The 223952-nt window shown below is 71.5% G+C and carries 206 protein-coding genes, 2 tRNA genes and 5 pseudogenes (2 of these 213 running past the window's edge); 119 read left to right on the top strand and 94 right to left on the bottom strand.

Annotated features, from left to right (window positions below; all coding sequences use genetic code 11):
- Positions 1-1437, bottom strand: the 5' portion of a protein-coding gene (locus ACSHXC_RS21225) for an IclR family transcriptional regulator domain-containing protein (protein ID WP_438293104.1). 207 nt of this gene lie to the left of the window's left edge; 1437 of the gene's 1644 nt are visible here — the first part of the coding sequence; it begins with the start codon at positions 1435-1437; the stop codon falls past the left edge of the window.
- Between the two features lie 191 nt (positions 1438-1628).
- Between ACSHXC_RS21225 and ACSHXC_RS21230 the strand changes: the two genes are divergently transcribed.
- The 7 genes from ACSHXC_RS21230 (at position 1629) to ACSHXC_RS21260 (ending at position 8250) form a co-directional block, all read left to right on the top strand.
- On the top strand, positions 1629-2399 hold the full coding sequence (locus ACSHXC_RS21230; RefSeq protein WP_438293105.1) for a CoA transferase subunit A: 771 nt from the start codon (positions 1629-1631) through the stop codon (positions 2397-2399).
- A complete protein-coding gene (locus ACSHXC_RS21235; protein ID WP_438293106.1) occupies positions 2396-3085 on the top strand; it encodes a 3-oxoacid CoA-transferase subunit B in 690 nt (229 codons plus the stop codon). The genes ACSHXC_RS21230 and ACSHXC_RS21235 overlap by 4 nt, the downstream gene beginning before the upstream one ends.
- Positions 3082-3804, top strand: a complete 723-nt coding sequence (gene pcaH, locus ACSHXC_RS21240; protein WP_438293107.1) for a protocatechuate 3,4-dioxygenase subunit beta — start codon at positions 3082-3084, stop codon at positions 3802-3804. The genes ACSHXC_RS21235 and pcaH overlap by 4 nt, the downstream gene beginning before the upstream one ends.
- Positions 3804-4379: a protocatechuate 3,4-dioxygenase subunit alpha gene (locus tag ACSHXC_RS21245; RefSeq protein WP_438293108.1), complete on the top strand. Its 576-nt coding sequence runs from the start codon at positions 3804-3806 to the stop codon at positions 4377-4379. Before pcaH ends, ACSHXC_RS21245 begins: the two co-directional genes overlap by 1 nt.
- Before the next feature lie 40 nt (positions 4380-4419).
- Positions 4420-5580, top strand: coding sequence for a 3-carboxy-cis,cis-muconate cycloisomerase (gene pcaB, locus ACSHXC_RS21250; RefSeq protein WP_438293109.1), 1161 nt, complete (start codon positions 4420-4422; stop codon positions 5578-5580).
- A 196-nt stretch (positions 5581-5776) separates the two neighbouring features.
- A complete protein-coding gene (pcaDC, locus tag ACSHXC_RS21255; protein WP_438293110.1) occupies positions 5777-6928 on the top strand; it encodes a bifunctional 3-oxoadipate enol-lactonase/4-carboxymuconolactone decarboxylase PcaDC in 1152 nt (383 codons plus the stop codon).
- A 2-nt stretch (positions 6929-6930) separates the two neighbouring features.
- Positions 6931-8250: a 4-hydroxybenzoate 3-monooxygenase gene (locus ACSHXC_RS21260; protein ID WP_438293111.1), complete on the top strand. Its 1320-nt coding sequence runs from the start codon at positions 6931-6933 to the stop codon at positions 8248-8250.
- On the opposite strand, the gene ACSHXC_RS21265 is transcribed toward ACSHXC_RS21260, so the two are convergent.
- Both ACSHXC_RS21265 and ACSHXC_RS21270 read right to left on the bottom strand, forming a co-directional pair.
- Entirely contained in the window at positions 8205-8732 is a 528-nt protein-coding gene (locus tag ACSHXC_RS21265; protein ID WP_438293112.1) for a molybdopterin-dependent oxidoreductase, read from the bottom strand. The two genes, ACSHXC_RS21260 and ACSHXC_RS21265, sit on opposite strands and share 46 nt — an antisense overlap.
- A 73-nt stretch (positions 8733-8805) precedes the next feature.
- Positions 8806-9471, bottom strand: a complete 666-nt coding sequence (locus ACSHXC_RS21270) for a DNA-binding response regulator (protein ID WP_438293113.1) — start codon at positions 9469-9471, stop codon at positions 8806-8808.
- Positions 9472-9636: 165 nt separating this feature from the next.
- Between ACSHXC_RS21270 and ACSHXC_RS21275 the strand changes: the two genes are divergently transcribed.
- Positions 9637-10173 carry a GNAT family N-acetyltransferase gene (locus ACSHXC_RS21275; RefSeq protein WP_438293114.1) on the top strand — a complete coding sequence of 179 codons (537 nt, stop codon included), beginning with the start codon at positions 9637-9639 and terminating at the stop codon, positions 10171-10173.
- Positions 10174-10306: 133 nt separating this feature from the next.
- Entirely contained in the window at positions 10307-11263 is a 957-nt protein-coding gene (locus ACSHXC_RS21280; RefSeq protein ID WP_438293115.1) for a hypothetical protein, read from the top strand.
- A gap of 21 nt (positions 11264-11284) precedes the next feature.
- Here ACSHXC_RS21280 and ACSHXC_RS21285 read toward each other — a convergent pair whose 3' ends face one another.
- The 8 genes from ACSHXC_RS21285 to ACSHXC_RS21320 form a co-directional block, all read right to left on the bottom strand.
- Complete coding sequence (locus ACSHXC_RS21285) at positions 11285-11851, bottom strand: Uma2 family endonuclease (protein WP_438293116.1); 567 nt, start codon at positions 11849-11851, stop codon at positions 11285-11287.
- A gap of 74 nt (positions 11852-11925) precedes the next feature.
- Entirely contained in the window at positions 11926-14484 is a 2559-nt protein-coding gene (locus tag ACSHXC_RS21290) for an ABC transporter permease (protein ID WP_438293117.1), read from the bottom strand.
- Positions 14485-14533: 49 nt separating this feature from the next.
- Complete coding sequence (locus ACSHXC_RS21295) at positions 14534-15316, bottom strand: ABC transporter ATP-binding protein (protein WP_438293118.1); 783 nt, start codon at positions 15314-15316, stop codon at positions 14534-14536.
- A 165-nt stretch (positions 15317-15481) separates the two neighbouring features.
- Positions 15482-16774, bottom strand: coding sequence for a sensor histidine kinase (locus ACSHXC_RS21300; protein ID WP_438296725.1), 1293 nt, complete (start codon positions 16772-16774; stop codon positions 15482-15484).
- A 5-nt stretch (positions 16775-16779) separates the two neighbouring features.
- Positions 16780-17436 (bottom strand): two-component system response regulator CseB, encoded by a 657-nt coding sequence (cseB, locus tag ACSHXC_RS21305; protein WP_438296727.1) that lies wholly within the window; start codon positions 17434-17436, stop codon positions 16780-16782.
- 311 nt (positions 17437-17747) lie between these two features.
- Positions 17748-18641, bottom strand: coding sequence for a phosphorothioated DNA-binding restriction endonuclease (locus ACSHXC_RS21310; protein WP_438293119.1), 894 nt, complete (start codon positions 18639-18641; stop codon positions 17748-17750).
- Positions 18642-18963: 322 nt separating this feature from the next.
- Positions 18964-19037 (bottom strand) — tRNA-Pro (locus ACSHXC_RS21315).
- Positions 19038-19258: 221 nt separating this feature from the next.
- Positions 19259-20188 (bottom strand): metallophosphoesterase, encoded by a 930-nt coding sequence (locus ACSHXC_RS21320; protein ID WP_438293120.1) that lies wholly within the window; start codon positions 20186-20188, stop codon positions 19259-19261.
- Between the two features lie 88 nt (positions 20189-20276).
- Here ACSHXC_RS21320 and ACSHXC_RS21325 point away from each other — a divergent pair, with 88 nt between their 5' ends.
- Positions 20277-20741, top strand: coding sequence for a GatB/YqeY domain-containing protein (locus tag ACSHXC_RS21325; RefSeq protein WP_386010113.1), 465 nt, complete (start codon positions 20277-20279; stop codon positions 20739-20741).
- A 117-nt stretch (positions 20742-20858) separates the two neighbouring features.
- On the opposite strand, the gene ACSHXC_RS21330 is transcribed toward ACSHXC_RS21325, so the two are convergent.
- Positions 20859-23123: a transglycosylase domain-containing protein gene (locus tag ACSHXC_RS21330; RefSeq protein ID WP_438293121.1), complete on the bottom strand. Its 2265-nt coding sequence runs from the start codon at positions 23121-23123 to the stop codon at positions 20859-20861.
- A 415-nt stretch (positions 23124-23538) separates the two neighbouring features.
- Between ACSHXC_RS21330 and ACSHXC_RS21335 the strand changes: the two genes are divergently transcribed.
- Positions 23539-23907, top strand: coding sequence for a WhiB family transcriptional regulator (locus ACSHXC_RS21335; protein ID WP_189961774.1), 369 nt, complete (start codon positions 23539-23541; stop codon positions 23905-23907).
- Between the two features lie 13 nt (positions 23908-23920).
- Here ACSHXC_RS21335 and ACSHXC_RS21340 read toward each other — a convergent pair whose 3' ends face one another.
- Both ACSHXC_RS21340 and ACSHXC_RS21345 read right to left on the bottom strand, forming a co-directional pair.
- Positions 23921-25297, bottom strand: coding sequence for an ArsA family ATPase (locus ACSHXC_RS21340; RefSeq protein ID WP_438293122.1), 1377 nt, complete (start codon positions 25295-25297; stop codon positions 23921-23923).
- Complete coding sequence (locus ACSHXC_RS21345) at positions 25294-26256, bottom strand: ArsA family ATPase (RefSeq protein WP_438293123.1); 963 nt, start codon at positions 26254-26256, stop codon at positions 25294-25296. The genes ACSHXC_RS21340 and ACSHXC_RS21345 overlap by 4 nt, the downstream gene beginning before the upstream one ends.
- A gap of 96 nt (positions 26257-26352) precedes the next feature.
- Between ACSHXC_RS21345 and ACSHXC_RS21350 the strand changes: the two genes are divergently transcribed.
- The 4 genes from ACSHXC_RS21350 (at position 26353) to ACSHXC_RS21365 (ending at position 29144) form a co-directional block, all read left to right on the top strand.
- Positions 26353-26514 carry a DUF4177 domain-containing protein gene (locus ACSHXC_RS21350; RefSeq protein WP_003975360.1) on the top strand — a complete coding sequence of 54 codons (162 nt, stop codon included), beginning with the start codon at positions 26353-26355 and terminating at the stop codon, positions 26512-26514.
- Positions 26511-26978 (top strand): RidA family protein, encoded by a 468-nt coding sequence (locus ACSHXC_RS21355; RefSeq protein WP_438293124.1) that lies wholly within the window; start codon positions 26511-26513, stop codon positions 26976-26978. The genes ACSHXC_RS21350 and ACSHXC_RS21355 overlap by 4 nt, the downstream gene beginning before the upstream one ends.
- A gap of 305 nt (positions 26979-27283) precedes the next feature.
- Positions 27284-28171, top strand: a complete 888-nt coding sequence (locus ACSHXC_RS21360) for an NUDIX hydrolase (RefSeq protein ID WP_438293125.1) — start codon at positions 27284-27286, stop codon at positions 28169-28171.
- A gap of 142 nt (positions 28172-28313) precedes the next feature.
- Positions 28314-29144 (top strand): MBL fold metallo-hydrolase, encoded by an 831-nt coding sequence (locus ACSHXC_RS21365; protein ID WP_438293126.1) that lies wholly within the window; start codon positions 28314-28316, stop codon positions 29142-29144.
- Positions 29145-29222: 78 nt separating this feature from the next.
- Here ACSHXC_RS21365 and ACSHXC_RS21370 read toward each other — a convergent pair whose 3' ends face one another.
- Together ACSHXC_RS21370 and ACSHXC_RS21375 are read right to left on the bottom strand one after the other, a co-directional pair.
- Positions 29223-30050: a nucleotidyltransferase domain-containing protein gene (locus ACSHXC_RS21370; protein WP_438293127.1), complete on the bottom strand. Its 828-nt coding sequence runs from the start codon at positions 30048-30050 to the stop codon at positions 29223-29225.
- 354 nt (positions 30051-30404) lie between these two features.
- Positions 30405-31079 (bottom strand): Crp/Fnr family transcriptional regulator, encoded by a 675-nt coding sequence (locus ACSHXC_RS21375; protein WP_017947815.1) that lies wholly within the window; start codon positions 31077-31079, stop codon positions 30405-30407.
- Between the two features lie 383 nt (positions 31080-31462).
- On the opposite strand from ACSHXC_RS21375, the gene nth reads away from it, so the two are divergent.
- From nth to ACSHXC_RS21395, 4 genes are all read left to right on the top strand, one after another.
- Positions 31463-32512 carry an endonuclease III gene (nth, locus tag ACSHXC_RS21380; protein WP_438296729.1) on the top strand — a complete coding sequence of 350 codons (1050 nt, stop codon included), beginning with the start codon at positions 31463-31465 and terminating at the stop codon, positions 32510-32512.
- Positions 32513-32960: 448 nt separating this feature from the next.
- Positions 32961-33617, top strand: coding sequence for an NUDIX hydrolase (locus ACSHXC_RS21385; protein ID WP_438296731.1), 657 nt, complete (start codon positions 32961-32963; stop codon positions 33615-33617).
- Between the two features lie 13 nt (positions 33618-33630).
- A complete protein-coding gene (locus ACSHXC_RS21390; protein ID WP_438293128.1) occupies positions 33631-34830 on the top strand; it encodes a MarP family serine protease in 1200 nt (399 codons plus the stop codon).
- Positions 34831-34851: 21 nt separating this feature from the next.
- Positions 34852-36204 (top strand): 6-phospho-beta-glucosidase, encoded by a 1353-nt coding sequence (locus ACSHXC_RS21395; RefSeq protein ID WP_438293129.1) that lies wholly within the window; start codon positions 34852-34854, stop codon positions 36202-36204.
- Here ACSHXC_RS21395 and ACSHXC_RS21400 read toward each other — a convergent pair.
- The 6 genes from ACSHXC_RS21400 to ACSHXC_RS21425 all read right to left on the bottom strand — a co-directional run bounded on the left by ACSHXC_RS21400 (position 36201) and on the right by ACSHXC_RS21425 (position 44130).
- Positions 36201-36398, bottom strand: coding sequence for a hypothetical protein (locus ACSHXC_RS21400; protein ID WP_078966621.1), 198 nt, complete (start codon positions 36396-36398; stop codon positions 36201-36203). The genes ACSHXC_RS21395 and ACSHXC_RS21400 overlap by 4 nt on opposite strands.
- A gap of 116 nt (positions 36399-36514) precedes the next feature.
- Positions 36515-37462, bottom strand: a complete 948-nt coding sequence (locus tag ACSHXC_RS21405) for an alpha/beta fold hydrolase (protein WP_189961765.1) — start codon at positions 37460-37462, stop codon at positions 36515-36517.
- The gene (locus ACSHXC_RS21410; RefSeq protein ID WP_438293130.1) at positions 37459-37935 is read right to left on the bottom strand and encodes a phage holin family protein; all 477 of its coding nucleotides are present in this window, start codon (positions 37933-37935) and stop codon (positions 37459-37461) included. The genes ACSHXC_RS21405 and ACSHXC_RS21410 overlap by 4 nt, the downstream gene beginning before the upstream one ends.
- A gap of 75 nt (positions 37936-38010) precedes the next feature.
- On the bottom strand, positions 38011-39405 hold the full coding sequence (gene nhaA / locus ACSHXC_RS21415) for a Na+/H+ antiporter NhaA (protein ID WP_438293131.1): 1395 nt from the start codon (positions 39403-39405) through the stop codon (positions 38011-38013).
- Between the two features lie 239 nt (positions 39406-39644).
- Positions 39645-41600, bottom strand: coding sequence for an acetate--CoA ligase (gene acs, locus ACSHXC_RS21420; RefSeq protein ID WP_438293132.1), 1956 nt, complete (start codon positions 41598-41600; stop codon positions 39645-39647).
- Between the two features lie 208 nt (positions 41601-41808).
- A complete protein-coding gene (locus tag ACSHXC_RS21425) occupies positions 41809-44130 on the bottom strand; it encodes a bifunctional SulP family inorganic anion transporter/carbonic anhydrase (RefSeq protein ID WP_438293133.1) in 2322 nt (773 codons plus the stop codon).
- Positions 44131-44409: 279 nt separating this feature from the next.
- On the opposite strand from ACSHXC_RS21425, the gene ACSHXC_RS21430 reads away from it, so the two are divergent.
- A complete protein-coding gene (locus ACSHXC_RS21430) occupies positions 44410-45708 on the top strand; it encodes a hypothetical protein (protein ID WP_438293134.1) in 1299 nt (432 codons plus the stop codon).
- On the opposite strand, the gene ACSHXC_RS21435 is transcribed toward ACSHXC_RS21430, so the two are convergent.
- The gene (locus tag ACSHXC_RS21435) at positions 45686-46684 is read right to left on the bottom strand and encodes an ATP-binding protein (RefSeq protein WP_438293135.1); all 999 of its coding nucleotides are present in this window, start codon (positions 46682-46684) and stop codon (positions 45686-45688) included. The genes ACSHXC_RS21430 and ACSHXC_RS21435 overlap by 23 nt on opposite strands.
- 102 nt (positions 46685-46786) lie before the next feature.
- On the opposite strand from ACSHXC_RS21435, the gene ACSHXC_RS21440 reads away from it, so the two are divergent.
- Entirely contained in the window at positions 46787-47605 is an 819-nt protein-coding gene (locus tag ACSHXC_RS21440) for an oxidoreductase (RefSeq protein WP_438293136.1), read from the top strand.
- A 455-nt stretch (positions 47606-48060) separates the two neighbouring features.
- Here the strand turns inward: ACSHXC_RS21440 and ACSHXC_RS21445 are convergent, their stop codons facing one another.
- Positions 48061-48897 (bottom strand): HAD family hydrolase, encoded by an 837-nt coding sequence (locus ACSHXC_RS21445; RefSeq protein ID WP_438293137.1) that lies wholly within the window; start codon positions 48895-48897, stop codon positions 48061-48063.
- Positions 48898-49352: 455 nt separating this feature from the next.
- Between ACSHXC_RS21445 and ssd the strand changes: the two are divergent.
- The 5 genes and pseudogenes from ssd to ACSHXC_RS21470 form a co-directional block, all read left to right on the top strand.
- A pseudogene (ssd, locus tag ACSHXC_RS21450) lies at positions 49353-49997 on the top strand (septum site-determining protein Ssd); the annotation flags it as partial.
- 103 nt (positions 49998-50100) lie between these two features.
- The gene (locus ACSHXC_RS21455; protein ID WP_438293138.1) at positions 50101-51564 is read left to right on the top strand and encodes a site-specific integrase; all 1464 of its coding nucleotides are present in this window, start codon (positions 50101-50103) and stop codon (positions 51562-51564) included.
- Positions 51564-53300, top strand: coding sequence for a hypothetical protein (locus ACSHXC_RS21460; protein WP_438293139.1), 1737 nt, complete (start codon positions 51564-51566; stop codon positions 53298-53300). The genes ACSHXC_RS21455 and ACSHXC_RS21460 overlap by 1 nt, the downstream gene beginning before the upstream one ends.
- Entirely contained in the window at positions 53297-55486 is a 2190-nt protein-coding gene (locus ACSHXC_RS21465; protein ID WP_438293140.1) for a site-specific integrase, read from the top strand. Before ACSHXC_RS21460 ends, ACSHXC_RS21465 begins: the two co-directional genes overlap by 4 nt.
- Positions 55474-56001: a hypothetical protein gene (locus ACSHXC_RS21470; protein ID WP_438293141.1), complete on the top strand. Its 528-nt coding sequence runs from the start codon at positions 55474-55476 to the stop codon at positions 55999-56001. Before ACSHXC_RS21465 ends, ACSHXC_RS21470 begins: the two co-directional genes overlap by 13 nt.
- Here ACSHXC_RS21470 and ACSHXC_RS21475 read toward each other — a convergent pair.
- From ACSHXC_RS21475 to ACSHXC_RS21485, 3 genes are read right to left on the bottom strand one after another with little or no spacing between them, the layout of a single operon-like run.
- Positions 55983-56849, bottom strand: a complete 867-nt coding sequence (locus ACSHXC_RS21475; RefSeq protein ID WP_438293142.1) for a WbqC family protein — start codon at positions 56847-56849, stop codon at positions 55983-55985. The two genes, ACSHXC_RS21470 and ACSHXC_RS21475, sit on opposite strands and share 19 nt — an antisense overlap.
- Positions 56791-57459, bottom strand: a complete 669-nt coding sequence (locus tag ACSHXC_RS21480; RefSeq protein ID WP_438293143.1) for a YdcF family protein — start codon at positions 57457-57459, stop codon at positions 56791-56793. The genes ACSHXC_RS21475 and ACSHXC_RS21480 overlap by 59 nt, the downstream gene beginning before the upstream one ends.
- A gap of 16 nt (positions 57460-57475) precedes the next feature.
- Positions 57476-58573, bottom strand: coding sequence for a hypothetical protein (locus ACSHXC_RS21485; protein ID WP_438293144.1), 1098 nt, complete (start codon positions 58571-58573; stop codon positions 57476-57478).
- A gap of 155 nt (positions 58574-58728) precedes the next feature.
- On the opposite strand from ACSHXC_RS21485, the gene ACSHXC_RS21490 reads away from it, so the two are divergent.
- From ACSHXC_RS21490 to ACSHXC_RS21510, 5 genes are all read left to right on the top strand, one after another.
- Positions 58729-59154: a hypothetical protein gene (locus tag ACSHXC_RS21490; protein ID WP_438293145.1), complete on the top strand. Its 426-nt coding sequence runs from the start codon at positions 58729-58731 to the stop codon at positions 59152-59154.
- 8 nt (positions 59155-59162) lie between these two features.
- Complete coding sequence (locus ACSHXC_RS21495; RefSeq protein ID WP_438293146.1) at positions 59163-59561, top strand: ATP-binding protein; 399 nt, start codon at positions 59163-59165, stop codon at positions 59559-59561.
- Entirely contained in the window at positions 59555-60034 is a 480-nt protein-coding gene (locus ACSHXC_RS21500) for a hypothetical protein (RefSeq protein WP_438293147.1), read from the top strand. The genes ACSHXC_RS21495 and ACSHXC_RS21500 overlap by 7 nt, the downstream gene beginning before the upstream one ends.
- A gap of 61 nt (positions 60035-60095) precedes the next feature.
- Positions 60096-61217, top strand: coding sequence for an adenosylhomocysteinase (locus tag ACSHXC_RS21505; protein WP_438293148.1), 1122 nt, complete (start codon positions 60096-60098; stop codon positions 61215-61217).
- A 5-nt stretch (positions 61218-61222) separates the two neighbouring features.
- Positions 61223-61765, top strand: coding sequence for an NUDIX hydrolase (locus ACSHXC_RS21510; protein WP_438293149.1), 543 nt, complete (start codon positions 61223-61225; stop codon positions 61763-61765).
- Between the two features lie 404 nt (positions 61766-62169).
- Here ACSHXC_RS21510 and ACSHXC_RS21515 read toward each other — a convergent pair whose 3' ends face one another.
- The 3 genes from ACSHXC_RS21515 to ACSHXC_RS21525 all read right to left on the bottom strand — a co-directional run bounded on the left by ACSHXC_RS21515 (position 62170) and on the right by ACSHXC_RS21525 (position 65296).
- Positions 62170-62517, bottom strand: a complete 348-nt coding sequence (locus tag ACSHXC_RS21515) for an STAS domain-containing protein (RefSeq protein WP_438293150.1) — start codon at positions 62515-62517, stop codon at positions 62170-62172.
- Positions 62518-63797: 1280 nt separating this feature from the next.
- The gene (locus tag ACSHXC_RS21520) at positions 63798-64508 is read right to left on the bottom strand and encodes a GAF and ANTAR domain-containing protein (RefSeq protein ID WP_438293151.1); all 711 of its coding nucleotides are present in this window, start codon (positions 64506-64508) and stop codon (positions 63798-63800) included.
- Between the two features lie 47 nt (positions 64509-64555).
- Positions 64556-65296, bottom strand: a complete 741-nt coding sequence (locus tag ACSHXC_RS21525) for a GAF and ANTAR domain-containing protein (RefSeq protein ID WP_438296733.1) — start codon at positions 65294-65296, stop codon at positions 64556-64558.
- A 521-nt stretch (positions 65297-65817) separates the two neighbouring features.
- Between ACSHXC_RS21525 and ACSHXC_RS21530 the strand changes: the two genes are divergently transcribed.
- From ACSHXC_RS21530 to ACSHXC_RS21575, 10 genes and pseudogenes are all read left to right on the top strand, one after another.
- Positions 65818-65985, top strand: a complete 168-nt coding sequence (locus ACSHXC_RS21530) for a hypothetical protein (protein WP_438293152.1) — start codon at positions 65818-65820, stop codon at positions 65983-65985.
- Between the two features lie 229 nt (positions 65986-66214).
- On the top strand, positions 66215-67030 hold the full coding sequence (locus ACSHXC_RS21535) for a GAF domain-containing protein (RefSeq protein WP_438293153.1): 816 nt from the start codon (positions 66215-66217) through the stop codon (positions 67028-67030).
- Between the two features lie 283 nt (positions 67031-67313).
- A complete protein-coding gene (locus ACSHXC_RS21540; protein WP_438293154.1) occupies positions 67314-67592 on the top strand; it encodes a hypothetical protein in 279 nt (92 codons plus the stop codon).
- Between the two features lie 257 nt (positions 67593-67849).
- A pseudogene (locus ACSHXC_RS21545) lies at positions 67850-68308 on the top strand (septum site-determining protein Ssd); the annotation flags it as partial.
- Positions 68309-68337: 29 nt separating this feature from the next.
- On the top strand, positions 68338-69534 hold the full coding sequence (locus ACSHXC_RS21550) for a TadA family conjugal transfer-associated ATPase (protein WP_438296735.1): 1197 nt from the start codon (positions 68338-68340) through the stop codon (positions 69532-69534).
- Positions 69535-69569: 35 nt separating this feature from the next.
- Positions 69570-70409, top strand: a complete 840-nt coding sequence (locus ACSHXC_RS21555; RefSeq protein WP_438296737.1) for a type II secretion system F family protein — start codon at positions 69570-69572, stop codon at positions 70407-70409.
- Positions 70406-71200, top strand: coding sequence for a type II secretion system F family protein (locus ACSHXC_RS21560; protein ID WP_438293155.1), 795 nt, complete (start codon positions 70406-70408; stop codon positions 71198-71200). The genes ACSHXC_RS21555 and ACSHXC_RS21560 overlap by 4 nt, the downstream gene beginning before the upstream one ends.
- A 90-nt stretch (positions 71201-71290) precedes the next feature.
- Positions 71291-71524, top strand: a complete 234-nt coding sequence (locus ACSHXC_RS21565) for a DUF4244 domain-containing protein (RefSeq protein ID WP_438293156.1) — start codon at positions 71291-71293, stop codon at positions 71522-71524.
- Positions 71525-71558: 34 nt separating this feature from the next.
- Positions 71559-71888 carry a TadE family type IV pilus minor pilin gene (locus tag ACSHXC_RS21570; protein ID WP_438293157.1) on the top strand — a complete coding sequence of 110 codons (330 nt, stop codon included), beginning with the start codon at positions 71559-71561 and terminating at the stop codon, positions 71886-71888.
- Positions 71885-72340, top strand: a complete 456-nt coding sequence (locus tag ACSHXC_RS21575) for an Rv3654c family TadE-like protein (protein WP_438293158.1) — start codon at positions 71885-71887, stop codon at positions 72338-72340. The genes ACSHXC_RS21570 and ACSHXC_RS21575 overlap by 4 nt, the downstream gene beginning before the upstream one ends.
- Here ACSHXC_RS21575 and ACSHXC_RS21580 read toward each other — a convergent pair.
- The gene (locus tag ACSHXC_RS21580; protein WP_438293159.1) at positions 72282-74759 is read right to left on the bottom strand and encodes a DEAD/DEAH box helicase; all 2478 of its coding nucleotides are present in this window, start codon (positions 74757-74759) and stop codon (positions 72282-72284) included. The two genes, ACSHXC_RS21575 and ACSHXC_RS21580, sit on opposite strands and share 59 nt — an antisense overlap.
- Before the next feature lie 79 nt (positions 74760-74838).
- On the opposite strand from ACSHXC_RS21580, the gene ACSHXC_RS21585 reads away from it, so the two are divergent.
- The 11 genes from ACSHXC_RS21585 (at position 74839) to ACSHXC_RS21635 (ending at position 91479) form a co-directional block, all read left to right on the top strand.
- On the top strand, positions 74839-75192 hold the full coding sequence (locus tag ACSHXC_RS21585; RefSeq protein WP_053728100.1) for an STAS domain-containing protein: 354 nt from the start codon (positions 74839-74841) through the stop codon (positions 75190-75192).
- 105 nt (positions 75193-75297) lie between these two features.
- On the top strand, positions 75298-75747 hold the full coding sequence (locus ACSHXC_RS21590; RefSeq protein ID WP_438293160.1) for an ATP-binding protein: 450 nt from the start codon (positions 75298-75300) through the stop codon (positions 75745-75747).
- 262 nt (positions 75748-76009) lie between these two features.
- Positions 76010-78403, top strand: coding sequence for a sodium-translocating pyrophosphatase (locus tag ACSHXC_RS21595; protein WP_438293161.1), 2394 nt, complete (start codon positions 76010-76012; stop codon positions 78401-78403).
- Between the two features lie 168 nt (positions 78404-78571).
- Positions 78572-79231 (top strand): small secreted protein, encoded by a 660-nt coding sequence (locus ACSHXC_RS21600; RefSeq protein ID WP_438293162.1) that lies wholly within the window; start codon positions 78572-78574, stop codon positions 79229-79231.
- Between the two features lie 97 nt (positions 79232-79328).
- Positions 79329-80828 (top strand): DUF7059 domain-containing protein, encoded by a 1500-nt coding sequence (locus ACSHXC_RS21605; protein ID WP_438293163.1) that lies wholly within the window; start codon positions 79329-79331, stop codon positions 80826-80828.
- Between the two features lie 681 nt (positions 80829-81509).
- Positions 81510-81725, top strand: a complete 216-nt coding sequence (locus ACSHXC_RS21610) for a hypothetical protein (RefSeq protein ID WP_438293164.1) — start codon at positions 81510-81512, stop codon at positions 81723-81725.
- A 188-nt stretch (positions 81726-81913) separates the two neighbouring features.
- Positions 81914-84751: a type I DNA topoisomerase gene (gene topA / locus ACSHXC_RS21615; RefSeq protein WP_438293165.1), complete on the top strand. Its 2838-nt coding sequence runs from the start codon at positions 81914-81916 to the stop codon at positions 84749-84751.
- A gap of 142 nt (positions 84752-84893) precedes the next feature.
- Positions 84894-88181: a dTMP kinase gene (tmk, locus tag ACSHXC_RS21620; RefSeq protein ID WP_438293166.1), complete on the top strand. Its 3288-nt coding sequence runs from the start codon at positions 84894-84896 to the stop codon at positions 88179-88181.
- Positions 88182-88424: 243 nt separating this feature from the next.
- On the top strand, positions 88425-89630 hold the full coding sequence (locus tag ACSHXC_RS21625) for a DNA polymerase III subunit delta' (protein ID WP_438296738.1): 1206 nt from the start codon (positions 88425-88427) through the stop codon (positions 89628-89630).
- Between the two features lie 121 nt (positions 89631-89751).
- On the top strand, positions 89752-91311 hold the full coding sequence (locus tag ACSHXC_RS21630) for an alpha/beta hydrolase (RefSeq protein ID WP_438293167.1): 1560 nt from the start codon (positions 89752-89754) through the stop codon (positions 91309-91311).
- Positions 91312-91405: 94 nt separating this feature from the next.
- A tRNA-Thr gene (locus tag ACSHXC_RS21635) sits at positions 91406-91479 on the top strand.
- 288 nt (positions 91480-91767) lie between these two features.
- Here the strand turns inward: ACSHXC_RS21635 and ACSHXC_RS21640 are convergent.
- From ACSHXC_RS21640 to ACSHXC_RS21650, 3 genes are all read right to left on the bottom strand, one after another.
- Positions 91768-92088, bottom strand: a complete 321-nt coding sequence (locus ACSHXC_RS21640) for a hypothetical protein (RefSeq protein ID WP_438293168.1) — start codon at positions 92086-92088, stop codon at positions 91768-91770.
- 100 nt (positions 92089-92188) lie between these two features.
- Positions 92189-93448, bottom strand: coding sequence for an MFS transporter (locus ACSHXC_RS21645; RefSeq protein ID WP_438293169.1), 1260 nt, complete (start codon positions 93446-93448; stop codon positions 92189-92191).
- Positions 93445-94854, bottom strand: a complete 1410-nt coding sequence (locus tag ACSHXC_RS21650) for a GH1 family beta-glucosidase (protein ID WP_438293170.1) — start codon at positions 94852-94854, stop codon at positions 93445-93447. The genes ACSHXC_RS21645 and ACSHXC_RS21650 overlap by 4 nt, the downstream gene beginning before the upstream one ends.
- Before the next feature lie 214 nt (positions 94855-95068).
- Here ACSHXC_RS21650 and ACSHXC_RS21655 point away from each other — a divergent pair, with 214 nt between their 5' ends.
- From ACSHXC_RS21655 to ACSHXC_RS21665, 3 genes are all read left to right on the top strand, one after another.
- The gene (locus tag ACSHXC_RS21655) at positions 95069-95725 is read left to right on the top strand and encodes a histidine phosphatase family protein (RefSeq protein WP_438293171.1); all 657 of its coding nucleotides are present in this window, start codon (positions 95069-95071) and stop codon (positions 95723-95725) included.
- Positions 95726-95892: 167 nt separating this feature from the next.
- Positions 95893-96477, top strand: coding sequence for a SigE family RNA polymerase sigma factor (locus tag ACSHXC_RS21660; protein WP_438293172.1), 585 nt, complete (start codon positions 95893-95895; stop codon positions 96475-96477).
- 77 nt (positions 96478-96554) lie between these two features.
- Positions 96555-97793, top strand: coding sequence for a hypothetical protein (locus ACSHXC_RS21665; protein ID WP_438293173.1), 1239 nt, complete (start codon positions 96555-96557; stop codon positions 97791-97793).
- Positions 97794-97832: 39 nt separating this feature from the next.
- Here ACSHXC_RS21665 and ACSHXC_RS21670 read toward each other — a convergent pair whose 3' ends face one another.
- Complete coding sequence (locus ACSHXC_RS21670; protein ID WP_438293174.1) at positions 97833-99551, bottom strand: bifunctional 3'-5' exonuclease/DNA polymerase; 1719 nt, start codon at positions 99549-99551, stop codon at positions 97833-97835.
- A gap of 69 nt (positions 99552-99620) precedes the next feature.
- Positions 99621-100934, bottom strand: coding sequence for a LuxR C-terminal-related transcriptional regulator (locus tag ACSHXC_RS21675; protein WP_438293175.1), 1314 nt, complete (start codon positions 100932-100934; stop codon positions 99621-99623).
- 196 nt (positions 100935-101130) lie between these two features.
- Between ACSHXC_RS21675 and ACSHXC_RS21680 the strand changes: the two genes are divergently transcribed.
- A complete protein-coding gene (locus ACSHXC_RS21680; RefSeq protein ID WP_438293176.1) occupies positions 101131-102039 on the top strand; it encodes an NADP-dependent oxidoreductase in 909 nt (302 codons plus the stop codon).
- 132 nt (positions 102040-102171) lie between these two features.
- On the opposite strand, the gene ACSHXC_RS21685 is transcribed toward ACSHXC_RS21680, so the two are convergent.
- Entirely contained in the window at positions 102172-102852 is a 681-nt protein-coding gene (locus tag ACSHXC_RS21685) for a GDSL-type esterase/lipase family protein (protein ID WP_438293177.1), read from the bottom strand.
- Positions 102853-102938: 86 nt separating this feature from the next.
- Between ACSHXC_RS21685 and ACSHXC_RS21690 the strand changes: the two genes are divergently transcribed.
- A complete protein-coding gene (locus ACSHXC_RS21690) occupies positions 102939-103292 on the top strand; it encodes a hypothetical protein (RefSeq protein ID WP_438297111.1) in 354 nt (117 codons plus the stop codon).
- A 38-nt stretch (positions 103293-103330) separates the two neighbouring features.
- Here ACSHXC_RS21690 and ACSHXC_RS21695 read toward each other — a convergent pair whose 3' ends face one another.
- The 8 genes from ACSHXC_RS21695 to ACSHXC_RS21730 all read right to left on the bottom strand — a co-directional run bounded on the left by ACSHXC_RS21695 (position 103331) and on the right by ACSHXC_RS21730 (position 111272).
- Positions 103331-103993, bottom strand: coding sequence for a DUF4360 domain-containing protein (locus tag ACSHXC_RS21695; protein WP_438293178.1), 663 nt, complete (start codon positions 103991-103993; stop codon positions 103331-103333).
- Positions 103994-104305: 312 nt separating this feature from the next.
- Positions 104306-105424, bottom strand: a complete 1119-nt coding sequence (serC, locus tag ACSHXC_RS21700; protein WP_438293179.1) for a phosphoserine transaminase — start codon at positions 105422-105424, stop codon at positions 104306-104308.
- 619 nt (positions 105425-106043) lie between these two features.
- On the bottom strand, positions 106044-107291 hold the full coding sequence (locus tag ACSHXC_RS21705) for a cytochrome P450 family protein (protein WP_438293180.1): 1248 nt from the start codon (positions 107289-107291) through the stop codon (positions 106044-106046).
- Positions 107288-108517, bottom strand: a complete 1230-nt coding sequence (locus ACSHXC_RS21710; RefSeq protein ID WP_438293181.1) for a cytochrome P450 — start codon at positions 108515-108517, stop codon at positions 107288-107290. Before ACSHXC_RS21710 ends, ACSHXC_RS21705 begins: the two co-directional genes overlap by 4 nt.
- Complete coding sequence (locus tag ACSHXC_RS21715; protein WP_438293182.1) at positions 108514-109131, bottom strand: GTP-binding protein; 618 nt, start codon at positions 109129-109131, stop codon at positions 108514-108516. Before ACSHXC_RS21715 ends, ACSHXC_RS21710 begins: the two co-directional genes overlap by 4 nt.
- Positions 109112-109459 (bottom strand): DUF742 domain-containing protein, encoded by a 348-nt coding sequence (locus tag ACSHXC_RS21720; protein WP_053730805.1) that lies wholly within the window; start codon positions 109457-109459, stop codon positions 109112-109114. Before ACSHXC_RS21720 ends, ACSHXC_RS21715 begins: the two co-directional genes overlap by 20 nt.
- On the bottom strand, positions 109456-109857 hold the full coding sequence (locus ACSHXC_RS21725; RefSeq protein WP_438293183.1) for a roadblock/LC7 domain-containing protein: 402 nt from the start codon (positions 109855-109857) through the stop codon (positions 109456-109458). The genes ACSHXC_RS21720 and ACSHXC_RS21725 overlap by 4 nt, the downstream gene beginning before the upstream one ends.
- On the bottom strand, positions 109854-111272 hold the full coding sequence (locus ACSHXC_RS21730; RefSeq protein ID WP_438293184.1) for an ATP-binding protein: 1419 nt from the start codon (positions 111270-111272) through the stop codon (positions 109854-109856). The genes ACSHXC_RS21725 and ACSHXC_RS21730 overlap by 4 nt, the downstream gene beginning before the upstream one ends.
- A gap of 305 nt (positions 111273-111577) precedes the next feature.
- On the opposite strand from ACSHXC_RS21730, the gene ACSHXC_RS21735 reads away from it, so the two are divergent.
- The gene (locus ACSHXC_RS21735; RefSeq protein WP_438293185.1) at positions 111578-114481 is read left to right on the top strand and encodes an FAD-binding and (Fe-S)-binding domain-containing protein; all 2904 of its coding nucleotides are present in this window, start codon (positions 111578-111580) and stop codon (positions 114479-114481) included.
- Between the two features lie 220 nt (positions 114482-114701).
- Positions 114702-115652, top strand: a complete 951-nt coding sequence (locus ACSHXC_RS21740) for an EamA family transporter (protein WP_438293186.1) — start codon at positions 114702-114704, stop codon at positions 115650-115652.
- A gap of 199 nt (positions 115653-115851) precedes the next feature.
- Here ACSHXC_RS21740 and ACSHXC_RS21745 read toward each other — a convergent pair whose 3' ends face one another.
- Positions 115852-116322 carry an NUDIX domain-containing protein gene (locus ACSHXC_RS21745; RefSeq protein ID WP_344377020.1) on the bottom strand — a complete coding sequence of 157 codons (471 nt, stop codon included), beginning with the start codon at positions 116320-116322 and terminating at the stop codon, positions 115852-115854.
- Positions 116323-116326: 4 nt separating this feature from the next.
- Positions 116327-117068 (bottom strand): annotated as a pseudogene (locus ACSHXC_RS21750) (XRE family transcriptional regulator).
- Positions 117069-117846: 778 nt separating this feature from the next.
- On the opposite strand from ACSHXC_RS21750, the gene ACSHXC_RS21755 reads away from it, so the two are divergent.
- From ACSHXC_RS21755 to ACSHXC_RS21795, 9 genes are all read left to right on the top strand, one after another.
- Positions 117847-118662 (top strand): TIGR03084 family metal-binding protein, encoded by an 816-nt coding sequence (locus ACSHXC_RS21755; protein WP_438293187.1) that lies wholly within the window; start codon positions 117847-117849, stop codon positions 118660-118662.
- 65 nt (positions 118663-118727) lie between these two features.
- Positions 118728-120362 (top strand): acyclic terpene utilization AtuA family protein, encoded by a 1635-nt coding sequence (locus ACSHXC_RS21760; RefSeq protein WP_438296740.1) that lies wholly within the window; start codon positions 118728-118730, stop codon positions 120360-120362.
- Positions 120363-120445: 83 nt separating this feature from the next.
- Positions 120446-122047 (top strand): acyl-CoA carboxylase subunit beta, encoded by a 1602-nt coding sequence (locus ACSHXC_RS21765; RefSeq protein WP_438293188.1) that lies wholly within the window; start codon positions 120446-120448, stop codon positions 122045-122047.
- Between the two features lie 20 nt (positions 122048-122067).
- On the top strand, positions 122068-123933 hold the full coding sequence (locus ACSHXC_RS21770) for a biotin carboxylase N-terminal domain-containing protein (RefSeq protein ID WP_438293189.1): 1866 nt from the start codon (positions 122068-122070) through the stop codon (positions 123931-123933).
- A gap of 68 nt (positions 123934-124001) precedes the next feature.
- On the top strand, positions 124002-125153 hold the full coding sequence (locus ACSHXC_RS21775; protein WP_438293190.1) for an acyl-CoA dehydrogenase family protein: 1152 nt from the start codon (positions 124002-124004) through the stop codon (positions 125151-125153).
- 198 nt (positions 125154-125351) lie between these two features.
- Complete coding sequence (locus tag ACSHXC_RS21780; RefSeq protein ID WP_438293191.1) at positions 125352-126962, top strand: 4-coumarate--CoA ligase family protein; 1611 nt, start codon at positions 125352-125354, stop codon at positions 126960-126962.
- Positions 126959-127693, top strand: coding sequence for an enoyl-CoA hydratase family protein (locus ACSHXC_RS21785; RefSeq protein ID WP_438293192.1), 735 nt, complete (start codon positions 126959-126961; stop codon positions 127691-127693). Before ACSHXC_RS21780 ends, ACSHXC_RS21785 begins: the two co-directional genes overlap by 4 nt.
- Complete coding sequence (locus tag ACSHXC_RS21790; protein ID WP_438293193.1) at positions 127681-128298, top strand: TetR/AcrR family transcriptional regulator; 618 nt, start codon at positions 127681-127683, stop codon at positions 128296-128298. The genes ACSHXC_RS21785 and ACSHXC_RS21790 overlap by 13 nt, the downstream gene beginning before the upstream one ends.
- 243 nt (positions 128299-128541) lie before the next feature.
- Entirely contained in the window at positions 128542-128736 is a 195-nt protein-coding gene (locus ACSHXC_RS21795; RefSeq protein ID WP_438293194.1) for a hypothetical protein, read from the top strand.
- 155 nt (positions 128737-128891) lie between these two features.
- On the opposite strand, the gene ACSHXC_RS21800 is transcribed toward ACSHXC_RS21795, so the two are convergent.
- Entirely contained in the window at positions 128892-129299 is a 408-nt protein-coding gene (locus tag ACSHXC_RS21800; RefSeq protein ID WP_438293195.1) for a rodlin, read from the bottom strand.
- 332 nt (positions 129300-129631) lie between these two features.
- On the opposite strand from ACSHXC_RS21800, the gene ACSHXC_RS21805 reads away from it, so the two are divergent.
- From ACSHXC_RS21805 to ACSHXC_RS21825, 5 genes and pseudogenes are all read left to right on the top strand, one after another.
- Positions 129632-130039, top strand: coding sequence for a rodlin (locus ACSHXC_RS21805; RefSeq protein ID WP_438293196.1), 408 nt, complete (start codon positions 129632-129634; stop codon positions 130037-130039).
- A 294-nt stretch (positions 130040-130333) separates the two neighbouring features.
- Positions 130334-130561 (top strand): chaplin, encoded by a 228-nt coding sequence (locus ACSHXC_RS21810; RefSeq protein WP_438296742.1) that lies wholly within the window; start codon positions 130334-130336, stop codon positions 130559-130561.
- Between the two features lie 203 nt (positions 130562-130764).
- A pseudogene (locus tag ACSHXC_RS21815) lies at positions 130765-131181 on the top strand (chaplin family protein); the annotation flags it as partial.
- A 663-nt stretch (positions 131182-131844) separates the two neighbouring features.
- Positions 131845-132051, top strand: a complete 207-nt coding sequence (locus tag ACSHXC_RS21820; protein WP_438297113.1) for an LPXTG cell wall anchor domain-containing protein — start codon at positions 131845-131847, stop codon at positions 132049-132051.
- Between the two features lie 330 nt (positions 132052-132381).
- Complete coding sequence (locus tag ACSHXC_RS21825) at positions 132382-133626, top strand: glycoside hydrolase family 26 protein (RefSeq protein WP_438293197.1); 1245 nt, start codon at positions 132382-132384, stop codon at positions 133624-133626.
- On the opposite strand, the gene ACSHXC_RS21830 is transcribed toward ACSHXC_RS21825, so the two are convergent.
- Genes ACSHXC_RS21830 through ACSHXC_RS21865 form a run of 8 tightly spaced genes read right to left on the bottom strand, consistent with a single transcriptional unit; the run spans position 133612 to position 143023 of the window.
- On the bottom strand, positions 133612-134742 hold the full coding sequence (locus ACSHXC_RS21830) for a GNAT family N-acetyltransferase (protein WP_438293198.1): 1131 nt from the start codon (positions 134740-134742) through the stop codon (positions 133612-133614). The genes ACSHXC_RS21825 and ACSHXC_RS21830 overlap by 15 nt on opposite strands.
- Positions 134742-135407 carry a lipopolysaccharide biosynthesis protein gene (locus ACSHXC_RS21835; protein WP_438293199.1) on the bottom strand — a complete coding sequence of 222 codons (666 nt, stop codon included), beginning with the start codon at positions 135405-135407 and terminating at the stop codon, positions 134742-134744. The genes ACSHXC_RS21830 and ACSHXC_RS21835 overlap by 1 nt, the downstream gene beginning before the upstream one ends.
- Entirely contained in the window at positions 135404-136642 is a 1239-nt protein-coding gene (locus tag ACSHXC_RS21840) for a glycosyltransferase (RefSeq protein WP_438293200.1), read from the bottom strand. Before ACSHXC_RS21840 ends, ACSHXC_RS21835 begins: the two co-directional genes overlap by 4 nt.
- Positions 136639-137424, bottom strand: a complete 786-nt coding sequence (locus ACSHXC_RS21845; RefSeq protein WP_438293201.1) for a polysaccharide deacetylase family protein — start codon at positions 137422-137424, stop codon at positions 136639-136641. The genes ACSHXC_RS21840 and ACSHXC_RS21845 overlap by 4 nt, the downstream gene beginning before the upstream one ends.
- Positions 137414-139024: a murein biosynthesis integral membrane protein MurJ gene (murJ, locus tag ACSHXC_RS21850; protein WP_438293202.1), complete on the bottom strand. Its 1611-nt coding sequence runs from the start codon at positions 139022-139024 to the stop codon at positions 137414-137416. The genes ACSHXC_RS21845 and murJ overlap by 11 nt, the downstream gene beginning before the upstream one ends.
- Positions 139021-140382, bottom strand: coding sequence for an O-antigen ligase family protein (locus ACSHXC_RS21855; protein ID WP_438293203.1), 1362 nt, complete (start codon positions 140380-140382; stop codon positions 139021-139023). The genes murJ and ACSHXC_RS21855 overlap by 4 nt, the downstream gene beginning before the upstream one ends.
- A 2-nt stretch (positions 140383-140384) precedes the next feature.
- Complete coding sequence (locus ACSHXC_RS21860) at positions 140385-141806, bottom strand: sugar transferase (RefSeq protein WP_438293204.1); 1422 nt, start codon at positions 141804-141806, stop codon at positions 140385-140387.
- 50 nt (positions 141807-141856) lie between these two features.
- Positions 141857-143023 carry a glycosyltransferase family 4 protein gene (locus ACSHXC_RS21865; RefSeq protein ID WP_438293205.1) on the bottom strand — a complete coding sequence of 389 codons (1167 nt, stop codon included), beginning with the start codon at positions 143021-143023 and terminating at the stop codon, positions 141857-141859.
- A gap of 288 nt (positions 143024-143311) precedes the next feature.
- Here ACSHXC_RS21865 and ACSHXC_RS21870 point away from each other — a divergent pair, with 288 nt between their 5' ends.
- The 9 genes from ACSHXC_RS21870 (at position 143312) to ACSHXC_RS21910 (ending at position 148962) form a co-directional block, all read left to right on the top strand.
- Positions 143312-143566 carry a chaplin gene (locus ACSHXC_RS21870; RefSeq protein ID WP_438293206.1) on the top strand — a complete coding sequence of 85 codons (255 nt, stop codon included), beginning with the start codon at positions 143312-143314 and terminating at the stop codon, positions 143564-143566.
- A gap of 209 nt (positions 143567-143775) precedes the next feature.
- A complete protein-coding gene (locus ACSHXC_RS21875; protein ID WP_438293207.1) occupies positions 143776-144015 on the top strand; it encodes a chaplin in 240 nt (79 codons plus the stop codon).
- 227 nt (positions 144016-144242) lie between these two features.
- Entirely contained in the window at positions 144243-144827 is a 585-nt protein-coding gene (locus ACSHXC_RS21880) for a hypothetical protein (protein WP_438293208.1), read from the top strand.
- A 257-nt stretch (positions 144828-145084) separates the two neighbouring features.
- On the top strand, positions 145085-145471 hold the full coding sequence (locus ACSHXC_RS21885) for a hypothetical protein (RefSeq protein ID WP_438293209.1): 387 nt from the start codon (positions 145085-145087) through the stop codon (positions 145469-145471).
- A 187-nt stretch (positions 145472-145658) separates the two neighbouring features.
- Positions 145659-145901: a chaplin gene (locus ACSHXC_RS21890; RefSeq protein WP_438293210.1), complete on the top strand. Its 243-nt coding sequence runs from the start codon at positions 145659-145661 to the stop codon at positions 145899-145901.
- Positions 145902-146089: 188 nt separating this feature from the next.
- Complete coding sequence (locus ACSHXC_RS21895; RefSeq protein WP_438293211.1) at positions 146090-146590, top strand: DUF5949 family protein; 501 nt, start codon at positions 146090-146092, stop codon at positions 146588-146590.
- A 33-nt stretch (positions 146591-146623) separates the two neighbouring features.
- Complete coding sequence (locus tag ACSHXC_RS21900; protein ID WP_438293212.1) at positions 146624-147271, top strand: vitamin K epoxide reductase family protein; 648 nt, start codon at positions 146624-146626, stop codon at positions 147269-147271.
- Positions 147272-147584: 313 nt separating this feature from the next.
- A complete protein-coding gene (locus ACSHXC_RS21905; protein WP_438293213.1) occupies positions 147585-148109 on the top strand; it encodes a tyrosinase family oxidase copper chaperone in 525 nt (174 codons plus the stop codon).
- The gene (locus ACSHXC_RS21910; RefSeq protein ID WP_438296744.1) at positions 148096-148962 is read left to right on the top strand and encodes a tyrosinase family protein; all 867 of its coding nucleotides are present in this window, start codon (positions 148096-148098) and stop codon (positions 148960-148962) included. Before ACSHXC_RS21905 ends, ACSHXC_RS21910 begins: the two co-directional genes overlap by 14 nt.
- A gap of 103 nt (positions 148963-149065) precedes the next feature.
- On the opposite strand, the gene ACSHXC_RS21915 is transcribed toward ACSHXC_RS21910, so the two are convergent.
- From ACSHXC_RS21915 to ACSHXC_RS21940, 6 genes are all read right to left on the bottom strand, one after another.
- Entirely contained in the window at positions 149066-149335 is a 270-nt protein-coding gene (locus ACSHXC_RS21915; protein ID WP_438293214.1) for a chaplin, read from the bottom strand.
- A 139-nt stretch (positions 149336-149474) separates the two neighbouring features.
- On the bottom strand, positions 149475-150191 hold the full coding sequence (locus ACSHXC_RS21920) for a hypothetical protein (RefSeq protein WP_438293215.1): 717 nt from the start codon (positions 150189-150191) through the stop codon (positions 149475-149477).
- A gap of 173 nt (positions 150192-150364) precedes the next feature.
- On the bottom strand, positions 150365-151345 hold the full coding sequence (locus ACSHXC_RS21925; protein ID WP_438293216.1) for a glycoside hydrolase family 26 protein: 981 nt from the start codon (positions 151343-151345) through the stop codon (positions 150365-150367).
- Between the two features lie 29 nt (positions 151346-151374).
- Positions 151375-151629, bottom strand: coding sequence for a hypothetical protein (locus ACSHXC_RS21930; protein WP_438293217.1), 255 nt, complete (start codon positions 151627-151629; stop codon positions 151375-151377).
- Positions 151630-151687: 58 nt separating this feature from the next.
- Positions 151688-152959 (bottom strand): cytochrome P450, encoded by a 1272-nt coding sequence (locus ACSHXC_RS21935; RefSeq protein ID WP_438293218.1) that lies wholly within the window; start codon positions 152957-152959, stop codon positions 151688-151690.
- 60 nt (positions 152960-153019) lie between these two features.
- On the bottom strand, positions 153020-153298 hold the full coding sequence (locus ACSHXC_RS21940) for a hypothetical protein (protein WP_438293219.1): 279 nt from the start codon (positions 153296-153298) through the stop codon (positions 153020-153022).
- 179 nt (positions 153299-153477) lie between these two features.
- On the opposite strand from ACSHXC_RS21940, the gene ACSHXC_RS21945 reads away from it, so the two are divergent.
- The 3 genes from ACSHXC_RS21945 to ACSHXC_RS21955 all read left to right on the top strand — a co-directional run bounded on the left by ACSHXC_RS21945 (position 153478) and on the right by ACSHXC_RS21955 (position 155182).
- A complete protein-coding gene (locus tag ACSHXC_RS21945) occupies positions 153478-153975 on the top strand; it encodes a hypothetical protein (RefSeq protein ID WP_438293220.1) in 498 nt (165 codons plus the stop codon).
- 38 nt (positions 153976-154013) lie between these two features.
- Positions 154014-154643 carry a hypothetical protein gene (locus ACSHXC_RS21950; RefSeq protein WP_438293221.1) on the top strand — a complete coding sequence of 210 codons (630 nt, stop codon included), beginning with the start codon at positions 154014-154016 and terminating at the stop codon, positions 154641-154643.
- 245 nt (positions 154644-154888) lie between these two features.
- Positions 154889-155182: a hypothetical protein gene (locus ACSHXC_RS21955; RefSeq protein WP_438293222.1), complete on the top strand. Its 294-nt coding sequence runs from the start codon at positions 154889-154891 to the stop codon at positions 155180-155182.
- A gap of 91 nt (positions 155183-155273) precedes the next feature.
- Here ACSHXC_RS21955 and ACSHXC_RS21960 read toward each other — a convergent pair whose 3' ends face one another.
- Both ACSHXC_RS21960 and ACSHXC_RS21965 read right to left on the bottom strand, forming a co-directional pair.
- Positions 155274-155498 carry a hypothetical protein gene (locus ACSHXC_RS21960; protein ID WP_438293223.1) on the bottom strand — a complete coding sequence of 75 codons (225 nt, stop codon included), beginning with the start codon at positions 155496-155498 and terminating at the stop codon, positions 155274-155276.
- A 123-nt stretch (positions 155499-155621) separates the two neighbouring features.
- Positions 155622-156731, bottom strand: coding sequence for a citrate synthase 2 (locus ACSHXC_RS21965; RefSeq protein ID WP_438293224.1), 1110 nt, complete (start codon positions 156729-156731; stop codon positions 155622-155624).
- Between the two features lie 271 nt (positions 156732-157002).
- On the opposite strand from ACSHXC_RS21965, the gene pdxH reads away from it, so the two are divergent.
- The gene (gene pdxH / locus ACSHXC_RS21970) at positions 157003-157659 is read left to right on the top strand and encodes a pyridoxamine 5'-phosphate oxidase (RefSeq protein WP_438293225.1); all 657 of its coding nucleotides are present in this window, start codon (positions 157003-157005) and stop codon (positions 157657-157659) included.
- Positions 157660-157924: 265 nt separating this feature from the next.
- On the opposite strand, the gene ACSHXC_RS21975 is transcribed toward pdxH, so the two are convergent.
- Positions 157925-158305: a VOC family protein gene (locus ACSHXC_RS21975; protein ID WP_438293226.1), complete on the bottom strand. Its 381-nt coding sequence runs from the start codon at positions 158303-158305 to the stop codon at positions 157925-157927.
- Positions 158306-158488: 183 nt separating this feature from the next.
- On the opposite strand from ACSHXC_RS21975, the gene ACSHXC_RS21980 reads away from it, so the two are divergent.
- Entirely contained in the window at positions 158489-159856 is a 1368-nt protein-coding gene (locus tag ACSHXC_RS21980) for a PAS domain-containing protein (protein ID WP_438293227.1), read from the top strand.
- A 162-nt stretch (positions 159857-160018) separates the two neighbouring features.
- Here the strand turns inward: ACSHXC_RS21980 and ACSHXC_RS21985 are convergent, their stop codons facing one another.
- Positions 160019-160777: an SIS domain-containing protein gene (locus ACSHXC_RS21985; protein WP_438293228.1), complete on the bottom strand. Its 759-nt coding sequence runs from the start codon at positions 160775-160777 to the stop codon at positions 160019-160021.
- A gap of 203 nt (positions 160778-160980) precedes the next feature.
- Here ACSHXC_RS21985 and ACSHXC_RS21990 point away from each other — a divergent pair, with 203 nt between their 5' ends.
- Both ACSHXC_RS21990 and ACSHXC_RS21995 read left to right on the top strand, forming a co-directional pair.
- A complete protein-coding gene (locus ACSHXC_RS21990; protein WP_189961686.1) occupies positions 160981-161673 on the top strand; it encodes a metal-dependent transcriptional regulator in 693 nt (230 codons plus the stop codon).
- 573 nt (positions 161674-162246) lie between these two features.
- Complete coding sequence (locus ACSHXC_RS21995) at positions 162247-163110, top strand: alpha/beta fold hydrolase (protein WP_386003598.1); 864 nt, start codon at positions 162247-162249, stop codon at positions 163108-163110.
- A gap of 223 nt (positions 163111-163333) precedes the next feature.
- Here the strand turns inward: ACSHXC_RS21995 and ACSHXC_RS22000 are convergent, their stop codons facing one another.
- The 3 genes from ACSHXC_RS22000 to ACSHXC_RS22010 all read right to left on the bottom strand — a co-directional run bounded on the left by ACSHXC_RS22000 (position 163334) and on the right by ACSHXC_RS22010 (position 166526).
- A complete protein-coding gene (locus ACSHXC_RS22000; protein WP_438293229.1) occupies positions 163334-164935 on the bottom strand; it encodes a transporter in 1602 nt (533 codons plus the stop codon).
- A gap of 2 nt (positions 164936-164937) precedes the next feature.
- Positions 164938-165762, bottom strand: coding sequence for an ABC transporter ATP-binding protein (locus ACSHXC_RS22005; RefSeq protein WP_438293230.1), 825 nt, complete (start codon positions 165760-165762; stop codon positions 164938-164940).
- Between the two features lie 74 nt (positions 165763-165836).
- A complete protein-coding gene (locus ACSHXC_RS22010; protein WP_438293231.1) occupies positions 165837-166526 on the bottom strand; it encodes a bifunctional DNA primase/polymerase in 690 nt (229 codons plus the stop codon).
- A 259-nt stretch (positions 166527-166785) separates the two neighbouring features.
- Here ACSHXC_RS22010 and ACSHXC_RS22015 point away from each other — a divergent pair, with 259 nt between their 5' ends.
- Positions 166786-168168, top strand: coding sequence for a transcriptional regulator (locus tag ACSHXC_RS22015; protein ID WP_438293232.1), 1383 nt, complete (start codon positions 166786-166788; stop codon positions 168166-168168).
- A gap of 124 nt (positions 168169-168292) precedes the next feature.
- Positions 168293-169822 (top strand): hypothetical protein, encoded by a 1530-nt coding sequence (locus tag ACSHXC_RS22020; protein WP_438293233.1) that lies wholly within the window; start codon positions 168293-168295, stop codon positions 169820-169822.
- A 115-nt stretch (positions 169823-169937) separates the two neighbouring features.
- On the opposite strand, the gene ACSHXC_RS22025 is transcribed toward ACSHXC_RS22020, so the two are convergent.
- A complete protein-coding gene (locus ACSHXC_RS22025) occupies positions 169938-171299 on the bottom strand; it encodes an ABC transporter substrate-binding protein (protein WP_438293234.1) in 1362 nt (453 codons plus the stop codon).
- 173 nt (positions 171300-171472) lie between these two features.
- Here ACSHXC_RS22025 and ACSHXC_RS22030 point away from each other — a divergent pair, with 173 nt between their 5' ends.
- Together ACSHXC_RS22030 and purU are read left to right on the top strand one after the other, a co-directional pair.
- Positions 171473-171919: an SCO4402 family protein gene (locus tag ACSHXC_RS22030; protein WP_189961894.1), complete on the top strand. Its 447-nt coding sequence runs from the start codon at positions 171473-171475 to the stop codon at positions 171917-171919.
- A 56-nt stretch (positions 171920-171975) separates the two neighbouring features.
- On the top strand, positions 171976-172827 hold the full coding sequence (gene purU / locus ACSHXC_RS22035) for a formyltetrahydrofolate deformylase (RefSeq protein ID WP_438293235.1): 852 nt from the start codon (positions 171976-171978) through the stop codon (positions 172825-172827).
- 26 nt (positions 172828-172853) lie between these two features.
- Here purU and ACSHXC_RS22040 read toward each other — a convergent pair whose 3' ends face one another.
- A complete protein-coding gene (locus ACSHXC_RS22040; protein ID WP_438296746.1) occupies positions 172854-174242 on the bottom strand; it encodes a zf-HC2 domain-containing protein in 1389 nt (462 codons plus the stop codon).
- A gap of 8 nt (positions 174243-174250) precedes the next feature.
- Positions 174251-174832, bottom strand: a complete 582-nt coding sequence (locus ACSHXC_RS22045) for a sigma-70 family RNA polymerase sigma factor (protein ID WP_386037169.1) — start codon at positions 174830-174832, stop codon at positions 174251-174253.
- A 210-nt stretch (positions 174833-175042) separates the two neighbouring features.
- On the opposite strand from ACSHXC_RS22045, the gene ACSHXC_RS22050 reads away from it, so the two are divergent.
- Both ACSHXC_RS22050 and ACSHXC_RS22055 read left to right on the top strand, forming a co-directional pair.
- On the top strand, positions 175043-175417 hold the full coding sequence (locus ACSHXC_RS22050) for an STAS domain-containing protein (protein WP_438293236.1): 375 nt from the start codon (positions 175043-175045) through the stop codon (positions 175415-175417).
- 139 nt (positions 175418-175556) lie between these two features.
- Positions 175557-176087 (top strand): EF-hand domain-containing protein, encoded by a 531-nt coding sequence (locus ACSHXC_RS22055; RefSeq protein WP_438293237.1) that lies wholly within the window; start codon positions 175557-175559, stop codon positions 176085-176087.
- Positions 176088-176105: 18 nt separating this feature from the next.
- Here ACSHXC_RS22055 and ACSHXC_RS22060 read toward each other — a convergent pair whose 3' ends face one another.
- The gene (locus ACSHXC_RS22060) at positions 176106-177050 is read right to left on the bottom strand and encodes a phosphatidylinositol-specific phospholipase C (protein WP_438293238.1); all 945 of its coding nucleotides are present in this window, start codon (positions 177048-177050) and stop codon (positions 176106-176108) included.
- A gap of 38 nt (positions 177051-177088) precedes the next feature.
- Entirely contained in the window at positions 177089-178624 is a 1536-nt protein-coding gene (locus tag ACSHXC_RS22065; protein WP_438293239.1) for a class I adenylate-forming enzyme family protein, read from the bottom strand.
- A gap of 134 nt (positions 178625-178758) precedes the next feature.
- Between ACSHXC_RS22065 and ACSHXC_RS22070 the strand changes: the two genes are divergently transcribed.
- The 4 genes from ACSHXC_RS22070 (at position 178759) to ACSHXC_RS22085 (ending at position 182935) form a co-directional block, all read left to right on the top strand.
- The gene (locus tag ACSHXC_RS22070) at positions 178759-179967 is read left to right on the top strand and encodes an amidohydrolase family protein (RefSeq protein WP_438293240.1); all 1209 of its coding nucleotides are present in this window, start codon (positions 178759-178761) and stop codon (positions 179965-179967) included.
- A 25-nt stretch (positions 179968-179992) separates the two neighbouring features.
- Positions 179993-181147 (top strand): acyl-CoA dehydrogenase, encoded by a 1155-nt coding sequence (locus tag ACSHXC_RS22075; protein ID WP_438293241.1) that lies wholly within the window; start codon positions 179993-179995, stop codon positions 181145-181147.
- Positions 181147-182007, top strand: a complete 861-nt coding sequence (locus ACSHXC_RS22080) for an acyl-CoA dehydrogenase family protein (protein ID WP_438293242.1) — start codon at positions 181147-181149, stop codon at positions 182005-182007. Before ACSHXC_RS22075 ends, ACSHXC_RS22080 begins: the two co-directional genes overlap by 1 nt.
- A gap of 406 nt (positions 182008-182413) precedes the next feature.
- Positions 182414-182935, top strand: coding sequence for an ATP-binding protein (locus tag ACSHXC_RS22085; RefSeq protein ID WP_438293243.1), 522 nt, complete (start codon positions 182414-182416; stop codon positions 182933-182935).
- Positions 182936-183215: 280 nt separating this feature from the next.
- Here the strand turns inward: ACSHXC_RS22085 and ACSHXC_RS22090 are convergent, their stop codons facing one another.
- On the bottom strand, positions 183216-184142 hold the full coding sequence (locus ACSHXC_RS22090) for a cyclase family protein (RefSeq protein WP_438293244.1): 927 nt from the start codon (positions 184140-184142) through the stop codon (positions 183216-183218).
- A gap of 86 nt (positions 184143-184228) precedes the next feature.
- Between ACSHXC_RS22090 and ACSHXC_RS22095 the strand changes: the two genes are divergently transcribed.
- The 3 genes from ACSHXC_RS22095 (at position 184229) to ACSHXC_RS22105 (ending at position 188193) form a co-directional block, all read left to right on the top strand.
- Positions 184229-185140: an SDR family NAD(P)-dependent oxidoreductase gene (locus ACSHXC_RS22095; protein ID WP_438293245.1), complete on the top strand. Its 912-nt coding sequence runs from the start codon at positions 184229-184231 to the stop codon at positions 185138-185140.
- 864 nt (positions 185141-186004) lie between these two features.
- Positions 186005-187147: an acyl-CoA dehydrogenase family protein gene (locus tag ACSHXC_RS22100; protein WP_438293246.1), complete on the top strand. Its 1143-nt coding sequence runs from the start codon at positions 186005-186007 to the stop codon at positions 187145-187147.
- A complete protein-coding gene (locus ACSHXC_RS22105) occupies positions 187144-188193 on the top strand; it encodes a Zn-dependent alcohol dehydrogenase (protein WP_438293247.1) in 1050 nt (349 codons plus the stop codon). The genes ACSHXC_RS22100 and ACSHXC_RS22105 overlap by 4 nt, the downstream gene beginning before the upstream one ends.
- 41 nt (positions 188194-188234) lie before the next feature.
- Here the strand turns inward: ACSHXC_RS22105 and ACSHXC_RS22110 are convergent, their stop codons facing one another.
- Complete coding sequence (locus ACSHXC_RS22110; protein ID WP_438293248.1) at positions 188235-189233, bottom strand: GlxA family transcriptional regulator; 999 nt, start codon at positions 189231-189233, stop codon at positions 188235-188237.
- Between the two features lie 214 nt (positions 189234-189447).
- Here ACSHXC_RS22110 and ACSHXC_RS22115 point away from each other — a divergent pair, with 214 nt between their 5' ends.
- Positions 189448-190755, top strand: coding sequence for an MFS transporter (locus ACSHXC_RS22115; RefSeq protein WP_438293249.1), 1308 nt, complete (start codon positions 189448-189450; stop codon positions 190753-190755).
- Between the two features lie 104 nt (positions 190756-190859).
- Positions 190860-191492, top strand: coding sequence for a hypothetical protein (locus ACSHXC_RS22120; RefSeq protein ID WP_438293250.1), 633 nt, complete (start codon positions 190860-190862; stop codon positions 191490-191492).
- 21 nt (positions 191493-191513) lie between these two features.
- Here ACSHXC_RS22120 and ACSHXC_RS22125 read toward each other — a convergent pair whose 3' ends face one another.
- The 4 genes from ACSHXC_RS22125 to ACSHXC_RS22140 all read right to left on the bottom strand — a co-directional run bounded on the left by ACSHXC_RS22125 (position 191514) and on the right by ACSHXC_RS22140 (position 197460).
- Entirely contained in the window at positions 191514-192104 is a 591-nt protein-coding gene (locus tag ACSHXC_RS22125) for a flavin reductase family protein (RefSeq protein WP_438296748.1), read from the bottom strand.
- A gap of 76 nt (positions 192105-192180) precedes the next feature.
- Positions 192181-193005 carry an enoyl-CoA hydratase/isomerase family protein gene (locus tag ACSHXC_RS22130; RefSeq protein ID WP_438293251.1) on the bottom strand — a complete coding sequence of 275 codons (825 nt, stop codon included), beginning with the start codon at positions 193003-193005 and terminating at the stop codon, positions 192181-192183.
- Positions 193006-193070: 65 nt separating this feature from the next.
- A complete protein-coding gene (locus tag ACSHXC_RS22135) occupies positions 193071-195296 on the bottom strand; it encodes an acetate--CoA ligase family protein (protein ID WP_438293252.1) in 2226 nt (741 codons plus the stop codon).
- Between the two features lie 1018 nt (positions 195297-196314).
- The gene (locus ACSHXC_RS22140; protein ID WP_438293253.1) at positions 196315-197460 is read right to left on the bottom strand and encodes a flavin-containing monooxygenase; all 1146 of its coding nucleotides are present in this window, start codon (positions 197458-197460) and stop codon (positions 196315-196317) included.
- A 236-nt stretch (positions 197461-197696) separates the two neighbouring features.
- On the opposite strand from ACSHXC_RS22140, the gene ACSHXC_RS22145 reads away from it, so the two are divergent.
- From ACSHXC_RS22145 to ACSHXC_RS22155, 3 genes are read left to right on the top strand one after another with little or no spacing between them, the layout of a single operon-like run.
- Positions 197697-198149 carry a DoxX family protein gene (locus ACSHXC_RS22145; RefSeq protein WP_438293254.1) on the top strand — a complete coding sequence of 151 codons (453 nt, stop codon included), beginning with the start codon at positions 197697-197699 and terminating at the stop codon, positions 198147-198149.
- Positions 198146-198553 carry a Zn-ribbon domain-containing OB-fold protein gene (locus ACSHXC_RS22150; RefSeq protein WP_438293255.1) on the top strand — a complete coding sequence of 136 codons (408 nt, stop codon included), beginning with the start codon at positions 198146-198148 and terminating at the stop codon, positions 198551-198553. Before ACSHXC_RS22145 ends, ACSHXC_RS22150 begins: the two co-directional genes overlap by 4 nt.
- Positions 198554-198610: 57 nt before the next feature.
- On the top strand, positions 198611-199168 hold the full coding sequence (locus tag ACSHXC_RS22155; RefSeq protein ID WP_438293256.1) for a GNAT family N-acetyltransferase: 558 nt from the start codon (positions 198611-198613) through the stop codon (positions 199166-199168).
- A 94-nt stretch (positions 199169-199262) separates the two neighbouring features.
- Here the strand turns inward: ACSHXC_RS22155 and ACSHXC_RS22160 are convergent, their stop codons facing one another.
- Positions 199263-200015: a response regulator gene (locus ACSHXC_RS22160; protein WP_438293257.1), complete on the bottom strand. Its 753-nt coding sequence runs from the start codon at positions 200013-200015 to the stop codon at positions 199263-199265.
- Positions 200012-201229, bottom strand: a complete 1218-nt coding sequence (locus tag ACSHXC_RS22165) for a sensor histidine kinase (RefSeq protein ID WP_438293258.1) — start codon at positions 201227-201229, stop codon at positions 200012-200014. Before ACSHXC_RS22165 ends, ACSHXC_RS22160 begins: the two co-directional genes overlap by 4 nt.
- A gap of 231 nt (positions 201230-201460) precedes the next feature.
- Between ACSHXC_RS22165 and ACSHXC_RS22170 the strand changes: the two genes are divergently transcribed.
- Both ACSHXC_RS22170 and ACSHXC_RS22175 read left to right on the top strand, forming a co-directional pair.
- Positions 201461-201760: a DUF4190 domain-containing protein gene (locus ACSHXC_RS22170; RefSeq protein ID WP_438293259.1), complete on the top strand. Its 300-nt coding sequence runs from the start codon at positions 201461-201463 to the stop codon at positions 201758-201760.
- A 167-nt stretch (positions 201761-201927) separates the two neighbouring features.
- Positions 201928-202137 (top strand): annotated as a pseudogene (locus ACSHXC_RS22175) (serine hydrolase); the annotation flags it as partial.
- A gap of 19 nt (positions 202138-202156) precedes the next feature.
- Here the strand turns inward: ACSHXC_RS22175 and ACSHXC_RS22180 are convergent.
- From ACSHXC_RS22180 to ACSHXC_RS22190, 3 genes are all read right to left on the bottom strand, one after another.
- Entirely contained in the window at positions 202157-202807 is a 651-nt protein-coding gene (locus tag ACSHXC_RS22180; RefSeq protein WP_438293260.1) for a pyridoxine/pyridoxamine 5'-phosphate oxidase, read from the bottom strand.
- A gap of 25 nt (positions 202808-202832) precedes the next feature.
- Positions 202833-203390, bottom strand: coding sequence for a GNAT family N-acetyltransferase (locus tag ACSHXC_RS22185; protein ID WP_438293261.1), 558 nt, complete (start codon positions 203388-203390; stop codon positions 202833-202835).
- Positions 203391-203493: 103 nt separating this feature from the next.
- Complete coding sequence (locus tag ACSHXC_RS22190; RefSeq protein ID WP_438293262.1) at positions 203494-204675, bottom strand: thiolase C-terminal domain-containing protein; 1182 nt, start codon at positions 204673-204675, stop codon at positions 203494-203496.
- Positions 204676-204855: 180 nt separating this feature from the next.
- Here ACSHXC_RS22190 and ACSHXC_RS22195 point away from each other — a divergent pair, with 180 nt between their 5' ends.
- The gene (locus ACSHXC_RS22195) at positions 204856-206046 is read left to right on the top strand and encodes an acyl-CoA dehydrogenase family protein (protein ID WP_438293263.1); all 1191 of its coding nucleotides are present in this window, start codon (positions 204856-204858) and stop codon (positions 206044-206046) included.
- Positions 206043-206540 carry a nitroreductase/quinone reductase family protein gene (locus ACSHXC_RS22200; protein ID WP_438293264.1) on the top strand — a complete coding sequence of 166 codons (498 nt, stop codon included), beginning with the start codon at positions 206043-206045 and terminating at the stop codon, positions 206538-206540. Before ACSHXC_RS22195 ends, ACSHXC_RS22200 begins: the two co-directional genes overlap by 4 nt.
- A 110-nt stretch (positions 206541-206650) precedes the next feature.
- Here the strand turns inward: ACSHXC_RS22200 and ACSHXC_RS22205 are convergent, their stop codons facing one another.
- Complete coding sequence (locus ACSHXC_RS22205) at positions 206651-207298, bottom strand: TetR family transcriptional regulator (RefSeq protein WP_438293265.1); 648 nt, start codon at positions 207296-207298, stop codon at positions 206651-206653.
- 414 nt (positions 207299-207712) lie between these two features.
- Here ACSHXC_RS22205 and ACSHXC_RS22210 point away from each other — a divergent pair, with 414 nt between their 5' ends.
- The 3 genes from ACSHXC_RS22210 (at position 207713) to ACSHXC_RS22220 (ending at position 211957) form a co-directional block, all read left to right on the top strand.
- Entirely contained in the window at positions 207713-208516 is an 804-nt protein-coding gene (locus tag ACSHXC_RS22210) for a VOC family protein (protein ID WP_438293266.1), read from the top strand.
- 174 nt (positions 208517-208690) lie between these two features.
- A complete protein-coding gene (locus tag ACSHXC_RS22215; protein WP_438293267.1) occupies positions 208691-211033 on the top strand; it encodes an outer membrane protein assembly factor BamB family protein in 2343 nt (780 codons plus the stop codon).
- 108 nt (positions 211034-211141) lie between these two features.
- Entirely contained in the window at positions 211142-211957 is an 816-nt protein-coding gene (locus ACSHXC_RS22220; RefSeq protein WP_438293268.1) for a putative protein N(5)-glutamine methyltransferase, read from the top strand.
- Here ACSHXC_RS22220 and ACSHXC_RS22225 read toward each other — a convergent pair.
- On the bottom strand, positions 211924-212475 hold the full coding sequence (locus ACSHXC_RS22225) for a hypothetical protein (RefSeq protein WP_438293269.1): 552 nt from the start codon (positions 212473-212475) through the stop codon (positions 211924-211926). The genes ACSHXC_RS22220 and ACSHXC_RS22225 overlap by 34 nt on opposite strands.
- 385 nt (positions 212476-212860) lie before the next feature.
- Here ACSHXC_RS22225 and ACSHXC_RS22230 point away from each other — a divergent pair, with 385 nt between their 5' ends.
- Positions 212861-213382 (top strand): hypothetical protein, encoded by a 522-nt coding sequence (locus ACSHXC_RS22230; protein ID WP_438293270.1) that lies wholly within the window; start codon positions 212861-212863, stop codon positions 213380-213382.
- 110 nt (positions 213383-213492) lie between these two features.
- Here the strand turns inward: ACSHXC_RS22230 and ACSHXC_RS22235 are convergent, their stop codons facing one another.
- The 3 genes from ACSHXC_RS22235 to ACSHXC_RS22245 are packed head-to-tail and all read right to left on the bottom strand — an operon-like array spanning position 213493 to position 215846.
- A complete protein-coding gene (locus tag ACSHXC_RS22235) occupies positions 213493-214266 on the bottom strand; it encodes an enoyl-CoA hydratase/isomerase family protein (protein ID WP_438293271.1) in 774 nt (257 codons plus the stop codon).
- Positions 214263-214694 (bottom strand): Zn-ribbon domain-containing OB-fold protein, encoded by a 432-nt coding sequence (locus tag ACSHXC_RS22240; RefSeq protein ID WP_438293272.1) that lies wholly within the window; start codon positions 214692-214694, stop codon positions 214263-214265. The genes ACSHXC_RS22235 and ACSHXC_RS22240 overlap by 4 nt, the downstream gene beginning before the upstream one ends.
- Positions 214695-214697: 3 nt before the next feature.
- Positions 214698-215846, bottom strand: a complete 1149-nt coding sequence (locus ACSHXC_RS22245) for a lipid-transfer protein (RefSeq protein WP_438293273.1) — start codon at positions 215844-215846, stop codon at positions 214698-214700.
- Between the two features lie 145 nt (positions 215847-215991).
- Here ACSHXC_RS22245 and ACSHXC_RS22250 point away from each other — a divergent pair, with 145 nt between their 5' ends.
- From ACSHXC_RS22250 to ACSHXC_RS22260, 3 genes are all read left to right on the top strand, one after another.
- Positions 215992-217578 (top strand): FadD3 family acyl-CoA ligase, encoded by a 1587-nt coding sequence (locus tag ACSHXC_RS22250; RefSeq protein ID WP_438296749.1) that lies wholly within the window; start codon positions 215992-215994, stop codon positions 217576-217578.
- A gap of 114 nt (positions 217579-217692) precedes the next feature.
- On the top strand, positions 217693-217935 hold the full coding sequence (locus ACSHXC_RS22255) for a type II toxin-antitoxin system Phd/YefM family antitoxin (protein WP_438293274.1): 243 nt from the start codon (positions 217693-217695) through the stop codon (positions 217933-217935).
- Positions 217935-218309, top strand: coding sequence for a type II toxin-antitoxin system VapC family toxin (locus ACSHXC_RS22260; protein WP_438293275.1), 375 nt, complete (start codon positions 217935-217937; stop codon positions 218307-218309). Before ACSHXC_RS22255 ends, ACSHXC_RS22260 begins: the two co-directional genes overlap by 1 nt.
- A gap of 194 nt (positions 218310-218503) precedes the next feature.
- On the opposite strand, the gene ACSHXC_RS22265 is transcribed toward ACSHXC_RS22260, so the two are convergent.
- Complete coding sequence (locus tag ACSHXC_RS22265) at positions 218504-218704, bottom strand: hypothetical protein (protein ID WP_438293276.1); 201 nt, start codon at positions 218702-218704, stop codon at positions 218504-218506.
- A 207-nt stretch (positions 218705-218911) separates the two neighbouring features.
- The gene (locus ACSHXC_RS22270; protein WP_438293277.1) at positions 218912-221920 is read right to left on the bottom strand and encodes a BTAD domain-containing putative transcriptional regulator; all 3009 of its coding nucleotides are present in this window, start codon (positions 221918-221920) and stop codon (positions 218912-218914) included.
- Positions 221921-222127: 207 nt separating this feature from the next.
- Between ACSHXC_RS22270 and ACSHXC_RS22275 the strand changes: the two genes are divergently transcribed.
- Positions 222128-223354 carry an amidohydrolase family protein gene (locus tag ACSHXC_RS22275; RefSeq protein WP_438293278.1) on the top strand — a complete coding sequence of 409 codons (1227 nt, stop codon included), beginning with the start codon at positions 222128-222130 and terminating at the stop codon, positions 223352-223354.
- Between the two features lie 59 nt (positions 223355-223413).
- Here ACSHXC_RS22275 and ACSHXC_RS22280 read toward each other — a convergent pair whose 3' ends face one another.
- Positions 223414-223689 (bottom strand): DUF397 domain-containing protein, encoded by a 276-nt coding sequence (locus tag ACSHXC_RS22280; protein ID WP_438293279.1) that lies wholly within the window; start codon positions 223687-223689, stop codon positions 223414-223416.
- Positions 223686-223952, bottom strand: the 3' portion of a protein-coding gene (locus tag ACSHXC_RS22285; RefSeq protein WP_438293280.1) for a helix-turn-helix domain-containing protein. 567 nt of this gene lie beyond the right edge of the window; 267 of the gene's 834 nt are visible here — the last part of the coding sequence; the start codon falls outside the window, past its right edge; its stop codon occupies positions 223686-223688. The genes ACSHXC_RS22280 and ACSHXC_RS22285 overlap by 4 nt, the downstream gene beginning before the upstream one ends.

Raw genomic sequence — 223952 nt, forward strand, 5'->3', positions numbered from 1 at the left:
CTCCTCGTCGACCAGCGCGTACCCCTGGTCCGCCACGCGCTCCAGGACCGAGGCCAGCGCGGCCGGGGAGGTGACCGTGTGCGGGGTGAGCGGCGACAGCTCCGTACGGCCGAGCAGGGCCGCGCGCTCCCCGGCGTCCAGGCCGGCGAGCAGCACCCGGCCCATCGAGGCGGCGTACGCGGGGAAGCGGGTGCCCAGGGTGATGTTGACGCTCATGATCCGGGTGGTGGCGACCCGGGCCGTGTACTGGATGGCGTCGCCGTCGAGCACCGCGAGCGAGGCCGAGTCGTGGACGGTGCGCACGAGGGCGGCCAGGTGCGGCGCCGCGATGTCGGACAGCGTCGTACGGGACAGGGGCGGACAGCCGAGCGCCAGGACGCGCGGGGTGAGGCGGAAGGCGCGGCCCTCGGTGACGACCAGGCCCAGGTGGCCCAGGGTGATCAGGGCGCGCCGGGCGGTGGCGCGGGCGAGGCCGGTGGCCTCGGCGACCGCGCTGAGCGTGAGCTCGGCCCGGTCGGTGCCGAACGCGGTCAGCACGGTCAGGCCGCGGGCCAGCGATTCGACGAACCCGGAGCCGAGCTCCTGCTTCGAGGCGGAGGTCCAGGCGGCGAGCGCGTGGGGCGTGGCGGGCGCCGGGGTGTGGCCACGGGCCAGCTCGGCCTCCATCGCGGTGGCGGCCGCGCGGAGCCGTGGCAGTACGGCCTTCCGCAGGGACTCCGCGCTGTGGCGGCTGGTGTGGCTGACCACGCTGAGGGCGCAGACCGGGGTGCCCGCCGGGTCGCGGAGCGGCGCGGCCACGGCGATGAGGCCCGGCTCGATGAGCTGGTCGTCGACGGCCCAGCCCGCGGTGCGGGCCGCTTCGATGCGCTTCTCGAAATCGTCGGCCGCAGGCCCGGCTCCGGCTTTGGCGGGCGGGGCAGCGGGGAAGGCGAGGCCCGCCGGGTCGGCCGCGCGCCGGTGGTGCCAGGCCTGCCACTGCTCGGGCGTCCAGTGCGCGGCGAACAGGGGCCCCGGCGCGGTGCGTTCGGCGGGGAGGAGGTCACCGATGCGGAAGGTGAGGGACATCGCCCGGCGTCGGGTGCTCTGGTGGACGAAGCGGATGCCGTCGCCGTCGGGGACCGCGAGCGACACCGACTCGTCCAGTTCCTCGGCCAGTTGGACCGCGTACGGGCCGAGCAGGGCGGGCAGCCGCAGGGCGCCCAGGTAGGCGTTGGCGAGCTCCATCAGGCGCGGGGCGAGCGTGGCGGTGGGGCCGTCGAGACGCAGATATCCCATGCGGGCCAGCGTCGCGGCGACCCGGTCGACCGTGGAGCGGGCGAGCCCGGTCGCCCGGACCAGCTCGCCGAGGCTGAGCCGCCCGTCCGCGTCACTGAGCGCGCGCAGCACGGCGACGCCGCGCATCAGCGGGCCGACGGCTTCGGCGGGGGCGGTGCTCATGTGGCCTCCGGGGGCGGGGAGTTGAAGCACGGAGGGTTGAGGTACGAGGTGTTGCGGCACGGGGTGTTGACGCGTGCGCCGGCTGATCGCACACTCGGGGCGAGCGCAACTCTGAACTCTAGTTCATCTGGCGAACGAATCGCGAGAGCCCCAACGGGCGGTCGCCGAGCGAGAACGGGCGTGGGCGTTGCATGGACAAAGTCGTACGGGCCCCCGCCGACGCGGTGGCCGACATCCCCGACGCGGCCTCCCTCGCGGTCGGCGGCTTCGGCCTCAGCGGGGTGCCGAACGTGCTGATAGCAGCCCTGTACGCGCAGGGCGCCACCGCGCTGAGCGTGGTCTCCAACAACTGCGGGGTGGACGGCGGCGGCCTCGGCGTGCTGCTCGCGGCCGGCCGCATCGCCCGCGTGACCGGCTCGTACATCGGCACCAACAAGGAGTTCGCCCGCCAGTACCTGGGCGGCGAGCTGGAGGTGGAGCTGGTCCCGCAGGGCACGCTCGCCGAGCGCCTGCGGGCGGGCGGCTGCGGCATTCCCGCGTTCTACACCCCGGCGGGCGTCGGCACCCAGGTCGCCGAGGGCGGGCTGCCCCTGCGGTACGGCGCCGACGGCGAGGTGGCCGTGGCCTCGCCGCCCAAGGAGGTGCGCGAGTTCGGCGGGCGCGAGCACGTCCTGGAGCACGGCATCACCACGGACTTCGCCCTCGTACGGGCCTGGAAGGGCGACCGGCACGGAAACCTGGTCTTCCGCCGCGCGGCCCGCAACTTCAACCCCCTCGCGGCGATGGCCGGCCGGGTCACGGTGGCCGAGGTCGAACACCTCGTGGAACCGGGCGAGCTGGACCCGGACGGGGTCCATGTGCCCGGGGTGTTCGTGCAGCGGGTCGTGCCGCTGACACCGACTCAGGCCGCTGACAAGGGAATTGAGAAACGCACGGTACGTCTCGGTGAGGACGGTCGATGAGCTGGACGCGGGAGGGGATGGCGGCGCGGGCGGCCGCCGAACTCGGGGACGGCAGCTGTGTGAATCTCGGCATCGGGCTGCCGACCCTGGTCCCCGGCCATCTACCCCCGGGCGTGGATGTGGTGCTCCACTCGGAGAACGGCATTCTCGGCGTCGGACCGTACCCCCTGGAGGCGGACGTGGACCCGGACCTGGTCAACGCGGGCAAGGAGACGGTGACCGTGCTGCCGGGCGCCTCGTTCTTCGACTCGGCCCTGTCGTTCGGGATGATCCGCGGCGGCCACGTCGACACCGCGATCCTCGGCGCGATGCAGGTCTCGGCGGGCGGTGACCTCGCCAACTGGGCCGTTCCGGGGCGGCTGGTGAAGGGGATGGGCGGCGCGATGGACCTGGTGCACGGGGTGCGCCGCGTGATCGTCCTGACCGAACACACCGCGAAGGACGGCACTCCCAAACTCGTGGAGCGCTGCACCCTGCCGCTCACCGGCCGGGCCTGTGTGCACCGGGTCGTCACCGATCTGGCCGTGCTCGACGTGCACCCGGACGGCGGTTTCGTCCTGGTCGAGACGGCGCCGGGGGTCGGGGTGGAGGAGGTGCGCGCGAGAACGGGGGCGTTCGTTCACATCCGTACCGCAGACAGTGATTCGGGCAGTGATTCGGGCTCGGGAGAGGTGGCAGGGCGATGACGCTCACTCAGGGGCAGGTCGGCACGGCCGAGGAGGCGCCCGCGCGCGGCAGGGTGGGTCCGTACCGCAGCGGGGCGTTGCGCGAGCCGTTGCGGGCGCCGGTCTCCGCGGGCGGGGATCCGGAGGCGGTGGAGCTGTACGGTCCGGTGTTCGGCGTCACCGAGGTCACGCCGCTCGACGCGGACCTGACCCGCCAGCACGTGGGAGACCCGCACGGAGAGCGCATCACCGTGTCGGGCAGGATGGTCGACCGCTCAGGCCGTCCGGTCCGGGGCCAGCTCGTGGAGATCTGGCAGGCGAACGCCTCCGGGCGTTACGCCCACCAGCGCGACCAGCACGCGGCTCCGCTCGACCCGCACTTCACCGGGGCGGGCCGGTGTCTGACGGATGCCGAGGGGAGGTACGCGTTCACGACGATCAAGCCGGGGGCGTACCCCTGGGGCAACCACGAGAACGCGTGGCGCCCGGCGCACATCCACTTCTCGCTCTTCGGCCGCGCCTTCACACAGCGTCTGGTGACCCAGATGTACTTCCCGGGCGACCCGCTCCTCGCGTACGACCCGATCCTGCACACGGTCACCGACCAGGCGGCGCGGGACCGCCTGGTGGCGGCGTACGAACCCGAACTCTCGGTGCTCAACTGGTCGTTGGGCTACCGCTGGGACATCGTGCTCGACGGCCCGGCCGCGACGCTGCCCGACCCGGAGGTGACCGCGTGATGCCCGAGCCGGCCGGTTTCGCCCCGACCCCTTCGCAGACGGTCGGCCCCTTCTACGGTTACGCCCTCCCCTTCCCCGGCGGCGGGGAGATCGCGCCGACCGGGCATCCGGCTTCGATCACGATGCACGGGTACGTGTACGACGGGCACGGGGAGCCGGTGCCGGACGCGCTTGTGGAGTTCTGGCAGGCGGCACCCGACGGCTCTCTCGCGGGCAGGGCCGGCTCGTGGCGCCGGGACCCGGCGAGCGGGGGCTTCCTCGGCCGGGACGGGATCGGCTTCACGGGCTTCGGCAGGGTGGCGACGGGTGCGGACGGCCACTGGTCGGTACGCACCCTGCCCCCGCCGCCGGCCGCGCCCTACCTCGCGGTGTGCCTCTTCGCACGGGGCCTGTCCCGCCACCTCTTCACGCGGGCGTACGTCGAGGGGCTGGGCGGGGAAGGGGAGTTGAAGGGGCTCGCGGGGGAGCGGGGGGAGACGATGCTGGCCCGGAAGGACGGCCAGCGGGAGGGGTTCTTCCGCTTCGACATCCATCTGCAGGGGGAGAAGGAGACGGTCTTCCTTGACTTCGGGTGATGCTTGTTCGCGTGAGGGGGATGCCGGTCTGCTCACGCCGGTGAGTGCGGGGAGCCCGGCGGAGGCGGCGACCGGTGACGGTGCGGTGCTGCGGGCGATGCTCGACGCGGAGGCGGCACTGGCCAGGGCCCAGGCGGAGGCCGGCGGCGTTCCCGGCCGGGCGGCGCAGGCCCTGACGAAGGCGGCGGGGTCCGACCGCTTCGACGCGCGGAGGCTGGCTCTGCGGGCCGGAGCGGGTGGCAATCCGGTGATCCCGCTCGTGGCCGACCTGAGGGCGGCGGTGGCGGAACTCTCGCCGGGCGACGAGGAGTTCGTGCACCGGGGCGCCACCAGCCAGGACATCCTGGACACGGCGCTGATGCTGGTCGCCGCCCGCACGCTCGACCTGATCGGGGTGGACCTGGCGGCGACGGCCGCGTCCCTGGCCACCCTCGCGGACCGGCACCGGGCCACGGTGATGGCGGCCCGCACCCTGACCCAGCATGCCGTCCCGACGACCTTCGGCCTGAAGGCGGCGGGCTGGCGCTCCCTGGTCCTCGACGCGCACGACCGTGTCGTACGGGTCCGGGCCACCCTCCCTGTACAGCTGGGAGGCGCGGCGGGAACGCTGGCGGCCTTCGAGGAGTACGGGATGGAGGGCGCGGGGTTGGTGGGCGCGGGGTTGGTGGGCGCCTTCGCCGCCGAACTCGGCCTGCGTGCGCCGGAGTTGCCCTGGCATGTGCTGCGTACGCCGGTGGCGGACCTGGCCGGGGTGCTGGCGTTCTGCGCCGGGGCGCTGGGGAAGGTGGCGGCGGACGTGCTGGTGCTGTCCCGTACGGAGGTGGGTGAGGTGGCCGAGGGCACGGGCGGGGTTTCCTCCTCGATGCCGCACAAGAGCAACCCGGTGCGCTCGGTGCTGCTCGCCTCGGCGGCCCGGCAGGTACCGGCACTGGTGTCGACCCTGTACGCCTCGATGGCAGCGGAGGACGAACGCCCCCCGGGGGCGTGGCACGCGGAGTGGTCCCCCCTGCGGGAGGCACTGCGGCTGTGCGGGGGCGCGGCGCGGGGGGCGGCGGTGCTGTGCGGGGAACTGTCGGTGTTCCCGGCGCGGATGCGGAGCAATTTGGGGGTGTTGGGGGAGGGTGCGGGGGGTCTGGGAGCGGCGGAGGGGATGGTGGGCCGGGCGCTGGAGAGGGGTGTCTGCCCACCCGCCCACCCGTGAGGGGGGTCGGGTAGGCCGAGCCTCTGGGGTTCCGCCCCAAACCCTGGGGACGCTTGCTCACCCACCCGCCCGTGTGGGAGGTCGGGCAGGCCGATCCTCTGGGGCTTGGCCCCAGGCCCCCGGGAGCCGCCCACCCACCATCCCCTCCGCTCAGCCAAACAAACCCCGCCCCACCCTCACCCCCCCGGGAGCCCCCATGCTGAGCCACCACCTGACTCCCGCCCCCACCCCCACCGCTCGCACCCTCGTACTGGCCCCCTCCCTAGGAACCACCCCGGCTCTCTGGGAACCCCAACTCCCGGCACTCGCCGCACACTTCAACGTCCTGCGCTGGGACCTTCCGGGCCACGGAAACTCCCCCGCATGGGCGCCCCCACCCCCGCCCACCCTCGAAACCCTGGCCGCCCTCCTCCTGGACCTCCTCGAAGAGCTCCGCATGGACACCTTCAGCTACGCCGGGATCTCCCTGGGCGGAGCCGTGGGAACCTGGCTGGCCGCCCACCACCCCGACCGAGTCGAATCCCTCGCACTCCTGTGCACCTCCGCCCGCTTCGGCCCGCCCGAACCCTGGCTGGAGAGGGCGGACACCGTACGTACCAAGGGAATCGGCGAGGTCGCCGACAGCGCGCCGAACCGCTGGTTCACCCCCGCGTTCGACGCCCCGGAGCACCTCGTCGCCGACCACCACCGCGTGGACCCGGAGTCGTACGCCGCCTGCTGCGAGATACTTGCCGGGCTCGACCTGCGTCCGGAACTCGCCCGCGTCACCGCTCCCACCCTGGTGATCGCGGGCCGGGACGACATGGCGACCCCGCCGTCCCACGCCCGCGAACTCGCCGACGGCATCCGGGATGCCCAGCTCCTGGAACTCCCCCGAGCCGCCCACCTGGCCAACCTGGAGCAGCCCGAGGCGGTGACCGACGCCCTGCTCAGCCATTTCATCCGCACCCGCCCCGACCTGCTTGGACGAGTCGGCGAAGCCACCCGCCGAGCCGTCCTCGGCAACGCCCACGTAGACCGGGCGGCAACCCGCACCACCCCCTTCACCGCCCGCTTCCAGGACTTCATCACCCGCTACGCCTGGGGCGAGATCTGGGGAAACGGCACCCTGGACCGCCGCACCCGCAGCGTCATCACGCTCACCGCACTCGTCGCGGGCGGCCACAAGGACGAGCTGGCGCTGCACGTACAGGGCGCCCTGCGCAACGGCCTGAGCCCCGACGAGATCGCCGAAGTACTGCTCCAGTGCGCCGTGTACTGCTCCGTCCCCGCCGCCAACTCCGCCTTCGCCACAGCGGAACGGGCGATCACCGAGTACGCGGCCGACGCCGACCAGAAGGACAGCTGAACATGCCCACCAGCGACCCTGCTCCCGCTCCCGCCCACACCACCGTCGGCATCATCGGCGCAGGTCCCGCCGGACTCCTCCTGGCCCGCCTCCTGCACAACGCCGGAATCGACTGCGTAGTCCTGGAAAGCCGCGACCGCGCGTACATCGAGCAACGTCAGCGCGCCGGCATCCTCGAACAGAGCACCGTCGACGTCCTGCGATCCGCCGGCGCGGGCGAGCGCATGGACCGCGGGGGGCTGCCGCACGACGGCATCGAGCTCCGCCACGACCGCCGGTCCCACCGCATCGACTTCCCCTCCCTCACCGGCGGCCGCCGAGTGATGGTCTACGCCCAGACGGAGATGGTGAAGGACCTGGTGGCCCAGCAACTGGCGGACGGCGCCCCGCTGTTCTTCGCATCAGAAGTGACAAGCATCGAAGGCATCAACGGCACCGAAGGCACCGACGACACCGACGACACCGAAGGCGTCGATGACATCCACGGCATCCACGGCATGAAAGACCCCACCAGCGCTCCCACCCCCACCATCCACTACCGCCACCAGGGCCGAGAGCCCGCCACCCTCACCTGCGACTACATAGTCGGCTGCGACGGCTTCCACGGGGTCGCCCGGAACGCCATCCCCGCCGGGCTCCGCAGAACGTACGAGCGCACGTACCCCTACTCCTGGCTCGGCATCCTGGCCCAAGCCCCGCCCGTGTACAACGAGTTGATCTACGCGCACTCCTCGCGCGGATTCGCCCTCGCCAGCATGCGCTCACCCACCGTCAGCCGGCTCTACCTCCAGGTCCCCAACGGCACCGACCCCGCCGAGTGGCCCGACGCCCGCATCTGGGACGAGCTCGACGCCCGCCTGGCGACCGACGCCGACCCGGGCTGGAAACTGGAGCGTGGCCCCGTAGTCGCCAAATCGGTGCTCCCGATGCGGAGTCGGGTCGTGGAGCCGATGCGGTACGGGCGGCTTCTGCTGGCCGGGGATGCCGCACACATCGTGCCGCCGACCGGCGCCAAGGGCCTGAACCTCGCCGTGGCCGACGTCGTCGTGCTGGCCCGCGCGCTGGTCCAGCGGCAGGTCACCGGTTCGACGGAGCTCCTCGACGCCTATTCCGAGACCTGCCTGCGCCGGGTCTGGCGCGCCGAGCACTTCTCGTACGCCATGACCGAGCTGCTCCACACGGACCCGGCGCACTCCGCGTTCGAGACCCGGCTCCAGCTGTCCCAGCTCGACCGCATCGCCCACTCCCGGCACGCGGCCGCCGAGCTCGCCGAGAACTACACGGGTCTGCCGATCGCCCCGCCCTCGCCGTACGCGAGCTGATCCACTTCCGCGCCCGCACCCCCGCCCGTTCCGGCGCACGCGCGCAGCCGTACCTGGGTGATCCCACTGATGTAACGCGCCCCGCACCGATCCGACGGAACCACCAGCTGGGCGCCCAGACCGTCCAGTTGGACCCCGTCCAGGGCGGTGGCGAGCAGTACGGGCGAGTCGCCGAAGTCCTCGTCGATCTCGGCCCAGGACAGCACCGTGGCGTGCCCGTCCTCGCCGGTGATCTCCAGGAGGAAGCGGGAGCGGTCCTTGCGGCGGGCCGCGTCGAACCCGGGCCCCGCCGCGGTGATCACCTCGCGCAGCAGCGGGCCCGTGAAGGTGTGGGCGCGCGGGCCGCTGGTGGCGCAGTCGAAGGTGACCGCCGCCGTCCGCTGGGGCCACCGTTCGCGCAGCTCTGCCACGCTCAGCTCGACCGGCCGGTCAACCGCACCCACTACCGCCATGTGCCGCTCGGCCACGCGTTTATGAGTCATGTACGAGATTATGGCTCGCATCTGCCGTTTTGCATCAGGGCGTGCGAACGCGCAGTGGACCGGGCCGGTACGGTCAGAACCGGCCCTCCAGCTCACGCGCCCGCAGCCCCGCCTGGAACCGGGAGGTGGCCCCCAGCGACGCCATCAGCTCGGCCACCCGCCTCCGGTACGTACGCAGCGACATCCCGAGCTGTCGCGCGGCCGACCCGTCGGTGTGCCCGCCGCCCAGCATCCGCAGGATCCGCCGCGCCTCGGCGTCCAGCGCCTCGGGCCGTCGGCGCAGGTGGTCGTCGAGGTCCGGGGACGACTCCCAGGCGGCCTGGACCAGCGACCTTAGCCCCGCGACGACGTCGGGCGTACGGATCACGGTGTACGTACGCGTCCCGCAGCCGGGAGCACTCGCGAGGATCGCGATGCGCCGGTCCAGGACGATGGTCTCCTGGGCGAGCGGCGCCCGGCAGATCCGGATCTGCGCCCCGCCGGCGGCCATTGTGGCGAGCCGCCGCTCGGCCCGTGCGTCGGGCAGGGCCTGCGGGGTGTAGAGCTTGCGCAGGGCGACGCCGCCGGGCTCGGTGGCGGGGCGCAGCCCGGCGGCGAAGGCGGTGCGCACCCCGTTCGACCAGGTCCCGGGCTCGGCGGCGGCCACCAGGAACTCGTGCCGCGCCCCCGCGAACAGATGCCCGGCCCGGTCGATGAGCGCCCGCTCGCCGTGGAGCGTCACGATCTGCTGCTCGTCCATGATCCGGCCAGTGTGGGCCGCCCGCCGGATCGGGTCAACGCGAGGCGAGCCGCCGGTGGTGGCCTCGCCTCGCCCTTCCGACGGCGCGCGGGTGCCGGGAACTCCTGGCCCCTTCCTCCCATCCCGCCTGTTCCGTGAACGCCCGTGACCTGCCACGCTGTTGCGATGACAGAGGTGTTCTTGCGGCGGCTGTCCCGATGGCAGGCCGAGCAGCAACGGGAATCCGTCGCGGACCTGTACGTAGCGGCGTACGAAGGTGGCGAGGACGCGGAGTCGCTGGGGCGGCAGGGGTTTCTGCGCCGCTTCGCGGAGGATGTGCAGCGTCCGGGCTTCGACATGATCATCGCGGGGGACCCGTTCCTGGTCGGCTGCGCGTACGGCTACCCGCCGGGGCGCGAGGGCGAGTGGTGGCACGGCTTCCGGGGCGCGGAGACCGACGGCGACGAGGAACTGGCCACCGCGGACCGGGTGTTCGCGCTGGCGGAACTCATGGTGCTCCCCTCCCGCCGGCGCCGGGGCATCGCGACCCGCCTCCAGCAAAGACTCCTGGAACGCCAGGAGGCCGACGTGCTGACGACGTTGATCGCTCCCACGAACACTCCGGCGGCAGCGGCATACGCGGCCTGGGGCTGGACCAGAACCCCCCGCCCGGCCACGACCACCACCACCCTGGACGCCTGGAGCCGCCGCCCGACGGGGTGAGGCCCACTGCCCTCGATGCTGCCCCAACGGCCCTTCCGACCGCCGCGCCGAGTCCCTAACCTCGGCCTTTTGGGCCGAACGGCGACGACGGTGACGTGGAGGGCTGGGCAGCGTGCGAGAAACAGGGACACCCTTGGCATCGCCGACACAGGCGCCGACCCCCGCGGCGGCGTCGAGGGCGCGAGCCCAGGACGCGGCCCCGGAACTCGCGGCCCGGCAGGTGGCGGGCCCCGCCGGGCTCCTCGCCCTCCAGCGCTCCGCGGGCAACGCCGCCGTGACGCGCTGGGTGCAGCGCCAGGAGAAGCCCGGAGCCCGGGAGGCGGCTCAGCGCAATGCCGCCGATCCCACCGGGCACGGCGAGTGGGGCACGTTCTGCCAGATGATGGCGGAGGCGGGATTCCCCGACACCGTGACGGACGCGGCCTGGCAGCTGATCCTGGGCGGCATCGCCGAACAGGGGCCGCTCAACGACGAGGCCATGGCGAAGTTCAGCGAACGCCAGGAGCAGCGCGACCACCGTGCGTCGAACAGCTGGTACCAGGAGCTGGTGCAGTTCATCGGGGACTATCTGGAGATCGACCGGCCGACGATGGCCCTGTGGTCCGGCGGCATCGACACCAGCGTCTACGCCCGCTCCAAGGGCCACACTCCCCTGGAGTCCACCCCCTTCGGCGGCGTGGTCGACAAGCTGTCGCTGACCGAGGAGTGGAAGTTCAAGACGCCGATGTGGAACGTCCTGTCCAAGGCGTTCGTGAACCGGGCCCGCGGCCCCGTCCACATCTTCCTGCGGGCGTACAACCCCGACAGCGTCCTGATCGCCCAGGAGGTTCCGCAACTGCGCGTGGTCATGGCGCTCAACCCGGACGTGAAGCTCGTCTGGCACCCGGTGTACACGGCGGCCGACGGAAAGCTGATGGAGGTCACCAAGGGCCTCGAACTGACCCCGGACGCGTCCTATGCCTCCCGGGACGAGTGCGTGCAGGTCCTCTACGACTACCTCCGTCTGAAGCACGACCCGTCCAACACCAAGTCCGAGCGCGCCCACGCGGAAATGTCCGCCCGCCTCAAGGCCAACGGAAACCCGCAATAGCAGCGGCACCGGCCAAGTGGTTCAGACCTGCCCGAGGTCGATCTCCACCGGGAAGGGCGCCGACACCTTGACGACTCCCGTGAACATGTCCCCGTCCCGGTAGGTCTTGGTCGCGGGGTCGAGGACATACGTGTAGACGAGCGGGACACCTGTCGCGGCCTGTTCGATCCGCCAGTAGAAGGCGATGCCGGACCTCGCGTACTGGTCCACCTTCACGATCCTGTCGGTGGTCTCCGAGCCGGGGGAGACGACCTCCACGACCAGCAGCACGTGCTCCGGGCGGGTGGGCGTGAGGTCGATCGTGTCCGCGCGGTAGACGACGACGTCCGGTCGGCGGTTGGTGAGCGGGACGTCCTGGAGGCGTACGTCGAAGTCGGTGTCGGCGTTCCAGTCCGGCCCGGCGGCGGCCTCCAAGGCATTCGCCAGGATCCGGGCCAGCCGGCTGTGCCGCTTGGACGCACGGGGACTCACGACGACCATCCCGTCCACGATCTCGATTCCCGCGCACTGCTCCTCGGACCAGGAGTCGTACTGCTCGGCCGTGATCTGCTCGTGCATCCATGCAGGGGCCACCATCGCGGCAGTCATCACGCGCCTCCCGGACACCATGCGGGCGGGCCGGATCCCGCTGGCTTCAGCGTACTGGCTCAGCCGGGACCGGATCACGTCTCGGCGACGGCCTCCAGGGGGCTCAGCGCGGCGGCCCGGCGGGCCGGGACGGCCGCCGCGACCACGCCGATCGTGAGCGAGACGAGGCACACGAGGAGCAGCGTTCCCCAGGGCAGCGAGAGGGAGTACTGCGTCATCGCCCCGCCCGCGAGCGAGCCGACCGCCCACGCGCCGAACAGTCCGCCCACCAGGCCGAGCAGCGTGCCGAACGCGGCGACGGTCACCGCTTCGAGCCGGATCATCCGCCGGATCCCGGCCCGGTCCATGCCGATGGCGCGCAGCACGCCGATCTCGCGGGTGCGCTCGGCGACCGACATCGCGAGGGTGTTCACGATGCCGAGCAGCGAGATCACGACCCCGATGGCGAGCAGCCCGTACATCAGGGTCAGCAGCTCGCCCATGGACCCGGCGGCCTCGTGCACGAGCTCCTCGCGGTCCTTGACCTGCACCAGCGGGCTGTTGCCGGTGGCGGTGCGCAGCCGGTCCCCGGTGGCCTTCGAGACCGTGCCGCCGTCGGTGCGCACCAGGATCCGCTGGACGGTGCCGGGCTTGAAACTGTGCTGCTGCACCTCGCTGCGGGCTCCCAGCGCGTCGTCGGCGATGGGATTGTCCTGGTAGACGCCGACGACGGTGTACGGCTTGAAGTCGTCGCCCGGGCCGATATGCGCGTTGACCGTGCCGCCGGTGCTCACGCCCTGCTCCCGGGCGACGGAGCTGGAGAGGGCGATCCGGCCGGGCCCGAGATCCTTCAACGAGCCGCTGGTGAAGTCGAGTTGCATGACAGAGCTCACGGTGTCGGGGTCGACGCCGGAGATGTTGCGGACCTTGCCGCCGGTGAACAGGGTGGAGTCGGCGACGGCGGAGGCGGTCTTCACGCCGGGTGTGCCGGCCACGCGTTTCAGGGCGGCCGGGTCGATGGCGGTCGTGGTGGTGCGGCTGCCGATCACGTAATCGGCGCTGAGGCCGGACGCGGCCTGCCGGTCGAGGGCCTTTGAGGTGGAGTCGCCGATGACGGCGAGTCCGGCGACCAGCGCCGTACTGATCATGAGGACGGATGCGGTGGCCGCCGTACGCCGGGGGTCGCGCAGGGCGTTCTCGCGGGCGAGGCGCCCGGTGACCCCGAAGCGGCCGGTCAGCCGTCCGCCGAGCCGGATCACGGGGACGGCGAGCAGCGGCGCGAGCGTGATCATGGCGGCGACGAGAAGAGCACAGCCGAACATGGCGTTCTGGAGGTTGGCGTCGGAGGCGTCCTTGGCGCCGGTGAGCGAGACGAGCAGCCCGGCCCCGCCGGCGAGCAGGACGAGGCCCACCGCTGTGCGCACCCGGGACGCGGTGGGGGTGGGCGGCTGTTCGGCCGAGCGCAGCGCCTCGATGGGAGCGATCTTCGCGGCCCTGCGGGACGGCAGCCAGGCGGCGAGCACGGTGATGCCCACGCCGACGCCGAGCGCCGCCATGACGGGACGCGCTCCGATGACCAACGGGCCCAGCGGGAGCGGGTCTTGGGCGGTGCCGAGGAGGTCGGGCAGTACGGAGGCGATGCCGAGCCCGGCCACGAACCCGGCCGCCGACGCGGCGAGCCCGACCAGAACGGCCTCCCACAGCACGGACCGCACCACCTGGCGGCGCGTGGCGCCGATCGCCCGCAGCAGCGCGATCTCGCGGGTGCGCCGCGACACGAGCATCGTGAAGGTGTTGACGATGAGGAACGACCCGATGAACAGCGCGACCCCGGCGAAGATCTTCGGCATCTTCTGGTAGCCCCGGGTCATCATGTCGACGTTGGCCGCCTGCTGGGCGGCCTGCGCGGCCCCGCTGGTGGCGAGGGCGCGGTCGGCCGGGAGCAGGGCGGTGACCTGGTCGGAGAGCGCGACCTGGTCGGTCCCGGCCTTCGCGGCCAGGTCGATCGAGGTGTAGTGGCCCGGGGCCGCGAACAGCCGCTGCGCGGTGGCCCTGTCGAACAGGGCGAGGGTGCCGCCCGCGGTCACCCGGGTGTCCTGGGTGGTGACGATGCCGACGAGCCGCTTGGTCATGACGGGCCCGTCGGTGGCGAGCGTGACCAGGTCGCCGACGCGCAGGTGCCCGGCGTCGGCGGTGCCGCGGTCGACGGCGAGTTCGCCGCTGTTGGCGGGGGCGCGCCCCTCGGCCAGGGGATGGCGACTGTCCGCGCCGTCCTTCCCCGCTACGTAGGCGGCGGCGAGGTTGGCCCACGCCTTGCCGGCCCGCAGCGGGCTGCCGTCGGCGGCGTTCAGGGTGGCCGAGCCGTCGACGGAGGGCCGCACGGCGGCGACCCCGGGCACGTCGGCCAGCTTCCGTACGAGGGCGTCGTCGAGCACACCGCTGGTCGTGGTGGTCCCGGGCGGGGGGTCCTTCGGGGTCACGGTGACCGCGATGCCGGCGAAGTTCTTCGACGAGGCGGCACGGTAGGCGGCGGCGGAGGACTCGGCGAAGACGAGGGTGCCGCAGACGAAGGCGACACCCAGGCAGACCGCGAGGACGGTCATGACCAGACGGGCCTTGTACGCCAGGGCGTTGCGCAGGGCTGTTCTCAGCATGAGTGGGCTTTCAGCAAATGGCCGACGGGGAGCGTGGGGTGACGATGTGTCAGCTGGCGTGCGACCGGGCGTCGAAGTCCTTCATCCGGTCCAGGACGCGGTCCGGGGCGGGGCGGACCATCTCGTCGACGAGGGATCCGTCGGAGAGGAAGACGACGCGGTCGGCGTAGCCGGCGGCGACGGGGTCGTGGGTGACCATGACGACGGTCTGGCCGAGTTCGCGTACGGAGTCGCGCAGGAAGCCGAGGACTTCGGCGCCGGCGCGGGAGTCGAGGTTGCCGGTGGGCTCGTCGCCGAAGACGATCGCGGGCCGGGAGGCGAGCGCGCGGGCCACGGCGACGCGCTGCTGCTGGCCGCCGGAGAGCTGGGCGGGGCGGTGCGAGAGGCGGTCGGAGAGCCCGACCATGCCGATGATCCTCTGGACCCACGCCTGGTCGGGCCTGCGCCCCGCGATGTCCATGGGGAGCGTGATGTTCTCCAGGGCGGTCAGCGTGGGCAGCAGGTTGAACGCCTGGAAGATGAACCCGATCCGGTCCCGGCGGAGCTCGGTGAGCTGCCGGTCGTTGAGCGCGCCGAGCTCGGTGGTGCCGATGCGCACCGACCCGGAACTGACCGGATCGAGCCCGGCGGCACAGTGCATCAGGGTGGACTTGCCGCACCCGGAAGGCCCCATGATCGCCGTGAACTCGCCCTCCCGGAACCCGATGCTGACCCGGTCCAGGGCGACGACCCGGGTGTCACCACTGCCGTAGACCTTCGAAAGGTCGGTGGTGGCGGCCGCGATGCCGGGGGCGGGGTGGGGCGGGAACGGGGCGAGGGTCTTGGCGGTCACGGGGACTCCACTTCGAGTGCGGGAGGGTGCACTGGAAAGGGTGTCCGGGGTACGTATCCGGGCCTGGGCGGGTGTGTATCGGCGGGGGCGCCGGTGCGCAGCAGTTGTGTAGTGCCGGGGGTCGTCGGCGCAGGGTGGCTCGGGCGCCGCTCGTCCGGGGCGGCGTTACAGGCGAAGGGTGGCGACGGCTCCGCCCTCCGGGGCGTTGTCGAGGCGGAGCTCGGCGCCGAGGACGTGGGCCTGGCCGAACGCGATGGTCAGCCCGAGCCCGTGCCCGGACCCGCGCTCCTCGGCCCCCGTGTGGAAGCGACGGGGCCCGTCGCGCAACAGGTCGGCGGGGAACCCGGGCCCGTGGTCGCGTACGACGACGGTACGGTCCCGGACGCCGACCTCGACGGGGCCGGCCCCGTGCCGATGGGCGTTGACGACCAGGTTGCTGACGATCCGTTCGAGCCGGCGCGGATCGGTCTCGACGGTGTGCGTGCCCTCGGCGACGCTGATCTCGGCATCGAGCCCGGTACGGGTGACGGCCTCGCGGACGACGGCGTCGAGCGGGACGTGGGCGCGGACGGGCTGCTCGGCCCCGGCGTCGAGCCGGGAGATCTCCAGGAGGTCCTCGACGAGCCCCCGGAGATCACGGACCCGCCCCCGGACCAGGTCCACGTCCTCGCCGTCCGGCAGCAGATCAACGGCGGCGAGCAACCCGCCGACAGGGGTGCGGAGTTCATGGGCGACATCGGCGGTGAACCGGCGCTCGGTGCGGAGCCGGCGGCCGAGGCTGTCGGCCATGAGGTCGACGGTGGCGGCGATCTCGGCGACCTCGTCGCGCCCCTTGGTGGGCCCGGTCCGGGCGTCGAGGTCCCCGGCGGAGATGCGCCCGGCGGTCTCGGAGACCCGCCGCAGCCGCCGTCCGATGAGCCCGGCCCCGTACACCGCGAGGGGCGCGGCGGCGGCGACGGAGGCGAGCGAGGCGACGGCCATGGTGGCATCGAGCCGGCGCAGCCCGTAGAGATCGGAGTTCATGTTGACCTCGACGGCCAGCACGGGGCTGCCCGGCCCGGCGACGCGCTGGGCGCCCCAGACGGTGGGCCCGGAGTTCCCGTCGACGTGCCCGTCGTAGGCGGTGTGCCGGGCGCCGTCGGAGGGGTGGCGGAGCGAGGCGGGCAGGTCGGCGGGGTCGAGCTGGGCGCCGTCGGAGAGGGTGCCGGTGCGGCGGTAGGTGTCCATGGCGGAGTAGACGGAGTTGAAGGCGCGCGCCTCGGCCCGGGTGCGGATGTCGTGCGCGGTCCAGAAGTGAACGAGCAGCCCGACGGCGACGGCGACGAGGCAGGCGGTGGCCGCGGCCAGCGCGGCGATCTTCCAGCGGAGGGAGGTGAGGGTGAGGCGGGCTCTGCGGGGGTGGGAGGCGAGGCGCGGGCCGGACGCCGGTGCTTCGGGGCCGGGCCGGAAGAGGCGCACGGTGCTCAACGCCGGAACTTGTAGCCGAACCCGCGGACCGTCTCGATCCGGTCCCGCCCGAGCTTCTTGCGCAGCCGCTGCACACAGAGGTCCACGACCCGGCTGTCCCCGTCCCACCCGTACTCCCAGACGTCGCGGAGGAGGGCGTGCCGCTCAAGGACGACGCCGGGGTGGGCGGCGAATTCGAGCAGCAGCTTCAGCTCGGTGGGAGTGAGCGCGACGGGCGCACCGGAGACGAAGACCTCAAGCCCGCTGGTGTCGATGGAGAGCTCCCCGAAAGTGAGCAACTCCCCTTGCGCATCGGGGAGTTCGGGAGCGGAGGAGGCGGATGGAGAGTAAGTGGCCCGCCGAAGAAGCGACCGGATCCGGGCAACCAGCACATACGTGTCGACGGGCTTGACGACGTAGTCATCGGCCCCAGCCTCCAGCCCGGCGACGACATCGAGCCCGTCCCCCCGGGCGGACATCATGAGCACCGGCACGAGACTGCTCTCCCGCACCCGGCGACAGAGCCCGATCCCGTCGAGCCCGGGCAGCATGACATCGAGGATGAGCAGATCGAACTCGCCCTCCCGGAACGCCTCCAGCCCGGCCAGCCCATCGGCGGCAACGGCGACCTCGTACCCGTACCGCCCCAGCGCCACGGAAAAGGACCGCCGCATGAGGTCGTCGTCCTCGACGAGCAACACGCGAACGGGACCCGGGGCGGCCGGAGCGGGACCGGGGAGGGGTGAGGACACGGGGGCTCCTGTTCGGGGGGCCGACCGAGTCCCCGACACCGCGGTTTCCGGTCATAACGGTACGCAGAGGGCGACTCGGATGGATCGAAAGGAACGATACGACAGGGGGCCGGGCGGGGGAGCGCCCCGCGGGCCCGGCGGGGTGAGCCGATGGGGAACCAAGCGGTGGGTGATACGGGGTGGATACAAACCCGGGGGCTCCGCCATCCCCGAGGGCCATGACGCCGGGGCGGTCAGGCGGCGGCGGGGCGTGGGGCGCCGCGGAAGACCTGACTGGTGTGCCAGGAACGGTGGGCCGCCGCGATGGGCCGGGCGCCGGGTTGAGGGCCTGTGAGCGGGCGTCCCGCGAGTGCTGTGACCTGCTCGCGGGCGGCCTGGCTGCGGCCGATGAACCGCTGCGAGACCAGGATGCGGTGGCCGTCACCTATGCCCAGGACGCCCTTGTCGAAGAGCTTGTGGTGCAGCGAGCAGAGACACAGTCCGTTGTCGACGTCGTCCGGGCCGTCGAACGCCCACCAGCGCACATGCGCCGCCTCAAGTCCGACGGGCGCGGTGCCGATCATGCCGTCGTAGCCGCAGAAGGCGCACTGGTACTCGTAAGCGGTCAGCACCCTCTCCCGCATCCGCCGATCCCGCCGCCGCCTCCCGGGCCCGGCCAGAGCATCGGTCTCCGCCAGCTCCAGTTCCAGGCCGACCGCGTCGCACAGGTCCTGGTGCAGCGAGGCCGGGAAGTGCAGATCCAGCAGCACCCTTGCCATGCGGCCCAGCAGCGACGGGTCCCGCCGGAGCGCCGCCTGAAGGTCCGGGGCCAGCCGCCCGGTGGCCCGGCCGGCCCGCAGCTCCCGCACCCCGGTGCCCGGGCTGCCGACGCCGTACTCGGTCCGCACCTCCCACACCCCGTCGCTGACCAGATGGTGGAAGGGATAGGCGGGCGTGGTCCCACGCGGCGGACCGTATTCCACCAGCAGCTGCTTCAGATCCGCCTCCACCGCGGTGTACGGCAGCTCGTCCGAGGCATCCGCCCGGAACCGGCCCAGCGCGTACAACAGCAGCAACGGCTTGTGCGGCGCCCGCACCCCGCCCCGGCTCCACTGCCTCAACCGCGCGGCACGCTCAAGCCAATCCATGACGGTGATCGTACTGAGCCTCCGCCGCACGTCATGCCGTACGGCCCGCGCCGCCTCCGCCCAAGCGCCGGCCGGCTCGCCATTCGAGCGCCTGGGGTTCCTCGGCGAACTCGATCAGATGCTGCCCGACGAATCCCGACCCCCTCGCCCCTGAGGGTTCCCCAACACCCAGAGCGCCGGACACTCCCGACGAAAACGCAGAGCGACATCTTCCTGCAGACCGTCCCCGGGAGCGAGGTTCTGCCGTTCGCGACGCACTACGAAAGCAGGTCAGGCCCGGTACTGATTCCTCAGTACCGGGCCTGACCTGGTCTTACAGCTGTCGGGGTGGCGGGATTTGAACCCACGACCTCTTCGTCCCGAACGAAGCGCGCTGCCAAGCTGCGCTACACCCCGATTGTCTCCGCTTGTCGCGGCGACGTCGTTTACTTTAGCCCACTGGCGGCCGGAGACGAAATCCGGTTTTCGGGGCGCTGTGGGCACGGGTGGCCCACCAGCCGACGGCGGGCCCCACCAGCACGTTCGCCTGGATCGTGAAGTGGCTCGGGACGGGGCCCGGAGTCCCCGGCAGCAGCCGCCGACCCGGAGGCGCCCTGGGCCCAGCTACCGGCCAGCGACTACCCCCGCCGCTCCACCAGCGTCAGCAACGTCGCCTCCGGGGGGCACGCGAAGCGGATGGGGGTGTAGCGGTTTGTGCCGCAGCCCGCTGAGACGTGGAGGTAGGCGCGGTTGCCGTCAGTGGAGTGCGTGGACAGGCCCTTTACCCGGTCCGTGTCCAGGTCGCAGTTCGTGACCAGTGCGCCGTAGAAGGGGATGCACAGCTGGCCGCCGTGGGTGTGGCCGGCCAGGATCAGGGGGTAGCCGTCCGCGGTGAAGGATTCCAGGGAGCGCAGGTAGGGGGCGTGGACCACCGCCATCGACAGGTCGGCGTCCGGCTCCGGGCCGCCGGCCACGCTGTCGTACCGGTCGCGCTTGATGTGCGGGTCGTCCAGGCCCGTGAAGGCGAGCTCCATGCCGTCGAGCTTGAGGCGGCCCCGGTTGTTGCTCAGGTTCACCCAGCCCGCCATGTCGAACGCGTCCCGAAGGTCTTCCCACGGGTTGTGCACGACGCCGACGGCCGGCGCGTTGCCGTTGAGCCCGTGCCGGCCCTGGGCCTTCTCCAGCAGGTACCGCGCGGGGTTGCGCAGCTTCGGCCCGTAGTAGTCGTTCGAGCCGAAGACGTACACGCCCGGGAACTCCATCAGCGGTCCCAGCGCGTCCAGCACCTCGGGGACGCCCTCCGGGTCGGAGAGGTTGTCGCCCGTGTTCACCACGAAGTCGGGGCGCAGGCCCGCCAGCGACTGCAGCCACGCCCGCTTCTTGCGCTGGCCGCTCACCATGTGAATGTCCGAGACCTGGAGCACGCGCAACGGCCTCACCCCCGGCGGCAGCACCGGCACCGTGACCCGCCTCAGCCGGAACGATCTGGCCTCGAAGCCGGCCGCATAGGCGAGACCGGCGGCCCCGACCGCCGTGATACCCAAGGGAATTCCGTATCGCGCGCGCATATGACCATCGTCGCAGACGCCGCCGACAACGGCGTACGGGGCGGAAATCGGCGGGCGGGTACCGCTGTGCACCTGACACACTGGACACATGACCACGCTCAAGGCCCGACTCAAGGACGACCTCACCACCGCCATGAAGGCGCGCGACGAGCTGCGCTCGTCCACGCTCCGGCTGACCCTCACCGCCGTCGCCAAGGAGGAGGTCGCCGGCAAGACCGCGCGCGAGCTCTCCGACGACGAGGTGCTCAAGGTGATCGCCAAGGAGGCGAAGAAGCGCCGCGAGGCCGCCGAGGCCTTCGAGCAGGGCGGCCGTGCCGAGTCCGCGGCGCGCGAGCTGGCCGAGGGCGAGATCCTCGACGCGTATCTGCCCAAGCAGCTCTCCGACGACGAGCTCACGGCGATCGTCGCGAGCGCCGTCGAGGAGGCCAGGGCCGCCGGCGCCGAGGGGCCGCGCGCGATGGGCGCCGTCATGAAGATCGTGAACCCGAAGGTGGCCGGCCTCGCCGACGGCGGCCGCGTCGCCGCAGCGGTCAAGAAGCTCCTCGCGGGCTGACATACGGCTGACAAAAAGGGGCGCCCCGGGATTCGCTGTGAATCCCGGGGCGCCCCTTCAGCTACATATCAGCCGTGTAAGAGCACTGCTATTGCCCGCTTCGTAAGGGCACCGCCACTACGGCCATTCTCCCGTGTCCCCGCCGATGACGCCCGGCGGGATCGAGATGCCGGGGAAGGGCTGGTTGGGGTTCGGGTTCGGGGGCTTGTTCTCGCCGCCCGGCTTCGGCTTGTGCTTGCCCTTGTTCTTGTTCTTGTCGGGGGTGGTGGCCGGCGCGCCGGTCGCCGGGAGGCCGGCCGGCTTCTGGCCGGTGTCGGGGATGTTGACGTTGACGAAGGGCGCCGACGTCTGGCCCTGCAGCGCGCCGGTCATCGCGTCGCGCCAGATGGGGCCGGGGACCTGGCCGCCGTACACCTGCTCGTACGTCTGGCCGCCGATGGTGATGTTGTTCATCTCGACGCGCTGGGACGGGCTGCCGACCCAGACGGCGGCGGACAGGTTCGAGGTGTAGCCGACGAACCAGGCGTTCTTGCGGGCGTCGGTGGTACCGGTCTTGCCCGCGTTGTCCCGGTCCTTGAGCCCGGCCTCCTGACCCGTACCGGAGTCGACCACGCCGCGCAGCAGGCTGTTGATGCTGTCCGCGGTGTTCTGCGACATCGCCTGTGAGCAGGAGCTCTTCGGCACCGGCACCGACGAGCCGTCCGCCTTCTTGATCGACTCGATGGCGATCGGCGTGCAGTACGTGCCCCGGTTGGCGAAGGTCGCGTACGCCGAGGCCATCGTCAGCGGCGAGATGCCGGTCGAGCCGAGCGTCAGCGCCGAGGGGACCATGGGCAGCTTGTCGCCGTTGCCCTGGAGCACGTGCAGCTTGTCCGTCATCTGCGAGACCGGGCACATCCCGATGTCGCCGAGCATCTGCACGAAGTACGTGTTGACCGACTTGGCCATCGCGTCCCTCAGCGAGAACGGGCCGACCTCGGACTCGTTCTCGTTCTCCAGGTGGTAGGGGTTGGGCTTGCCGTCGTTGACCCATGGCTTGCCGGTGCACGTCTGGACGGACGCCGGGTAGTCCATCTCGTACGGGGCGGAGTACTGCTGGGTCGGCGGCTTGCCGCCCTCGATCGCGGCCGCGGCCAGGAACGGCTTGAAGGTCGAGCCGACCGGGAAGCCGTAATTCGAGCCGCCCATCTTCCGGTTGACCGAGAAGTTGATCTGCGTCTCGTTGTCCCCGAAGCCGTACGGCTTCGACTGGCCCATCGCGAGGATCTTGCCGGTGCCGGGCTGGACGAGCGAGACCGCGGTCGCGACGGTGTCCTTCTGGTAGACGTGGTTCTTGATCGACTCCTGCGTCGACTTCTGCGCCTGCGGGTCGAGCGTGGTCTGAACGGTGAGCCCGCCCCGGTTCCAGACCTTGGCCCGCTCTTCCTTCGTCTTGCCGAAGACCGGGTCGGAGAGGAACACCTCGTGTACGTAGTCGCAGAAGAAGCCCGCGCCGTCGACGGCGGTGATGCAGCCGTTCTTCGGCTTGCTCACGCTCAGCTTGATGGGCTCCTGCATGGCCTTGTCGGCCTCGGCCTGCGAGATGTCCTTCATGTCGGCCATCCGCTGGAGCACCGTGTTGCGGCGCTTCTTGGACTCCTGAGCGTCGTTGACGGGGTCGTACCGGCTCGGCGACTGCACGATTCCGGCGAGCATGGCCGACTCGTCCAGGGTCAGGTCCTTGGCCGACTTGGAGAAGTAGCGCTTGGCGGCGGCCTCGATGCCGTACGCCTGCTGCCCGAAGAACGTGATGTTGAGGTAGTTCTCCAGGATCTTCTTCTTGCCGAGCTCCTCCTCGACCTGGATCGCGTACTTGAGCTCCTTGACCTTGCGGCCGATCGTCTGCTGGGTGGCCTCGGCGACCTTGTCGGGGTCGTCCCCGGCCTCCTCGACGAAGACGTTCTTCACGTACTGCTGCGTGAGGGTGGACGCGCCCTGGGCGACTCCGCCGCTGGTCGCGTTCTTGTTCATCGCGCGAAGGACGCCCTTGAGGTCGATCGCGCCGTGCTCGTAGAAGCGCGAGTCCTCGATCGCGACGATCGCCTTCTGCATGTACGGGGAGATGTCGGCGAGCGGCACCACGGTGCGGTCACGCGAGTAGACCTGGGCGATCGTGCCGCCCCTGCTGTCGAGGATCGTGGTGCGCTGGCTCAGCGGCGGGGTCTTCAGATTGGCCGGGATCTCGTCGAACCCTTCGACCGTGCCCTTGGCCGCGAGCCCCAGCGTGCCGGCCGCCGGCAGGGCGATCCCCGCGAGCACGGCCCCCGCCAACACACTCACACCGAGGAACTTGGCGGCCTGCTGGGTCCCGGTCAGGCCTCCGCCCGATCGCTTCTTTGCCATGGGGGCAGCCTACGTTCTCAATCGCCGGACACAGGTGAAGGCTCTGGCCTAAGCTGCTCTCAACTGTCACAGCAGTGCGGTTCCGTATCAAGTCCTCGGCCGTGCGTGGAAGTGTTCCGCCGTCCCCGAATCCGGCAGGAATCAACCCGGTTGGTGTCCGATTGCGCCTCATGCGTCATCGGGCGTCCGTTGTGACTCAGCCGATACGTCCCATTATTTCGGATTCATCGCTCATGTCCTCAGCTCACTCCGTTGGGTGATCTGCCGCGTACGCATAGTCCGTTCGGACCATTCAAGATTGGGCCCGACGGGGGTGTTGCGCTGTGCCCACCTTCCGTAACGTCCTCAACTGGCAGCGGTGAATATGCCGCTGCCGCCGTGGGGGAGCCTCGATTCGGGAGAGGACGGCGCCGGCATGGGCTGGGTAACCGACTGGAGTGCGCAGGCAGCCTGCCGCACTACCGATCCGGACGAACTGTTTGTTCAGGGTGCAGCGCAGAACAGGGCCAAGGCGGTGTGCACCGGTTGTCCGGTGCGGACCGAGTGCCTGGCCGATGCGCTCGACAATCGCGTCGAGTTCGGCGTGTGGGGCGGAATGACGGAACGGGAGCGGCGCGCACTTCTGCGCAGGCGCCCCACCGTCACCTCCTGGCACCGCCTCCTCGAAACCGCGCGCACCGAGTACGAGCGCAGCACGGGAATCCTGCCCGTGTGCGCGGAGGAGGAGTCGGCGTACGACTACCGGCATTCCTTCGGAGACGAGGCGTACGCCGCAGCGGGCTGACGAGGTCGGAGGGTCAGGCAGCTCCGGCCGGGGGACCACCGGCCGCGAGCCGGTCCCCGATGGTCCGCAGCCCCGCCAGGTCGTGCACATCGCCGGGCAGGGCGGCCACTTCGGCGACCGGGACCTCGGGGTGGAGCGCGGTGAAACGGTCGCGCGTCCGCTGTTCACGCGCGAGCACCTGCATCCGCTCGGCATGCAGCCGCAGCAGCCCGGCGGTCAGCTGCTCGACGGACTCCTGATCTGGGTCAACCCGATCCGGGTCTATGCCAGCGCGTGCACCAGCTGCATCAGCGTGCGAAGCATCCGCGTTGGAAGTGTGGGCGTGGGAAGCATCAGCGTGGGGAGAGGAAACGCTGGATCCACGATCTCCAGCCTTCCCGGCCTCCTGATCGACAATGCGACGCTCGTCAAGATTTTCTGCAGGGTTTTCTGCAGAGGGATCCGCTGGGTCCGGTGGCTCTTCAAGGCTCTCCGCCGCGGCGAGGGCGCGCTCGGCCGAGAGGCGGGACGCCGCACTCCCGTGTACGCGGTTGAGTACGAGCCCGGCCAGCGGCATGTCGTCGGCGGCGAGGCGCTCCACGAAGTACGCGGCCTCGCGCAGCGCGTCCCGCTCGGGCGCGGCGACTACGAGGAACGCGGTGCCCGGTGCCTGCAACAGCCGGTAGGTGGCATCCGCCCTGGTCCGGAACCCGCCGAACATCGTGTCCATGGCCGCTACGAAGGTCTGCACGTCGTGCAGGAAGGGCCCGCCGAGCAGCTTGCCCAGGGTGCCGGTCATCATCGACATGCCGACATTGAGGAACTTCATCCCGGCCCGGCCGCCCATCTTCGCGGGCGCCATGAGCAGTTTGATGAACTTGCCGTCGAGGAACGACCCGAGGCGTTTCGGCGCGTCCAGGAAGTCGAGCGCGGAGCGCGACGGCGGGGTGTCGACCACGATCAGGTCCCACTCGTCCCTGGCCCGCAGCTGCCCCAGCTTCTCCATCGCCATGTACTCCTGCGTGCCCGCGAAGCCGGCCGACAGGGACTGGTAGAAGGGGTTCGACAAGATCGCCTTGGCCCGGTCCGGATCCGCGTGCGCCTCGACGATCTCGTCGAAGGTCCGCTTCATGTCGAGCATCATGGCGTGCAGTTCGCCGTCGCCCTCCACGTCCTTGACCCGGCGCGGGGTGTTGTCCAGCGAGTCGATGCCCATGGACTGGGCGAGCCTGCGGGCCGGGTCGATGGTGAGCACCACGACCTTCCGGCCGCGCTCGGCGGCCCGAACTCCCAGTGCGGCGGCGGTAGTTGTCTTGCCCACACCGCCCGAGCCGCAGCACACAATGATGCGGGTACCCGGATCGTCCAGCAGCGGATCGATCGCCAGCGGCTCGGCCGCGTCCAAAGTCACTCACCCACCCCGAGCTTGCGCAGTTCCGTGGCCAGGCGGTAGAGCCCGGCCAGATCCATTCCCTCGCCGATCAGCGGCAGTTCGTACGTCGGCAGCCCCAACTGGCCGAGCACCGCCCGCTGTTCACGCTCCAGCTCCACCCGCTCGGCATGCTCGGCGGCCTGCTCAAGGAGTGGCGTCACCAGCTTCGCCGAACCGGTGACCCCGGCCCGCGTCAGCGTCTTGGCGACCTCCTTGCGCCGGTCGCCGGTGACCCCGCGCACCGCCGCCTCGTCCAGGACGTGCGGCCGGACCATGTTCACGATGATCTTGCCCGCCGGCAGCTCGGCGCCCCGCAGCTCGGCGATACCGTCGGCCGTCTCCTGTACGGGCATCTCCTCCAGCAGTGTGACCAAGTGCACCGCCGTTTCAGGTGACTTGAGGACCCGCATGACGGCCTGTGCCTGATTGTGTATCGGGCCGATCTTGGCGAGCCCGGCCACCTCGTCGTTCACGTTCAGGAAGCGCGTGATGCGCCCGGTCGGCGGCGCGTCCATCACGACGTAGTCGTACGCGTACCCCCCCTGCTTGTTCTTCCGCCGCACCGCCTCGCAGGCCTTGCCGGTCAGGAGTACGTCACGTACCCCCGGCGCTATGGTCGTCGCGAAGTCGATCGCGCCGAGTTTCTTCAGCGCCCGCCCCGCGCCGCCCAGCTTGTAGAACATCTGGAGGTAGTCGAGGAGCGCCCGTTCCGCGTCGATGGCCAGCGCGTACACCTCCCCGCCACCGGGCGCGACGGCGATCTTGCGCTCCTCGTACGGAAAGGCTTCCGTTTCGAAGAGCTGCGCGATGCCCTGTCTGCCCTCGACCTCGACGAGGAGCGTGCGCCTGCCCTCCGTCGCGAGGGCGAGCGCGAGTGCTGCGGCGACCGTGGTCTTGCCGGTACCGCCCTTGCCGCTGACGACCTGGAGCCTGCTCACATCGTCGAGCCTAACCAGTCCGCCCGCGGCTCACGCATGTGGTCCGCGTAAGGCGCCCGCGAGAGAGGGCGGCGGGCAACGGCTACAGTCGGGCCCATGACCAAGTGGGAATACGCGACCGTGCCCCTTCTCGTGCACGCGACCAAGCAGATTCTGGACACCTGGGGCGAGGACGGCTGGGAGCTGGTCCAGGTCGTCCCCGGGCCGAACAACCCCGAGCAGCTGGTGGCCTACCTGAAGCGGGAGAAGCAGGCATGAGCGCCGTAGAAGCCAAGCTGGCCGAACTGGGCCTGACCCTCCCGTCGGTCGTCCCGCCGCTCGCCGCGTACCAGCCCGCCGTGCAGTCCGGGGTGTACGTGTACACCGCCGGCCAGCTCCCCATGGTGGAGGGCAAGCTGCCCGTCACCGGCAAGGTCGGCGGCGAGGTCACCCCGGAGGAGGCCAAGCAGCTGGCCGCCACCTGTGCCCTGAACGCGCTGGCCGCGGTCAAGTCCGTCGCGGGCGACCTGGACCGCATCGCGCGCGTCGTGAAGGTCGTCGGCTTCGTGGCCTCCGCCCCCGACTTCACCGGCCAGCCCGGTGTCATCAACGGCGCCAGCGAACTCCTCGGCGCCGTCCTGGGAGACAAGGGCGTCCACGCCCGCAGCGCGGTGGGCGTAGCGGTACTGCCCCTGGACGCCCCGGTCGAGGTCGAGATCCAGGTGGAGCTCGTCGCGGCCTGACCTGCCCCCTTTTTCGTCTTTTTCGTCGGCCGATCTCCTCTCGGCTGATCTCCTCTCGTCGAGGGCCGACCCCCATGGGGCCGGCCCTTCGCCGGATGGCAGCCATGCCACTTTTTGGCAGCCGGTGACGGCCGACCAGCGGCTGCCAGTGACAGCTGATCAGTGACGGTCGGTAGCCGACCGCTGCTGGATCAGGGGTGCCCCCTGGGCACGCCCGTGCATGTCATGCCTGTCATGCGTGTCAAAGGGATGTCACCTACACGCACCCCCTCGAACATCCGCACGCCACCCCGTAGCATCCGCCCATGCCCAATGGTCAGTGGTACCCGCCGGAGTGGCCGGACCGCATCCGCGCCCTCGCCGCAGGCGAGCTCACCGCGGTCGAGCCGCGGCGGGCCGCCACCGTGATGCTGCTCCGGGACGGGGCGGCCGGCACGGACACCGGCCCCGCCGTACACATGCTGCGCAGACGCGCCTCCATGGCCTTCGCCGGAGGCGCGTACGCGTACCCGGGCGGCGGCGTGGACCCTCGCGACGCCGAGGACGCCGAGCTCGGCTGGGCAGGACCGGCCCGCGAGTCCTGGGCCGAACGCCTCGGCACCGATCCTGCCTCCGCCCAGGCCATCGTCTGCGCCGCCGTCCGCGAGACCTACGAGGAGGCGGGCGTCCTCCTCGCGGGCCCCGACGCCACCACCGTCGTCGGCGACACCACCGGCGACGACTGGGAGGCCGACCGTCAGGCCCTGGTGACCCGCGACCTCAGCTTCGCCGAGTTCCTGGAGCGGCGCGGCCTCGTGCTCCGCTCCGATCTGCTCGGCGCCTGGGCGCGCTGGATCACCCCCGAGTTCGAGCCCAGGCGGTACGACACCTGGTTCTTCGTCGCCGCGCTCCCCGAAGGCCAGGTCACCCGGAACGCCTCCACCGAGGCCGACCGCACCGTCTGGATCCGCCCCGCCGAAGCCGCCGCCGGCTACGACAAGGGCGAGCTCCTGATGATGCCGCCGACCATTTCCACCCTGCGTGACCTCCTTCCGTATGCCACAGCCGCCGAAGCCCTCGTGGGCGCCGCCGAGCGCGATCTGACCCCGGTCCTGGCCCGGGCCCGCTTGACCGACACCGGGGAACTCGTCCTGAGCTGGCCGGGCCACGACGAGTTCACCAAGCACATCCCGGCCGGGGGCCGCCCCTCATGACCCGTGCCGTTGCCACCCCCATCGCCGCCACCCCTGTCGACCTTGCGCGGGACGGCCTCGCGAGGCGCGGTCGCCAGGCACTGCCCCGTTCCGCGAGGCTTGCCCAGGTGACCACCGACTCCGCCACCCCTGGAGGTGCCGTATGAGTGATGCCGCCGCTCTTCCCGGGCAGCCGCGCGGCGGGGTCCTTTCGGGCTCTGCGACCGACCGCGCGACCAACGTCCTCGCGCCCAACCCCTCCGCGATGACCCTGGACGGCACCAACACCTGGATCGTCGCCGAGCCCGACTCCGACCTGGCCGTCGTCATCGACCCCGGGCCGCTCGACGACGCGCACCTCAACCACGTCATCGCCACGGCCGAGAAGGCGGGCAAGCAGGTCGCGCTGACCCTGCTGACCCATGGGCACCCCGACCATGCCGAGGGCGCGGCCCGCTTCGCGGAGCTGACCCGTACCCCCGTGCGCGCCCTGGACCCGGCCCTGCGCCTGGGGGACGAGGGCCTCGCTGCTGGCGATGTCATCACCACCGGCGGCCTGGAGATGAGGGTGGTGCCCACCCCCGGCCACACCGCCGACTCGCTCTGCTTCCATCTGCCCGCCGACCGGGCCGTCCTGACGGGCGACACGGTCCTCGGGCGCGGCACGACCGTCGTGGCCCATCCCGACGGCCGCCTGGGCGACTATCTCGACTCCCTTCGCAGGCTGCGTTCGCTGACTGTTGATGACGGTGTGCACACCGTGCTGCCGGGTCATGGCCCGGTGCTCGACGACGCGCAGGGTGCCGTCGAGTTCTATCTGGCCCACCGGGCCCACCGGCTGGCCCAGGTGGAGACGGCGGTGGAGAACGGCCACCTCACGGCGGCGGACGTGGTGGCCCTGGTCTACTCGGACGTCGACCGGTCGCTGTGGCCGGCCGCCGAGCTCTCGGTGCGCGCACAGCTCGAGTATCTGCGCGAGCACGGCCTTATTTGATGCGGCGTCAGGTGAATGCTGGTTCAGCGGGGTGGTGTGAACCGGCGCTCTGCAGAGGAGAGTTGGGTGAGGCGGTGCTCAACTCTCCTGCGGGCGCGGCGCCTTGGCGCCATGGACCGTGAGGTATTCGGCGGCGAGCCACGGTCCGAGATTTTCGGTGTACATATCGAGAACGTTCCGGTCCGCGACCGGGTTCCCGGCCAGTACGGCAATTTTTCTCAACTGCTCGGCACGCTCCGGGTAGTAGCGCCCGAAGATCTCCGCCTGCTCCGCCAGATCGCTGGTCCAGCCGCCGTACTGCGGCATGACCAGCGTGAACGCGGTCCGCACCAGCTTGCGCGAGGCGCCGCGCACCAGCGACCGGAGCGCCGCGTCGTCGGCGGCCTTCGTGGCCTCTGTGGCTGCTGCGGCCCCGGTGGCTTCTGCGGCTTGTCGGCGCCAGCGGGGCAAGGCGTCGCCGAGGTCGCCGTTGGTCTCGCGGGCGAGCAGCGAGGTGGGCCGGTAGCGCGGCAGGTGTTCGGCGAGGTCGTCCCCGAGTAGCGGGGTGCACAGACAGGCCACGAACCAGCCGAGGTCGTACCGCTCGAGCTCGCTCAGCAGCACGTCCCGGCCGAACAGCAGGATCCCGGCCCCGTCGATCACGTCGAACCCGGCGTCCAGTTCGGCCTGGAGGTTCCGAGCCTCGGCCCGGTCGGCGCCCGTCGGGTGCTTGTGCAGCGCGAGCAGCACGTCCAGGTCGGACCGGCCTGCCCGCGCCGTGCCGCGTGGCACGGACCCGTACAGGTACGCGCTGTGCAGCCGCTCGCCGAACCGGTGGGCCACCTGGTCGCGCAGGGCGGCGACGACGGCCCGGAATTCCGGCTGCACAAGGGCGAGCGACCCCTCGCGCTCGATGTATGCGTGCAAGCTGTCCAATCCGTCGCACCCGTCCGTCCGGCCATGTGCCGCTGTGACCTTGTGTTCTTGCGTCTTTGCGCCCCTGTGTCCTTGCGTTCGCCGCGCCGCGATCGTCCGCGCGGAGCACAGCAGTTACGCGCAGAGTAGACCGGGCCACTGACAGCCGGGCTGCTCGTCCATCCCGCCTGCGCGTTCGTGTCTGCGTGGTCGCGCCCATGCGCGCCCATGAGGAAGCTGGTCCACGCGAAGGCCGGTCCACCCCGAGAGTCCGCCCACGCGAAAGGGGCCGGTCTCGGGCGAGACCGGCCCCTCAGGCGTACGAAGCGACGAGGCCGCCAAGGACGCGGCCGCGGACGATGGTGCTCAGCGCGAGCGCTTCGCCAGGCGCTCGACGTCCAGCAGGATGACCGCGCGGGCCTCCAGGCGCAGCCAGCCGCGCTGGGCGAAGTCGGCGAGCGCCTTGTTGACCGTCTCGCGGGAGGCGCCGACCAGCTGGGCCAGCTCTTCCTGAGTGAGGTCGTGGACGACGTGGATGCCCTCCTCGGACTGCACGCCGAAGCGGCGCGACAGGTCGAGGAGCGCGCGGGCGACACGGCCCGGCACGTCGGAGAAGACCAGGTCGGACATCTGGTCGTTGGTCTTGCGCAGTCGGCGGGCGACGGCGCGGAGCAGGGCCGTAGCCACCTCCGGGCGGGCGTTCAGCCAGGGCTGAAGGTCGCCGTGGCCCAGGCCCAGCAGCTTGACCTCGGTCAGCGCGGTCGCGGTGGCGGTGCGCGGGCCCGGGTCGAAGAGGGACAGCTCGCCGATGAGCTCGCCGGGGCCGAGGACCGCCAGCATGTTCTCCCGGCCGTCGGGTGAGGTGCGGTGCAGCTTCACCTTGCCCTCGGTGACCACGTACAGGCGGTCGCCGGGGTCGCCCTCGTGGAAGAGGGCGTCGCCACGGGCGAGCGTCACCTCACTCATCGAGGCGCGGAGCTCCGCGGCCTGCTCGTCATCGAGCGCCGCGAAGAGCGGGGCGCGCCGCAGAACGTCGTCCACGAATCTCTCCTTGTCGACCGGTATCAGGGGAGCCTGCTCCCCATTTTGCCGGACGGTCTAAACAGTGCGATCAATCACAAGGATGACGTACTGGAGTGCCGGACCGTGAGTCAGGGGGCCGATTGGGGCCGTGATTCGCGGTGGCCGGGGCGGATGTCGGTGCCGGGCTTTAGGCTGGCCGGGTGTCCAATTCGCCGGTGAGAGCGCAGGCCAGGGGGGCTGGAAGAGTGTCCGCAGAGAACGATTCCGCTGTGGGCGAACAGCCCGCGTCCAAGGCGAAAGACCCCGCGAAGAGGGCCGCGAGGGCCACCGGAGCCGCCTCGTCGGCCCGGGTCGGCAAGCGGGTCGAAAGCGTGGCCGAACCGGCTGGGAAGGCCGCCCGAGTGAAGCCCGCAGTCGAGGAGCCCGCCATGGTCAAGCCCGCCGCCAAGAAGACCGCTGCCAAGAAGGCGGCCGACGAGGTGACGGCCGCCAAGGTCACCTCTGCCGACGCGGCGCCTCCTAAGGAGGCTGCCTCCCCGGGCGGCCCCCAGGCGAAAGCCGCGTCGAAGGCCAAGCGTGCGGCCGCAGCCAAGAGCACCGCCAAGAGCACCGCCAAGAGCACCGCCAAGAGCGCCCCCAAGGCCACCGGCACGGGCGCCGCCGGCGGCCGGTCCGGCGGGGCCAAGCCCGAGTCCCATCTCGCGATGGTCCGCCGGGCCCGCCGGATCAATCGCGAGCTCGCCGAGGTCTATCCGTACGCCCATCCCGAACTGGACTTCCGCAACCCCTTCGAGCTGCTCGTCGCGACGGTCCTGTCGGCGCAGACCACCGACCTCCGGGTCAACCAGACGACTCCGGGCCTGTTCGCCGCGTACCCGACGCCCGAGGACCTCGCCGCGGCGAACCCCGAGGAGGTCGAGGCGATCATCCGGCCCACCGGGTTCTTCCGGGCCAAGACCAAGTCGATCATGGGGCTCGCCACTGCCCTCAGGGACGAGTTCGGCGGCGAGGTTCCGGGCCGCCTGGAGGATCTGGTCAAGCTGCCCGGCGTCGGGCGCAAGACCGCGAATGTCGTGCTTGGCAATGCATTTGGGGTGCCGGGGATCACCGTCGACACCCACTTCGGCAGGCTGGTGCGCCGGTTCAAATGGACCGAGCAGGAGGACCCGGAGAAGGTCGAGGCGGAGATCTGCGCGATCTTCCCCAAGAGCGAGTGGACGATGCTCTCGCACCGGGTCGTCTTCCACGGCCGCCGCATCTGCCACGCCCGCAAGCCCGCCTGCGGCGCCTGCCCGATCGCCCCGCTCTGCCCGTCGTACGGTGAGGGCGAGACCGACCCCGAGAAGGCGCAGAAGCTCCTCAAGTACGAGAAGGGCGGCCTGCCGGGCCAGCGGCTGAGCCCGCCGCCGGACTATCCGGGGCTGCCCGCGCCGCCGCTGGGAGCCGGCTGACGTCACCCGGAAGACGGACGCTGGAGCCGGCCGGAACGAAAGCGACCGTCACAGGCGTTGTGGACGGTGAATGACGGGGGTGCAGATGACGCACACGAGCGAGACGTACGACGGTGATCTGAGCGCGACCGGCGGTCTGGGCCGCACCGGCGGCCCGGTCGGCCGTGTGGACACCGACCGCGGCCGCAGCAGCGGCCTGAGCGGCCGTATCGGCGGGCCCGGCCACGCCCATTCCGTGAACGGCGCAGACGACCCGGCCGGGCCCGGCACCCCGCGCGGGACAGGCGACCCCACTGGCGGCCCCACCGCAGACCCCGCCAAGGACGCAGCCAGGGCCCGAGCCGTCGGCGACACGACCCTGGGCCGCGCCACCACCGGCCGCGCGGCCGGTGGCCCCCCGGGCCCCGGCGCCGAGCCGCACGCCCGCCCCAGCCCCAACGGGCTCACCGTGAGCAGCGAGGGTCTGCCCGACTGGCTGGGGCCGGTCGTGCGGGCGGCCGAGGCCGTCGAGCCCGAGCAGATGAGCCGGTTCCTGCCGCCGGAGAGCGGCGACGGGCGCCAGTCCGCCGTCCTCGTCCTCTTCGGCGAGGGCCCGCGAGGTCCCGAGTTGCTCCTCATGGAGCGGGCGAGCCAGCTCCGGTCGCACGGCGGCCAGCCCTCCTTCCCGGGCGGCGCCCTCGACCCGGAGGACGGCGACCCGGCCACCACAGGGCCGCTGCGGGCCGCGCTGCGCGAGGCCGAGGAGGAGACCGGGCTGGACCCGGCCGGCGTCCAGATCTTCGGCGTCCTGCCCCGGCTCTACATCCCGGTCAGCGGCTTCGTCGTGACGCCCGTGCTCGGCTGGTGGCGCGAGCCGACGCCGGTGCGGGCCGTCGACAGCGGCGAGACGGCCCGCGTCTTCACCGTGCCCGTGGCGGATCTCACGGACCCGGCCAACCGGGCGACCGCCGTCCACCCACGTGGCCACGCAGGCCCGGCATTCCTGGTCGAATCGGCGCTGGTGTGGGGCTTCACGGCCGGGGTGATCGACCGGATCGTGCACTACGCGGGCTGGGAGCGCCCGTGGGACCGAGCCAAGCGGGTGCCGCTCGACTGGCACGCGTGACAGGCTGGGGCCCGTGAACGTGCTGGACATCCTGTTGCTGGTCGCCGCCGTGTGGTTCGCGATCGTCGGCTACCGCCAGGGCTTCGTCGTCGGCATCCTGTCGGTGATCGGGTTCCTCGGCGGTGGCCTCATCGCCGTGTACCTGCTCCCGGTCATCTGGGACCAGCTGACCAACGAGTCCCAGGTCTCGACGACAGCGGCCGTGGTCGCGGTCGTCATCGTGATCGTCTGCGCCTCCGTGGGCCAGGCCTTCACCACCCACCTCGGCAACAAGCTGCGCCGGTACATCACCTGGTCGCCCGCGAGAGCCCTGGATGCCACCGGCGGGGCCCTGGTCAACGTCGTGGCCATGCTGCTCGTCGCGTGGCTGATCGGCTCCGCGCTCGCGGGGACCGCCCTGCCGACGCTGGGCAAGGAGGTCCGCAACTCCAAGATTCTGCTCGGGGTCTCCAATGTGATGCCCCCACAGGCGTCGACCTGGTTCAGCGACTTCTCCTCGGTCCTCGCGCAGAACGGCTTCCCGCAGGTCTTCACGCCGTTCTCGAACGAGTCGATCACCGAGGTCCAGGCGCCGGACCCGAAGCTGGCCGGCAGTCCGGTCGCGGCCGCTGCCCAGAAGTCCATCGTCAAGGTAGTCGGCATGGCCCCGAGCTGCGGAAAGCGCCTCGAAGGCACCGGCTTCGTGTTCGCCGACCGGCGCGTCATGACCAACGCGCACGTGGTGGGCGGCGTGGACGAGCCGACCATCCAGATAGGCGGTCAGGGGCGTACGTACGACGCGAAGGTCGTGCTCTACGACTGGCGCCGCGACATCGCGGTCCTGGACGTGCCGGACCTGAAGGCGCCCCCGCTCCAGTTCACCTCGACCGACGCCCGCAGCGGCAACAGCGCGATCGTCGCGGGCTTCCCCGAGGACCATCCCTACGACGTCCGCTCCGCCCGCATCCGAGGCCGGATCAGCGCGAACGGGCCGGACATCTACCACCGCGGCACGGTCCGCCGCGATGTCTACTCGCTGTTCACCACGGTCCGCCCCGGCAACTCCGGCGGCCCGCTCCTGACCACCGAGGGCAAGGTGTACGGGGTGGTCTTCGCGAAGTCCCTCGACGACCCGGACACCGGATACGCGCTGACCGCCGACGAGATCCAGGCCGACATCCAGCAGGGCCGCACGGCCAGTCAGCAGGTCGACAGCCAGCAGTGCGCCCTATGACCCCCTGACGAGAAGGCTCCGATGCGACTGACGATCCTCGGCGGCGGCGGCTTCCGCGTCCCCCTCGTGTACGGCGCCCTCCTGCGCGACCACGCGCCCGGGCGCGTCACCGAGGTGGTCCTGTACGACCTGGACGCGGCCCGGCTGCACGCCATCGGCCGGGTCCTCGCCGACCGGGCGTACGGGATCGAGGACGCCCCCCGGGTGCGCACCACCACCGACCTCGACGAGGCGCTGCGCGGCGCGGACTTCGTGTTCTCGGCGATCCGCGTCGGCGGTCTGGAGGGCCGGGCCGCCGACGAGCGGATCGCGCTCGCCGAGGGCGTCCTCGGTCAGGAGACGGTCGGCGCGGGCGGCATCGCCTACGGGCTGCGCACCGTGCCGGTCGCCGTCGAGATCGCCCGGCGGGTCAGGGCGGTCGCCCCCGACGCCTGGGTCATCAACTTCACCAATCCGGCCGGCCTGGTCACCGAGGCGATGGCCGAGCACCTCGGCGAGCGCGTCATCGGCATCTGCGACTCGCCGGTGGGTCTGGCCCGCCGGGTCGCCCGCACGATCGGCGCCGACCCGGACGCGGTGCGCCTGGACTACGCGGGCCTCAACCACCTGGGCTGGCTGCACGGCCTGTACGAGGGCGACAAGAACGTCCTGCCGCGCCTGTTCGAGCAGGGCGACGAGCTGCTCACCTCCTTCGAGGAGGGCAAGCTGTTCGGCGCCGACTGGCTGCGCTCGCTGGGCTCCGTGCCGAACGAGTACCTGCACTACTACTACTTCAACCGCGAGGCGGTGACCGCCTACCAGCAGGCCGAGCAGACCCGCGGCGCCTTTCTCAAGGACCAGCAGGCACGTTTCTACGCCACGGCGGAGACCGTGCCCGACGCGTCGGTGTGGGCGGCCTGGGACCGCACCCGGGCCGAGCGCGAGGCCACGTACATGTCCGAGAACCGGGACGTGTCGGGGGCCGGCGAGCGTGCGGCCGACGACCTGGAGTCAGGCGGGTACGAGACCGTGGCGCTCGCCCTGATGCGGGCCATCGCGAGGGACGAGGCGGCGACGCTCATCCTGAACGTGCGCAATGGAACGTCCCTGCGCGCGCTCGACGAGCGGGCCGTCATCGAGATTCCCTGCCGGATCGACGCGGCGGGCCCCCGCCCGCTGCCCGTGACACAGCTGACGGGCCACGAGGCGGGCCTGGTCGGCGCGGTGAAGGCGGTCGAGCGGTGCGTCCTGGAGGCGGCCGCGAGCGGGTCGGTGCGGGCGGCGGTGAAGGCCTTCGCCCTGCACCCACTGGTCGACTCCGTCCAGGTCGCCCGAAGGCTCCTGGACGGCTACCGAAGCGCCCACCCGGGACTCGGCTACCTCAGGGCCGACTAGGTTCGCGTATGCCGCAGCCGGGCCGAGACCCAGCGGGCCCGGCGGCGCAGGATGCGCGGAATGCCCACCTCCCGGGAATCGGAGGAGGGGTGTTCCAGCCCCTGCCCCTGCGGGCCGCCCCTCTCGTAGGAGACCGGCCCTGCGGCCGTTCGGCGGTTGCGTGCTGCGTCACCGTAGTCGTGCGTCCAGCCCATACCCCGACGTGTGCCCGGGGCCCATGGTCGGTAACCGCGCCAGAGGGGGCCAATTGGCCTATGCGCCGGGCATTTGGCCGTTCGTCGGACAGCAGTTCCCCTGCGGCCATCGGAACTCAGCGGTCCGGTTCCGGATCCCTCAGCCAGTTGACCAGTTCGGTCGAGAACGCGACCGGGTCCTCCTCGTGCGGGAAGTGGCCCAGACCGTCGAACAGCCGCCAGCGGTAGGGCGCTTCGACGTACTCGCCCGAGCCGGCCGCACTGCGGGTCCGCATCACCGGGTCCAGCGAGCCGTGCAGGTGGAGGGTGGGGACGCGGACGGGCCGCTTCATCCTCCGGTTGAACTGGATGCCGTCGGGCCGCGCCATCGACCGCACCATCCAGCGGTACGGCTCGATGGAGCAGTGCGCCGTGGACGGGATGCACATGGCGCGCCGGTAGGTCTCCACGGCCTCGTCCTCGGGCTGACGCGGGCCCGACCAGTCCCGTACGAGGCGGCCGACCAAGGCGGCGTCGTCCGCGACCAGTTGACGCTCCGGCAGCCAGGGGCGCTGGAACCCCCAGACGTAGGACCCGGCCGAGGTCTGCTTGAGGTCGGCGAGCATCGCCGAGCGCCAGCGGCGCGGATGCGGCATCGACGACACCACGAGCCGGCGCACCAGCTTGGGCCGCATCACGGCCGCCGTCCATGCCAGATAGCCGCCCAGGTCGTGCCCGACCAGGGCCGCGTCCGGCTCGCCCAGGGACCGTACGACGCCGGTGATGTCAAGGGCGAGGTTGGCCGGGTCGTAGCCGCGCGGGGTGCGGTCGCTGCCGCCGACCCCGCGCAGGTCCATCGCGACCGCGCGGAAACCGGCGTCGGCCAGCGCGGTCAGCTGATGGCGCCAGGTCCACCAGAACTGCGGAAAGCCATGGAGCAACAACACCAGTGGCCCGTCGCCGAGTTCGGCGATATGGAAGCGCGCACCATTGGCTGCCACGTCCCTATGGGTCCAGGGACCATCGATACGGACGGGGCTGCCGGTGCCGCCAGGGCTTCCGGTACCGGGATCGGGTGCGGTCATGCAGACGAGCGTGCCACAGAGGCGGGCGTCTCCGTGACCGCGTCCTGGACAGCCGCCGGGCGCGGGTGCGGCTTCACGCCCTGCAGCGTCGCGGCCGTCTGCTTGGCCGAGGCGATGGACTTCTCCGGCGGCTTGACCTTCTTGAACTTGGCGATGGCGAGCGCCCCGAGCAGCGCCGCGAGCACCAGGAACGCCCCGCCGACGATGAGGAACGACCAGGCCAGCCCCAGCCCCAGGTTGTGGATGCCGTACGCCGCCGCGAAGCTCAGCACCGGCAGCGAGAACAGCGCGAGCACACCGGCCGTGCTGATGGCGATGCCGCCGATCGCCCCGCGCTTGACGTCCTGGCGCAGCTCGGCCTTGGCCAGCGCGATCTCGTCGTGCACCAGCGCGGACATCTCGGCGGTCGCGGAGGCGACCAGCTGGCCGAGGCTGCGCTCGGCGCTGCCGGCGTTGTGGCTGGGGTCGCTCATCGCTGACTCCCTCATCTCTTCTCGGATACCGACGGGTCGTACAGGTCCAACAGGTCCAACAGGCCCGTTGTCAGATCATGCCGGACTGTCGCCGTCGTCGCGCCCCGCCCCCGCCAGTTGTGCCAGCCTGCGGTGCTCGGCCGCCTTGTTCTCGTAGATCGTGGCCATCCTCAGGTGGTACTCCGGCTTGTCCAGTTCGTACATGTCGGGGATGCCGTCCTGGTCGTCGTCCCGCTCCTCGTCCTCGACGAGCGCCTTGTACTTGCGTACCCGCATCTTGAGCAGGACGGAGGCGAGGACCGCGGCTATCAGGGAGCCCACGAGGACGGCCGCCTTGACCTCGTCGGTCAGCCGGCCCTGGTCGGCGAAGGCGAGTTCGCCGATGAGCAGCGAGACGGTGAAGCCGATGCCGGCGAGCGAGGCGACGGCGAAGACGTCGGCCCAGGCCAGGTCGTCGTTGAGCTCGGCCTTGGTGAACCGGGCGGCCAGCCAGGTGCCGCCGAAGATGCCGAGGGCCTTGCCGACGACCAGGCCGAGCACGACACCGAGCGTCTCGGGCCGGGTGAAGACGTCGGCCAGGGTGCCGCCGCTGATGCCCACACCGGCCGAGAACAGCGCGAAGAGCGGTACCGCGAGCCCGGCCGAAACCGGCCGCATCAGGTGCTCGATGTGCTCGCCGGGGGAGTGCTCCTCGCCCTCGGTGCGGTGGCAGCGGAGCATCAGGCCCATCGCGACGCCGGCGATGGTGGCGTGGACGCCGCTGTTGTACATCAGCCCCCAGATGACGAGCGCGAGCGGGATGTAGACGTACCAGCCCCGCACGCCCTTCCTGAGCAGCAGCCAGAAGACGCCGAGCCCGACCACGGCGCCGCCCAGGGCCGCGAAGTTGATGCTGTTGGTGAAGAAGACCGCGATGATCAGGATCGCGAAGAGGTCGTCGACGACGGCGAGCGTGAGCAGGAAGGCACGGAGCGCGGAGGGCAGCGAGGTGCCGATGACCGCGAGCACGGCCAGGGCGAACGCGATGTCCGTAGCGGTCGGTACGGCCCAGCCGTCAAGGGATCCGTTGCCGGAAATGTTGACCAGTGCGTAGACGAGCGCGGGGACGGCCATGCCGCAGACGGCCGCGATCACGGGCAGGGCGGCTGCCTTGGGGTCGCGCAGTTCTCCGGCGACGAGTTCACGTTTGAGCTCGATACCGGCGACAAAGAAGAAGATGGCGAGCAGGCCGTCGGCCGCCCAGTGCTGTATCGAGAGGTCGAGCCCCAGGGCGCCGATTCCCAGATGGAAACCTCGGACCGACTCGTAACTCGAACCCAGCGTGTTCGCCCAGATCAGCGCGGCGATCGCGGCCACGAGCAACAGGACGCCGCCGACGGTCTCGGCGCGCAGCGCCTCCGCGACGAAGTTGCGCTCGGGCAGTGAGAGGCGGCCGAGGAACTTGCGCTTGCTGGGGGTGGGTATGGCCACGAGGGCGACCTCCGGTCGGTTCGGCGGGCATGACTGAGCACGTTGCCGACCAGACTTCCCGGCGCACCTGACCTTCTTGTCGCGTCATTGACGCTTTCCTTACTTTACCTAACTTTATGGAGTGGTGCATGCGGCGGGGTGAATCCGGTGATCATCACTTTAGGGGCATACCAGCCACAAGGCGCGCGAAAAGGGCCCGGCCGCCTCCCCGGCCGGGCCCTTCAGCGCTGGTTGGCCGCTCAGTCCTCGCTGGCCGCGCTCGGCAGCTTGTTCTGGATCAGCGACATGACGGAGGAGTCGGTCAGCGTGGTGACATCGCCCAGCTCACGGTTCTCGGCGACGTCGCGGAGCAGCCGGCGCATGATCTTGCCCGAGCGGGTCTTGGGCAGCTCCGCGACCGGCAGGACGCGCTTGGGCTTGGCGATCGGGCCGAGGGCCGAGCCGACGTGCGCCCGCAGCTCCTCGACCAGGCCGTCGGTCTCGGCGGCGGTGCCGCGCAGGATCACGAAGGCCACGATGGCCTGCCCGGTCGTCTCGTCGGCGGCGCCGACCACGGCCGCCTCGGCGACCGAGGGGTGCGAGACGAGGGCCGACTCGACCTCCGTCGTCGAGATGTTGTGGCCGGAGACGAGCATGACGTCGTCGACGCGGCCGAGCAGCCAGATGTCGCCGTCGTCGTCCTTCTTGGCGCCGTCGCCCGCGAAGTACCGGCCCTCGAAGCGCGACCAGTACGTATCGATGAAGCGCTGGTCGTCGCCCCAGATGGTGCGCAGCATGGAGGGCCACGGCTCGGTCAGGACGAGGTAGCCGCCCCCGCCGTTCGGAACCTCGTGGGCCTCGTCGTCGACCACGGTCGCGGCGATGCCGGGCAGTGCGCGCTGGGCCGAACCCGGCTTGGTGTGGGTGACTCCGGGCAGCGGCGAGATCATCATCGCGCCGGTCTCGGTCTGCCACCAGGTGTCCACGATCGGGCACTTGTCGGCGCCGATGTGCTTGCGGTACCACATCCACGCCTCGGGGTTGATCGGCTCGCCGACCGAACCCAGGACCCGCAGACTGCTCAGGTCGAACTTGGCGGGGATGTCGTCGCCCCACTTCATGAACGTACGGATCGCGGTCGGCGCGGTGTAGAGGATGGTCACGCCGTACTTCTGCACGATCTCCCAGAACCGCCCCTGGTGCGGGGTGTCCGGGGTGCCCTCGTACATGACCTGGGTCGCGCCGTTGGCGAGCGGCCCGTAGACGATGTACGAGTGCCCGGTGACCCAGCCGATGTCGGCCGTGCACCAGTAGACGTCGCTCTCCGGCTTCAGGTCGAAGACCGCGTGGTGGGTGTACGCGGCCTGGGTGAGGTAGCCGCCGGAGGTGTGCAGGATGCCCTTGGGCTTACCCGTCGTACCCGAGGTGTACAGGATGAACAGAGGGTGCTCGGCGTCGAAGGCGGTGGGCGTGTGCTCCACGGACTGGCGGGCGACAATGTCGTCCCACCACACATCGCGGCCCTCGGTGAACGCGGTGTCCTGGCCCGTGCGGCGTACCACCAGCACATGCTCGACCTGCGGGCACTTGGTGACGGCCTCGTCGATGGCGGGCTTGAGGGCGGAGGGCTTGCCGCGCCGGTAGCCGCCGTCGGCGGTGATGACGAGCTTGGCGTCGGCGTCCTGGATACGGGAGGCGACGGCGTCGGCCGAGAAGCCGCCGAAGACCACGGAGTGCGCGGCGCCGACCCGGGCGCAGGCGAGCATCGCGACGGCCGCCTCGGGGATCATCGGCAGATACACCGCGACCCGGTCGCCGGCCTGAACTCCCAGCTCCGTAAGGGCGTTGGCGGCCCTTGACACCTCGTCCTTGAGCTCGGCATAGGTGAGGGAGCGGCTGTCGCCGGGCTCGCCCTCGAAGTGGATGGCGACGCGGTCGCCGTGCCCGGCCTCGACATGGCGGTCGACGCAGTTGTACGCGACGTTCAGCTTGCCGTCGGCGAACCACTTCGCGAACGGCGGGTTCGACCAGTCGAGGGTCTCGGTCGGCTCGGTGGCCCAGGTCAGGCGCCGGGCCTGCTCGGCCCAGAAGCCCAGCCTGTCCGCCTCGGCCCACTCGTACGCCTCCGCCGTCACGTTGGCGTTCGCGGCCAGCTCGGAGGGCGGCGCGAACCGCCGCTCCTCCTTGAGCAGGTTGGCCAGGCTTTCGTTGCTCACGACATCTCCCTTTCCCAGGGCGTCCTATGTGCCTATGTGTCCCGGGCCATAGCTCATCAGGCCAAAGGCCGGGTGACAAGAGTCTCCAGGGAATTGGTTTAGACCTGTAGGCCTCGCTGGTCATCGGCGCGGCACGCGGACGGCCTCTCCTGCGGCGGGGGAGGCCGGTCAGGAGAGGCCGTACGTTCTCGACGAGGCGCGACAGGTTTCAGGCGTGCGTGTCCTCCAGGAGGTTGACGCCGACGCCCTCGAAGACCTCCGCGTGGTCGTCCGCAGCGAGCAGATACGCCTGCGCCTCGCCCACGTGGAAGTACATGCCGTGCAGGGCGAGCGTGCCGGCCTCCAGCGCGCGGGCCACCGATTCGTGCTGCCGCAGATGGTCCAACTGCTGGACGACATTGGTCAGACAGAGCTGTTCCACCGCGTCGGCGGGCAGCCGCCCGGCGATCCGGGCCCAGGAGTGCCGTCGGCTCGTCATCCTCTCCAGGCTTGGCTTGCCGTACCGCAGCCAGCGGCGCAGCGGCGTCATCGGCTCCTCGGGGTTGCTGTTGAGCAGCGCCTGCATCGCGCCGCAGCCGGAGTGCCCGCAGACGGTGATCGACTGGACCTGGAGGATGTCCACGGCGTACTCGATGGCCGCGGCGACCGAGTCGTCGGCGCCTTCCGCGCCCGGCGGCGGGACCAGGTTGCCGATGTTGCGCACGGTGAACAGATCGCCCGGACCGCTGGACGTGATCATGCTGGTGACCAGGCGTGAGTCCGCGCAGGTGATGAAGAGCTGCTGCGGCCGCTGGCCCTCGCGGGCGAGCCGGGCCAGCTCGTCGCGCACCAGGGGGGCGGTGTTGCGCTGGAACGAGCTGAGCCCGCTGACCAGTTGGTGCCCGTGGGCGTGCTGTGGCGGCTGCTCGTGACAGTGGTGGTTGCGCCACGGTGTCCAGGGGCGGCAGCACGTGTGCGCGGTGGAAGCGGGCTCGGCGATCCTGCCGCCGGCGCGCCCGGTGATGCGTACGCTGCCGCCGCGCGCGTGGTGCGCGTCCTGCCAGCTCTGCAGCGCCTCGAAGGCGGCGTGATCCATGAACGACCCGTCCAACTCCACGATGGTGTCCGCTCCTTGGGGGACGTGGCCGAGCGCCCGGGTCAGCCGGGGCACGGCGAGGAACGTCAACTGGCCGCGGGCACACACCAGATACGTGCCGTCGTCCTCCTCCTGGGCGGTGATCCGGGTACGGGCGAGCCGGTGCAGCGCGACGGCCACGGCCACCGCAATCCCCAGGACCACTCCTTGCAGCACGCCCAGGACGAGCACTCCGCCGACGGAAGCCACGTAAACCAGGAATTCTCGGTGCTTGTGGACGTTGCGGATGTGGGCGAAGTTGACCATCTGGATGCCGACCATCATGACCAGGGCGGCCAGCGCGGCCAGCGGGATCCACTCCAGTACGGACACGAGCAGCCCGGCCGCGAGCAGCACCCACACGCCGTGCAGCACGGTCGAGGCGCGGCCGGTCGCGCCCGCCCGGACGTTGGCGCTGCCGCGCACCGCGCCGCCCGAAACGGGCATGCCGCCGAGAAGCCCGGAGACGGCGTTGGCGATGCCCTGGCCGCGCAGCTCGCGGTCGAGGTCGGCGCGCGGCGGGGCCGTGGTGCCCGGCCGTTCGGACGCGAGGCGGTTCACCGCGACCGCGGAGAGCAGCGACTCCAGGCTGGCGACCAGCGTCACGGTGAGCACGGCGGTGGCGAGCCCGAGCACCGGCCCTTGCGGCAGCTCGGGCAGCACGTGCGCGTCCCAGGAGGGCAGGGCGACCCTGGCGATGTGCGGCGCGGCGAGCGCGGCGACACCGGTGGCGATCACCACGCAGGCGAGCGCGGCGGGGATTCGGCGCAGGGCTTTTCCGACAGGCCCGGGAACGCGCGGCCACAGCAGGAGTACGGCGATGGTCAGCGCGCCGATGAGCGGGGCCGCGGGGCCGACCTGGGCCAACTGCTCGGGCAGGGCAAGGGCGTTGTCCACGGCCGAGCTCTGCGGGGAGCCGCCGAGGACGATGTGGAGCTGGGCGAGCGCGATGGCGGCGCCGATGCCGGCGAGGGTGCCGTGCACGATGGCGGGGCTGACCGCGAGGGCGGAGCGCGCCGTCTTCAGTGAACCCAGGGCGACTTGGAGCAGACCCGCGCACACGGTGATGGCGCAGCTGGTGCGCCAGCCGTACGTCTGGATCAGCTCGGCGGACACCACGGTCAGACCGGCCGACGGCCCGCTGACGAGCAGGGGCGAGCCGCCGAGGAGCCCGGCGACGATCCCTCCGGCCCCGGCCGCGATGAGGCCGGCCTCCAGGGGCGCGTCGATGGCGACGGCGAGACCGAGCGACATCGGGACGGCGAGCAGGAAGACGGTGATGGACGCCGACAGATCGGCGCCCTTGATCCGGAAGCGGCGCCTCGACCCGTCCCCGGAGGGGGACACCTGGTGCGGTCGCCGGATGCGCGGCGTGCGAGCTGGGGTCTTGGCGCGAGGGGGTACGCAAGCAGGCATGTTCCCGTCTCCTCCGGGCAGCGCGGTCGCGGAATGTGGGGTCGCGGCCGTGGGTCACGGCGTGCAGCGGGGGGACTCTCAACTCTCGGTAAACGAATCGTAATGCAGAGTAAAGTGCTGCGCTTCTCATTTGGGGTAAATGGGGCAATGATTCACCCTTAAGGGTGAATAATCATCTTTTCAATCGGCTTGTCGCGCCTTCGCCCCTCGGGTTGCGTGCGACTTTTGCGGCGCCGTGACGGCATGTCAATCACATAACCGCAAGAAAGAGGTGGGCGGATGATCGCCGCCACGCACGCCACCAAGAGGATCGCTGTCGGTGTCATCGCCACGGCGCTGGCCGCCGGAGCCGCGGGCTGCTCCTCGGACCCGGCCGGGCCGGGCGCGCACGCCGGCCCGCAGGGCGCGGCCGCCCCCAATATCGCGCCCCATCTCATCGGGGACGGCTCCACCGCGTATACCGGGCTCCAGCCGCACCTGCTCAAGGCCCAGAAGCTCAAACCGGGGCAGCAGCCGCCCCAGTTCGTGGTGTTCTCCTGGGACGGCGCCGGCGAGGACAGCCAGAAGCTCTTCTCGCACTTCCGCCAGGTCGCCAACGAGTCCAACGCGACCATGACGTACTTCCTGAGCGGCGTGTACCTGCTCCCCGAGGCCAAGGCGAGCCTGTACACCGCGCCCAAGCATGCCTCGGGCCTCTCGGACATCGGGTTCAATGACGACAAGGGCATCAAGGACACCATTGCCCAGCTGCGCGCCGCGTGGCAGGAGGGCAACGAGATCGGGACCCACTTCAACGGCCACTTCTGTGGCCCCGAGGGCGGTGTCGGCACCTGGTCGGTGGACGAGTGGAAGAGCGAGATCGCACAAGCCAAGTCCTTTGTGAAGAACTGGAAGACAAACTCCGGCATGAAGGCGGAGGCGCCGCTCCCGTTCGACTACGACAAGGAGCTCATCGGCGGCCGCACCCCGTGCCTGGAGGGACGCAAGAACTTCGTCGCGGCCGCGGGCCAGATGGGCTTCCGCTACGACACCAGCGCCGTCAACGACCAGGTGTGGCCGAAGAAGAACGACAACGGCGTCTGGGACCTGTCGATGCAACTGGTGCCGGTCCCGGGCCGCGGCTTCGAGACGCTGTCCATGGACTACAACTTCTACATGAACCAGTCCAACGCCATGACCGGTGACGCGGATCAGCACGAGTACTGGGGCAACCAGATGCGCGACGGCCTCCTCCAGGCCTTCGCCCGCTCCTACGACGGCAACCGCGCCCCGCTGATCATCGGCAACCACTTCGAGTCCTGGAACGGCGGCGCCTATATGCACGCCATCGAGGACACCATCAGGACGGTGTGCGTGAAGCGCGACGTCCGTTGCGTCTCGTTCCGTCAGCTCGCCGACTGGCTGGACGCCCAGGACCCGGCCGTGCTCGCCAAGTTCGGCGCGCTGAAGGTCGGCGAGGCGCCCAAGGGCGGCTGGGCAGCCCTGGAGGCCGCCCAGCCCGCGGCCCCCGCGAAGCCGGTCGCCCCGCTGAAGCCCGCGGCGCCCGAGCCCGCCGTCAGGCAGGCTGAGGCTCGCTGACCTCGGTGATCAGTCCCTCGCTCAGTACGAAGTCGGGGTCGACCTGCGCGGCCAGGTCGGCCCCGGTCTTCGCATTGCCCCAGCTCTCCGCGTTCTTCAGATGGAAGTGCACCATCTGCCGCGTGTAGCGCTCCCAATCCCGGTTTCCGTACGAATCGTCCGCCGCGTTCTGCAGCGTCTGCAGGGCGAGCCGGTTGTCGGCCTCAAGCAGCTCGAAGCGCGGAGGGCGGCCCTTCTCCATGGCGCGGACCCAGTCGGAGTGGCCCATCGTCACCAGGAGGTCGTCGCCGACCTCGGCACGCAGGAAGTCCACGTCGTCCTGGCCCTGCACCTTGTTGCCGACGACCTTGAGCGCGACCCCGTAGTCCCGGGCGTACTCCTTGTACTGGCGGTAGACCGAGACGCCCTTCCGGGTCGGCTCGGCCACCAGGAAGGTCATGTCGAAGCGCGTGAACATGCCGGATGCGAACGAGTCCGAGCCCGCCGTCATGTCGACGACGACGTACTCGTCCACGCCGTCCACCAGGTGGTTCAGGCACAGCTCGACCGCGCCGACCTTCGAGTGGTAGCAGGCGACGCCCAGGTCGGACTCGGTGAACGGGCCGGTCGCCATCAGCCGGATGTCCCCGTCGTCGAGCACCACCCGGCGCGCGCACGCCTCGTAGACCGGGTTCGCCTCGCGCACCCTGAGCAGCCGGGAGCCGTGGCCGGGCGGCGTCGTCTTGATCATCGTCTCGGTGGAGGCGATCCGCGGGTTGGTGCCGCGCAGGTACTCCTTGATGAGCGGCAGGTGCGCGCCCATCGCGGGCAGGGCCGCGGCCTCCTCCTCGTCGAGCCCGAGCGCGGCTCCGAGGTGCTGGTTGATGTCGGCGTCGACCGCGACGACGGCGGCCTCGTTGGCGGTGAGGTGACGGATGAAGAGCGAGGACAGCGTGGTTTTTCCGCTGCCGCCCTTCCCCACGAAAGCGATCTTCATGTTCACCAAGGGTAATTGCACGGTGGCGCTATGTATGCATGTCGAGTGAAGAAGACCACTCGAAGGTGGGGCGCGGCTTGCGGACGCGTAGCCTCCTTACCTATGAGTACGAACGCCGCTGACCCTCTTGTCGCCCTCGGTGGGCTGCCGGGCGTCCCGGACGCCGTGGACTCCGTGCGCAAGGCCGTGGACCGGGTCTACGGGCACCGTGTGATGCGGCGCCGCAGCAACGAGATCACCTCGGAGGCGGCGCTGCGCGGGGCCCGCGGCAGTGCCGCCCTGTCCGGCGCGGACTGGGCCCTCGAAGAGGTGCGGCGGCGTACCGACTTCGGCAGCGAGCCCGAGGCGCGCACGGTCGGTGCCGCGCTGCGCCTGACCGCCGAGGCGGGCCAACTCCTGTCCATCTGGCGGCAGTCGCCCCTGCGGGTGCTTGCCCGGCTGCACCTGGTCGCGGCCGCGGACGCCGGTGACGCGGTCGGCCGGCCACGCCAGCGCGGCGAAGCGGTCGACGAGCCGCTCATCGAACTCCCGCTGCCGGACGCGGACGAGGTCGCGGGCCGCCTCGAAGGCCTCTCGCGGCTGATCATCGCGGGCGGCTCGGCCCCGGCCCTGGTGACCGCCGCCATCGTGCACGGAGAGCTCCTCGCACTGAGGCCCTTCACCTCGCACAACGGACTCGTCGCGCGCACCGCCGAGCGGATCGTGCTGATCGGCAGCGGCCTGGACCCGAAGGCGATCTGCCCGGCCGAGGTCGGTCATGCGGAGCTGGGGCGGGCGGCCTACGCGGCGGCGCTCGACGGCTACGTCTCGGGGACCCCGCAGGGCATGGCGGCCTGGATCGCCCACTGTGGCAAGGCGGTCGAGCTGGGTGTGCGCGAGTCGACGGCGGTGTGCGAGGCGCTGCAGCGCGGCGCCGCGTAGGCGGAGGCCTGGGCCGACTGCGCGCGGCACGCGCCCGGTTCGCCGTGGTTCGGGGCCCGGAATCGTACATTGCGTACAGGAAAAGGGTTGCGGCGGTATCGATGTCCGATACCGCCGCTGGCATGTCCACCGTGTTACCAAGCGTCCTCGAATATTGCCCATCAGGCCGGGATTCTCTGCCCGTTCACCTGGTGCGGCTGGCCCGTAATCGACGGGTCGACGTCGCGTGGGTGCTCGATGTTCATGCTCGGTCCGTGGGGCCTTTATTGCGTAGAAGGTGATCCTCTCGGATGTCCCAGGTCTCGCGGGCCGTTGAGTCCTTTCTACTCCCGTACGGCGGGAAGCGAAACCCCTGACCACAGTTCTTTACTTTTAGGTTCAAACAGGGGTGAAACGGACGTCTGTTTGCATGTGCGCTCTCCAGGAGCACCCTTCGAGCAGGTTTGCGCGGTCCCTCAAGCAGAGTCGCAGCCGCGCCGCCGGCTGGCGTACCAGACGAGACCGGCGGTCGCCGCGGCCGCGCCTACAGCCGCCGCGACCAGCAGCGCCGACCGGGGCGGCATCTTGATGGCGGGCAGCCGTTGCTTGAGGCTGACCGGCTTGTTGAAGACGAGAACCGGCCATTCTCGGGCGGTCGCTTCGCGGCGCAGCGCCCGGTCCGGATTGACGGCATGGGGGTGGCCGACCGACTCCAGCATCGGGACATCGGTCGCCGAATCGCTGTAGGCGTAGCAGCGCGCCAGGTCGTATCCCTCGGACTCGGCCAGCTCCTTGACGGCCTCGGCCTTCGTCGGACCATAGGCGTAGTACTCGACGTCCCCCGTGAAGCAGCCGTCCTCGCCGACCACCATTCTGGTCGCCACCACCCGGTCCGCGCCGAGCAGTTCGCCGATCGGCTCGACGACCTCGGCGCCCGACGTCGACACGATGACCACGTCGCGGCCGGCGGCGTGGTGCTCCTCGATGAGCGAGGCGGCCTCGTCGTAGATGATCGGGTCGATCAGGTCGTGCAGGGTCTCGGCGACGATCTCCTTGACCTGCTGGACGTTCCAGCCCTTGCAGAGGGCGGACAGATACTCGCGCATCCGCTCCATCTGATCGTGGTCGGCGCCACCGGCGAGGAATACGAACTGCGCGTACGCAGTCCGCAGTACGGCGCGGCGGTTGATCAGTCCTCCTTGATAGAAGGACTTGCTGAAGGTCAGTGTCGACGACTTGGCAATGACTGTCTTGTCCAAGTCGAAGAAGGCGGCGGTTCGCGGCAACGAGTGGTTTTCCACGAGCCCGAGCATAGGCGCCCACCATTCGGCGTAAGCTGGGGCGCGTGGGTTTGCCTGAGAAGGCTCTCGGGTACACCATGGAAGTCACGGATCGTTCGCGACCGTGCTAACCCGGTCCGACTCCTCCCCCCCCGAGTCGGCCGTGGGGACGACCCCCGCTCTCCCCCCCGGCGGGGGTCGTCGCATGTCCGGATGCGTTTTCGGCCCTTGGATCCGATCGTCGTCCCCCTCGTTCCGTCTCGCGCCCGCGCTCTCCCGCACCCTAGACTCGTCACTGTGTGTAGTGGTTGCGCTGCGCTCCGGAAGTCACCGGTATAGGTGAACGGGATATTCACAACGCGGATAGTTGTCCACAGATTTCGATCAAGATCCACATTATTTCGAGTCTCCCTCCACCGTGATTCCAGTTCGCGAAGTGCGCGGACGCAGGAATCCGAGTGAGAGGGGCGGAAATCGTGGACGGAGTCATGGCTTCCGATCGGCCGCCGGGTACGGATGGGCGGCGCGGCGGACCGCTGATCGTGACCGAGGACGAGGAACTGCTCGACGATCTGCTGCGGCTGTGCGCGGCGGCCGGCACCGAGCCCGAGGTGTGCCACGGCGTGCCCGACCGCAAGGGCGGCTGGGAGAGCGCACCCCTGATCCTGGTCGGCGACGACGCCGCTCCCCGGCTGCTCGGATCGGCCCGCAGGCGCGGGGTGCTCCTGGTGGGCCGGGACCAGGACGACCCGGGCGTGTGGCAGACCGCGGTCGAGCTCGGCGCGGACCATGTGCTGCGGCTGCCCGACGCCGAGCCGTGGCTCGTCGACCGGATCGCGGACGCCGCCGAAGGCGTGGGGCGCCCGGCCCTGACCGTCGGGGTGATCGGCGGACGCGGCGGCGCCGGGGCCTCGACGCTGGCCTGCGCCCTCGCGGTGACCGCCGCCCGCTCCGGACAGCGCACCATGCTGATCGACGGCGACCCGCTCGGCGGCGGCCTGGATGTGCTGCTCGGCGGGGAGCAGGCCGATGGCCGCCGTTGGCCGGATTTCGCCGCTTCGCGAGGGCGGGTCGCCGGGGGCGCCCTGGAGGAATCGCTGCCGCGGCTGCATCAGTTGAGGGTGCTGAGCTGGGTTGTTCCTGCTTTCTTGCAGTGTCGCTTTGGAAGCGTGGGTGACCAGTGAGCTGAGAGTTTGTGCCTTGCAGTGCGATGTGTCTCTTAGATAGCGTCACTGCATGGAACAGATGTTCTATTCTTCCGATGCGTGGGAATCCTGGGACCTGGCGTTCAAGCCAGCGATTCCGGAAGGGATGCCCCTCCTCTTCGATGACGACCTGCTTCTTGAGGACCCTGGCGGACCCAGAACTGCAGCCGTTGTGAACAGATGGGCCTGCGAGCTACCCGTGAATGGGTGCCCGGCGCCGAAGTCGTGGCCGTACTACGTCCGCACCGTCCGGGAGTGGATGGAGTTCGCGGCTGAGCATGGCGTGACCCTGTTCGACAGCCGGGACCGGCTGAAATCGGTGCTCGGCGCGTACGCCGTTCATCGTGCAACTGGCCCTATGGACAGCCGTTTTGCGGCGTCAACCTGGAACCAGAGCATGGGCATCCTGTCGGGGTTCTACCGATGGGCCATGGCCGAGGGGTACACCACCGCGGAACCGTTCACCTACAAGCAGGCCACGGGCTACTTCAACGGCCAGTTTCGTGAGGTCTCGGTGAATCGGGCACGCCGTCGGCAGCCGAAGGAACACGTCACGATCAAGTACCTGGAGGAAGACTTCCAGGACCTGTTCCTCAAGGGGCTGGCGGGCCTTCGGGGGGACGGAGAACCAGACCCGGCCTACAGGGGACGGGAGTTGGCCCGCAATGCCGCCGTCGGGCGGTCGGTGCTGTCCAACGGGTTGAGGTGCCAGGAGTTCACCTATCTGCTGGTCTGCGAGATCCCGCCGTTGCCCGAGCGCCGGTCGTCTCTGCCGGTGTCGTTTCCGGTCCCGGCCGGTGTCACCAAGGGAACGAAGTACCGCGAGTCGTGGATTGACTATGACGCGCTCGCGGAACTGCACGGCTACGTCGACCTGGAGAGGGAGATGTCCGTCTACGGGTCGTCCTGGCGACCTCCGGCCCGCTGGGGCGACCCGCTGATGGTGACGGAGTTCGACGCGCGGGGTGGACGGATCAACGGCAGGCGCGTCCCGTGGGAGTTGATGACGCCAGGACAGCGGAGGCGTCTGGTCGGCCCGGACGGCGGGTCGATGCTCCTGTCGGTCTGGGGCAACGGCCGCCCGTTCACCTCGTGGCCGAGCGTGTTCAAGCGCACGGCGAACCGGATCCGGGAACGTTTCGAGCCGCGGTTTCCGCACGTCGCCCCGCACCGGCTACGGCATTCCATGGCCATGTCGACCATGATCAGGCTGGTTCGGGGCTACTACGAGCAGGCGGCCCGCCAGGTGAGGGATGCCGACGACGACGCCGGACTGGCCTTGTATCTGCGCAAGACCGAGCCCTTGCTGATCCTGCGGGACCTTCTTGGACATAGCAGCGCTCTGACCACGGAAAAGTACCTGCACCGCATCGACACCACCCGAATCTTCCGGGAGCTCTACAGCCAAGTCGGCCGTGAGTACGGCCTGTTGGACGAGGAAGCGGCCGTGCGTGAGGCGGCGGAAGAGTTCGACGACGAGTTGGAGTACGCCTGATGCCCGCAAGTGTGATCGACAGCCCTCTGGGTATCGAGTGCGTCTTCAGTGACGGCTCCGCTTCGCGCCGGTTCGTCGGGAGCGAACTCAACCCGCAGCTGGTCCGCACGCTGCTGACCGGGCTGTCGGATCTTGTCCACCCGCACGGGGACTTGGACAAGAACAACACCATCTCGCTCTATCTGACCGCCCTGCGCTACCTGGTGCGGGCCCTGGACGCTGAGGGTTTCCATGGCGATGCCGGGGAACTCACACGGGCCAGGTTGGCGGCCTACTGGATGAGCGGGATACGCAGCATGCATGAGCAGGCGCAACGGCAGATGTTGCGCAGTGCCGATGACCAGTTGGGCATTCTGGCGCCCGAAGTCCGCGCCTTGGTCGACGGCCGGAACTTCAACCAGCGACGCCGGGAGGGCCTCACTCCTCTCCAGCCCTACAGCGAGGGCGAGTGGCAGCGGATGACCGAGACGTCACGGCGGATCGTGAAGCAGTCGTACGCGGAGCACAAGAAGGCCCTGGCTCTTGCCGGGCAGGGGCAGGACCCCCATGAGCACGGATGGACCTCGGAGAATGTGCAGTGGTTCCTGCACACCTACGGCCCGGAGATCGGGCAGAGGGAGCTGAAAGCACGGGCCTCGAAGTGGGGCAGGAAACTGGAGGTGGACGGCGACGTTCCCGAGTTGCTGTCGGGCCTCTTCCCGCCCCCGAAGGTCCTCGTGTCGTATCGGATCCTGTTCGGGATCTACACCGGCATCGTGCCGGACGGCATCGCCGGGCTGGGCCTGGACGACATCGACTGGGCCGGTGACGAAACCGTTGTCCTGGACTACCTCAAAGGCCGCACTGCGGCGGAGTCGATGACGCTGTCGCCGCGGGCGACGCGTCTCCTGCAGCAGTTGCTGAACCACTCTGCGGTCGCCCGGCGCTTCGCGCCGGCAGACGTACGGGAGGACTTGTGGGTGCGGTACTGGATCACTCCGCCGCACTGGGCGTCCAGACCGCCGGACAAGCGCCTGATCCGCTTGTGGGTGGTGAACCAGGGCCTGCTCGGGGACGACGGCAAGCCGTTGAGGATCCACCAGCACCGGATTCGCACCACGCACAGCGCCATGCGCGACCGGTCGCAGTGGCGGGGGACCAGACGGACGGTGATCGACCCGAACCGCAGTCCGGCGGTCGAGGGGGACTCATATCTCACCCTGGGCACCGGTGAACAGCGCGACGCCGTGGAGGAGATCATTGCCGCCGCCCAGGCGGACATGGTGCGTCGCGCCGAGCCGCCCGTGGTGCTGCACAGCGAGGAGACCGCCGAGCTGTTGCGCGACTATCCCGAGCACGTGGCCCGGCTCGGACTGGACGATGGGGCTCTGCGGGAGCTGGTCGGCGGTCGCCGCGACGTCTTCACGGCAGCCTGCGGTGATCAACTCTCCGGCCTGCACGGGCCGAAGGGAAAGCCGTGTCCGGCCCGGCCGTGGGTGTGTCTGCTCTGCCCCTTGGCCGTGTTCACCCCGAGGCACCTGCCGAACCTGCTGCGGCTGAAGGCCTTCTTCTCGCGCCAGTGGCAGCAGTTGACCAGTGATCAGTTCATGTCGGTCTTCGGTCCGTACGCCCAGCGGCTGGACGACATTGTCCGGCCGGGCACCTACTTCACCGAAAACGCCCTGGCGGAGGCTGCAGGCCAGGTCGCCGACAGCGACGATGAAATCCCGTTGAGGCCCGAGGAGACCACCGCGTGACCACCGCGTTCAGAGAGAGCCTGCCCGGCCGGATGCCGCCGGCCTCATATTTTGCAGGCCAGGACGTCTGCGCGGCCGCGGGCTTCACCCTGCGGCCCGGCCGCACACGATGCGTGTTCGACCAGGACTGCTGGGACTTCACCGGGGTCGAGGGCATCTCACAGGAGACCTCGCCGGCCTCGCTCGTCCTGGACTTCCGGCACATCCGCAACCCGCGCTGGCAGATCCTGGCCAAGGAGTACGTGTTCGCGCGGCTGGCCCCGGGACACGAGGAAGTACGGGTGCTGCCCGCCGCCTTCCGGCTTCCCCTGGCGGTCCGCAGCATGCATGCCCGGCTGGCGGCCCTGACGCGCTGGCTGAACTGGCTCACCGAGCACGGCGTGACCGCGTTGTCGCAGGTGACGCAGCAGCACTGCGATTCCTACCTGGAGTGGAACCGTCACGTTCGCGGTGAGGACGGAAAGCCGATCCGGGCCGCCAGCAGCGGGTATCGACTCCAGGCGGTGCTGGCGGTCCAGGAGATCGCCTTCTACCCGGAGCTGTTCAGCACGGACGCCTACGCTGCCGGGTTCCGGCCGTGGGGCTCGATCAGCGCCTTTCGGGTGTCCGGTTACTCCCACGCGGAGGCCAACAAGACACAGCCGGTGCCGGAGGAGACGCTTCAGCCCCTGCTGGCCGCGGTCCTCTACATGATCGAGCACCTGGGCCCGCACGTCGTGGAACTGAACGCGGACTTCGTCGCACAGCGCCACCCACAGCGCGCGGTCCCGCCGGGGCAGTGGTTCCAGTCGATGTCCGAGGCCATCGCCAGGCATGTCCAGGAGGGACGGCCTTTCGACATCACCATCGACCGCGTCGTGCGGAACCGACTCGACGAAGGCTGGGCGCTGGAGGATCCCTTGCTGCGGCTGAACCTGCGGAGTTTGTGCATCGAGGCAGGGCTGTCGGGGACAATGCCCAACTATCGGACTCCCCGGCTGAGGCCCGTCCTGGAGGCCGCGGTGGCGAAGGTGGGGCTGGAACACCGGTGGGGCTGGAACGCGGCCCTGGTGCCCCGCGCAGACGGCCAGGGAGAGGTGCCCTGGACGCTGCCACAGCCCATGGAACCGGCCTACCGTGTGGTCCAGGCGATGAGAGCGGCATGTCTGCTGGCGATCGCGGCACTGACCGGCATGCGGTCGAGCGAGATCATGGAAATGCCGGACCAACCACAGCTTCCTCCGGCACAACTCGGTGAGGGCCGCGTGCGCTACCGCCTGCAGAGCAAGCTGGTGAAGGGCCAGCCGCTCGGCGGACTGCGCGAGGAATGGATCACCGTCGAGGAGGCCTACCGCGCGGCCGGCATCGCCCAGGAGTTGGTGGACCCGGGACGCCGAGGCGGGTTCCTGTTCGGGCGGTTCGCCGTCACCGCGATGATCGACGCGTTCCGGGCGTGGGTCAACGGCCCGGAGGGCCAGCGGCTCGGGCTGGCGCCGATCCCGGACACGAAGGTCAACCTCCGGATGCTCAGGCGGACCTTGGCGTTGGAGCTGGCTCACCGTCCCGGTGGACTCCTGGCGGCCAAGATCCACCTCAAGCACCTCTCGGTGGTCACGACGGAGGGATACGCCGCCCGGCCGGGCGGCAGTCAGGCAACTCTGCTGGCCGAGGTCGCCCAGGAAGAGCAGGTCCGCAACCGGGAGTTGACGGCTCAGGCATTCCGGGACTTCCAGGACGGCATTCTGCCGTCCGGCCCCGGGGCGAAGGACCTGATCGACTTCTTCGCCTTCGTCGACGGCCAGATCGCACGGCCGGGTGCCCCCAGCGTCAAGCGAAGTGACCAGGAAGTGCTCAACCTCCTGGCCAGACGGGCCGAGACGCTGCATCTGGGGGTGGCCAACTACTGCTGGTTCCTCGACCCGTCGAAGGCGTTGTGCCTGAAGCTGGCCGGGGTGTCAGCCTCCGCGAACGCTCAGCCCATGGCGGGTCTGTGTGATTCCGCGCGATGCCCGCAGGCCACCCACCACACGTGTCACCGACCGGTGTGGGCCTCCAGGGCGGAGAACACCAAGATCTTCATCGGTTCGATCGGCCGAGGACAGAAGACCGAGAGGGCCCGCTTGGCGGCCGACCTTGCCCGTGATGAGCGAGTGCTGGCCGAGATCGACGCGGCTACGGGAACGGAGGGCGATGCATGGGCCGGGTGAGTGAGGAGACCCGTCAGGCGAACGAAGCGGCGATCCGGGTGGCGATGGACCGGATGCTGTCCGGTGACCTGCCCGAGGGAGGCAAGTGCGACATCAAGACGCTGGCCGCCTTGTCGGGGGTGGTCCGGACCGGCTTCTACCCGAAGAGGGGCCGGGACGGCGCCCCGCGGCCGGGCCCTTACCAGCATCTTGCGGAGGAGTTCGAGCGGCGGCTGGCGGCTGTTCAGGCATCGGGGACCGTTCCTGATCCACGCGTCGCACAGATCGAGCGCCTCAAAGCGCGCAATTCCGAGCTGGAACGGCGGGTCAAGGACCAGGACGCCGAGATCACAAGGCTTTCGGAGTTCCGTCAGCTGGCACTGTCACGCATCGCCGCCCAGCACCTGGAGATCGAACGACTGCGGGAACAGGCCGAGCAGCCTGCAGCCGTCCGCCAACTGCCGCAGCCACGCAGGAGAACGAGCGATTACCTGCCCCCGGTCAAGAGCACGGCCCCCTATGGCTCCTGCAGCTGACGAGGACGGACACCGCACCGGACTGGTCCGCTGCTGGGGACGTTGAGTCGTACGTGATGGGGGACGTCCACTGCTAATTCACCGGTGGCGTGGTGCAGTTCGAGAGCAACAGCATCGGGTCCGAGGAGCATCAGCGCACGAAGCGCGCTGATGCTCCGGGCGCCCTCCCACACCCCGGTGGTCGGAGTGCGGAACGAGGTGACCGTGATGCTGCGGGCGGTGAACAGGCCCGTGTCGAGATACGTCATGCCGCCGGTCCCGCACAGATATGACCGGGCTCCGGTCACAGCGGCGAGGTCGGCAAGCCGCTGGGAACGTCCCGGCCGGGCGGGCAGCTGGCTGGAGCGGAGGATCTGGCCCTTCCAGCCCAGCAGGTCCAGCAGGCGGCGGGTGGACGCTTCGGCGAGATCGGCGGTCCTGGGGGTGGTCTCGAACAGGCTGAGGACCGTGGCGAGCGCGTCCTGCAGGAGGGGCCAGTGAGGGCTGGCCCCATAGCGCTGCTGCAGCATCAGCGCGGTCCGCCGTTGGGAACGGACCGGATCGGCGATCAGAGCGTCCTGGATCGCTGTCTGACGGCCCTGGGGCAGGTGGGTGGGCAAGGACAGCCACTGCCACTGCTCAGGGTCCCGGAGGGCGGCGAGGCGGGTTCGGTGCTGGTAGTCGCGGCGGGCGAACTGCACGTCGTCCAGGACGATCCAGTAGTCGGCGGCGAACAGCTTGGCCAGGGTCGAGAGCCTGGGGAACCAGTTGGGCTGGTGGATGGCACACAGCCCGCCCGGGACAGGCAGCTCAGGATGCGATGAGGCGGCTGGTGAAGCCGGAGCGGATGAGAGATTCGTACGCGGCATGCACGTCCCCCGGAACATTCTGCTCGATGGCGAAACCGAGCTTCGGGTATTCGATGACCCGCTGCAGGTCGCCGACGAGCATGTCCAGGACGAGCTTCTCGTCGCCGATGGACTTCAAGTAGTCGTCGAACTCCAGCGGCTCGGATGCACAGATGACCTCCACGTCGGGCCAGAGCTTGCGGGCGGTGGCGAACGACCGCCTTTCCATATAAGGCTTGGAGATCAGCAGCACCGAGTTCGGGGTGATGCCAGCGGCGGCCAGGACGTCACGGGAGCGGGTGATGTTCTGCCCGGTGTTGGCGGCGTTCGGCTCCAGCAGGATCGCCTCGGCGGGGACACCGAGGTCGATGGCGTGCTCGCGGAAGTGGACGGCCTCGCCACGCGGGAACACCTTGGCGGTGGTGGGGCTGTTGCCGCCGGTGAACACCAGGCGCGGGAAGAGTCCGGCGCGATACAGCTCGACGGCGGCGGCCGCGACCCCGAGGTCGTGGCTGCCCAGGCCGATCGCCACGTCGACGGGCCGCACCTCGTGGTGCATCTGGTGGAAGTCCCAGATCAGCTTGGCCCCTCGCCACTGGTCGTCGGTGATGGTCTGCTGGTGGTTGCGCACGCGGTCGTCTCCCTGGTCACCGTTGCCGGGGCCCGGCAGGGCCCTCACTGGCCTTCACGCCCTCGATACTGCGCAGTTGGTGCACGAGCCCGTACTTGGCGGCCGTGCTTGCGGCCCGGTCGAGGACGAGGAGTCCATCATCGCGGGTTGCCGCATCGGAGAGCAGGATGTGGCCGTGAGCGGTGTCCAGTCGCACGCGTTGCATCGGTGAGTCGGAGGTCCCGCTGCTGCGGGCGGTGTCGATAAGTTGCAGGGCGGCAGTCAGGTCGCCGACACCCCGGCGGGCCAGGGCGAGCTTCTGCTGGGCCACCGCCCAGTCGTCGGGCTCGGTGAGGTCCTCGAACTCGCGGATCGCGGCCTGCATGACGCGGGTCGCATAGTCGTGGTTGCCGTCCTTGCTCAGCGCGGTCCCCACCCACAGCCGGGCCCTGGCACGGTCGCGGCGCGAGAGCCGGTCATCGACGGCGAGCGTCTCGTAGTGGTGGGCTGCGGTCTCCAGCTTGCCGGACATCTCCGAGACGACGGCGAGGGACAGGTCGAGCTGGGCGACGCGGCGGGGGATGTCGAGCTGGGCGAACACGGAGCGGGCACCGGCATAGGAGTGCTGGGCGGACAGCGGCCCGAGCACGGCGCCCTGGTCCCGTTTGAGGTCGCCGAGCAGGGCGGTCGAGCGGGCGAACAGATACAGGCCCTTGTCGTCGAGCTCGGCGGGCTGGAAACGGGTCAGCCACCGGCTGAGAAGGGCGTCGGCAAAGGCGAAGCTCTGCCGCGAGAGGGCAACGACCGTCCGGTCCAGGTCGTCGGTCCACGACTCGTACTCCCACGCGCGGGGCCCGGCCGTGGTGACCCGCCGGCGGCCGCCACTGGCGCCATGGCCGAGTTCGGACAGCAGCGTCTCGAACCGCAGGTGGACCGCGGCGTCCGCGCGGGCGAGCGCGGTGTCCAAGATGGCTTGGGTGTCGGGTCTGGGCTCGGTGGCGGCAAGGAGCTTCTCCCACTTGGAGACCGTCGCGACCGCCAGGCCCAGGCGCTCGGCGAAGGCCCGCACGCTCAGCCGCAAGGCGAGCCGCAGGGCCCTGGCTTCCAGGCCGGTCCAGTGGTGCACGGTCGCCACGCGTCACTCCCTTCCGCCAGCCATCGAAGCACGGCCCGTGCAGCCGGAGGGACGGAAGTGGAACAGAAGTAGAACAGCCGGTGATTGGCCCCGAGTTGGCCGAGCGCGACGCTCAAGAGGTCACCACTCGCCGACACCCTTGGACGGTCTGACGCATGGAACCCCTCACGGAGCATCGCCTGGTCAACGGCCCGGTCGTTTACGGCTTTCTACGGCTGGTGCGGGTCCCGGCGGCCCGGCAGAAGGCGCTGGTCGCCTCGCTCGCCGAGTACTGCCGCAGCCACGAGTTGCAGCTGTCCGGCGTGTTCACCGACCGCGACGCGAGCGGGGGGCCCGACTCCGCGGCGTTCACCGGACTGCTGGACGTGCTGGCCCTGCCCGACGTCTACGGAGTGGTTGTTCCTGCCGCCTCGCACCTCGGGCCCAAGGCCATAGCGGCCGAACGAGTACGCCAGATCGAGACGGCCAGTGCCCGGCTGCTGCAGGTCCGCCAGACCCGCACCTCCCGCGCGTCCACTCCGCCCCGCGATCCCGCCCGCCGCGGGCGGGGCTCTGCCCGGCTCCTGGACGCCGAGACGTGAGGGCCGTGATGACCGACACCATGCAGCGGTTCTTCACCACACGGCCCGAATCTGTCGGCCAGGCACGGGCGTTCGCGGACACGGCATTGAAGGGCTGGGGCCGCACCGCCCGAGCTGAAGACGTCCGGCTCTGCGTTTCGGAACTGGCCACCAATGCCGTGGTCCACGGCACCGCCCCTGGCCATGGATTCCTGCTGCGGATCGACGCCGATGACGAGGTGGTACGCGTCGAAGTACACGACACCCGCCGCGGCCAGCCCCAGGCCCGTGAGCCTGCCGCCACTGACCTCTCCGGCCGGGGTCTGATGCTGGTGGCAGCCCTCGCCGACGGCTGGGGCGTCGAGGACCGCCACCCGACGGGGAAGATCGTCTGGTCCTGCTTCAAGGCCGGGGCGGCATCATGCTGAGCACCCCATCGACCGGCGCCCCCTCCGGGCCGGGACCAGGGCTGATCGTGTCGCTCGCGGCCTGGACCTGGCCGGGCCGCGACCCGAGCGGCCGGGAGGTCGCGCACATCCTGATCACGCACACTCCGGGCCGCACCGAGCAGGACACCGCCGAGGCGATCGAGGCCCGCATGCGACGCATCGCCGACGGCCTCGGTCCCCTGGCCAGACGCCACCAGGCCATGCCGGACCTCGCCCGCTGCCTGCACATCGTCGGGGGGCAGGTACTGCTGAGCTTCCCCGGCACCCGTTACCGGCTGCGGCTGCCGACCCGCCCCTCCTTGACGGGCCTGGTCGCCCGCACCGGCGAGGCGGTTCTCCTGCTCGGCCTCGATGCGCTGGCACAGTCCGCGAACGCCGCCCGGGTCGATGCCTACCTGGACGCCGCGCTCGCAGCCGACCGGCTGCTGTTCGGACGCGCCCGCACCCGCTGACCTTCGGTTCTTCCCGCACGGCCCCACCCCCCACTGGATGGACGGATGAGAGGGAACTGCCATGGAAGCCTTCGAACGCGCCCGGCTGGACGCCTACTTCGCCCGGATCGCCGCCCAGTTCACCCCCGGCGAGCCGACCGCCTCGTTTCTGATCACTCATCTGCTGCCCGAACGGCCCGCGTTCGTCCGCGCCGTCGCGGCGATGACCCGGCTCACGGCCGTGCTGCCCAAGCCCAAGTCCATCAACGCCGCAGCCCAGCGCGAGGTCGAACAGTCCGTCCCCGTCGACACCCTCACCCGCAATCTGTTCGCCGAAGCGGACACGGCCCTGGACTACCTCGAATCCCGCGCCGCCGGAGAGCCGGTCAGCCTGCTCGATGTCGGCGGCTACTTCGCGCCCTGCCTCGCCGACCTGCACAGCCGCTTCACCGGACAGGTCGCCGGAGTCATCGAGGACACCGAGAACGGGCACCGCCGCTACGAGGACCTCGACAAACTGCCCTGTCCCGTCATCTCCGTCGCCCGCTCGCCCCTGAAGGACCCCGAGGACTTCCTCGTCGGCCAGTCCGTGGTCTTCTCCACCGAGGCCGTCATGCGCGACCGCGGCGACATCCTCCACGGACGGCCCGCCCTCGTGATCGGCTTCGGCAAACTCGGCTCCTCCATCGCCCGACTCCTGCACGCCAAGGGCGTCCAGGTCACCGTCTTCGACATCGACCCCGTCCGACGCACCCAGGCCATGTCCCAGGGCTTCACCGTTGCCCGTGACCGCGAGAGTGCCCTGACCGGGGCCGGCCTCGTGCTCTGCGCGACCGGCGCCGTCTCCCTGCGCAGCGAGGACTTCGGACACCTCCGCAACGGCGCCTATGTCGCCACCGTCACCAGCAGCGAAGACGAACTCGACCTCGCCGGCCTCCCCGACGTCTACACCCGCACCCAGGTCGGCGACCACGTCACCCGCTACCAGACCACCGGCCACTACTTCTATCTGGCGAACGGCGGCAACGCCGTCAACTTCATCCACGGCGCCAGCGTTGGACCGTTCATCTTCCTGATCCAGGCCGAGATCCTCGCCGCGATCAGGATGCTCACCCGCGGCGACCTCGCCCCCGGCATCCATGAGGTCCCCGCACCCGACCGCGAAGCCATCGCGGCGACCTGGCTCTCCTACTTCAACAGGTGATCATCATGACCATCACGACCAACCACATCCGCATCACCCTCACCTCCTACCTCGACCAACACCCCGAGAACAAGCGCGAACTCGCCATCGTCCTCGGCCTCCTCGATGACGGCGACGACCTCACCAGCCGAAAGACCCTGCCCGGCCACATCACAGCCGGCGCGATCCTCGTCGACGCCAACCAGCGCATCCTGCACATTCACCACAACGCCACCGGCAAATGGCTCCTGCCCGGCGGCCACCTGGAGCCCGAGGACGGAACCCTGCTGCAGGCGGCCGGCCGCGAACTGACCGAGGAAACCGGCATCCCGCCCCAGGTCATCACCCCACACAGCGAAGTCCCTCTCCACATCGACATCCACCCCATCTACGCCAACCCCGCCAAGGACGAACCCGCCCACCAGCACTTCGACTTCCGGTTCCTGTTCCGCACCACCGCCGACATCGGCGACCTGCAGACCGAAGAAGTCTCCGACGCCGCCTGGCGCAACATCGACCAGATCACCGACCCTCAACTCCGACACCGCATCGCCACTGCCCTGCGCTGAAACAACCCCGGCCCGTCAAATAGGCCACTCAGCCAACGAGGGTGAGCCGTTAAGGAAGCTGACACCAGGGGCAAAGTAGCTGAACGTGACACTCAGGCCATGAACGCGGGGTCATCCTCGGCCAGGAGGGGTGCCGTTAACGAGCGGCGCTCCAGGTGACAAGTAACCCGCGAGTAGCTTTCGGATCGAAGGTGCCGCGCTGATCCCCTGGATGCCGGAGTACCTGCACCGGCTGTCATCCCGTTGTGGTGGGAGACGCCGACGCGGAGGACGACGATGGGGCGGATCAAGAAGGGCTGCCATTAAGGGCCTGTGTCTGAGGCTGGCATGACATCTGCATGCCACGTGCTGGGGCCCCTCTGAGTCAGTGCCGGAGGCGGAGCCCGGTGATGCCGCGGTATGGCTCAGTCGTCGAGGGCAGCTTCGGCCTCGGCGATGGTGTCATAGACCCGTAGGACCTGCTCCGCCCCGGTTCTCTGGAAGATCCGCCACAACCTCTCGGGCACGCATGCCAGCGCCAGCACGGCTCCGACGGTGTCTGCCTGCCGCCAGGTTCGCATCAGCAGGGCCAGTCCGGCAGCGTCGCAGGACGAGACGTGGGAGAGGTCCAGCACGATGAAGCGGCGGCCCTGCATGATCAGTTGTTTGAACCGGGGCCGGAGCACCGGATCCGTGTCCGCGTCGATGTCACCGCTGACCCTTGCCACCAGGAAGCGGCCAGAGGAAATCATCTCGACCGAGGGATCAGCCACAACGCTCTCCGTCCTCGATGGCCGCGGCCGTTCTGGATAACACGTCTCTATGGTGATAGTTGCGCGATGGATCGTGTTCAGGAAGCGGCTGGACATCTCCCGTGAGCTGCAGCGGGCCGCTGTCCGTGAGTTCCGATGTCGGTCTGGTCTGGTGTGGGCGTCGGTTGTGTTGTCTGTGGGGCGGTAGAGACTTCAGCTGCGCTTCGGCGGGGTGGAACAACGGGCATCGGTGCGCGCCGGGTTGGCGGGTGCTGGTTGGCTGGAAGGTCCGGCGCGCGCAGCGGGGCGGGTCCGAGCGTGCTGCAGTGCTGGTGCCGACGGTGGTGCCGGGCGGTCGGCGGGAGGGGCGTGGGTGTCGAAGTGGTGGTGGTGTGGCAGTTGCTCGGTCCGGCCTCGGGTCCGGAGGCGTTGACTCTGGCCAATCTCGGGCCGTGCAGGGGCCATGCGGGGTGTTCGGGAGTATGTTCAAAGGGCACTCGTGGACGTCGCGCTGTGGGCCGGGTTTCTGCCTCTCGGGCAGGGCCCGGTGATGGTGCGGCGGTCGCCGCAGAACGAGGCTGCATCGAGATCTGGGCCGTGACCCCGCCCTGCCGGCGCCGACCGAAATGGGTCGGTGCCGCCTTTATGAGGGCTGGTTTGAGGCCCTTCCCGGACATCTTCCGACTGCTCACTCACCACCGGCCCTGCCGGTGACGCAGCAATTCCCTGCCTTGATGAACGGGCACGGACAGAAGGTGAATCTGGGACCCCAACGGGTAGTTGAACTGCCAGGCAGTGTCTGCTTGTTGTGGGACGGCCGCCGCCCGGCCACGGACGGCGCGGCGGCGGCCGCCTGCGCGAGGAGAGGGGCTCCCCTCCATACTCTCCTCGCTCCCACCGTCCTCACCGGTGCCCGGGGCCTGCGGGAGTTTGGCCCGGCTCGGACAGCACCGCGAGGACGAAGGGCCGGAGCCGCCGTAAGCGGTGCGGCGGCTCCGGCCACCCCAACAAAGACGGACCAGCCAACGGCAGGCCCAGGGGGCCCGGCCAGGGGTGGCCGGCCGGACCGGTGGGCGCACCGCGTGGAGAGCCGTCCGCCCAGCTGTCTACTTCGCATCGTAGGCCCGGCTGGCGGCGATTCAAGCGTATAAATCGGACCAGTGGACACGCCGAGCCGTTCTGCAGGACCGCGGCAGGGGTCCGGTGTGTCCGGGAGGCAGGGTACCGGCCGGGAACCGGGGCCGTACCGTCACGATAGTGCGCCGCCCGGCGGCCCGGGCGGCCCGGTAGAGGCGGGACGGTCAGGGCCCGGGCGGGGTGTCGTCGGCGTCCAGGCGCAGCCGGTGGGCGAGGAGTTGGCGGGCGGTGTCCAGGAGGGGCCGGTCGTGGCGGTAGGCATAGCCGCGGAGCCGGGCCAGGGCCTGGGCGCAGTCGAGGTCGAGTTGGGCGGCGAGCATGCCGGTGGCCTGGTGGACCTCGGCGAAGTGCAGTTCGGTGCCGTCCAGGAGCCGGTCCGCACCGGCGGGTGTGGCGGTGCGGGTGATGAGGTACTGGGCGAGCAGGTCGGCCAGGACCAGGGCGCTGGTGAGGCGGCCGGTGTTCAGCGGGCCGGGGGTGGTGCGGTGGCCGGTCAGGACGCCGACCGCGATGATGCCGATGCGCAGCGGGAAGGCGAACACGGCGCGGATGCCCAGCTCCAGCACGGGGCCGGGCAGGCCGGGCCAGCGGGCCGGGTCGAGGGTGGTCAGGTCGGGGACCAGGACGATGGTGCCGGTGCGGGCCGCGTCCACACCGGGGCCCTGGCCCTGGGTCAGCTGCAGGTCTTCCAGGGCGGTGGTGTGCTGGCCGAAGGCCTGGAGGAGTTCGCCTGCCCGGCCGCCGGGGGCCAGCAGGAAGGCCAGCCCGTCCAGGTCGAGTTCGCGGCAGGCGTCCGCCAGCGGCAGGGCGGGCAGGCCCGGGCCGTGGTGGGCATCCAGGGCGCGCAGCAGCGCGGCCGCGAGGGCGTAGGGCATGGCGGCGTCCTCCGTCCCGTGCTCCCGGGCCGGGCCCGGGCAAGACGTCATCCTTCAGGGTCCAGCAGACCGGACTCGGCGGTGCCGTCCAGGACCTGGCGGGCCACATCGGTGAGTTTGGCACCGTGGTTGCGGGCATGGGTGCGCATCCGGGCAAACGCCATCTCCACGCTGGTGTGGTGGCGGTGGGCGAGGTAGCCCTTGGCCTGCTCGATGACGGTCCGGGAGTCGAGCGCGTGCTGGAGCTGTGCGATCACGGTCATCTGTTCGTGCACCGCCCGCTGTTGCAGGATGCCGATGGTGGCGGTGTTCGCGAGCGCCTGGGCCAGCCGCAGCTGGCCGGCGTCCAGCGGGCCGGGCCGGTCGCGGAACAGGTTGAGCGCGCCGATCACCTGGTCCTGCCAGCGCAGCGGGGCCGCCACCACCGAGGTGAAACCCAACTCCACCGCCCGCGGGGTGAAGCGGGGCCAGCGCGTGCGGGCGGCCTTGGTGTCCAGGCGGACATCGCAGACCGGGGCCCGGGTGCGGAAGCAGTCCCGGCACGGCCCCTCGTCCCATTCGACGCCGGACAGCTCCAGCTTCCGGGTGCGCTCGTCGGAGGCCGCCGCCTCCACCACCGGGCCCTGGGGCAGGCCGAGCAGCACCCCGGCCGCCGCCACCTCCAGCAGGTCCACACAGTGCTCGGTGAGCGTGTGCAGGAATGCGATCACGTCGAAGTCGCGCACCAGCGTGTCGGCGAGATCGACGAACGCGGACGCGAGCCGCTCCTCACGCGGCATCTCGGGCATGGCGGTCACACCGCCCCTTCCGTCTTGCCACACCACGCGGCACGCCCGCGGCCACCGGCCGCTTACGCCGTTTTGTCCGCAGAGCACAGTCCAGCGGTGTGTGAGTGTCGGCCGCACAGGGCCGCGAACGTCCGCTGACGGCTGAACGGCCTCTCCCGTCGTTTCTGGGCCGCCGAATACCGGCATCAACACCGCACTCACGCTGGTGGAGGCATCCACGGAATCACCACCACGCTACCCCTGCGCAGCCGGGCAGTCACCCACAGACATCCGGCCACGGGCACCGGCGTACCCGCGGACGCGAAGCCCGGGGCGACGCCCCGTAGGTGCGCCCGTCGGCACGGGGACACCCAGCCGGCTGTCTGCCCCGCATAGCAGGTCCCTACCGCCATCCGGGCCCGTTCGGCGGTATCCATCCTGGGCGCCCGAGCCCCCTCGCTACCGTCCGCACAGAGGCAGTCGTTGGCAGTGGGTGGCGGAGAGGGGCACGCCCATGGGGGCGGGACCTGGGACTGGACGAGGTGGTCGAGCACTTCACCCTGGACGACGGTGAACTGGCCCGGCTGCTGTTCACCATGCACATGACGCCGTACGGCGAGGTGAAGCTGAACATGACCAGCCGCCTCAGCCTCTCCGACACCACCCCGGCCGAACCCGCCGATGGCACGGACACCGACGACCAGACCTGATACCGAAGGCCAGTCCGGCGGGACCGCAATGCACGTCTCGCAGACGAAGACCCCAGTGGTACGCGGCGATCCGCCCAAATCACCCAGACAACACGCCGGCGCGGGCTCTGCACCACACGCACAGGGGTGGCCGGACGGACCCCCGCGGGCCACGCTGAACTCCAAGGGCCAAAGCCGCGCGAGGCAGCAGCGGCAGCGGGCTGATTCGCTGACTCACGGAGGCCGCACGATGCGGAAGCAAGACGGCACGGCCTGGTCCCGGCTGGCGCCCACCGCGCGCATCGCCATCACCAAGCACCCGGACCACGCCGCCATGCTGCGTGTGGCCGGGGAACTCGACGAGGCATGTCTGCCCGCCCTCGCTCAGGCCCTGCTCCGCCTGGAGAACACACCCGGCAAGGTGGCGCTCGATCTGAGCCGTGTCACCTTCTGCGCCCCGGCCGTCCTGGACCATCTGGTGAGCGCCGCCCACCAACTCGGCGCCGCCGGCAGCGAACTGGTCATCGAGCGCGCGCACAGCCAGGTCCTCAACACGCTGCGGCTGTGCGGACCACCCGCCGGGCTGCGGATAGCTCCCGCGCCCATGGGCCTGCTCACGCCGGATGAACACCAGCGCCGCGACAGCCTCGTCCGCGCCACCCTCGCCCTGGCCCTGCGGATCACCAGCGCCCCGATGGGCAACGCCCAACTGCTGGACCCCGCCGCCGGCGTGCTGCGCATCGTGGCCCAGCGCGGCTTCCGCGATCCGTTCCTCAGCTTCTTCGAAACGGTCGACGACCGCGACACCGCCTGCGGCATCGCCGCCCAGGACCGCCAGCCCATCTTCGTCGACGAGGTAGCCACCTCCCCGATCTTTCTCGACACCCCGGCACTTGACGTCCTGCAGGATGCGGACGTCGGCGCCGTGGTCTCCCTGCCCATCACCACCCGCGACACCACCCTGATCGGCGTGGTCTCCACCCACCGCCCCCATCCCGCCGCATGGACGCGCGAACAGCAGAACACCCTCACCCGCCTGGCCCGCGCGGCCAGCCAGACGCTCTAGGCAGCACCACGCCCACAGCACCAGAACCCATCGCACAGACGGGCGGCTCAAAGCTCGGCGACATTGAAGCGGCTCCCCAATGACGATCGAGCCATCGACGAACGACGCCGAGAAACCGACACAGCCACCAGCCCCCTGAAGTTACCCACCAGTCAGCTTGCCCCTGATATCAGCTTCCTTAACGGCTCACCCAACGAGCCCAGGCGAGAGATCGCCCACGGACGCGGGTGAAAGCCCATCCGAGGGCGGCCGGATTGTCAGTGGTGCGCGGGACCCTGATCCGATGACCGCAGCATCGTCCCGCGCCACCGCCTTCGACCAGCAGATTCCCGACCGCCTTGCTGCCGTCGGGCCGGGGTGGCGCCCCTTGCTCCTACGCCTGCATGATGAACTCCTCGCCCTGGCCCCGGACTATCGCCTCGAAGAAATAACCCCGAAACTCGGCGGCCTGCGGATCTACGTCGCGGACAAGTTCGAAGATGGCGGAGAGTTCGACGGAGCCTGGGCGGACACCGCCGGCCTCCTTGCCGAAGTCGCCGAACTCGAAGCGGAGAAAACCTGAGAATCCTGCGGAGACCCCGGCCGCACCCGCTTCCACGGCGACCAACACGGCACCTGGATCAGAACGCTCTGCGACGGTTGCCGCAACATCCCAAGCTCGCCCTGCGAGGAGGGCGAACTATGATGTGACATCAGCCACATGCTGCCGTTTGAAAGAGACACCACATGATCCGCCGCAACGCGACACAGACTCAGGCGCCAGCCCCTCGATAAGCGACACGACCTGCGAGGGACACGGCGAGTGTCGCGACAAACTGCGACCGGGGGGACTCGGTGGTGATCCCGGGGGAGGCGATGCGCGCGGTGCTCGCAGCGGCCCGCCGACGGGGCGGGGTCGTCGTCGTGGACCTGCCGCGCCGCGTCGACGACGCGGTGGTCGAAGCGCTCGCCCAGCTGGACCTGGGGCTTCTGGTGGTCCCGGCCGAGCTGCGCGCGGTCGCGGCGGCGAACCGGGTCGCCTCCGCGGTCGGCATGGTGCTGCGCGATCTGCGCGCGGTGGTACGGGGCCCGTACGCGTCCGGGCTCGACGAGCAGTGGGTGGCCGGCGCGCTGGGTCTGCCACTGGCGGGTGAACTCCCGGTGGAATCAGGTCTGTTGGAGGCCCAGGAGGGCGGTGCTCCGCCGGGGAGTGCGCCACGCGGGCCACTGGCCAGATTCTGCACGGCCTTCTGGGACCAGGCACTGGCCGGCGGCCTCGCCGGGGGAGCGGTGTCATGAACACGGTGCAGCCCTCATTGGGGGCGCCGATGTCGGCCGCGGGCGGGGCGCGCCCCAGCGGGACGCCGGTACGGGGCGCGGGCCCGCCGCTGCTCGACGCCGTACGGCAGCGCCTTGCCGAGAGCGGGGCCGAGCCCACCCCGGCCAGGGTCGCGGCCGCCCTGCGCGCTCAGGGACGGCTGCTCGGCGACGCCGAAGTCCTCGGCGGGGCCGAGGAGTTGCGGTCCGAGCTGGTCGGGACCGGTCCGCTGGAGCCCCTGCTCGCCGATCCGGAGGTCACGGACGTCCTGGTCTCCGCGCCCGACCGGGTGTGGGTGGACCGGGGCGGTGGGCTGGAGCTGACCGGGGTCCGCTTCGTCGACGCGGCGGCGGTGCGCCGGCTCGCCCAGCGCCTCGCCGCGGTGGCGGGACGCCGGCTCGACGACGCCCGGCCCTGGGTGGACGCCCGGCTGCCGGACGGGACCCGGATGCATGCCGTCCTGGAGCCGGTCGCCGTCGGCTCGGCCTGCCTCGCGCTGCGCGTGGTGCGGCCGAGGGCGTTCTCGCTGGCCGAACTCGCCGAGGCGGGCACGGTGCCGCCCGATGGTGGGCGGCTGCTGCGAGCGCTGATCGAAGCCCGGGTGTCGTTCCTGGTGAGCGGCGGCACGGGCACCGGCAAGACCACGCTTCTGTCCACCCTGCTCGGCCTGGTCGGAAAGGGCGAGCGGATCGTACTGGCCGAGGACTCGGCCGAGTTGAGGCCCGACCATCCGCATGTGGTGCGCCTCGAATCACGGCCCGCCAACCAGGAGGGCGCGGGTCTGGTGACCCTGCGGGACCTGGTGCGCCAGGCCCTGCGGATGCGGCCGGACCGGCTGGTCGTGGGCGAGGTGCGGGGCGCCGAGGTGACCGATCTGCTGGGCGCCTTGAACACGGGCCACGAGGGAGGTTGTGGCACGGTCCATGCCAATTCCGCAGCCGATGTACCGGCCCGTCTCGAAGCGCTGGGCACGGCGGCCGGGCTCGACCGGGCCGCGCTGCACAGCCAGTTGGCGGCCGCGCTGTCGGTGGTGGTCCATCTCGTACGCGACCGGGCCGGGCAGCGCCGGATCGCCGAGGTGCGCGTCCTGGAGCGGGACGCGGCGGGCCTGGTGGTGACGGTGCCCGCGCTGCGGTGGGGCGCGGCGGGGTTTGTGCGCGACTCGGGCTGGGAGCGGCTGCGGGCGCTGATCGGGGGTGCGTTGTGAGGGATCTTCAGGTGGGGCTGCCCGCTTGGGCGGCGATGTGCGCGGGGGCGGCCGCCTGGATGTGGGCCGGGCAGGACCAGGGGGCGCGGCGGGCCCGGCTGATGTTCGCGGGAGCCGGAAGTGCCGCCGGAGAGGGCGCTTTCGGGGCGTCGCCTCTTGGGCGGTGGTGCGAGAGGGTGCGGGGCCGGGCGCGGTGGCGGGTGGAGTGGCTGTGTCTGCCGCTGGGGCTTGCGCTCGCCGTCCTGGGCGGATCGGTGCTGCCGGTGATCGCTGGGGCAGTGGCGGTGCCCTTGGTGGGGCGGCGGCTGCGGGCCCGGGAGCGCGAGCGGGCCAGGGTGCGGCGGGCCGACCAGGTGATCGCCTGGTGTGCTGCCGTGGCGGGGGAGCTGCGCGCGGGTCGGCAGCCCGGCCAGGCGCTGGCCGCGGCCGCCCGGGACACCGCGGCCCTGGGCGCGGCGACGGCATCCGTGGTGGCGGCCGCGAAGTTCGGCGGCGATGTGCCCGGGGCGCTGCGCGAGGCGGCCAGGGAGCCGGGCGCCGAGGGCCTCGCCGGGGTCGCCGCGTGCTGGCAGGTCGCGGTGGACGGCGGGGCGGGGCTCGCCTCCGGTCTGGAGCGCCTGGAGAGCGCGCTGCGGGCGGAACGGGAGCAACAGGACGCACTGAGCTCCGAGCTGGCGGGGCCGCGCACCACGGTGCTTCTCCTCGCCCTCCTGCCGGCGCTGGGTCTTGTGCTCGGCACGGCGATGGGCGCGAGCCCGCTGCGGGTGCTGCTGCACAGCCCGGCCGGGTTCGGGTGCCTGCTGGTGGCCGGGGCCCTGGAGACCGCCGGGGTGTGGTGGGCGGCGCGGATCGTACGGGCCGGGGAGGGGCGATGAACCCGTGGTCGCCGGAGGTTGTCCACAGGCTGGGGGTGGCGGTGGGGGCGGTTGCCCTCGCCCTGTGGACGGCGCTGGGGGTGGCACGGCGCCGGGAGGAGCGCAGGGTGCGGCGCCGGACGGCCGCGCTGCTGGCCCTTGAGGCGCTCACCCTGCCCTCGCGCCGGAAATGGAGCCCGGCGTGGACGGCCCGCGCCAAGCAGTGGGGAGCGCCGCTGGGGGCGCTGGCGGCCGGCTATGCGCTGGTCGGCGGGATCGGGGGCGTGCTGGCCGGCCTGGCGGCGGCGTACGGGGCCTGGGTGTGGGCACGTCGGCGCCGGGCTCGGGGGGACGTGGACGGTGCGCGCCGGGCGGCGGCCCGCGAACTTCCGCTTGCCGCTGATCTGTTGGCCGCGTGTCTCGCGGCCGGGGCCGGGCCGCGCGAGGCGGCGGGGGCGGTCGGGGCCTCATTGGAAGGGCCCGTCGGCGCCCGGCTCGGCCAGGTCGCCGCCGAGCTGCGCATGGGCGGTGAACCGGCCGACGCGTGGGGGAGGTTGGGGGCGATACCGGGCGCGGCCGAGCTGGCCCGCTGCCTGGAACGGGCCGCTTCGTCGGGGGCTCCCGCGGCGGGCTCCGTCGCGAGGGTGGCCGAGCGCTGCCGGTCCGAACGGACCCGGGAGGCGTCGGCCCGGGCCAGACGCGCGGGCGTGCTGATCACCGGCCCCCTGGGCCTCTGCTTTCTCCCGGCCTTCCTCGCGGCGGGGGTTGCCCCGGTGGTGATCGGGCTCGCGGGCGGGCTGCTGAGGCGGTGAAGGGGTTCACCGCGCCGAGCCGCTCGGGCGACTCGCCGGCACAACGCGGATGTCATTCAACGGACGTATCAATCAAGGGAGTTGGGACTCATGGGTGCGGTAATCAATCGGCAGGTCGGTGCCATGGCGCGGCGGATGCGGCTGTGGAGGCTCGCGCTGCGGCGCAGGGCGCGGGGGGACGCCGGGATGACAACCTCCGAGTACGCCGTGGGCACCCTCGCGGCCTGCGCCTTCGCGGCGATTCTGTACAAGGTCGTCACCAGCGGCGGGGTCGTGTCGGCGCTGACCCAACTGATCACCAGGGCACTCGATGTGCAGTTCTGAGCGCGGCCGACGATGGCGGGGCGACCGGGGGTTCGTGACGGCCGAGACGGCCGTGGCGATTCCTGCCCTGGTGGGGTTCGCGCTGGCGCTGCTCTGGGCGCTGACGGCGGCCTCGGCGGAGATCCGGTGCGTGGACGCGGCCCGGGCCGGCGCCCGCGCGGCGGCCCGCTCCGAGCCGGAGGCCGTGGCGGTGGCAGCGGCCAAGTCTGCGGCGCCGAAGGACGCCATGGTCACGGTGCGGCGGACCGGGGAGCTGTGGCGGGTCCGGGTGGAGTCCGCCACGCCGGGACCGCACCACCTGGCCCTGAGGCTGAGCGCCGAGGCCGCGGCACTGGCCGAGGACACGGTGGGGGAGGTCTCGTGAACCGGCGGACGTGGGGTTCTGCGCATGGGGCGATACGAAGCCGCCTGGGCCGCCGGGTCGGAGATCTGCTCAACCGATGTGCGCAGGAACAGAGTTGCGCCGACCGGGGCTCCGCCACCGTGTGGGTGGCGCTCACGGCCGCCACGATGTGTGCCGTGTTCGCGGCCGTGCTGTGCCTCGGCCAGGCGGTGGCCGCCCGGCACCGGGCCGGCGGGGCCGCCGACCTGGCCGCGCTCGCGGCGGCCGACCGGGCCCTGTGGGGATCGCCGGACGCCTGCGCCAAGGCCACCGAGGTGGCCCGGGCCCAGGGCGCGGAGCTGGTGCGCTGCACGGTGGCCGGGGAGATCGCGGACGTACGGGTGCGGGCGAGGTTCGGTCCGTACGCGCCGAGTGTCAGGGCCCGGGCGGGGCCGCCTCCGGGTCTTCCGGGGCTCCCCGCAGCAGTTCCGTGAGGAGGCGGACGGCGCCCCGCTTGTGCAGCGGGTCGTTGCCGTTGCCGCACTTGGGCGACTGAATGCAGGACGGGCAGCCGGCCTCGCACTCGCAGGACGCGATCGCCTCGCGGGTCGCGGTCAGCCAGCGCGCTGCGGTGTGGAAGGCGCGCTCGGCGAATCCGGCGCCGCCCGGGTTGCCGTCGTACACGAAGACCGTGGGCAGCAGGGTGTCCGGGTGCAGCGGCACGGAGACGCCGCCGATGTCCCAGCGGTCGCAGGTGGCGAAGAGCGGCAGCATCCCGATGGAGGCGTGCTCGGCGGCGTGCAGGGCGCCGCCGAGGATCTCCGGGTTGATGCGGGCGGCCTCGAGCTGGTCCTCGGTGACCGTCCACCACACGGCCCGGGTGCGCAGGGTGCGGGGAGGCAGGTCGAGCTTGGTCTCGCCCAGTACCTCGCCGGTGATCAGTTTGCGGCGCAGGAAGGAGACGACCTGGTTGGTGACCTCGACGGAGCCGTAGCAGAGGCGGCCGGCTCCCCACGGGATCTCGGTGTCGGTCGAGAGGACGGAGATGGAGGTGGTGTCCCTGGCGACGGTCGAATAGGGCGGGCTCGCCTCCTCGACGAGGGCGGCGGAATCCTCCAGGTCCAGGTGGTTCACCAGGTACGTACGGCCCTGGTGGAGGTGGACGGCGCCGTCGTGGACGGTGGTGTGGGCGGCGGACGCGTCGACCGTGCCGAGCAGCCGTCCCGTCGAGGCCTCGACGACCTGGACCGGGCGGCCGCCACCGCCCCGGATGTCGGTGAGGTCGGCGGCCCGCTCGCGGCGGGTCCAGAACCATCCGTTGCTGCGGCGCCGGAGCAGCCCCGCCTGCTCCAGCTGCGGCATGAGCTCCGGGCTCGCGGGGCCGAACAGTTCCAGGTCGGCCTCGGTGAGCGGGAGTTCGGCCGCCGCCGCGCACAGATGGGGAGCCAGGACGTACGGGTTGTCCGGGTCGAGCACGGTGGACTCGACGGGCTGCTGGAACAGCGCCTCGGGGTGGTGGACGAGGTAGGTGTCCAGCGGGTCGTCGCGGGCGATCAGGACGGCCAGGGCACCCCGGCCCGAGCGCCCGGCCCGGCCCGCCTGCTGCCACAGCGAGGCCCGGGTGCCCGGGTAGCCCGCGATCAGGACGGCGTCGAGGCCCGAGACGTCGATGCCGAGTTCGAGGGCGGTGGTGGCGGCCAGGCCCAGGAGCTCGCCGGAGTGCAGGGCCTGCTCCAGGGCGCGGCGCTCCTCGGGGAGGTAGCCGCCCCGGTAGGCCGCGACACGCCGGGCGAGGGGCCGGTCGACCTCGTACAGGCGCTCCTGGGTGATGACGGAGATCAGTTCCGCGCCGCGCCGGGAGCGGACGAAGGCGACCGTGCGGACCCCCTGCACGGCCAGGTCGGTGAGCAGGTCGGCGGTCTCGGCGATGGCGGTGCGGCGCACCGGGGCGCCCTTCTCGCCGGCCAGCTCGGTGAGCGGCGGCTCCCACAGGGCGAAGACCAGCTCGCCGCGCGGGGAGGCGTCGTCGGCGACCTCGACGACGGGCAGGCCGGTCAGGCGGCCCGCGGCGACGGCGGGCTCGGCGGCCGTGGCCGAGGCGAGCAGGAAGACCGGGTCGGCGCCGTAGCGGGCGCACAGGCGGCGAAGGCGGCGCAGGACCTGGGCGACGTGGGAGCCGAAGACGCCGCGGTAGGTGTGGCACTCGTCGATGACGACATAGCGCAGGGCGCGCAGGAAGGAGGCCCACCTGGGGTGGGAGGGCAGGATGCCCAGATGCAGCATGTCCGGGTTGGTGAGGACGTAGTTGGCGTACTGGCGTACCCACTCGCGTTCCTCGACCGGGGTGTCCCCGTCGTACACGGCGGGCCGGACCGCGTTGCCCAGCGGGGCCGCGAGGGCCTTCACCGAGCGGCGCTGGTCGGCGGCCAGGGCCTTGGTCGGGGCGAGGTACAGCGCGGTCGCGCCGCGGCCGTTGGGGGCCTCGGAGCCGTCCAGGAGCGTGCTGAGGACGGGCGCCAGGTAGGCGAGCGACTTGCCGGAGGCGGTGCCGGTGGCGATCACCACCGACTCGCCGTTCAGGGCGTGCTCGGCGGCGGTGGCCTGATGGGCCCAGGGATGCTCGACGCCGGCGTCCTGAATGGCGTTGATCACTTCCGGGCGGATGAGGTGCGGCCAGACTGCATGACGGCCCGCGCGTGGGGGCAAGTGCTCCGTATGAGTGATGCGCGCAGCCCGGTCGGCCCCTGCGGTGAGCCGGTCGAGGACCGTGCCGGGGTCGGGTCGTTCACCCGTGCTGTCGGCGGGTGTTCTGGGGCGGTGATTCCTGGCCATCGGCACCGAGTGTGTCACTGGCGTAGCGGACAATGGTCCCAAGGCGTCGTGCATGGCTGCTGGTAAGTGATTGAATGCCATCGCGGCTGGCGATCCGTTCTCTGGCTCCGCCGGGGAGACTCAGGGGGCGGCCGCTCGATAGCAAGGTGCTGGAGGATCCGTGGACCTGTCCCTGTCGACTCGCAATGTGTCCGGCCCTGGTGGCGACCGTACGGTCGTCGAGGTCGGTGGCGAGATTGATGTGTATACCGCGCCCAAGCTGCGCGAGCAGTTGGTCGAGTTGGTGAACGACGGCAGCTACCACCTGGTTGTCGACATGGAGGGCGTGGACTTCCTCGACTCCACCGGCCTGGGTGTGCTCGTCGGTGGGCTCAAGCGTGTGCGCGCGCACGAGGGCTCGCTGCGCCTGGTCTGCAACCAGGAGCGCATTTTGAAGATCTTCCGGATCACTGGGCTCACCAAGGTGTTCCCGATCCACGGCTCGGTCGACGAGGCCGTCAACGCGACCGACTGACGGTGGCCGTCCGAGGACGGCTCCGGAGGAAGGACAGGGGCGCCGGGCGGCACGTTGGCCCGGGGCCCCTGAGATGTACGCCCGTACGTTCGAGGGGGATCGCCAATGGCCACCGTTGAACTCCGTTTCAGTGCCCAGCCCGAGCACGTCAGGACGGCCCGTCTGGTGGCGGCCGCCGTGGCGCGCCGGGCCGGGGTCGACGAGGCAGTGCTCGACGAGGTCAGACTCGCCGTCGGCGAGGCGTGCAGCCGTGCCGTGGGGCTGCACCGCGCGCACGGCATCGAGGCCCCTGTCCGCGTCGTCCTGACCGAGGAGGAGAAGCTGTTCTCCATCGAGGTCGGCGACGAGGTGCCGGGGTCGGGCGGCGGCGCCTCGGCGGTGCCGGGGGTGCGCGGCGGCCCGTCGCCGGACGACGAGCTCGACGACGGCGCGGAGGACGAAATGGGCCTCGCTGTCATCAGTGGTCTTGTGGACGATGTGGAGGTCACCTCCGGCGAGTCCGGTGGTGTCATCCGGATGAGCTGGCCGACCACACCGGCCACGGTGCTTCCCTGATCCACTTCTTTTCGATATTGGGACGGGCCCTGCTGAGCAGGGCCTTTTTCATTTCCCGAGCAAGATTTCCGAGTCTCGTACCTAGATCGTCGATCAAGCGTCAATGCTTTTGCCCCATTACCGCTTTCGGGGGCATTCTCGTGTCCGGATCTCTCTCTGATGAGCCGATGAAGGTCAATTCCATTTGCGGCGCCCTGTTTTGATCGTGTTCCGCTACCTACAATCCGTCCACATCTTGAGCTCTGAGCGTCAAGGAGGACGAATGGCGGGGCTCTTCAACCCAACGGAACTCGACCACCCCACATCCCTGGCTGCCGCGGTACTGACCGACGGCAACCGCATGATCGTGATCGTCATCGCGGCTGTCGCGCTGGCGGCCCTGATCGTGGCGCAATTGCTGGTGCGCCAAGTCCTCGCGGCCGGCGAGGGCACCGATTCGATGAAGAAGATCGCGGCTGCCGTACAGGAAGGCGCAAATGCCTATCTGACCCGGCAGTTGCGCACCCTCGGCATCTTCGCCGTCGTGGTGTTCTTCCTGCTGTTCCTGCTGCCGTCCGACAACTGGTCGCAGCGCGTAGGCCGTTCCGTGTTCTTCCTGATCGGCGCCGTCTTCTCGGCGACGACGGGATACATCGGGATGCGCCTCGCCGTGCGCGCGAATGTGCGCGTCGCGGCAGCCGCCCGAGAGGCGACTCCCGCGGAAGGCGAACCCGAAAAGGATCTCACCACGGTCTCCCACAAGGCCATGAAGATCGCTTTCCGTACCGGCGGCGTCGTCGGCATGTTCACGGTGGGCCTCGGCCTGCTCGGCGCCTCGGTCGTCGTGCTCGTGTACGCGGCCGACGCCCCCAAGGTCCTGGAGGGGTTCGGCCTCGGCGCGGCCCTGATCGCGATGTTCATGCGTGTCGGCGGCGGCATCTTCACCAAGGCCGCCGACGTCGGCGCCGACCTGGTCGGCAAGGTCGAGCAGGGCATCCCGGAGGACGACCCGCGCAACGCCGCCACCATCGCGGACAACGTGGGCGACAACGTCGGCGACTGCGCCGGCATGGCGGCCGACCTGTTCGAGTCGTACGCCGTGACCCTGGTCGCGGCGCTGATCCTCGGCAAGGCGGCGTTCGGCGACTCGGGCCTCGCCTTCCCGCTGATCGTCCCGGCGATCGGCGTGGTCACCGCGATGATCGGCATCTTCGCGGTCGCCCCGCGGCGCGCCGACCGCAGCGGAATGTCGGCCATCAACCGCGGCTTCTTCATCTCCGCGGTGATCTCGATGGTCCTGGTGGCCGTCGCGGTCTTCGTCTATCTGCCGTCCTCGTACGCCAAGTTGAACGGCGTCACGGACGACGTGATCAAGAACCACAACGGCGACCCGCGGATCCTCGCACTCGTCGCCGTCGCCATCGGCATCGTGCTCGCGGCGCTGATCCAGCAGCTGACGGGGTACTTCACCGAGACGACCCGGCGTCCCGTCAAGGACATCGGCAAGTCCTCGCTCACGGGGCCCGCCACCGTCGTCCTGGCCGGTATCTCCATCGGCCTCGAATCGGCCGTCTACACCGCCCTGTTGATCGGCCTCGGCGTGTACGGGGCCTTCCTGCTCGGCGGCACCTCGGTCATGCTCGCGCTGTTCGCGGTGGCGCTGGCCGGTACCGGTCTGCTGACCACGGTCGGCGTGATCGTCGCCATGGACACCTTCGGCCCGGTCTCCGACAACGCCCAGGGCATCGCGGAGATGTCCGGCGACGTCCAGGGCGCCGGCGCCCAGGTGCTCACCGACCTGGACGCCGTGGGCAACACCACCAAGGCCATCACCAAGGGCATCGCGATCGCCACCGCCGTACTGGCGGCCGCGGCGCTCTACGGCTCCTTCAAGGACGCCATCGGGACGGCCGTCAACGACGTCCACGCCAAGGCGAGCGAGCTCACCTTGAGCATGGACATCTCACAGCCCAACAACCTGGTCGGCCTGATGCTGGGCGCGGCGGTCGTCTTCCTCTTCTCGGGGCTCGCGATCAACGCCGTGTCCCGGTCGGCCGGTTCGGTGGTCTTCGAGGTGCGGCGGCAGTTCCGCGAGCACCCCGGGATCATGGACTACACCGAGCAGCCGGAGTACGGGCGAGTCGTCGACATCTGTACGAAGGACGCGCTCCGCGAGCTGGCAACCCCCGGCCTGCTCGCGGTGCTCGCGCCCATCGCGGTCGGCTTCACGCTCGGCGTCGGAGCCCTCGGCTCCTACCTCGCGGGCGCGATCGGCACCGGCACCCTGATGGCGGTCTTCCTCGCCAACTCGGGCGGCGCCTGGGACAACGCCAAGAAACTGGTCGAGGACGGCCACTTCGGCGGCAAGGGCAGCGAGGCCCACGCCGCCACGGTCATCGGCGACACCGTCGGCGACCCCTTCAAGGACACCGCGGGCCCCGCGATCAACCCGCTGCTCAAGGTCATGAACCTGGTGGCACTCCTGATCGCGCCGGCCATCGTGAAGTTCTCCTACGGAGGCGACGCGAACCCGGCCGTGCGAGGGATCGTGGCGGCGCTCGCCATCATCGTCATCGTCGGTGCGGTGTACGTCTCGAAGCGGCGCAGCGTGGCCGTGGGTGACGACGGCAACAACGAGCGGCTCGCGAAGTCGGCGGACCCGGCGGTGGTTTCGTAGCCGTAGATCGGGCAAAGGGCGGGCGGACGGTGGGGTTTGACACACCGTCCGCCCGTTCTGCTTGGTGCAAATGGCTGCAATAGGGGGCAGACCGCACGGACGGCAAGCGTTTGTCGCCCACTTGGCGTGTATGTTCCGGGGCCGAGAGCCTTGGAAGGGACCAAACCGGTGAACAAGAAGCTTGCAGCCGCACTGTCCGGCGGTGCGGTGCTGATGCTGACGTTGTCGGGCTGCAGCGACGATTCCAACAAGAAGGTCGACGACTGGGCGAAGACCTTCTGCAACACGGCCCAGCCCCAGTTCAAGAAGATCACCGACGCCAACGCCGCCATCCAGGCGCAGACGCGTGACGACAGCAAGCCGGCCGACGTGCAGAAGACCGACTCGGCCGCCTTCCAGCAGATCTCGGACGCCTACAAGGCCCTGGGCGTCGCTGTCGACAAGGCCGGTGCTCCGCCGGTCAAGGACGGCGCCACCACCCAGCAGGAGGCCGTCAAGGAACTGAACGCCTCCTCCGTGTCGTACGCGAACCTCAAGAAGAAGGTCGACGCGCTCAACGCCGGCGACCAGGCGGCGTTCGCCAAGGGCCTGGAGGACATCGCGACCGAGCTCGGCAAGATCAGCTCGACGGGTGACGCCTCTCTGAAGAAGCTGGAGTCCGGCGACATCGGCAAGGCCATGCAGAAGCAGCCCGGCTGCCAGAAGCAGACGCCGTCCGCCCCGGCGCCCTCGGGTTCGGGAGCGGGCGCCCCGGCCGCGTCGGCCTCGCCCTCGGGCTCCGCATCGCCTTCCGGCGCGGCCTCGTCCTCGGCGAGCCCGAAGTCGTAGCCCGTACGCGCCCTCGATCGTGGCCCGGCCCCCTCAGCGGGGGCCGGGCCACGGCCGTGATGGGGTGAATGTCAGTGGCAGCGGCCACAATGGCCGGGTGAGTACGACCCGTCTTCCCGCGCCCGATCACGCAGCCCGCCTGCGTGACGCCCTGCTCGCCGCCGCCTTCACCGCCGACGGCCTGCTCGACCTGCTCGGCGCGCCCGCGTACGCCGCGCTGGCCCGCAGCGAGACCGTCCCCGCCCTGCGCGCCACCCGCGGACAGGCGCCGCTCGACACGCTGGTGCGGCTCTTCCTGCTCCAGCAGCCCGTTGCGTACGAGAGCGCCCGCGCGGCCCTGCCGCTGGAGGAGGCCCTCGCCGACGGCTGGGTGGTCCGCGCCGGCGACGAGGTGCGGGCCACGGTCGATGTGCGGCCCTACGGCGGGCCCGAGGGGCAGGACTGGTTCATCGTCTCCGACCTGGGCTGCGCGGTCGGCGGCGCGGGCGGGGCGAGCGGCCGTGACGAAGCCATGGTGCTCGGCGTCGGCGGCGCGTCCACGACGCTGGCCGGCATCACGGTCCGGCGGCCCGTGGGCTCGGCACTCGACCTCGGGACCGGCTCCGGCATCCAGGCGCTGCACGCCGCCCAGCACGCCACCCGGGTCACCGCCACCGACCTGAACCCCCGCGCGCTCGACTTCACCCGGCTCACTCTCGCCCTGTCCGGCGCGCCGGAGGCCGAGCTGCGGACGGGCTCGCTGTACGAGCCGGTGGGGGAGGAGACGTACGACCTGATCGTGTCCAACCCGCCGTTCGTGATCTCGCCCGGCGCCCGGCTGACCTACCGGGACGGCGGAATGGGCGGGGACGATCTGTGCCGCACGCTCGTTCAGCAGGCGGGGGAGCGGCTCAACCCCGGCGGGTACGCCCAGTTCCTGGCCAACTGGCAGCACGTCGAGGGCGAGGAGTGGCAGGACCGGCTCCGCTCCTGGGTCCCGCGCGGCTGCGACGCCTGGATCGTGCAGCGCGAGGTCCAGGACATCACCCAGTACGCCGAGCTGTGGCTGCGCGACGCCGGGGACCACCACACCGACCCGGCCCGGTACGCGGAGCGCTACGAGGCGTGGCTGGACGAGTTCGAGGCGCGCAAGACCAAGGCGGTCGGCTTCGGCTGGATCACCCTGCGCCGCACGGACAGCGAGCAGCCGTCCATCGTGGCCGAGGAGTGGCCGCACCCGGTCGAGCAGCCGCTCGGCGACGCCGTGCACGCGCACTTCGAGCGGCAGGACTATCTGCGCCGCCACGACGATGCGGCGCTGCTCGCCGACCGGTTCCGCCTGGCCGACGAGGTGGTGCAGGAGCAGGTGGGGCTGCCGGGAGCGGAGGACCCGGAGCACGTGGTGCTGCGGCAGAACCGCGGCATGCGCCGGGCCACCAAGGTGGACACGGTGGGCGCCGGGTTCGCGGGCGTCTGCGACGGGGAGCTGCCGGCCGGACGGATCCTGGACGCGATCGCCCAGCTGATCGACGAGGACCCGGTACGGCTGAGGGACCGTACGCCGGAAGCGATCCGGCTCCTGGTCGAACAGGGCTTCCTGGAGCCGGTGGGGGAGTAGCCCGAGGGAGGAGGCGGCACGGGGGGAGATCCACCAGGCTTACTGGAATGGCGCGTTGACCGGCGGACGGCCGAGCATGCGCCGGCTCGTCGAGGCCGAAGTCCTGGTCGGGGCGCGGACGTTCGAGACTGGGGGCGACGGGTGGCTCGGGGTGCCGCTCGGCTCGGTGGCCTGCGGCAGCGCAAGTGCGTGGACGGGTCGTCACGACAAGGCAGTTGGCCGGTCCGCCGACCACGGCCGGCCGCGCCGACCCGGCTCCAGGCGATGCCCTCGTCGCCTGCTCGGCCTCCGGGCTCGCGCTCGGCGCGCTCGGCCTGCGCATGCGGGACGTGTTCCGCGTATCGAATGTGGCCAGTTCCGCTCTGCTGCTGCCCACCGGAGCGAACGTGCCCCGGCAGTCGCGGCCAGGGGGGACGCGTACGACGGGTGACGTACTGCCGCCGGCCCGACGGCGCATTCCAGCCGTCCCTCGCCGTGTTGATGGAGTGCAGCCGGTGGCGGGCCACGCCCGATGTGATGTGACGCTCGACGTCCCTCTGTGACGTGCGGCGCCTCGACGGGCTCCGACGAGAGAGGGATCTGGCTGAAATGTGCATGATCGGGTGACCGTTCACCCGGCGTTCTCCGGAATGCGGCCCCGGCTCTGCCTGGGGGTGCCGCGCCGTGACCAGGATCGCGCGCATGAACGCAATGGGTGGGACCGAGGCGGGGCCGGCCGTCTTCGCGGGAACAGTGTTCGTGCTGTTCGGGGGCGCTCTGCTGCTGTGGACGGCATCCTGCGTGCGCCGCCGCACGCCGGTCGCGCACGGCGTCTCACCGGTGGCCTCCGCCGTGCTGTCGAGTGTCTTCGGTGCGGCCTTCCTCATACTCGGCCTCTGGTGCTTCGCCCGAATCTAGACCGAAAGGGGATGAAACGCTTTTCGGAAGGCTTCGGGACGGTCCGGGCGGCAGGATCGCGGTAAGTCGGGTTACCGTTCGAGTGGCCGCTGCGGGCTTTTGCTGTTTGACACGGGGGCGGGTTGTACCGTCACACTCCGCAGCGTCATGTACTGACACCCGAGTGCCGACCGGAGAGAAGAGCGAAGTTGTCCCCGACCAGCGAGACCGCAAAGGGCGGCCGCCGACTCGTCATCGTCGAGTCTCCTGCCAAGGCGAAGACGATCAAGGGCTACCTCGGCCCCGGTTATGTCGTCGAGGCGAGCGTCGGGCACATCCGCGACCTGCCGAACGGCGCCGCCGAGGTGCCCGAGAAGTACACCGGCGAGGTGCGCCGTCTCGGTGTGGACGTCGAGCACGACTTCCAGCCGATCTACGTCGTCAACGCCGACAAGAAGGCCCAGGTCAGGAAGCTCAAGGAGCTTCTGGCCGAGTCCGACGAACTCTTCCTCGCCACCGATGAGGACCGCGAGGGCGAAGCCATCGCGTGGCACCTGCAGGAAGTTCTGAAGCCCAAGGTCCCGGTCCACCGGATGGTCTTCCACGAGATCACCAAGGACGCGATCCGGGACGCCGTCGCCAACCCGCGCGAGCTCAATCAGCGCATGGTCGACGCCCAGGAGACCCGCCGCATCCTCGACCGCCTCTACGGCTACGAGGTCTCGCCGGTCCTGTGGAAGAAGGTCATGCCGCGGCTGTCCGCCGGGCGCGTCCAGTCGGTGGCCACCCGACTCGTCGTGGAGCGGGAACGCGAGCGCATCGCGTTTCGTTCTGCTGAGTACTGGGACCTGACCGGGACGTTCTCCACCGGCCGGGCGGGCGACGCCTCCGACCCGTCCACGCTGGTGGCACGGCTCAACACGGTCGACGGCCGGCGCGTGGCGCAGGGCCGCGACTTCGGTCCCGACGGACAACTCAAGAGTGACGTCCTGCACCTGGACGAGGCGAACGCGCGGGCCCTGGCCGCAGCGCTTGCCGACTCCTCCTTCGCCGTGCGCTCGGTGGAGTCCAAGCCCTACCGCCGCTCGCCGTACGCCCCGTTCCGTACGACGACGATGCAGCAGGAGGCCTCGCGCAAGCTGGGCTTCGGCGCCAAGGCGACCATGCAGGTCGCGCAGAAGCTGTACGAGAACGGCTTCATCACCTATATGCGTACGGACTCCACGACGCTGTCCGACACGGCCATCGCGGCCGCCCGGGCTCAGGTGACGCAGCTGTACGGCGCCGACTACCTGCCGGACAAGCCGCGTACGTACGCCGGGAAGGTCAAGAACGCGCAGGAGGCGCACGAGGCGATCCGCCCTTCGGGTGATCGTTTCCGCACGCCGGCCGAGACCGGCCTGACCGGCGATCAGTTCCGGCTCTACGAGCTGATCTGGAAGCGGACCGTCGCCTCCCAGATGAAGGACGCGGTCGGCAACTCGGTGACCGTGAAGATCGCGGGGCGGGCGAGCGACGGCCGGCAGGCCGAGTTCACCGCGTCCGGCAAGACGATCACCTTCCACGGCTTCATGAAGGCCTACGTCGAAGGCGCGGACGACCCGAACGCCGAGCTCGACGACCGCGAGCGCCGGCTGCCGCAGGTGGCCGAGGGCGACTCCCTGTCGTCCGAGGAGATCTCGGTGGACGGCCACGCGACCAAGCCGCCGGCCCGCTACACCGAGGCCTCGCTGGTCAAGGAGCTGGAAGAGCGCGAGATCGGGCGTCCTTCGACGTACGCGTCGATCATCGGCACGATCCTGGACCGCGGATATGTGTTCAAGAAGGGCACGGCGCTCGTCCCGTCCTTCCTGAGCTTCGCCGTGGTCAACCTCCTGGAGAAGCACTTCGGCCGGCTCGTCGACTACGACTTCACCGCCAAGATGGAGGACGACCTCGACCGCATCGCGCGGGGCGAGGCCCAGGCGGTGCCGTGGCTGAAGCGCTTCTACTTCGGCGAGGGCGACGCGGCTACGGGCGGCTCCGCCTCGGCCGCCGGGAACGGCGACGGGGACCACCTCGGCGGGCTCAAGGAGCTCGTCACCGACCTCGGTGCGATCGACGCCCGCGAGATCTCCTCGTTCCCCGTCGGCGAGGGCATCGTGCTGCGCGTCGGCCGCTACGGCCCGTACGTCGAGCGCGGCGAGAAGGACTCCGAGGGCCACCAGCGCGCGGACGTCCCGGACGACCTGGCGCCCGACGAGCTGACCGTCGAGTACGCGGAGGAGCTGCTCGCCAAGCCGAGCGGCGACTTCGAGCTGGGCGCGGACCCGGTGAGCGGCCACCAGATCGTCGCCAAGGACGGGCGTTACGGCCCGTACGTCACCGAGATCCTGCCCGAGGGCACGCCGAAGACCGGCAAGAACGCGGTGAAGCCGCGGACCGCCTCGCTCTTCAAGTCGATGTCTCTCGACACGGTGACCCTGGACGACGCGCTCAAGCTCATGTCGCTGCCGCGCGTGGTCGGCGCGGACGCCGAGGGCGTCGAGATCACCGCGCAGAACGGGCGCTACGGGCCGTACCTGAAGAAGGGCACCGACTCGCGCTCCCTGGAGACCGAGGACCAGCTCTTCTCCATCACGCTCGAAGAGGCGCTGGCGATCTACGCCCAGCCCAAGCAGCGTGGCCGCGCCGCCGCCAAGCCGCCGCTCAAGGAGCTCGGCGTCGACCCGGTCAGCGAGAAGCCGGTCGTGGTGAAGGACGGCCGCTTCGGCCCGTACGTCACCGACGGCGAGACCAACGCGACGCTGCGGACCGCCGACAGCGTCGAGGAGATCACGCCGGAGCGCGGCTTCGAGCTGCTCGCCGAGAAGCGTGCCAAGGGCCCGGCCAAGAAGACGGCGAAGAAGGCCCCCGCCAAGAAGACCGCAGCCAAGAAGACCGCCGCGAAGAAGGCTCCGGCCAAGAAGACGGCGGCCGCGAAGAAGACCGCGGCGTCCAAGACGACCGCGGCCAAGAAGGCTCCCGCGAAGAAGACCGCGGCCAAGAAGGCCACGGCTTCGGAGTAGGTCCGAGGGCTGACGGGGGGTCGGGGCACACGCCCCCGGCCCCCCGTTCCGCGCTGAGCCGCGGTGGAGCCCGAGTCGCGTCGCCCGCCCATATGTTCGGGCACCCCCGCGAGGACCGGCGCGCTCCGGATAGGCTGGGCGGATGACGCGAGGAGCCGAGCACCCCCCAAGCTCTGAAGGAGTCGTGAGCCCCATTTCCGACGCCCTGGCCGCAGACTCACGCGAGCGCGCCGTACGCGCCCTGCTGCGCATCCCTCCGCTGCGGCGGTTGTGGAGCGCACAGCTCGTCGGCGGGATCGGCGACGCGCTCGCCGTACTCGTCACGCTGCTGCTGGCGTTGCAGGCCGCGGTGGAGCAGCAGTCCTTCGGCGGCGGATACCGCGGAGCGGCGTTCGCCGTCGCCGCGGTGCTCGGCGCCCGGGTGTTCGCGACGGTGCTCTTCGGGGCCGCGCTCCTTGGCCCGGTCTCCGCGCTGACCGCGCCGAACGGGCCGCTCGACCGGCGCTGGACGATGGTCGGCGCCGACGGAGTACGGGCCGCGCTGCTGATCGTCGCCCCGCTGTGGATCGACTGGACGCCGGCCAACGCCCTGCTCCTCATCCTCGTCACCGCGTTCCTCGCAGGGGTTGCCGAACGGTTCTGGACGGTCGCCAAGGAGAGCGCGGCACCCGCCCTGCTGCCCGCGCCTCCTTTGGAGGGCGCCGCCGTCCGGCCGCTGCCGGACCACCTGGACGCGCTGCGCAGGCTCTCGCTGCGTACGACGTTCGTGTCGATCCCGCTGGGTGCCGCCGGCCTGCTCGTCGCGGCGCTGGTGAGCAATCTGCTCGGGACGGGCATCGACTGGTTCAAGCTGCACCAGGCCGCGCTCGGCTCGTACCTCGCCGCCGGGCTCTTCGCCGCGTCGATCTCCGTGGTCGCGCTGCTCGAACTGCCCGACACCCAGACGCCGCGGGCCCGTTCGCCACTTGAGGGGCTGCGCAGGCCGAGCACCGGAAACGGCCCCGACAAGGGACGTACCGGCGCTGTCCCGCTGCTCGTGCTCGCTTGCGCCACCGTCGCTGCCGCCATCGCCGCGGCCGCCTCGGTCGCCGTGCTGCACGCCGTGGACCTGGGCGGCGGCCCGGCCGCGTTCGCCCTCCTGATCCTCACCCTGACCGGTGGCACGGTGCTCGGCATCCGTACCGCCACCAAGATCCTTCCGGTGCTCTCCCGGCGCCGCCTGCTCTCCCTCGCGATCGCCGTCACCGGCGTCTCGCTGCTCGCCATGGGCCTCGTCCCGGACCTCGCGACCGTGCTGCTCATCGCGCTGATCGCGGGCGTCGCCGCCGGTGTCGCCGCGAACACCGGGCACGTACTGATCGACCAGGAGACCGAGGAGTACCGCAGGGCCCGCACCACCGAGCACCTCCAGGCGGTCGTACGGGTCTCGATAGGGCTCGGCGCCATCGTCGCGCCGCTGCTCGCCGCGGCCATCGGCAGCCACCGCGTCGAGTCGGGCTCGTTCGTCTTCGCGCACGGCGGCGCCGGATTCACGCTGATGCTGGTCGGCGCGCTGCTCCTGCCCATGGCCGCGGTCGTCCTCGCCAAGGCCGACGACCGCCAGGGCGTGCCGCTGCGGCGCGACCTGGCCGACGCGGTGCGCGGCGCCGACCCGGTCCAGGCACCCGCCGCGACCGGCTTCTTCATCGCACTGGAGGGCGGCGACGGGGCAGGCAAGTCCACCCAGGCCGAGGCGCTCGCCGAGTGGATCCGGGCCAAGGGCCACGAGGTCGTCGTGACGCGTGAGCCCGGTGCGACGCCGGTGGGCAAGCGGCTGCGGTCGATCCTGCTCGACGTGTCGTCGGCCGGTCTCTCCAACCGCGCCGAGGCGCTGCTGTACGCCGCCGACCGCGCGGAGCACGTCGACTCGCTGGTGCGCCCCGCCCTGGAGCGCGGCGCGATCGTCATCTCGGACCGGTACATCGACTCGTCCGTGGCCTACCAAGGGGCCGGTCGTGATCTGTCCCCGACCGAAGTTGCCCGGATCAACCGGTGGGCAACTGGCGGACTTGTTCCGAATCTGACCGTTCTGCTTGATGTTTCGCCCGAAACGGCGCGCGAGCGCTTTACGGAGGCGCCGGACAGGCTGGAGTCGGAGCCGCCGGAGTTCCACGGACGGGTGAGGTCGGGGTTCCTCACCCTGGCCGCCGCCGACCCTTCGCGCTACCTGGTGGTCGACGCCGGCCAGGAGCCGGAAGCCGTCACCACGGTCGTACGCCACCGGCTCGACCAGATGCTGCCGCTCTCCGAGGCCGAGGTCAGGGCGCAGGAGGAGGCGCGCAAGAAGGCCGAGGAAGCGGCCCGCAAGCGCGCCGAGGAAGAGGCCGCGCGCAAGGCCGAGGAGGAGCGCCTGGAGCGCGAGCGCCAGGCACAGCTCGCCAAGCTCCGCGCCGAGGAGGAAGAGCGCAAGCGGCGCGAGCTCGAAGAGGCGCGCCTGCGTGAGGAGGAGCGTCAGGCGGAGGAGGCCCGGCAGCGGGCCGAGGAGGCCAGGCGCCTCGCCGAGGAGGAGCGCGTACGGCGCGAGGCCGAGGAGAAGGCGCGCGCGGCCGAGCAGGAACGCCTGCGTCAGCAGGCGGAGGAGGAAGCCCGGCTGCGCGCCGAGGCGGAGGCGCGCCGGCTGGAGAAGCAGCGCAAGGCCGAGGAGGCGCTGCTGCGCGCGGAGGAGGCGCGCCGGCTGGCCGAGGCAGCGGCGGTTGCCGCGGCGGCGGAGGCGGCTGCCAAGGAGGCCGGTTCGGCCGCGTCCCGTTCGGCGGGGTCGACCGGTGCGGCTGCGGCGAACGCGTCCGGGGCGGTCGGCTCTGCAGGCTCTGCTGGTTCCGGCAGGTCGTCCGGCCCTGCCGCCTCGCCCGGCTCGGCCCGTTCCGCCGATGCTTCGGAGTCGGAGGTCACCGTGGAGACCCCGGTGGTCAGCCCGAATGAAGTGACCCAGTCGGTGCCGGTCGCCGAACCCAACGAGGTCACCCAGCCCGTGCCGGTGGCCGAGCCGCATGGGGCGAGTGGGGCGGGGGCCAAGTCCGGGCGCGCCTCCGACGCCGAGGAGACGACCGTTCTGCCGTCGGTGCCGGACGCGGGCCGGAACGCCGGCCGCGATGCCCGGGCCGCCGACGAGACCGCGGTGCTGCCGCCGGTGCGCGGCACCGATCCGGCCGACCGGGTGCCGCCGGGCCTCTTCCGCGACGAGCGGGAGGCCGGGCACCAGGCCGACGGCGGCAACGAGCGCACGCGTGAACTGCCGCAGATCGACCCGGAGACGGGCCAGGAGCGGCCGCGTCGGCGTTCGGACTGGGCGGAGGAGACCCCGCTGGACGACCTGCCGACGCTCGCGGACGAACTGCTCGGCCCGCGCGACGACGAGGACGACAACCCGCGCGGCGGCCGCCGCAGGCGCTGACCGGCCGGGCCCCGCCGGGGTGGGGTCGGCCGAAGCCCCGGCATTCGTGCTGGCACGCAGAGGAAGTTGCGTGCCAGCACGATCGTTTCCGGGGCCGGAATTTTCTAGAGTTCTGAGTGCCGCAGGACGGGCGAGCACCACCGCACTCTCCTGACCTGTGGGGTTTTGCCCGCTGGCGTCCGTTGTCAGTGGGGTGGCGCACAATGGGGCGCAGCAGTGACCGCAGGTACGGAGGGGCAGTCGATGGCCGTATGGGACGACCTGGTGGGCCAGGAGCGGGTGCAGGAGCAGCTGGGTGCCGCCGCCCGGGATGCCGATGCGCTCGTCACCGCCGAGCGTTCCGGTCAGCCGCGCCCCGAGGCGTCGAAGATGACGCACGCCTGGCTGTTCACCGGCCCGCCCGGCTCGGGCGGCCCCACCGCGGCCCGCGCGTTCGCCGCGGCTCTCCAGTGCGTCAGCCCGGACCGCGCGCTCGGCGGCGCACCGGGCTGCGGCTTCTGCGACGGATGTCATACGGCTCTGATCGGTACGCACGCCGATGTCACGGTCATCACCACCGAGGGCCTCACCATCGGCGTCAAGCAGACCCGCGAGCTGGTGCGGGGCGCCCAGATGTCGCCGTCCGGCGGCCGCTGGCAGGTGATCATCGTCGAGGACGCCGACCGGTTCACCGAGCAGGCCGCCAACGCCGTCCTCAAGGCCGTGGAGGAGCCCGCCCCCCGCACGGTGTGGCTGCTGTGCGCGCCCTCCTTGGAGGATGTGCTGCCCACCATCAAGTCCCGCTGCCGCCACCTCACCCTGCGCACGCCCCCGGTCGAAGCGGTCGCCGACGTGCTGATCCGGCGCGACGGCATCGAGCCCGAGGCCGCGTATGCGGCGGCCCGCGCCACCCAGGGCCACATCGGCCGGGCCCGCCGCCTGGCCACCGACGCCTCGGCCCGGGCCCGGCGGGCCGCGGTCCTCAAGGTGCCGCTGCGGGTCGACGACGTGGGCGGCTGCCTCAAGGCCGCACAGGAGCTGGTCGACACCGCCGCGGAGGACGCCAAGCAGATGGCGGAGGAGGTCGACGTCAAGGAGACCGAGGACCTCAAGGCCGCGATGGGCGGGGTCGCCGGCGGCCGCATGCCGCGCGGCACCGCCGGGGTGATGAAGGAGCTGGAGGACAAGCAGAAGCGCCGCAAGACCCGCACGCAGCGCGACAGCCTGGACCTCGCGCTCACCGAGCTGACCGGCTTCTACCGGGACGTCCTCGCACTGCAACTGGGCACCAGAGCAGCCATCGCCAACGAGGACGTACGGGACGCGGTGGAGCGGATCGCCCGTGCGTCCGGCCCCGAGCGCACCCTGCGCCGCATCGAGTCGATCCTGGCGTGCCGCGACGCCCTGGACCGCAACGTGGCCCCGCTCCTGGCGGTGGAGTCGATGACACTCGCCCTGCGAGCGGGCTGAAACCGGCGGGGGTGACCGACCATGGGGGATGCCGGGACGGGCGAGGTTGACGGGATCACCCGTACGAGCCGCACCGTCGCGCAGCGCATGCATCACGTCACCGGGCGGATACGCTCCGGAGATGGACTCCAGGCGCCTGCTCCGTACTTCAGCCATCGCCGCCGCGACGGCCGGCCTGCTCATCTCCGGCTGCTCGTCGGGCACTTCGTCCACGTCCGCGACCGCCTCTCCGCACGCCGCGACGAAGGCGGGCCCCGCCGACGCCTCGACGGCCGAGCATCTCGCCCCGTACTACACGCAGAAGCTGAGCTGGCGGGCGTGCGGTGTCGGGAAGTTCGAGTGCGCCACGATGAAGGCGCCGCTCGACTACGCGAAACCCACCGGGCCCTCGGTGGACCTCGCGGTGGCCCGGGTGAAGGCGACCGGTCCCGGCAAACGGATCGGATCACTCATGGTCAACCCGGGCGGCCCGGGCGGCTCGGCGGTCGGCTACCTCCAGTCGTACGCGGGCATCGGCTACCCCGCGCCGGTCCGGGCCCGCTACGACATGGTGGCCGTGGACCCGCGCGGCGTGGCCCGCAGCGAACCCGTCGAATGCCTCACGGGCAAGGAGATGGACGCGTACACGCAGGTAGACCAGACCCCCGACGACCCGGCCGAACAGGCCGCCCTGGCCAAGGCGTTCAAGAACTTCGCGGACGGCTGCGAGGCCAAGTCCAGCAAGGTCCTGCCCCATGTCTCCACGATCGAGGCGGCCCGGGACATGGACATCCTGAGGGCCGTCCTCGGCGACCAGAAGCTGTACTACGTCGGCGCCTCGTACGGAACGTTCCTGGGGGCGACGTACGCGGAGCTCTTCCCCTCCCGCACCGGCCGCCTGGTCCTCGACGGCGCGATGGACCCGTCCCTCTCCTCGCTCGACATGAACCGCGAGCAGACGGCAGGGTTCGAGACGGCCTTCCAGTCCTTCGCGGCGGACTGCATCAAGCAGAAGGACTGCCCCCTCGGCGCGGACTCCGTCACGGACGCCTCGGACCGTCTGCGGAAATTCTTCAAGGCCACCGACGCCAAGCCGATCGCCACCGGCCAGAGCCGCCAGCTCAGCGAGTCCCTGGCCACCACGGGCGTGATCGCCGCGATGTACGACCAGGCGGCGTGGCCCGAGCTGCGCACCGCGCTGACCCGCGCCATGAACGGCGACGGCGCGGGCCTGCTGGCCCTGGCGGACTCGTACTACGAGCGCGACACGAGCGGCAAGTACGCGAACCTGATGTTCGCCAACGCCGCCGTGAACTGCCTGGACCTGCCACCGTCCTTCGCCGGCCCGGCCGATGTGACGGCGACGCTGCCCGCCTTCGAGCAGGCCTCCCCGGTGTTCGGCGACGGCTTCGCCTGGTCCGGCCTGAACTGCACGTACTGGCCGGTCAAGGCCACCGGCACCCCGCACCGCATCGAGGCGAAGGGCGCCGCCCCGATCCTGGTCGTCGGCACCACCCGCGATCCGGCGACCCCCTACAAGTGGGCCGAGTCCCTAGCCGCCCAGCTCTCCTCCGGCACCCTCCTCACCTACGAGGGCGACGGCCACACCGCGTACGGCCGCGGCAGCGACTGCATCGACACCGCCATCAACACCTACCTCCTCGACGGCACCCCACCGGCAAAGGGAAAGCGCTGCTCATAGCCCGGAGGGCGCCGCCACGACCTTGGTCGGGAGCACTCCAGAAACTGTGTAGACTTGGCGACGCTGCTGCTCGCACCATGGTGCGCAGAGCGGTGCCGCCTTAGCTCAGTTGGCCAGAGCAACGCACTCGTAATGCGTAGGTCTCGGGTTCGAATCCCGAAGGCGGCTCTGTGGAAGCCCCAGGACTCACTCGCCGTGACCTGGGGCTTTTGCTTTTTTCGGGTGGGGCCACTGCGGCTCTGCGTGTTTCTTCGTGATGCGGATCTGACATGCCCGGCGGGCGACGGCTCCTACGAGGAGAGCGATCAGGATCGCTCCCCCAGTCGATGACGGGGGAGGCCGGGGAAGAAGGCGAGTGTGCCCGCCGTGCCGACGAGAAAGGCGACGGTGCCGGCGCGACGGTGTTCGCCTGCCCAGGCGGGGTCGTGAGGCGCGGCGTCGGGAGTCATGTGCGGCTCACTTGGTGGTGTGGCGGCATGGGGTGTCCCGCCGTACGCCGTTGGCGTGGAGGCTGGCGCACGCCTTGCCGTAACGGGGAAGCTTCGGTGGGGCGTTGTTCCTCATCGGGTCGATCTCGCACTCGTTGTGGGGCCTGCCGCGTGAGGTGCGGTACCTCCGGTTGCCGATGTCCGCGTAGGTGAAGTCGATCCGCCAGTTGCAGAAGCCGCTGTGCAGTGCACCGACGAAGCCGCAGCCGACCCCGGCGTTCCGGTAGGTGATGGTCCTGCCGCCGCCGCGGATGATGTGGGTGAACATGCAGCCTGTCGGGGCCTGCATGGTGCTGGCGGTGGCGTCATCGCCGCTGCGGCGACGGTGGCCATGGCTGCTGGGCTCGCTAGGCCTCTGCGCGGGCACCGGGCGGAGCGCCGCCCGTCCCTCACCCCACCCCCCGAATCCGCCCCACCAGCAAAGACCCGCCCACCCCGATCGCCCCCGCCAGTGCGTACAGCACCCCGTAGCCGCCCAGGTGCGTCACGACCGGGGCTGCTATTGCGGGGGCCAGGACCTGGGGGAGGGCGTTGGCTATGTTGATGAGGCCCAGGTCGCGGCCTCGGTCGGTGGCGCTGGGCAGGACGTCGGTCAGGAGGGCGAAGTCGACCGAGGTGTATACGCCGTAGCCGACCCCGAGCACCAGGGAGGCCACCACCGCGCCCGTCCAGGTCTGCCACACCGCGAGCAGCAGCGTCGCCGCCGAGATCACCAGGCCGGACCACACCACGAACACCTTGCGCCGACCCGTGCGGTCCGACCAGATGCCGCCGATCACCACCGTGCCGAGCAGCGTCACCGCGTCCAGCGCGGTCAGGATGAGCACCCCCGTGTCCGCGTCGCCCTCGTAGTGGACCGCGTCGGTCAGGTAGTACAGCAGGTACATCGTGCTGATCGAGTACGACAGGTTCATCAGGAAGCGCGTCAGCCACGCCCAGCCGAAGTCCGGGAAGCGGCGAGGGTCGATCCAGAAGCCGGATATGAACTCCCGCCAGTTGAAAGGGAGTTGGTCGGCCGGCAGGAGGCGGCTGTCTCTGCGCATCGCCGCGTACGGCACCACCGCCAGGAGCGAGAACGCCGCGCACACCACGTACCCCGCGCTGATTCCGCCGGCCACCGTCGCCAGCGCCGTGCCCATCAGGATGCCGCCCACCTGCGACACGCCCAGCCAGCCGCCCACCATGCCGCGCCGGCGGGGCGGGACCTGGTCCGGGACCGCGGCCGTCAGTGCGGCGAACGACGCGTTCAGCGCCAGCTGCACCAGGCACCAGCCCGCCGCCATCACCGCCACGCCCGGCGCCCACGCCAGGATCAGGAGTCCCGCGACCCCGCCCGCGCCGCCCGCCGCCACCCACGGGATCCGGCGGCCCACCCTCGCCGTCGTGCGGTCCGACAGCGCCCCGAACACCGGGTTCGCCACCATCGACACGGCCGCGCCCATTCCCGTCACCAGGGCGAGAGTTGACGCTTTGTGATCGGGTGTGAAGTGTTCGGCCTGGCGGGCCAGGAGCAGTTGCAGCGGGCCGAACCAGCCCACCCACACCCCCAGGTTGGCCAGCGACAGTGCCCCCACCCAGCGCCCGCCGGGCCGCTCCCCCTCGCCCGGCCTCGGCCTGCCCAGGGCTCTGGCCCCGGGCTCCGCTGTCACCGCCCGCCCTCGTCGGCGGCATCCGCGACCGCGCCCCGGATGACATCGCGATACCAGGCGTACGAGGCCTTCGGTGTGCGCGCCAGGGTGTCGTAGTCGACGTGGACCAGGCCGAAGCGCTGTCGGTAGCCCTCCGCCCACTCGAAGTTGTCCAGGATCGACCAGATGAAGTAGCCGCGTACGTCCACGCCCTCCGCGATCGCCCGGTGCAGGGCGCGCAGATGGCCGTCGTGGTACGCGATCCGCCGGGCGTCGTCCACCCGCCCGTCGTCGGCCGGGTCGGGGCCGTCGCCGTACGAGCAGCCGTTCTCGGTGATGAGGAGCGGGGGGAGTGAATCGCCGTACCGGGCGCGGAAGGTGAGCAGCAGCTCGTGCAGGCCGTCGGGGACGACGGGCCAGCCGAAGTCCGTGCGCTCGTGACCCTCGATCTCGTGCAGGCCGAAGGGGAGGTCCGGCGGGAGTTCGATCCCGGCCAGGGTCGTTACCGCGTCCGGCTTCGGCGCGCCCACCAGCGCCGGGTTGTAGTAGTTGATCCCGTACCAGTCGAGGGGAGTCGCGATGACCTTCAGGTCCTCGGCGACCGGGCCCGGCATCAGTTCGGCCCAGCCCTCGGGGTAGGTGCCGGTCAGGATCGGGTCGGCGAAGAGGCGGTTCATCAGCGTGTCGTACAGCTCGGCCGCCGCGCGGTCCTCGTCCGTGTCGCCCGCCGTCCACACCGGGCTGTGCGAGGCCGCGATGCCGATCTCCCGCGCCCCGGCGGCCCGCAGCGCCTCGACTCCCGTGCCGTGGGCCAGGAGTTGGTGGTGTGCGACCGGCAGCGCGTCGAAGATCAGCCGCTTGCCGGGGGCGTGTTCGCCGAGCCCGTACCCGAGGAGCGTGATCTCGGCCGGCTCGTTGAGGGTGATCCAGCGCGGCACCCGGTCCGCGAGCCGCTCCGCGACGATCGAGGCGTACGAGGCGAACCGCTGCGCAGTGTCCCGGTTCAGCCAGCCGCCGCGCTCCTCAAGGGCGAGGGGGGTGTCCCAGTGGAACAGGGTGGGGACGGGGGTGATCCCGGCGGTGCACAATTCGTCGACCAGGCGGTCGTAGAAGTCGAGGCCCTGTTGGTTGACGGGGCCTTCGCCGGCCGGCTGGACCCGGGACCACGAGACCGAGAACCGGTAAGCCCCGACGCCCAGTTGGGCCATGAGCTCGACGTCCTCGCGGTAGCGGTGGTAGTGGTCGGTGGTCCTGTCCGCGTGCGAGCCGTCCTTGATCCGGCCCGGGTCCTTGGTGAACGCGTCCCAGGTCGAGGGGCCCCGGCCGTCGGTGTCCACCGCGCCCTCGATCTGGAACGCGGAGGCGGACACCCCCCACAGAAAACCGGACGGGAAGGCGGGCAGCGGCGGCAGGAGCGGCGGCGTCATGGGGGAACCTTTGGGCCCGGGGATGTGTCCTGTCAATGGAAAGTGAACAATTTTCAGGTTCTGGGGCTCGGGTCCTGGAGTCGGTTCCAGGGTCCGGGGTTCAGGTTCCGGGGCTCCGGTTCTGGAGTCGGTTCCAGGGTTCAGGTTTCTGGGGTCTGTTCCAGAGCTCGGACCAGGGTTCAAGTTTTTCAGAGTTCGCACAGGGAGCAGTAGCTTGCAGCACTCCGTACCGCCCGCCGCCACCCGCTACCTCTACCTCGCCCGGCACGGCGACGCCGGGCACGAGGGGCCCGCGCTGACCGACGCGGGGCGGCGCCAGGCCGCGTTGCTCGGGCGGCGGCTCGCCCGGGTGCCGTTGGACGCCGTGCACCACGGGCCGCTCGGCCGGGCCGCCGAGACCGCGCGGCTGATCGCCACCGAGCTGGACGGCGTGGCGGCGACGGAGGCCGATTGGGCCGGGGATTACGTGCCGTACTGGCCGGAGCGGGGCGAGCTCCCGGAATCGGACGCCGACCGCATCCTCGACTTCCTCGGCGACCCGGAACCGGCCGAGCGGGAGGCCGGGCCCCGGCTCGTGCGGGAGGCGATGGCACACTGCACCGGGCCCGTCGCCGGTGCCTCTCCGCGTCATGAACTCGTCGTCACCCACACCTTCCTCATCGGCTGGCTGGTGCGCGCCGCGCTCGACGCCCCGGGCTGGCGCTGGATCGGGCTGAACCACTGCAACGCCGCCCTGACCGTCATCCGGTACGCCCCCGACCGGCCCGCCTCCGTGCTGCTCTATAACGACATGGCGCACCTGCCGGCCGAGCTGAAGTGGACGGGGTTCCCGAAGGAGTTCGGGGCTGAGTTCGGCGGGCTGGGGGTCTGAGGACCGCCCATCCGCAGGCCGTGGCCCTCCGCCCCGAAAACCCGGGTGAAACATTGCGGGGGGCCTCGCGCGTCAGTGGGGTGTAGGGGGAGAACGAGCAACGGGCGGGGGCGGGGCGGGCCGTGAGGCAGCCGTGGAGACAGGGGAGGCCGGGCCCATCCGGCGTAGTGCGTGGCCCGGACAGCCCGGACAGCCCGGACAGCCCGGACAGCCCGGACAGCCCGGATCGGTCCGGGCGGCCCGTCCGAACCGGCCGGGCCGAGGAGTTCCGGGAGTTCGCGACCGGGCGCGCGGGGCAGCTCTTCCGGTCCGCCTGCCTGCTGACCAGCGGGGACACCCATCTCGCCGAGGACCTCGTGCAGGAGACGCTGGCCCGGATGTACGCGCTGTGGGGGCGCGTCTCCCGGATCGACAACCCGGCCGGCTATGCGCAGACCGTGCTCGTACGGACCTTCCTCACCCACCGTCGGCGCCGCTCGGCCACCGAACGGCCGCTCGGCGAACTCCCCGACCGCGCGACGGACGGCGGCGAGGACCCGGTGCTGCGCGTGGCCCTGCTCGACGCGCTGGGGCAGCTGTCGCCCAAGGACCGGGCGGTCATCGTGCTCCGCTACTGGGAGGACCGCAGCATCGAGGAGACGGCGGACGCCATGAACGTCAGCTCGGCCGCCGTCCGCACCCGCTCGGTGCGAGCCCTGACCAAGCTCCGCGAACGCCTCGGCGGCTCCCTCGCGGAGTACGCCGACCACTGACACCCGGCGTCAACCCCCTTGTCGCAACCGGCAGTTACGGCACTTTCAGTCATCTGAACAGGAAGGCGTGGTTTGTCATGCCCTTTGAGGACCGGCTCGGCGAGGCCATGCGCCACACCGGAGACAGCTTCGAACTCGGCGACCGGCGCGACCTGGTGGAGTCCGGCCTGATCCGGGGCCGTCGCCGACTGGCCCGGCGCCGCACGGCCGCCGTCACCGGCAGCGTGCTCGCGCTCGCCACCGTGGGGCTCGGCGGTGCGTACGCCGCCGGGCTCGTCGGGGGCGGGGGCGGCGGCTCCTCGGTGGCCGCGCCGTCGACGCGGCAGGCGGACGGGGCCACGAGCGGCGAGGAGATGGTCTCGCTCTTCAAGTCGCTGCTGCCTGCGGGCGGCGCCGTGACCAAGGAGCAGGGGAGCGGTCCGGGGGATCTGCGGGCCTCCGGCAAACCGGGGGCCTCGTATGCGGCGTCCGTGTCCGGGGTGTTCGACGACGGGAACGGGCCCGGGCTCATCGCGCTCGGGGTGAGAAGGGTCGATCCGGCAGCCTCGTCCAGCGGGGAGCAGGTCGCCTGTCCCGCCAAGGCCCTCGTGGACCACGACTCCTGTCAGACGGAGCAACGGCCCGACGGCTCCCGGTACATGCTGCTCCAGGGCTACGAGAACCCCAACAGGAGCGACTCGGCCAAGGCCTGGCGGGCCGTCCTGCTCACCCCGAAGGGCACCCTGATCGACGCGAGCGAGTGGAACGCGCCCGCCCAGAAGGGCTCCCCGGCCGGCCGGGAGACCCCGCCGCTCACCGCCGGGCAGCTCAAGGCCCTGGTCGTCTCGCCCAAGTGGCTCTCGGTCGCGGACACTCTCCGTGCGCCCGAGAAGGCGGACAGGCCCGTTGGCAGCGGGCCCTCCGCCGAGGCGGTCCAGAAGCAGCTCATCGCGCTGCTCCCGGCGGGCAGGGGCCTCAAGGCCGTCGAGAGGGGCGGCCAGGACGGCTACGCCTTCGTCGTGGTCGACGACGGCAGGGGCAAGAGCCTGGTGCAGATCAATGTGCAGACCGGGATGTCGGACGTCCGCCCGGAAGGTACGACCTCGACCCTGCCGGACGGCACCGTGATCGGCCTGGCGAAGAAGTCGGGCGAGAAGGGCGGCGCCGGGGTGGCCATGTGGATCGCCGACACCGTGCGGCCCGACGGATTCAGGGTCGTCATCTCCGCCTTCAATACCGGAAACCAGAACAAGGAGGCCACCCGTCCCGAGCCCGCCCTCACCCTGGACGAGCTGAAGAAGATCGCCCTCGACCCGCGCTGGGTCACCCTCAAGTGAGCTGTGGACGGGGCTGCCTCAAGTCCCGGGCAGGCAGGTCTACTTCGCGTCCGAGTAGCGCTCCACCACCGCCGTCGTGAACGGGAACCGCACCGGGGTGTCCCCGAAGGTGATCCGCCCGGCCAGTTCGCCGGCCTCGCGGATCGCCTTCGCCACGGTGTCGGCCTCCTCGGCGGGGCAGTGCACGATCACCTCGTCGTGCTGGAAGAAGACCAGCTCGGCCCGGAGCCCGGCCGTGAAGATCGCCTGGCGCAGCGCGGCGAGCAGCAGCAGTGCCCAGTCGGCGGCGCTGCCCTGCACCACGAAGTTCCGGGTGAACCTGCCGCGCGCCCGGGCGTCGCTGGAGGCGTACCCAGGGGTGAACTCCCCACCAGGACCGCCCAGTTGACCGCCCTCGTCCTGCGGGATGCCCGCCTCGTCGGCCTCGCCCGCACCGGCGGCAGGCGGGCTGGTCCTGCCCAGCCAGGTGCGGACGAGCCGGCCCTCCTCACCCGCCTTCGCCGCGTCGTCGACGTACGCCACCGCGAGCGGGAAGCGTCTTCGCAGCGCGGCCAGGTTCTTCAGGCCGTCGCCCGAGGTCTGGCCGTAGATGGCGCCGAGCAGCGCGAGCTTGGCGTGTTCGCGGTCGCCGGAGAACGCCCGGTCGGACAGCGAGGTGTACAGGTCGCCGTCGTGGCCCGCGACCTCCATCAGGCCGGGGTCGCGGGAGATCGCGGCGAGCACCCGGGGTTCCATCTGGTCGGCGTCGGCGACCACCAGGCGCCAGCCCTCGTCGGCGACGACCGCCTGCCGTATCACCTTGGGGATCTGCAGGGCGCCGCCGCCGTTGGTCGTCCAGCGCCCGCTGGCCGCGCCGCCCGGGGTGTACTCGGGCCGGAAGCGGCCGTCGCGCACCCAGTCCTGCAGCCAGCTCCAGCCGTGCGCGGTCCAGATCCGGTACAGCTTCTTGTACTCGATCAGCGGCTCCACCGCCGGGTGGTCGAGCTCGGCCAGCTCCCACCGCCGGGTCGACTTGATGCGGATGCCGGCCTCGCCGAACGCCTTCACCACATCGGCGGGCAGGTCCGGTCTGACCCGCCGCCCGAACGCCGCCGACACCTGGTCCGCCAGTTCCGCCAGGCGGCGCGGCTCGCCCCCTCCCCCGGTGCGGGGCGAGCCGCTGGCGTACCGCTCGCCGAGCAGGCCGTGCAGCACCTCGCGGTGCACGTCGGCCCGCCACGGCAGGCCCGCCCGGTTCATCTCGGCGGCGACCAGCATCCCCGCCGACTCGGACGCGGTGAGCAGCCGCATCCGCCCCGGGTGCTCGGTGCGGTCGTGCCGGCGCTGCTGGTCCGCGTACACCTCAAGGAGCGCCTCGAAGGGCAGCCCCGAGGTGCTCCGGGGCTCGAAGAGGGAGGACTGCGAGCCCGGTTCGGCAGCCCTGGGCGGCGGGTCGGCCGGTACGGGTCCGTTGTGGAGGCGGGCCCAGGCGGCCGCCGCCGAGCGGGGCTCGCCGAGCCGGCCCTCGTGGCCGAGCAGCAGCAGCTCGGCGTCCTCGATGTCGTAACACCGCTCGACCCTGACCCCGGCCGTGAGCAGCCGGGGGTAGATCTCGGCGGTGGACCGCCACACCCAGCGGCCGACCTCGGGGCGCGCGCGGACGGCCGCGACCAGGTCCGCCTCCTCGCGCACCTCGCCCGCGGGCAGCCCGTCGTCCCCGAGGGGCGCGAGCCGTGCCCCGCCGCCCTCGGTCGCCTCGACGGCCCACCGTTCGTTCACGCGATCGAGTCTGGCACCCGCCACTGACAACGGCCCGCAGCCGCGACCCGGCATGCCAAAAGGGAGCGGCTACGCCACCGCGTGCAGCATCGCCGCCGCCTCCCCGCGCGAGCTCACCCCCAGCTTGGCCAGGATGTTCGCGACGTGGAACTTCACCGTCGACTCGCTGATGTGCAGCTCCTCGGCGATCGTCCGGTTGCGGTGGCCCCGGGCGAGATGGCCGAGGACCTCCGCCTCGCGCGGGTGCAGCCCGTCCAGCGGGTCGACGCGCGGGCTCGGGGCCGTACCCAGCGGCAGGGTCGCGGTGACCGTGGTGCCCCAGCCGGGCAGCGCGTCCACGGCGAGGGTGCCGCCGAGCGCGGCCAGGCGCTGGGCCACCCGATGGGTGTCGAACGCGGCACGCGACAGCTCGCCGGGCCCGTCGTCCCGTACGGACGCGATCAGTTGGCAGTCGACGATCCGCCAGCGGACGTGGATGCGGCGCACCCCCTGCTGCCCGGCCATGGCGAGCACCAGGGCGCGTACGGCGGCGCGCGAGAGGTGGGCGATCTCGGATGCGACCGACATCTCGGCGGTCTCCGCCTCCGGCGGCGCGCATTCCAGCCGCACCTCGCTGTGGCGGAGCAGCGGCTTCAGGGAGTCGGCGAGCCGGGCGAAGGCCTCGGCGGCCGGCTCCTCCGTGAGCTCCTGGTTCCGGTCGGCCTCGGCGCGCAGCGCGACCAGGGCGGACACCGCGAGGTCGACGGCGCGCGAGCGGGCGGCGCGGTCCTCCAGGCCCTTGCTGCGCAGCACGCCGAGCAGGGCGGTGAGCGCGGCCTCGTGGGCCTCGCCCAGCTCGGCGATCACGCGGGCCCGCTCGGCTGCCGTGGACCGCGACTGGACGAGCGTGCCCGGCACCGCCTCGATCGCGAGCCGGGCCCGATGGCCGGTCACCAGGTCCCACAGATGCTGGACGATCTCGCCGTCCGCCTCCGTCAACAGGGCTCCCGGCGACTTGCGTACGAGAACGAGCAGCGGCGGCCGCACGGCCATGGGCGCGGCCTCGCTCGCGACCGCCACCACGGCCTGTTCCACCCCGCCGACCACGGCCGTGCCCTGCCAGGGGAGACCCGGCGTGACGAGCGGGCCGAGCTCCTGGAGGTCGGTGACGGTGACCCGGGCGGCCCCCGCGTCGCCGTGCACCTTGAACGGCGAGTGGGCGCAGTGCCCCGACAGTTCGGCGGCGACCGTGTGCGGGACCAGCGGGGCGACGGCCTCGGAGAGGGTCGGCAGGATCTGGTCCATCGGCCCGCGCACCAGCTCGGCGGCGCGCGCGAGCGCGAAGGCGGCGGGCGTCGTACCGGTACCGGCGCGGGGTGTACTGCGGCTCGTGCGGGGCTCCATCGCCCCAGCGTACGGTCGGCGCGGCCGTCCGCGCCCAGCCTTGTGGCCAGGTCGAACCGGCCGTAAGGCGGGCCGGGTTGGGCCGGGTGACGACGGAGGCTGGACCCACGACGTGGTGAACCACCACACGGTGGGCCATTGCATGGTGATCCACCACATCGTGGACGACGTAGTGAGCGATACGAGGAGTGCTGTGATGGAAGCGATCGTGTACGAGCGGTTCGGCGGCCCCGAGGTACTGGCCCTGGGCGAGGCCGAGAAGCCTTCGCCGGGCGCCGGCCAGGTGCGGGTGAAGGTGGTCGCGGCGGGCGTCAACCCGGTCGACTACCGGATCCGCAACGGCTGGATGCAGGACAAGTTCCCGGTGACCTTCCCGGCCGTTCCGGGCCTGGAACTGGCGGGCATCGTCGACGAACTGGGCGAGGGCGTCACGCAGTTCGCCGTCGGCGACGAGGTGTTCGGGCACTCCGACACCGGCGCGTACGCCGAATACGCTCTGGCCACCCACGTCGTGCGCAAGCCGGCCGAGCTGACCTGGGAGCAGGCCGTCGCCCTCCCGGTGGCGGGCGAGACCTCCGAGCGGGTCCTGCGCCTGCTCGAACTGGCCGAGGGCGAGACCCTGTTGATCCACGGAGCGGCGGGCGTGACCGGCTCGGTCGGCGTGCAGCTCGCCGTGGCCCGGGGCGCCAAGGTCATCGGCACCGCGTCCCCGGGCAACCACGCCTTCCTGCGCGAGCTGGGCGCGATACCGCTGGCGTACGGGCCGGGCCTGGTCGAGCGGGTGCGCGAGCTCGCCCCGCAGGGCATCGACGCGGTGTACGACGCGGCCGGCAAGGGCGCGCTGCCCGACTCGATCGAGCTGCGCGGCGGCACCACCTCCCGCATCGTCACCATCGCCGACACCGGCGCCGCCGGCCACGGCGTCCCCTTCAGCGGCGTGGCCACACCGGACCCCGAACCGATCTACGAGGCCCACGCCCGCCTGGTCGCCGAAGGCCGGCTGCGCATCCGCCACGCCGAGACCTTCCCGCTCGCCGACGCGGTCAAGGCCCTGGAGCTGAGCGAGGGCGGCCACACCAAGGGCAAGCTCGTCGTCACGCCGTGACGCCGGCCCGGTAGCGCCCCGGCGCCGTGCCGCCGACGAGCGCGAACGCGTCGTCCCGGCCCACTTCGGCGGTCCCGGAGCCTTCGAAGTGCGGCGCGAGGCAAGCCGGTTCGCGGTCCGGAAGTGGGCGTCCTACAGCGCGTAGCGGGCGCCCAGCTCCCAGGCGCCGTGCAGCGCGTCCGCGAAGGCCGCCGCCAGCTTGTGCTCGCCGCTCGGGCCCGGATGCGTGCCGTCGTAGGTGTCCTTGTGGATGTCGTACGAGTCCGGGACGGTGGCGAGCAGCAGCGGTGAGGCGGCCGTGTCGAGGTCGGCGACCGCCTTGGCGAGCAGCTCGTTGAAGCGGGCCACCTCGGCCGCGAAGGGGGCGTCCTCCTCGGCCCGTACGTTCGGGATGACGGGCAGCAGGGCGATGCGGACCTGCGGGTTGGCCTCGCGGGCGCCCTCGACGAAGCCGCGCACATTGGCGGCGGTCTGGCCGGCGTCCGTATAGAAGCCGAGGTCTATCAGGCCGAGCGAGACGAGCAGCACGTCGGCCCGGCTCTCCGCGACCGCCGGGCCGATCACCGGGGCCATGTGCAGCCAGCCCTCGCCCCAGCCCGCGAGATGGCGGCGGGCGGCGGCCGGGAAGGCGGGGTCGGCGTACTCGTGCGAGACGGGCGCCCCGGCCGCCGGGTCGTACAGCGCGGTGCGCGGGCCGACGATCTCGTACGGGCCGTCGAAGGTCGCTTCGAGGTGGCGCCACATGCGGTGGCGCCAGGTGAAGTCGCCGGGGCATCCGATGGTCATGGAGTCGCCGACGAAGAGAAAACGCATGGGGGTCATCATTACCGATCGGTACGCGGTGCTGCGACGTGACGGTGGACACCCCGGGTACCGGACGCGGCCGTGGACACCGGGGGATGCGTTCGCTTCTGAGGGTGTGCGGGGTGGCCGGGCTCGTCCTGGTGTGTGCGGCGGGGCCGGCGGTGGCCGACGACGGCGGGTTCACCATCAAGGACCCCCGCATCAAGGAGTCCAGCGGTCTCGCCGCGAGCCGCGCCCACCCCGGCATCTACTCGGAGGGGGCGGACAGCGACGTGGTGCGCGTCCCTCTGAAGGAGGGTGGCGCCAAGTCGCCTTCGGTGGGCGGCAGTTCCACCGATTCGGGTGACGGTGTGGGCAACGGGAACCATCTGCTCGGCGCGATGGTTCTGGCGGGCGCCACCGTGCTCGGCCTGGGAGCCAAGCGCGTACTGAGGCGCCGCGGCGGCTGAGGGGCCCGCGCCTCGCGGTGCGGGCCCCGTGGCGCGGCTCAGCGCCGCTGGTCCGGGCACTCCTTCCAGGCCAGGTGGTAGATGGTCTGGATGTTGCCGTCGGTGGAGTCCATGGCGATGAAGCTGTTGGTCTTCGGGTCCGAGGTGCCGGCGTTCGCGCGCAGCTCGGTGTTGATGTTGAAGTTGCGCTGCACACCGCAGGGGGCCCAGACCAGCTGGCCCCAGTCGGTGGAGTCGGTGGCCTGCCAGTCGTTGTCGTACGGGCCGTTGAACGGGTGCGTTCTGCTCGCAGTGTCGGGCGAGCCCTGGAAGTAGTACGAGGCCTTCTGGGTGGCGCTCGCGCCGTTCTCCAGGTGCGCGAAGCCCCGGTAGTCGGCGCTCGCGATGGCGTAGGTGAAGCCCTGGGGGACGTGCACGATCAGGTTGAGCTGGCAGTTCTTGCGGAAGTCGGTGGGCTTGGAACCGGCGCCCACCTGTGCCAGGTACTGGCTGTAGGTGACCGTGAAGGCGGTGTTGTCCGGGGCGACGGCGACCGCGGCGGTGCCGATCGGGCAGCCGGAGCCGTTGACGGTCGCGACCTCGATCACGATCTTGTCGGGCGGCGCGATGATGCTCGACGGCGCCACGGGGGCCGCCTGGGTGAAGAGCGAGGACGCGAGGAACGCTGCGGTCGCGCCGCCTGCGAGAAGTGCACCGGGCATGGTGAAGCTCCGATCGGTTGGTCGGTGGCCTTGCGTGGATGTGGGGAGTCCAGCCGAGCGTTCATGTCTCCGGTACGACATGGTTGAGACATGAACATGTCAAACCTTCGGACCGATCCGGCCATGGTGCGGTGCGCGCCGGATCGCTTTGGATGGTAGGGACCAAGTCCCTTGGGGAATAGGGCGGTTATCGGCCGTGAAGCGCCGCCGAGGGCGGGAATTCATCCACGGGCCGGTGGGGGCGCCCGGGCGTGCGCGAGGGCCCGGCACCATGACGGTGCCGGGCCCTCGTTCGCCGAACTGGCGGGATGCTCAGAGCTGCTCGATGACGTAGTCGATGCAGGCCGTCAGGGCCTCGACGTCCGCCGGGTCGATCGCCGGGAACATGGCGATGCGCAGCTGATTGCGGCCGAGCTTGCGGTACGGCTCGGTGTCGACGATGCCGTTGGCGCGCAGCACCTTGGCGATCGCGGCGGCGTCGATGTCGTCCGCGAAGTCGATCGTGCCGATGACCTGCGAGCGCTTGGCCGGGTCGGTGACGAACGGGGCCGCGTGCTTGGAGTCCTCGGCCCAGCCGTACAGGGTGCCCGAGGACGCGGCCGTACGGGCCGTCGACCAGGCGAGGCCACCCTGGCCGTTGATCCACTTCAGCTGCTCGTTGAGCAGGAACAGGGTGGAAAGGGCGGGGGTGTTGTACGTCTGGTTCTTCAGCGAGTTGTCGATCGCGGTCGGCAGCGAGAAGAACTCCGGCACGTGGCGGCCGCCGGCGTGGATGCGCTGGGCGCGCTCCAGGGCGGCGGGCGAGAACGCCGCGAGCCACAGGCCGCCGTCCGAGGCGAACGACTTCTGCGGGGCGAAGTAGTAGACGTCCGTCTCGGTGATGTCGACGGGCAGGCCACCGGCGCCGGAGGTCGCGTCAACCAGGACGAGGGAGCCCTCGTCGGCGCCCGCCACGCGCTTGATCGGGGCGGCGACACCGGTCGAGGTCTCGTTGTGCGTGAACGCGTACACGTCCACGCCCGCCTCGGCCTGCGGGTCCGGGTGCGTGCCGGGGTCGGAGGAGATCACGGTCGGCTCGGCCAGCCACGGCGCCAGCTTGGCGGCCTTGGCGAACTTGGACGAGAACTCGCCGAAGTTCAGGTGCTGGGACTTGTTCTCGATCAGGCCGTGCGTCGCGACGTCCCAGAACGCGGTGGAGCCGCCGTTGCCCAGGATCACCTCGTAGCCCTCGGGGAGGGAGAAGAGGTCGCGGATGCCCTGGCGCACCTCGCCGACCAGGTTCTTGACCGGGGCCTGGCGGTGGGAGGTGCCGAGGAGGGAGGTGCCGGTGGCGGCCAGGGCGTCCAGCGCCTCCGTACGCACCTTGGAGGGGCCCGCGCCGAAACGGCCGTCGGCGGGCTTCATGTCAGCGGGAATCTGGATCTCAGCCACGTGCGCGAGCGTATCCGGTTCTGGGCCACCCGGTCCGCCGGGTCCGCCCGATGAGACGGGCTCCACAACGCGGGCCGGGGCTGCCTGGGGCTCCGCCCCGGACCCCGGGGGGTTTGCCCGCCCTCCCGCCCGTGACGGGGGTTGGATGGTTCGGCTTCTGGGGGCTGCGCCCCCAGACCCCTTGCGGGGGCTCTGCCCCCTGCGCCCCCGGGGAGTTTGCCCACCCGCCCGCCCGTGACGGGGGTGGAGAGGTTGAGCCCTGGGGCTGCGCCCCAGACCCCCTGCGGGGACTTCGTCCCCTGCACCCCTTTTCGGGGCTCCGCCCCGGACCCCGTTCGCGCCTGAAGGGCGCTCGTCCTCAATCGCCGGACGGGCTGGGTATGCCTGCACGGGCGGCACGCAAGAGGCCGAACGGGCTGAAGATGCTCGGCCCTGCCAGGACCAACCCTGCTAGGGGCGCGGGGAACTGCGCGACCAGCTACCCATGGTCCGCAGCCGAAAGCGAGGTGAGGGGCGCGGGGAACTGCGCGACCAGCCCCCACCGGCCCGCAGGCGCAATCCAGCCCCTCCGGCGTTTGAGGAGCGGGGGTCGGTCTGGGGGGCGGAGCCCCCAGGGCGCCTAGGACAGCCGCACCGGGAGGTCGAACAGGTCGTTCTGGGTCACTATCGGCTTGTTGCGGAGCTCGGCTCGCGGGACCGCCAGGGTCAACCCGGGAAAGCGGGCGTACAGGGCCGGGAGGGCCACGCTCGCCTCCAGGCGGGACAGGGCCGCGCCCGGGCAGACGTGCGGGCCGTGGCCGAAGGAGATGTGGCGCGCCGGAGCCGGGGTGCGGGTCACGTCGAAGTCCCCCGCGGTCGGCCCGTGCCGGCCCTCGTCGCGGCCTATCGCTCCGAAGGAGACGATCAGCGCCTCCCCCGCCGGGAGGACACGCTCACCCACCACCACATCCTCCGTCGCGAAGCGGAACAGCACGTGCGAGGTCGGCGTCGACCAGCGCAACGTCTCCTCGATCACGTTCTCCCACGGCACCACCCCGTCAAGCACCAGCTTGCGCTGCGAGGGATGCGTCTCCAGGGCCACCACCGCGTTCACGATGAGGCTGATCGTGGTCTCGTGCCCCGCCGCCACCATCAGCTGCAGCGTGTTGGTGATCTCCTCCGTACTGAGGTGGTCGCCGTCCTGAGAGGCGGCCAGCAGCGCGGTGGTCAGGTCGTCGCCCGGAGCGCGCCGCTTGGACTCGACGGTTCGGCCGAACAGTTCGCCCAGGTCGGCCATCATCCCCGGCACCTCCTCAGGAGGCGTCTGCGTGGAGAAGAACTTCTCGAAGAGGGCCTTCATACGCGGGTGGTCGGCCGCGTCCACGCCCATCAGTTCGCTGATCACGTTCATCGGCAGGGGGTAGGCGAACTCCGCCTTCAGGTCCACCACTTCACCGGCCTCAAGCGCCGCGAGCCGGTCGAGCATCGACGACGTCAGCGCCTCGATGCCCGCCCGCAGCCGCTCCACCCGGCGCACGGTCAGCGCCTGCGCGACCAGGGTGCGAAGGCGCCGGTGCTCGTCGCCGTCCACCGTCAGCATCGAGCGGCCCGGGTTGGCGAGCCCGATCAGCGGCCAGTCCGGCGGGATCTCGCCGCGCTGCCAGGCGCCCCACACGTCGATGTCCTTGACCAGACGCGGGTCGGTCAGGAGCCGGCGGGCCTCCGCGTGGTGCGTCACCGCGTAGCAGGCCACACCGCCGGGCAGCACGACCCGTACCAGCGGACCGGCCGCGCGCAGCGCCGCGCTCTCCGCGTCGAGGTCGCCGACGAACGGGTCCAGGGTGATCGCACCGCCGTGGTCCACGGGGCACTTCGTCGGGCTGCTCATCGGGCTGCTCCAAGGGCGGGAGTGGGAGTGAACGTCACGGGAAGCTCGGTCAGACCCCGCAGCCACGGAGACGGGCGGCGGGTCAACTGCCCGGCGGGCGCGGCGAGATCGACGTCCGGCAGCCGGTCGAGCAGCACCTCGATCCCGGTGCGCGCGATGACCTCGGCCACCTCCTGCGCGGGGAACGGGCAGCGGTGCTCGCCGTGCCCGAACGAGAAGAACGCGCTGTTGCCGCCGGTCAGCGCGCCCGCGTCGGTGCGTACCTGAGGGTCGCCGTTGGCCGCGGCCAGGCCGAGCAGCAGCAGGTCACCGGCCCGGACGTGCTGCCCGCCGAGATGGGTGTCGCGGGCGGCCCAGCGGCCCGCCACGTTCTGGGTGGGAGTGTCCTCCCAGAGCACCTCGTTCATGGCCTCGCCGACGCTGTGCCGGCCGCCCGCGAGCGAGGCCGCGAACCGGTCGTCGGTGAGCATCAGGCGCAGCGAATTGCCGATCCAGTCGGCGGTGGGCTGGTGGCCGGCGGCCATCATCACCATCAGGTCCTGGCCGACCTCCTCGACGGAGAAGCCGTACGGGTTGGCGAGCATCCGGGACGCCACGTCCTCGCCGGGCTCGACCTGCTTGGCGGTGAGCAGCGCAAACATCGACTCGGCGAGGTGGCGCTGGCCCTCAAGCGCGCCCTCCCGGCCGTTGATCATGTCGTTCATCGCCGTGACCAGGCCCGGGCCCTGCTCGTCGGCGAACCCGTAGAGCCGGGCCAGGACGCGTACCGGCAGGAGCATCGCGTACTGGCCGACGATGTCGCAGCTGCCCGCGCCGCACAGCGCGTCGATGAGCTCGTCCGCGAACCGCTCGGCGTGGCTGCGCAGTTCGAAGGGGTCGACGGCCTCCAGGGCGCCCGAGACCATCTCGGCCCGCTCGCGGTGGCGCTCGCCGACGGTGTAGAGGATCGACGGCTGCTTGCGGCCGATCATGGGAAGCAGCGGCCAGTCGGCGGGGATGCGGTCCCACTGGCTCCACAGGTCGGAGTCGCGCGAGAACAGCACCGGGTCGCTGGTGACCTGGTGCAGCTCGCGATAGCCGAGCACCAGCCAGGCCGGCACGTCGCCGTCCAGGACGACCGGCGCCACCGCGCCGTGGTCGCGCCGCAGGTCGCGGTACAGCTCGTTCGGCTCGGTCTGGAACCGGGGGCCGCTCAGCGGGACGGGGGCGGGGTTCTGGGGCGTCACGGTAGGAGCTCCGGTGCCTTCTGCAGGCGTGCGAGATGTTCTACGAGGGTGATCAGGACGGTCTTGCCGGACTCGCGGGAGCGGGCGTCGCAGCGGATCAGCGGCACCTCGGGCGGCAGGTCGAGGGCCTCGCGGACCTGGGCCTCGGTGTGCGGCGGCCCGCCGAAGTCGTTGCACGCCACGACGAACGGCGTGCCGTGGTGCTCCAGGCGGTCGATGGCGTACCAGGAGTCGGCGAGACGGCGGGTGTCGACGAGGACGACCGCGCCGAGCGTGCCCGCGAACAGCCGGTCCCACAGGAACCAGAACCGCTCCTGGCCGGGCGCGCCGAACAGGTACAGGACGTTGTGCGCGTCCAGGGTGATGCGGCCGAAGTCGAAGGCGACGGTCGTGGCCGTCTTCGTACGCACCCCGTCGAGGTCGTCCACGGCCTCGCCCGCCTTGGTCATGGTCTCCTCGGTGTTCAGCGGACGTATCTCGCTGACCGAGCGCACCATGGTCGTCTTTCCGACGCCGAAACCACCGACGACGACGATTTTCAGGCCGTTGTCCGCGGTCCCCGCGAGGGCGGGCCGTTCGGAGCGTGCGGGCCGTTCAGAGATTTCGGAGGCCAACGAGCACCTGCTCCAGGATGTCGGGGTCGGGAAGGCGGTGGGCCGAGCGCGGGTGGCGGGCGCTGATGCGGCCCGTGTCGTGCAGATCGGCGAGCAGGATGCGCACCACCGTGACGGGCAGGCCGAGCTCGGCCGCGATCTCCACGACCGCCGTCGGGAAGCGGCACATCCGCAGGATCGCCACGTGCTCGGACTGCATGCCGGGCACCGGGTCGGACTCGGTGACCACCAGCGTGACCAGGTCGAATGCGTCCGAACCGGAGCGGCTGCGGCCGCCGGTGAGGGTGTAGAGCCGGTCCGGCGAGTCGTCCCGGCCCGGCCTGCTCATGCCCGCGGCTCGGCGCTGAGGTGTTCGCCGAGCTGCTCCACCAGCTCGGACATGTTGTGGCCGACGAGACCCGCGTCCGCGTCCTCGGCGGCGACCACCGCGAGGTGCGCGCCCTCGCCGGCCTCGACGATGAAGAGGATCCCGCCGTAGAACTCGGCCATCGCGGAGCGCACCCCGCCGCTGCCGTCGCCGAACTCCATCGACGCCCCGTGCGACAGGCTCTGGATGCCCGCGGCGATCGCGGCCAGCTGGTCGGCCTGGTCGACGGAGAGCTCCGGCGTACGGCACAGCTTGAGGCCGTCGCGGGACAGGACGAGGGCGTGCCGGGCGCCTGGCGTGCGCTCAAGCAGGTTCTCCAGGAGCCAGTTGAGCTTCTCGTCGGTGGTGGTGCCGGTCATTCGGTGTTGCCTTCCGGGGTGGGGGAGTTCGCGCGTACGGCCTGGCGGAAGCTGCTGAAGCGGGCGGCCGCGTCCGATGCGGCGGTCGAGGCGCGGGCGGGGGCCGCCGGGGCGTCGGGGCCTTCGGGGTGCGCCGCGGCGAGCGCCCGCCCGCGCTTGCGCCTGGGCAGCCCGCTCTCGCCGAACTGCGGGAATTCGCCGCTGGTTTCGGCGCTCGGGTCACCAGCGGCAGCGGTCGTGACGCCGGTTCCGGTGGCGGGCTCGGCGGCCGGCTCGTGGGTGGCCTCCGGCTCGGTGTCCGCCTCCCGCGCCTTCTGCGCCTTGGGTTCCTGCGCCTTCGGCTCCTGCGGTACGCCGGTGGCGGGCGCGGCCGGGGCCGGAGTGACGTGGGTGATCAGCTCGTGCGGGAGCAGCATCAGCGCGCCGGTGCCGCCGCGCGCGGAGGGCCGGAACGACACCGTGAGGCCGTGCTTGCGGGCGAGGCGGCCGACGACCGCGAGGCCGAGCCGGGTGCCCGAGAGCCCGGCCAGGTCCAACGACCGGCCGGAAACGGCCTGTTCGGCCCGGCGCAACTGCACCTCGCTCATGACCAGACCGCTGTCCTCGACCGTGATGATCACCCCGGCCGGCACTTCCTCCACGTACACATGGACCTCGGCGGTCGGCGGCGAGAAGTTGGCCGCGTTGTCGAGGAGTTCGGCAAGCGCGTGCATGACGCCCTCGGCCGCGTGCCCGGCGACGGCCGCGTCACTCGTGGAGTGCAGACGAACACGCTGGTAGCCGCCGATGCGGCCCATCGCGCCGCGCAGGATGGACTCCATGACGATGGGCCTGGCCCAGCGGCGGCCCGAACGCGCCCCGGTCAGTACGGCGATGGAGTCCGCGAGGCGGCCCGCCTGCGCGGTGCGGTGGTCGAGGTGGAGGAGGTCGCCGAGCACGTCCTCGTCGGCGTGCCGGTGCTCCATGTCGCGCAGGTCGGCGAGCATGCCGGTGGCCAGTGCCTGCATGCGGCCGGCCGCGTTGGCGGTGGCGGCGAGGGCTGCGGCCCGCGCGGACTCGGCGCGGCGAAGCTCGGCGGTGTGGGCGGCTATCAGGGCCTTGCGCTCGGCGGCCTGGGCGGCGTCGAGGCGTACCGCGTCGGCGCTGCGCCGGGCGGCGTTGGCCTCCTGGGCGCTGATCTGGCCGTTCAGCGCGGAGAGCCGCGAACGCAGCACACGGTTGCGCAGCACGCTGTGCGTCATGGCGTACGCACCGGCGCTGAGCAGGGCCGCCGCGGCGCCGAGGCTCCAGCCGACGACGGCACGGGTGCCGGGCGTGGCCGTGACCACCGCCACCGTGCAGAACGCGCCGGTGACCACCGCGGTGATCAGCAGGGCCAGCGCGGAGGGGCGGGTGAGGGAGGGCGACGCCGTCATCGATCAATGCCTTACAGCGCTTATGGCGGGCGAGGGGCGAGCGGGGGTGGAGGCTGGTGCGGAAGGAGGTGTTCCTGTTCCTCGGGGAACGAGGGGCAACTATAGGAGAGTTGGTGATCGAATTGGATAGTTCTTGGTGAAGATTCCCGCTCGGCAAGGTCGTTGACCGGCCACATTCGGCTCATCTTGGTCTGTTTCCGGACAGGGGACGGACGGGGGACGGACGGGGGACGGACAGGGGGCGGACACGGCGTGGCCTGTGTGGCACTGGGCTCGTGCGGGGCCCGGCCGGGCATCCTGGGCCCATGGCAGATGGTGCGAAGGCCCCGGGACGGAAGCGCGAGCAGGGACAAGAACAAGGACAGGAACGAGACCAGGGCTCCGGCCCGGACGGCCTGGAACGCGACTTGGCCCGTGATGTGGAGCGGGAGCTGTCGCGGGTGGTGCGCGGCCGGGTGGACCTCGGTGTCACCGCCCGCGCCCTGACGACGATGGACGCCTCGAACTACCGCCGGGTGCCGCTGGGCGTGGTCGCGCCGCGCGACGCCGACGACGTGGCGGCGGTGCTCGCGGTCTGCCGGACGTACGGGGTGCCGGTGGTACCGCGCGGCGGCGGCACCTCGATCGCGGGCCAGGCCACCGGCACCGGCATCGTGCTCGACTTCACCCGTTTCATGCGCTCGCTCGTCTCGGTGGACGCGGCGGCCCGAACCGCCTTGGTGCAGCCGGGGGTTGTGCTCGACACCCTGCGGGACGCGGCCGCGCCGTACGGGCTCACCTTCGGCCCCGATCCCTCGACGCACAGCCGGTGCACGCTCGGCGGGATGATCGGCAACAACGCGTGCGGGGCGCATTCGGTGCGGTGGGGGACGACGGCCGACAACATCCGTGATCTGACAGTCGTCGGCGCCCAGGGCAATGTTCACCATCTGTCACAGGGATGGCAGAACTCGACAGCGCCTGTTGGTCTACGCGATTTCGTCATCCGTCATCTGTCAGCGCTCCGCACCGGCTACCCCCAGGACCTCCCGCGCCGCATCTCCGGCTATGCGATGGACGCCCTGCTCCCCGAGCGGGGGGCCGATCTGGCGCGGGCGTTCTGCGGCAGCGAGGGCACGCTCGGCGTGGTCACCGAGGCAACCGTACGCCTGGTGGAGACGCCGCCCGCCCGCGCGCTCGCCGTCCTCGGCTACCCCGACGAGAGCGCGGCCGCCGAGGCGGCGCCCGGGCTGCTTCCGTACCGCCCGCTGACCGTGGAGGGCATGGCCGCCGATCTCGTACGGGTACGGGGTGAGGCCGGGCTGCCGCGCGGCGGGGCGTGGCTGTTCGTCGAGACGGGCGGGGCGACGGAGGCCGAAGCGCGTTCACACGCCCAGGAGTTGGCGCGCGGGGGTGACGCCCTTGAGGTGACCGTGGTGAGCGACCCGGCCGGGATGCGCGCGCTGTGGCGGATCCGCGAGGACGCGGCGGGCACCGCGACCCGTATGCCCGACGGCACCGAGGCCTGGCCCGGCTGGGAGGACTGCGCGGTCCCGCCCGCCCAACTGGGCGCATATCTCCGGGAGTTCAGGTCCCTCCTCTCCTCGTACGGGCTGCGCGGCACCCCGTACGGGCACTTCGGGGACGGCTGCATCCACGTCCGCATCGACTTCGACCTGCTGACCCCCGCCGGAATCGGGCGCTTCAGGGCGTTCTCCGAGGACCTGGCCGACCTGGTGGTCGCGCACGGCGGCTCGCTCAGCGGCGAGCACGGCGACGGACAGGCCCGCGCGGAACTGCTCCCGAAGATGTACGGGAATGAACTGGTGGGCCTGTTCGGCGAGTTCAAGGATCTGTGGGACCCGGACGGAATCCTGAACCCCGGCATCCTGGCCCGGCCCGCACGCCTTGACGAGAACCTGCGCTTCGAGGTGCTGCCGAAGCGTCCGGTGGATGTGGAGTTCGGCTATCCGCACGACGGCGGCGACTTCGCGGCGGCGGTACGCAGGTGCGTGGGAGTCGCCAAGTGCCGTACGTACAAAGGGAGTTCGAAGAGTGACGTCATGTGCCCGTCCTTCCGGGCCACCGGTGAGGAGGAGCACTCGACGCGGGGCCGGGCGCGGCTGCTGCACGAGATGCTGGCGGGGGAGGTGGTCACGGACGGCTGGCGCTCCAAGGAGGTGCGGGACGCGCTCGACCTGTGCCTGTCCTGCAAGGGCTGCCGGAGCGACTGCCCGGTGGGCGTGGACATGGCGACGTACAAGGCGGAATTCCTGCACCACCACTACGAGGGGCGCCGCCGCCCGGCCTCCCACTACGCGCTGGGCCGGCTCCCCGAGTGGCTGCGGGCGGCCGCGCCGCTGGCCCGCCCCCTGAACGCGGCGGCCCGGGTCCGTCCGCTGGCCGTCCTGGCCAGGCGTCTCGCGGGGATCGCACCGGAGCGGGCGCTTCCGCCGCTGGCCCCGCGCACGCTGGTCGGCGAGCTGCGGAAGAGGCGGGTGCCGTCCGCCGCGGCGGTCGTGCTGTGGCCGGACACCTTCACCAACCACCTTTCCCCGGAGGTGGGGCGCGCGGCCCTGCGGGTGCTGTCGGCGGCGGGGATGGAGGCGGAGGTCCCGGAGGGGCGGGTCTGCTGTGGGCTCACCTATGTGTCCACGGGACAGCTGGACCGCGCGAAGGTGGTGCTCGGCCACACCCTGGACGCGATGGAGCCGTACCTCGGTGAGGCGGGTCGCCGTCCCGTTGTCGTACTCGAACCGAGCTGCGCGGCCACCCTGCTGATGGACCTGCCGGAACTGCTCCCCGCCGACCCGCGCGCGGCCCGCCTGGCTGCGTCGGTACGCACCTTCGCGCAGGCACTGGAGGAGTGCGCACCGGAATGGGCTCCGCCGCGCCTCGACCGCCCCGTGGCCGGCCAGACCCACTGCCACCAGCACGCGGTCCTGGGCGACGAGGCCGAACGCCGCCTGCGCGAGAAGGCCGGCCTGACGGGCGGGCTCAGCGGCGGGTGCTGCGGTCTCGCCGGGAACTTCGGGTTCGAGCGGGGCCACTGGGAGGTGTCGGTGGCCTGCGCGGAGGACCAGCTGCTGCCCGCCGTACGTTCCGCGCCACCCGGCACGGAAGTCCTGGCCGACGGCTACTCCTGCCGTACGCAACTGGCGCAGTTGGCGGGCCGCAGGGCGAGGCACCTGGCGGAGGTCCTTGCGGAGGGGCTGGAGGGTGAGGGGTAGGGCGGCTCGGCGCCGCTTACATTGGATGGAGTGTGTCCTTCCGTTTAGTGCGGAAAGGTGGTTGCGCCGGACGACCGCAGTCCAAGATACTGAATGAGTGAGTGCATTCTGATGGACTGCTCGATCGGTGAATCGGTGAATCGGTGAATCGATGGAGCGATCGATCGATGGCGGCTTGTCGGCCGCCCGGGATGCTGAATCCGATGGGAGAGGAGCGCCGGTGAATCCGGTCAAGGGCGCGGGCGCGGCGGAGCCGGTCGCGGCGGCCGCCGTCGCCGTACCGGAGGCTGCCGGTGCGCTGAAGGGCGCGGGCCCGGGCGGGCGCCGGGCGGCGTTCGGGCCGGTCGCGCTGGTGGTGGCGGGCGGCATATCCGTGCAGTTCGGGGCCGCGGTGGCGGTGACGCTGATGCCGAGGGCGGGGGCGGCCGGGGTCGTCACGCTGCGGCTCGTGGCCGCTGCGCTGGTGCTGATGCTGGTGTGCCGGCCGAAGCTGCGGGGGCATTCGCGGGCGGACTGGGGAACGGTGGTCGCGTTCGGGGTGGCGATGGCCGGCATGAACGGGCTGTTCTACCAGGCCGTCGACCGCATCCCGCTCGGGGTCGCCGTCACCCTGGAGGTGCTCGGCCCGCTGGCCCTGTCGGTGTTCGCGTCGCGCCGCCTGGTGAACGTCCTGTGGGCCGCGCTGGCCCTGGCGGGCGTCGTCCTCCTGGGCGGGGGAGGCTTCGGCAGCCTGGATGCGGTGGGGGTGGCGTACGCGCTGGGGGCGGGTGCGTGCTGGGCGGTGTACATCCTGTTCAGCGCGCGTACGGGGCGTCGCTTCCCGCAGGCCGATGGGCTCGCCCTTGCCATGGCGGTGGCGGCGGTCCTGTTCCTGCCAATAGGCATCGCGCAGGCGGGCGGAAAGCTCCTCGTCCCCTCCACCATGGCGCTGGGCGCGGCGGTGGCGGTCCTGTCCTCGGTGCTGCCCTACACCCTGGAACTCCTGGCCCTGCGCCGCCTGCCCGCGTCCACCTTCGCGATCCTGATGAGCCTGGAGCCGGCGATCGCGGCGACGGCGGGCTTCCTCATCCTGGGCCAGGCCCTGTCCTGGCCCCAGGCACTGGCCATCGCCCTGGTGATCGGCGCGAGCATGGGGGCGGTACGGACGCAGATTCGGGCGGTCTCGGGTTAGCTCTGGGTTGCGCGGGGTGGCTCCCTTGGCGGGGGATGCCTGTGCGTGCGGGGTGGTCGGGCAGGGCCCCCTGGGGCTCCGCCCTGGCCCCCGGGGCGTTTGCCCGCCCGTCCCCCCAGCGACTGGGGGTGGAGAGAGTCGATCCCCAGGGGGTGCGCCCTGGACCCCGCCGGGTTCGAGCGCATCGAACCCCGGTGGTTCAGCCGAGATGGGGCCGGTCCCGGTGCTCCAGGTAGTGCGTCAGCCGTAGCCGCTGTGTGTGGTGCATGGGCAGCGCGTCGAGGTCGGCGGGCGAGACGTAACGCAGCTCTGTCGACTCGTCCGACAGGGCGAGTTCCCCGCCGACCACGCGCGCCGTGAAGACGACAGCGAACTGCCGACGCACCTCGCCGTCGCTGTACGCGATGACGTGCCGGGGGTCCGTGTACGTGCCGACCAACCCCGTGATCTCCACGTCCAGACCCGTCTCTTCCCTGACCTCCCGGACGGCCGTACCGGGCAGCGAGTCCCCCATGTCCATGGCCCCACCGGGAAGCGCCCACAAGCCGTTGTCCCGGCGCCGCTGGAGCAGGATGCGGCCCTGGTCATCCGTGACGACGGCGGAGGCGGCAACGACCAGGCTGTTGGGCTCCGGTGCGTTCGGGTCGTCGTAGTACTCGGTCCGTGCCATGTGATCACCCTTCCACGGGTCGGGCCGTCCCCCATACGGCGTCGAAGGCTCTCCGCGTAGGTGTCGAACATGCCCCCGCCACCGTTGCGCCGGAGATGCCACACGGGCGCGCCATAGGCGTTCACGCCCCATACGTGGGCGTTGACCAGCGCCTCGTCGTCAGCGCGGAACACGCTGTTGTAGAGCGTAGTTGCGTGGGTCCGCAGCTCAATGCCGGGTACCCCCAGCAAGGGCCGATAGTGCATGAGTGTCAGACGGCAACGGCTCTCGATACCGTGGCCGAACCTCTCTTCCTGGCCGCGCTGTTGAACGTTCGTACTGGCCGCGTCGCCTAGGGCAATCCGCACTGAGCACCCTTCGGCTGCGCGCTCTCTGAGCAAGTCGTTCAGTCGGGGGTAAGCCTCGTGAAGGAACACGGCGGCGTACACCAACACGTCGATCTGCTCCCGTGCCGCCGCAAGTAGATCCACGTACATGGACACCGGCAAGTCCGCCCGCTGGCCGTACAGTGCCACGAGCTCCGGGCCGACGGCTCGCGCGGAACGTGCCTGCCTTAGCGACGGCCAAAGGGCGTGCACGTCTTCCCCTAGCGTCTCGGCGGCCTTGAGCGCCGTTGCCCGCCGTGGTGTTCGGCCGAGATTCACCCATCGTTCAACGGATTTCGGATCGACTCCCGCCGCCTCGGCCAAGCTCCCGTGCGTCCATCCTCCAGACGCCATGACTGCCCGTAGGCGCTCATTCGACATGGCCAGACCTTCCCCCGACTCATCGACGTACCGGGGACGTTCTACTCCTGCTGGGACGTCCCAGAGTGGGAAACGTACGAGGTTCCTCCGTCCTGGCGACCAGCGGGAGGATCACCACACCAAGACGTGAGAGGACGGTGAACATGTCCGCCAGTGCGCAGATCAAGGACGAGTACAGCACCTACCCACCCGCCGAGAGCCGGTGCTCGGAGTGCGATGAGAGGTTCAGGCCGCTGATGCCCGCGCGCCGCTTCCAGAGTGCAGGTGATGAGCCAACCGCCGTGCGGTACAGGCACTTTGAGTGCACCGAAAGGGCAGGGCATTGATCTCCATGGAGCAGTACAAGAGCTCCCTTGCGGAGGCTGACCACGTGGCGGACCTGTTGCGAGCCGCTCTCATGGGTGCGGGTGTGCCTGAAGAGGAGGCGGTGCGAGTTCGGGCCCTGGTGACGGGATCGGGGCGAGCGTACGTCGAACTTGGCGCGCTGCGCACGACCTCCGCCGTGAAGCTGTGCGAGGCGCTACCGCCGCCACCGTGACCTCTTGCCCCATGTGCGAAGTACCCACTGGCTCACCCTCGGCGGTCTGTCGCACCGCTCCTGTGCCGCCCGGTAACGCATGAATGGGGGGGGGCTCCCCTTTGAGTGCGCCCTCGGGAACATCGGGAAGGGGCGAGGAGGGGAAAGCCAAGGCCAGAAATAAATGCAAGCACGCTTGCTTGTTTCAGGCCCGCCTGCCATGCTCCGGGGCACACCCGCTGTCCCGGAGGGGAGCGCACTGTGTCCGAACCGGCCGGTCCTGCCGACGCCGTTCTCGCCGTCCTCGACGATCTGCGTGACGAAGGGGGTGAACTCGACGTTCTGGTCGGGGAGTTGAGCCCTGCCCAATGGGCCACTCCCACCGCCGCCCCCGGGTGGAGCATCGCGCACCAGGTCGCCCACCTCGCCTGGACCGACACCGCCGCCCTGCTCGCCGTCACCGACCCCGACGCCTTCGCGGCGGAGGTCGAGAAGGCCGTCGCGGCGCCGGACCGCTTCGTGGACGACGGGGCCGAGGCCGGGGCCCTGCTCCCGCCCGCCGAGCTGCTCGCGTGGTGGCGGGACAGCCGCGTACAGCTCCAACAGGCCTTGCGGGAAGCACCTGTTGGAGCACGGTTCCCCTGGTACGGGCCGCCCATGTCCACCGCTTCCATGGCCACCGGCCGTCTCATGGAGACCTGGGCCCACGGCCAGGACGTCTTCGACGCCCTCGGCCGCACCCGCAAGCCCACCGACCGGCTCCGCCACGTCGCCCGCATCGGCATCCGCGCCCGTGACTATGCCTTTACGGTGCGAGGGCTGACGCCGCCGACCGACGAGTTCCGCGTCGAGCTCACCGCGCCGGACGGTGCGAGCACGTGGACGTACGGGCCCGACGACGCCCAACAGCGCGTCACCGGACCCGCGTTGGACTTCTGCCTGCTTGTCACCCAGCGCCTGCACCGCTCCGACACCGCCGTACGCGCGGAAGGCGCCGACGCCGACCGCTGGCTCGACATCGCCCAGGCCTTCGCCGGCCCCGCGGGCCCCGGCCGCCCGCCCAAGGGCGCCTCGTGAGCGAAAACGGGCGAATACTGCGGATCGGCAACGCCTCCGGGTTCTACGGCGACCGCTTCGACGCGATGCGGGAGATGCTGACCGGCGGCCCCCTCGACGTCCTCACCGGCGACTACCTCGCCGAACTCACCCTGCTCATCCTCGGCCGCGACCGGCTGCGCGACCCACGGCTCGGGTACGCCAGGACATTCCTGCGGCAGCTGGAGGAGTGCCTCGGCATCGCGCAGGAACGCGGGGTACGCATCGTCGCCAACGCGGGCGGGCTCAACCCCGCTGGACTGGCCGACGCGGTACGGGAGTTGAGCGGGCGTGTCGGCGTGCCTGCGCGAGTCGCTCACGTCGAGGGTGACGCGCTTCCGCTGCCCGACGGGGCGCTCACGGCCAACGCGTACCTCGGTGGCGGTGGCATCGCGGCGTGTCTGCGCGGCGGGGCGGACGTCGTCGTCACCGGGCGCGTCACGGACGCCGCCCTGGTCACCGGGCCGGCCGCGTGGTGGTTCGGCTGGGGGCCCGAGGAGTACGACGCGCTCGCCGGCGCGGTCGTCGCCGGGCACGTCCTGGAGTGCGGCACCCAGGCCACCGGCGGGAACTACTCCTTCTTCACGGACTTCGCGACCCGCGACCTCATCCGGCCCGGCTTCCCCCTCGCCGAGATCCACGCCGACGGCAGCAGCATCATCACCAAGCACCCCGGCACCGGCGGCGTCGTCGACACCGGCACGGTCACCGCGCAGCTCCTGTACGAGACGTCCGGCGCCCGGTACGCCGGGCCCGATGTCACCGCGCGGCTCGACACCGTACGGCTCGGCCAGGACGGGCCCGACCGGGTGCGCATCACCGGCGTACGGGGCGAGGCGCCACCGCCGACCCTCAAGGCGGGGATCAACCGCATCGGCGGCTGGCGCAACGAGGTCGTGTTCGTGCTGACCGGGCTCGATGTCGAGGCGAAGGCCGATCTGGTGCGGGGGCAGATCGAGGATGCCTTCGCGCGGGCCAAATCCAGCCCTGCGATGGTGAGTTGGGAGCTTTCTCGTACTGATCGGCCGGATGCTTCCACCGAGGAGTGTGCGAGTGCGCTGCTGCGGCTTGTCGTGCGGGATTCCGATCCGGAGGCCGTGGGGCGGGTGGTGAGCGGCGCGGCGATCGAGCTGGCGCTCGGCAGCTACCCCGGCTTCCACGTCACGGCTCCGCCGGGGAAGGGGGCGCCGTACGGGGTGTTCTCGGCGGTGTATGTCGATGCGGGGGCCGTGGAGCAGGTGGCTGTACTGCCTGATGGCATACGGGAGTTGATCGAGCCGGCTGCTGTGACCGCTCGCCTTGAGGCGGTCCCGTCGCCGCCCCTTCCGCCCTTCGAGCCTTCGGGGCCGACTCGGCGGGTGCCGCTGGGGGCGGTGGCGGGGGCGCGGAGCGGGGACAAGGGCGGGGACGTGAATGTGGGGGTGTGGGTGCGATCGGATGCGGCTTGGCGGTGGCTGGCGCATGCGCTGACCGTTGACGAATTTCGTCAACTGCTCCCTGAAATCGGGAATTTGACAGTCGTCCGTCACCTGCTGCCGAACCTTCGGGCGCTGAATTTCGTGGTGGAGGGGCTGCTGGGGGAGGGCGTCGCTTCGCAGGGGCGGTTCGATCCCCAGGGGAAGGGGGTGGGGGAGTGGTTGCGGAGCCGGGAGGTGGCGGTGCCGGTGGATCTGCTGGGCTGAGCTCCCCCCCACCCGGCTTCCCCCCACCACCCGCCGCAGGCGCCCCCGCCCACTGAATGACCCCCACTCCCCAAGGAGGCCCCATGCCCATCCTCCCCACCACCCTCACCCCCACCGCCCCCGAACACCGCCAGGCCGCCGCGGCCATGCGGGCCAAGCTCGACGAGCTCCGCGCCGAGCACGCCAAGGCGATCGCCGGAGGCGGGGCCAAGTACACCGACCGGCACCGAAGGCGCGGCAAGCTGCTCCCCCGCGAGCGCATCGAGCTGCTGCTCGACCCCGACACCCCCTTCCTCGAACTGTCGCCGCTCGCGGCATGGGGCAGCGACTACCCCGTCGGCGCCTCGATGGTCACCGGCATCGGCACAATCGAGGGCGTCGAGTGCCTGATCACCGCCAATGACCCCACCGTCCGCGGCGGCGCCTCCAACCCCTGGACGCTCAAGAAGGCCCTGCGCGCCAACGAGATCGCGTACACCAACCGGCTCCCCTGTATCAGCCTCGTCGAGTCCGGCGGCGCCGATCTCCCCTCCCAGAAGGAGATCTTCATCCCGGGCGGGGCGATCTTCCGGGACATCACCCGGCTGTCCGCGGCCGGCATCCCCACCATCGCCGTCGTCTTCGGCAACTCCACGGCCGGCGGTGCGTACGTGCCCGGCATGTCGGACCACACGGTGATGATCAACAAACAGAGCAAGGTGTTTCTCGGGGGGCCGCCCCTCGTCAAGATGGCCACCGGCGAGGAGAGCGACGACGAGTCGCTCGGCGGGGCCGAGATGCACGCCCGTACCTCCGGGCTCGCCGACCACTTCGCCGTCGACGAGCGGGACGCGATACGCCAGGCCCGCCGCATCGTCGCCCGCCTCAACCACCGCAAGGCGCACCCGGATCCGATCAAGTTCGTCGAGCCGCCCAAGTACGACGAGGACGAGCTGCTCGGCATCGTGCCCGAGGACCTCAAGACCCCCTTCGACCCGCGCGAGGTCATCGCCCGGATCGTCGACGGGTCGGAATTCGACGAGTTCAAGGGACTCTACGGGCCCAGCCTCGTCACCGGGTGGGCCGAGCTGCACGGCTACCCCGTCGGGATCCTCGCCAACGCCCAGGGCGTCCTCTTCTCCGCCGAATCACAGAAGGCCGCGCAGTTCATCCAGCTAGCCAACCAGCGCGACATCCCCCTCCTCTTCCTCCACAACACCACCGGCTACATGGTCGGCAAGGAGTACGAGCAGGGCGGCATCATCAAGCACGGCGCGATGATGATCAACGCTGTATCGAATTCCAAGGTCCCGCACCTTTCCGTCCTCATCGGCGCCTCCTACGGAGCCGGGCACTACGGCATGTGCGGGCGCGCCTACGACCCCCGCTTCCTGTTCGCCTGGCCGAGCGCCAAGTCCGCCGTCATGGGGCCGCAGCAGCTCGCGGGTGTTCTGTCGATCGTGGCCCGGGCCTCCGCGCAGGCCAAGGGACAGCCGTACGACGACGAGGCGGACGCCGCGCTGCGCGCCATGGTGGAGCAGCAGATCGAGGCCGAGTCGCTGCCGATGTTCCTGTCCGGGCGGCTGTACGACGACGGAGTCATCGACCCCCGCGACACCCGCACCGTCCTCGGAATCTGCCTGTCGGCGATCCACACCGCCCCCGTCGAAGGCGCCCGCGGCGGCTTCGGCATCTTCCGGATGTGAGGGACATCAGCGTGAGGGACATGATCAGGTCCGTACTTGTCGCCAACCGGGGCGAGATCGCCTGCCGGGTCTTCCGCACCTGCCGTGAGCTGGGCATTTCCACGGTCGCGGTGTTCTCGGACGCCGACGCGGGCGCCCTGCACGTACGGGAGGCGGACAGCGCCGTACGGCTGCCGGGGGCCACGCCCGCCGAGACCTATCTGCGCGGTGACCTCGTCGTGAAGGCCGCCCTCGCCGCGGGCGCCGACGCCGTGCACCCCGGGTACGGCTTCCTGTCCGAGAACGCCGAGTTCGCGCGGACCGTCACCGGCGCCGGGCTCACCTGGATCGGCCCGCCCCCCGAGGCCATCGAGGCCATGGCGTCCAAGACCCGCGCCAAGGAACTCATGGGTCTGCCGCCCCTCGACCTCGCCGACGTCACCGAGGACGACCTCCCGCTCCTCATCAAGGCCTCGGCGGGTGGCGGCGGACGGGGAATGAGAGTTGTTCGTCAACTGACAGATATCAATGGTCAGTTGATGTCGGCCAAAGCTGAGGCCCTGGCCGCCTTCGGTGACGGGACCGTCTTCGTCGAGCCCTACATCGAGGGCGGGCGGCACGTCGAAGTACAGGTCCTCGCGGACGCCCACGGCACGGTCTGGGTGCTCGGCACCCGCGACTGCTCACTCCAGCGCCGCCACCAGAAGGTCATCGAGGAGGCCCCCGCGCCCGGCCTCGGCCCCGAGCTGACCGACGAGCTGCACGCCCTCGCCGTACGGGCCGCGAAGGCCACCGACTACCGGGGCGCGGGCACCGTCGAGTTCCTGGTCGCGGGATCGAAGGCCCACTTCCTGGAGATGAACACCCGCCTCCAGGTCGAACACCCCGTCACCGAGGCCGTGTTCGGCATCGACCTGGTCGCCCTTCAGCTCCGTGTCGCCGAGGGTGAAGCCCTCCCGCCGACCCCGCCCGCACCTCGGGGCCACGCCATCGAGGCCCGCCTCTACGCCGAGGACCCGGCCGCCGACTGGGCCCCGCAGACCGGCATCGTCCATCAACTGGTCCTCGAAGGCGCCCGGTTGGACTCGGGTTACGCCGCAGGCGACACCATCGGCGTCCACTACGACCCCATGCTCGCCAAGGTCGTCGCCCACGCCCCCACCCGCCCCGAAGCCGCCCGCAAGCTGGCCCGCGCCCTCGAACGCGCCCGCATCCACGGCCCGGCCACCAACCGCGACCTGCTCGTGCGCTCCCTCCGGCACCCCGAGTTCAGCGAAGGCCGCCTCGACACCGGCTTCTACGACCGCAACCTCCCCGAACTCACCACCCCGGCCCCGGGCAGCCGCCACGCCGCCCTCGCCGCCGCCCTCGCGGACGCCGCCTCCCGGGCCGGCCGGTTCGGCGGCGGCTGGCGCAACGTACCCTCGCAGCCGCAGGTCAAGCGGTACGGCGAGCACGAGGTCCGCTACCGGCTCACCCGCCACGGCCTCGAAGCCGAGGGGCATCCCGAGGTGCGTCTCGACGGCGCCGGGCCCGATTGCGTGCGGCTCGAAATCGACGGCGTGGTACGGGAGTTCAGCATCGCGCGGTACGGGGACGGCGACACCGTCTACGTCGACACGGCATCCGGGTCCCACGCCCTCACCGCGCACCCCCGTTTCACCGACCCCAGTGACCTCGTCGCGCCGGGCTCGCTGCTCGCTCCCATGCCGGGGGTCGTCGTGCGGGTCGCCGACGGGGTCGAGGAAGGCTGTCGCGTGAGGGCCGGGCAGCCGCTGCTCTGGCTGGAGGCCATGAAGATGGAGCACCGCATCAGCGCTCCCGCCTCCGGCACGCTCGCCGCGCTCCACGCCGCCCCCGGCGGACAGGTCGAGGTCGGCGCCCTGCTCGCCGTGGTCGTCCCGTAGGCCGTCCTCCAGTCGTTCCGTAGCCCGTCCGCTCGTCGTCCCGTGATCGCTCAGGAGGCTGAACCAGCATGACCGGAGTCATCGAGAGCCAGGAGAACAAGGATCTGCGCGCCGCCGTCGCCGCACTGGGCGCCCGGCACGGACGCGGGTTCGACCGCGCCGCCCTGTGGTCGGAGGCCGCCAAGCTCGGCTACCTCGGCGTGAACCTGCCCGAGCAGTACGGCGGCGGGGGCGGCGGGATGGCCGAACTGTCCATCGTTCTGGAGGAGTTGGGGTCGGCGGGCTGTCCGCTTCTCATGATGGTGGTCTCGCCCGCCATCTGCGGCACGGTCATCGCGCGCTTCGGTACGGACGCGCAGAAGCGGAAGTGGCTGCCGGGCCTCGCCGACGGCTCACTCACCATGGCCTTCGGCATCACCGAGCCCGACGCCGGGTCCAACTCGCATCGCATCACCACCACCGCCCGCCGGGACGGCGACGGCTGGGTCCTCACCGGCCGCAAGGTGTTCATCTCGGGTGTGGACATAGCGGACGCCACGCTCATCGTCGGCCGCACCGAGGCTGTGTCCGACAGGAAAGAGGGCCGCACGGGCAGCCTCAAGCCCTGCCTGTTCATCGTCCCGCGCGACACCCCGGGCTTTGGGCGCTCGCAGATCGACATGGAACTCCAGGCGGCGGAGAAGCAGTTCGAGCTCGTCCTCGACGACGTACGGCTGCCCGCGGACTCTCTGGTCGGCGACGAGGACGCGGGCCTGCTCCAGCTGTTCGCCGGGCTCAACCCCGAGCGGATCATGACGGCCGCGTTCGCGATCGGCATGGGGCGTTACGCGCTCGCGCGGGCCGTCGACTACGCCACGACCCGTCAGGTGTGGAAGCTCCCCATCGGCGGCCACCAGGCCATCGCCCACCCCCTGGCCCAGGCCCACATCGAGCTCGAACTCGCCCGCCTGATGATGCAGAAGGCCGCGGCGCTGTATGACGCGGGGGACGATGTCGGGGCGGGGGAGGCGGCGAACATGGCCAAGTACGCGGCGGCCGAGGCGTGTGTCAAGGCCGTCGACCAGGCTGTTCACACCCTGGGTGGGAACGGGCTGACGCGGGAGTACGGGCTTGCTTCGCTGATCACGGCCGCGAGGGTGGCCCGGATCGCTCCGGTCAGCCGCGAGATGATCCTCAACTATGTCTCCCACCAGTCGTTGGGGTTGCCCAAGTCGTACTGAGCGCGGCTCGCTTCCGCGGGGGTGGGTGATTCGGCTGCGGGCCGTCGTGGCCGGTAGCTCCCCCGAGCGCTCGGCTTCGCTCGAACAGCGGGCCCATCGCGGCGGGAGCCGCACAATGTCACAGCCCCCGCGCCCCTATCAGCACGTACCGCACCCGACTTCGACAGGTCTGCTCAGAGACGCAACTGGAGGCCCCGCATGGACTCCCCCCGGATCTTCCGCAGCGAGTACGCCGACGTACCCATCGTCGACGAGGCCATTCACCAGGCCGTTCTCGCTCGGTCCACTGCCACTCACCCCGACGCCGTCGCCCTCATCGACGGGGCCGATCCCAGCGGCGCCACCACCATCACATACGGGCAACTCGACCGCTGGCACCGGAAGCTGGCGGCTTCGCTCGCCGCGAGCGGGGTGCGCAAGGGGGACGTGGTCGCTCTCCACAGTCCCAACTCCCTCCTCTACCCCGTTGTGTTCTACGGGGCCAGCCGGGCCGGGGCGGCCGTCACGACCGTCCATCCGCTGTGCACCGCCGATGAGTTCGCCAAGCAGCTCGCGGACTCCTCCGCGCGCTGGATCGTCACCGTGGCCCCGCTCCTGGAGACCGCCCGCCGGGCCGCCGAACTCGTCGGATGCATCGAGGAGATCTTCGTCTGCGACCGGGCCGAAGGGCACCGCTCGGTCCTCCACGACCTCCTGACCGGCGGCGACGCCCCCGAGCCCGCCGTCACGATCGACCCCGCCGAGGACATCGCCGTACTGCCGTACTCGTCCGGCACCACAGGCGTCCCCAAAGGCGTCATGCTCACCCACCGCAACATCGCCACCAACCTGGCCCAACTGCAGCCGCTGGTCCCGATGGTGCCCGGTGAGCGCATCCTCGCCGTGCTGCCCTTCTTTCACATCTACGGCATGACCGCGCTCATGAACGCGCCCCTGAGGTCCGGCGCGACCGTCGTCGTGCTGCCGCGCTTCGACCTCGACCAGTTCCTCGGCGCGATCGAGAAACACCGCATCACGGGCCTGTACGTCGCCCCGCCCATCGTGCTCGCCCTGGTCAAGCACCCGGCGGTCGCCCGGTACGACCTCTCCTCCCTGGAGTACATCGTGAGCGCGGCCGCCCCGCTCGACTCCCGTCTGGCGGCGGCCTGTTCGGCCCGGCTGGGGCTGCCGCCGGTACGCCAGGGGTACGGCATGACCGAGCTGTCGCCCGGCACCCACACGGTCCCGCTGGCCACCCCGGACCCTCCGCCCGGCGCGGTCGGCAAGCTCCTCCCGTCCACCGAGATGCGCATCCTGCGCCTGGACGACCCGGCCCGCGACGCCGAGCCCGGTGAGGAGGGCGAGGTCGCCATCCGCGGCCCGCAGGTCATGAAGGGCTACCTCGGCCGCCCCGAAGCCACCGCCGACCTGATCGACGCGGAGGGCTGGGTGCACACCGGCGACGTCGGCCGCGTCGACGACGACGGCTGGCTGTACGTCGTCGACCGCGTCAAGGAACTCATCAAGTACAAGGGCTTCCAGGTCGCCCCCGCCGACCTGGAAGCCCTGCTGCTCACCCACCCCGCGGTCGCGGACGCCGCCGTGATCGGCGTGTACGACGCCGACGGCAACGAGGTCCCCAAGGCCTTCGTCGTGCGCCGGCCCGGAGCGCCGGACCTGGGCGCGGACGAGCTGATGGCGTATGTCGCCGAACGCGTCGCCCCGTACAAGAAGGTCCGCCGCGTGGAGTTCATCGAGAGCGTGCCGCGCGCCGCGTCCGGCAAGATCCTGCGACGCGAGCTGCGCCGACGAGAGAAGGACCGGACGTGACACTCATACGGGCCGACCACGAGCGGGGCATCACCACCCTCGCCCTCGACTCGCCCGCCAACCGCAACGCGCTGTCGGCGCCTCTGGTGGCCGAGCTCGGCGAGGCGCTGGCGCGGTGCGCCGGGGACCCGGACGTACGGGCCGTGCTGCTCACCCACACCGGCGGCACGTTCTGCGCGGGCGCCGACCTGAAGGCCCCGCCGGACCCTGCGGCCTTCGTGCACCTGATGCGTACGGTCGTGGAACTCCCCAAACCGGTGGTGGCGCGCGTCACCGGGCACGTGCGCGCGGGCGGCCTCGGGCTGCTCGCGGCGTGCGACATCGCGGTCGCGGGGCCCGGGTCCTCGTACGCGTTCACCGAGGCGCGGCTCGGCCTCGCGCCGGCCGTGATCTCCATGCCGGTGCTGCCCCGCATGGACCCGCGCGCCGCGAGCCGCTACTACCTCACGGGCGAGCGGTTCGACGCGGCGGAGGCGGCCCGCACCGGACTCGTCACGCTCGCCGCCGACGACGTCGACGAGGCACTCGTACCGGTCCTCGACGGGCTGCGCCGGTCCTCGCCGCAGGGCCTGGCCGCGTCGAAGGCGCTGGTCACGGCTACCGTGTCGGAGACCTTCGACCGCTGGTCCAAGGAACTGACCGCCCGCTCGGCGTCCCTCTTCGCCTCCGCCGAGGCGCGGGAGGGAGTGACGGCCTTCCTCGAACGACGGGACCCAGCATGGGTGTTGTGACCCCACCGGAGACGACCCCACCGAGGGCGACCCCGCCGAAGACCCCGAAGCAGGACCGCAGCCGGGCCACCCGGCAGCGCCTCCTCGAAGCAGCCGTGGCGTGTCTGGCCGAGCACGGCTGGGCGGGCTCGACCGTGTCGGTGGTCGCCGAGCGCGCCGGGGTCTCGCGGGGCGCCGCCCAGCACCACTTCCCGACCCGCGAGGACCTGTTCACGGCTGCTGTCGAGTACGTCGCCGAACAGCGGTCCTCCGCCCTGCGGGCCCTGGGCCGCACGGACCGGCGGGAGGTCGTGGCCGCGTTGGTCGGTCTCTACACGGGCCCGCTGTTCCGGGCGGCGCTGCACCTGTGGGTCGCCGCCGCCAACGAGCCCCAGCTGCACGCCCGGGTCACCGAGCTGGAGGCGAGGGTGGGCCGCGAGTCGCACCGCATCGCGGTGGAACTCCTCGCCGCCGACGAGTCCGTACCGGGCGTACGGGAGACGGTGCAGGGCTTCCTCGACATGGCGCGGGGCCTGGGCCTGGCCAACCTGCTCACCGACGACGCGGCCCGCCGGGAGCGGGTCGTGGCCCAGTGGGCGGTGCTCCTCGACGAGGCGCTGGCCTGAGGCACCGGGCCCGGGCACACGGAACGGCCGGCCCCCGGGTGACCCGGGACCGGCCGTCGACGGGGCTCCTGTTGTCCTGTTGGTCTGATTCCACCGACGGGGATCCGTCAAGAGAAACAGAAAGAATCTCTTTCGGTTGTGCTCTTTCCCCCGAACGGGGCATTGTGGAATTCAACTCCGCTCGGCCGTGGTAATACGCAGGCATCGGAAATACGCAGTCATCACGACCGATGGTGAGGAACCATGACTGAGACGCAGGCTGCCTGGCGCCGGCAGACTTTCATCCCGATCACCCGTCGGCAATTCGAGAGCGAGGCGGCGGCCGAACCCACGTATGCGGATCTGGTGCGTTCCTGGGTCGCCGAAGGGCGTACGGTTCCCGGCCGGCCCGACTGGGAATGGAACCAGCTCGTCAACGGGTTCTACTGGCCTTCTTGAGTTCGGCCTTCCTGCATTGCCCGCCCGGTGCCGGAAACGACAAAAGACCGGACCCGGAATTCACCGGTGCTCCGGCCGTGGAAAGCGGGCTGCCGGACCACCGAAGGGATGGACAGCGGTCCGGACGTCCTGGGGAAACGCGGGCTCAGTGCTGCTCAGCCCTTGCCGTTGCCGGACATGACCGGGATCTGGTCCAGGACGTGCGAGAGCGGCTCGTCGCCCTTGGCCTGCGTCGAGTTCTCCGTGCACTGCTGGTTCTGCGGCGCGGAGAGGACCGGTACGTCCTGGAGCGCGGAGACCGGCACGACACCCGCGATCGAGGCGACGTTGGCCTTGGCCGGCAGGGCGATGCAGGGCTTGTTGAACGAACCCTGGATCAGGCTCATCTGCGGGCTCATGTTGCCGTACGTGGAGGAGTTCCCGTACGCCTGGAGCGCCTCGTTGCCGCCGACGGTGGTGGTGCCGCCGTGGTCGCCGACGGCCATGGCCGGGGCGGCCAGCAGGGCGGAGGCGCCGACCAGCGAAGCAGTGGCAGCGGACGCGGCCATAACCTTCTTGATCACGGTGGTCCCTTTCCGGTGGATTCCCCATACAGAGCCACCTGCCCAACTGGACCCCTGTGGATTGGTTTCTTCCCTTCACTCCTTCAGCCGTACGAAAATGAGATGGACCGGATCTCCACTGCCCTTATCGGTTGGGATTATATGGAGATCCGATGCTGTAGGGGAGTCGTCTTCCTGGCCCTTTTGTTCGGGTTCCTCGCGGCCTCTCGGGAATCGTTCGGGTGAAGCTCCGGAACCAAACAAGTGACGTGAAGTTGACCCAAGAAGTAGTACGGCGCAGTAGATATGAGCGCGGTGCTGCGCGTGCTCTCCATACAGGAAAAAGGAAGACCATGCTCAAGAAGGTTATGGCCGTGTCCGCCGCAGCCGTTTCGCTCGTCGGCGCCTCCGCCGTCCTCGCCGGCCCGGCCATGGCCGTCGGCGACCACGGCGGCACCACCACCGTCAGCGGGAACGACGCGCAGCAGGCCTTCGGCAACTCGAAGACCGACGGCGACATGAGCCCCCAGCTGTCGCTGGTCCAGGGCTCTCTGAACAAGCCCTGCCTCGGTGTTCCGGTCAAGGCCAACGCCGCGTCCATCGCGGGTGTCGTGCCGGTCTCCGCGCTCCAGGACGTCCCGGTCCTCTCCGCGCCGCAGAACCAGCAGTGCACGGAGAACTCGACGCAGGCCAAGGGCGATGAGCCGCTCTCGCACGTCCTGGACGAGATCCCGGTCATGTCCGGCAACGGCAGGGGCTGAGCAGCGCCGATTCGCCTGCGCGGTGGCTCGGGCCGCCGCGGTCCCCTCCCGACCGCGGCGGGCCGGGTTCTTTTGGGCGCCAAATGCCTTTCGGGTAAAGCGCCGAAGGGGGAAAGCACCCCTTCCTGCCATTTGGGTGAGGAACTCGGCAGGGCCTTCCCGTTCGGTTTCCTTTGCCTGGACCGATCGTTACCAGGTGGTCAGCAGCTCCTGGGCGAATGCTCTGGCTACGCGCCGTGAGCAACGACTGGTTGTGCGACTTTTGACCGAGGGAAGGAAAACCACGTGAACTACATGAAGGCCGCGACGGCCATGGCTGGTCTGGCCATCGCCGCGGGTGGTGCCGCCGCTCCGGCGCTCGCCGACGCGCAGGCCGACGGTGCCGCCGTAGGCAGCCCGGGTGTCCTGTCCGGCAACCTGCTCCAGGTTCCGGTCCACGTGCCGGTCAACCTGTGCGGCAACACCGTGTCCGTGATCGGCGCCCTGAACCCGGCGTTCGGCAACCCCTGCATCAACAAGTGATGTAGCGCCAGAACTCTTCACTCCGATTTTGGGGCGTGCCCGTCGCACGCCCCAAAGTCGATTTCCCCCCACCTCACCGCGACACGGAAGACAGCCCATTGCGTCAGGTCATCAGCAAGACTCTGTTCACTGCCGTGGCAGCCACGAGCGTCCTTTCGATGAGCGGAAGTTACGCCCAGGCCGCCGGCACCGATGCCGAGACCATGGGCTCGCCGGGCCTGCTGTCGGGGAACTCGATCTCGGCGCCGGCCGACGTCCCGGTCCAGGCGTGCGGGAACACCGCGAACCCGGCCGCAGCGCTCAACCCGTCCTTCGGCAACCCCTGCGCGAACGGCTTGCCGAAGGCCGGGGAGGCCACCGAAGAGCGGGCCTACCGCGTGGCCGAGGACGCTGCTCGGTACGGGGCCGAGGACGTGTACGGGTCCGCGTTCAAGCGCTGGTTCGAGAGGGAGTACGCGAAGGCGCACCTGCCCATGGACCAGCAGGAGGAGCCCGCGGAGACGCACGGGCCGGAGAGCACCCGGGGCGCCGCCAGTCAGGCGCGGTCCGTGACGAGCGACTCGCCGGGTGTCCTGTCGGGCAACTCCACGGCGGCGCCGCTCGGCGTGCCGGTGCAGGTGTGCGGGATCACGGCGGATGTCGTGGGGCTGCTCAACCCGACGATGGGTAACCACTGCGGGGCCGGCCCGGGCGCGGCCCCGCACGGACCCGAGCCACACCACGCCCCGCCGGTGCATCACGCGCCGCCCGCGCGCCAGGCACCTCCGGTCCACCATGCGCCGCCTGTACACCACGCACCTCCGGTCCACCAGGTCCCGCCTGCGCATCACGCCCCGCCGACCCATCACAAGCCGCCGGTTCACCATGCACCCCCGGCACACCATGCCCCGCCGGTGCATCACGCGCCGCCTGCACGCCAGGTGCCTCCGGTCCACCAGGCCCCGCCCGTGCACCAGACACCTCCGGTGCATCACGCCCCGCCTGTGCACCAGGCACCTCCGGTGCATCACGCGCCGCCCGTGCACCAGGCACCCCCGGCCCGCCACGCGCCGCCCGCGCGCCAGGTGCCTCCGGCCCACAAGACGCTGCCCGTGCACCACGCGCCTCCCGCCCCGCCGGCCTCACACGAAGAACCGCGGCGCCATCACTGCCCGCCCAAGCATCAGGAGCCCCCGGTTCACGAGGCCCCGCCCGTGCGCATCGCACCTCCGGTTCACCACACGCCCCCCGTCCATCACGTACCTCCGGTTCACGAGGCACCGCCTGTGCATCACACGCCGCCCATGCACCACGTCCCGCCCATGCACCACGTCCCGCCCGCGCGGCACACCGCACCCCGGGTCTTCGCTCCCCCGGCCGCGGCGCACATCCCGCAGCTCGCCGCGACCGGGGCGGAGTCGGCGCTTCTCGCCGCCGCGGGCGGGGCCGCCGCCCTCATGCTCGGCGGGGGCGTTCTCTACCGGCGCGGCAGGGCGATGGCCCACGCTTGACGGTGTCAGCCAGGACCCCCACCCGCGGCAAGTGACGGCCGAGGGCTCGGGGTGGGGCCGGGTTCGATGCCGACGCAACTCCCTTACGCATAGTGCAAGTTGGACATACGTGTCCGTACGTCGAAGGGCTCGGCTCCTCCTCGGGGGCCGGGCCCTTCGGCGTACCGGCCCTCGCCCGGCAGGTTTGTGAGGGGGCCTCAGAATGCGCCCATTTCCCCGTACCCCCGTTCGGGGGGCTTACGGCGTGGGCTGCTTATCTTCCCTATCGGCGCAATAAGAATATTTTCCAACCGGGAATCCGGGGAGGTCTTCAGAACCAAGGGAGCGCACATGCGTCAGCGACGTCATCGAGCGGCCACCTTCACCACGAGCGTTCTGGCGGCGGGTGCCCTCTGCACTCTGGCACTGGCGCCCGGTGCCGATGCCCCGCAACCCAGGGTCCACCAACCCGGGGCGGGCAACGACCCTCCCCCCGCCCACCCCTCCGTCGCGCATTTCGGCGCCTTTCTGGATTCCGGCGCCCTCGGTGTGAAACGCATCGCGGCCCTGGAGAAATGGCTCGGCGGTGCCGACATCCGGGTCGGGCACACCTATCTGCCCGGGAACAACTGGTCCGACATCGAGGGGAAGGCGGGGTTTCTCGACGACTGGGCCACCTGGCGCCGCGAGCGCGCCGACCGCACCCTCGTCCTCAACGTCCCGATGCAGGCCCTCAACGAGATCGGCCTGCCCGACGCCCGCGTGCGCCAGCTGCTCGCGCACGGCGCCAACGGGGACTACGACGAGCACTTCAAGAAGCTGGCCGAGCGGCTGGTCGAGCTCAAGATCCCGGACACGGTCATCGTGCTCGGCTGGGAGATGAACGGCACCACGTACACCCATCGTTGCGGGCCCGATCCGGCCGCCTGGAAGAAATACTGGAAGAACGCGGTCACCGCGATGCGTTCCGTACCGGGGCAGAAATTCCGCTTCGATTTCGCGCCGAGCCGGGGCCGTGACGCGGTGCCGTGGACCGATTGCTATCCGGGTGACGATCTCGTCGACATCATCGGAATGGACTCCTACGACCAGCCCCCGGGCCAGAAATTCGACGAGCAGGTCAAAGAGCCGTTCGGACTCCAGCAGCACGTGGACTTCGCCGCCGCGCACAAGAAGCCCATTTCCTATCCGGAATGGGGGCTCTTCCGCAACGGCGACAATCCCGAATACATGCGCCGCATGCTGGCCTGGATGGACGCGCACCAGCCGGTCTACAACACCATCACCGACTACTGCCCGCACGGGGTGTGGGAGTGCACCGACAACCCTCTCGCCGCGGAGGTCTACCGCTCGCTCCTGTTCGGCCGCAAGGACCCCACCCCGCAGCCGACGGTGCCCGCGACCCCGGTCACTCCGGCGGCCCCCACGGCCCCGGCGACCCCCCAGCCCTCGACGGTGCCCAGCCCCACGCCCACCGCGCCCCTCTCGCCGAAGCCGCCCGCCAACTGCTCGCCGCTCGATCTCAACCCCTGGGTCGAGTACTGGATCGGAGGCAAGCTCTGCCTCCGCCTCGACTGGTACTCACGCCGGTCCTGAGGGCTCCGTGGCGGGGCGGGGCCTGCCGTCCCGCCACTGCCGCAGCGCCCGCAGCGCGCCGCCCGCCCGGCGTCGCAGGCCCGCGTGCAGCGTGCTGGCCCACAGCAGTGGCAGGGTGCGCCGCCGGGCCAGCAGGAAGCGCTGGTTGACCCGGACCTCGGGCCGCCAGTGCTGTTTGTACGGCTCGTTGCCGCGCAGCATGCTCAGCGCGGCCCGGCCGCTGCCGTCGATGCGCTGGGCGCAGGCCCGCAGCAGCATCGTGGCCACGTCCACCTTGCGGCCGCGCAGGCCGGGGTGCGCCCCGTACAGGTAGCCGCCCGCGAGCGCCGGGGAGAGCAGGGTCAGATCGGCCGCGACCACCTCGCCGTCCAGGCGGAACTCGGTGACCACCGCGTCGCCCTGCCGGGTCATCTCGCCCACCGCGCGCGCCAGATGCTCCTCGAACCGGGGCCGCATGTGCTCGCGCGTCACCCCGCGGCCCTGCCACTGGAGCCCGTGCAGTTCGAGCAGCGTACGCAGCGCTCCGGGCACCTCCTCGGGCGGCACGTCGCGCTGCTCGATGCCCAGCGCGTCGATCTTGCGGAGCTTGGCGCGGGCGCGCTGGGCCCGGTTCGACGGGAGCCGTGAGAGGAGTGCGTCCATGCCCTCCGCGGGCAGTTCCAGACAGCGCGAGTCGCTCAACCGGCGCCTCGTGGAAGGCCAGTTGGCGTGAATCCGCTCGGCGCCTCCTCCCGGGCGCACCTCGCCCAGGTCGATCAGGGCGCCGCGCGCCGAGGCCATCAGCGCCCCGGTGAGGGCGTCCGCCGCCTCCTCGGCACAGGTGTCGTCCAGGAGTACGTCCGTGAAGTCGGAGATGGTGCCGCCCAGCGGGACGAGCGCCGGAAGCGGGCGCAGCACCCGCATCAGCGGAGCGGCGCCGACCAACTCCCCGTCCCTGTAGGCGAGATGGACCCGGAGCCGTCCCCGCACCCCGTACGAGAGCCACCACGAGTGCAGCCACGCGTGGCTCTGGAACGGGGTCGCCGTGCGGCAACTCCTGTGCAGGCGGTGCCAGTGAGGGGCCAGGTCCGCGAAGGCCAGGTCGTCCGTGCACACCTCCACGCGGAGCCGTGACATCAGCCGACCTCCTGCGGCACGGAGGCGGCGCCGGCCGGGGCCGGTACCGCGGCGGAGAGCTCGGGCTCGGACTCCGGGCGCCGGCGCGGCCGGGCCAGGAGGGTGAGGCCGCCGAGGAGGCCGCCCGCGCAGCCGCCCACCAGCGTGGTCAGCGCGGCCGACGGGGACGAGGGGGCCAGGGGCTTGGCCGCGCGCGAGAACTGCACCACCTTCACCCCGGTGGCGGCCTGGGTGTGGGCGCCGTTCACGGTGAGGGCCCGGGCCACCGCGTTGGCCATGCCCGCGGCGTCCCCGGCCCGGGCCGAGGTGGCCGTGATCGCGATCATCGGCGCGTCGGGGGAGGTCGCCGTCCGCACGCTGCCCCGCAGGGTGTTCGCGCTCACCCCCGCCCACACCTGGGCGTCCCCGATGACCGCGACCTCGGTCGCGACCCGGCCGTACGCCTGGGCGAAGCCGAGCGCGACCGACGGGTCGGCCTTCTCGGCGGGGGTGACCACGACATAGCTGGTCGCGGTGTACTCCGGGGTCTTCACCACGCCGTACACGCCGCCCGCCGTCGCGCCGAGCAGCGCGCACACGGGCAGCGGCCACCAGCGCGGCAGCGCCCGGGAACGCAGCGGGCGGCGGACGCTGTGACGCTGCCGCAGGCCGGAGAATCTGCTCATCTGGACTCTTCTTTCTCCGAGTTGTTGGTCGAGACGTGCGTCGAGTTGTTCGTCGAGACGTGTGCCGGGCCGGGCACGCGGACGCCGACCCGGTCGTACGCCGGGTGCGGCCGCGGCGCTCGGGCCGCGGCCGCCTCGTACACCTGGATCAGCTGGGCCGAGGTCTCGGTCACGCAGTAGCGGCGCACCGCGTCGGGGACGGGCAGCCGGGAGCGGTCCGAGCGCTGGAACGTGTCCAGTACGTCGGTGAACGCGGCGGCCGTGCGGCCGGTGCGCAGCGCGCCGGGTGCGGATCCGTCGGGCAGGTCGTCGATCGCCGGGCAGGTCACGTAGGCGACCGGCAGTCCCGCCGCCAGGCCCTCCACGACGGCCAGGCCGAAGGCCTCCTCGCTGGAGGGGGAGGCCAGGCAGTCCACCGCGGAGAGGAGTTCGGCCAGGCTGGGGCGGTGGCCCGCCGGGGTCGTGCCGTCCTGGACGCACTCGCCCGCGAAGACCACCCGGGTGGCTACGCCGAGCCGTTCGGCGCGGGCCCGCAGCGGCTGTTCCTGTGCGCCGCCGCCCGCGAGCACCAGCCAGGCGTCGGGGAGTGCGGCGAGCGCGTCGATGAGGACGTGGAACCGCTTGCCCGCGGCCAGCCTGCCGACCGCGCCGATCACGAATGCCGTCGGGGGGAGCCCGAGTTGGCGGCGTACGGAGGTGCGGGCGCGGCTGTTGAAGGCGAACTGGGCGGCGTCGATGCCGTTCGGGACCATCTGGATGCGGCTCTCGGGCACGCCCCAGCGGGCCAGGCGCCGGGCGATGGTGGGGGACACCGCGACGGTCGTGGTGCCGAGCCGTTCGCTCGCCAGATAGAAGCCGCGTACGGCGGGGCCGAGCCGGCGGCCCTCGATGCGGGCCTCGCCCAGGGAGTGCTCGGTGGCGACGATGGTGCGCACCCCGGCGAGCCTCGCCGCGATGCGGCCGTACAGGCAGGCCCGGTACAGATGGGTGTGGACGAGGTCGTAGTGGCCGCGCCGGATGAGCCTGGTCAGACGGGGGACCGCCGTGAGGTCGCGGTTGCCCGCCATGTCCAGGTTCCGGACCCGGCCGCCCTCGCGGACGATGGCGCGGGCCACGGCGCCGGGGTTGGTGAGCGTGACCACGTCGCCCTGGTAGGGCAACTGCCGCAGCAGCAGCCGGAGTTGCTGCTCGGCGCCGCCGATGCCGAGGCCGGTGATGATGTGCAGGACCTTCACGGGCCCTCCGGGAGGTCGGCCGGCTCGTGCCGGCGCCAGCGGTGCAGGGCGCGCTTGAGGTGCAGCCGCCAGGCGGTGTCGCGTTCGCCGACGTGGACGCGCGGCAGGGCGTAGCGGCCGGTCAGCGGGCCCGGGTCGATGGCGCAGGCGTACTGGTAGCCGGCCGCGCGGACCGCGTCGACGGCGCGCAGGTCGACGGCGCCGTACGGGTAGCAGAAGCCGGCCACGTCGTGCCCGACGAGGTCGAGGAGGAGCTGCCTGCTCTCGTGCACCTCGCGGCGCAGGGTGTCCTCGTCGGCGTGGGTCAGGTCGAGGTGGCGCAGGCCGTGGGATGCGACCTCCATGCCCCAGGTGGCGGCCTGCTGGATGCCGCGCTCGTCGAGGAGCGGCTTGCGCGGGCCCAGCGGGTCCCACTCGTTGGTGGAGCCGAGCAGTCCCGGCAGGACGAACACCGTCGCCGTGCACTCGTAGCGGCGCAGCAGCGCGAGGGCCTCGGCCGTGAAGTCGGCGTACCCGTCGTCGAAGGTGAGGCCGACCAGGCCCTGCACGGTGCCGGCCGTGCGGGCCCGGATGAGTTCGGCCATGCTCACCCCCTTGAGGCCACGTCTTCGCAGCCAGCGCAGTTGTCGCTCGAATCGGCGCGGGGAGACGGTGATGCGGTACGGGTCGTCCGTGGTGTGGGTCACCGAGTGGTACATGGCCACCCACAGCGGTGCGGCGGGGCGGGGTCGCGAACCAGTCAGTGGACCCCACGGGTCGCCGACTGCCGTGTCAACGGGCATGCCAGAGCTTTCGTGTGACGGGACGGAACAGGAGACAGAACTCCCGGACCCGCAGCAGACGGGCCACGACGGCGAATGCGACGACGGCCGAAGTGGCTCCAACTGACATTGCGAGTACGGGGTTTGAGGTTTCGTGCGCCCCCCACCAGCAGACGGCGGTCGCGCCGGCCGCGGCCACCAGGAGCCGGGCGAGCTGCCCGCCCACCCAGCGCACGGACAGCGCCGTGCGGCGCCTCCCGCTGCCCCACAGGAGCAGGAGCGCGGTCAGTGTGATGCCGAGCGCGTTGGCGGCGGCGATGCCGGGAGCGCCCCACACCGGCACGGCGAGGGCCCCGGCCACGGCGGTCGCGGCGAGCCCGGCGAGCATGGCGCAGGCCGGGAACCACAGGGGCCGGGCCTCGGAGAAGTAGGAGCGGGCGAGCACCCCGACGAGGGTCTGGCCGAGCAGCCCGAGCGCGTACATGCGCATCACGTCGGCGGTCGCCGCGGTGTCGTGGACGGTGAACGCGCCGCGCTGGAACAGGACGTGGATGATCTGCGGGGCGCACGCCACCACCACCGAGGCGCCGACCAGCACGATGGTGCCCGCCACGATCAGGTCGCTCTCCACCCGGCGCCGGGCCCGCTCGGTGTCGCCCGCGGCAAGGGCCCGCGCGATCACGGGGAAGGTGACCGTGCACAGCATCAGCGAGAGCACCATCGGCATCTGCGCCACCTTCTGGGCGTAGTTCAGATGCGAGATGGCCCCGGCGGGCAGCGGCGCGGCCAGGAACCGCTCGATGAGGACCTGCGTCTGGCGGCTGAGCGCGAACACCACCACCGGGGCGATCAGGGCGAGCCGCAGCGCCTGCGCCGTGCCCCGGTCGGCCCGCCGCGCGGCGGGCAGACAGACGGCGGGCTCCCGGTCCCGCCAGCTGCGCCACAGCGCGGGCAGCTGGACGAAGATCATGAGGACGCCGCCGAGCGCGACCCCGGCCGCCGCGGCCCGCACCCCCCACGCCCTGCCGAGCAGCAGGAGCAGGGCGATGATGCCCACGTTGTACGCCACGTAGATGGACGCGGGTGCCAGGAAGCGGCCGTGCCCGCGCAGGGCGGCGCTGCAGTATCCGGTGAGCCCGAAGGTGAACACGCAGGTCGCGGTCAGCCGGGTGCAGTCGACGGCCAGGTCCGCGCGGGGCAGTCCGGGCGCGAGCACCGCCACCGCGGCGGGGGCGGCGGCGATCAGTACCGCGCCGCCCCCGGCCAGCGCGAGCATGAGCCGGGGCAGGGTGGCCGCCACCAGGGCGCGTACCGGATCGGGGCCGGTGTGCCGGGCGCGTTTGACCAGGGCGAGACTGAACGCGGGTACGAGGACGAAGGCCAGGCCGTCCTCGATCAGCAGCGTCGCCGCGACCTCGGGGACCGTCCAGGCGACGAGGAAGGCGTCGGTGTCGGTGTCGGCGCCGAAGAAGTGCGCGAAGGCCTGGTCGCGCAGCAGGCCGAGGAGCGCTCCGGCGACCGTGAACCCGGCGGTGAGGAACGCGGCCCGCGCCAACAGCCGCCCGGATGAGCCGAATTCAGGGCCGGCCGTGGGGGCGAGCGGGGGAACGATCTTCGTCACGGGCGTGCCGCCCTGTGCGCGGCCAGTGCCCACCAGGCGGCGAGGCCGAGGACGAGCGCGGTCACCGCGGTCGAGGGGCCGCCGATGTCACCGTAGAAGAAGTCGACGAGCAGCCAGATCAGGAGGCCGTTGGCGATCAATGCGCAGTCCATCGGGGCGCCTCGTCTGCGCGCGAGACGCAGCCTGCGTACGCCTGCGATCAGGAGGGCGGCCCAGCCGCCGACGAGGGGGAGCGCGCCGAGCAGGCCCTGCTCGCTCAGGACGAGGAGGTACATGTTGTGCGGGGAGAGCAGGGGCTGGCGCTTGAAGGCGGCGCCGGCGCCCGAGGTGTCGCTGCCGGAGGACAGGGCGAGCGAGGAGTTCGCGTCGCGGTGGTCCGGGAAGCCCTTCAGGCCGACGCCGGTGAGCGGGGACTGGCGCCACATCAGGTCTGCCGCCGCCCACATGGTGTAGCGGTCGGTCACGGACTGGTCGGGGGCGCTCTCGACCTGGGTGATGCTGGCGAGCCGGTCCTGGAGCATTTGCGTGCCGGACCCGCTCGCGCCGACCAGGACGACGGTGGCCGCCGCGATCACCGCGAGGACGGCGAGGGCGCGGCGCAGCCCGGAGAGCAGCAGCAGGGCCGTGGCCGCGACGGCCGTCGCGATCCAGGCGCCCCGGCTGAACGACACGGCGAGCGGAAGCAGCAGGAGGGCCGCGCAGGCGAGCGCGGCCCGGCGGCGGGCGCGGCTCACGCCGGGGGTGGGGTCTCCCCTGCTCGAACGCAGTTGAGAGCTTGGGGAAGGGTCGAGGGCGAGGCCGACCGAGCAGAGCAGCCCGCAGGACACCACGGTGGCCATGCCCATGATGTCGGAGGCGCCGAAGGTGCCGACCGCCCGGATGTCCTCGTTCATGTAGGAGGCGCCGGTGGACGTCAGGTACTGCACGACGCCGACGCCGCCCTCGAACAGGGCGAGCGCCACCACGGCCGCCGCGGCGAGGCGGAAGTCCTCGCGGTCGCGCAGCAGGAGCAGCACGGCGATCGGCACCAGCACGAAGATCTGGAGATAGCGGCCGAGCCCGGCGACGGCCGTGCCGGGACCGGCCGCCCCCATCGCGGCCACGCAGATCCCGGTCACGGGAAGCCCCATGACGAGAGCGGCCGTACGGGTCAGCGGCCGGACGCCCTCGCGCAGGACCCGGACCAGCGCCCACACCACGAGGACCCCGCAGGCCGCGTCGGCGGCGGTCGCCGAGCCCTCGGCGCCCAGCGGGGGAGTGGCGAGCAGGGCGATCACGGCGAGCAGCGGCAGCAGGTGCAGGGCCCGGCGCAGCGGGGCCGGGACGGACATCGGCGGCGCGGCCGCGAGGGCGTGCACGATCAGCTCCCCGTGGGGCGGACGAGGCAGACCGCGGTGCGCAGCAGGATGCACAGGTCCTGCCACAGCGACCAGTGGTCGATGTAGTAGTTGTCGTAGCGGGCCCGGTCCTCGATCGAGGTGTCGCCGCGCAGCCCCTGCACCTGGGCGAGCCCGGTGAGCCCGACGGGCATCCGGTGCCGGGCCGAGTATCCGGGGTGCGCCTGGCTGAACTTGGCCACGAAATAAGGGCGTTCGGGCCGGGGGCCGACGAGGCTTATGTCGCCGCGGATCACGTTCCACAGCTGGGGCAGCTCGTCCAGGGACGTACGCCGCATGAAGTTCCCGGCCCGGCTCATGCGCTGGTCGTCGGCGATGGTCCAGCGGGTGGCGGCCTCGTGCGCGGTGTCGGGGCGCAGCGTACGGAACTTGAGAAGCGTGAACGCCCGTCCGCCAAGGCCGATCCGCTCCTGCCGGAACAGCACGCCGGGCCCGTCGCTGCGGCGCAGGACCAGCGCGCACACCGCGAGGACGGGGGCCGCGGCGATCAGCGCGGGCACGGTGACGGCCAGGTCGAGGAGCCGCTTGAAGAACAGGCCCGGCGCGGTGGCGGGGGCGCTGGTCAGCGGGCGGCAGGGGAAGGCGGCCACCTCGTCCGACTGCTGGCGGGGTACGACATGGCCGGGTGCGCGCGTGTCCAGCTGCCACAGGGTGCAGCCCAGGGCCTCAAGCAGCTCTGGGGTTACGGAGGTTGGCGACTCGTGGGTGAACAGGCAGTCCTGCACCCCGTTCTGGATGACGGCGCGCTGGACGTCCTCCAGGCTGCGAAGGACCGGCACGGGCCCCGCCTCGACGGCACTCTCGGACGGCGGCACGACCATCCCGACCGGCCGGATGCCCCCGCTCGACCGGCGCACCAGCGCGGCCGTGACACGGACCGCGCTGGCCGCCGGGCCCACCACCAGGGTGGGCCGGGGCCTGCGGACGGCCTGCCGGCGCCGCAGCCACAGCGCGGCGCCGCGCCCGGCGCAGCTCGCCAGCGTCTGGACGGCGCACCCCGCCGCGACCGCGGACACCGCGAGCGGCGCGGCGGAGGGCTCGTGGAGCAGCCCGCTCCGGTGGGCGAGCACGGTCGAAAGCAGGCACCAGCCGATCAGGGAGCGGAAGAACAGCGCGGGCACGTCGGCGAGCACACCCCGCGCCATCGTCGGCCGGTAGAGCCCGGCCTGGGCGTTGAGCACGAGCGCCGCGGCGACGAGCAGCGCGGCGGGCCCGGGCGGCAGCCCGGAGTACGGCAGCACGAGCATGCCGAGCAGCCCGGCCGCGCCGTCCACCGCGAGCAGCGCGGACACGAACGCCCGTCCCGCGCGCGGCCGCCCGGCCGGCAGGGCGAAGTGGTCCGGCGCCTCGCGGGGCGTGACCACCGAAACGGTTCCCGATGACATCCCGGTGCCGTGGGGCGGCCCCCCGGCGGACGGGACGATGCTTTCCGCGGTCACTGGCTGATGCGTTCCCTGTGCTCGGAGCGCTGCAGGGCGGCCACGTCGCGGTACACCTCCGCGATGCTTCGGGCCGTCTGCCGCACGTCGTGGGTGGTGGATACGTGCTCGTGCCCCTGGCGGGCGAGGACGGTGCGCAGCGCCGGGTTGGTCAGCAGATGCGTGATCGCGCGCGCCAACTCGGCCGGTTCGTCCGGCGGTACGAGACAGAGGGGGGCGTGTCCCGGCGCGAGGCTCTCGGCCGAGCCCCCGACATCGGTGACCACCACCGGCCGGCCGCAGGCCATCGCCTCCAGCGGGGCGAGCGCCATCCCCTCCCAGCGCGAGGGCAGCACGACCAGATCGGCCGCCCGGTACCAGGCGGCGGTGTCGGACACCGACCCGACGAAGGACACCGAGCGGGGCGCGCACGCGCGCAGCGCCGCGAGGCCCGGACCGTCACCGACCAGCACGAGATGCGCGCCGGGCACCGCCTCGCGTACGACCTGCCAGGCGCGGAGCAGCACGTCCTGGCCCTTCTGCCGGCACAGCCGCCCGACACAGACGACCAGCGGTGCGCCGCCCGCGGACGGCGTTTCGTCGGGCGCGCGGTAATGGTCGAGGTCGACGCCGTTGGGGACGACCGAGCAGGGTGCGAGGACGCCGGCCCGCAGACCATTGGCCCGCTCGCCCTCGCTGACGCACACGACACGCGAGGTCCAGCGCACGGCGGCGCGCTCCCAACCCCGGGAAAGACGGGCGGTGATCCCGCCGACCGCCTCGAACGACCAGGCGTGCGGCTGGAAGACGGTGGGCACCCTGCCGCGCACCGCGAGCCGCGCGGCAACACCGGCCTTCGCGCTGTGCGCGTGGACGACATCGGGGCGTACGCGCCGGATCAGGCGGGCCGCCCGCAGCGTCTCGCCGAGCAGCGAGGGGCCGGGCGAGCGGGTGGCCCGCCAGGGGTGCACCCGGGCCCCCAGGCGCGCCAGTTCGGTGCTCAACGGGCCGGCCTCGGGGCATGCCACGGCGACCCGGAATCCGCTGCGCACCTGGTCCCGCACCAGGTCCGTGACGACTCGGGCCACGCCCCCCTCGACGGGCTGAACCACGTGCAGCACACTCAGGCCCCCCGCGGGCACCGGCCCACCGGGCCCGCCCGGGGAGTTCGCTCTCGTCGGCATGCGCGGTCACTCCGGTCTTGCGCTCGAAATGAAAGCTGAACAAATGATGCTGCGGGGCTCGCCTCACGGCGTCCCGCCATGTGAATTACGCATAACCGGACCTCCGGCTGCCGAAGTTCCCCGTGCTTTGATCTGCCCGGGGCGGCGGGGAGCACTGTAACCGTATTTACAACCTGGTTCCGTCATAAAGGCGTACGCCGGAGTGTCTCCTTCGGGGGATCGCGCGTATCCAGTTGACGGCCCTGTCGTTGTATCGGTGGCCTCATCTCCACCCGAAAGGAAAAAGCGATGAATCGAATGGCCAAGTCCGCCGTGTCGACGGGCGTCGGCACCGCGATCGTGCTGCTCGGAGCCGGTATGGCGGCGGCCACGGGGCACGGCGGCGGGGCAAGCGCCGAGGGCGTTGCCGAGGACTCGCCGGGCGTGGTGTCGGGCAACATGGCGCAGGTCCCCGTGCACGTCCCGGTCAACGTCTGCGGCAATACGGTGTCCGTGATCGGCGCGCTGAACCCCGCGTTCGGCAACACCTGCGTCAACAAGTAATCCGCAGGAGTGACGCCCTCGGACCGTGGACGCGGCCGGCGTTCACGGTCCGGACCCGCCCTTTGGCCGATTTCGCGGCCCCCGAAACCCGGGTTCACCCGTTAGGGGCAAAACCGTGCGCCCGGGGTGGCGTTGGGGTGTAGGTCGAGTGACCACACCCGGTCGACCACACCCGGCCAATGAATTTCTCAATCTAGGAGTGCTTCTCCATGTCGCGTACCGCGAAGGCCCTGGTCCTGTCCACCGCTGCCGCCGCAGCCATCGCCGGTGGGGCCGGCGTCGCCTCCGCCGACGCGGGTGCACAGGGTGCGGCCACCCACTCCCCCGGTGTCGTTTCCGGCAACGCGGCGCAGGTCCCCGTGCACGTCCCGGTCAACGTCTGCGGCAACACGGTGACCGTGATCGGCGCGCTGAACCCGGCGTTCGGCAACACCTGCATCAACAAGTAGTCCCCGCCAAGGCCCCGGCCGCTCCCTCTTTCCAGGAGCCTGCCGGGGCTTCGTGCTGCCCCGGATGGCGGTAGGTCACCAAGGGGCTCCGGGTGCGGAGTTGTACCAGCTAGACGCGGTGCGGTGAAGATCTGACGGTCAGACAGGACGACCATGCGGTTGCGGGGGTTCCGGGGCCCGAGGACGGTGAGAAGAATTCACACGCCTCACCGAAGGAGAACCGTTTCATGCGTGTACGCACACCGCGGCGACTGGTCGCTGTGGCCCTTTCGACCGCGATCGTCATCGGATCCGCTGAAACGGCGATGGCCGCCGACTTCCAGCTGCCGCGATCGGTCCGTGCCGACGTACCGGTACCGGGTTCCGACGCCCTGCTCGCACAGATCAAGCAGCTGGGCCCCCTCGGGCCGCTGCTCTCGACGGTGACCGACCTGCTGAACGGCGTGCTCGGCGGGGCGTCCCCGGCCGACGCCACGGCGCTGGCCGCCAAGGCGACGGCCGCCCTCGACGCGGTCAAGTCGGAGGCCCCGGCGGCCCCGACAGCCCCCGGTCTGCCGGTCGGCGGACCGCAGAAGTCGGGGGCCCCGACGGACATCAAGGACGACGCCATCGCGGCGGCCAAGAAGGCCATCGCCGACCTCGTCGCCGCCGTCACCAAGGGCGATGTCGTGGCCATCCTGGCCGCGGCGACCGCGGTGCTCACCGGCCTCATCGGAGTCATCCTGGCCGCCCTGCTCGGCGGCGGCCTGCCGCTGCCCGCCCTGCCGGGCCTGCCCCTGCCCCAGCTGCCGGTGCCCCTGCCCGGCACCTGAGCCGTATCCCCGCCGAGAGCGCCGGCCCGACACCGGGACCGGCGCTCTCGGCTGTCCGGAAGCCGCCGACAGCGATCCCCAACTCCCTTTCTGCGCACCGCAATTAATGAAATCCCATCCGAGTATCTGCGGGTTTCCGCAATTGGGCGGCAGTCCATGAATCGGTGCCCGAAGGGTTTCCCAACCGTCCGGGAGTCGTTACCCAAGGCGAAGCAGCGCAATGCTTTCAGGGACACGCACGGTGCCAGCGGTGTGCGGTGCGTGCAGCACATTCGGCGATCGAACTCGCCGCGGAAGGAATGATGATGAAGTCGATGAAGGTTGCTGCGGCACTCGCCGGCTCCCTCGCGGTCGTGGGCGCGGCGGCGCCGGCCTTCGCGGCCGGCAACATCACGCCACCGGCGGCGCCGGCCGTCAAGGCCGGTGACCTCACGCCCATGAGCCTCAATGGCGGCCTCGACACCATCGCCCGGAACGTCGCCGACGCGAACCTGGCCGACGCGCAGCCCATCCACACCAACCTGTTCGCCCCCGAGGCGGACGACTCGCTGCGCCACACCGTGGTCGGCACCGCCAAGAGCATCAGGAAGACCAACGGGACGACCAGTCCGGACCGGCTCCTCGGCGGCCTTCCGGTCGGCTGATCGCCCGTGGTGATCACCACATGCTGATCGCCCTATGGTGAACTCGTCCTTCTCGACAGTGAATTGATCGGACAATCGGCCCGTTCATGCGCTGTACGAGGGAAAGACAATAAACCCGGCGTGTTCGCTTCCGGCGCCTCTTGGGCGTTTGCCTACGCTGAGGCAATCACGAACGGAAGGTTTCACCATGAACACAGCCAAGAAGACCGCTCTGGCCCTTGCCGCCGCGGGTCTTGTCACGGGTGCCGCTTCCGGTGCCGCCTTCGCCGACGCGGGTGCACAGGGTGCGGCCGCGCACTCGCCCGGTGTCGTTTCCGGCAACGTGGTGCAGATTCCCGTGCACGTCCCGGTCAACGTCTGCGGCAACACGGTGTCCGTGATCGGTGCGCTGAACCCGGCGTTCGGGAACCCGTGCCTCAACTCCGACTGAACCAGCGCTGGTTCGCGCCGGACGCGTAGTGCATGGTGGGCGGCTCCGTGGAGTTGGGGATCACGGAGCCGCTCTGTCGCGTCCGGGCGCGGAAGGGGCGCGAAGGCTGTGAAGGGCAGTGACGGGCGTTTCATCCGGATGGGTGATGGCTGCGGAGCGCGGCGTCCGGAATGTCCTAGAGTCCCGGCATGACTTCAGCCACCAGTGCCGTAGAGCCGTCCAGGGCTGTCCTGTTGGGCTCGCTCGTCGTCATCGCGTGGAGCGGCGCACACCCCGACGAGAGCGGCCATGTGCCGTTCCTCATGGCGTACCCGCTCGGTGACGGGACCGAGGGGCCCGAGGGGGCGGAGACCGCGGCGCGGGCGCTGCTCGACGAACTGGGCATGCCGGCCGGCAGCGTGCTCGACAAGGACCGCGGGGCCGCGCTCCCGGTGGCCCTCGTCGTCCAGGGCGGCCAGGCCGTCCTGACCATGCCGTCGCTGACCGTCCAGTGCCCGGTGCCGCCCGAGTGGCTCGTCGCGGCCGAGAAGCGCGGCACCGTCCAGTTCATGTTCGCCACCCGCTCCTGGCCCGAGGCGCTGCCCGGAATCGCCGTCGGCGACGAGCGGTTGAGGGCGTTCGCGGGTGACGAGGACACCATCTCCACCGCCGGCCACTGCGTCCTCCCCGTCCGTCGCCTGCGCGGCTGACCCCACCGCCGGACAAGAAGGGAGACGACAGCCATGCCCACTCCCGGGACGATCCCGCACCAGGCGCCGGCCACCGATCCGTCCGGCCCGCCGCCGGGCCGCGCCCCCTTCGGCGCAGGCCCCGGCTTCGCCTGGCTGGTCGTGCTCACCGGCGCGGCTGGCCTGCTCGCCTCGTGGGTCATCACCCTCGACGAGTTCGAACTCCTGAGGAACCCGAACTTCGTACCCGGGTGCAGCCTCAACCCGGTGATCTCCTGCGGCAGCGTCATGAAGAGCGCCCAGGCCTCCGTCTTCGGCTTCCCCAACCCGATGCTGGGCCTGGTCGCGTACGGGATCGTCGGCTGCGTCGGCATGAGCCTGCTCGGGGGCGGCCGGTTCGGGCGCTGGTACTGGCTGACGCTGAACGCGGGGGCGCTGGCCGGGGTCGTCTTCGTCAGCTGGCTCCAGTTCGAGTCGCTGTACCGGATCGACGCGCTGTGCCTGTGGTGCTGCCTGGCGTGGGTCGCCACCATCGTCCTGTTCTGGCGGGTCACCGCGCTCAACGTGGTCAACTCCCAGCTGCTGGTGCTGAGTTGGGCCAGGTCGTTGTTCGCCGAGTTCGGCTGGGCCGTGCCCGTGCTGCACATCGGGGTCGTCGGGATGCTGATCCTGACCCGCTGGTGGGACTTCTGGACCGGCTGAGGCCGGCGGGAACGTTGGGCCGACCGCGTGAATCGCCGGCGCACGCCGACACGCCTCGCGAGCGGAAGCGTTGACTCCACTGACCAGTCGCATGGTTGAAGCCTCCCCGGGCCGTGCAACCAGTACCGGCCCGGGGAGAGCCCGCCCGCTGTCGTGCCATGGGGCGGCGGCCGTTTCCTGTGACTCCGGGCCTCGTTGAACCGGCATCGAACAAGGAGAGCGGACGCTTGGACGGGCCCCGGGACCACGAAGGCTTCCGGGGCCCACGCATGTGCCGGACGAGTCCGCGCGAGCGAGCACGAGGGAGACGCCCATGAGTGACGCGACACACTTCTGGCACGTATACCGGACGGGCCGCACCCGCCCCAGGGGCCGCGCCCCCGAGCCCACCAGGCCCGGCACGCCCCCGCCCCGTACCACCTGGCGCATCGCCCGGCGCGGCCTGCTGCGCGCCCTGTTCGCCTCGGCGACCGTCGCCTTCACCGCGGCGGCGCTCTCGCGCATCCCGGCCGCCCCGGCCTACGGCGAGGCCGCGGGGGCGGCCGCGCCGCAGCCGGACGACGGGTTCACCTTCGACGAGATGTACGCCGGGCACCGCATCCAGGGCTGGCCCATCGAGGCCGAGAGCACCGAGGTCACCGCGTTCGTGGACGGCCGGCAGCTCGACCTGATGCGCCGCGCCGACGGCAGCTACCTGAGCTCCGTCGACCACTACGAGTCGTACGCCACCGCCCGCGAAGCCGCACGCGCCGCCGCGGCCGAGCTCGGCGCCGCCCGGCTCGCCTTCGTACCCGTGCACGACCACGTGGAGGAGGCCGGCCGTGGTGTACACGCGTAAGAACCAGCGGAACCTGACGAGCGCCGAACGCCGGGCCTTCGTGAGCGCCGTACTCGAACTCAAGCGAACCGGCGTGTACGACCAGTTCGTGCGGACACACATCACGTACTACGTCTCGGACGGCGACATCGGGCTGCGGGTCGCGCACATGGCGCCGTCGTTCCTGCCGTGGCACCGGCAGTTCCTGCTCGTCTTCGAACAGGCCCTGCAGAGGGTCGACCCCCGGGTCACGCTGCCCTACTGGGACTGGACGCGGGACAACTCGCCGGCCTCGTCGCTCTGGTCCGACGACTTCATGGGCGGCAACGGGCGGCGCGGCGACCTCCAGGTCATGACCGGTCCCTTCGCATACTCCCGAGGGCAGTGGGAGATCTCAGTCAGCGTCACCGAAGGCCGCTTCCTGACCCGGGACATGGGCCGCCCCAGGAATCCCATCCGCCTGCCGACCGCCGCCGACGTGTCCCGCGCCCTCGCCGATCCCGTCTACGACGTCGCGCCGTGGAACTCCACCAGCAGGACCGGGTTCCGCAACAAGATCGAGGGCTGGACGACGGCTTCGGGCGAGGCCCGGTTCCGCAACCACAACCAGGTGCACCGCTGGGTCAGCGGCGGCATGCTCGGCGCGGCCGCCGTGAACGACCCCGTGTTCTGGCTCCACCACGCGTACATCGACAGCCTCTGGTCGCGCTGGCAGGACGCCCACCCCGAGTCCAAGCGCTACCTTCCCGACGTGCCGCCCCCGCAGGGTGACCCACAGCACGGCCGGGTGGCTTCGCTCAGGGAGCCGATGCCGCCGTTCGACGTGACGCCCTTGTCGGTCCTGGACCACAGCGGGATCTACCGTTACGCCTGACAAGGCGACGGCCTCCCGGGGGAGAAACCCGGGAGGCCGCTGGTACCGCTGGAATGCATGACCGGCCGACCGCCGCCAGGGCGCCCGGCCGGAGGATGGGGATCTACTCCCCGTAGCCGCCCTCGTGGTGGCTGTCCTCGTTGACGCAGGTGTTGCCGAACGCCGGGTTCAGCAGCCCGATGACGTTGACCGAGTTGCCGCAGAGGTTGACCGGGACGTGCACCGGAACCTGGAGCAGGTTGCCGGAGACGACTCCGGGGGAGTGCGATGCGACGGCCTCGGCGCCAGCGTCGGCTGCGGCAATACCCGCACCGGCCAGCGCCACGGCGCCCGCTCCGGCGATGACAGCGGCCGTCTTCGCGATACGAGACATCAAAGTTCTCCTTGAATGGACACGCGACCACAGACTCGCAGTCGTCATTTCACTTCAACGTCTCGATCGGTCATAAGTCACGGACACCTGCGTCCAAAACGGTTCTGCGCCGGTCACCGGCGGGGCGGGCCGCTTCTCGCTACTTCTCGCACTTGCTCCGCGAAGCCCGCCGGGTGAGCGCGACCGCCGCGGCCCCCGTGACGATCGCGCCCGCGCTCAGCGCGCCGAGCAGGGAGGCCTTGGAGCCGGCGCCGGTGTGCGCGAGGTGCGGCGGGGCCGACGGACTGGTCCCGGGCGTGCCCGGCGTCGTCTTTTCCGGTGGGGTGGGGGTCGGATACGTCGGCGTGGAAGTCGGCGTCCAGGTGCCCGGGGGAGACGTCGGGGATCCGGTCGGCGTGCCGGTCGGCGGGGTGCTCGCCGGCGGGGTGCTGGCCGGCGGGGTGCTGGCCGGTGGGGTCTGCTCGCCCCACGTCGCCTGAGGCGGGGTCTGCTCGCCCCACGTCGCCTCGACCGTCGGGGTCGGGGTCAGGGTGGGCGTTTGCTTCGGCGGGGTGGCGGCCGGCGACCACGGCGTCTGCGGGCCGGAGCCGTGCTCCTCGGTGCCGCCGGCAGGGTGCTGCTCGCCCAGCTTCTCGGCGATGGCCTCGTGGGCGTAGTGGTGTTGGGGAGCGGCCTCGGGCTCGTTGCCCGAGCTGTCGCCCTGGCCCTCCGCGGCTTCGGAGTGCGGGGAGCACGCGCTGTGCGGCGAGGCCGGGACGGGGTTGCCCGCGGCGTACGCCGCATATCCGGTGCTCAGCACCGAGACCAGACCCGCGACGATGGCGGCCCGCGCTGCGGGACCCGTGAACTTGTACATGCCTGCGACCCTTCAACAGGAAATCCGGAGGGGGAATCAGATGCTGATATGCATAATTGGGATCAGCGCCGACGCGGCCCCCGGACCACGCGAGCCGGGACCGGCAGACAACCCGTCCGGCGCAGCCCGCGCCCCCGCACGGCGCAACACCCGGTCTACGGGGATGCCGCCGGTCACCTCGCGCGATAGGCGCGCGCGGCCTCCGGATGGGCGGCGCACTCCCACACGCCGTGCGGGCAGTAGTCGGTCAGGGTCTGGTAGACGGGCCGGTAGGTACGGAACCAGTGGGCCATTTCGCGCATGTAGTCCGCGTCGTCCCCGTTGCGGAAGAGCCCCCACTCCGGGTACGACACCGGCTTGTGGTGCCGGGCGGCGAACCGCACCTGCGCCCGCAGCCCGTACGGCTCCTCGACCTGGCCGCGGAACGACAGGCCCTCGGGCTGGTCGTAGGAGTCCATGCCGATGATGTCCACGTAGGGATCGCCCGGATAGCAGTCGGTCCACGGCACGGCGTCCCGCCCCCGGCTCGGCGCGAAGTCGAACCGGAACCGCCGGCCCGCCACCGTACGCATCGCCGTGACGATCCGGCGCCAGTACGCCTGCCACGCGGCGGGGTCGGGGCCGCACCGGTGGGTGTAGGTGACGCCGTTCATCTCCCATCCCAACACCACGATCGTGTCCGGGAGTTGAAGGTTCATCAGGTGCTGGGCCAGCCGCCTGAAGTGGTCGTCGAAGGCGCCGCGGGCGCCTTGCCCGAGCAGCTCGCGGACCTGCTCGTCGGACAGGCCCTCCTCGCTGTGGTCCAGCATCGGCACATTGAGGACGAAGACCCGGTCCGCCCGCTGGTGGCGCCAGCGGGCCCAGGGTGCGAGCAGTTCCGGCGGGCCCTCGATGTCGTGCCACGTACCGCCCGGCAGATAGGTGTGGCCCGCGAGCAGCGGGCCCCGGCCGCGCCACTTCTCGACCGCCGCGAGCCTGCCGATGCCGGTCGCGTCCGAACCCGTGAAGACGCCCGCCGCGGTGCGCGACGCGGGAGGCAGCGGGCCCCGCCGGAGGCTTTCGGACGCGAGCGGAACCAGCGCCGAGAGCAGCAGGACCAGCGCGCACAGCGCGGCCTTCCACGAGGGCGGGACGCCCCGCGGCGAAGGGGCCATCGGGGGAGGCCTTCCGGCGGGCCCGGGTCTCAGTTGGCTCCGGTCGTGCCGCCTCCGCGCTGGAGGGCTCCGCTCATCATGGCCATGCCGTTGCTGAGCGCCTCGCCGACCCGGCCCTGCCCGCCGAGCACCTTGGACTCGCCGAACTCGGAGGCGCTGCCGTGTCCCGCGCTTCCCTCGGCGCCGTGTCCCGCGCTTCCGTCTGCCGCGGCGATGCCGGGCGCGGCCAGGAGCAGGAGCGATGCCGCGACGGTGGCGGCCTTCAGATGGTGGTGAATGTTCATGCCCGGTACAACGCCGCGTGTGCGGGGAGGGCACGCACGCTGGGCAGGGTCCGGGAATTCAGGGCTTGGTCACATCAAATGCGAAATGCTGCTTGCGTACGCGATGGTCGAAGTTGGAGGTGCCCAGCTCGGGTTCGCCGAGCGTGCGCAGGGTCAGCGGCCGGGTCAGCAGTTCGCGCAGTACGGCCTTGATCTCAAGCCGTGCCAGATGTGCGCCGAGGCAGTAGTGCGGGCCGCCGCCCCCGTACCCCAGATGCGGATTGGGGTCGCGCGTGATGTCGAAGGCGTCCGGGTCGGTGAAGACGGAGGCGTCGCGATTGGCGGACGCGTAGAGGAGCATCACCTTGTCGCCGGGCAGGAAGGTGTGGCCCGACATCGCATAGCGGGTGGTCACGGTCCGGCGGAACTGGATGATGGGCGTCGAATGGCGCACGATCTCGTCGACGGCGCCGTCCGCGTACTTCTCGAAGTCCGAGAGCAGCAGGGAGTGTTGATCGGGATGGTCGAGCAGCAGGGCCAGTGCGTGGGCGATCGCGTTACGGGTCGTCTCGACGCCCGCGACGAGCAACAGCGAGAAGAACGAGCCGAGTTGACGGTACGTCAGCCGTTCGCCGTCCAGGTCGGCGCACACCAGCGCCGAGATGAGGTCGCCGGTCGGGCGGCGCCGCCGCTCGCGGCCGAGCCGGGCCACCGTCAGCTCCATCCGGGCCAGCGCCCGCAGCCCCTTGCCCGGGCTGAGCAGGCGGGCGCCGAGGCTGCGCCGTACGCCGGCGTGCTCGGAGGCCCGGTCGATCTGGCGGGCGATGCGGTACCGGTAGGCGTCGGGGACGCCGAGCATCGCGCAGATGACCTCGAACGACATCCGGGAGGCCACCGCCGAGACGAACTCGTCGGGCCGCTCGGCGACCATGTCGTCGACGATGCGTACCGCCAGCTCACGGATGCTGACCTCAGTCTCGGCAAGCAGGCGCGGGGTGAACGCCTGCTGGACGATGCGGCGCAGACGGGTGTGGTCGGCGCCGTCGAGGTTGACCATCGAATCGCCGAACACCGCCCGCACCCAGCGTGCCGGCTCCGGCGAGGTGACGCCCGGGGCGCTCGCGAAGACGCGCGGCAGACGGCTCGCCTTCAGGACGTCGGCGTGCCGGACCAGTGCGTAGAAGCCCTGCTCGGGGCGGTGCCGGGTGGCCCGGCGCTCGGTGAAGAACGCCGGGCGCGGCTCGCTGCGCAACTCCGCGAAACGCGCCAGGCGTTGAGCGGGCGGCTGCTTCCAGAACGCCGGATCGGCGAGATCGGCGGCGGGGGCCGGGAGGGGCCGGGGGTGATTCACGCTCGCACCGTCCTGGCCGCCGCGCGGCCCTCGTGCACGGGAGTCGGGGGCGGTCGGGGTTCAGCTCACCAGCGCGTGACCGGCGCGGACCGCGTCGTTGGCGGCCGTGACCGCTTCGGTCCCGGCCCGCACGCCGCTCTTCAGAGCGGCCACCTTCCGGCCCAGCCTGTCCCCGACGGCGCTCTCGGCGGCCGGCCTGACCTGCGCGCCCGCGGCGCTCGTGGTCCTGGCCGCACCGCTCAGGGTGTTGCCCAGGTCGAGGGCGTGGGCGGACGGGGACATGGCGGCGGCGAGCGCGGTTCCGGCAGCGGCGGCCGCGAGGTATCGACGTACGTTCATGTCGGCTACAACGCCCGAGCCGGGGCCAAGGGCACGCCCCGTCAATACGAGCACCCCGTATTCACTTCGCATTGCTGCAAGCGTTGCTGCAAGCAGGGGAACTTTGCAGTGATCAAGGCGCCGGGATCGTTCTTGCAGGGCGACACGGCAGGGCAGGCCAGGGAAGGGACAGAACACCCATGGGAATCACCTCACGTACGGGACTGGCGGGCGTCATGGCATGCATGGCGACCGCGGCGGCGGTGGCGCCGGCCGCGGCGGAGGTGCCGGCCGTTCCGATCAACATCCCCCTGTTCGTTCTGAACACGGCCCTCCCGATCGACGCTCCCACCCTGCGGACGGGCATGCCGCTCCCCATCCCCGGGGCGCCGAACGGCCCGCGCTATGTGAAGGGCAAGGTCCTGCCGACGAACATGGTCCCGGCCATCCCGTTCGACAGCGCGCTGCCCAGTACGCACATCAGCACCCCGCTGCCCAACCCGGTGACCTCCGGCAACATCGGCACCCCCGAGCTGGTCAGCCCCGGCTCCGAGCTGCGCGCCGCCACCCCCGGCGCGGACCTCGGGGCCCCCATCAGTCGGCCTGAGCCCGGCCGTCTGCCCGACCTCACCATGCCCGTGGCCGGCGTGAGCGCGCCCGCCGTCCAGGGCGATCCCGACGCCGCCGCGCTCCTCTGAATTCCCTCAAGTCGGCCTCTACGCACCGGAGTTGGCCCATGGCCCGTCCGCCCAGGAACGTCCTCGCCGCGGCGCCGCTCGGCAGGGCCGTCGCAGCGCTGCTCGCCGTCGCCGCCGCGGCCCTGCTGTCCGGGGGCGCCTCGGCCGCGCCCGGCCGGCCCGATCCGCACGGCGTGGATGCGGGACAGGGTGCGCTGCCGCCGTGGCCCGCGCCCGCCGACGCCTCCGCCGCGGTCGCGGCGGCGGGCCTGGAGATGCTGTCCGCCGAGGGCACGGTGCAGCACACCCACACCCACCTGGACGTCCTCGTCGACGGCAAGCCCGTCACCGTCCCCGCCTCGGTCGGCATCGACGAGCCGCGCCGCCGCATCAGCCCCGTGCACACCCACGACACCAGCGGCGTGATCCACGTCGAGTCGCCGCGGCCGGCGGTCTTCACGCTCGGCCAGTTCATGGCCGAATGGCGGGTGCCGCTCTCCGCGGACCGCATCGGCGGCCTCCACGCCGGCGGGGGCCGCCACCTGACGGCGTACGTCAACGGCCGCAAGACCGCCGGAAATCCCGGAGCGATCGTGCTGCGCGCCCATGACGAGATCGCCCTCGTCTTCGCCCGGGACACCGACACCAGGCCCGTACCCAAGACCTACGACTGGCCGCAGGGCCTATAGGGCATCACCCGCGCGGGGAGGCCCCGTCGGCCCCGGCAGAACGTTTCTCCGCATGGGTCGTTGGACCGCGCGGAACAGGATCCGTGTCGCGGCGCGGACAGTGTGCCAGCAGCTCCCGCCCGGGGTTCTACTCCCCCCGGGCGGGAGCTGTTGCCTTGTGCGACCGGGCTGTTCGGGCAGGTAGGCGTTTCGGGTGAGAGCCGGGGGCGACCGTGTCCGGTGCTGCCGCTCCCCGTTGTGCAGGCGTGATCTCAACACGACGAATCGCCACAGTCCTTGTCGTCGCGGCCGGTGCCGCGGGTCTTGCCGCGTCCACGGCGAGCGCCGCGGGCCCCGTAGACCGCCTCGTCAGGGCGGCCGACCCGACCACCGAGCTCGACGCCATCGCCACCAGCGGCATCCCCGCGGAGTACCGGGCCCAGTTCCCCACCACCAGGGAACAGCTGGCCGGGGTCGGCCACCTCAACGACGTGAACAAGCTCAGGCAGCTGACCGACCAGGCGGCCCCGGTGACCAACCTCGTGCCCGGGGTGGAATGACGGACGCCCGCGGGACGGGACGAGACACGGGCGCGCGCCCGGAACACAGAGTTCCGGGCGCGCGCCCGTGCCGTTCGGACCGGGCCTCCGGTCAGAGGATGTGGATGAGGTCGTGCTCGTCGTGGTCGCCCCACCCGCCCCACCCGCCCCACCCGCCGTGCCCGTGTCCGTGCCCGTGTCCGTGCCCCCCGCCGTCGTCATCGTCGGCCGCCACGCGAGGGGCGGGTTGCTGGGCCGCCTGCGCGAACGCGGCGGCGGGGGCTATGACGGCGGCGGAAAGCGCGACCAGAACGGCGGCGCGTCGTATGAGGCTCACGATGAACTCCATATGTCGATGGACAAACCTGACAATTCCGACGCTAGCTCGAACGTGGCACAGTGGCGCGCTGAGTGGTCTAACGACTACTCCATGCGTGCGGTCCGCTATCCGCCTCCTGGCTCAGTGTGAGATGTCCGTGATGTCCGCGTATCCCTCGATCGAACGCGGATCCCGCGAACCCGGGCCCACATAGCGGGCCGACGGCCGCACCAGACGGCCCGTCCGCTTCTGCTCCAGGATGTGCGCCGACCAGCCCGCCGTCCGGGCGCAGGTGAACATCGACGTGAACATGTGCGCCGGGACCTCCGCGAAGTCCAGGACGATCGCCGCCCAGAACTCCACGTTCGTCGCCAGGACGCGGTCGGGCCGCCGGGAGTGCAGCTCGTCCAGGGCCGCCTTCTCCAGGGCCTCCGCCACCTCGAAGCGCGGCGCGCCCAGCTCCTTCGCGGTACGGCGCAGCACCCGGGCGCGCGGGTCCTCGGCGCGGTACACGCGGTGGCCGAAGCCCATCAGACGCTCGCCGTTGTCGAGGGCCTGCTTCACGTACGCGGTCGCGTCCCCGGTCCGCTCGATCTCCTCGATCATGCCGAGCACGCGCGAGGGGGCGCCGCCGTGCAGCGGCCCCGACATCGCGCCGACCGCGCCGGACAGCGCGGCCGCCACGTCCGCGCCGGTCGAGGCGATGACGCGGGCGGTGAACGTCGAGGCGTTCATCCCGTGCTCCGCGGCGCTCGTCCAGTACGCGTCCACCGCCTTGACGTGCTTGGGGTCCGGCTCACCGCGCCAGCGGATCATGAACCGCTCGACGATGGACTCCGCTTTGTCGATCTCTCGCTGCGGCACCATCGGCAGGCCCTGCCCGCGCGCCGACTGGGCGACGTACGACAGCGCCATGACGGCGGCCCTGGCCAGGTTGTCGCGGGCGGTGCGCTCGTCGATGTCGAGCAGGGGTTTGAGACCCCACACGGGCGCCAGCATGGCGAGCGCCGACTGGACGTCCACCCGGATGTCCCCGGAGTGGACGGGGATCGGGAACGGCTCGGCGGGCGGCAGGCCGGGGTTGAACGCCCCGTCGACCAGGAGTCCCCACACGTTCCCGAACGAGACGTGGCCGACCAGGTCCTCGATGTCGACGCCCCGGTAGCGAAGGGCGCCGCCCTCCTTGTCCGGTTCGGCGATCTCCGTCTCGAACGCGACGACTCCCTCAAGTCCGGGTACGAAGTCGGACATCAGGCGGCTCCTCAAGATGTGTGCGTCGGGCTGCGGGCGGGCCGTGCCGCCCCGGGTCCCTCGGTCATGCCCCGTACGGCGGTCAGGAATCCCGCCGGAGGCTTCCGCGTGTATGGAGGCCACAGTGGCCCAGCCGAGAGTTTGGCGGGTCCCGCCGATGCGGGGAAGCGTGACATCCGGCACACCGCCCCAATTCGGCGACACAGGGTTAACGCCCCGCCGCCACGGGCACACTGGACCCCCGCCGGGACCACGGCGGCGGTGCGGCAGGATGGGTCACGTGACCGACCTGGACCCCGCAGCGATGCGCGAGCAGTACCGCACCACCCCCCTCGTCGAGGAGGACCTGGCCACCACGCCCATGGGGCAGTTCGCACGCTGGTTCAAGGAGGCCGTGGCCGGCGGGCTGCACGAGCCCAACGCGATGGTCCTCGCCACCGCCACCCCCGACGGCCGCCCCTCCACCCGCACGGTGCTCCTGAAGTCCTACGACGAGCACGGCTTCGTCTTCTTCACCAACTACGCCTCGCGCAAGGCCGGCGAACTCACCGCGAACCCGTACGCCTCGCTGCTCTTCCCCTGGCACCAGCTGGCCCGCCAGGTCATCGTCACGGGCACCGCGTCCCGCGTCCCGCGCGCCGAGACCGAGCGCTACTTCCGCAGCCGCCCGCACGGCTCGCAGCTCGGAGCCTGGGCCAGCGCCCAGTCCACGGTGATCGCCTCCCGCGCCGAACTGACCGACCGCTACGAGGAGTTGGCGACCCGCTACCCCGAAGGCGGTGACGTCCCGGTCCCCGGGCACTGGGGCGGCTTCCGGGTCACCCCCGAGACGGTGGAGTTCTGGCAGGGCCACGAGAACCGCCTGCACGACCGGCTCCGGTACACCGCGGACGGCTCCGCCTGGCACGTGGAGCGCCTCGCGCCCTGAGCCCGGACATGCAGAAACCCGCGGGCTCGGGTTCCTCCGAAGAGGAGCCGGCCGGACGTACCGGCGAGCCCGCGGGTCGGTGACTGCTTGGGAATTCGGCCGACGTCATGCCGGCACCGCACTAAGAGTGCGACTGGCAGGCCGTCAGCCCGCAGTCACCTCACGCGTCCGGTTTGCATACATCTGTCAAACCACCTCCCTTCTCGTGTGCACCACACATTAGGCAGCCCCTCGGCGCCCCTCAACCGATTTATCGGGTACGCGCTTACTGGGTACGGGCCCGCTCCGCCGCGCTGCGCTCCACGCAGAACTCGTTGCCCTCGATGTCGGCCAGGGTGAGCCAGCCCCTGCCGTCCGGGAGGCGGTGGTCGGCGAGGAGGGTGGCACCCAGGGCCACCAGGCGGTCGGCCTCCTCGTCGCGGGTGCGGTCCTGGGGCTGGAGGTCCAGGTGGACGCGGTTCTTCACCGACTTGGCGTCCGGCACCCGGATGAACAGGATGCCGATGCCCTCGGCGGTGACGAGCACCTCCGGGTCGTCGGGCTCGTCCTCCTTGCCCACGGTGCCGTCGAGCGCCTCGGCCCAGAACGTGGCCAGGCGGTAGGGGTCGGCGCAGTCGAAGGTCACATGGCGTACGAGAGAAGTCATGGGCGTCACTATGTGCGCGCCCCGGCGGGAGCGTCCAGGGGCGGCCGGTAACTGCCGTTGGCCGGAAGGGATTTCGCCGAAGTCGGTGTGGGCTGCGTCACGTTCGAGTTGAATGATCCGACGTGCGTACGTCAGCGCGTCAGCCGTGTGATGCGGCGACCACGTCCTGCAGGGGGTGCCAGGATGAGTGCTTCCCGGAGTGAGACCGCCAGTGCTCCGGTTCCGGACGGATCCGGTGCCGGGCCCGCGGATACGTCCGTCCCCGAACCCGGCGGGGACCTCCTCGCCGCGCTGCTCGACGGGATGGACGCGGCCCTGTGCGCGTTCGACGCGGACGGCGTGGTCACCCACTGGAACCGCGAGGCCGAGCGGATCCTCGGCTGGGCGGCCGAAGAGGCCGTCGGGCGGCGGGGGTTCGCGGGCTGGGCGGTGTGGCCCGCCGACGCCGACGAGGTGCAGGGCCGGCTCATGGCCGTCATGGACACGCCGGGCCGCCAGGTCCATGAGTTCGCCCTCCTCAAGAGGGACGGCGGTCGCGTCCTCGTCCGTACGCAGTCGGCGGGCGTGCGGGGCGCCGACGGGACCCCGGCCGGGGTGTACTGCGCGTTCAGCGAGGTGCACGCGCAGATCGACCTGGAACGGTCCATCGCGCTCAGCGAGGCCCTCTTCGAGGGCGTGCCCTGGGGCGTCGTCCTGGTCGACGTCGACCTGCGGCCCACCGTCGTCAACCCCTACGCCGCCCGCGCGCTCGGCACCGGACGCGCGACCCTCCTCGGCCGCCCGCTCGGCGAGCTGATCGTCCAGGGTGTAGAGGACCTGGAGGGCGCGCTCCAGCACGTCCTTTCCGAAGGCGCGCCGGCCAGCCCCGCCGAGGTGTGGGTGACGCTGCGCACCGCGGAGGGCGAGCGGCGGCGCTGCTGGCGCAGCGGGTTCCTCCGGCTGTCCTCGCCGCTCGCGGAAGAACCGGTTCCGCTCGGTGTCGGCTGGCTCTTCCAGGACGTCACCGACGCCAGGCTCGCCGAACAGGACGCCGACCGGCTCCGCTTCCGCTCCAACCAGCTCCACCGCGCCTCGCGGACCGCCGCCGAGTGCGAGGACCCGATGGAGGCGGCGACCTCCCACCTGGACTACGCCCTGGCCGGCTTCGCCGACCACGCCCTGGTGGACCTGGCCGTGGGCGAGCGGCTCGTGCGGGCCGCGGCGACCCCGGCCGGCGCGCCCGGCCCGGTCGCGCCGGTGGCGGGCGGCGGCATCCCGGTCCGCTATCCGGCGGGCCACCCCGCGCTGCAGGCGGTGGACCGGATCGGCTCCGTACGGGACAGCGCGGGCGGGGCGGACGAATCCTGGGCTGCGGAACGCCAGTGGCCGCCGGACGCGGCCCACGCCCTGTGCGCAGTGCTGCGCAGCCGCGGCCGCACCCTGGGCGTCCTGACCTTCCTGCGCGGCCCGTCCCGCCCGGCCTTCGAACGCCCGGACGCGGCGTACGCGGAGAGCGTGGCGGTGAGGGTCGCGGCGGCAGTGGATCTGGCGCAGGCGCTGGGCACGAAATGAGCCGGCCGCGGGAAAACCAGCCTCTCCGGCGGGGAAAAGTCAGCCCCTCGGGCGATTGAGGAGCGGGGTCCGGGGCGGAGCCCCGTGCCCATCGGCCGCAGCGGAAATCAAGCCCTCCGGCGGTTGAGGAGCGGGGGTGCGGGGGCAGAGCTCCGGGAATGGCTAGCCGTGGCGGAAGAAGATGCGGTCCCCGTACTCCGACATGACCCGCCCGTTCCACTCGTGGCCCCCGTCGACATTCCCCGAACGCAGCAACGGCGGCTCGATCCCGCGGGCGACCAGCGCCTCCACCGCGGCGGCCATCGTCGCCTGCATGAGCGCACTGGTCACCACGGTGGACGCGGGCGCGAAGGGCGCCTCGATGCCCTCGTGGGTCAGCTCGGCGTCGCCCACCGCGATCTTGCTGTCGAGCACGATGTCGCAGTGGTCGCGCAGGAACGTGCCCGAGACGTGCCGTGACCTGGTGCCCTCGGCGTACGCCAGCGAGGTGACCCCGACGACCTTGAGGCCGAGCGCCCGCGCGTTCATCGCCATCTCCACGGGCAGCGCGTTGCGCCCGGACAGGGAGATGATCACGAGGACGTCGCCGGGCTTGGCGGGGCTGGAGTCGAGCACCGCCCCGGCGAGGCCGTCGACCCGCTCCAGGGCGGAGCCGAGCGTGGCGGGCATGACGTCGACGCCGACCACGCCGGGCACCGCGAGCAGGTTCATCAGGGCGAATCCGCCGGCCCGGTAGACCACGTCCTGCGCGGCGAGCGAGGAGTGACCGGCGCCGAAGGCGAAGAGCCGGCCGCCCGCCTCGACGGTGTCGGCGATGAGGGACCCGGCGGCCGCGATGTTCAGCGACTCCTCGTCCCGCACCCGCCCCAGGAGCCCGATCGCGGCGTCGAAGAACTGACCGGCCAGCTTGCTCTCGCTCATCGCCGAGGACCCTTTCCGGGGTGGGGTAACGACCGTGCGCCGATCACGGTGCGGTCTGGACCTTTCCCCTGTCAATACGGGGTCCGCGGGCAGCCGGTCAAGATGGCGGGCGGTCGCTGCGGCACGGTTGTCAGTGCGATGCGTCAGAATTGGTTGAGGGCCAGCGGTACGACGTTTTTATGTCACAGCATCGAGGGGCACGTATGTCCGGACTGATCGACACCACGGAGATGTATCTCCGCACCATCCTCGAGCTCGAGGAGGAGGGTGTGGTCCCCATGCGCGCCCGTATCGCCGAGCGCCTGGACCAGAGCGGCCCGACGGTGAGCCAGACCGTGGCGCGCATGGAGCGCGACGGCCTGGTGCAGGTCGCGGGCGACCGCCACCTGGAGCTGACCGACGAGGGGCGCAAGCTCGCGACGCGCGTCATGCGCAAGCACCGGCTCGCCGAGTGCCTGCTCGTCGACGTGATCGGCCTGGAGTGGGAGCAGGTCCACGCGGAGGCCTGTCGCTGGGAGCACGTGATGAGCGAGGCGGTCGAGCGCCGCGTCCTGGAGCTCCTGCGCCACCCGACCGAGTCTCCGTACGGAAACCCGATCCCGGGCCTGGAGGAGCTGGGAGAGAAGGCCGAGGCGGACGCGTTCCTGGAGGACGGCATCATCAGCCTGGGCGAGCTCGACCCGGGCCCCGAGGGCAAGACGGTGATCGTGCGCCGGATCGGCGAGCCGATCCAGACCGACGCCCAGCTGATGTACACGCTGCGACGGGCGGGCGTGCAGCCCGGCTCCGTGGTGAGCGTGACGCAGTCGCCGGGCGGGGTCCTGGTGGGCAGCAGCGGCGAGGCCGCCGAGCTCGGCGCGGACGTCGCCTCGCACGTCTTCGTCGCCAAGCGCTGAGCCGAGCGCGCCGAGCGGGACCGCATGCGGAAGAGGGAACCGGCGATGACGGAACGTCATCGCCGGTTCGCCGGGCGCCAGTTGGGGCCACTTCATGAAGGCTGCGGGAAGCTTGCGGGGAAGGCCGGTTTCCGGGTGGAATGGCAGCGGCCGGGCGGATCGCGTGCGAGGCTGTGCCTTGAGGCATATGACCGCAGAGGCGTGCGGCAGGGGAGGGGGCGGCAGCATGATGCCGTTCGGACCACTTGCACCACCTTCGGCACCCCGGCCTGCCTGGGCGTCCGTGTCCGTACACCCGCTTCGGGAAGACCAGGGCCCCGGCGCCTCTCGGCGCCGGGGCCTGTCCTCCCCGGTGTCGACCCGGAGCCCCGAGCTCTCAGGGTCGACCCCCGCAGACCGTCTTCCCCGAGCGGCCCGCCTCCCGGAGAAGATCTCCCCTCGGCACGTTCCGTCAATCCTTGAGTGTGGTCACTCGAACGAGGGGTGTTGCGCGAGAGGCGCGAGTTTTCGAATAGAGGTTCGATACTCTGCGGGGAACTGACCACTCGGGGGCTGAAGGGGGTGCCAGGGCACATGGTGCGGCGCATCGATGTGACGGGGACCGGCGGGGTTCGCCTCGCCGCCTGGGAGTTCGCGGAGCAGCCCAAGGCTCGCGCGGAGAGCGAGCGGGCTCCCGGGGTCTTACTGCTCCACGGGCTGATGGGCCGGGCCTCGCACTGGGCCTCCACGGCTCGCTGGCTCGCCGAGAAACACCGGGCCGTCGCCATCGACCAGCGCGGCCACGGCCGCAGCGACAAGCCGGCCGACGGCCCCTTCACCCGCGAGGTCTACGTGGCCGACGCCGAGGCCGCCGTCGAACAGCTGGGCCTCGCCCCCGTCACCCTGATCGGCCACTCCATGGGCGCCCTCACCGCCTGGCAGCTCGCCGCCAAGCGCCCCGACCTGGTCCGCGCCCTGGTCATCTGCGACATGCGGGCGTCGGCGCTCGGCGCGGCCTCCCAGCGCGAGTGGGAGGACTGGTTCAAGTCCTGGCCGGTGCCCTTCGCCACGCTCGCCGACGTACGCAAGTGGTTCGGCGAGGACGACCCGTGGGTCGAGCGGCCCAGCCCCGCCCGGGGCGAGTTCTTCGCCGAGGTCATGGCCGAGCGGGCCGACGGCTGGCGCCCGGTCTTCTCCCGCCGCCAGATGCTGACCTCCCGCGAGACCTGGGTGTACGACGCCCACTGGGAGGAGCTCGCCCAGGTCGACTGTCCGGCGCTCGTGGTGCGGGGCCTGGACGGGGAGCTGGGCCGCGCGGAGGCCCAGGAGATGGTCCGGGTCCTGCCGCGCGGCCAGTACGCGGAGGTGGCCGATGCGGGCCACCTCGTCCACTACGACCAGCCCGAGGGCTGGCGCACCGCGATCGAGCCCTTCCTGGACGGGGTGCTCACCCCCTGAACCCCGCCCCGGGGCCCGCGCAGTTCCCCGCGCCCCTGGCAGGGTTGACCTCGGCAGGGTGCCCATGCAGGCATTCCCAGCCTGTCATGGGGGTCCCCGCTGGCCCTTAAGGCCTTGGGGGAGTTTGAGGACGAGCGCCCTTAAGGCGCGAACGGGGGTCCGGGGGCGGAGCCCCCGAAGCAGGGGTGCGAGGGGCGGAGCCCCTGGGGGACGGGCGGGGGGATCACCCCGTGCTGACCGCCGTCAGGATTTCCGGTAGGCGGGCCGCCGTGCGCGGTGCCGCCACCTTCAGGCCCGCCCAGCCGATCAGCGCCCCGTACACCGCGCCCAGCGGCAGCAGCAGCCACAGGGAGCCGTGGTTGCCGGACACGTGCAGCCAGATCGCGAGGGCGATCATGGGCGCGCACAGGATCGCGCTCACCACCATCCCGCCGATGATCGACAGGAACGCGATGCCGCCCTGCCCCGGTGCCACGTTCTTGCGGCTGTCCTGCGGGATCGAGTACGCCAGCGTCGCCGACGCCACCGAACCCGTCGCCAGCATCGCGCCGAGCAGGGCGAGCGCGAGCCCGATGACCTCGGGCAGCTTCGTCCAGTCGCCGAGCATCCCGGCCGTCACCGCGGTCACGAGCAACGTGTACGGAAGCGTCACGAGCAGCAGCGCGAACGCCCGGGCGCGCAGCTCCAGATAGGCGTCCCGGGTCGAGGAGATGCTCAGGAGCACCATCCAGAACGCCGAGGTGTCCTGCCCGAACTGGTTGTACATCTGCATGCCGAGCATGCCCGTCGCGAAGCACGCGAAGTAGACGGTGCCGCTGCCCTGGAGGGCGTTGAAGACGGGCACGATCAGGCCGATCGCGAGCGAGGTGATCCACGCCGCCTTGGTCTTGGGGTCCCGCCAGGCGTAGCGCAGCGTACGCAGCATGACGGTGCCGGTACGGCCCTCGGGGAGCAGCGAGGTGAGGCCCTTGCCGCCGGACTCCTTGCGGGAGGCGTCCGAGGCGGCGAGCGTCGAGCCGTCCGGCGTGGTCATCAGCTTCACCAGCGAGCGCTGCCAGGCGTACAGGAGAAGCCCCAACGCCCCTGCGGAGACGAGGAGTTGGAGGGCGGCGCGGCCGTAGGAACCGTCGCCCGCCGAGTCGACCGCGCCGATCGCGGAGGCCGGCGGCAGCCAGCGCACCACGTCGGCGACCGGGTCGAGCGCGGAGAGGCCGCCCGTTTTGCCGAGCCGCTGCGCGCCGAAGTTCACGAACTGGATGCCGACCGCGATGACCAGGCCGCTCAGGACCGCGAGGTCGCGGCCCTTGCGCGAGGTGAGGAGCCGGGTGTTGGCGGTGGCGACGGCCCGGGCGAGCGCCACGCACCCGAGCAGCGCCAGCGGCACCGCGAGGACGGCGAAGGCGGCCGCGCCCGCCCCGTGCGCCACGGCGATCGCCGAGCCGAGGATCAGGCAGAGCGTGAACAGCGGCCCGATGCCCACCAGGGAGGCCGCGAGCAGCGCGCCGACCAGGGGCTGCGGCCGCAGCGGCAGCATGACGAGCCGGGTCGGGTCCAGGGTCTCGTCGCCGCTGGGGAAGAACAGCGGCATCACGGTCCAGCCGATGGCCAGCAGAGCCACGCCGAGGACGGTCACGGTGCCCGCGTGCTCGTTGCCGCGCAGCGCGATCAGGCCGAGCAGCTGGAGCGCCGCGAAGAGCAGGGCGAGGACGGCCGAGGTGATGTAGGCGGCCCGGCGCCCGCCGGACTGCCGCAGCCCGTTCTTGAGCAGCGACAGCTTCAGCCGTACGAAGACGGGGGTCAGGGCGGCGGCGTTCTGAGAGGACACGGTCACCGGGTACCGCCGCCGAGCCAGTCGAGGGAGTCGCCGGCGTTGCGGCCGTTCGCGCCGACGAGTTCGAGGAAGGCGTTCTGCAGCGAGGTGGCGTCGCCGCGCACCTCGGCCAGGGTGCCCTGGGCGCGGATGCGGCCCGCGGCCATCACGGCGACCCAGTCGCACAGCGACTCGACGAGCTCCATGACGTGGCTGGAGAACACGACGGTGGCGCCGGAGGCGGTGTAGCGCTCCAGGACGCCGCGGATGGTCTGGGCGGACACCGGGTCGACGCCCTCGAACGGCTCGTCCAGGAACAGCACTTCGGGGTTGTGCAGCAGGGCGGCCGCGAGCCCGATCTTCTTGCGCATACCGGTCGAGTAGTCGACGACGAGCTTGTGCTGGGCGCCCGCCAGGTCCAGTACGTCCAGGAGCTGGGCGGTCCGCTTGTCGACCTCGGCACCGGGCAGCCCGCGCAGCCGGCCCGAGTAGCCGAGGAGCTCGCGCCCCGAGAGCCGCTCGAACAGGCGCAGGCCCTCCGGCAGCACGCCGATGCGGGACTTCACGGCGACCGGGTCTCGCCACACGTCGTGCCCGCCGACCTCGACCCTGCCCTGGTCGGGCCTGAGCAGCCCGGTCACCATGGACAGGGTGGTGGTCTTGCCCGCGCCGTTCGGGCCGACCAGACCGATGAACTTGCCCGCGGGCAGCTCCAGATCGATCCCCGCGACCGCGATCTGCTCCCCGAAGCGCTTCCACAGCCCCTGGACGCGGACGGCGGGCGGCGCCGTACGCGCTCCGCCCGCCGTGTCCGCCGTTTTCTCGAATGCCTGGTCCGGCATGGTGATGCCTTTCGTCCCCGTGATGGTGCCTACCTGGACACCATAGGAGCCGAATGCACCGGTTGCGCTAGGGGCTAGGGGCGGCGGGCCCGAGCGTCGGCGGCTTCGCGGCCGCAGGCGTAGGCGAGGGGGCTGATCAGTTCCTCGGCGTCCGGCAGCCAGCGGTTGGCGGGGGTGGGGCGGCGCGCCCACTGCACCGCGCCCGAGCCGCCGACACGGGTCGGCGGCGCCGCCACGTAGTCGCCCTCGCCGCGCGTGACGAGGTCGACCGAAGCGGGCGTCCACCCCAACTTCCGTACGAGATCGGGGACCTTGGCGCCCGCGCCCGGCAGGACGAAGAACAGCATCCGGCGGTCCGGGGTGCAGGTGACCGGGCCGAGCGTGAGCTCCATCCGCTCCATGCGGGCCAGCGCCAGGAACCCGGCCGACTCCGGTACGTCGATGGCGTCGAAGGTGCGCCCGGTGGGAAGCAGGATCGAGGACCGGGGGTGCTTGGACCACAGGCGGCGGGCGGCGACCGCGCTGCCGGTGGCCTGCGTGGCCCAGTCCGGCCGGGCAGGGTGCGCACCCGGTTTCGGGCACGCCGTGTCACCGCACGAGCAGCGCTCGACGCCCTCGTCGGCCTCCAGGGAGGTGCCGGGGAAGACGTCCCAGTGCCGCTCCTCCGCGTACCGTACGGCGCTGTCCAGGAGCTGTTCGCCGCGCTGCTTGGGGATCTGTGCGGATTCCGTATCCGTGCCCGTGCCTGTGATGGTTTCTTCCACGACGGGCTCAACTCCGGCCGCCACCCAGGGTTACGGGCTCGGCGAGCGTGGGATCAGCGGGATCGGTCCTGCAAATGGGGCGCATGGGTGCATGGGTGGGGGCGCGCGTGGGGCTGCGTGTCGGCGACAGGGTAGCCATATGCGGGGGAAGCAGACGGGAATTCTGGCAATGAGGCCATATTCCCGACTCCCCTCGTTTCTCTGCATATTCGCAGGGCAGTGATCACTGTGCTGATCACTGCCGCTCCAGGGGGTTCACATGGCAGCCAGGCCTCTCGTCGCCCGCCAGCCCAACGAACGGCTGCAGGCGCTCATCCAGGAAGCCGGATGTTCCAACGCCGGCCTAGCCCGTCGCGTGAACATGGTCGGCGCGGAGCGGGGTCTCGACCTGCGCTACGACAAGACGTCCGTGGCGCGCTGGCTGCGCGGACAGCAGCCGAGGGGGCGGGCGCCGGGCATCATCGCGGAGGCGCTCGGCCGCAAGCTGGGCCGCACGGTGACGATCGACGAGATCGGCATGGCCAACGGCAAGAACCTCGCGTCGGGGGTGGGGCTCCAGTTCTCGCCCACCGTCCTCGGCGCGATCGAGCAGGTCTGCGAGCTGTGGCGCAGCGACGTGGGCCGCCGCGACTTCCTGTCCGGCTCCACCGTGGCGGCCTCGGCGCTGGTCGAGCCGAGCCGGGACTGGCTGATCACCGGGGCCGACGCGCAAGTCGCGCGCAGTGCGGGGCAGCGGGTCGGCGCCGCCGACGTCGAGGCCGTCAAGGCGATGACGGACGCGCTGGTGCAGCTGGACCACCGGTTCGGGGCGGGCCATGTGCGGCCGGTCGTCGTGCACTACCTCAACAGCGTCGTGTCCGGGCTGCTCGCCGGGTCCTACCGGGAGTCCGTGGGGCGGCAGTTGTTCGCTGCGGTGGCCCGGCTCACCGAACTCGCCGGGTACATGGCCGTGGACACCGGCCAGCCGGGCCTCGCCCAGCGCTACTACATCCAGGCGCTGCGCCTCGCCCAGGCCGCCGACGACCGGGGTTACGGGGGATATGTCCTGGCCGCGTCCATGAGCCACCTCGCCGCCCAACTCGGCAATCCGCGCGAGATCGCCCAACTGGCGCGGGCCGCGCAGGAGGGTGCGCGCGGCCGGGTCACGCCGCGCGCCGAGGCCATGTTCTACGCCGCCGAGGCGCGCGGGCACGCGCTGCTCGGCGACGCCCGGACGTGCCAGGCGGTGGCGGGCCGGGCGCTGTCCGCGCTGGAAGCGGCGGACCCCGACTCCGGCGACGACCCGAGCTGGATCGCCCACTTCGACCACGCCTACCTCGCGGACGAACTCGCGCACTGCCACCGGGACCTGGGCCAGTCGGAGGCGGCCGCCCGGCGGGCCGAGGAGTCGCTGGCCGGGCACCCCGAGTCGCGGGCCAGGCGGCGCGCCATCGGGCTCATCCTGCTCGCCACCGCGCAGGTCCAGCAGCGCGAGGTCGAGGAGGCGTGCGCGACGGGCACGCGGGCGGTGGAGCTCCTGTCCACGCTGCGTTCCAACCGGGGCGCGGACTACCTGGAGGACCTCCAGGTACGCCTGGAGCCGTACGGGGACGACCCGGCGGTGCGGGAGTTCGGCGAGCGCCTGGAGGCCCAGGCAGCCTGAGCGGAGGGCTTCTTGAGGCCCGGGAGGGCCCGAGTGGACGGGGTTGAGGGAGGGCTTGGCAAGGGCGTGGGGGGACCCGGTAGCGTGAACCGACGATTCCGTAGGTCCACGTACAGGAGTTCCGGTGACGCAGAGCCGACAGGGTGACGAGCCGCAGCTTCCGGCTGTGCGGCCCGCGCACGAGGGTGTCGTGCTGCCCGCCGACGGAAGCGGCCCCCGTGCCGGGGAGCCGCTGCCGGCGCCTCCTGGAGCCCAGCCCTGGGGTCAGCCCTGGGGTCCGCAGGGCCAGGCCTCCCAGCCGCCTCCCGTCGCGCCCCCGCAGGGACCGGCGACCTTCGGGCAGCCCCTGCCGCCCGAGAACGGCGGCGGGGACGCGGAGGCGACCCAGTACATAGCGCCCATGCCGGGCAACCCGGGCAACTCCGGCGGTGAGGCGACGCAGTTCCTCGCGCCGGTGCCGGCCGGGAACGGGGACGCGGAAGCCACGCAGTACATAGCCCCCGTGCCGGGCAACCCGGGCAACTCCGGCGGTGAGGCGACGCAGTACCTCGCTCCCGTGCCGGGCGGTCCCGACAGCTCCGGCAGTGAGGCCACGCAGTACATCGCCCCGGTAGGAGGCGGGCCCGGCGCGCTGCCGCCGGAGCACTCCGGTGACGCGGCCCGCTTCCCGGGGGCCCAGCCTCCCGGCGCCGACCCGACGCAGGTCCTGCCGCCGGTGCCGCCGGCCCCGCAGGACGCCCCGTACGGGATACGCCCGGGGGCGCCGGGCGACCGGCAGCCCCCCGCCGAGTTCGACAGCCTCTTCCGGGCCGACGGCCCGCCCCAACAGGGCGAAGGGACAACGCAGTTGCCCCGCTTCCAGCCCTCCGTACCGCTGAACCGGCCCCAGCAGCAGGCGCCCTACCAGCCGCCGCAGGCCCCGGCCCCGCAGTTCCAGCAGCAGCCGCAGTTCGCGGCCCAGCCCCCGTACCAGGAGCCCGCCGGGCAGCATTCCGGGTACGAGCCCGAGGCGCCCCGGCGGAAGTCGCCGGTCGGCATCATCGCCGCGGTCGTCGTCGGCTGTGCGGCCATCGGGCTCGGCGCGGGCGCGCTCCTGAGCGGCGGCGGGGACGACAAGAGGGACGACAAGCAGCCCGCGGCCGTCAGCTCGCCCGCCACCGGCGACGGCGGCGGGGACAAGGCCGCCGACGACCCCGCCAAGGCGCAGGCCGAGGCGCTCGACAAGCTGCTCGCCGACAGTGGCAGCAGCCGGGACGCGGTGATCGGCGCGGTCGCCGACATCCGTAAGTGCGACAAGCTCGACCAGGCGTCCGCCACGCTGCGTTCCGCCGCGAAGCAGCGCGGCGACCTGGTGACGCGGCTCGGCCAGCTCTCCGTCGACAAGCTGCCCGACCACGACAAGCTCTCCGCCGCGCTCACCAAGGCCTGGCAGTCCTCCGCGGCCGCGGACAACCACTACGCGGCGTGGTCCGACGCGGTGGCGGGGGACAAGGGGAAGGGGTGCAAGGACGGGCATGCGAAGCGGACGAAGGACGCCGGGCAGGGGGACAAGGCGTCCGGGGACGCGACCAAGTCCAAGCAGGAGGCCGCGGGCTTGTGGAATGCCATTGCCACTAAGTGGAATCTGACCAAGCGGGGGGCTACCCAGCTTTAAGGCGCTGGGGACGCCGGGCGCTTCCGCGCGTTCGTGGTCGGATGCGGGCCGTCCGTGGCTTGTCGTGCAGTTCCCCGCGCCCCTAACGGCATGCCCCCTCGCAGAACTCAGATGTTCAGCCGTTCGCCGCTGAGTTCTCCAGCGTGGGACTCACGTCTGTGAAGCCCCCCTTCAGTGAGACCAGGCGGCCGTTCTTCACCACCTGGAACGTCACCTGGCGGTTCACGATGCGGGGGAAGTCCGGGGCCGCCAGCATGTCTTCGAAGCGCCAGCGCAGGTCGGGGGTGAGGCCGCCGGTGTTCACGCTGACGCCCTTGTTGAGCGCGCGCACCACGTCCACCGCGCCGACCGAGTCCTGGTCGAGGGACTCGACGATCTTCTTCAGGACCGTGTACGCGATCCACGTGGTCTGCACCCCCGCGTCCGCCGCGTCGATCGCGTCGTCCCCGAAGGCCTGTTCGCGGATGACCTTCTTCATCGGGTCCCAGCGCGGATCGTCCGCCTCCGGGTACCAGCCGGTGACGTACGCGCCCTCGAAGGGGCCGTCCTTGCCGCCGGTGCGGTCGACGAGGGACTGGCCTATCGAGCCGATGACCGAGGCGACGCGCACCTTCTGGTCGTCGCTCTCCACGCGCCGGAAGGAGTCGAAGAACGTTTCCGTGCGGTCGCCGAGCACGGCCGTCACGCAGCCCTTCTTCGCCTTCTGCTCGGCCGCCTTCCTGCCGATCCGGCCCACGAGCTCCGGGTCCGCGCCGGCCTGTGCGAGCGCGCGCTGGGCCTCGGCGGTGTAGTCGCCGGCGTCCTCGGTCGTACGGATGTCGGTGACGGGTTTGCGGTGTGCGGCGAGCAGCCCGGCGTCGAGCAGGGTCGGCAGGACGTCGCCGGAGATGGTGTCGGGGCGTACCAGGGAGACCTGTTCGCAGTCCGGGGCCAGCTGCCGTCCGCTGCCCGCGATGAGGGCGGCCTGGCCGCCGTTGACGGGGTAGGAGAGAGCGCTGGTGAACTCCTGGTCGGATATGCCGTATCCGCCGAGGTAGGGGATGCCGGCCACCTCAAGCGGGGGCATGAAGGCGCTGCCGTACTGGCTGTAGGAGCCGACGACGGCGACCGCCTTCTCCTTCACCGCGCGCCGTGCGCAGTCCGAGGCGCCGGTCGCGGTGTTGTGCTCGTTGCAGGTGATGACGTTCAGCTCGTGGCCGTCGATGCCGCCGTTGCCGTTGACCCAGCGGGCGAACGCCTTGGCCATGGCGGGCATGCCGGGGGTGTTGGTGGCGGAGGTGCCGTCGGGTGCCCAGGTCATCACGGTGATGGGCTCCCTGGAGCCCCCCGCGACTCCAGGGAGTACACCGCAGCCGGTCAACAGGCTGGCACCCACCGCCGAACACGCGGCGAACGCGGAGGCCGTCGTGCTGATCGATCTGATCGAGCGGCGGGGCCTGGTCGAGCCCCGAGGACGCTGCCATCCGTAACCGGTCATGTGCCCACACACTTCCGCCCCACGGGTAACGGGAAAGTGAGCATGCTTCAACGCTGGGTGACACGGAGGTGAATTGCGGGGGCCGGTCGGGCCGCGTCTGTGGGGAACGTACGATCGAAAACGTGCAGCAAGGTTCAGCAAGCCCTTCCCGTCGCGGCCGTCGCTCCTCCACCATGGGCGGCATGCCGTTGAATGACATGCCGTGGTGGCGCTGGCGTACGAACGTACGGTCCGCGCTGCACATGCTCTCCGACCCCGTCTTCCACGAGGAGACCTGGCTGGCCGGGCGCGAAGGGTTCGGGGACGTCACCGACGCCGTGTACCGCCTGGTCGAGGACACCTGGCTGGACAACTGGTCCGCCGAGAAGTACGTCGGCACGATCTTCCGGGACTCGGGCGAGGCGGCCCTCGTCGACGTCGCCGTCCTGCGGGTGCTGCGCATCATGCACCAGGTCGGCGCCGACGCACCCGTCTCCGCCTACCTCGCCCACCACGCCTGGCCCGAGGCCGTTCGGGCGGCGCGTGAGGCGCATGTGCGGCTCGCACAGAGTGACGGTGAGGACCCCGACGCGCCGCCGCGCTCCCTCGAAGTCCTGAGGATCCTGACCCGCTCGGCCTGAGGTCCGGATCCTGGGCCGTGCACGGCGGGGGTGTCCGGTTGTGGCATCCTGCCTGGATGACTGACCAGTACGTCCTCACGCTCTCCTGTCCGGATAAACAGGGCATCGTGCATGCCGTGTCGAGCTATCTGTTCATCACCGGCTGCAACATCGAGGACAGTCAGCAGTTCGGAGACCGCGACACGGGTCTCTTCTTCATGCGGGTCCACTTCTCGGCCGATGCCCCGGTCACCGTCGACAAGCTGCGCGCCAGCTTCGCGGCCGTCGGCGACTCCTTCCAGATGGACTGGCAGATCCACCGCCCCGAGGAGCGGATGCGGATCATCCTCATGGTGTCGAAGTTCGGGCACTGCCTGAACGACCTGCTGTTCCGCTCCAAGTCCGGCGCGCTGCCCGTCGAGATCGCGGCGGTCGTCTCCAACCACACCGACTTCGCCGAGCTCGTCGCCTCCTACGACGTGCCCTTCCACCACATCCCGGTCACCAAGGACACCAAGGCCGCGGCCGAGGCGCAGCTGGTGGAGCTGGTGCGCGAGGAGCGGGTCGAGCTGGTGGTGCTCGCGCGGTACATGCAGGTGCTCTCCGACGACCTGTGCAAGCAGCTCAGCGGGCGGATCATCAACATCCACCACTCGTTCCTGCCGAGCTTCAAGGGCGCCAAGCCCTACCACCAGGCGCACGCGCGCGGTGTGAAGCTGATCGGCGCGACCGCCCACTACGTGACGGCCGACCTCGACGAGGGGCCGATCATCGAGCAGGAGGTGGAGCGCGTCGGGCACGAGGTCACTCCGGCCCAGCTCGTCGCGATCGGCCGGGACGTCGAGTGCCAGGCGCTGGCGCGGGCGGTCAAGTGGCATGCCGAGCACCGCATTCTGCTCAACGGGCGGCGTACGGTCGTCTTTGCGTGACCCCGTGCCCGGGCAGCCCCTGAGGGCTACAGCCGGCTCAGCGACGCGGCCGCGAACAGCACGTCCCTGATGGCCTCGCGGTCGCCGAGCTGGCCCACCGCCGCGTCCTGCGGCGGCACATGGCCCGCGGCCAGCCTGCAGAACTCCACGCCGTCCAGGGCCACATGGGCCACCTCGTGCTCCGGCGAGGCGACGGCCGCCGGGGAGTCGAGCGGGATGTGCCAGTCGCCGCCGCCCACCCCCTCGATCTCCAGGCGCAGCGAACGCCCCGGGGAGCCCGCCGTGACCAGGCCGCGCGCGGGCGCCGCGAGGCCCGCCCGGCGGCGGCCGGCCAGCGTGGTGGGCAGGACGCGGGCAGCCAGGTCGATCATGCGGTGCAGGTGCGCCCCGGACGGCGGGTCGTACGGATAGTCCACCGCCTCCGCGATGTCACCGGCGTGGATCCAGCACTCGAAGGCCCGGTCGAGCATCGCGTCCTGCAGTGGGAGCGCGAACTCCCCGTAGGGGACGGTCAGTTCGGCCACTCCGCGGCCCGCGAACGACACCGTGCGGATCAGTGTGTGGGACTGCTCGCGCCAGGGCTCGCGGACCGCGCGGGTCAGCGGGGACTGCGCGGCCCGCCACAGCGCCTCGGTGCGCGCGGTCGGCCCGGCCGCCGCGGCCTCGGGGTCCATCGGCACCGGCTCGTCGAGCCCGAGCGCGGTCGCCACCAGCGCGTCGACGGCCATCAGGTGTCCGATGACGCCCGCGACCGTCGTCCGGCGGGTGACCCGCCGCTCCTGCTCGAACCACTTCAGCCGCACCGGAGCGTGCCATTCGGCATCCCCGAAGTCGTTGAGCAGCGCGTCGAGCCGGGCGGTCTCCGCGTCGTACGGGGCCGCCCACACGGGCACCGGGATGCGGGCCGGGCGCCGGCCCAGGCAGTTCTCCAGAACGCGGGAGCGCAGCATCGGGTCCAGGTCGAGGCTGCGCTCGGTGTGCAGCAGCCCCACCGCGTCCCGCAGCCGCAGCGCCTCGTCGGCGCAGGGCGCGCACTCGGTGAGGTGCGCCTCGACGGCGTCGGTCTCCTCGGGGGAGCAGGCGGCAAGGGCCCACGCACCGAGCAGCGACTTCAGGACGGTGTGCGAGGGCGGGTCGGCGGCGTGGGCTTCGTGCGGGGCGGGTTCGTGCACCGTGGCTTCCGGCTCGGGGACGGCTTGAGGCTCGGGATCCGGCTCCGGTACGGAGTGCGGCTCCGGGTCCATCGAAGCGTGCGGCTCCGGCTCCGGCGGGGTGAAACGGTTACCCTCGCGCGGCCCGGGCACGAACGTGCCGGATCCGCCACGCCCGCCGCCGGTCAGGTCGTCGCCCGCCGCCCGCGGTGACGGTATGCGCGGCGTGTTCTCGTCGTCGGGCGTGGGCTCGCCCTGCTCCATCGGGCCCGTCACAGCGCCCGTCCGTATCCGGGCGGTGCGGCTCCTTCCGGCGGCCGGGTGTTGGCCGAGGAGAGCAGTTGCAGGCCGAGCCGCAGGCGCCGGCGCGCCTCGTCCTCGGTGATGCTGAGGTCGGCGGCGGCCTGCCGGTAGTCGCGGCGCTGGAAGTAGGCCAGCTCCAGGGCGGCGCGCAGCGGGGCGGGCATCGACGTCACGATGTAGTCGGCGCGAGCCGCGGCCGAGGCCCGCCGCACCTTCTGCTCCAGCTCCTCGGTCGAGCACCCGCCGTTCTCCGCGTACGTGGACGCCTCGGACTGGCGCAGGCGCTGCACGGCCTGGCGCTGGGTGAGCTTGGCGACCCAGGAGCGCATCGAGCCCAGCTTGGGGTCGTAGGCGTCCGGGTTCTCCCACACGTAGCCGAAGACCTCGCGGGTGATCTGGTCCGCCGCGTCGTCGTCGCTGAGCACCCGGTGGGCGAGGCTGTGCACCAGGGAGGCGAAGCGGTCGTACAGCTCGCCGAGCGCCGCCGCCTCGCCGCGCGCGAGGCGCTGCTGCATCCGGCGGTCCCACCGAGGTGGTGCGTCCTTCGGCATAGGCTCCCCAACCCTGTCGTTCCCCGTGTGTGCCCCTGTGCGCCCGTCCGTGTGTACCTACGAATGTAATGCGACGGGCTGACAATGCACGGAGGTTTGCACCAAGTACTCCCTCGCAAGGGCATCCGGTGGTAATGGCGTGTTTCACGGGAGCGGGCCGGGGCAGCCGCGCAAGGAGGGGGCACGGCAGCACAGAGAGGGGCCGGTGGCGTGGCACTGAGAGTGGACGAGGCCGAGCAGGGCACGTGGACGGTGCTGCGGGTGAGCGGTGAGCTGGATCTGGTCACCTCGCCGAGACTGCGCAGGCAGGTGCACGAGGCGGTCGCCGAGGGCCGCCGCGATCTGGTCCTGGACCTGTCCGGGGTGCAGTTCTGCGATTCGAGCGGCGTGGGCGTGCTGATAGCGGCCCGCCGCCTGATGCGCTCCTGCCAGGGCCGGCTGCGGCTCATCCTGCCCGCGCGCGGCGCCCTGGACGGCAGTCATGTGAACAAGGTGCTCGCCGCGCTCGGGGTGCGCCGCCTCTTCGAGGTGTACGGGGACGTGGGTTCGGCCGCCGACGACTTGGCCGAGCCGCTCTCCGCGTAAAGCCGAGCCGCTCTCCGCGTGAAGAAGTCCCCGCCGCAAAGAGGTCCCGCGCCGTAAAGAAGTCTCCGCGAAGACACCCCCTGCGGTACTCCTCCGCGTAACCCTCTCGCCGTGGCGCCGTGAGTCGTACGCTCCGGACATGGACAGTATGAACAGTCCCGAGAGTGCGGAGTACGAGCGCAGGGTGGCCGCCCGTTTCGCCTCCTTCGACCAGGACGGCAACGGCTGGATCGACCGCGAGGACTTCTCGACGGCGGCGGCGGCGCTGCTCTCCGAGTTCGACACGACCGCCCGCTGCGACAAGGGGCAGGCGCTGTACGGCGGCGCCGAGGCGCTGTGGCAGGGCCTGGCCGGGATCGCGGACGTGGACGGCGACCAGCGGGTGACCCGGCAGGAGTTCGTGGGCGGCGCCCTCAAACGGCTGCGGGACCGGACGACGGGGTTCACCGAGATCGCCCGGCCCTTCCTGCACGCCGCGTTCGCGGTGGCCGACACGGCCGGCGTCGGCACGGTGTCCGTGCCCGACGCCGAGCGCGCGCTGCGGGCCCTCGGTGTCTCGCCCGGGGTCGCGGCGGACGTGGCCGTGACCCTGGACGAGGACGCCGACGGCCGCATCACCGAACCGGACGCGGTGACCGCCTTCACGGCCTACTTCACGACGATGCCGTAACGGGAGATCCGCGGCGGCTCAGTGCCAGTTCCAGTCGATCAGGGTGCGCAGGGTGTCCGAGTGGAAGTCGGGGAAGTCCATCGGGACGACGCCCAGGTGGGTCTGCCGGCTCAGGCGCGCGGCGAGATAGCTCTGCACGCCGGGCATGATCGCGTCCGCGTTGACCTTGGGCCAGCCGCCGCCCGCGTAGCTCGTGAAGTTGATGTAGAGCTGGGCCGCGTTCTGGTCGTTGTAGGCGTTGTCGAACTGCTGGGTCACCTTGGCCGTCTTCTTCGACGGCCAGGACAGGCCCTGGTAGATGTCCTGGAGCTTGATGTACTGGTTGGACAGGAAGTCGTTGTCGCCGCCCGGCCATTGGAGCACCGGCCAGTCGTTGTCGAACTGCGCGAGCAGCACGATCTTCCCGCGCGCCTCGCCGAGCGTCGGCACCCGGTCGCTGATCAGGAACCTGGGCCTCCAGCCCTTCTGGTCGAGGTAGACGTTGAGGACGTGTCTGAAATTGGCGCCGACGTCGTTGCTGGTCCCGTTCTCCTTCTTGAGCCGCATCAGGAGGACTTCGCCCGGGTGGCTGTCGAGGAAGGCCGCGCTCTGGGTGAGCACATCGCCGAACGTCATGCCCTGGTAGAAGGCGCCGTGGTAGATCCCGAACGCGTCGTTCAGGTGGCCTTCGAGCCCGTTGGCCCGGATGTCGAAGAACCGGATGCCCTGCCGCAGCTGCTGAGGCAGCCCCCAGTTCTGGGTGTGCGACCACTCGGTGCCGTTGCTCGGGTCGGTGCAGCAGGAGTCGTGGGTCCCCGGGATCGTCATGCGCAGCAGGGACCGGCTGTCGGGCAGCGCCGCCATCCAGTTGGCGGGGTCCGCGCCGGTACGCGGCCGTACGGCGGCGTGGGCGGTGGCCGGGACGAGCGTGGTGGCGGTGACGGCGGCGGCGCCGAGTATGAGGTGTCTGCGGGTCAGTTCCATGCGGTCCGTCCTCGTGGGGGAGTGGCAGGGCGCAGTGCTCATGCCCCGCCGAAGCGCTCCCGCAACTTGTACTTCAGTACCTTCCGTAGGGTCTCGTTCCTCGGCAGTGCCTCCACCAGCTCAAGCCGCTCGGGCAGCTTGTGCACCGAGAGCCCCTGTGCGCGCAGGAAGGAGGTCATTCCCTCCAGCGTCAACTCCCCTGTCCCCGGCGGCTGTTCCACGACGGCGCACACCAGCTCGCCCCGCTCGGGGTCCGGAAGGCCGACCACGGCGGCGTCGCCCACCGCCGGGTGGGTGTGCAGCAGGTCCTCGATCTCCTTCGCGGAGATGTTCTCGCCCTTGCGGATGATGATGTCCTTGATGCGGCCGGTGAGGACGAGGTGCCCGGACTCCTTCAGGTGCCCCACGTCGCCGGTGATGAGGAAGCCGTCCGCGTCGAAGACGGCCTTCGACTGGGCCGGGTCGAGATAGCCCCGGCACACCGCCTCGCCGCGCAGCCGCACTTCGCCGTCCACGCCGGGCGGCACCGGCCTGCCCGCCTCGTCGGTGATGCGGATCTCCATGCCGGGCGGGGGGCAGCCCTCGGTGGTGGCCAGGTTCTCGGCGGTGTCGTCCGGGGCGCCCATCGTGATCATCGGGACCTCGGTCATGCCGTACCCGTGGGTGAGCTGCACGCCCATCTCGCGCACGACCGCGTGGTAGACCTCGGGCGGCTTCGGCGCGCCGCCGCCCGCGAGCAGCCGGAGCGTCGGGATCACCTTCTCGCCGGGCTGTTTGCGCTGCTCGGCCAGGAACATCGAGTAGAACGCGGTCGAGCCGCCGGCCACCGTCACGCCGTGCCGACGGTACTCGTCAAGGGCGTCCGGCAGCGCGAAGTGCTCGAACATCACCGCGGGGAAGCCGTAGAGCAGCAGCATCACCGTGTAGTCGGGCCCGGCTATGTGCGCGAACGGGAAGGCCATCGAGCCCACGTCGGCCGCCGAAAGATGCAGCGCGTGCGCGAGGCAGGAGCCGCCCGCGATCAGCGAACGGTCGGTGTGCAGCACGCCCTTGGGGTCGGAGGTGGTTCCGGAGGTCCAGTAGATCCAGCGTACGGAGGTGCCGTTGTCCGGCGGGGGCGGCAGCAACTCGGGCTCACCGTCCGGCAGTTGGCCGTACGCCTCGAAGATGCCGCGCGCGCCGAGCCGCCGGGCCATCGCGGTGTGGTCGAAGCCGCGCCACACCCCCGGCACCGCGAAGAACTCCGCCTTCGACTCGCGCAGCGCGAAGCCCACCTCGCGGTCCCGGTAGAACGGGATCACCGGGGACTGGACCGCACCGAGCCGGGCAAGGGCGAACGACACCACCGCCGTCTCGATCCGGGTCGGCAACTGCCAGGCGACCACGCTTCCGGGCCGTACGCCCATGCCGTACAGGCCCGCCGCCACTCGCTCGCAGCGCTCGCGCAGCTCGCCGAAGGTGAGGGTGCGGTCGCCCTGGAGGAGGACCGGGCGGTCCGGGGTGAGCTCGGCGCGGCGCTCGATCAGCTCCCAGAGCGTGCGTGAGGAGCCCAGTGCGTGTGCGGTGTCGGCCATGCCGATCCCCCAAACTGCCCGAACTGACGGGCTGTCAGATATGGCGGAGAGCGTAGGCCCCCGCTCCTTGCTGGTCCAGGGGTGCGGGGCTAGCCTGAGATCTGACGGGTCATCAGATATGCGGAGGGGACCTCATGACCGAACTGCCGCGGATCGTCAGCGTCGACGACCATGTGATCGAGCCGGCCCATCTCTTCGACGTCTGGCTGCCCGCCAAGTACCGCGACCGAGGCCCCAAGCCGCTGACCGCCGGAATCGGTGAACTGGCGTACGTGGCGGGCAGGTACCAGATCACGATGGACCCGGACGGGCCGCCCACCGACTGGTGGATCTACGAGGACCTGAAGTTCCCGTACAAGCGCAACATCGCCGCCGTCGGCTTCGACCGCGACGACATGACCCTCGAAGGCATCACCCGGGCCGAGATGCGGCGCGGCTGCTGGGACCCAAAGGCGCGCCTGGCCGACATGGACCTCAACCACGTCGAGGCGTCCCTCTGCTTCCCGACCTTCCCCCGGTTCTGCGGCCAGACCTTCGCCGAGGCCCAGGACAAAGAAGTGGCCCTCGCCTGCGTCCGCGCGTACAACGACTGGATGGTCGAGGAGTGGTGCGGCGACAGCGGGGGGCGGCTCATCCCGCTGTGCATCATCCCGCTGTGGGACATCGGCCTCGCGGTCGCCGAGATCCGGCGCAACGCCGCGCGCGGGGTGCGCGCGGTGACGTTCTCCGAGATCCCCACGCACCTCGGCCTGCCGTCCATCCACTCCGGCTACTGGGACCCGTTCTTCGCGGTCTGCCAGGAGACCGGCACGGTCGTCAACATGCACATCGGCAGCAGCTCGCAGATGCCCGCCGCCTCCCCCGACGCGCCGCCCGCCGTGCAGGCCTCGCTGAGCTTCAACAACGCGATGGCGTCGATGATGGACTTCCTGTTCAGCGGGGTGCTCGTGAAGTTCCCGAGCCTCAAACTGGCCTACAGCGAAGGGCAGATGGGCTGGATTCCTTATGCCCTGGAGCGCGCGGACGACGTGTGGGAGGAGCACCGCGCGTGGGGCGGGGTGCGCGATCTGATCCCCGATCCGCCCTCCACGTACTACTACCGGCAGATCTTCTGCTGCTTCTTCCGCGACAAGCACGGGGTGGCGTCCCTGGACGTGGTCGGCCGCGACAACGCGACCTTCGAGACCGACTACCCGCACGTCGACTCGACGTTCCCGCACACCAAGGACGTCGCCCTCGACCACGTCAAGGGCCTCGACGACGAGACGGTCTACAAGCTGATGCGCGGCAACGCGATCCGCATGCTGGGCCTCGACCTCGACCGCGACCGGACCCGCCGATGAGGTCGACGTGCGCCGGGGAGCGCCGATGGACCTGACGTACACCGACGAGGAGGAGGCCTTCCGGGCCCGGCTGCGCGCATGGCTTGCGGTCTCCCTGCCCAAGCTCCCGCCGAAGCCCGACCCGTTGGACTGGCCGGCCAGACGCTCGTACGACACCGCCTGGCAGCGGATGCTGTACGACGCCGGGTACGCGGGGCTCCACTGGCCCGAGGCGGCCGGGGGCCGGGGCGCCACGCCCACGCAGCACCTCATCTACCTGGAGGAGACCGAGAAGGCGGGCGCGCCCTACGTCGGCGCGAACTTCGTCGGGCTGCTGCACGCCGGCCCCACCGTCGCCGCCGAGGGCACCCCCGAACAGCGGGCGCGCTGGCTGCCGCCGGTGCTGCGCGGCGACGAGATCTGGTGCCAGGGCTTCAGCGAACCGGACGCGGGCTCCGACCTGGCCTCGCTCCGTACGAAGGCGGTCCGCGACGGCGACGACTACGTGGTGACCGGCTCGAAGATCTGGACCTCGCACGCCGAAGTGGCCGACTGGTGCGAGCTGTTGGTACGCACCGATCCCGGTGCGCCGAAACACCGGGGCATCACCTGGCTGGCCATGCCGATGGACGCGCCCGGCATCACGGTCCGCCCGCTGCGCACGCTCGCCGGGTCGGCCGAGTTCGCCGAGGTGTTCCTCGACGAGGTGCGGGTGCCGGTGGCCAACCGGGTGGGCGCGGAGAACGACGGCTGGCGGGTCACGATGGTGACCCTGTCCTTCGAGCGCGGCACCGCCTTCGTGGGCGAAGTGGTGGCCTGCCGCCGGACGCTCACCGAACTCGCGGCGACGGCGAAGGAGAACGGGACCTGGGACGACCCGGCCGTCAGGCGTCGACTCGGCCTGCTGAACGCGGAGTTCACGGCCCTGTGGCGGCTGACCCAGTGGAACGTGAGTGAGTCGCAGCGCCTCGGCCCGGTCCCCGGCGTCGGCGGCTCGGTCTTCAAGCTCCGCTACTCGCACGCCCGCCAGGAGCTGTACGACACCGCCGCCCGGGTCCTCGGCCCTGACTCCCTCGACCTGGACCGCGAGTGGACCCTGGACAGGCTCTCGTCCCTCTCGTACACCATCGCCGCCGGTACGTCGCAGATCCAGCGGAACATCGTCGCCGAGCGCATCCTCGGCCTGCCCAAGGGGCGCTGATGGACTTCCAACTCACCGAGGACCAGCTGGCTTTGAAGGCGGGCATGCGCGAACTGCTCGAAGCGCGGTTCGACCGGGAGGCGCTGCGGGCGGCGGTGGACCGGCCGGGGCTCGACCGTTCGCTGTGGCGGGCGCTGGGCGACGCGGGGTTCTTCTCCCTTCGGCTGCCCGAGCGCGAGGGCGGCGTCGGGCTCGGGCTTGCGGAGGCGGTGCTTGTGTTCGAGGAGGCGGGCCGGGCGCTGCTTCCGGGCCCGCTGGTGGCGACCCACCTCGCGGCCGGGAGGGTGGAGGGCGCGGCGACCGGCGAGCGTGTGGTGACCCGGGTCGACGGTGCTCTGGTCGCCTGGCTGGACGAAGCCGACCACGTACTGGGGGACGCCTCGGATGCGACCCCGATCCGCTCGCTCGACCCGCTGACGCCATTGCACCGGACGCGCGGAATCCGCACCGCCACAGCCGCCGAAGCCGTCCTCCTGAGCGCGGCCGAGCAACTCGGCAGCGCGGCCCGCAGCACGGACATCGCGGTCCAACACGCGCGGGCGCGCGAGCAGTTCGGGCAGCCTGTCGGCGCGTTCCAGGCCGTGAAGCACCTGTGCGCCGACATGCTCGTACGGACCGAGGTGGCGCGGGCGGCGGTCTACGCGGCGGCCGTGACCCGGGACCCGTACGAGATCGCCGGGGCCAAGCTGCTCGCGGACGAGGCGGCCGTACGCGGGGCGCGGGACTGTCTTCAGGTGCACGGCGGGATGGGGTTCACCTGGGAGGCCGATGTGCATCTTCACCTCAAGCGGGCCTGGGTTCGGGCCGGGCAGTGGCAGTCGGCGGAGCAGGCGGCCGAGACGCTGGCCTCCGCGCTGTAGGGCGTACGGGGCGGCACGGTGAGCGGTCACGGTGCGTTGACGGTCGGCGGCCCGGCGCACTCGCCGCGAGCCGGAGTCGGGGGCGCTCTCCGGTACTCTCCGTGGGATGCGAGTGGTGGTGAGGCGCGGCTCTCCCGGTGTTGCCAGTGCGGTGACCCCGGGCCCGGGGCCGCACGTCGCCCGCACCGCACGGAGGCGTCGTACGCGCTCCCGTTCGGTTTCCCGCAAAGTGAGCCGCACAGTATGCACCACGCATACTCCTTCGCGCTGGAATATGCCCGAAGCGCTTGTTGCGGTGACTGTACGTCAACCATGCTGTCTCCCATGGGAATCACATTCCGTGACCCCGATGGTGGTCCCTGTGAGGCGCGAGGCGATGTGTCCGCCGGTTCGGATGGTGTGAACGGTGCAGGTGCTTCAGGTGCAGTTGGAGGTCGGGCCGGATCCCGCCGAGGTGGGCCGGGCCCGGAAGTGGGCCCGCTCGCGGTTGGCGGGATCCGGAATAGGACTCGATGAGCCGTGTGCCGAGACGTTGATCCTGCTGATCTCGGAGCTCGTCACCAACGCCGTGGTGCACACGGGCTGTCCGGCGGTGCTGCGGATGCTGCTCGGCCCGGCCGAGGGCGGCACCGTCCGGGTCGAAGTGGCGGACACCAGCTGTTGTCCGCCCAAGCCGCGCCATGCGCTGGGCGACGACACCAACGGACGCGGCCTCGAACTCGTCGACGGGCTCGCCGACCGCTGGGGCTGGCGGCCCGAGGGCGTGGGCAAGTCGATCTGGTGCGAGGTGGACCGCGACGCGCCCGAGGTGCTGCCGGCACCGGAGCGTTCGGGGCATTCGGGGCTCAAGGAGCTTTCGGGGCGCACGGACGGGGCGTACGGCGGCGGGGCGTACGAACCCCCGCGCGCTGTCACAAATACGGCATAAGTCGCGAAGCCTTCAGTAGGTGTTGACGCGTGGTGTCGTCCTGATCACTCTGGGATGAGCGATTCGTCGCGAGGGGACGCCGAGGACTCTGCACGGCCTCGGCGAGTGCGGGTCGTGGCACGGCGTCGGCTCCATCAGGGCGAGGCTCCTCTCAGGGCACATGAGGAGCAGAGCCGGTACGCCGATGCCTGGGTGGCGGCGGCGGTGCCGCGCTCGGGGCGCGCACGTGGCGCCGCCACCCGTGGATCTCCCCGTGGGCCCCTCCGCGGATCCCGTGGATCTACAGGATCGCTATCGGGGCGACCGGGGTTCCGGTGCCTCCCACGAACGGCTCGGGCATGGCGCTCAGCAGGAACGCGTACCGCGACGCCTCGGCGCAGGCGGTCGACAGGGCCTCCAGATTCCAGTTCTGGCCCTGGAGCATGCCCATCTCGACGAGATCCAGGGCGTGCACGGGCAGCCACAGGTCCTCGATCTCGGGCGGGAAGATCTCGAAGGTGAGGGTGTCGTTGGCGACGGCGGCGACGTCCCGCGCGTGGAACCACTCGGGCGTACGGACGGAGAGCCCCGGCGACGGATAGCCGTAGCCGTGCTTGTCCCCGGCCAGATACACCTGCATCTGCCCGGTGCGTACGAGCACGATGTCCCCGGCGCGCACGGTGACCCCCGCGAACTCCTCCGCCTCGGCGAGGTCCTCCGGGGTGACCGCGTGGCCCCCTTCGAGCCGGTCTAGGCCCTTGGCGCGGGCGATGTCGAGAAGCACCCCGCGCGAGACGACGTGACCGGGCTTGTCGATGCCGCTGAACTCGGCGCCGCCGTGCGGGGTGATGGTGGCGGCGGGCCGGCCGTTGTAGATCTTCCCCGAGTGCGAGACGTGGGTCAGGGCGTCCCAGTGGGTGGCGGCCTGGAGCCCGAAGGTCACCGCGTCGTCGCTGCAGGCGACGGTGCCGGGGCCGAAGATCTCCTGGTTGATCTGGACCATGGTGTGCAGCGGGTTGACCCGCCCGGGGATGACACCGGTCTGGACGCCGTCCTGCCGCAGGGGGAGGGCGAGGGGGATGCGGCGGCCGGAGCGGACGTGGGAGGCGGCCTGTCGGACCGTCTCGTCGGTGATGTGGTTGAGCGTCCCGATTTCGTCGTCGGGCCCCCAACGGCCCCAGTTGTTCACGCGTTTGGCGATTTCGTGGAACTCGGGCGGCAGTGACATACGCGTCCCTCCCGGGGGCTTGTGGTGGAGCGTCCGACGGGTCATAGAATCTAACGGTCCGTCAGAAACCGCGGGAAGGGGCCGGAGTGGGGAACTTCTTGGCAGGCAAGGTCGTCGCAGTGACGGGGGCCGGCCGGGGCATCGGCCGCGCCGTCGCGCTGGCGGCGGCCGCCGAGGGAGCCAGGGTTGTCGTCAACGACTACGGCGTCTCGATCGAGGGCGCCGAGCCCAGCAGCGAGATCGCCGACGCGGTGGTGAAGGAGATCGTCGCGGCGGGCGGCGAGGCGGTGGCGGTGGCCGACGACATCTCGACGATGGCGGGCGGTCAGCGCATCGTGGACACGGCGCTCGCCCAGTACGGGCGGATCGACGGGGTGGTGTGCGTCGCGGGCATCCTGCGCGAGCGCATGCTGTTCAACATGTCCGAGGAGGAGTGGGACCCGGTGGTCGCCACGCACCTGAAGGGCACCTTCACGGTGTTCCGGGCGGCGTCGGCGGTGATGCGCAAGCAGGGCTCGGGCACGCTGATCGGCTTCACCAGCGGGAACCACCAGGGGAGCGTGGCGCAGGCGAACTACAGCGCGGCGAAGGGCGGGATCATCTCGCTGGTACGAAGCGCGGCGCTGGGCCTGCACAAGTACGGGGTGACCGCCAACGCCGTTGCCCCGGTTGCCCGTACCCGGATGTCGGCCAACGTCCCCATGGAGCTGAAGGAGATCGGCTCGCCGGAGGACGTGGCGGCGCTGGTGGTGTACCTGCTGTCCTCGCGGGCCCGGGAGGAGGGGATCACCGGCCAGGTGTACACGATCGCGGGCCCCAAGATCGCGGTGTGGGCACAGCCGCGGGAGCTCCGCGCGGGGTACGCGGAGGGGGCCTGGACCCCGGAACGGATCGCGGACTTCCTGCCGGGGACGGTGGGGGTGGACCCGATGCCGATGCTGGCGCAGCTGGAGGCGATGGCTCGGGCTGCGGCGGGGGCGGAGCGGCCTAATGCGTAGTGCCTCCGGCGGGGTGGGGGGTTGGGGGGGGCTTCCCAGCATGCCTGGGGCTCCGCCCCGGACCCCGGGGGGTTTGCCCGCCCTCCCGCCCGTGCAGGGGGTTGGATGGTTCGGCTTCTGGGGGCTGCGCCCCCAGACCCCCTTTGCGGGGGCTCTGCCCCCTGCGCCCCCGGGGAGTTTGCCCGCCCTCCCGCCCGTGACGGGGGTTGGATGAGCTGAGCGCTGGGGCTGCGCCCCAGACCCCCTGCGGGGACTCCGTCCCCTGCACCCCTTTCGGGGCTCCGCCCCAGACCCCGTTCGCGCCTGAACGGCGCTCGTCCTCAAACGCCGGACGGGCTGGGGGTGGGCTGGCGTCCATGATCGCCTGACGGGCTGAAGATGCCGGCGCCGGCCAGGGTTGGTGCTGCTAGGGACAACCCTGCTAGGGGCGCCGGGCTGTGACAACGTGCGGCTCCGCGCCGCGTGGGGGGCGAGCAGCAACATCCCCTAGGGGCGCGAGGAACTGCGCGACCAGCCACCCACGGCCCGCGGCCGGAAAGGTTTTCTGGGGCGCGGGGAACTGCGCGAGCGCCTCGCACGGTCTACGGCCGACGGCCGGGTTGGGGGCGCGGGGATTTGTGCGACCAGCCATCCACGGCCTGCGGCTGGAAAGGAGTTTTGGGGCGCGGGGAACTGCGCGATCAGCCACCCACGGTCCGCGGTCGACAGCCGTCGGCCCCATTCAGCCCCTCCAGCGATTGAGGAGCGGGGGGGCTGGGGCCGAGCCCCCGGGACCGGCCGCCGGTCCGTGGCTGACGAACCAACCCCCGGAGGGTCTCGGGAAGGGGCGGGGTGGGGGGAACTCTCTCTGACACAGGAGGCACCATGGACTTCCGCACCACCCCCCAGGACGACGCGTTCCGCGAGGACGCACGGGCCTGGCTGACGAGTCATATTGCCCGCCAACCCCCCGACTGGGAAAGGGAGTTGGGGCAGGGCGGATGGATCGGCATCGGCTGGCCGGACGCGACGTACGGCAACAGAACCGCCACCCTCACCCAGCAGGTCGTCTGGGCCGAGGAGTACGCCCGCGCAGAAGCCCCCACCCGCACCGGCCACATCGGTGAAAACCTCCTCGCCCCCACCCTCATCGCCCACGGCACCCCCGAACAGAAGAACCGCTTCCTGCCCCCCATCGCCCGCGGCGAGGAACTGTGGTGCCAGGGCTACAGCGAACCCGGCGCCGGCTCCGACCTGGCCGGCATCCGCACCGCCGCCCGCCGCGACGGCGACGGCGCGTACCGCATCACGGGGCAGAAGATCTGGACCTCCCTGGCCCACGAGGCCGACTGGTGCTTCGTGCTGGCCCGCACCGAGGAGGGCTCGCGGCGCCACCACGGCCTCTCGTTCCTCCTCGTACCGATGGACCAGCCGGGCAGGATCGAGGTCCGGCCGATCCGGCAGATGACGGGGACGAGCGAGTTCAACGAGGTGTTCTTCGACGGGGCCGAGGCCCGCGCCGAGCACCTCGTGGGCGGCGAGGGCAACGGCTGGCAGGTGGCCATGAGCCTGCTCGCCCTGGAGCGCGGAGTATCCACTCTGGCCCAACAGGTCGGCTTCGCAAGGGAATTGGAGAGGGTGATTGCTCTGGCCGCTGCCGGCGGCTCAGTTGCCGACCCCGCGCTCCGCGAGCAGCTCGTCAGGCAGTGGGCCGAGCTGAAGGTCATGCGGTGGAACGCACTCCGCACGCTGGGGGGCTCGGGGGACGCCGGGGCGCCCAGCGTGGCCAAGCTGCTCTGGGGCGGGTGGCACCGGCGGCTCGGGGAGCTGGCGATGGCGGTGCGGGGCGCGGCAGGCACCGTGGGCCCGGCGGACTGGAGTGAGCCGAGCCCGTACGAACTCGATCCGCTCCAGCACCTGTTCCTGTTCACCAGGGCCGACACGATCTACGGCGGCTCGGACGAGATTCAGCGCACCATCATCGCCGAGCGCGTGCTCGGCCTGCCGAGGGAGGTCCGTGTTCCGTGAGAGGTGTCCTTTTCGACGGGAAGCAGAGCCAGGTCGTCGACGATCTGGAGATACGGGACCCGGGGCCGGGGGAGGTGCTCGTGGCCGTCGCGGCGGCGGGCCTGTGCCACTCGGACCTGTCCGTGATCGACGGGACGATCCCGTTCCCCGTGCCGGTGGTGCTCGGCCATGAGGGCGCGGGCGTGGTGGAGGCGGTGGGCGCGGGGGTCGGCCATGTGGCCCCGGGGGACCACGTCGCGCTGTCCACGCTCGCCAACTGCGGGGCGTGCGCGGAGTGCGACCGGGGCCGGCCGACGATGTGCCGCAGGGCGATCGGCATGCCGGGCCGCCCGTTCTCGCGGGACGGGTCCCCGCTGTACCAGTTCGCCTCGAACTCGGCGTTCGCGGAACGCACCCTGGTCAAGGCCGTACAGGCGGTGAAGATCCCCGAGGACGTGCCGCTGACCTCGGCGGCACTGATCGGCTGCGGGGTGCTGACGGGCGTGGGCGCGGTGCTCAACCGGGCCAGGGTGGACATCGGCGAGACGGTCGTGGTCATCGGCACCGGCGGCATCGGCCTCAACGTCATCCAGGGTGCCCGCATCGCGGGCGCCTCGGTGATCGTCGCCGTCGACAACAACCCGGCGAAGGAGGCGCTGGCCCGCCGGTTCGGCGCAACCCACTTCCTCGCCTCGTCGGAGGGCGTCCGGGACATCCTCCCGAACGGCGCCGACCACGCCTTCGAGTGCGTGGGCCACCCCGCCCTGATCCGCGCCGCCGTCGACCTCCTGGACCGCCACGGCCAGGCCGTCCTCCTCGGCATGACCGCCCCCACGGTGGAGGCATCCTTCCTGCCCGCCGCCCTGTTCCTGGACAAGTCCATCCTGGGCTGCCGCTACGGCAGCTCCCGCCCCCAGCGCGACATCCCCCGCTACGCCGACCTGTACCGCAAGGGAGCCCTGCTTCTCGACGAACTGGTCACCAAGACGTACCCCGTGGAGGACTTCGCGAAGGCGTCCGACGACCTCCACCACGGGCGGGTGGCTCGGGGGGTGCTGACCTTCTGAGCAGTGGCCCTTCCGGGAAGTTGCCCTTCCAGGACGTGGGCTCAGCCGGTCGCCCCCGCCCGGAAGGTGCGGCGGTAGACCGTCGGGGGGACGCCCAGCGTCGCCTGTAGGTGCTGGCGCAGGGACGTCGCTGTGCCGAAGCCCGCCGCGCGGGCTATCGCGTCCACCGACAAGTCGGTGGATTCGAGGAGGTGGCGGGCGTGTTCCACGCGTTGCTGGGTGAGCCACTGGCCGGGGCTCAGGCCCACCTCCTCGCGGAAGCGGCGGGTGAAGGTGCGGACCGACATGGCCTCCCGTTCGGCCAGGTCGCGCAGTTGGATCGGCTCGTGCAGGCGGCCCAGGGCCCAGGCCCGCGCGGCCGTGGTCGTCGCCAACTGCGGTTCCGGTACCGGGCGTTGGATGAACTGGGACTGGCCGCCGGGCCGGTGCGGGGGTACGACCGTGCGGCGGGCCACGTCGTTGGCGATCGCCGAGCCGTGGTCGCGCCGCACGATGTGCAGGCACAGGTCGATCCCGGCGGCCACGCCCGCCGAGGTCAGTACGTCGCCGTCGTCGATGAACAGGACCTCCGGGTCCACGTCCACGGCGGGGAAGAGCTGCTGGAAGTGCTCGGCCGAGGCCCAGTGCGTCGCGGCCGGGCGGCCGTCGAGGTAGCCGGCCGCCGCCAGGACGTAGCCGCCGGTGCAGATCGACACCATGCGCGTTCCGGGGCGTACGAGGGCGAGGGCGGCGGCGAGTTCGGGGGTGAGCACGCCCTCCTCGAAGACCGGGCCGAGCTCGTACGAGGCCGGGATCACCACCGTGTCGGCGGTGGCCAGGGCCTCCGGACCGTTCTCTACGAGGATCGAGAAGTCCGCGTCGGTGCGGACGGGGCCCGGTGGGCGGATCGAGCAGGTCACGACCTCGTACAGCGGTCCGCGGGCCGGGTCGGCCGCGCGGCCGAAGATGCGCTGCGGGATGCCGAGTTCGAAGGGGAGCAGGCCGTCCAGGGCCAGGACCACGACTCGGTGGGGTGGGGTGGCGCCGCCGGCCTTGTTCATCGTGGGCCTCCTTCGTGGTGGGGTGGTCCGTACCGCGGTCGGGTTCTTGTGACGGACAAGTCTGCGATCCGCCGGGGCATTCCCCCACCCCGCCCCTTCCTGGCTGTGGCACCCTGCGGGGTGGGGAGGGGCCGGCTCGCCATGGCCCGATCCCTGCGAAGGGTGGCCTTCCAGCCACTCGTACGACAAGACTCGTACCGCCACGCTGTGCGACGTGACCCAGACAACCGACAGCCCCCCGATCGCGCCCGCACCCCGGCGGAAGGCCGAACCCAGGATCCACCGCGCCTGGACCGTGGCGGCCGTCGCCTTCGTCACGATCATCGGAGCCGCCGCCTTCCGCTCGCTGCCCGGACTGCTCATCGACCCGCTGCACAGCGAGTTCCACTGGTCGCGCGGCACGATCGGCGCCGCGGTCTCCGTGAACCTCGCGCTCTACGGCCTGACCGCCCCCTTCGCCGCCGCCCTGATGGACCGCTTCGGCATCCGCAAGGTCGTCGCGGTCGCCCTGACCGTGATCGCGGTGGGCTCCGGGCTCACCGTGTTCATGGACGCCGCCTGGCAACTCGTCCTCTGCTGGGGCCTGTTGGTGGGTCTGGGCAGTGGCTCGATGGCGCTCGCGTTCGCGGCGACCGTCACCAACCGCTGGTTCACCGAGCGCCGCGGCCTGGTCACCGGCATCCTGACCGCGGCCTCCGCCTCCGGCCAGCTGATCTTCCTGCCGCTGCTCTCCTGGATGGTCGAGGCCCACGGCTGGCGCCCGGCCGCCGTCACCGTGACCCTGGCCGCACTCGCCGTCGTCCCGTTCGTGTGGCTGCTCCTGCGCGACCACCCGGCGGACGTGGGCCTCGCGCCGTACGGGGCGAGCGCATACGTCCCCAAGCCCGCCCCCGTCACGGGCGCGGCCCGCCGCACCCTCACCGTCCTCGCCAAGGCCGCCCGCACCGGACCGTTCTGGCTGCTCGCGGGCACCTTCGCGATCTGCGGCGCCTCCACCAACGGCCTGGTCCAGACGCACTTCGTACCGGCCGCCCACGACCACGGCATGCCGGTCACCGCGGCCGCCGGACTGCTGGCCGTCATCGGCGTCTTCGACGTCGCCGGCACCATCTTCTCCGGCTGGCTCACCGACCGCTTCGAGTCGCGCCGGCTGCTCGCCACGTACTACGCCCTGCGCGGCATTTCGCTCCTCTTCCTGCCCATGCTGCTCGCGCCCGCCGTGCACCCGCCGATGGTCTTCTTCATCGTCTTCTACGGGCTCGACTGGGTGGCCACCGTGCCGCCCACCATCGCCCTGTGCCGCCAGCACTACGGCGACGACAGCGCGATCGTCTTCGGCTGGGTGCTCGCATCGCACCAGGTCGGCGCTGCCGTCATCGCCTTCCTCGGCGGGGTGGCCCGCGACGTCTTCGGCAGTTACGACGTCGTCTGGTACGCCTCGGGCGCGCTGTGCGCGGCGGCCGCGCTGATGGCCCTGGTCATCCGCCGCCGGGGCCCCGGCACGGAACCGCTCGCTGTGTGATCCCCTCTTCCTGTACGGGGACGGACGTCGGACGGAGACGTCCACGGGACGTTTCCGTACAGGGGAGCCGGATGTTCCCCGCGGGGGAACCGAGGGGGAGCGTCATGAAGCCGATCACCACGCGGGGCGTCGCCGTGCTGGCCGCGGCCCTGCTGTGCGCCGCCGTGACCGCCTGCGGAACGGCCCGCCCGGGCGACCCGGAGGCCGTTGCCCCGGCTGCCCAGCCGTCCACCCCGTCCGCCCCGTCGGCGAACCCCTGCGGGGACGAGACGACGGATACGACGGAGGAAGGGCCTTCCACCGGTGCCGGTCCGGCCACGGAGGACGAGGCGGGGACGCCCGGCCCTCCGACCGACCAGGACACCGGCACCCCCGGCCCGCCCACCGACGCCGACCCCGGCACTCCTGGCCCGCCCACCGACGGCACCGCGGCGCCCTGTCTCCCCGCCGGCTGGTTCGACATGACGCGGGACTTCATCGACTACTACTCCCAGCACCTCACCAAGGCCGACGACGGGATGTGGCCGTCGGTCGTGGCCGTCCGCATCCGCAAGCAGGGCGCGGCGGAGGAGGCCGTGGTGACGGTCAACTTCAGTCCACCGCCGGGCGCCGACGACTGGGAGGGCCGCAGGGTGGCCGAGGTCTTCGCGAACTGGCGCCACGAGGCGTACGGCGACAAGGGCAGGCTGAGTGTGGAGACCCGCAGTCGGCGCGTGATCACCGACGCGACCTGGTGAGCAGCGTCGCGGATACCCGGCTCAGCCGCTGAAGCGGCCGAACCTGCCCCCGTGGAAGAGCAGCGGGGCGGCGCCCTCCGTGGCGCCCAGTGCCTCCACGCGGCCGACCACGATGAGGTGGTCGCCGCCCGTGTGCACGTTCTGGATGCGGCAGTCGATCCACGCCGGTACGCCGTCGAGCCGGGGCGAGCCGGTCGCGGGCGCCGCGTCGAAGGCGACCCCGGCGAACTTGTCGGCCCCGCTGACCGCGAACCCCCGGCAGAGTACGGACTGTTCGGCGCCCAGGACATTCACGCAGAACACCCCGGCGCGGGCGATGCGCGGCCACGTCGTCGACGTACGGGCCACCATGAAGGCGACCAGCGGCGGGTCGAGCGAGAGCGATGCGAAGGACTGGCAGGCGAAGCCGGTGGGCCCGGTCGCGTCCTCGGCGGTGATGACGGTGACCCCGCTCGCGAACTGGCCGAGCACACGCCGGAATTCGCCGGGGTCGACCGGCGCCCGCTCGTCGTCCCGTACGGCCCGGAGGTCCGGCCGGGGCAGGTACTCGACGGGCTCGGCGGCCGTGGCGGCGCCGACGGACCTGAGGTATCGGACGACGGTGGCCGCCATCCCTGCGTGTCCCATCACACCCATCATTGAAGCTGACGGTATGTCAGATTGGAAGCCACGCGGGTGCTGAAATGGCTTATAAACCCCGGTATTTGGGAGTGCGGCGCTCCACGAAGCTGGCCACTCCCTCGTTCGCGTCCCGGGTCGTCATGTTGATCTCCTGGGCCCAGGCCTCGGCGGCGAGGGCGGTGGTGCGGTCGGCGTCCAGGGAGGCGTTCACCAGGTGCTTGGTGAGGGCCAGCGCGCGGGTCGGCCCGGCGGCGAGCCGCTCGGCCCACTCCTTGGCGGTGGCGGCGAGTTCGGCGTCCGCGACCACGCGGTTGACCAGTCCCATGCGCTCGGCGTCGGCCGCCCGCAGCGCGTCCCCGAAGAACATCAGCTCCTTCGCCCGCTGCGGCCCCACCAGGCGCGGCAACAGATAGGCGCCGCCCCCGTCCGGCACCAGGCCCCGGCGTACGAACACCTCGATGAACTTGGCCGATTCGGCGGCCAGGACGAGATCGCAGGCGAGTGCGAGGTGGGCGCCGAGACCGGCGGCGGTGCCGTTGACGGCCGCGACGACCGGCTTCTCGCAGTCGAGTACGGCGGTGATCAGGCGTTGAGCACCCTGGCGGATGGTACGGGCGACGTCACCGGCGACCCGCTCGTCGCCGGACGCGGCTCCGGTTGCCGGGGCCCCGCGAAGGTCGGCTCCCGCGCAGAACCCCTTGCCGGTGGCGGTGATCACGACGGCCCGTACGGCCGGGTCGGCGGAGGCCTCGCCGAGCAGCGAGATGACCCGTTCGCGCTGCTCCCAGGTGACGGCGTTCATGGCGTCGGGCCGGTTGAGCGTGATCCACGAGACGCCGTTGTCAGTGGCGTGGAGTACCAATGAATCCAGGGGATGGTCCAGCGGGTCCATGCGGGGGCTCCAGAAACGGGGGTGGGGAAGTGGCGAGCGGGGATGCGGCGAGTGAGGTGAACGGCTCAGCGGCAGATGGCGAGGGCGTCGAGGGCGACCGCGCCCTGGCCGCGCGGGAGCACCATGATCGGGTTGATGTCCAACTCGGCGAGCTCGTCGCCGAGTTCAAGAGCCATGCGCTGGACGCGCAGGACGACTTCGACGAGCGCGTCCACATCCAGGGGAGGCCCGCCGCGTACGCCTTCGAGGAGCGCCCGCCCCCGGAGCTCGCCGAGCATGTCCCGCGCCTGCTGCTCGCCGAACGGGGGGACGCGCACGGCCGAGTCGCCGAGCACCTCCACCAGGACGCCGCCGAGCCCGACGGTCACGGTGGGCCCGAACAGCGAGTCGTGCGTGACGCCGACGACCATCTCGACGCCGCGCTCGACCATCTGGCAGACCAGGATGCCGTCGAGGTCGACACCCTCGTACCGGGCGACGTCGGTGAGCTCGCGATAGGCGTCCCGGATCTGGCTGGCCGAGGTCAGACCGACCTTGACCAGGCCGAGTTCGGTCTTGTGCGCGAGCCGCGCGCCGGAGGCCTTCATGACGACGGGGTAGCCGACGAGCCCCGCCGCGCGCACGGCGGCCGCCGCGCTGGTCACGAGCTGCTCGCGCGGCACCCGGATCCCGTACGCCCGCAGCAGCTGCTTCGCCGCGTGCTCGCTGAGCTGCTGGCCCGGGCGCATCAGAGCCTGCGCCTTGCGGAACGACGGGGAGGGGATGCGCGGCGCCTCGTCGAAGGGGGAGCGGTAGCCGGTGGTGAACCGGTGGTGCGAGAGGTACGCCCGTACGGCGCCGATGCAGTTGGCGAACGTACGGAACGTGGCGACCCGGTCCGAGCCGAGCAGCGTCTCGCGGTAGGCGGCCTCGGTGCCGAGCGGCGAGCCCCACACCACGCACACCAGCTTGTCCGTCTGTTCCGCCGCGTCCACCAGGTCCTGTGCCAGCTTGTCGCTCATGGGCGGGAAGGGCCCGGTGATCGGACAGATCAGCACGCCCACGGAGGGGTCGGCGAGGATCGCGTCGATTATTTTGCGACCGCGCCAGTCGCCGACCGGGTGGCCCCCGTTGTCGACGGGGTTGGCGACATTGAGGTACCTCGGTATCCACTCATGGAGCTGGTCCTGCTTGGCGGGGGAGAGGGTGGGCAGGTGGAGCCCGGCGGCGGTGGCGAGGTCGGAGAAGTGTGCCCCCGTGCCGCCGGAGATCGAATAGACGACGACGCCGTCGGCGCGAGGCCTGCGCGCTCGGGCCAACAGAGCGGCGGTGTCCTGGAGTTGGTCCAGTCCGTCGACGCGGATGACGCCGTACTGGCGCATGGCGGCGTCCACGACGTCGTCGGCGCCGGTCAGCTTGCCGGTGTGTGAGGCGGCCATGCGCGCGCCGGCCTCGGTGCGGCCGACCTTGACGGCGACCACGGGCACACCGGCGCGCGCGGCGCGGTCGGCGGCGAGCAGGAAGGAGCGCCCGTCCTTGAGCCCTTCGACGTAACAGGCGATGGCTCCGACCTCGGGCCGTTCGGCGAAGTAGGAGATGAAGTCGGCGGTTTCGAGGTCGGCCTCGTTGCCGGTGGGCGCCCAGTGGGAGAGCCGTACGCCGAGCTCCTGCAGCGTGAACACGGGCCGCCCTTGGTGCCCGGACTGGGTGATGAGCGCGATGGCGGGCCCGTCGAGATCGTCCCGGAACTTCTCGAAGGCGTTGAGGTTGGTGTTGGGCCCGAGGAGCCGGAGTCCGGAGCGCTTGACGGCGGTGGCGAGCCGGTCCTGGGCGGCGGCGCCCTGCTCGCCGGTCTCGGCGAAGCCGGAGGCGAAGGCGACGGCGAACTTGACCTTGGCCTCGGCGAGTTCCTCGATGGCGGGGAGCGGGTCGCCGACCAGGAGCACGGCCAGATCGACCTGTTCCGGCAGGTCGCAGACGGAGGGGACGCAGGGCAGCCCGAAGACGGATTCCCGGGTGGGGTGGACGGGGTGGATGCGGGCGCCGACCCGCCGGGCCCAGTCGATGAGCTGGCGGGTGATGCCGGTGTTGGGGCGGCCCTCGGCGTCGGAGGCCCCGACGACGGCGACGGACTCGGGCCGGAAGAACCGGTCCAGGTCCGGTACGTCGGCGTACAGGGGGCGGCCGCTGACGTCCAGGTCGCCCTCGCCGGCGGCTCTGCCGTGGACGGCGCCGGGGGCGGGCTGCTCGCCGCAGGCGACCACCCGCGCGCGGAAGTCGGTCGTGAGGGTGCCGTGAGTCGATCCAAGCATCGTTCCGCCCGCTCCTGGTCGATGGCCAACATGACTGAGCCGTGCCGGTGGTAACTGACGCATAGTCAGATTACAGAACTGACGGTCAGTCAGGAACCGGTGTGCGAGCAAAGCCTCGACCCTGCGGGGCGCGGGGTCTGGCTCGCCCCCGCTCCCCCCACTCCAACCGTGCGCTGGGCCTGCCCCGAACCCCGTGTCCCCCAAACCCGGTTGGACGTTTTTCGGCCGGGGCTCCGCCCCGGACCCCGGGGCAGCTCCTGGGGCTCCGCCCCAGACCCCGGACGCCCCCGCCCCACCCCTTCCCGCTGTGACACTCTGCGGCTCCGCCGCGTGGCCTCCGGGGGGTTGGGGAGGGGCGGGTTGGTTCCTGGGGCTCCGCCCCAGACCCCGTTCGCGCCTTAAGGGCGCTCGTCCTCAAACTCCCCCAAGGCTTTAAGGGCCAGGGGGGACCCCCATGACAGGCTGGGTATGCCTGCACGGGCACTCGGCCAAGTCCGGCGCTGCCAGGGGCGCGGGGCTGTGACATCTGCGGCTCCGCCGCGATGGGGGTCCCCCCTGTTCATGGGGGTCTCCCCTGGCCCTTTAGGCCTTGGGGGAGAAGCCGAGAACTTGGGGGAGCGACCAGCCACCCACGGTCCGCAGTCGAAGGCCGTCACTCACGCAGCCCCTCCGGCGCTTGAGGAGCGGGGGCAGGGGGCGGAGCCCCAAGGCTCTATCCAACCTCCGTCACGGGATAGGGGTCCCCCTGCTTCTTATGGGCTTGGAGGAGGGTGGGCCAGCGCCCCGGGGGTGCAGGGGGTCTGGGGGCGCAGCCCCCAGAAGCAGAACCATCCAACCCCTTGCACGGGCGGGAGGGTGGGCAGACCCCCGGGGACTGGGGCGGAGCCCCAGGGGCTGGGCTCTGCAACCCCGTGTCGCGGGCGGGGTGGGTGGGAAGACCCCCCGGGGTCTGGGGCGGAGCCCCAGGAGGGTGGGTGAGTCGGTCGGCTTCGGGGGCTGGGGTGGGCCCCGGGTGGGGTCACCCTGACAGGGTTCGGGCGATTCGGGTGGCGTCCAGGGCCAGTTCTCGCAGCATCCCGCTGATCGGATTCGTAAATCCCGTGAAGTACAGCCCCGATGAACCCGGCACCGTGCGCGCGCCGTGCGCAAGGGGGCGCCCCCGCGAGTCGAGGACGCCGAGGTGCCCGACGAGGGCCGAGAGCCCCCGCCCGTACCCCGTCGCGCAGATCACCGCCTCCGGCGAGATGCGGGACCCGTCCGCCAGGACGACCTTGCCGCCCTCGAAGGATTCGACCGCCGCGACCGGCGAGACCCGCCCACCCCGCACCGCGGCGATCAGCCCCACGTCCTGCACCGGGATCGCCCCCTCCCGCACCCGCGTGTACAGCCCCCCGGCCGGCCGGGGCAGCCCGTACGCGGACAGGTCGGGCACGGAGAGCCGTTCGGTGACCGACGCCGCCCGGTCCACCAGACGTACCGGAAGCCGGCGCACCAGGATGCCGGTCGCCTGCGCGGGCCACCCCGCCGTGGACCGGCGCAGGATGTGCGGCGGGGTCCGCACCGCGAGCCGCACCCGCCCGGCCCCACCGTCCGCAAGGTCGGCCGCGATCTCGGCCCCGGTGTTGCCGGCCCCGACGACGAGGACGTCCCGGCCGGCGTAGGGCGCCGGGTTGCGGTACTGGCTCGCGTGCACGAGCTCACCCGTGTACGTCTCGGCCCCGGCCCACGCGGGAACGTACGGCGTGTGGTTGTACCCCGTGGCCACTACCACGCCCGAGGTCGAAAGGCGCCGCCCGCCGGTCGCGTACAGCACCCACCCCTCGCTCCCGGGCCCGCGCTCGATCCGCTCGACCTCGACCCCGGTGACGATCTCCAGCTCGTGGAAGTCCGCGTACTTCTCCAGGTACCGCACCACGTCGTCGCGCGACACCCACCGCCCGAACCGGCGTGGAATCCGCAGCCCGGGCAGCGAGGACAGGCGCCGTGTGGTGTGCAGGTGGAGCCGGTCGTAGTGGCGCCGCCAGGAGGCGGCCACGGAGTCGGACTTCTCCAGTACGACGGCCCGCACGCCCCGCGCGCGCAGCTCGGCGGCCACGGCGAGCCCGCCGGGCCCGGCGCCGATCACGTAGACGGGGCTCGTCGTGGCGTTGGTGGTATCGGCCATGAACGCTGAGCGTAATGGTGCGAATACTTGATGGGTCTCGGTCAAGACCGGAATCGGTTGCGATCTGATCACGCATGCGCACACCCCGCGCACATACGCCCCACCCGCACCTGCGCCTCCCGCCCGCGCACCCTCCGCCCCCTTGCGCACACGCCCCGCATCCGCTGAACTGACGTACCGTCAGAAACTAAGCCCTGCTGGAGAAATACCAAGCCTGCTGGAGGAAGGGGCCCCGCGTGGACTCGATCTGGCTCGGCGGCGCCGAATGGCTGGCCGTCCTGCGCATCGGCCTCGGGCTGTGGTGGCTGGAGAGCTGGCGGCACAAGGACAAGAAGGGCTGGTTCGAGCGCGGCACCGGCATCGCCTGGGCGGCCGACGTCGCCGCCAAGCACAAGTGGAACGCCGTCCGCAGCGGCTTCGACGTCGTGGTCAAGCCCCGGCCCAAGACCATGGCGTACGTCGTCGTCTATGCCGAACTCTCCCTGGGGCTGGGCCTGGTGGCCGGGTTCCTGACCCCGGTCGCCCTCGTGGCCGGGCTCCTCCTCAACCTCCTCTACCTGGTCCTGATGATCCACGACTGGGCCGAGCAGGGCCAGAACGCGATGATGGCGCTCATCTCGCTCGTCGCCCTCGGCGCCATGTCGTGGCAGACCTGGTCCCTGGACGCCGCGATAGGACTGTTCCAATGACCGCTGCCACCCCGGAAGTTGACCCCTTCACCCGTCCGTACTGGGACGCGGCCGCCGAGGGCCGGCTCCTCATCCGGCACTGCGCGGCCTGCGACCGCCCGCACCACTACCCGCGCGAGTTCTGCCCGTACTGCTGGAGCGAGGACGTGACCTGGCGCCCGGCGAGCGGCCGGGCCACGCTCTACACCTGGTCCGTCGTGCACCGCAACGACCTGCCGCCGTTCGGCGACCGCGTCCCGTACGTCGCCGCCGTCGTCGACCTGGCCGAGGGCCCCCGGATGATGACCGAGGTCGTCGGGTGCCCGGAGGCGGACCTGCGAATCGGGATGGAGCTGCACGTGGCCTTCCGGGCCGGGACCGAGGACGGCGTGAGCGTGCCGGTGTTCCGGCCCGGCCCGGGCTGATCGGGTGACCGCCAAAATTCCCGGCCCGCCCGTACGGACCGGGGATTGAATGGCGGCATGGATCTCCCACTCATACCCGCCGATCTGCGCGGCCACGGCCTGCGCCTGCGCACCTGGCGCGACGACGACGTCCAGACCCTGCTGCGCGCGGTCACCGACCCCGAGTACCTGCGGTGGAACACGCACAACACCCCCGTCGAGGACGAGACGGCAGTAGCCGAACTGCTGCGGCTTCGGGCGCTGGGCTGGGCGCGGGGCGAGTTCGCCACGTACTGCGTCACGGACGAGGCCGACGGGGCGGTGCTGGGCCAGGTGGGCCTCAACTCCGTCAATCGGCCCATGCGTTGTGCCCGGGTGGGCTACTGGACGCTCCCCGAGGCGAGGGGCCGCGGTGTGGCGGGCCACGCCCTGGAACTGCTCACCCGCTGGGCCTTCGAGGAGGTCGGCCTGCACCGCATCGAGCTGGGCCACGCGGTGGGCCACGCCGCGTCGTGCCGGGTGGCGGAGCGGGGCGGCTACGCGGCGGAGGGAACGCTGCGGGGCGCCATGTTCGAATCCCAACGCCGGGACGCGTTCCGTGACCTGCATCTGCATGCGAGGCTGGCGACGGACTGAGCGCGCTTGTGCAGGGCTGGTTCAGGGGCGCGGGGAACTGCGCGACCAGTCCCCACCGGCCCGCACCCGCATACCCGCACGTCACGCGGGGCGCTCATTCGGTGAAACCCGGCACCACCAACCCCGACTCATAGGCAATGACCACCGCATGGGTCCGGTTCTGCGCCCCCAGCTTCGTCAGTACGTTCCCGACGTGTGTCTTCACCGTCTCCAGGCTCACCGTGAGGGACCGCGCGATCTCCGGGTTGGACAGGCCCGTGGCCATCGATCGCAGGACCTCCTCCTCGCGGTCCGTCAGGGCGGCCCTCGGCAGCGCCTCGGCGGAGTCCAGCGGGCGGGCCGTGACCATGCGGCGCAGGGCCGTCGGGAAGAGGATCGCCTCGCCGGCGGCCACCACCCGCACCGCCTCCGCGATCTGCGGGACCGGGCGCCGCTTGAGTACGAAGCCGCTGGCTCCCGCCCTGAGCGCGGCCGTGACGTAGCCGTCGTTCTCGAAGGTGGTGATCACCACGACCTTGGGCGTGTCACCCAACTCCTTTGATTCCGCGAGGAGTTGGCGAGTGGCCTCGATGCCGTTGCGCCGTGGCATCCGTACGTCCATCAGGACCACGTCCGGCCGTAGCAGCCGGGCCTGTTCGACCGCCTCGACGCCGTCGGCGGCCTCCCCGACCACCGTGATCCCCGGCTGGGCCCCGAGCAGAAGGCGCAGACCGCTGCGCGTCACCGCGTCGTCGTCCGCGATCAGGAGGGCGACGTCTCCGTTCCCGCCGGGGCCGGTGGGGGCGGCTTCGCCCGGGTCGGCACCCGTCCTGCCGACGCCCGCGCCGGCCTGGTCGGTGCCGGTCATGCCGACGTCCGTACCGGCAGCCGGACAGCCAGTCGCCAGTGCCGGCCGTCCGGGCCGGACTCGAACTCGCCGTGCAGCAGCCGTACGCGCTCGGCCAGGCCGGGCAGCCCGTGCCCGGACGTCGGGAAGCCGCCCGCCGCCGTGCCCGTCCGGTTGACCACGCGGAGTTCCAGGACGTCCCGCGCGACAGCCACCCGGACCTCGATCGGGCCGCCCGCCCCGTGCCGCAGCGCGTTCGTCAGGCCCTCCTGCACGATCCGGTACGCCGCCCGCGAGAGCGTGCCCTGCACCCGGGCCAGGTCGCCCGACAGCTCCGGCTCCACCACCGCGCCCGCGTGCCGCAGCCGGTCGAGCAGTTCGGGGAGGTCGGCCAGAGTGCGGGCCGGCGCCGCCTCAGCCTTCTCCTCGCGCAGCACACCCAGTACGTAGTCCAGGTCCTCAAGCGCGGCCCGGGCCGACTCCTCGATGCTGCGCAGTGCGCCGCGGGCCGCCACCGGGTCGGCGGCGAGCAGCTCGCCCGCCACCGCGGCCTGGATCGTGGTGGCCGTCAGCGTGTGTCCGATGGAGTCGTGCAACTCGTGGGCAAGCCGATTGCGCTCGGCGAGCCGCCGCTCCCGCTCGGCCGCCAGCGCGAGCCGCTCGGCCGCCGAGGGGCCGAGCAGCCGGGGTGCCAGCCACCGCAGGGCGTACGTCACCGCCGCGCACACGGCCGCCGCGAGCAGCGCGCAGCCGGCCGCCATCGCCCAGCTCGACCAGCCGCCCTCCGCCCGCACCGTCCAGCCGAACAGGCTCACCCCCGCCTCGGCATCGAGCCAGCCCCCGGGGAGGGTGACGGCGGCGATGAGGAGCACGCCGCCGACCAGGGTTGCCGTCCACCCCAGTGCCACATGCAGCAGCAGCCAGAGGGGGGTGCGCCAACGGCCGGCGTCGGGTGACCGTACGGGTGCGGGATCCGGCAGAGGCACCCTCAACAGTCGGCGGGCGGCCGCGATCAGCGCCCGCCGCGTGGTGCGGGCGAGCCCGGCCACGCCGATCAGCGCCGCCCAGACCAGCAGCCCCAGACCCGTCAGCACGCCGTACGGAGCGGACCGCCACACCAGCCCCGGCAGCATCGCGAAAGGCAGCAGCGGAAGGCTCGCCAACGCGCCGCACGAGGCGAACAGCACGCCCGCATAGGTGGAGCCGCGCAGCAGCGGCCGGATTCTCCTGAACATGATCGGGCCAGTATGACCGGGCCCCTGACCTGCGACCTCCCCCGATCGGGGGAGCGGAGTCTCCCGCCTTTCCGCGATGTGCGGACGAGACCCGGGAAGCCACGATCGAGCCCTGAGCAGCTGGCGGGAGGACGGTCGATGAACACGCAAGAAGTGCAAGAAGTGCAAGAAGTGCAAGAAGCAGCAGGAGCCCCGGGGTTGGGGGCGCCGCCGGACAGGAACGGTCTGGCCGTGGCCGCCTTGGTCCTCGGGGTCATCGCCCTGAGCACCTCGGTCTTCTTCATCGGCGGCCCGCTCGGCGTCGTCGGCCTGGTCCTGGGCGTCGTCGCCCTGGTCACGACCGGGCGGACCGGCACCGGCCGGGGCAAGGCCGTCGCCGCCGTGGTGACGTCGGCCCTGGCGATCGTGGTGTCCGTCCTGGTCGCCGTCCTCATGATCTGGTACGCGAACCACACGCAGGCCTGCTACCGGCCCGACAGCTTCCACCAGTACACCCAGTGTGTCCGCGAGCACCTCACCGGAAGCAACTGAAAGTGCTGAAATTTCTGAAGTCCCTTTCACTCCACAGGAGTTGATGCATGCGGGAGCACGTGTGGCAGAGGTTCGGCCGAGACGGGGGCCGAGGTCGAGACCGAGGCCGAGGCCGGGCGGTGGCGGTCGCTGCCACGATGGCCGTCGGCGTCATGGCGACGGGCGCCCCGCTGCGCGACTTCACGCACATCGACCCCTCCTGGGGCTGGGCCGCAGGTCAGTTGATCTCCACGAACTCCGACGTCAACCGGTTCTTCGGCGCGCTGCTCGGCGGCCGTCTGCTCCCGGCGGCCCAGCTGGCCCAGATGCGGACGACCGTCCCGGTCGGGGGCGGCGGCGCGGGCTACGGACCGGGCCTCATGAGCCGGCCGTTAGCCGTTGCTCGGTTGTGCGGCCTTACGGCCAGAGGAGTTCGCGGACCCAGGCGGCGCCGTCGCGGCGATACCGCAGCCGTACGTGCCGGCGCCGGGCATCGCCCTGGAAGAACTCGACCTCGGTGGGCTCCAGTACGTACCGGGTCCAGGTGGGCACGGGCGTCAGCGGATCGGCCTCGGCCCGCCGCCAAGCGGTCTCGGAGGCATCCTCCAACTCGCGGTATTCCTCCAGTACTTCACTCATCCGGCCGACCAGTGCCGCGGCGAGCGCTCCGGTCGAGCGGGCGTGGAGGTCGGCCTGCGAGGCGGCTTCTCCGGCCGGGGTGACGGTGCCGCGCACGCGGACCTGGCGGCCCACCGCGGGCCAGTAGAAGCCGAGCGCTGCGACGGGGCGGGCGGCGAGCTGGCGCCCCTTCGCGCTGGTGGAGTGCGAGGCGAAGTGCCAGCCGTCGTCGTCGGCGTCGTGCAGCATGAGGGTGCGGATGTCGGGCCGCCCGGCCTCGTCGACCGTGGCGAGCGCCATGGTGTGCGGCTCGGCCTGCCCCGCCCCGGCGGCGTGCATCAGCCAGGCCTGGAAGAGGGGGAGGGGCGTGGCGGGCGCGGCGTCCGGGTCGAAGCGGGGGAGCTCGACGTCCCAGACGCGGAGGGTGTGGAGAAACTCGCGGAATTCCATGCGGCCCATTGTCCGGGCCCGCCGGTCACCGGCCCGCCCGTGCCGTGAGCCAGTCCTGGCGCGTCAGCTCGTACTCGACCTCTCCGAGCTCGGTGCCCGGGATGGGGTCCTCGAACTCCTCGAAGTAGGTGCGTACGTAGCTGAGCCCCGCCCGCTCCATGACGCTGCGGGAGCGGTCGTTGACGTACATGGTGTTCGCGGTGATGCGGGACAGGCCCAGGTCGCCGAACCCCTTCTCGATCAGCGCCAGGGCACCCTCGATGGCGTACCCCTTGCCCCAGGCGGACCGCCGCAGCCGGTAGCCGAGGTCGCCCGGGCTGTCGCCCATGGGACGCAGGCAGTGCCAGCCGATGAACTCGCCCGTGTCGCGCAGATGCGTCGCCCAGAAGCCGCCCGTGGGGTAGGGCTGCACCATCCGCTCGAAGGACCCGGCGCGGACCTCGGCGCGGGTCTGGGGGCGGCCGCCGGTGAGGTACCGCATGACCTCCGGGTCGCTGTCGAGCTCGACCACCAGGTCCAGGTCGGCCTCGGTGTCGGCGAATGCGCGGAGCGCGAGGCGGGGCGTGGTGAGGAAGTAGTCCATGGGGGCGATCCTGGGCGGCGGGGGTGGGGGCTCGCCACTCAATTCCGGGTGAGGGGAGGGGGCTCCCGGGCCTGGGGGCCCCAGCACACTCCGCCCGCCCCGTTCACCCCCGCCCGAGCACCATCGTCCCCGACGAGCAGAACCATCCCCCCGTCCCCGACACCACCCCCACCTCCGGCAACCGCCCCCCGGGCTTGCGGACCTGGCCCGCGCCTCCCTCGCCGCGCAATTGCCGTACCGCCTCCACCAGGAGGAACAGCCCCCGCATCCCCGGATGGCACGCCGAAAGCCCGCCCCCGTCCGTGTTCACCGGCAGCTCCCCGTCCCGCAGCAGCCGGCCCTTCGACACGAACGCCCCGCCCTCACCCTTCGCGCAGAACCCGAGGTCCTCAAGGGTCACCAGCGTCATGTACGTGAACGCGTCGTAGATCTCGGCCACGTCGACGTCCGACGGGCGCACCCCCGCCCGTTCGAAGGCCAGCCGGCCCGAGACCGCCGCAGGGGAGACCGTGAAGTCCTCCCACTCCGACATCGTCGTGTGCGAGACCGACATGCCCGAACCCAGCACCCACACCGGCGACTTGGCCGTGTCCGGTACGTACTCCTCCGCCGCCAGCAGCACCGCGCAGCCGCCGTCGGAGCGGATGCAGCAGTGGAGCTTGGTGAAGGGGTCGGCGATCATCGGGCCGGACAGGACGTCGTCCACCGTGATCGGGTCCCGGAACATCGCGTCGGGGTTGGTGGCCGCGTTCGCCCGCGCCTGCACCGCGATCTCCGCCAACTGCTCGACAGTGGTGCCGAATTGATGCATGTGGCGGCGCGCGGCCATCGCGTACTTGGAGATCAGCGTGTGGCCGTACGGGACCTCGAACTGCAGCGGGCCCCGGGCGCCGAAGGACAGGTTCGAGGTGCGGCGGCCCGCCTTGATGTCGGCGCGGGCGGTCGAGCCGTACACCAGGAGTACGGCGTTGGCGTGCCCGGCGGCGATCGCGTCCGCGGCGTGCGCGGCCATGACCTCCCAGGTGGCGCCCCCGACGGCCGTCGAGTCCACCCAGGTGGGCCGGAGCCCGAGATACTCGGCGACCTCCACCGGCGCGAGCGTGCCAAGGCCGGCCGAGCCGAACCCGTCAATGACCTCACGGTCCAGCCCCGAGTCGGCGAGGGCGCGGCGGGCGGCCTGGGCGTGCAGGGCGTAGGGGGTGGCGTCGTCCACGCGGCCGGTGTCGGAGAGTGCGACGCCTACGACGGCGACCTTGCGGCGCGGGGTGGTTGAGGGCGAAGACATGAATCTGACGGTACATCAGATTCGCCCCTCCGGACCGGGGTTCGGCAGGCTGCACCGGGGTTCCGCCCCAGACCCCGTTGGGCGATCCGCCCGCCCCCACCCCTGTGCATCTCCGCCCCCCGCCCCTAACATGACGGCCCGTCAGATCAGAGGCTTAGCCTCTGGGGGAGGAGCTCGACGATGGACGCCGCCTTCACCGCGGAGCAGGACGAGATCCGCCGCACCCTGCACGAACTGCTCGCCAAGCACTGCGGCCCACAGGACGTGAAGAGCGCCGTGCGCACCCCGGTCGGTCACGACGCCGCGCTCTGGGGGCGGCTCGCCGCCGAGCTCGGGCTGCCGGGGCTCGCGCTGCCCGAGGAGTACGGGGGAGTCGGCTGCACCACTGCCGAACTCGCCCTCGCCTGCGAGGAGACCGGCCGTGCCCTGCTGCCGTCCCCCCTCCTCGCCACCGCCGTTCTCGCCGCCCCGCTCATCGCGGCCCTCGGCACCGACGCGCAGAAGTCCGCCCTGCTCCCGCTCATCGCCCGCGGCGAGCGCACCGCCACCCTCGCCGTGCCCGGCACCAGCCTCGCCCTCGCGCTCGGCTTCACCGGCGCCAACACCGACGGCGAGTGGGCCGGGGGCGGGCGGGCCGGTGGCGTACAGGCCAAGCGGGAGCCGGAAGACGGCACCTGGCGGCTCTACGGGGAAGCCGCCCAAGTCCTCGACGGGCACAGCGCGCAGCTGCTGCTCGTCGCCGCGCACACCGGCGGCTTCGCCCGCAGCCGCACCCTTCTCTTCGTCGTGCACGGTGACGCGGACGGGCTGCGGCGCACCCGGCAGACCACTCTCGACGAGACCCGCTCACAGGCCCGCATTCAACTGCGCGACACAGCAGGGGAGTTGCTGGGCAGCGACGACTCCCTCGGTATTCACGGCGCTCTTGCCGCCACCGGGCTCACCGCCGCCGCCTGTCTCGCCGCCGAGGCCGTCGGGGCCGCGGCCGAGGCGCTGGAGCGGACCGTCGCGTACGTCAAGGAACGCGAGCAGTTCGGGCGGGCCATCGGGTCCTTCCAGGCGGTCAAGCACCGGCTCGCCGACCTGTACGTCCAGGTGCAGGCGGCCAGATCGGCGGCGTACTACGCGGCCTGGGACCCCGGCGCGGGCACCCTCGCGCTCGCCCAGAGTCTGGACGCGCTGCGCTGCGCCGCCTCGGAGGCCGTCCAGCTGCACGGCGGCATCGGCTTCACCTGGGAGCACGAGGCGCATCTGTACTTCAAGCGGGCCGCCGCCGACGAACTCCTCTTCGGGCCCGTACACCGGCTGCGCGGCCACGCCGCCGACCGGGCCGGACTGTTCGGCCCCGCCCCGGCCGAGGCGACGGCATGAGCCCCGCCCCCACCAGAACCGCACCCGGGGTGCGGCTCATGCAGAAGGTGTCCTCCACCCGTACGTTCGCGAGGATCGCCCCGCACTTCATCCCCGCGATGGACCGCGCCGTACACCGCCTGACCCGCGGCAGGGTCATCCTCAGCGCGCAGATGCTGCCCGGTGCCGTCCTGACCGCGCGCGGCGCCAAGTCCGGGCTCGTGCGCACCACTCCGCTGGCCTGCATGCCGGAGGAGGGCGGTGACACCTGGGTGCTGATCGGGTCCAACTTCGGGCGCCCCGGCCACCCCGCGTGGACCGGGAACCTGCTCGCCCACCCGGACGCGGAGATCAGCTGGAAGGGCCGGGACATCGCGGTGCGGGCCCGGCTGCTTCAGGGGGAGGAGCGGACCGAAGCCTGGCGGGCCGCCCTCAACTTCTGGCCTCCGTACGCCACTTACCAGTCCCGGGTCGACCGGGAGATCCGGCTCTTCCGGCTGGAGCGCCGGGACTGACGGGGGCCGGCAGGGCCTGGCATACGGGAACGCCGACGGCGGTCGCCCCGCGAAGGGGTGAACCGCCGTCGGCGCGACAGGACGTGGGGTATCTGCCGATGTGCGTACGGCTACTTCGTCGGCTTCTTGCCCGTGATGCCCAGGTGGACCAACAGGGCCAGATTGGGCTTGAGTTCGGCCTGCTTGACGCCCCAGGTCTGGAAGCCCTTCTGGTGCGAGGCGACCGAAGCCAGCATCGCGACGAGCGAGCCCGCCATCGCCGCCGGGCTCACGTCCTTGTCGACCTTGCCCTTGGACTGGAGCTCGGTGACCGCGTCCGTAAGGGAGTTGGTGACCGAGTTCAGGATCTTCATGCGGATCTTGTAGAAGCGTTTGTCGCCCTCGGCGGCGCCCAGGTCGACGACCCGCAGGATCGCGTCGTTCCTGCGCCAGAAGTCGAGGAAGCCCTCGACGAGCTCCTCCGCTGTCTGCCAGCCTGCCCGCCCGACCCAGGAGCGGCCCTCGACCAGAGTGGTCAACCCGGCGCCCTCCTTGGCCATTTCCTCCGCGATCTCCAGGACGGCGCCCTCGACGTCGGGGAAGTACTGGTAGAAGGTCGCGGGTGAAGTGCCCGCCTTCCGGGCCACGTCGATGACTTTTACGTCCCGGTACGGCGAGGAGCTGAGCATCTCACTGAGGCAGTCGAGCAGCTTCTGCCGTGTCGCCTGGCCGCGTCGGCCGGCCACGCGGCCGTCGACGGTGCGTACTTGTCCTGTCATGCCGTCAGCTTACCGAGGGGTGATCGGAGCGCGATTCGGCCGAGTGCAAATGGGGGCCCGGGGGCGGTACATCCCGATGGGCGCGGGGAACCGGTCGCCCCGATGGCCGTCCACGGGGGCGGTCACCGGGGCGAGGGCCGACGTCGCCGCCGACCGCCGTTCGCCTCGCCGGTCGTCGACTTTCGGCCGTCCGCCCTCTTGGTGCCTCCGTCCCGTCCGGCCACTCGAATGGTGTTATCAACACCCTGTGGACAACTTTGGTGGACAAGCCGTGCGGCACTTGGCTCACCACCCCGGCGCGCAGGGAAATCTGGCCATATGTTCGAATTGCGCGACCGCATCGGACGTGATGGGCCGTTAGTTTGACCCCGATACGGCCCCACGACGGGGGCACCTCAGGAAGGAATCAGGCGCATGGGCGGATATCCGGAAGGCGCGCCGTGCTGGGCCGACGCCTCGCTGTCCGATCTGGCGGCCGGCAAGAGGTTCTACGGGGAGCTCCTCGGGTGGACCTTCGACGAGGACACCGAGGGCACGCCCGACGGCAAGCAGGGCGGCTACACCAGCGCCTTCAAGGACGGAAAGCGCGTCGCGGCCCTCCAGTCCAAGCGGGACGGCCGCATGCCGACCTCGTGGACCGTCTACCTCGCCACCCCCGACGTCCACGCGCTCGCCGCCCGCATCCGCGAGGCCGGCGGCCAGCTGATCACCGAGCCGCTTCCGGTCCCGCCGCACGGCACGATGGCCGTCGCCGCCGACCCGGGCGGCGCCGTCTTCGGCCTGTGGCAGGGCGATGCGCACACCGGGTTCGAGCTGACCCGCACGCCCGGCTCGTTCTGCTGGACCGAGGTGTACACCCGCGACAAGGACCAGGCCGACGCGTTCTACGAGTCCGTCTTCGGCTACGAGGGCGGCGACCCGGGCAGCCCCGACGAGATCGGCGCCGACTTCCGCACCTGGTCCTTGCCCGGCGCCGAGCCGGGGCCCGACAACGCGATCGGCGGCCGCAGCCTGATGTCCGACGCCTTCCCCGCGGCCCTGCCCGACCACTTCCTCGTCTACTTCAGCGTCGAGGACTGCGACGCGGTCGCCGCCGCCTGCACCCGTCTGGGCGGCAGGGTCACCGCCGAGCCCTTCGACATTCCGTACGGGCGGATGGCGGTCCTCAACGACAACCAGGGCGCCGCCTTCGCCGTTCTGCAGAGCTCAGGCACGTAAAAGCACCAGCGAAGCACGCGCGGCACGTCCGGGGTGTCCCGGATCGGGGGGAGACATCCCGGTCTCGACCCGGGTTGGCCACCGGCCACCTCCGGCAGGGAGAATCGGGGTGCCGCGTGAGACGCTGCACGGGGCCGAATTCATGCACGGCCCGTACGGGGAGGTGGCAGGCAAGTGGAGCAGCTGACGCAGCACGACCCGAGGCGGATCGGCCCCTTCGAGGTGCTGGGACGGCTCGGTGCCGGCGGCATGGGGCTGGTCTATCTGGCGCGCTCGGCCTCCGGCCGCCGCGTGGCCATCAAGACGGTGCGCACCGAGCTCGCCGAGGACCAGCTCTTCCGGGTCCGCTTCACCCGTGAGGTGGAGGCGGCCCGCGCGGTCAGCGGCTTCTACACCGCCGCCGTCGTCGACGCCGACCCGCGCGCCCCCGTGCCGTGGCTGGCCACCGCCTACGTACCGGCGCCCTCCCTCGAAGAAATAGTGAATGAGTGCGGGCCGCTCCCGGCCCAGGCGGTGCGCTGGCTCGCGGCCGGCATCGCGGAGGCCCTGCAGTCCATCCACGGCGCGGGCCTGGTCCACCGCGACCTGAAGCCGTCGAACGTCCTGGTCGTCGAGGACGGGCCCCGCGTGATCGACTTCGGGATCGCGTCCGGGGTCTCCAACACCCGCCTGACCATGACGAACGTCGCCGTGGGCACCCCCGCCTACATGTCGCCCGAGCAGGCCAAGGACTCCCGCAGCGTCACGGGAGCCTCCGACGTCTTCTCGCTCGGCTCGACCCTCGTCTTCGCGGCGACCGGGCACGCGCCCTTCCACGGCGCGAACCCCGTCGAGACCGTGTTCATGCTGCTGCGCGAGGGCCCGGACATCACCGGCCTGCCGGACGAGCTGCGCCCGCTCATCGAGTCCTGCATGCAGATGGAGCACCCCAACCGCCCGTCTCCCGAGGACCTCCAGGCCCAGCTCGCGCCCCACCTCTTCGCCTCGGGCTCGGACGACAGCGGCACGGCGTCGGCCTGGCTGCCGCCCCGCTCCGTCGCCATGATCGAGCAGCGCAGGGGCGGCGGCCGCATGCAGGTCGCCAAGCCCGCCGACCCCTCGCCGAGCTCCGCCGTGCACTCCGGCAGGCCGGCCCCGCCCCGCCCGGTGGAGCCCCCGTACCCGGGCGGGCACGGCGGCTCCGCCGTCACCTACCCGCCCGTCCATGCCGACGACCCGGTCCACCTGCCCGGTGCCAAGGTGCCGATCGGCCCCGGACCGCGGGCCGCCGACGCATCCCGCGTGGCCGTCGACGCCGGGCCCGCCACCGGCTGGGTGCGCAGGCCGGGCGCCAATGGCGCGCAGGCCGGCCCGGTGCCGCCGCCCGCCCATCCTCCCGAGGCCCCCGGACGCTGGCGCCCCTGGCGTTTTCGCATGTCGAACGATGTGTGGGGCACCCCGGCGGTCGCGGGCGACCTGCTGTACGTGACCTCCTTCGAGGTACACGCCCTGGACGTGGGCAGCGGCCGCCGCCAGTTCAAGACGCGCGACGTCGCCTGGGCGATGGCCGTCGAGGCCGGCCGCATCCACGCCTCCGACGGGCCCACCCTGTACGCCCTGGACGCGGCCGACGGCGGCGAGCTGTGGCGCCTTCCGGCGGACGCCTGGGTGTACTCCCTGAAGGCCGACCGCGGCACCGTCGTCACCGGCACCCGCGGCGGCGGCGTACAGGCCTGGGAGGCCGCGAACGGCGAGAAGCTGTGGGAGACGGCCGGCGCCCAGACCGACTTCGAGACCCCCGAGGCCGGGCCCGCCATCCACGACGGCACGGTGTACATCTGGCAGGACGCCCGGCTGCGCGCCCTGGACGCCCGCACCGGCGTCGAGCGCTGGTCCTACCCGGTCGGCGACGCGGCCTCCTGCGGCGGCGTCCCGGTCCGGGTCGCGCCCGCGCAGGACGGCTACGTCTACGTCTCGGCGGGCACCCGCGTCCTGGCGATCGACATCGCCTCCGGCCACGTCCGCTGGCACTTCGAGGCCCCCGCGGTCTTCCTGTGCCCGCCGACGTTCGCACCGGGTCCGGCGGTGGCCGGGGGCGGCGTGTACCTCGCCGACTACCTCGGCACCGTGTACGCCCTGGACGCCTCGACCGGCAAGGACCGCTGGCGCATCGCCACCGAGTCCCGCCAGTCCGTCGAGCCGGTCCTGGTCGCCGACGGCAACATCCACGTGGGCAGCGGCAACGCGCTCTACACCCTGGACGCGGTCACCTCGACCCCCAAGTGGCGCTTCGCGGCGGGCGGCGAGGTCGTGGGCACGCCCGTGGTCGCCGACGGCCGCATCCACTTCGGCTCGGCCGACCACTGCCTGTACACGCTGGACGCGGCGGGGGGCCAGCTCCGGTGGAAGCTTGCCACCGGGGGGGAGATCACCGGATCCCCTGTCGTGCGCAGCGGGGTCGTGTACGCGTGCAGCAAGGACAGGTGCGTGTACGCGCTCGACGCGGTCAAGGGGACTGCTACTTCTGGATCCCGCTAGACGCGGGGGATGCCTTTGTTGTCTGCTGCGGGCCGCGCGTGGCTGGTCCGCAGCAGCCCGCGCCCCTCAAGGGCGTAGATGCCGCACGGGTTGAAAGGGCTTCTCCGTATGTCAGTCGAACCGTTGTCCCCCTCAACCGTCGTCACCCGACTTCGCGCCGCGGGGTGTGTATTCGCCGAGGACGAGGCGGAGTTGATACTTGCCGCCGCTGAAGGTCCCGCCGACATGGCTGCGATGGTGGAGCGCAGGGTCTCGGGGCTGCCGCTTGAGCACGTTGTGGGGTGGGCCGAGTTCTGTGGGCTCAAGGTGGCTGTCGACACCGGGGTTTTCGTGCCGCGCCGACGTACGGAATTCCTGGTGCAGCAGGCGCTCGCGGCCGCTGACGCGGCACGCCCGCTGGTGATCGTGGACCTGTGCTGCGGGTCGGGGGCGCTCGGGGCCGCGCTCGCCTCGGCGCTGCCGGGGGCCGAGTTGCACGCCGCCGACATCGAGCCGGCCGCCGTGGCCTGCGCCCGGCGCAACGTGGCCGCGCTGGGCGGCCGGGTCTACGAAGGCGATCTCTTCGCCCCGCTCCCGCCCGGGCTGCGCGGCCGCATCGACATCCTGACGGCGAACGTACCGTACGTACCCACGGACGAGGTCGGCCTGCTGCCGCCGGAGGCCCGCGACCACGAGCCGCTGGTGGCTCTGGACGGCGGCTCGGACGGGCTCGACATCATGCGCCGCGTGGCCCTCGCCGCACCCGACTGGCTCGCTCCGGGCGGCACCCTGCTCGTCGAGACCAGCGAGCGGCAGGCGCCGGGTGCGCTGGCCGCGATGTCCGCGGGGGGCCTGCGGGCCGGGCTCGTCACCTCGGAGGAGCTGTACGCGCATGTGGTGACCGGCGTGCGTCAGGCGCGGGGAGGGCTGTCCGGGGGCTCGTAGGGCGGCTGCTCGTCCGGGGGCAGCGCGTGCCGGGGTTCGTACGGAGCCTCGTACGGGGTGTCCGGCGTGGTTGCCTCGGAGCGGGGCCCCGGCTCCGGCCCGGCCACTGGGCGCCCCGACATCAGGCCCGCCGCGAGCACCAGCGCCAGCCCGCCGCCCAGGGCCATTGCGACGCCCTGCCCGAGCCCGTTGCCGGAGGAGTCGACGCTCAGGCTTCCCGTGACCTGCCCCTGCCGCACCATCCACAGGATGGCGAAGCCGAGCGTGATCAGCCCGGCGACGGCGACCAGGATGCGCGAGCGGAGGACGAGCCCCACCAGGGTTGCGAGCGCTGCGAAGGCGAAGGGGAGCAGGATGGAGCCGGCCACCTGCGCCTTGGTGGCGGAGATGCCCGAGAACAGGTCGTCGATGCGGTAGGTGCTGCCGTGACGGCCGTCGTACCAGGCACGGAAGGGGCTCCAGACGGCGGCCGTCGCTCCGGCGAGAGCGAGGATCGAGCCGAGGATGTTGCGGATCATCGGCGGCCCTCCTTAGAGGCGGCTCTCGCTGCCGACGCTACGCCGGGCGGGACCGCGCCGCTACCCGGCGCCGCGTTCGCCTGCAGCCCGGTGGGGGCTGGTCGCGCAGTTCCCCGCGCCCCAACAGCACCGGGTACAGGCATCTCCAGCCCGTCCGGCGATTGAGGACGAGCGCCTTTAAGGCGCGAACGGGGTCTGGGGCGGAGCCCCAGGACTGGCCCGCGGGGCCGCGCGATACCGCCCAAGAGCCGGGCCCGCGCATCGCCGAACTCCGCGCCGGACAGGGACACTTGATCACCCCGAAGGGGTGGTCAAGTGCTGTTAAAGTGTCGGCCGGTCTTCGGAGGGGGCGACGGTGGTACGTCGCGGGATGAAATGCCTGGCCATGGCGGCAGGCCTGGGGCTCGCACCGACCGGGTTCTCCAGCCACGGCAGCCACGGCAAGAGCCACAGCTCCGGCGGTGGCTGCTCCAACTCCCATAAGAACAACGGGAGTTCAAGCAGCGGGAGTTCGGACGACAGCAGTGGTGGCAGCAGTAGCAGTAGCGGCAGCTACAACGGCAACCGCTACGACAGCAACAACACCACCGGCAGCACGAGCGGCGGCTCGACGAGCGGCAACCGCACGGCCACCGCCACCACGTACGTCGTCACCTGCGCATCGGCGGCGAGGGGCGAGAGCGACTCCACGATCAGGGTCAGCACCGGATCGGGCAGCTCCGGCAGTCGCAGCTACCAGGTGCGGGTCATGTTCTACGACAAGGCCGGCGCCGTCATCGACCGGGGCGCCGCCTCGGTGAGCCTGGGCCCCAACGCCGCAAGCACCGTCAAGGTGCCGATGAGCAAGCCGGCCCTGCTGGGCCGGGTAGACCTCTGCGGCTCCGAGGCGACCTCGCTCCGCGGGTAGCGGGCCGCGTCATCCGCGGCCCGGTGGGGGCTGGTCGCGCGGTTCCCCGCGCCCCTTTCGGGGCACGTGCGCCGCGCCGCACTCCGCAAGACCGCTTGCCGGACCGGCCCTCACCTGATCCGGAACTCCCCCGGCCGCCGAGCAGCAAACAGCTCCGCCTGTCGCGCGGCCGGCAAGTTGCCCAGTGCCACAAACCCCGGGGCGCGCGCATGGGCCGCGGCCAGGGTGGGCTCCTTCGCGGCCCAGAGCGACCGCACCGTCCCCTGCACCGCCTCCGTGGGAAACGAGGCGATCGTCTCGGCGCACCGAGTCGCCACCCCCAACTCCTCACCCGAAACGGTCACTTCGCTCGCGAAGCCGATCTCGTACGCCCGCCGCGCCGACATCCGCTCGGCCGTCCCCATGAGCGCGAGCCGGGCCGCCTCGCCGTGCGGAATGCGCAGCGCGAGGTACATCGACTCGTACGCGCTTACCATCCCGTACGTCGTGTGCGGGTCGAAGAACGTCGCGTCCTCGGCGGCGATCACGAACTCCGCCTCGCCGAGCAGGTAGAACGCCCCGCCGCAGGCCATTCCGCGCACGGCGGCGATCACCGGCTTCCACAGGTCGTTCGCCTTCGGGCCGAGCGCGATCAGCGGATCGTCGGTCGAGTACGGGGACGGCGGCTGCGGCACCTCGGCCGAGCGGTCGATGCCGGTGCAGAAGGCCCGCTCCCCGGCGCCCGTCAGCACGACCGCCCGTACCGTGTCGTCGAACCTCAACTCCCGCCAAATCGAAAGGAGTTGATCCACCATCTCCAGATCCACCGCGTTCAGGCGCTCCGGCCGGTTCAAGGTGACGACCGCGACGCCGGTCTCCTTGTCGCGGTCCACCAGGACGCTCATGCGCGCTCCAGGAGCCAGCGCGGCACGGTCATCCCGTCGACCTCGGTGAACGCGACCTGCACGCGGGCGCCGATCCTCAGCCGGGCCGGGTCGACCGAGTCGAGGGCCGCGTCCGGCTCGGCGACCACGTTGCCGACGAGCCGGATCAGCGGATCCTCGGCGAGCTCGACGACCACCGCGTTGTACGGGGCCTGCGCCGCGTAGTCGGGGAGGAGCGGGGGGTGGGGGAGCACGTACGACCAGATGCGGCCGCGGCCCGAGACCCGGCGCCACTCGCTGCCGAAGGACTGGCAGTGCGGGCAGCAGGGCCGGGGCGGGAAGCGGAGCCGGCCGCAGTCGGGGGCGGCGCAGGCCTGGACGCGGAGTTCGCCCCGGGCCGCGTACTCCCAGAAGGGGGCGCCGTCGTCGTCCACAACAGGGGAAAGCATCTGTCAACTCCTCAGCAGAATGGCGGAGGTGGGGACTCCCTCGCCCGCGGTGACCAGGCAGGTGGCGGCGTCCGGGACCTGGGCGGTGCTGTGGCCGCGCAGCTGTTTGACGCCCTCGTTGATGAGGTTGAACCCGTGCACATAGGCCTCGCTCAGGCCGCCGCCCCCGGTGTTGATGGGCAGCCGCCCGCCGATCTCCAGGGCGCCGCCCTCGGTGAACGCGGCCCCTTCGCCTCGCCCGCAGAAGCCGTAGCCCTCCAGGGAGAGCGGGATGAGCGGGGTGAACGCGTCGTAGATCTGGGCCACGTCGACGTCGTCGGGGCCGAAGTCGGCCTGCTTCCACAGGTGCCGGGCGGCGGTCCAGGCGGGGCCGGTCAGCGGGTCGTCGTTCCAGTAGTTGACCATGCCGTGGTGCTGGGCGGGCAGGCCCTGGGCGGCGGAGTGCACGTACACGGGCTTCTGCCGGCAGTCGCGGGCGCGCTCGGCTGAGACGACGACGCACGCCAACGCACCGTCTGTCTCCAGGCAGTTGTCGAAGAGGCAGAGGGGTTCGCTGATCCAGCGGGAGGTCATGTACATCTCGCGGGTCAGCGGGCGCTCGTACATGATCGCGGCCGGGTTCTGGTTGGCGCGGTTGCGGCAGGCGAGGGCGACGTTGAAGAGGTGGTCGCGGGTGGCGCCGTGCTCGTGGAGGTAGCGGCGGGCCAGCATGCCGATCTCGTCGGCCGGCCTGAGGAGCCCGAACGGGCGCGTCCACTGGGCCGGGGTGGGAAGCTGAACTGCCGTGTTCTTCCAGGGTCTTGGTCCGCTTCCGCGCTTCCGTGACCGCCATGCCACGCCGACATTCGCCTGCCCGGTGGCGATCGCGGCGGCCAGGTGCCCGACGGTCGCGCAGGAGCCGCCGCCCCCGTAGCCGATCTTGCTGAAGAAGGTCACGTCGCCCGCGCCGATGGACTTGGCGACCTCGACCTCGTCGGTCTCCTCCATCGTGTACGAGGCGAACGCGTCCACCTCGGCGGGGCTGATGCCCGCGTCGTCGAGCGCGGCGACGATCGCCCGGCACGCCAACTCCTTCTCCGACTCGGGCAGTTGCCTGGCGAAGGGCGTCTGCCCGATCCCGACTATGGCTGTCGCGTCCTTCAGGGTGGCCATGGCCCCACCTCCACGAGCGTCACCAGTACTGACAGCGGAGGAGGCTACAGCTAATCTGACGGTTAGTCAGCAATGGGGTCTCCCCTGCTCGAACGGAGTTGAGAGCTTGGGGAAGTGCCGGGAGGAGCTTTCGATGGGGCTGTCGATGCGCGGGGACCTGGAGTGGGGCACGATCGCGAAGCTGGTACGCGCCGTGGCCGTCCGGTACGGCGAGCGCGAGGCCGTCGTCGAGGGCCGCAGCCACATCTCGTACGCGGAGCTCGGCGAGCGGGTCGAGCGCGCGGCCGCCGCGTGCCTGGCGGCCGGCGTCGAGCCCGGCGACCGGGTCGCCCTCTGGGCGCCCAACACCGCGGACTGGATCGTCTCGGCGCTCGGCGCGGTGACGGCGGGCGCGGTGCTCGTGCCGCTGAACACGCGCTTCAAGGGCGCGGAGGCGGCGTACGTCCTCGAAAGCAGCCGCGCGAAGCTGCTCTTCGTGACCGGCACGTTCCTGGGCACCTCGTACGTCGCCTCACTGCGCCGAGCGACGGCCGAGGGCTCCGGCCCCGGTCCGCTGCCCTCGCTCCCGCACCTGGAGCAGGTGGTGGTCCTCTCGGACGACGCACCCGACAACTTCCGTACGTGGAAGGACTTCCTGGCGGGCGGGGAGGGGGTGGCGGGCGCGGAGGTGGCGGCCCGGGCGGACGGCATCGAGCCGGAAAGCCCCTCCGACATCATCTACACCTCGGGCACCACCGGACGTCCCAAGGGCGCGGTGATCACCCACGCCCAGACCTTGCGCGGTTATGCGATCTGGTCGGACCTCGCGGGCCTGCGCGAGGGCGACCGGTACTTGATCGTGAACCCGTTCTTCCACACCTTCGGCTACAAGGCGGGCATCATCGCGTGCCTGATGCGGGGCGCGACGATGGTGCCGCAGCCCGTGTTCAACATCGACACCGCGCTCGCGAACATCGCCGCCGAACGCATCTCGGTCCTGCCGGGCCCGCCCACCCTGCACCAGTCGCTCCTGGACCACCCGGCCCGCGACCAGCACGACCTGAGCGCGCTCAGGCTGGTGGTGACCGGGGCGGCGGTCGTCCCGCTGCGCCTGGTCGAACGGCTGCGGGCCGAGCTGGGCGTGGGCACAGTCCTGACCGCGTACGGCCTGTCCGAGGCGAGCGGCATCGTCACGATGTGCCGCCGCGGCGACCCGGCGGAGGTCATCGCCTCGACCTCGGGCCGCGCGATACCCGGCACGGAGGTCCGGGTCCTCGCCGCCCCGGGCGACCCGGGCGAGGTCCTGGTGCGCGGCTTCAACGTCATGCGGGGCTACTACGAGGACGGGCCGGAGACGGCGCGGGCGATCGACGCCGAGGGCTGGCTGCACACCGGTGACGTCGGCGTCCTGGACGAGGCGGGCAACCTGCGCATCACCGACCGGATCAAGGACATGTTCATCGTCGGCGGCTTCAACGCGTACCCGGCGGAGATCGAGCAACTCCTCGGCCTGCACCCGGAAGTGGCCGACGTGGCGGTGATCGGCATCCCGGACGCGCGCCTGGGCGAAGTGGGCAAGGCGTACGTGGTCCGCCGCCCCGGCTCACCCCTGACGGCGGACGACCTGATCGCCTGGTCCCGCCGAGAGATGGCGAACTACAAGGTGCCGAGGGAGGTCGAGTTCGTGGCGGAGCTGCCGCGGAACGCGAGCGGGAAGGTGGTGAAGGGGGAGCTGAGGGGCGCGGCAGATTGACGAGTGCGGGCATGCCGGGGTGGTTGCGACGGGCTCGAAGGGTGCGGTGGACAGCACAGAGGGCTAGTATTAGTCCACCACTTAGTCCACCCTGGATCGCACCGTGAGGCAGCCGTGGAAGCAGCCCGTCAGTACAACGTCCATGAAGCCAAGACGCACTTTTCCCGGATTCTGGAACAGGTCGCGACCGGCGAAGAGGTCGTGATCAGCAAAGCAGGTGAGCCGGTGGCCAAGGTGGTTCCGTTGCGCCCCAAGGTGCGGCGGACCGGTCGGGGATCACTCCGGGGGCAGATCCGCATCCCGGACGACTTCGATGAGCTGCCTGACGACATCGCCGACGCGCTGGGGATGCGCTGATGCGTCTTCTGCTGGATACGCACGTGGTGCTCTGGTGGCTGGACGACTCCCCGGAGCTGTCGGGAGAGATGAAGAACCTCCTCGACACCGAGCCTGGCGTGTACGTCAGCGCGGTGTCTCCGTGGGAGATCGCCATCAAGCAGTCCCTCGGGAAGCTTGAGGGGCCGCCCGACCTGGCGGAGCGGGTGCGCGACAGCCAGTTCACCGGCCTGCCCATCACCGCCGGGCATGGGGTGCGGGCGGGCCGCCTCCCGGTGCACCACAGAGACCCGTTCGACCGGATACTCGTCGCTCAGGCGCAGACCGAAGGTATGACCCTGGTGACGCGGGACAAGTGGATCCCGCAGTACGACGTTCCGGTGATGCCCGCGTGATGGCGGCGGGACGGGTTCGCCGCGTTGCCGGTGCCTGACCTCGGTGACGGAGGCGGCCCGGCCCGAGGCCCGCTCGTGGAACGGCGGCGGTGCGGGCCCGCCCCCCAGCGGGTCCGCACCGATGGTCTTGCTTCCCCCCCCGGCCGCGGCGGCTCCCCTCCCCCGCCGCCGCGGCCGTCCCCCGCTCGGATCGGCTACTGGGCCTTCGGCTTGAAGGGCTCCGAGGTGGCGTGCTGGTCGAGCGTGGTGATCGCCGGCTCGCCCGTGGCGTGCTGGTCAAGGGTGGTGACCGGGGTGCCGGTGGTGTGCTGGTCGAGCGTGGCGATGGCGGGCTCGTCCGTGGCGTGCTGGTCCTGCGGCGTGACGAGCGGCTCGTTCTTCTTCACGTCGCTCATGATTCTCATCTCCCGTTGGTGACGCTGCCTGAATAGATGGCGAAACCGTCCGGCCACTCCCCCGAGGGTGGCCGGACGGACTTGCCAGGGCCGACAGATTAATGTCCGGCCGTCCTGTCGGCTCTCGCGCCCCCCGACGCGCCGGGCCGACATGTAAGAGAGTGACGGGTGCCGATAAACGTTCAATGAACGTGCTGACCAGGGCCGTTATGCGGCCGCCAGCGGGCTGAGCAGGGCGCGGACCTGGACGGCCTCCGGCGAGCCCAGCTCCTCGAAAATGACCAGCGCGTCGCGCCAGCAGACCTGGGCCCGGCCGGCGTGGCCGATGGCCGCCAGAGCCTGTCCGAGCACGGTCAGGACGTTGCCGCGCCGCCACTCGCCGCCGATGCCGCGCAGCACGGTGAGCGCCATCTCGGCGTTGGCCGCGGCCTGCGCGGGCCGCCTGCCCGCGAGGTCGACCTCCGCGAGCCGGAACAGGGTCATGCCCTCCCACAGGCGCTGCCTGCTGTCCCGGAACACTTCGAGCGCCTCGTTGAGCCGGTCCGCCGCGGCAGGCAGCTGGCCGCCCTTGGTGAGCGCGAGGCCCAGCGCGTAGCGGGCGTTCGCGCCGCGCAGCTCGTGGCCCATCGCGTCGTAGATGTCGAGGCCCTCCTGCGCCAGGGTGACCGCGCTCGCGGTGCGGCCCATGGCCAGGTGGATGCGGGACAGGTTGCACAGCGCGCTGGCCTCGCCGGGCCGGTTGTCGTCGGCGCGGAACGCCTCGATGGCGCGGGTCAGATGGGTCTCGCCGTCGGTGTGCCGGTTCTGGTAGAGCGCGATGATGCCGCGCGCGTTGGAGGCCCAGCACAGCGGCAGCGGGTCCGCGGTGGTCCCGGCGAGCCGCATGGCCTCCTGGGCCTCGCGGTCGGCCGGCTCGAACCGGCCCGCCAGCTGGTGCACGTTGGCCAGCGTCATCACGGCGCGGCCCTCGGCCTGGGTGTCGCCCCAGGTGCGGGCGGCCTCGCGGACGGCTTCGGCGGTCGCCTCGTACTGCTTGGAGTTGGCGCCGGACTCGCCGAGGTCGAGAGCCGCGTACAGGAGGTCGACGGCGCGCCGCAGGGTGCGCGGCCCGGACAGCTGGCGTACGCAGGCGAGCAGCGGGTCGGCCTCGGTGTACAGCCAGTCCTGGGCGGCGTGGCGGTCGTCGAAGACCAGGCCCAAGTGCGTGGTGGGCTCCAGGTGGTCCACGAGGCGGTCGCCCGGCCGCTCCAGTGCGTACACCCCGGACGCGGTCGCCAGATAGAAGTCGAGCAGGCGCGACATCGCCGACTCGCGCTCCACGGACGGCATGTCGTCCCGCTCGGCGCAGGAACGCGCGTAGAGCCGCACCAGGTCGTGATAGCGGTAGCGGCCCGGCGCGGCGGACTCCACCAGGGACGTGTCGACCAGCGACTCCAGGAGGTCCTCGGTCTCCTGCTCGGGCAGGTCGAGGACGGCGGCCGCTGCGGCGAGGGAGATGTCGGGCCCGTCGGGCAGGCCGAGGAGGCGGAAGGCGCGGGACTGGGCGGGCTCCAGCTGGCCGTAGCCGAGCTCGAAGGTGGCCTTGACCGCGAGGTCGCCGGCCTGGAGCTCGTCCAGGCGGCGGCGCTCGTCGGCGAGCTTCACGGCGAGTACGGACACCGTCCAGGTACGGCGCGAGGCGAGCCGGGACGCCGCGATGCGGATGGCGAGCGGCAGGAAGCCGCAGGCGGCGACCACGTCAAGGGCCGCCTCGCGCTCCGCGGAGACCCGCTCCACGCCGACGATCCGGGTGAACAGCTGGAGCGCCTCGTCCGGGGACATCACGTCCAGGTCGACGAGGTGCGCGCCGACCAGGTCGACCATGCGGATGCGGCTGGTGACGAGCGCCGCGCAGCCCGCCGTGCCCGGCAGGAGCGGGCGGACCTGGGCCGCGTCACGGGCGTTGTCGAGCAGCACCAGGACCCGGCGGCCGTCGAGCGTCGAGCGGAACAGGGCCGCGCGCTCCTCCATCGAGTCGGGGATCGCCGAGTCCGGGGTGCCGAGCGCGCGCAGGAACGCGCCGAGCACGGTGTCCGGCTCGGCGGAGTGCTGCCCCGCGCCCTGGAGGTCGACGTACAGCTGGCCGTCGGGGAAGTACGGGCGGGCGGTGTGGGCGACGTGCACGGCGAGGGTGGTCTTGCCGACGCCCCCGATCCCGGCAAGCGCGGAGACCGCCATGACCGTGGTCTCGGCGCTGGCGAGCCGCGAGGTGAGCTCGCGCACGAAGGAGGCACGTCCGGTGAAGTCCGGTACGGACGCGGGGAGTTGGGCCGGACGGACCGGCGCCGGGGCGGAGACGGGCGCGTCGGCGGGTGGCCGGGCCAGGTCCTCGTCGGCCTGGAGGATGCGGTGCTGGAGGCGGGCGAGCTCGGGCCGCGGGTCGACGCCGAGCTCGTCGGCGAGGAGGCGCCGGGTGTCCGCGTACACGGCGAGCGCCTCGGCCTGGCGCCCGCTGCGGTACAGGGCCAGCATCAAGAGTTCGCGCAGCCGCTCGCGCAGCGGGTGGGCGGCGGTCAGCGCGGTCAGCTCGGAGACGGCCTCGGCGTGGCAGCCCGCCTCCAGGTCCATGTCGAGCCGCGCCTCGGTGAGCTGGAGGCGCCACTCGGCGAGCCGGGTGCGCTGGTTCTCGGCGTACGGGCCCGGCACGTTGGCCAGCGGTTCGCCGTCCCAGTGCGCGAGGGCCGCGTTCAGGAGCTCGCGGGCACGGCATTTCTCGCCGCCGGCCCGCGCCTTCTCGGCGGCGGTCGCCAGCTCCTGCGCCTCGGCGAGGTCGAGGGTGGCGGCGCCGGCCCGGATCGCGTAGCCGCCGGACTCGCTGACCAGGACCCCGGGGTCGAGCACCTTGCGCAGCCGGGAGGCGTACGTCCGGAGCGCGGCCAGGGCCTGCGAGGGCGGCTCCTCGCCCCAGATGGCGTCGATGAGTTCGGCGGCGGTGGCGGTGCGGCCGTCGCGCAGGAGCAGGGCGGCGAGCAGGGCGCGCTGCTGCGGGGAGCCGGACGGCAGGGCCTCTTCGCCCCGCCAGGCCCGTACGGGTCCGAGCACGCCGAAGCGGAGCCCGGCGCCGGATGCCTCCGCGTCGTGCTCGGCCGCCGCCTGGACGAGGTGCCCCGTCGAGCGCTGCGGCGGCGGTACCGGAGCGCGCTGCTCCGGTACGCGCGTCCCGCCGTCACGGTCCATAGCTGCCCCCTGTACCCCCGTACTTCTGGATTGCTCCCCGCCAGTCTGCCCTGTCCGGAGGGGTCGCGTCAGCAGCAGGTGACGCTCTGCACAAGGCTTCGACACATGCCCTGCACACTCATCGCAAGCGCTGTCCGCCGCGCGTCGGGCGGGATGTGGAGGTTGAACTAGCTGACGGATCGTCAGATCAGGTCTACCGTAAACGACATGGAGACCTTCCCGAAGATCATCTCGGTGGACGACCACACGGTGGAGCCCCCCAACGTCTGGCGGGACCGCCTCCCGTCCAAATACCGGGACATCGGCCCCCGCATCGTCAGGGCCCCCCTGAAGGAGATGACGTTCCTCGGCGGAAAGTTCGCCCCGGTCATGGGCGCGAAGGGGGACGACGGGCCGATCGGAGACTGGTGGGTGTACGAGGACCTGCACCGTCCGCTGACCCGGCTGGACACGGCGGTGGGCTACGACAGGGACGAAATAAAACTAGAAGTGATCACGTACGAGCAGATGCGACCGGGCTCGTACGACGTGCCGTCCCGCCTCGCCGACATGGACGTGAACCACGTCCAATCGGCCCTGTGCTTCCCGACCTTCCCCCGCTTCTGCGGCCAGACCTTCACCGAGGCCAAGGACCGCGATCTCGGCCTGCTCTCGGTGCGGGCGTACAACGACTGGATGGTGGAGGAGTGGTGCGGCCCCCAGGCGCGGGGCCGCCTGATCCCCCTCACCCTGATCCCGCTGTGGGACGCGGAACTGGCCGCCGCCGAGGTCCGCCGCAACGCCGCGCGCGGGGTGCGAGCGGTGGCCTTCTCGGAGATTCCGCCGCACCTGGGCCTGCCCTCGATCCACACGGGCGACTGGGACCCGTTCCTCGCGGCGTGCGACGAGACCGGCACGGTGATCGCCATGCACATCGGCTCCTCCAGCCGCATGCCCTCCACCTCGCCGGACGCCCCGCCCGCGGTCGGGTCGACCATCACCTTCGCCAACTGCTGCTTCTCGATGGTCGACTGGCTGATGAGCGGCAAGTTCGAACGCTTCCCCAACCTCAAGATCATGTACGCGGAGGGCCAGATCGGCTGGATCCCGTACATCCTGGAACGCGCCGACGTGGTCTGGGAGGAGAACCGCGGCTGGGGCGGAGTGGCGGACAAGGTCCACCGCCCCCCGTCCGAACTCTTCACGGACCACGTGTACGGCTGCTTCTTCGACGACGCGTTCGGCCTGCGCAACCTGGACGCGATCGGCGTGGGCAACGTCCTGTACGAGACGGACTACCCCCACTCGGACTCGACGTGGCCCAAGTCGAGGGAGGTGGGGGAGTCGCAGATGGGGCACCTGGAGGGGGACGTGGTGGAGCGGATCGTGCGGGGCAATGCGATCGGGTTGCTGGGGTTGAGCCCGGAGGGCCTCTGGGCGGGGGCACCCGCGTAGGCGGGGCCGCGCAGGGAACACCGGGCCTCGCGGGCCCGGTGTGACCGCCGGGGCGGGGCCTAGCGGCCGGAGGCGTACGAGACGAAGGCGGCCCAGGCGCGGGGGGCGACCCCGAGGCAGGGTCCCTCGGTGTTCTTGGAGTCGCGTATGTGGATGGCGCGGGGGGTGAGCGCGACCTCGATGCAGTCGTTACCGTTGCTGCTGTCGCTGTAGCTGCTCTTGAACCACGAGGCTGCGACCTCGACGCAGTCCTCGCCGTTGCTGCTGCTGCTGTAGCTGCTCTTGAACCACGCCAGCTCGATGCCCTCGTCGGCGGCGGCGGACTCGCGGATCATGTCTCTCCCAGAACTCGCTCGATGAAGTCCCGTGACTCGTCTGGCGTGAGAGCCTGGGCCCGGATGATGCCAAAGCGCAGTTCCAGGATACGGAGCTGCTTCGGATCGGATACCGGCCGCCCGGCGAAATCATCGTCCGTGCGCCCGACGGCCGAACCGTCCCCGAACTTCAGCATCTGAATCCGTCCACCGGTCCCGGGGTGGTCGCCGCGGGACGTCGGCATCACCTGGAGTTCGACGCTCGGCAACTCGCCTATGTCCAG

Origin of the sequence: Streptomyces sp. HUAS TT7 (genome assembly GCF_051550175.1) — a bacterium.
Taxonomy (GTDB): domain Bacteria; phylum Actinomycetota; class Actinomycetes; order Streptomycetales; family Streptomycetaceae; genus Streptomyces.

Excerpts from the sequence above, each read along its gene's own strand:
- ACSHXC_RS21930 (WP_438293217.1), bottom strand. The coding sequence starts at position 151,629 with ATGAACATTCACCACCATCTGAAGGCCGCCACCGTCGCGGCATCGCTC.
- ACSHXC_RS22065 (WP_438293239.1), bottom strand. The coding sequence starts at position 178,624 with ATGGCCGACACCGCACACGCACTGGGCTCCTCACGCACGCTCTGGGAG.
- ACSHXC_RS22070 (WP_438293240.1), top strand. The coding sequence starts at position 178,759 with ATGACCGAACTGCCGCGGATCGTCAGCGTCGACGACCATGTGATCGAG.
- ACSHXC_RS21550 (WP_438296735.1), top strand. The coding sequence starts at position 68,338 with ATGTCGGCCGCGGGCGGGGCGCGCCCCAGCGGGACGCCGGTACGGGGC.
- ACSHXC_RS21685 (WP_438293177.1), bottom strand. The coding sequence starts at position 102,852 with ATGCGTTTTCTCTTCGTCGGCGACTCCATGACCATCGGATGCCCCGGC.
- ACSHXC_RS22235 (WP_438293271.1), bottom strand. The coding sequence starts at position 214,266 with ATGAGCGTCCTGGTGGACCGCGACAAGGAGACCGGCGTCGCGGTCGTC.
- ACSHXC_RS21770 (WP_438293189.1), top strand. The coding sequence starts at position 122,068 with ATGATCAGGTCCGTACTTGTCGCCAACCGGGGCGAGATCGCCTGCCGG.
- ACSHXC_RS22060 (WP_438293238.1), bottom strand. The coding sequence starts at position 177,050 with ATGGAACTGACCCGCAGACACCTCATACTCGGCGCCGCCGCCGTCACC.
- ACSHXC_RS22080 (WP_438293242.1), top strand. The coding sequence starts at position 181,147 with ATGGACTTCCAACTCACCGAGGACCAGCTGGCTTTGAAGGCGGGCATG.
- ACSHXC_RS22260 (WP_438293275.1), top strand. The coding sequence starts at position 217,935 with ATGCGTCTTCTGCTGGATACGCACGTGGTGCTCTGGTGGCTGGACGAC.
- ACSHXC_RS22225 (WP_438293269.1), bottom strand. The coding sequence starts at position 212,475 with ATGATCCGCAACATCCTCGGCTCGATCCTCGCTCTCGCCGGAGCGACG.
- ACSHXC_RS22190 (WP_438293262.1), bottom strand. The coding sequence starts at position 204,675 with ATGTCTTCGCCCTCAACCACCCCGCGCCGCAAGGTCGCCGTCGTAGGC.
- ACSHXC_RS21320 (WP_438293120.1), bottom strand. The coding sequence starts at position 20,188 with ATGCGCGCGCGATACGGAATTCCCTTGGGTATCACGGCGGTCGGGGCC.
- ACSHXC_RS21580 (WP_438293159.1), bottom strand. The coding sequence starts at position 74,759 with ATGGCATTCAATCACTTACCAGCAGCCATGCACGACGCCTTGGGACCA.
- ACSHXC_RS21535 (WP_438293153.1), top strand. The coding sequence starts at position 66,215 with ATGCGGAAGCAAGACGGCACGGCCTGGTCCCGGCTGGCGCCCACCGCG.
- ACSHXC_RS22015 (WP_438293232.1), top strand. The coding sequence starts at position 166,786 with ATGGCAGCCAGGCCTCTCGTCGCCCGCCAGCCCAACGAACGGCTGCAG.
- ACSHXC_RS21455 (WP_438293138.1), top strand. The coding sequence starts at position 50,101 with ATGGAACAGATGTTCTATTCTTCCGATGCGTGGGAATCCTGGGACCTG.
- ACSHXC_RS21265 (WP_438293112.1), bottom strand. The coding sequence starts at position 8,732 with ATGACTCATAAACGCGTGGCCGAGCGGCACATGGCGGTAGTGGGTGCG.
- ACSHXC_RS22280 (WP_438293279.1), bottom strand. The coding sequence starts at position 223,689 with ATGATCCGCGAGTCCGCCGCCGCCGACGAGGGCATCGAGCTGGCGTGG.
- ACSHXC_RS21405 (WP_189961765.1), bottom strand. The coding sequence starts at position 37,462 with ATGACCGCACCCGATCCCGGTACCGGAAGCCCTGGCGGCACCGGCAGC.
- ACSHXC_RS21780 (WP_438293191.1), top strand. The coding sequence starts at position 125,352 with ATGGACTCCCCCCGGATCTTCCGCAGCGAGTACGCCGACGTACCCATC.
- ACSHXC_RS22150 (WP_438293255.1), top strand. The coding sequence starts at position 198,146 with ATGACCGCTGCCACCCCGGAAGTTGACCCCTTCACCCGTCCGTACTGG.
- ACSHXC_RS21895 (WP_438293211.1), top strand. The coding sequence starts at position 146,090 with ATGACTTCAGCCACCAGTGCCGTAGAGCCGTCCAGGGCTGTCCTGTTG.
- ACSHXC_RS22045 (WP_386037169.1), bottom strand. The coding sequence starts at position 174,832 with ATGCCGAAGGACGCACCACCTCGGTGGGACCGCCGGATGCAGCAGCGC.
- ACSHXC_RS21860 (WP_438293204.1), bottom strand. The coding sequence starts at position 141,806 with ATGTCATCGGGAACCGTTTCGGTGGTCACGCCCCGCGAGGCGCCGGAC.
- pdxH (WP_438293225.1), top strand. The coding sequence starts at position 157,003 with ATGGGTCACGTGACCGACCTGGACCCCGCAGCGATGCGCGAGCAGTAC.
- ACSHXC_RS22140 (WP_438293253.1), bottom strand. The coding sequence starts at position 197,460 with ATGGCCGATACCACCAACGCCACGACGAGCCCCGTCTACGTGATCGGC.
- ACSHXC_RS21835 (WP_438293199.1), bottom strand. The coding sequence starts at position 135,407 with ATGAGCAGATTCTCCGGCCTGCGGCAGCGTCACAGCGTCCGCCGCCCG.
- ACSHXC_RS21920 (WP_438293215.1), bottom strand. The coding sequence starts at position 150,191 with ATGTACAAGTTCACGGGTCCCGCAGCGCGGGCCGCCATCGTCGCGGGT.
- ACSHXC_RS21760 (WP_438296740.1), top strand. The coding sequence starts at position 118,728 with ATGCGGGAGATGCTGACCGGCGGCCCCCTCGACGTCCTCACCGGCGAC.
- ACSHXC_RS21995 (WP_386003598.1), top strand. The coding sequence starts at position 162,247 with ATGGTGCGGCGCATCGATGTGACGGGGACCGGCGGGGTTCGCCTCGCC.
- ACSHXC_RS21555 (WP_438296737.1), top strand. The coding sequence starts at position 69,570 with ATGTGCGCGGGGGCGGCCGCCTGGATGTGGGCCGGGCAGGACCAGGGG.
- ACSHXC_RS21705 (WP_438293180.1), bottom strand. The coding sequence starts at position 107,291 with ATGAGCAGCCCGACGAAGTGCCCCGTGGACCACGGCGGTGCGATCACC.
- ACSHXC_RS21975 (WP_438293226.1), bottom strand. The coding sequence starts at position 158,305 with ATGACTTCTCTCGTACGCCATGTGACCTTCGACTGCGCCGACCCCTAC.
- ACSHXC_RS21980 (WP_438293227.1), top strand. The coding sequence starts at position 158,489 with ATGAGTGCTTCCCGGAGTGAGACCGCCAGTGCTCCGGTTCCGGACGGA.
- ACSHXC_RS21470 (WP_438293141.1), top strand. The coding sequence starts at position 55,474 with ATGGGCCGGGTGAGTGAGGAGACCCGTCAGGCGAACGAAGCGGCGATC.
- ACSHXC_RS21795 (WP_438293194.1), top strand. The coding sequence starts at position 128,542 with ATGACTGAGACGCAGGCTGCCTGGCGCCGGCAGACTTTCATCCCGATC.
- ACSHXC_RS22005 (WP_438293230.1), bottom strand. The coding sequence starts at position 165,762 with ATGCCGGACCAGGCATTCGAGAAAACGGCGGACACGGCGGGCGGAGCG.
- ACSHXC_RS21565 (WP_438293156.1), top strand. The coding sequence starts at position 71,291 with ATGGGTGCGGTAATCAATCGGCAGGTCGGTGCCATGGCGCGGCGGATG.
- ACSHXC_RS22250 (WP_438296749.1), top strand. The coding sequence starts at position 215,992 with ATGCGCGGGGACCTGGAGTGGGGCACGATCGCGAAGCTGGTACGCGCC.
- ACSHXC_RS21400 (WP_078966621.1), bottom strand. The coding sequence starts at position 36,398 with ATGGGCTGGACGCACGACTACGGTGACGCAGCACGCAACCGCCGAACG.
- ACSHXC_RS21395 (WP_438293129.1), top strand. The coding sequence starts at position 34,852 with ATGCGACTGACGATCCTCGGCGGCGGCGGCTTCCGCGTCCCCCTCGTG.
- ACSHXC_RS21745 (WP_344377020.1), bottom strand. The coding sequence starts at position 116,322 with ATGGCACGGACCGAGTACTACGACGACCCGAACGCACCGGAGCCCAAC.
- cseB (WP_438296727.1), bottom strand. The coding sequence starts at position 17,436 with ATGCGGCGGTCCTTTTCCGTGGCGCTGGGGCGGTACGGGTACGAGGTC.
- ACSHXC_RS22075 (WP_438293241.1), top strand. The coding sequence starts at position 179,993 with ATGGACCTGACGTACACCGACGAGGAGGAGGCCTTCCGGGCCCGGCTG.
- ACSHXC_RS21360 (WP_438293125.1), top strand. The coding sequence starts at position 27,284 with ATGCCCAATGGTCAGTGGTACCCGCCGGAGTGGCCGGACCGCATCCGC.
- ACSHXC_RS22165 (WP_438293258.1), bottom strand. The coding sequence starts at position 201,229 with ATGTTCAGGAGAATCCGGCCGCTGCTGCGCGGCTCCACCTATGCGGGC.
- ACSHXC_RS21260 (WP_438293111.1), top strand. The coding sequence starts at position 6,931 with ATGCCCACCAGCGACCCTGCTCCCGCTCCCGCCCACACCACCGTCGGC.
- ACSHXC_RS21325 (WP_386010113.1), top strand. The coding sequence starts at position 20,277 with ATGACCACGCTCAAGGCCCGACTCAAGGACGACCTCACCACCGCCATG.
- ACSHXC_RS22185 (WP_438293261.1), bottom strand. The coding sequence starts at position 203,390 with ATGGACTACTTCCTCACCACGCCCCGCCTCGCGCTCCGCGCATTCGCC.
- ACSHXC_RS21365 (WP_438293126.1), top strand. The coding sequence starts at position 28,314 with ATGAGTGATGCCGCCGCTCTTCCCGGGCAGCCGCGCGGCGGGGTCCTT.
- ACSHXC_RS22040 (WP_438296746.1), bottom strand. The coding sequence starts at position 174,242 with ATGGAGCAGGGCGAGCCCACGCCCGACGACGAGAACACGCCGCGCATA.
- ACSHXC_RS22155 (WP_438293256.1), top strand. The coding sequence starts at position 198,611 with ATGGATCTCCCACTCATACCCGCCGATCTGCGCGGCCACGGCCTGCGC.
- ACSHXC_RS21875 (WP_438293207.1), top strand. The coding sequence starts at position 143,776 with ATGTCGCGTACCGCGAAGGCCCTGGTCCTGTCCACCGCTGCCGCCGCA.
- ACSHXC_RS21725 (WP_438293183.1), bottom strand. The coding sequence starts at position 109,857 with ATGACCGGCACCACCACCGACGAGAAGCTCAACTGGCTCCTGGAGAAC.
- ACSHXC_RS21460 (WP_438293139.1), top strand. The coding sequence starts at position 51,564 with ATGCCCGCAAGTGTGATCGACAGCCCTCTGGGTATCGAGTGCGTCTTC.
- ACSHXC_RS21735 (WP_438293185.1), top strand. The coding sequence starts at position 111,578 with ATGGCAGATGGTGCGAAGGCCCCGGGACGGAAGCGCGAGCAGGGACAA.
- ACSHXC_RS21675 (WP_438293175.1), bottom strand. The coding sequence starts at position 100,934 with ATGGAGCCCCGCACGAGCCGCAGTACACCCCGCGCCGGTACCGGTACG.
- ACSHXC_RS21965 (WP_438293224.1), bottom strand. The coding sequence starts at position 156,731 with ATGTCCGACTTCGTACCCGGACTTGAGGGAGTCGTCGCGTTCGAGACG.
- ACSHXC_RS22230 (WP_438293270.1), top strand. The coding sequence starts at position 212,861 with ATGGCGGCAGGCCTGGGGCTCGCACCGACCGGGTTCTCCAGCCACGGC.
- ACSHXC_RS21925 (WP_438293216.1), bottom strand. The coding sequence starts at position 151,345 with ATGGCCCCTTCGCCGCGGGGCGTCCCGCCCTCGTGGAAGGCCGCGCTG.
- ACSHXC_RS21730 (WP_438293184.1), bottom strand. The coding sequence starts at position 111,272 with ATGACGGCGTCGCCCTCCCTCACCCGCCCCTCCGCGCTGGCCCTGCTG.
- ACSHXC_RS21290 (WP_438293117.1), bottom strand. The coding sequence starts at position 14,484 with ATGCTGAGAACAGCCCTGCGCAACGCCCTGGCGTACAAGGCCCGTCTG.
- ACSHXC_RS21950 (WP_438293221.1), top strand. The coding sequence starts at position 154,014 with ATGGCCCGTCCGCCCAGGAACGTCCTCGCCGCGGCGCCGCTCGGCAGG.
- ACSHXC_RS22120 (WP_438293250.1), top strand. The coding sequence starts at position 190,860 with ATGAAGCCGATCACCACGCGGGGCGTCGCCGTGCTGGCCGCGGCCCTG.
- purU (WP_438293235.1), top strand. The coding sequence starts at position 171,976 with ATGACTGACCAGTACGTCCTCACGCTCTCCTGTCCGGATAAACAGGGC.
- ACSHXC_RS21505 (WP_438293148.1), top strand. The coding sequence starts at position 60,096 with ATGGAAGCCTTCGAACGCGCCCGGCTGGACGCCTACTTCGCCCGGATC.
- ACSHXC_RS21820 (WP_438297113.1), top strand. The coding sequence starts at position 131,845 with ATGCACCACGTCCCGCCCATGCACCACGTCCCGCCCGCGCGGCACACC.
- ACSHXC_RS21940 (WP_438293219.1), bottom strand. The coding sequence starts at position 153,298 with ATGAACGTACGTCGATACCTCGCGGCCGCCGCTGCCGGAACCGCGCTC.
- ACSHXC_RS22090 (WP_438293244.1), bottom strand. The coding sequence starts at position 184,142 with ATGTCACTGCCGCCCGAGTTCCACGAAATCGCCAAACGCGTGAACAAC.
- ACSHXC_RS21630 (WP_438293167.1), top strand. The coding sequence starts at position 89,752 with ATGGACTCCAGGCGCCTGCTCCGTACTTCAGCCATCGCCGCCGCGACG.
- ACSHXC_RS21690 (WP_438297111.1), top strand. The coding sequence starts at position 102,939 with ATGCGTTCGCTTCTGAGGGTGTGCGGGGTGGCCGGGCTCGTCCTGGTG.
- ACSHXC_RS22025 (WP_438293234.1), bottom strand. The coding sequence starts at position 171,299 with ATGACCGGTTACGGATGGCAGCGTCCTCGGGGCTCGACCAGGCCCCGC.
- ACSHXC_RS21350 (WP_003975360.1), top strand. The coding sequence starts at position 26,353 with ATGACCAAGTGGGAATACGCGACCGTGCCCCTTCTCGTGCACGCGACC.
- ACSHXC_RS21425 (WP_438293133.1), bottom strand. The coding sequence starts at position 44,130 with ATGCCTGCTTGCGTACCCCCTCGCGCCAAGACCCCAGCTCGCACGCCG.
- ACSHXC_RS21355 (WP_438293124.1), top strand. The coding sequence starts at position 26,511 with ATGAGCGCCGTAGAAGCCAAGCTGGCCGAACTGGGCCTGACCCTCCCG.
- ACSHXC_RS21275 (WP_438293114.1), top strand. The coding sequence starts at position 9,637 with ATGACAGAGGTGTTCTTGCGGCGGCTGTCCCGATGGCAGGCCGAGCAG.
- ACSHXC_RS22270 (WP_438293277.1), bottom strand. The coding sequence starts at position 221,920 with ATGGACCGTGACGGCGGGACGCGCGTACCGGAGCAGCGCGCTCCGGTA.
- ACSHXC_RS21680 (WP_438293176.1), top strand. The coding sequence starts at position 101,131 with ATGGAAGCGATCGTGTACGAGCGGTTCGGCGGCCCCGAGGTACTGGCC.
- ACSHXC_RS21830 (WP_438293198.1), bottom strand. The coding sequence starts at position 134,742 with ATGTCACGGCTCCGCGTGGAGGTGTGCACGGACGACCTGGCCTTCGCG.
- ACSHXC_RS21540 (WP_438293154.1), top strand. The coding sequence starts at position 67,314 with ATGACCGCAGCATCGTCCCGCGCCACCGCCTTCGACCAGCAGATTCCC.
- ACSHXC_RS21650 (WP_438293170.1), bottom strand. The coding sequence starts at position 94,854 with ATGACGCCGCCGCTCCTGCCGCCGCTGCCCGCCTTCCCGTCCGGTTTT.
- ACSHXC_RS21900 (WP_438293212.1), top strand. The coding sequence starts at position 146,624 with ATGCCCACTCCCGGGACGATCCCGCACCAGGCGCCGGCCACCGATCCG.
- ACSHXC_RS21230 (WP_438293105.1), top strand. The coding sequence starts at position 1,629 with ATGGACAAAGTCGTACGGGCCCCCGCCGACGCGGTGGCCGACATCCCC.
- ACSHXC_RS21520 (WP_438293151.1), bottom strand. The coding sequence starts at position 64,508 with ATGCCCTACGCCCTCGCGGCCGCGCTGCTGCGCGCCCTGGATGCCCAC.
- ACSHXC_RS21560 (WP_438293155.1), top strand. The coding sequence starts at position 70,406 with ATGAACCCGTGGTCGCCGGAGGTTGTCCACAGGCTGGGGGTGGCGGTG.
- pcaDC (WP_438293110.1), top strand. The coding sequence starts at position 5,777 with ATGCTGAGCCACCACCTGACTCCCGCCCCCACCCCCACCGCTCGCACC.
- ACSHXC_RS21790 (WP_438293193.1), top strand. The coding sequence starts at position 127,681 with ATGGGTGTTGTGACCCCACCGGAGACGACCCCACCGAGGGCGACCCCG.
- ACSHXC_RS21490 (WP_438293145.1), top strand. The coding sequence starts at position 58,729 with ATGGAACCCCTCACGGAGCATCGCCTGGTCAACGGCCCGGTCGTTTAC.
- ACSHXC_RS21435 (WP_438293135.1), bottom strand. The coding sequence starts at position 46,684 with ATGAAGATCGCTTTCGTGGGGAAGGGCGGCAGCGGAAAAACCACGCTG.
- ACSHXC_RS22205 (WP_438293265.1), bottom strand. The coding sequence starts at position 207,298 with ATGACAGGACAAGTACGCACCGTCGACGGCCGCGTGGCCGGCCGACGC.
- ACSHXC_RS21500 (WP_438293147.1), top strand. The coding sequence starts at position 59,555 with ATGCTGAGCACCCCATCGACCGGCGCCCCCTCCGGGCCGGGACCAGGG.
- ACSHXC_RS21590 (WP_438293160.1), top strand. The coding sequence starts at position 75,298 with ATGGCCACCGTTGAACTCCGTTTCAGTGCCCAGCCCGAGCACGTCAGG.
- ACSHXC_RS22245 (WP_438293273.1), bottom strand. The coding sequence starts at position 215,846 with ATGGCCACCCTGAAGGACGCGACAGCCATAGTCGGGATCGGGCAGACG.
- ACSHXC_RS21245 (WP_438293108.1), top strand. The coding sequence starts at position 3,804 with ATGCCCGAGCCGGCCGGTTTCGCCCCGACCCCTTCGCAGACGGTCGGC.
- ACSHXC_RS21625 (WP_438296738.1), top strand. The coding sequence starts at position 88,425 with ATGGCCGTATGGGACGACCTGGTGGGCCAGGAGCGGGTGCAGGAGCAG.
- ACSHXC_RS22030 (WP_189961894.1), top strand. The coding sequence starts at position 171,473 with ATGGGCGGCATGCCGTTGAATGACATGCCGTGGTGGCGCTGGCGTACG.
- ACSHXC_RS22220 (WP_438293268.1), top strand. The coding sequence starts at position 211,142 with ATGTCAGTCGAACCGTTGTCCCCCTCAACCGTCGTCACCCGACTTCGC.
- ACSHXC_RS21905 (WP_438293213.1), top strand. The coding sequence starts at position 147,585 with ATGAGTGACGCGACACACTTCTGGCACGTATACCGGACGGGCCGCACC.
- ACSHXC_RS21865 (WP_438293205.1), bottom strand. The coding sequence starts at position 143,023 with ATGCCGACGAGAGCGAACTCCCCGGGCGGGCCCGGTGGGCCGGTGCCC.
- ACSHXC_RS21915 (WP_438293214.1), bottom strand. The coding sequence starts at position 149,335 with ATGTCTCGTATCGCGAAGACGGCCGCTGTCATCGCCGGAGCGGGCGCC.
- ACSHXC_RS21985 (WP_438293228.1), bottom strand. The coding sequence starts at position 160,777 with ATGAGCGAGAGCAAGCTGGCCGGTCAGTTCTTCGACGCCGCGATCGGG.
- ACSHXC_RS22180 (WP_438293260.1), bottom strand. The coding sequence starts at position 202,807 with ATGGAATTCCGCGAGTTTCTCCACACCCTCCGCGTCTGGGACGTCGAG.
- ACSHXC_RS21270 (WP_438293113.1), bottom strand. The coding sequence starts at position 9,471 with ATGGACGAGCAGCAGATCGTGACGCTCCACGGCGAGCGGGCGCTCATC.
- tmk (WP_438293166.1), top strand. The coding sequence starts at position 84,894 with ATGACGCGAGGAGCCGAGCACCCCCCAAGCTCTGAAGGAGTCGTGAGC.
- ACSHXC_RS22240 (WP_438293272.1), bottom strand. The coding sequence starts at position 214,694 with ATGCTTTCCCCTGTTGTGGACGACGACGGCGCCCCCTTCTGGGAGTAC.
- ACSHXC_RS21410 (WP_438293130.1), bottom strand. The coding sequence starts at position 37,935 with ATGAGCGACCCCAGCCACAACGCCGGCAGCGCCGAGCGCAGCCTCGGC.
- ACSHXC_RS21445 (WP_438293137.1), bottom strand. The coding sequence starts at position 48,897 with ATGCTCGGGCTCGTGGAAAACCACTCGTTGCCGCGAACCGCCGCCTTC.
- ACSHXC_RS22200 (WP_438293264.1), top strand. The coding sequence starts at position 206,043 with ATGAGCCCCGCCCCCACCAGAACCGCACCCGGGGTGCGGCTCATGCAG.
- ACSHXC_RS22135 (WP_438293252.1), bottom strand. The coding sequence starts at position 195,296 with ATGCTTGGATCGACTCACGGCACCCTCACGACCGACTTCCGCGCGCGG.
- pcaH (WP_438293107.1), top strand. The coding sequence starts at position 3,082 with ATGACGCTCACTCAGGGGCAGGTCGGCACGGCCGAGGAGGCGCCCGCG.
- ACSHXC_RS21845 (WP_438293201.1), bottom strand. The coding sequence starts at position 137,424 with ATGCCCGTTGACACGGCAGTCGGCGACCCGTGGGGTCCACTGACTGGT.
- ACSHXC_RS21880 (WP_438293208.1), top strand. The coding sequence starts at position 144,243 with ATGCGTGTACGCACACCGCGGCGACTGGTCGCTGTGGCCCTTTCGACC.
- ACSHXC_RS21765 (WP_438293188.1), top strand. The coding sequence starts at position 120,446 with ATGCCCATCCTCCCCACCACCCTCACCCCCACCGCCCCCGAACACCGC.
- ACSHXC_RS22100 (WP_438293246.1), top strand. The coding sequence starts at position 186,005 with ATGGACTTCCGCACCACCCCCCAGGACGACGCGTTCCGCGAGGACGCA.
- ACSHXC_RS22160 (WP_438293257.1), bottom strand. The coding sequence starts at position 200,015 with ATGACCGGCACCGACCAGGCCGGCGCGGGCGTCGGCAGGACGGGTGCC.
- ACSHXC_RS22055 (WP_438293237.1), top strand. The coding sequence starts at position 175,557 with ATGGACAGTATGAACAGTCCCGAGAGTGCGGAGTACGAGCGCAGGGTG.
- ACSHXC_RS21665 (WP_438293173.1), top strand. The coding sequence starts at position 96,555 with ATGCCCTTTGAGGACCGGCTCGGCGAGGCCATGCGCCACACCGGAGAC.
- ACSHXC_RS21810 (WP_438296742.1), top strand. The coding sequence starts at position 130,334 with ATGAAGGCCGCGACGGCCATGGCTGGTCTGGCCATCGCCGCGGGTGGT.
- ACSHXC_RS21640 (WP_438293168.1), bottom strand. The coding sequence starts at position 92,088 with ATGCAGGCCCCGACAGGCTGCATGTTCACCCACATCATCCGCGGCGGC.
- ACSHXC_RS21775 (WP_438293190.1), top strand. The coding sequence starts at position 124,002 with ATGACCGGAGTCATCGAGAGCCAGGAGAACAAGGATCTGCGCGCCGCC.
- ACSHXC_RS21330 (WP_438293121.1), bottom strand. The coding sequence starts at position 23,123 with ATGGCAAAGAAGCGATCGGGCGGAGGCCTGACCGGGACCCAGCAGGCC.
- ACSHXC_RS21870 (WP_438293206.1), top strand. The coding sequence starts at position 143,312 with ATGAATCGAATGGCCAAGTCCGCCGTGTCGACGGGCGTCGGCACCGCG.
- ACSHXC_RS21805 (WP_438293196.1), top strand. The coding sequence starts at position 129,632 with ATGCTCAAGAAGGTTATGGCCGTGTCCGCCGCAGCCGTTTCGCTCGTC.
- ACSHXC_RS21825 (WP_438293197.1), top strand. The coding sequence starts at position 132,382 with ATGCGTCAGCGACGTCATCGAGCGGCCACCTTCACCACGAGCGTTCTG.
- ACSHXC_RS22130 (WP_438293251.1), bottom strand. The coding sequence starts at position 193,005 with ATGGACCCGCTGGACCATCCCCTGGATTCATTGGTACTCCACGCCACT.
- ACSHXC_RS22210 (WP_438293266.1), top strand. The coding sequence starts at position 207,713 with ATGGGCGGATATCCGGAAGGCGCGCCGTGCTGGGCCGACGCCTCGCTG.
- ACSHXC_RS21695 (WP_438293178.1), bottom strand. The coding sequence starts at position 103,993 with ATGCCCGGTGCACTTCTCGCAGGCGGCGCGACCGCAGCGTTCCTCGCG.
- ACSHXC_RS21310 (WP_438293119.1), bottom strand. The coding sequence starts at position 18,641 with ATGGATTGGCTTGAGCGTGCCGCGCGGTTGAGGCAGTGGAGCCGGGGC.
- ACSHXC_RS21285 (WP_438293116.1), bottom strand. The coding sequence starts at position 11,851 with ATGACTGCCGCGATGGTGGCCCCTGCATGGATGCACGAGCAGATCACG.
- ACSHXC_RS22110 (WP_438293248.1), bottom strand. The coding sequence starts at position 189,233 with ATGAACAAGGCCGGCGGCGCCACCCCACCCCACCGAGTCGTGGTCCTG.
- ACSHXC_RS21510 (WP_438293149.1), top strand. The coding sequence starts at position 61,223 with ATGACCATCACGACCAACCACATCCGCATCACCCTCACCTCCTACCTC.
- ACSHXC_RS21440 (WP_438293136.1), top strand. The coding sequence starts at position 46,787 with ATGAGTACGAACGCCGCTGACCCTCTTGTCGCCCTCGGTGGGCTGCCG.
- ACSHXC_RS21430 (WP_438293134.1), top strand. The coding sequence starts at position 44,410 with ATGATCGCCGCCACGCACGCCACCAAGAGGATCGCTGTCGGTGTCATC.
- ACSHXC_RS21945 (WP_438293220.1), top strand. The coding sequence starts at position 153,478 with ATGGGAATCACCTCACGTACGGGACTGGCGGGCGTCATGGCATGCATG.
- ACSHXC_RS21495 (WP_438293146.1), top strand. The coding sequence starts at position 59,163 with ATGACCGACACCATGCAGCGGTTCTTCACCACACGGCCCGAATCTGTC.
- ACSHXC_RS22125 (WP_438296748.1), bottom strand. The coding sequence starts at position 192,104 with ATGGCGGCCACCGTCGTCCGATACCTCAGGTCCGTCGGCGCCGCCACG.
- ACSHXC_RS21595 (WP_438293161.1), top strand. The coding sequence starts at position 76,010 with ATGGCGGGGCTCTTCAACCCAACGGAACTCGACCACCCCACATCCCTG.
- ACSHXC_RS21525 (WP_438296733.1), bottom strand. The coding sequence starts at position 65,296 with ATGCCCGAGATGCCGCGTGAGGAGCGGCTCGCGTCCGCGTTCGTCGAT.
- ACSHXC_RS21890 (WP_438293210.1), top strand. The coding sequence starts at position 145,659 with ATGAACACAGCCAAGAAGACCGCTCTGGCCCTTGCCGCCGCGGGTCTT.
- ACSHXC_RS21720 (WP_053730805.1), bottom strand. The coding sequence starts at position 109,459 with ATGAGCAGGCCGGGCCGGGACGACTCGCCGGACCGGCTCTACACCCTC.
- ACSHXC_RS21475 (WP_438293142.1), bottom strand. The coding sequence starts at position 56,849 with ATGCCGCGTACGAATCTCTCATCCGCTCCGGCTTCACCAGCCGCCTCA.
- ACSHXC_RS22275 (WP_438293278.1), top strand. The coding sequence starts at position 222,128 with ATGGAGACCTTCCCGAAGATCATCTCGGTGGACGACCACACGGTGGAG.
- ACSHXC_RS22195 (WP_438293263.1), top strand. The coding sequence starts at position 204,856 with ATGGACGCCGCCTTCACCGCGGAGCAGGACGAGATCCGCCGCACCCTG.
- ACSHXC_RS21990 (WP_189961686.1), top strand. The coding sequence starts at position 160,981 with ATGTCCGGACTGATCGACACCACGGAGATGTATCTCCGCACCATCCTC.
- ACSHXC_RS21235 (WP_438293106.1), top strand. The coding sequence starts at position 2,396 with ATGAGCTGGACGCGGGAGGGGATGGCGGCGCGGGCGGCCGCCGAACTC.
- ACSHXC_RS22265 (WP_438293276.1), bottom strand. The coding sequence starts at position 218,704 with ATGAGCGACGTGAAGAAGAACGAGCCGCTCGTCACGCCGCAGGACCAG.
- ACSHXC_RS21335 (WP_189961774.1), top strand. The coding sequence starts at position 23,539 with ATGGGCTGGGTAACCGACTGGAGTGCGCAGGCAGCCTGCCGCACTACC.
- ACSHXC_RS21610 (WP_438293164.1), top strand. The coding sequence starts at position 81,510 with ATGAACGCAATGGGTGGGACCGAGGCGGGGCCGGCCGTCTTCGCGGGA.